This is a genomic window from Neisseria cinerea, assembly GCF_900475315.1.
Lineage (GTDB): Bacteria > Pseudomonadota > Gammaproteobacteria > Burkholderiales > Neisseriaceae > Neisseria > Neisseria cinerea.
Window position 1 is genome coordinate 1,211,104 of record NZ_LS483369.1, and the last position, 229,485, is coordinate 1,440,588.

The 229,485-nt window shown below is 51.9% G+C and carries 210 protein-coding genes, 10 tRNA genes, 3 rRNA genes, 1 other RNA gene, 6 pseudogenes and 2 riboswitches (2 of these 232 cut by a window edge); of the genes and pseudogenes, 73 read left to right on the forward strand and 157 right to left on the reverse strand.

What is annotated here, in order from left to right; genetic code table 11:
• On the forward strand, positions 1-359 hold the 3' portion of the coding sequence (locus DQM57_RS06290; protein ID WP_107860222.1) for a site-2 protease family protein. 292 nt of this gene lie to the left of the window's left edge; only the last 359 of its 651 coding nucleotides appear in the window; its start codon lies beyond the left edge, outside the window; the stop codon is at positions 357-359.
• An 85-nt stretch (positions 360-444) separates the two neighbouring features.
• Here DQM57_RS06290 and DQM57_RS06295 read toward each other — a convergent pair whose 3' ends face one another.
• Positions 445-1,086 carry a GrxB family glutaredoxin gene (locus tag DQM57_RS06295; RefSeq protein ID WP_107860221.1) on the reverse strand — a complete coding sequence of 214 codons (642 nt, stop codon included), beginning with the start codon at positions 1,084-1,086 and terminating at the stop codon, positions 445-447.
• A 301-nt stretch (positions 1,087-1,387) separates the two neighbouring features.
• Between DQM57_RS06295 and DQM57_RS06300 the strand changes: the two genes are divergently transcribed.
• Positions 1,388-3,601 (forward strand): RelA/SpoT family protein, encoded by a 2,214-nt coding sequence (locus DQM57_RS06300; protein WP_111727690.1) that lies wholly within the window; start codon positions 1,388-1,390, stop codon positions 3,599-3,601.
• A 61-nt stretch (positions 3,602-3,662) separates the two neighbouring features.
• On the opposite strand, the gene DQM57_RS06305 is transcribed toward DQM57_RS06300, so the two are convergent.
• From DQM57_RS06305 to dusB, 12 genes and pseudogenes are all read right to left on the reverse strand, one after another.
• A complete protein-coding gene (locus DQM57_RS06305) occupies positions 3,663-4,211 on the reverse strand; it encodes a suppressor of fused domain protein (protein ID WP_107860295.1) in 549 nt (182 codons plus the stop codon).
• Between the two features lie 80 nt (positions 4,212-4,291).
• Positions 4,292-4,837, reverse strand: coding sequence for a suppressor of fused domain protein (locus tag DQM57_RS06310; protein WP_107860220.1), 546 nt, complete (start codon positions 4,835-4,837; stop codon positions 4,292-4,294).
• Positions 4,824-4,976, reverse strand: a complete 153-nt coding sequence (locus DQM57_RS09665) for a hypothetical protein (RefSeq protein WP_167395552.1) — start codon at positions 4,974-4,976, stop codon at positions 4,824-4,826. Before DQM57_RS09665 ends, DQM57_RS06310 begins: the two co-directional genes overlap by 14 nt.
• The gene (locus DQM57_RS06315; protein ID WP_107860219.1) at positions 4,958-5,230 is read right to left on the reverse strand and encodes a hypothetical protein; all 273 of its coding nucleotides are present in this window, start codon (positions 5,228-5,230) and stop codon (positions 4,958-4,960) included. Before DQM57_RS06315 ends, DQM57_RS09665 begins: the two co-directional genes overlap by 19 nt.
• A gap of 157 nt (positions 5,231-5,387) precedes the next feature.
• Positions 5,388-5,777, reverse strand: coding sequence for a hypothetical protein (locus DQM57_RS06320; RefSeq protein WP_107860218.1), 390 nt, complete (start codon positions 5,775-5,777; stop codon positions 5,388-5,390).
• Positions 5,778-5,779: 2 nt separating this feature from the next.
• Positions 5,780-5,988 (reverse strand): annotated as a pseudogene (locus DQM57_RS10065) (HNH endonuclease).
• Between the two features lie 21 nt (positions 5,989-6,009).
• Positions 6,010-8,613 (reverse strand): aminopeptidase N, encoded by a 2,604-nt coding sequence (gene pepN / locus DQM57_RS06330; RefSeq protein WP_111727298.1) that lies wholly within the window; start codon positions 8,611-8,613, stop codon positions 6,010-6,012.
• A gap of 138 nt (positions 8,614-8,751) precedes the next feature.
• Positions 8,752-9,546 carry a 3'-5' exonuclease gene (locus tag DQM57_RS06335; RefSeq protein WP_004463709.1) on the reverse strand — a complete coding sequence of 265 codons (795 nt, stop codon included), beginning with the start codon at positions 9,544-9,546 and terminating at the stop codon, positions 8,752-8,754.
• Positions 9,547-10,271: 725 nt separating this feature from the next.
• Positions 10,272-11,159, reverse strand: a complete 888-nt coding sequence (locus DQM57_RS06340; RefSeq protein ID WP_197711717.1) for a lipid A biosynthesis lauroyl acyltransferase — start codon at positions 11,157-11,159, stop codon at positions 10,272-10,274.
• A 49-nt stretch (positions 11,160-11,208) separates the two neighbouring features.
• Complete coding sequence (ruvC, locus tag DQM57_RS06345; protein WP_107860215.1) at positions 11,209-11,745, reverse strand: crossover junction endodeoxyribonuclease RuvC; 537 nt, start codon at positions 11,743-11,745, stop codon at positions 11,209-11,211.
• A 2-nt stretch (positions 11,746-11,747) separates the two neighbouring features.
• The gene (locus DQM57_RS06350) at positions 11,748-11,987 is read right to left on the reverse strand and encodes a Fis family transcriptional regulator (protein ID WP_002213092.1); all 240 of its coding nucleotides are present in this window, start codon (positions 11,985-11,987) and stop codon (positions 11,748-11,750) included.
• 29 nt (positions 11,988-12,016) lie between these two features.
• Entirely contained in the window at positions 12,017-13,027 is a 1,011-nt protein-coding gene (gene dusB, locus DQM57_RS06355; RefSeq protein ID WP_111727300.1) for a tRNA dihydrouridine synthase DusB, read from the reverse strand.
• Positions 13,028-13,241: 214 nt separating this feature from the next.
• Here dusB and DQM57_RS06360 point away from each other — a divergent pair, with 214 nt between their 5' ends.
• The 3 genes and pseudogenes from DQM57_RS06360 to DQM57_RS10070 form a co-directional block, all read left to right on the forward strand.
• Complete coding sequence (locus DQM57_RS06360) at positions 13,242-14,615, forward strand: DEAD/DEAH box helicase (RefSeq protein WP_107860213.1); 1,374 nt, start codon at positions 13,242-13,244, stop codon at positions 14,613-14,615.
• Between the two features lie 99 nt (positions 14,616-14,714).
• On the forward strand, positions 14,715-14,921 hold the full coding sequence (locus DQM57_RS09560) for a hypothetical protein (protein ID WP_145960429.1): 207 nt from the start codon (positions 14,715-14,717) through the stop codon (positions 14,919-14,921).
• A gap of 3 nt (positions 14,922-14,924) precedes the next feature.
• Positions 14,925-15,044, forward strand: a pseudogene (locus tag DQM57_RS10070) (oxidoreductase); the annotation flags it as partial.
• A 76-nt stretch (positions 15,045-15,120) separates the two neighbouring features.
• Here DQM57_RS10070 and lysS read toward each other — a convergent pair.
• Complete coding sequence (gene lysS, locus DQM57_RS06370; protein WP_107860212.1) at positions 15,121-16,632, reverse strand: lysine--tRNA ligase; 1,512 nt, start codon at positions 16,630-16,632, stop codon at positions 15,121-15,123.
• Positions 16,633-16,786: 154 nt separating this feature from the next.
• On the reverse strand, positions 16,787-18,040 hold the full coding sequence (locus DQM57_RS06375) for an NRAMP family divalent metal transporter (RefSeq protein WP_004463959.1): 1,254 nt from the start codon (positions 18,038-18,040) through the stop codon (positions 16,787-16,789).
• Positions 18,041-18,357: 317 nt separating this feature from the next.
• Between DQM57_RS06375 and DQM57_RS06380 the strand changes: the two genes are divergently transcribed.
• Positions 18,358-20,154, forward strand: coding sequence for an aminopeptidase P family protein (locus tag DQM57_RS06380; RefSeq protein WP_111727301.1), 1,797 nt, complete (start codon positions 18,358-18,360; stop codon positions 20,152-20,154).
• A gap of 72 nt (positions 20,155-20,226) precedes the next feature.
• On the opposite strand, the gene purH is transcribed toward DQM57_RS06380, so the two are convergent.
• From purH to serB, 3 genes are all read right to left on the reverse strand, one after another.
• The gene (gene purH, locus DQM57_RS06385) at positions 20,227-21,807 is read right to left on the reverse strand and encodes a bifunctional phosphoribosylaminoimidazolecarboxamide formyltransferase/IMP cyclohydrolase (RefSeq protein ID WP_111727302.1); all 1,581 of its coding nucleotides are present in this window, start codon (positions 21,805-21,807) and stop codon (positions 20,227-20,229) included.
• A 163-nt stretch (positions 21,808-21,970) separates the two neighbouring features.
• A complete protein-coding gene (locus tag DQM57_RS06390; RefSeq protein ID WP_167395553.1) occupies positions 21,971-23,194 on the reverse strand; it encodes a chloride channel protein in 1,224 nt (407 codons plus the stop codon).
• A 65-nt stretch (positions 23,195-23,259) separates the two neighbouring features.
• The gene (gene serB, locus DQM57_RS06395; protein ID WP_111727303.1) at positions 23,260-24,087 is read right to left on the reverse strand and encodes a phosphoserine phosphatase SerB; all 828 of its coding nucleotides are present in this window, start codon (positions 24,085-24,087) and stop codon (positions 23,260-23,262) included.
• Between the two features lie 234 nt (positions 24,088-24,321).
• Here serB and DQM57_RS06400 point away from each other — a divergent pair, with 234 nt between their 5' ends.
• The 3 genes from DQM57_RS06400 (at position 24,322) to pntB (ending at position 27,700) form a co-directional block, all read left to right on the forward strand.
• Complete coding sequence (locus DQM57_RS06400; protein WP_111727304.1) at positions 24,322-25,863, forward strand: Re/Si-specific NAD(P)(+) transhydrogenase subunit alpha; 1,542 nt, start codon at positions 24,322-24,324, stop codon at positions 25,861-25,863.
• A gap of 3 nt (positions 25,864-25,866) precedes the next feature.
• On the forward strand, positions 25,867-26,250 hold the full coding sequence (locus DQM57_RS06405) for an MAPEG family protein (protein ID WP_108044051.1): 384 nt from the start codon (positions 25,867-25,869) through the stop codon (positions 26,248-26,250).
• 64 nt (positions 26,251-26,314) lie between these two features.
• Complete coding sequence (pntB, locus tag DQM57_RS06410; RefSeq protein ID WP_111727305.1) at positions 26,315-27,700, forward strand: Re/Si-specific NAD(P)(+) transhydrogenase subunit beta; 1,386 nt, start codon at positions 26,315-26,317, stop codon at positions 27,698-27,700.
• A 56-nt stretch (positions 27,701-27,756) separates the two neighbouring features.
• Here pntB and DQM57_RS09565 read toward each other — a convergent pair whose 3' ends face one another.
• The 8 genes from DQM57_RS09565 to rlmD form a co-directional block, all read right to left on the reverse strand.
• Positions 27,757-27,936, reverse strand: a complete 180-nt coding sequence (locus DQM57_RS09565; RefSeq protein ID WP_145960430.1) for a hypothetical protein — start codon at positions 27,934-27,936, stop codon at positions 27,757-27,759.
• Positions 27,937-28,196: 260 nt separating this feature from the next.
• Positions 28,197-28,272: transfer RNA gene (locus tag DQM57_RS06415), tRNA-Asn, on the reverse strand.
• A gap of 84 nt (positions 28,273-28,356) precedes the next feature.
• Positions 28,357-28,716, reverse strand: a complete 360-nt coding sequence (locus tag DQM57_RS06420; protein ID WP_003676648.1) for a roadblock/LC7 domain-containing protein — start codon at positions 28,714-28,716, stop codon at positions 28,357-28,359.
• 18 nt (positions 28,717-28,734) lie between these two features.
• The gene (locus DQM57_RS06425) at positions 28,735-29,379 is read right to left on the reverse strand and encodes a peptidase M23 (RefSeq protein WP_107960621.1); all 645 of its coding nucleotides are present in this window, start codon (positions 29,377-29,379) and stop codon (positions 28,735-28,737) included.
• Position 29,380: 1 nt separating this feature from the next.
• The gene (locus tag DQM57_RS06430; RefSeq protein ID WP_003676651.1) at positions 29,381-29,917 is read right to left on the reverse strand and encodes a GTP-binding protein; all 537 of its coding nucleotides are present in this window, start codon (positions 29,915-29,917) and stop codon (positions 29,381-29,383) included.
• A 10-nt stretch (positions 29,918-29,927) separates the two neighbouring features.
• Entirely contained in the window at positions 29,928-31,025 is a 1,098-nt protein-coding gene (locus DQM57_RS06435; protein ID WP_107960620.1) for a response regulator, read from the reverse strand.
• Positions 31,026-31,048: 23 nt separating this feature from the next.
• Entirely contained in the window at positions 31,049-32,470 is a 1,422-nt protein-coding gene (locus tag DQM57_RS06440) for a tetratricopeptide repeat protein (RefSeq protein WP_167395554.1), read from the reverse strand.
• A gap of 237 nt (positions 32,471-32,707) precedes the next feature.
• Entirely contained in the window at positions 32,708-34,060 is a 1,353-nt protein-coding gene (gene rlmD / locus DQM57_RS06445) for a 23S rRNA (uracil(1939)-C(5))-methyltransferase RlmD (protein ID WP_111727306.1), read from the reverse strand.
• 105 nt (positions 34,061-34,165) lie between these two features.
• On the opposite strand from rlmD, the gene DQM57_RS06450 reads away from it, so the two are divergent.
• On the forward strand, positions 34,166-35,140 hold the full coding sequence (locus tag DQM57_RS06450; protein ID WP_167395593.1) for a L,D-transpeptidase: 975 nt from the start codon (positions 34,166-34,168) through the stop codon (positions 35,138-35,140).
• Between the two features lie 80 nt (positions 35,141-35,220).
• Here DQM57_RS06450 and DQM57_RS06455 read toward each other — a convergent pair whose 3' ends face one another.
• From DQM57_RS06455 to rpsT, 5 genes are all read right to left on the reverse strand, one after another.
• Positions 35,221-35,505 (reverse strand): PepSY domain-containing protein, encoded by a 285-nt coding sequence (locus tag DQM57_RS06455; RefSeq protein ID WP_039854296.1) that lies wholly within the window; start codon positions 35,503-35,505, stop codon positions 35,221-35,223.
• A 149-nt stretch (positions 35,506-35,654) separates the two neighbouring features.
• The gene (gene aspS, locus DQM57_RS06460; RefSeq protein ID WP_111727308.1) at positions 35,655-37,463 is read right to left on the reverse strand and encodes an aspartate--tRNA ligase; all 1,809 of its coding nucleotides are present in this window, start codon (positions 37,461-37,463) and stop codon (positions 35,655-35,657) included.
• A 60-nt stretch (positions 37,464-37,523) separates the two neighbouring features.
• Complete coding sequence (locus DQM57_RS06465; protein WP_111727309.1) at positions 37,524-38,225, reverse strand: DUF502 domain-containing protein; 702 nt, start codon at positions 38,223-38,225, stop codon at positions 37,524-37,526.
• Between the two features lie 145 nt (positions 38,226-38,370).
• Positions 38,371-39,507: a phospholipase A gene (locus DQM57_RS06475; protein WP_197711718.1), complete on the reverse strand. Its 1,137-nt coding sequence runs from the start codon at positions 39,505-39,507 to the stop codon at positions 38,371-38,373.
• A 171-nt stretch (positions 39,508-39,678) separates the two neighbouring features.
• On the reverse strand, positions 39,679-39,942 hold the full coding sequence (gene rpsT, locus DQM57_RS06480; protein ID WP_003676672.1) for a 30S ribosomal protein S20: 264 nt from the start codon (positions 39,940-39,942) through the stop codon (positions 39,679-39,681).
• A 297-nt stretch (positions 39,943-40,239) separates the two neighbouring features.
• Between rpsT and DQM57_RS06485 the strand changes: the two genes are divergently transcribed.
• On the forward strand, positions 40,240-41,382 hold the full coding sequence (locus tag DQM57_RS06485; RefSeq protein ID WP_049321971.1) for an extracellular solute-binding protein: 1,143 nt from the start codon (positions 40,240-40,242) through the stop codon (positions 41,380-41,382).
• A gap of 107 nt (positions 41,383-41,489) precedes the next feature.
• Here the strand turns inward: DQM57_RS06485 and DQM57_RS06490 are convergent, their stop codons facing one another.
• From DQM57_RS06490 to murI, 3 genes are all read right to left on the reverse strand, one after another.
• Positions 41,490-44,219, reverse strand: a complete 2,730-nt coding sequence (locus DQM57_RS06490; RefSeq protein ID WP_111727311.1) for a lactoferrin/transferrin family TonB-dependent receptor — start codon at positions 44,217-44,219, stop codon at positions 41,490-41,492.
• Positions 44,220-44,305: 86 nt separating this feature from the next.
• Positions 44,306-46,084: a transferrin-binding protein-like solute binding protein gene (locus DQM57_RS06495; protein WP_111727312.1), complete on the reverse strand. Its 1,779-nt coding sequence runs from the start codon at positions 46,082-46,084 to the stop codon at positions 44,306-44,308.
• A gap of 138 nt (positions 46,085-46,222) precedes the next feature.
• A complete protein-coding gene (gene murI, locus DQM57_RS06500) occupies positions 46,223-47,035 on the reverse strand; it encodes a glutamate racemase (RefSeq protein WP_039854299.1) in 813 nt (270 codons plus the stop codon).
• A 200-nt stretch (positions 47,036-47,235) separates the two neighbouring features.
• Here murI and tsaE point away from each other — a divergent pair, with 200 nt between their 5' ends.
• Positions 47,236-47,697, forward strand: coding sequence for a tRNA (adenosine(37)-N6)-threonylcarbamoyltransferase complex ATPase subunit type 1 TsaE (gene tsaE / locus DQM57_RS06510; RefSeq protein WP_111727313.1), 462 nt, complete (start codon positions 47,236-47,238; stop codon positions 47,695-47,697).
• A complete protein-coding gene (locus DQM57_RS06515) occupies positions 47,694-48,944 on the forward strand; it encodes an N-acetylmuramoyl-L-alanine amidase (RefSeq protein ID WP_101119414.1) in 1,251 nt (416 codons plus the stop codon). Before tsaE ends, DQM57_RS06515 begins: the two co-directional genes overlap by 4 nt.
• 57 nt (positions 48,945-49,001) lie before the next feature.
• Here DQM57_RS06515 and DQM57_RS06520 read toward each other — a convergent pair whose 3' ends face one another.
• The 10 genes from DQM57_RS06520 to DQM57_RS06565 form a co-directional block, all read right to left on the reverse strand.
• Positions 49,002-50,144, reverse strand: a complete 1,143-nt coding sequence (locus DQM57_RS06520; RefSeq protein WP_111727314.1) for a THUMP domain-containing class I SAM-dependent RNA methyltransferase — start codon at positions 50,142-50,144, stop codon at positions 49,002-49,004.
• Positions 50,145-50,200: 56 nt separating this feature from the next.
• Entirely contained in the window at positions 50,201-50,623 is a 423-nt protein-coding gene (locus tag DQM57_RS06525; protein WP_111727315.1) for a hypothetical protein, read from the reverse strand.
• A complete protein-coding gene (locus DQM57_RS06530) occupies positions 50,616-51,428 on the reverse strand; it encodes an NUDIX domain-containing protein (RefSeq protein ID WP_111727316.1) in 813 nt (270 codons plus the stop codon). Before DQM57_RS06530 ends, DQM57_RS06525 begins: the two co-directional genes overlap by 8 nt.
• 76 nt (positions 51,429-51,504) lie before the next feature.
• Complete coding sequence (gene acpS / locus DQM57_RS06535; protein ID WP_003676682.1) at positions 51,505-51,882, reverse strand: holo-ACP synthase; 378 nt, start codon at positions 51,880-51,882, stop codon at positions 51,505-51,507.
• 49 nt (positions 51,883-51,931) lie between these two features.
• Positions 51,932-52,660: a pyridoxine 5'-phosphate synthase gene (pdxJ, locus tag DQM57_RS06540; protein ID WP_111727721.1), complete on the reverse strand. Its 729-nt coding sequence runs from the start codon at positions 52,658-52,660 to the stop codon at positions 51,932-51,934.
• Between the two features lie 60 nt (positions 52,661-52,720).
• Positions 52,721-53,461, reverse strand: coding sequence for a DNA repair protein RecO (gene recO / locus DQM57_RS06545; protein WP_111727317.1), 741 nt, complete (start codon positions 53,459-53,461; stop codon positions 52,721-52,723).
• A gap of 36 nt (positions 53,462-53,497) precedes the next feature.
• Entirely contained in the window at positions 53,498-54,625 is a 1,128-nt protein-coding gene (gene pheA / locus DQM57_RS06550) for a prephenate dehydratase (protein WP_111727318.1), read from the reverse strand.
• Between the two features lie 38 nt (positions 54,626-54,663).
• The gene (locus DQM57_RS06555; RefSeq protein ID WP_197711719.1) at positions 54,664-55,893 is read right to left on the reverse strand and encodes a multidrug effflux MFS transporter; all 1,230 of its coding nucleotides are present in this window, start codon (positions 55,891-55,893) and stop codon (positions 54,664-54,666) included.
• 117 nt (positions 55,894-56,010) lie between these two features.
• Positions 56,011-56,886 carry a DMT family transporter gene (locus DQM57_RS06560; RefSeq protein ID WP_111727320.1) on the reverse strand — a complete coding sequence of 292 codons (876 nt, stop codon included), beginning with the start codon at positions 56,884-56,886 and terminating at the stop codon, positions 56,011-56,013.
• Positions 56,887-56,978: 92 nt separating this feature from the next.
• Positions 56,979-57,791 (reverse strand): carbon-nitrogen hydrolase family protein, encoded by an 813-nt coding sequence (locus tag DQM57_RS06565; protein ID WP_111727321.1) that lies wholly within the window; start codon positions 57,789-57,791, stop codon positions 56,979-56,981.
• Positions 57,792-57,874: 83 nt separating this feature from the next.
• Here DQM57_RS06565 and DQM57_RS06570 point away from each other — a divergent pair, with 83 nt between their 5' ends.
• Positions 57,875-58,747, forward strand: a complete 873-nt coding sequence (locus DQM57_RS06570) for a prephenate dehydrogenase (protein ID WP_111727322.1) — start codon at positions 57,875-57,877, stop codon at positions 58,745-58,747.
• A 63-nt stretch (positions 58,748-58,810) separates the two neighbouring features.
• Here DQM57_RS06570 and DQM57_RS06575 read toward each other — a convergent pair whose 3' ends face one another.
• Positions 58,811-59,968, reverse strand: coding sequence for an NnrS family protein (locus tag DQM57_RS06575; RefSeq protein ID WP_111727323.1), 1,158 nt, complete (start codon positions 59,966-59,968; stop codon positions 58,811-58,813).
• 28 nt (positions 59,969-59,996) lie between these two features.
• Positions 59,997-60,386: a hemerythrin domain-containing protein gene (locus DQM57_RS06580; RefSeq protein WP_108044029.1), complete on the reverse strand. Its 390-nt coding sequence runs from the start codon at positions 60,384-60,386 to the stop codon at positions 59,997-59,999.
• 173 nt (positions 60,387-60,559) lie between these two features.
• Here DQM57_RS06580 and DQM57_RS06585 point away from each other — a divergent pair, with 173 nt between their 5' ends.
• Positions 60,560-61,006: an Rrf2 family transcriptional regulator gene (locus tag DQM57_RS06585; RefSeq protein ID WP_111727324.1), complete on the forward strand. Its 447-nt coding sequence runs from the start codon at positions 60,560-60,562 to the stop codon at positions 61,004-61,006.
• Positions 61,007-61,171: 165 nt separating this feature from the next.
• Here the strand turns inward: DQM57_RS06585 and DQM57_RS06590 are convergent, their stop codons facing one another.
• From DQM57_RS06590 to mraZ, 20 genes are all read right to left on the reverse strand, one after another.
• Positions 61,172-61,792: an L-threonylcarbamoyladenylate synthase gene (locus DQM57_RS06590; protein ID WP_111727325.1), complete on the reverse strand. Its 621-nt coding sequence runs from the start codon at positions 61,790-61,792 to the stop codon at positions 61,172-61,174.
• Positions 61,793-61,891: 99 nt separating this feature from the next.
• Positions 61,892-63,202 (reverse strand): NCS2 family permease, encoded by a 1,311-nt coding sequence (locus DQM57_RS06595; RefSeq protein WP_003676704.1) that lies wholly within the window; start codon positions 63,200-63,202, stop codon positions 61,892-61,894.
• 135 nt (positions 63,203-63,337) lie between these two features.
• Positions 63,338-64,516 (reverse strand): cell division protein FtsZ, encoded by a 1,179-nt coding sequence (ftsZ, locus tag DQM57_RS06605; RefSeq protein WP_003676708.1) that lies wholly within the window; start codon positions 64,514-64,516, stop codon positions 63,338-63,340.
• A 122-nt stretch (positions 64,517-64,638) separates the two neighbouring features.
• Positions 64,639-65,886: a cell division protein FtsA gene (gene ftsA, locus DQM57_RS06610; RefSeq protein WP_111727326.1), complete on the reverse strand. Its 1,248-nt coding sequence runs from the start codon at positions 65,884-65,886 to the stop codon at positions 64,639-64,641.
• A gap of 85 nt (positions 65,887-65,971) precedes the next feature.
• The gene (locus tag DQM57_RS06615; protein ID WP_107960598.1) at positions 65,972-66,700 is read right to left on the reverse strand and encodes a cell division protein FtsQ/DivIB; all 729 of its coding nucleotides are present in this window, start codon (positions 66,698-66,700) and stop codon (positions 65,972-65,974) included.
• Positions 66,690-67,604 (reverse strand): D-alanine--D-alanine ligase, encoded by a 915-nt coding sequence (locus tag DQM57_RS06620; RefSeq protein ID WP_039854349.1) that lies wholly within the window; start codon positions 67,602-67,604, stop codon positions 66,690-66,692. The genes DQM57_RS06615 and DQM57_RS06620 overlap by 11 nt, the downstream gene beginning before the upstream one ends.
• A gap of 150 nt (positions 67,605-67,754) precedes the next feature.
• Positions 67,755-69,161: a UDP-N-acetylmuramate--L-alanine ligase gene (gene murC / locus DQM57_RS06625; protein ID WP_167395556.1), complete on the reverse strand. Its 1,407-nt coding sequence runs from the start codon at positions 69,159-69,161 to the stop codon at positions 67,755-67,757.
• Between the two features lie 263 nt (positions 69,162-69,424).
• Positions 69,425-70,252 carry a class I SAM-dependent methyltransferase gene (locus DQM57_RS06630; RefSeq protein ID WP_108044024.1) on the reverse strand — a complete coding sequence of 276 codons (828 nt, stop codon included), beginning with the start codon at positions 70,250-70,252 and terminating at the stop codon, positions 69,425-69,427.
• Between the two features lie 134 nt (positions 70,253-70,386).
• Positions 70,387-71,454, reverse strand: coding sequence for an undecaprenyldiphospho-muramoylpentapeptide beta-N-acetylglucosaminyltransferase (murG, locus tag DQM57_RS06635; RefSeq protein WP_111727327.1), 1,068 nt, complete (start codon positions 71,452-71,454; stop codon positions 70,387-70,389).
• Between the two features lie 3 nt (positions 71,455-71,457).
• Complete coding sequence (locus DQM57_RS06640) at positions 71,458-72,762, reverse strand: FtsW/RodA/SpoVE family cell cycle protein (protein WP_107860185.1); 1,305 nt, start codon at positions 72,760-72,762, stop codon at positions 71,458-71,460.
• Positions 72,763-72,905: 143 nt separating this feature from the next.
• Complete coding sequence (murD, locus tag DQM57_RS06650) at positions 72,906-74,243, reverse strand: UDP-N-acetylmuramoyl-L-alanine--D-glutamate ligase (protein WP_111727328.1); 1,338 nt, start codon at positions 74,241-74,243, stop codon at positions 72,906-72,908.
• Between the two features lie 31 nt (positions 74,244-74,274).
• A complete protein-coding gene (locus tag DQM57_RS06655) occupies positions 74,275-74,763 on the reverse strand; it encodes a group II truncated hemoglobin (protein ID WP_111727329.1) in 489 nt (162 codons plus the stop codon).
• Positions 74,764-74,792: 29 nt separating this feature from the next.
• Complete coding sequence (gene mraY / locus DQM57_RS06660; RefSeq protein WP_002232826.1) at positions 74,793-75,875, reverse strand: phospho-N-acetylmuramoyl-pentapeptide-transferase; 1,083 nt, start codon at positions 75,873-75,875, stop codon at positions 74,793-74,795.
• Between the two features lie 93 nt (positions 75,876-75,968).
• The gene (locus DQM57_RS06665) at positions 75,969-76,145 is read right to left on the reverse strand and encodes a hypothetical protein (RefSeq protein WP_107997099.1); all 177 of its coding nucleotides are present in this window, start codon (positions 76,143-76,145) and stop codon (positions 75,969-75,971) included.
• 2 nt (positions 76,146-76,147) lie between these two features.
• On the reverse strand, positions 76,148-77,515 hold the full coding sequence (locus DQM57_RS06670; RefSeq protein ID WP_107997098.1) for a UDP-N-acetylmuramoyl-tripeptide--D-alanyl-D-alanine ligase: 1,368 nt from the start codon (positions 77,513-77,515) through the stop codon (positions 76,148-76,150).
• A gap of 64 nt (positions 77,516-77,579) precedes the next feature.
• A complete protein-coding gene (locus DQM57_RS06675; RefSeq protein WP_111727330.1) occupies positions 77,580-79,058 on the reverse strand; it encodes a UDP-N-acetylmuramoyl-L-alanyl-D-glutamate--2,6-diaminopimelate ligase in 1,479 nt (492 codons plus the stop codon).
• Positions 79,059-79,082: 24 nt separating this feature from the next.
• Positions 79,083-80,831: a peptidoglycan D,D-transpeptidase PBP2 gene (penA, locus tag DQM57_RS06680; RefSeq protein WP_111727331.1), complete on the reverse strand. Its 1,749-nt coding sequence runs from the start codon at positions 80,829-80,831 to the stop codon at positions 79,083-79,085.
• 66 nt (positions 80,832-80,897) lie between these two features.
• On the reverse strand, positions 80,898-81,161 hold the full coding sequence (gene ftsL / locus DQM57_RS06685) for a cell division protein FtsL (RefSeq protein WP_003676740.1): 264 nt from the start codon (positions 81,159-81,161) through the stop codon (positions 80,898-80,900).
• A gap of 22 nt (positions 81,162-81,183) precedes the next feature.
• Complete coding sequence (gene rsmH / locus DQM57_RS06690) at positions 81,184-82,143, reverse strand: 16S rRNA (cytosine(1402)-N(4))-methyltransferase RsmH (protein ID WP_111727332.1); 960 nt, start codon at positions 82,141-82,143, stop codon at positions 81,184-81,186.
• Entirely contained in the window at positions 82,140-82,595 is a 456-nt protein-coding gene (gene mraZ / locus DQM57_RS06695; RefSeq protein ID WP_111727333.1) for a division/cell wall cluster transcriptional repressor MraZ, read from the reverse strand. Before mraZ ends, rsmH begins: the two co-directional genes overlap by 4 nt.
• Positions 82,596-82,942: 347 nt before the next feature.
• Between mraZ and DQM57_RS06700 the strand changes: the two genes are divergently transcribed.
• From DQM57_RS06700 to DQM57_RS06710, 3 genes are all read left to right on the forward strand, one after another.
• Entirely contained in the window at positions 82,943-84,091 is a 1,149-nt protein-coding gene (locus tag DQM57_RS06700) for a class I SAM-dependent methyltransferase (RefSeq protein WP_167395557.1), read from the forward strand.
• A gap of 131 nt (positions 84,092-84,222) precedes the next feature.
• Positions 84,223-84,299, forward strand: a tRNA-Met gene (locus tag DQM57_RS06705).
• A 6-nt stretch (positions 84,300-84,305) separates the two neighbouring features.
• Positions 84,306-84,381: transfer RNA gene (locus DQM57_RS06710), tRNA-Ala, on the forward strand.
• 196 nt (positions 84,382-84,577) lie between these two features.
• Here the strand turns inward: DQM57_RS06710 and DQM57_RS06715 are convergent.
• The 5 genes from DQM57_RS06715 to DQM57_RS06735 all read right to left on the reverse strand — a co-directional run bounded on the left by DQM57_RS06715 (position 84,578) and on the right by DQM57_RS06735 (position 88,881).
• Positions 84,578-85,399, reverse strand: coding sequence for an undecaprenyl-diphosphate phosphatase (locus DQM57_RS06715; protein WP_107860174.1), 822 nt, complete (start codon positions 85,397-85,399; stop codon positions 84,578-84,580).
• Positions 85,400-85,433: 34 nt separating this feature from the next.
• Complete coding sequence (locus DQM57_RS06720) at positions 85,434-86,078, reverse strand: thiol:disulfide interchange protein DsbA/DsbL (RefSeq protein ID WP_107860173.1); 645 nt, start codon at positions 86,076-86,078, stop codon at positions 85,434-85,436.
• Positions 86,079-86,080: 2 nt separating this feature from the next.
• Positions 86,081-86,947 (reverse strand): cell division protein FtsN, encoded by an 867-nt coding sequence (gene ftsN / locus DQM57_RS06725; protein ID WP_188210523.1) that lies wholly within the window; start codon positions 86,945-86,947, stop codon positions 86,081-86,083.
• A gap of 103 nt (positions 86,948-87,050) precedes the next feature.
• Positions 87,051-88,547, reverse strand: a complete 1,497-nt coding sequence (locus DQM57_RS06730) for a YifB family Mg chelatase-like AAA ATPase (RefSeq protein ID WP_111727335.1) — start codon at positions 88,545-88,547, stop codon at positions 87,051-87,053.
• 13 nt (positions 88,548-88,560) lie between these two features.
• The gene (locus DQM57_RS06735; protein ID WP_002249992.1) at positions 88,561-88,881 is read right to left on the reverse strand and encodes an accessory factor UbiK family protein; all 321 of its coding nucleotides are present in this window, start codon (positions 88,879-88,881) and stop codon (positions 88,561-88,563) included.
• 54 nt (positions 88,882-88,935) lie between these two features.
• On the opposite strand from DQM57_RS06735, the gene DQM57_RS09670 reads away from it, so the two are divergent.
• The 3 genes from DQM57_RS09670 to putA all read left to right on the forward strand — a co-directional run bounded on the left by DQM57_RS09670 (position 88,936) and on the right by putA (position 94,750).
• The gene (locus DQM57_RS09670) at positions 88,936-89,094 is read left to right on the forward strand and encodes a hypothetical protein (protein WP_159069843.1); all 159 of its coding nucleotides are present in this window, start codon (positions 88,936-88,938) and stop codon (positions 89,092-89,094) included.
• Between the two features lie 270 nt (positions 89,095-89,364).
• The gene (gene putP / locus DQM57_RS06740; RefSeq protein ID WP_107997089.1) at positions 89,365-90,891 is read left to right on the forward strand and encodes a sodium/proline symporter PutP; all 1,527 of its coding nucleotides are present in this window, start codon (positions 89,365-89,367) and stop codon (positions 90,889-90,891) included.
• A gap of 253 nt (positions 90,892-91,144) precedes the next feature.
• The gene (gene putA / locus DQM57_RS06750; protein WP_111727336.1) at positions 91,145-94,750 is read left to right on the forward strand and encodes a bifunctional proline dehydrogenase/L-glutamate gamma-semialdehyde dehydrogenase PutA; all 3,606 of its coding nucleotides are present in this window, start codon (positions 91,145-91,147) and stop codon (positions 94,748-94,750) included.
• Positions 94,751-95,355: 605 nt separating this feature from the next.
• Here the strand turns inward: putA and porB (DQM57_RS06755) are convergent.
• The 8 genes from porB (DQM57_RS06755) to DQM57_RS06795 all read right to left on the reverse strand — a co-directional run bounded on the left by porB (DQM57_RS06755) (position 95,356) and on the right by DQM57_RS06795 (position 105,126).
• Positions 95,356-96,393: a trimeric porin PorB gene (gene porB / locus DQM57_RS06755; RefSeq protein WP_111727337.1), complete on the reverse strand. Its 1,038-nt coding sequence runs from the start codon at positions 96,391-96,393 to the stop codon at positions 95,356-95,358.
• A 329-nt stretch (positions 96,394-96,722) separates the two neighbouring features.
• On the reverse strand, positions 96,723-97,520 hold the full coding sequence (gene truA / locus DQM57_RS06765; protein ID WP_111727338.1) for a tRNA pseudouridine(38-40) synthase TruA: 798 nt from the start codon (positions 97,518-97,520) through the stop codon (positions 96,723-96,725).
• 136 nt (positions 97,521-97,656) lie between these two features.
• Complete coding sequence (gene porB / locus DQM57_RS06770; RefSeq protein ID WP_107961159.1) at positions 97,657-98,778, reverse strand: trimeric porin PorB; 1,122 nt, start codon at positions 98,776-98,778, stop codon at positions 97,657-97,659.
• Positions 98,779-99,037: 259 nt separating this feature from the next.
• The gene (tyrS, locus tag DQM57_RS06775) at positions 99,038-100,336 is read right to left on the reverse strand and encodes a tyrosine--tRNA ligase (RefSeq protein ID WP_111727339.1); all 1,299 of its coding nucleotides are present in this window, start codon (positions 100,334-100,336) and stop codon (positions 99,038-99,040) included.
• 40 nt (positions 100,337-100,376) lie between these two features.
• On the reverse strand, positions 100,377-101,195 hold the full coding sequence (locus tag DQM57_RS06780; protein ID WP_111727340.1) for a hypothetical protein: 819 nt from the start codon (positions 101,193-101,195) through the stop codon (positions 100,377-100,379).
• A 69-nt stretch (positions 101,196-101,264) separates the two neighbouring features.
• Entirely contained in the window at positions 101,265-102,356 is a 1,092-nt protein-coding gene (gene ychF, locus DQM57_RS06785; RefSeq protein WP_111727341.1) for a redox-regulated ATPase YchF, read from the reverse strand.
• Positions 102,357-102,466: 110 nt separating this feature from the next.
• The gene (locus tag DQM57_RS06790; RefSeq protein ID WP_107997083.1) at positions 102,467-103,261 is read right to left on the reverse strand and encodes a formate/nitrite transporter family protein; all 795 of its coding nucleotides are present in this window, start codon (positions 103,259-103,261) and stop codon (positions 102,467-102,469) included.
• 188 nt (positions 103,262-103,449) lie between these two features.
• Positions 103,450-105,126, reverse strand: coding sequence for a formate--tetrahydrofolate ligase (locus DQM57_RS06795; RefSeq protein ID WP_111727342.1), 1,677 nt, complete (start codon positions 105,124-105,126; stop codon positions 103,450-103,452).
• A 177-nt stretch (positions 105,127-105,303) separates the two neighbouring features.
• Between DQM57_RS06795 and DQM57_RS06805 the strand changes: the two genes are divergently transcribed.
• Positions 105,304-105,735 carry an EamA family transporter gene (locus DQM57_RS06805; RefSeq protein ID WP_111727343.1) on the forward strand — a complete coding sequence of 144 codons (432 nt, stop codon included), beginning with the start codon at positions 105,304-105,306 and terminating at the stop codon, positions 105,733-105,735.
• A 70-nt stretch (positions 105,736-105,805) separates the two neighbouring features.
• On the opposite strand, the gene DQM57_RS06815 is transcribed toward DQM57_RS06805, so the two are convergent.
• Both DQM57_RS06815 and gyrB read right to left on the reverse strand, forming a co-directional pair.
• On the reverse strand, positions 105,806-107,191 hold the full coding sequence (locus DQM57_RS06815) for an L-serine ammonia-lyase (protein WP_111727344.1): 1,386 nt from the start codon (positions 107,189-107,191) through the stop codon (positions 105,806-105,808).
• Between the two features lie 96 nt (positions 107,192-107,287).
• The gene (gyrB, locus tag DQM57_RS06820; protein ID WP_111727345.1) at positions 107,288-109,678 is read right to left on the reverse strand and encodes a DNA topoisomerase (ATP-hydrolyzing) subunit B; all 2,391 of its coding nucleotides are present in this window, start codon (positions 109,676-109,678) and stop codon (positions 107,288-107,290) included.
• A 271-nt stretch (positions 109,679-109,949) separates the two neighbouring features.
• On the opposite strand from gyrB, the gene DQM57_RS06825 reads away from it, so the two are divergent.
• From DQM57_RS06825 to DQM57_RS09675, 3 genes are all read left to right on the forward strand, one after another.
• On the forward strand, positions 109,950-110,831 hold the full coding sequence (locus tag DQM57_RS06825) for a mechanosensitive ion channel family protein (protein ID WP_167395558.1): 882 nt from the start codon (positions 109,950-109,952) through the stop codon (positions 110,829-110,831).
• A gap of 84 nt (positions 110,832-110,915) precedes the next feature.
• Positions 110,916-112,952 carry a M3 family metallopeptidase gene (locus DQM57_RS06830; RefSeq protein WP_111727347.1) on the forward strand — a complete coding sequence of 679 codons (2,037 nt, stop codon included), beginning with the start codon at positions 110,916-110,918 and terminating at the stop codon, positions 112,950-112,952.
• A 16-nt stretch (positions 112,953-112,968) separates the two neighbouring features.
• The gene (locus DQM57_RS09675; RefSeq protein WP_167395559.1) at positions 112,969-113,130 is read left to right on the forward strand and encodes a hypothetical protein; all 162 of its coding nucleotides are present in this window, start codon (positions 112,969-112,971) and stop codon (positions 113,128-113,130) included.
• Between the two features lie 238 nt (positions 113,131-113,368).
• On the opposite strand, the gene DQM57_RS06835 is transcribed toward DQM57_RS09675, so the two are convergent.
• The 3 genes from DQM57_RS06835 to katA form a co-directional block, all read right to left on the reverse strand.
• A complete protein-coding gene (locus tag DQM57_RS06835; protein ID WP_003705279.1) occupies positions 113,369-114,532 on the reverse strand; it encodes a cytochrome-c peroxidase in 1,164 nt (387 codons plus the stop codon).
• Positions 114,533-114,753: 221 nt separating this feature from the next.
• Positions 114,754-115,320, reverse strand: a complete 567-nt coding sequence (locus DQM57_RS06840) for a manganese efflux pump MntP (RefSeq protein WP_111727348.1) — start codon at positions 115,318-115,320, stop codon at positions 114,754-114,756.
• A gap of 177 nt (positions 115,321-115,497) precedes the next feature.
• Positions 115,498-117,012: a catalase KatA gene (gene katA / locus DQM57_RS06845; protein ID WP_111727349.1), complete on the reverse strand. Its 1,515-nt coding sequence runs from the start codon at positions 117,010-117,012 to the stop codon at positions 115,498-115,500.
• Between the two features lie 342 nt (positions 117,013-117,354).
• Between katA and rpoN the strand changes: the two genes are divergently transcribed.
• Positions 117,355-118,698 carry an RNA polymerase factor sigma-54 gene (gene rpoN / locus DQM57_RS06850; RefSeq protein ID WP_111727350.1) on the forward strand — a complete coding sequence of 448 codons (1,344 nt, stop codon included), beginning with the start codon at positions 117,355-117,357 and terminating at the stop codon, positions 118,696-118,698.
• Between the two features lie 74 nt (positions 118,699-118,772).
• A complete protein-coding gene (gene hpf / locus DQM57_RS06855) occupies positions 118,773-119,066 on the forward strand; it encodes a ribosome hibernation-promoting factor, HPF/YfiA family (RefSeq protein ID WP_107860148.1) in 294 nt (97 codons plus the stop codon).
• Positions 119,067-119,289: 223 nt separating this feature from the next.
• On the opposite strand, the gene murU is transcribed toward hpf, so the two are convergent.
• The 5 genes from murU to DQM57_RS06880 all read right to left on the reverse strand — a co-directional run bounded on the left by murU (position 119,290) and on the right by DQM57_RS06880 (position 122,075).
• Positions 119,290-119,985, reverse strand: coding sequence for an N-acetylmuramate alpha-1-phosphate uridylyltransferase MurU (murU, locus tag DQM57_RS06860; RefSeq protein WP_111727351.1), 696 nt, complete (start codon positions 119,983-119,985; stop codon positions 119,290-119,292).
• Positions 119,986-120,002: 17 nt separating this feature from the next.
• Positions 120,003-120,503, reverse strand: a complete 501-nt coding sequence (gene hpaC, locus DQM57_RS06865) for a 4-hydroxyphenylacetate 3-monooxygenase, reductase component (protein ID WP_111727352.1) — start codon at positions 120,501-120,503, stop codon at positions 120,003-120,005.
• Positions 120,504-120,620: 117 nt separating this feature from the next.
• Positions 120,621-121,061, reverse strand: coding sequence for a homoprotocatechuate degradation operon regulator HpaR (gene hpaR / locus DQM57_RS06870; protein WP_107860288.1), 441 nt, complete (start codon positions 121,059-121,061; stop codon positions 120,621-120,623).
• Between the two features lie 340 nt (positions 121,062-121,401).
• Positions 121,402-121,911, reverse strand: a complete 510-nt coding sequence (locus DQM57_RS06875; protein WP_111727353.1) for a protein disulfide oxidoreductase — start codon at positions 121,909-121,911, stop codon at positions 121,402-121,404.
• An 88-nt stretch (positions 121,912-121,999) separates the two neighbouring features.
• A tRNA-Lys gene (locus tag DQM57_RS06880) sits at positions 122,000-122,075 on the reverse strand.
• A 218-nt stretch (positions 122,076-122,293) separates the two neighbouring features.
• Between DQM57_RS06880 and apbC the strand changes: the two genes are divergently transcribed.
• Positions 122,294-123,373 carry an iron-sulfur cluster carrier protein ApbC gene (apbC, locus tag DQM57_RS06885; protein ID WP_111727354.1) on the forward strand — a complete coding sequence of 360 codons (1,080 nt, stop codon included), beginning with the start codon at positions 122,294-122,296 and terminating at the stop codon, positions 123,371-123,373.
• Positions 123,374-123,430: 57 nt separating this feature from the next.
• Positions 123,431-123,538, forward strand: a pseudogene (locus DQM57_RS09795) (IS5/IS1182 family transposase); the annotation flags it as partial.
• Positions 123,539-123,663: 125 nt separating this feature from the next.
• On the opposite strand, the gene pilC (DQM57_RS06890) reads toward DQM57_RS09795, so the two are convergent.
• A complete protein-coding gene (gene pilC, locus DQM57_RS06890; RefSeq protein WP_111727355.1) occupies positions 123,664-128,010 on the reverse strand; it encodes a PilC family type IV pilus tip adhesin in 4,347 nt (1,448 codons plus the stop codon).
• Between the two features lie 312 nt (positions 128,011-128,322).
• Here pilC (DQM57_RS06890) and pilC (DQM57_RS06895) point away from each other — a divergent pair, with 312 nt between their 5' ends.
• The 5 genes from pilC (DQM57_RS06895) to carB all read left to right on the forward strand — a co-directional run bounded on the left by pilC (DQM57_RS06895) (position 128,323) and on the right by carB (position 137,491).
• Positions 128,323-131,157: a PilC family type IV pilus tip adhesin gene (pilC, locus tag DQM57_RS06895; protein WP_111727356.1), complete on the forward strand. Its 2,835-nt coding sequence runs from the start codon at positions 128,323-128,325 to the stop codon at positions 131,155-131,157.
• Positions 131,158-131,565: 408 nt separating this feature from the next.
• Positions 131,566-132,696 carry a glutamine-hydrolyzing carbamoyl-phosphate synthase small subunit gene (gene carA / locus DQM57_RS06905; protein ID WP_111727357.1) on the forward strand — a complete coding sequence of 377 codons (1,131 nt, stop codon included), beginning with the start codon at positions 131,566-131,568 and terminating at the stop codon, positions 132,694-132,696.
• 137 nt (positions 132,697-132,833) lie between these two features.
• Positions 132,834-133,091: a SemiSWEET family transporter gene (locus tag DQM57_RS06910; RefSeq protein ID WP_049331825.1), complete on the forward strand. Its 258-nt coding sequence runs from the start codon at positions 132,834-132,836 to the stop codon at positions 133,089-133,091.
• Positions 133,092-133,376: 285 nt separating this feature from the next.
• Positions 133,377-134,270, forward strand: coding sequence for a putative phage abortive infection protein (locus DQM57_RS06915; RefSeq protein WP_111727358.1), 894 nt, complete (start codon positions 133,377-133,379; stop codon positions 134,268-134,270).
• A 5-nt stretch (positions 134,271-134,275) separates the two neighbouring features.
• The gene (gene carB, locus DQM57_RS06920) at positions 134,276-137,491 is read left to right on the forward strand and encodes a carbamoyl-phosphate synthase large subunit (protein WP_111727359.1); all 3,216 of its coding nucleotides are present in this window, start codon (positions 134,276-134,278) and stop codon (positions 137,489-137,491) included.
• A gap of 198 nt (positions 137,492-137,689) precedes the next feature.
• Here the strand turns inward: carB and queA are convergent, their stop codons facing one another.
• Positions 137,690-138,730 carry a tRNA preQ1(34) S-adenosylmethionine ribosyltransferase-isomerase QueA gene (gene queA, locus DQM57_RS06925; RefSeq protein WP_111727360.1) on the reverse strand — a complete coding sequence of 347 codons (1,041 nt, stop codon included), beginning with the start codon at positions 138,728-138,730 and terminating at the stop codon, positions 137,690-137,692.
• 115 nt (positions 138,731-138,845) lie between these two features.
• Here queA and DQM57_RS09890 point away from each other — a divergent pair, with 115 nt between their 5' ends.
• From DQM57_RS09890 to orn, 6 genes are all read left to right on the forward strand, one after another.
• A complete protein-coding gene (locus DQM57_RS09890; RefSeq protein ID WP_373279803.1) occupies positions 138,846-139,100 on the forward strand; it encodes an acetyl-CoA carboxylase in 255 nt (84 codons plus the stop codon).
• On the forward strand, positions 139,082-139,537 hold the full coding sequence (gene accB, locus DQM57_RS06935) for an acetyl-CoA carboxylase biotin carboxyl carrier protein (protein ID WP_111727361.1): 456 nt from the start codon (positions 139,082-139,084) through the stop codon (positions 139,535-139,537). Before DQM57_RS09890 ends, accB begins: the two co-directional genes overlap by 19 nt.
• A 71-nt stretch (positions 139,538-139,608) precedes the next feature.
• On the forward strand, positions 139,609-139,800 hold the full coding sequence (locus tag DQM57_RS06940; protein ID WP_003680299.1) for a YqaE/Pmp3 family membrane protein: 192 nt from the start codon (positions 139,609-139,611) through the stop codon (positions 139,798-139,800).
• A gap of 29 nt (positions 139,801-139,829) precedes the next feature.
• Positions 139,830-141,191, forward strand: a complete 1,362-nt coding sequence (gene accC, locus DQM57_RS06945) for an acetyl-CoA carboxylase biotin carboxylase subunit (protein ID WP_003676864.1) — start codon at positions 139,830-139,832, stop codon at positions 141,189-141,191.
• Between the two features lie 117 nt (positions 141,192-141,308).
• Entirely contained in the window at positions 141,309-142,196 is an 888-nt protein-coding gene (prmA, locus tag DQM57_RS06950; RefSeq protein WP_107961132.1) for a 50S ribosomal protein L11 methyltransferase, read from the forward strand.
• Between the two features lie 17 nt (positions 142,197-142,213).
• A complete protein-coding gene (gene orn, locus DQM57_RS06955) occupies positions 142,214-142,777 on the forward strand; it encodes an oligoribonuclease (protein WP_107860287.1) in 564 nt (187 codons plus the stop codon).
• 63 nt (positions 142,778-142,840) lie between these two features.
• Here orn and hemL read toward each other — a convergent pair whose 3' ends face one another.
• Positions 142,841-144,124 carry a glutamate-1-semialdehyde 2,1-aminomutase gene (hemL, locus tag DQM57_RS06960; protein ID WP_111727362.1) on the reverse strand — a complete coding sequence of 428 codons (1,284 nt, stop codon included), beginning with the start codon at positions 144,122-144,124 and terminating at the stop codon, positions 142,841-142,843.
• Between the two features lie 63 nt (positions 144,125-144,187).
• Positions 144,188-144,601: a glucosamine-fructose-6-phosphate aminotransferase gene (locus DQM57_RS06965; protein ID WP_111727363.1), complete on the reverse strand. Its 414-nt coding sequence runs from the start codon at positions 144,599-144,601 to the stop codon at positions 144,188-144,190.
• Positions 144,602-144,804: 203 nt separating this feature from the next.
• Here DQM57_RS06965 and miaB point away from each other — a divergent pair, with 203 nt between their 5' ends.
• The gene (miaB, locus tag DQM57_RS06970; RefSeq protein ID WP_025456781.1) at positions 144,805-146,133 is read left to right on the forward strand and encodes a tRNA (N6-isopentenyl adenosine(37)-C2)-methylthiotransferase MiaB; all 1,329 of its coding nucleotides are present in this window, start codon (positions 144,805-144,807) and stop codon (positions 146,131-146,133) included.
• A 68-nt stretch (positions 146,134-146,201) separates the two neighbouring features.
• Here miaB and DQM57_RS06975 read toward each other — a convergent pair.
• Positions 146,202-147,636, reverse strand: a pseudogene (locus DQM57_RS06975) (surface lipoprotein assembly modifier).
• Between the two features lie 276 nt (positions 147,637-147,912).
• Positions 147,913-148,158, reverse strand: a complete 246-nt coding sequence (locus tag DQM57_RS06980) for a hypothetical protein (protein WP_111727364.1) — start codon at positions 148,156-148,158, stop codon at positions 147,913-147,915.
• A 116-nt stretch (positions 148,159-148,274) separates the two neighbouring features.
• Between DQM57_RS06980 and DQM57_RS06985 the strand changes: the two genes are divergently transcribed.
• Together DQM57_RS06985 and DQM57_RS06990 are read left to right on the forward strand one after the other, a co-directional pair.
• A complete protein-coding gene (locus DQM57_RS06985; protein ID WP_111727723.1) occupies positions 148,275-148,700 on the forward strand; it encodes a CopD family protein in 426 nt (141 codons plus the stop codon).
• A gap of 11 nt (positions 148,701-148,711) precedes the next feature.
• Positions 148,712-149,179 (forward strand): CYTH domain-containing protein, encoded by a 468-nt coding sequence (locus DQM57_RS06990; RefSeq protein ID WP_111727365.1) that lies wholly within the window; start codon positions 148,712-148,714, stop codon positions 149,177-149,179.
• A gap of 41 nt (positions 149,180-149,220) precedes the next feature.
• Here DQM57_RS06990 and DQM57_RS06995 read toward each other — a convergent pair whose 3' ends face one another.
• On the reverse strand, positions 149,221-149,709 hold the full coding sequence (locus tag DQM57_RS06995) for a dihydrofolate reductase (RefSeq protein ID WP_111727725.1): 489 nt from the start codon (positions 149,707-149,709) through the stop codon (positions 149,221-149,223).
• 67 nt (positions 149,710-149,776) lie between these two features.
• Complete coding sequence (aroG, locus tag DQM57_RS07000) at positions 149,777-150,832, reverse strand: 3-deoxy-7-phosphoheptulonate synthase AroG (protein WP_003676888.1); 1,056 nt, start codon at positions 150,830-150,832, stop codon at positions 149,777-149,779.
• Between the two features lie 546 nt (positions 150,833-151,378).
• Here aroG and DQM57_RS09965 point away from each other — a divergent pair.
• From DQM57_RS09965 to DQM57_RS09895, 3 genes are all read left to right on the forward strand, one after another.
• Entirely contained in the window at positions 151,379-151,456 is a 78-nt protein-coding gene (locus DQM57_RS09965; RefSeq protein WP_269460486.1) for a hypothetical protein, read from the forward strand.
• A complete protein-coding gene (locus DQM57_RS07015; protein WP_269460487.1) occupies positions 151,456-151,668 on the forward strand; it encodes a hypothetical protein in 213 nt (70 codons plus the stop codon). Before DQM57_RS09965 ends, DQM57_RS07015 begins: the two co-directional genes overlap by 1 nt.
• A 120-nt stretch (positions 151,669-151,788) precedes the next feature.
• Entirely contained in the window at positions 151,789-151,938 is a 150-nt protein-coding gene (locus tag DQM57_RS09895; protein WP_231992150.1) for a hypothetical protein, read from the forward strand.
• A gap of 349 nt (positions 151,939-152,287) precedes the next feature.
• Here the strand turns inward: DQM57_RS09895 and DQM57_RS07025 are convergent, their stop codons facing one another.
• The 18 genes from DQM57_RS07025 to ubiG form a co-directional block, all read right to left on the reverse strand.
• Positions 152,288-152,587, reverse strand: a complete 300-nt coding sequence (locus DQM57_RS07025; protein ID WP_505755977.1) for a helix-hairpin-helix domain-containing protein — start codon at positions 152,585-152,587, stop codon at positions 152,288-152,290.
• 181 nt (positions 152,588-152,768) lie between these two features.
• A 5S ribosomal RNA gene (gene rrf / locus DQM57_RS07030) occupies positions 152,769-152,882 on the reverse strand.
• A gap of 96 nt (positions 152,883-152,978) precedes the next feature.
• Positions 152,979-155,870 (reverse strand): 23S ribosomal RNA (locus tag DQM57_RS07035).
• A gap of 345 nt (positions 155,871-156,215) precedes the next feature.
• Positions 156,216-156,291: transfer RNA gene (locus DQM57_RS07040), tRNA-Ala, on the reverse strand.
• Between the two features lie 5 nt (positions 156,292-156,296).
• Positions 156,297-156,373, reverse strand: a tRNA-Ile gene (locus DQM57_RS07045).
• Positions 156,374-156,473: 100 nt separating this feature from the next.
• A 16S ribosomal RNA gene (locus DQM57_RS07050) occupies positions 156,474-158,014 on the reverse strand.
• Together the 16S, 23S and 5S rRNA genes with 2 tRNA genes alongside form the textbook arrangement of a ribosomal RNA operon.
• Before the next feature lie 277 nt (positions 158,015-158,291).
• Positions 158,292-158,945: a TIGR01621 family pseudouridine synthase gene (locus DQM57_RS07060; RefSeq protein ID WP_111727367.1), complete on the reverse strand. Its 654-nt coding sequence runs from the start codon at positions 158,943-158,945 to the stop codon at positions 158,292-158,294.
• Between the two features lie 35 nt (positions 158,946-158,980).
• On the reverse strand, positions 158,981-159,493 hold the full coding sequence (gene coaD / locus DQM57_RS07065; protein ID WP_107860498.1) for a pantetheine-phosphate adenylyltransferase: 513 nt from the start codon (positions 159,491-159,493) through the stop codon (positions 158,981-158,983).
• A 126-nt stretch (positions 159,494-159,619) separates the two neighbouring features.
• Positions 159,620-160,303: a Bax inhibitor-1 family protein gene (locus DQM57_RS07070; RefSeq protein WP_111727368.1), complete on the reverse strand. Its 684-nt coding sequence runs from the start codon at positions 160,301-160,303 to the stop codon at positions 159,620-159,622.
• A gap of 158 nt (positions 160,304-160,461) precedes the next feature.
• On the reverse strand, positions 160,462-160,728 hold the full coding sequence (locus DQM57_RS07075; protein WP_002223157.1) for an oxidative damage protection protein: 267 nt from the start codon (positions 160,726-160,728) through the stop codon (positions 160,462-160,464).
• A 74-nt stretch (positions 160,729-160,802) separates the two neighbouring features.
• Positions 160,803-161,273 (reverse strand): 23S rRNA (pseudouridine(1915)-N(3))-methyltransferase RlmH, encoded by a 471-nt coding sequence (rlmH, locus tag DQM57_RS07080; protein WP_111727727.1) that lies wholly within the window; start codon positions 161,271-161,273, stop codon positions 160,803-160,805.
• Positions 161,274-161,326: 53 nt separating this feature from the next.
• Positions 161,327-161,713 carry a ribosome silencing factor gene (gene rsfS / locus DQM57_RS07085; protein WP_002214954.1) on the reverse strand — a complete coding sequence of 129 codons (387 nt, stop codon included), beginning with the start codon at positions 161,711-161,713 and terminating at the stop codon, positions 161,327-161,329.
• Between the two features lie 58 nt (positions 161,714-161,771).
• Positions 161,772-162,377 (reverse strand): nicotinate-nucleotide adenylyltransferase, encoded by a 606-nt coding sequence (gene nadD / locus DQM57_RS07090; RefSeq protein WP_111727369.1) that lies wholly within the window; start codon positions 162,375-162,377, stop codon positions 161,772-161,774.
• The gene (locus tag DQM57_RS07095) at positions 162,374-162,973 is read right to left on the reverse strand and encodes a beta-class carbonic anhydrase (RefSeq protein WP_111727728.1); all 600 of its coding nucleotides are present in this window, start codon (positions 162,971-162,973) and stop codon (positions 162,374-162,376) included. Before DQM57_RS07095 ends, nadD begins: the two co-directional genes overlap by 4 nt.
• A 28-nt stretch (positions 162,974-163,001) precedes the next feature.
• Positions 163,002-164,543, reverse strand: a complete 1,542-nt coding sequence (locus DQM57_RS07100) for an ABC transporter permease (protein WP_111727370.1) — start codon at positions 164,541-164,543, stop codon at positions 163,002-163,004.
• 107 nt (positions 164,544-164,650) lie between these two features.
• Positions 164,651-164,776 carry a hypothetical protein gene (locus DQM57_RS09970; protein ID WP_269460472.1) on the reverse strand — a complete coding sequence of 42 codons (126 nt, stop codon included), beginning with the start codon at positions 164,774-164,776 and terminating at the stop codon, positions 164,651-164,653.
• A 24-nt stretch (positions 164,777-164,800) separates the two neighbouring features.
• A complete protein-coding gene (gene thrB / locus DQM57_RS07105) occupies positions 164,801-165,718 on the reverse strand; it encodes a homoserine kinase (RefSeq protein ID WP_111727371.1) in 918 nt (305 codons plus the stop codon).
• A 36-nt stretch (positions 165,719-165,754) separates the two neighbouring features.
• Complete coding sequence (gene ubiG, locus DQM57_RS07110; RefSeq protein WP_111727372.1) at positions 165,755-166,483, reverse strand: bifunctional 2-polyprenyl-6-hydroxyphenol methylase/3-demethylubiquinol 3-O-methyltransferase UbiG; 729 nt, start codon at positions 166,481-166,483, stop codon at positions 165,755-165,757.
• Positions 166,484-166,650: 167 nt separating this feature from the next.
• Here ubiG and DQM57_RS07115 point away from each other — a divergent pair, with 167 nt between their 5' ends.
• A complete protein-coding gene (locus DQM57_RS07115; RefSeq protein WP_111727373.1) occupies positions 166,651-167,892 on the forward strand; it encodes an aromatic amino acid transporter in 1,242 nt (413 codons plus the stop codon).
• Positions 167,893-167,961: 69 nt separating this feature from the next.
• Here DQM57_RS07115 and DQM57_RS07120 read toward each other — a convergent pair whose 3' ends face one another.
• On the reverse strand, positions 167,962-169,614 hold the full coding sequence (locus DQM57_RS07120) for an LTA synthase family protein (RefSeq protein WP_111727374.1): 1,653 nt from the start codon (positions 169,612-169,614) through the stop codon (positions 167,962-167,964).
• Positions 169,615-169,756: 142 nt separating this feature from the next.
• Between DQM57_RS07120 and gmhB the strand changes: the two genes are divergently transcribed.
• The 4 genes from gmhB to DQM57_RS07140 are packed head-to-tail and all read left to right on the forward strand — an operon-like array spanning position 169,757 to position 172,155.
• A complete protein-coding gene (gmhB, locus tag DQM57_RS07125; RefSeq protein WP_095176575.1) occupies positions 169,757-170,320 on the forward strand; it encodes a D-glycero-beta-D-manno-heptose 1,7-bisphosphate 7-phosphatase in 564 nt (187 codons plus the stop codon).
• A gap of 28 nt (positions 170,321-170,348) precedes the next feature.
• A complete protein-coding gene (locus DQM57_RS07130; protein ID WP_003677293.1) occupies positions 170,349-171,092 on the forward strand; it encodes a lysophospholipid acyltransferase family protein in 744 nt (247 codons plus the stop codon).
• Positions 171,089-171,778, forward strand: a complete 690-nt coding sequence (locus DQM57_RS07135) for a M48 family metallopeptidase (protein WP_111727375.1) — start codon at positions 171,089-171,091, stop codon at positions 171,776-171,778. Before DQM57_RS07130 ends, DQM57_RS07135 begins: the two co-directional genes overlap by 4 nt.
• A 53-nt stretch (positions 171,779-171,831) precedes the next feature.
• Positions 171,832-172,155 carry a hypothetical protein gene (locus tag DQM57_RS07140; RefSeq protein ID WP_111727376.1) on the forward strand — a complete coding sequence of 108 codons (324 nt, stop codon included), beginning with the start codon at positions 171,832-171,834 and terminating at the stop codon, positions 172,153-172,155.
• Between the two features lie 102 nt (positions 172,156-172,257).
• Here DQM57_RS07140 and thiC read toward each other — a convergent pair whose 3' ends face one another.
• From thiC to pilC (DQM57_RS07155), 3 genes and pseudogenes are all read right to left on the reverse strand, one after another.
• Positions 172,258-174,159 carry a phosphomethylpyrimidine synthase ThiC gene (gene thiC / locus DQM57_RS07145; RefSeq protein ID WP_111727377.1) on the reverse strand — a complete coding sequence of 634 codons (1,902 nt, stop codon included), beginning with the start codon at positions 174,157-174,159 and terminating at the stop codon, positions 172,258-172,260.
• A 92-nt stretch (positions 174,160-174,251) separates the two neighbouring features.
• A riboswitch (TPP riboswitch) is annotated at positions 174,252-174,351 on the reverse strand.
• 119 nt (positions 174,352-174,470) lie between these two features.
• Positions 174,471-174,718 (reverse strand): annotated as a pseudogene (locus tag DQM57_RS07150) (IS1595 family transposase); the annotation flags it as partial.
• Positions 174,719-174,861: 143 nt separating this feature from the next.
• A complete protein-coding gene (pilC, locus tag DQM57_RS07155; RefSeq protein WP_167395562.1) occupies positions 174,862-178,095 on the reverse strand; it encodes a PilC family type IV pilus tip adhesin in 3,234 nt (1,077 codons plus the stop codon).
• 348 nt (positions 178,096-178,443) lie between these two features.
• Here pilC (DQM57_RS07155) and DQM57_RS07160 point away from each other — a divergent pair.
• The 3 genes from DQM57_RS07160 (at position 178,444) to DQM57_RS07170 (ending at position 180,471) form a co-directional block, all read left to right on the forward strand.
• Positions 178,444-178,520, forward strand: a tRNA-Met gene (locus DQM57_RS07160).
• Between the two features lie 128 nt (positions 178,521-178,648).
• Entirely contained in the window at positions 178,649-179,524 is an 876-nt protein-coding gene (locus DQM57_RS07165; RefSeq protein ID WP_108044235.1) for an NUDIX hydrolase, read from the forward strand.
• Between the two features lie 8 nt (positions 179,525-179,532).
• Positions 179,533-180,471, forward strand: a complete 939-nt coding sequence (locus DQM57_RS07170) for an ABC transporter ATP-binding protein (protein WP_108044236.1) — start codon at positions 179,533-179,535, stop codon at positions 180,469-180,471.
• Between the two features lie 121 nt (positions 180,472-180,592).
• Here DQM57_RS07170 and ptsP read toward each other — a convergent pair whose 3' ends face one another.
• The 5 genes from ptsP to DQM57_RS07195 form a co-directional block, all read right to left on the reverse strand.
• Entirely contained in the window at positions 180,593-182,368 is a 1,776-nt protein-coding gene (ptsP, locus tag DQM57_RS07175; RefSeq protein ID WP_108044237.1) for a phosphoenolpyruvate--protein phosphotransferase, read from the reverse strand.
• Positions 182,368-182,637, reverse strand: coding sequence for an HPr family phosphocarrier protein (locus DQM57_RS07180; RefSeq protein ID WP_003677272.1), 270 nt, complete (start codon positions 182,635-182,637; stop codon positions 182,368-182,370). The genes ptsP and DQM57_RS07180 overlap by 1 nt, the downstream gene beginning before the upstream one ends.
• 68 nt (positions 182,638-182,705) lie before the next feature.
• Entirely contained in the window at positions 182,706-183,143 is a 438-nt protein-coding gene (locus DQM57_RS07185) for a PTS sugar transporter subunit IIA (protein ID WP_111727378.1), read from the reverse strand.
• A gap of 88 nt (positions 183,144-183,231) precedes the next feature.
• Positions 183,232-183,795, reverse strand: a complete 564-nt coding sequence (locus DQM57_RS07190; protein WP_111727730.1) for a hypoxanthine-guanine phosphoribosyltransferase — start codon at positions 183,793-183,795, stop codon at positions 183,232-183,234.
• Between the two features lie 69 nt (positions 183,796-183,864).
• A complete protein-coding gene (locus tag DQM57_RS07195; protein ID WP_111727379.1) occupies positions 183,865-184,689 on the reverse strand; it encodes a DNA ligase in 825 nt (274 codons plus the stop codon).
• A gap of 90 nt (positions 184,690-184,779) precedes the next feature.
• On the opposite strand from DQM57_RS07195, the gene DQM57_RS07200 reads away from it, so the two are divergent.
• Complete coding sequence (locus DQM57_RS07200; protein WP_111727380.1) at positions 184,780-185,412, forward strand: MBL fold metallo-hydrolase; 633 nt, start codon at positions 184,780-184,782, stop codon at positions 185,410-185,412.
• Positions 185,413-185,618: 206 nt separating this feature from the next.
• Here the strand turns inward: DQM57_RS07200 and DQM57_RS07205 are convergent, their stop codons facing one another.
• The 6 genes from DQM57_RS07205 to DQM57_RS07235 form a co-directional block, all read right to left on the reverse strand.
• On the reverse strand, positions 185,619-187,403 hold the full coding sequence (locus tag DQM57_RS07205; RefSeq protein ID WP_111727381.1) for a DNA recombination protein RmuC: 1,785 nt from the start codon (positions 187,401-187,403) through the stop codon (positions 185,619-185,621).
• A gap of 234 nt (positions 187,404-187,637) precedes the next feature.
• Entirely contained in the window at positions 187,638-188,000 is a 363-nt protein-coding gene (locus tag DQM57_RS07210) for a hypothetical protein (RefSeq protein ID WP_111727382.1), read from the reverse strand.
• Between the two features lie 243 nt (positions 188,001-188,243).
• Entirely contained in the window at positions 188,244-189,032 is a 789-nt protein-coding gene (locus DQM57_RS07220) for a cytochrome c1 (protein WP_188211176.1), read from the reverse strand.
• A gap of 14 nt (positions 189,033-189,046) precedes the next feature.
• Positions 189,047-190,396, reverse strand: a complete 1,350-nt coding sequence (locus tag DQM57_RS07225; RefSeq protein ID WP_003677248.1) for a cytochrome b — start codon at positions 190,394-190,396, stop codon at positions 189,047-189,049.
• 18 nt (positions 190,397-190,414) lie between these two features.
• A complete protein-coding gene (petA, locus tag DQM57_RS07230) occupies positions 190,415-190,996 on the reverse strand; it encodes a ubiquinol-cytochrome c reductase iron-sulfur subunit (RefSeq protein WP_003677246.1) in 582 nt (193 codons plus the stop codon).
• A 122-nt stretch (positions 190,997-191,118) separates the two neighbouring features.
• A complete protein-coding gene (locus tag DQM57_RS07235; protein ID WP_111727384.1) occupies positions 191,119-191,868 on the reverse strand; it encodes a Nif3-like dinuclear metal center hexameric protein in 750 nt (249 codons plus the stop codon).
• Between the two features lie 130 nt (positions 191,869-191,998).
• Here DQM57_RS07235 and DQM57_RS07240 point away from each other — a divergent pair, with 130 nt between their 5' ends.
• Positions 191,999-192,928: a LysR family transcriptional regulator gene (locus DQM57_RS07240; protein WP_111727385.1), complete on the forward strand. Its 930-nt coding sequence runs from the start codon at positions 191,999-192,001 to the stop codon at positions 192,926-192,928.
• Between the two features lie 155 nt (positions 192,929-193,083).
• Here the strand turns inward: DQM57_RS07240 and rpsI are convergent, their stop codons facing one another.
• The 7 genes from rpsI to ppc form a co-directional block, all read right to left on the reverse strand.
• On the reverse strand, positions 193,084-193,476 hold the full coding sequence (gene rpsI, locus DQM57_RS07245; RefSeq protein WP_003677242.1) for a 30S ribosomal protein S9: 393 nt from the start codon (positions 193,474-193,476) through the stop codon (positions 193,084-193,086).
• A gap of 9 nt (positions 193,477-193,485) precedes the next feature.
• Positions 193,486-193,917, reverse strand: coding sequence for a 50S ribosomal protein L13 (gene rplM, locus DQM57_RS07250; protein ID WP_002215010.1), 432 nt, complete (start codon positions 193,915-193,917; stop codon positions 193,486-193,488).
• A 180-nt stretch (positions 193,918-194,097) separates the two neighbouring features.
• Positions 194,098-194,277, reverse strand: a non-coding RNA gene (gene ssrS, locus DQM57_RS07255) — 6S RNA.
• A 4-nt stretch (positions 194,278-194,281) separates the two neighbouring features.
• Entirely contained in the window at positions 194,282-194,584 is a 303-nt protein-coding gene (locus DQM57_RS07260; RefSeq protein ID WP_107997380.1) for a cell division protein ZapA, read from the reverse strand.
• Between the two features lie 13 nt (positions 194,585-194,597).
• Positions 194,598-194,924: a hypothetical protein gene (locus DQM57_RS07265; RefSeq protein WP_107961122.1), complete on the reverse strand. Its 327-nt coding sequence runs from the start codon at positions 194,922-194,924 to the stop codon at positions 194,598-194,600.
• Positions 194,925-194,977: 53 nt separating this feature from the next.
• Positions 194,978-195,967: an NAD(P)H-dependent glycerol-3-phosphate dehydrogenase gene (locus tag DQM57_RS07270; protein ID WP_108044244.1), complete on the reverse strand. Its 990-nt coding sequence runs from the start codon at positions 195,965-195,967 to the stop codon at positions 194,978-194,980.
• Positions 195,968-196,089: 122 nt separating this feature from the next.
• Positions 196,090-198,792: a phosphoenolpyruvate carboxylase gene (gene ppc, locus DQM57_RS07275; protein WP_111727386.1), complete on the reverse strand. Its 2,703-nt coding sequence runs from the start codon at positions 198,790-198,792 to the stop codon at positions 196,090-196,092.
• Positions 198,793-198,996: 204 nt separating this feature from the next.
• Between ppc and DQM57_RS07280 the strand changes: the two genes are divergently transcribed.
• On the forward strand, positions 198,997-199,767 hold the full coding sequence (locus DQM57_RS07280; RefSeq protein ID WP_111727387.1) for a HesA/MoeB/ThiF family protein: 771 nt from the start codon (positions 198,997-198,999) through the stop codon (positions 199,765-199,767).
• A 211-nt stretch (positions 199,768-199,978) separates the two neighbouring features.
• On the opposite strand, the gene DQM57_RS07285 is transcribed toward DQM57_RS07280, so the two are convergent.
• From DQM57_RS07285 to tldD, 4 genes are all read right to left on the reverse strand, one after another.
• Entirely contained in the window at positions 199,979-200,203 is a 225-nt protein-coding gene (locus tag DQM57_RS07285) for a SlyX family protein (RefSeq protein ID WP_107860469.1), read from the reverse strand.
• On the reverse strand, positions 200,204-201,592 hold the full coding sequence (locus tag DQM57_RS07290) for a Na+/H+ antiporter family protein (protein ID WP_107860468.1): 1,389 nt from the start codon (positions 201,590-201,592) through the stop codon (positions 200,204-200,206).
• Positions 201,593-201,693: 101 nt separating this feature from the next.
• Positions 201,694-202,515 (reverse strand): peptide chain release factor N(5)-glutamine methyltransferase, encoded by an 822-nt coding sequence (prmC, locus tag DQM57_RS07295; protein ID WP_108044248.1) that lies wholly within the window; start codon positions 202,513-202,515, stop codon positions 201,694-201,696.
• Between the two features lie 62 nt (positions 202,516-202,577).
• Positions 202,578-204,062, reverse strand: coding sequence for a metalloprotease TldD (gene tldD, locus DQM57_RS07300; protein WP_373279800.1), 1,485 nt, complete (start codon positions 204,060-204,062; stop codon positions 202,578-202,580).
• A 74-nt stretch (positions 204,063-204,136) separates the two neighbouring features.
• A riboswitch (TPP riboswitch) is annotated at positions 204,137-204,240 on the forward strand.
• 65 nt (positions 204,241-204,305) lie between these two features.
• Between tldD and cytX the strand changes: the two genes are divergently transcribed.
• From cytX to DQM57_RS07335, 6 genes are all read left to right on the forward strand, one after another.
• A complete protein-coding gene (gene cytX / locus DQM57_RS07305) occupies positions 204,306-205,541 on the forward strand; it encodes a putative hydroxymethylpyrimidine transporter CytX (RefSeq protein ID WP_111727388.1) in 1,236 nt (411 codons plus the stop codon).
• Positions 205,538-206,632, forward strand: coding sequence for an FAD-dependent oxidoreductase (locus DQM57_RS07310; RefSeq protein WP_111727389.1), 1,095 nt, complete (start codon positions 205,538-205,540; stop codon positions 206,630-206,632). The genes cytX and DQM57_RS07310 overlap by 4 nt, the downstream gene beginning before the upstream one ends.
• Positions 206,633-206,683: 51 nt before the next feature.
• On the forward strand, positions 206,684-207,142 hold the full coding sequence (locus DQM57_RS07315) for a methyltransferase family protein (protein WP_111727390.1): 459 nt from the start codon (positions 206,684-206,686) through the stop codon (positions 207,140-207,142).
• A 112-nt stretch (positions 207,143-207,254) separates the two neighbouring features.
• On the forward strand, positions 207,255-207,872 hold the full coding sequence (gene thiE, locus DQM57_RS07320) for a thiamine phosphate synthase (protein WP_111727391.1): 618 nt from the start codon (positions 207,255-207,257) through the stop codon (positions 207,870-207,872).
• 210 nt (positions 207,873-208,082) lie between these two features.
• Complete coding sequence (thiS, locus tag DQM57_RS07330) at positions 208,083-208,277, forward strand: sulfur carrier protein ThiS (RefSeq protein WP_108044254.1); 195 nt, start codon at positions 208,083-208,085, stop codon at positions 208,275-208,277.
• A gap of 75 nt (positions 208,278-208,352) precedes the next feature.
• Entirely contained in the window at positions 208,353-209,141 is a 789-nt protein-coding gene (locus tag DQM57_RS07335; protein WP_111727392.1) for a thiazole synthase, read from the forward strand.
• Positions 209,142-209,591: 450 nt separating this feature from the next.
• Here DQM57_RS07335 and DQM57_RS07340 read toward each other — a convergent pair whose 3' ends face one another.
• The 6 genes from DQM57_RS07340 to DQM57_RS07365 all read right to left on the reverse strand — a co-directional run bounded on the left by DQM57_RS07340 (position 209,592) and on the right by DQM57_RS07365 (position 213,246).
• Positions 209,592-210,455: a cell division protein gene (locus DQM57_RS07340; protein WP_108044256.1), complete on the reverse strand. Its 864-nt coding sequence runs from the start codon at positions 210,453-210,455 to the stop codon at positions 209,592-209,594.
• An 11-nt stretch (positions 210,456-210,466) separates the two neighbouring features.
• A complete protein-coding gene (locus DQM57_RS07345; RefSeq protein WP_111727393.1) occupies positions 210,467-212,245 on the reverse strand; it encodes a bifunctional biotin--[acetyl-CoA-carboxylase] ligase/type III pantothenate kinase in 1,779 nt (592 codons plus the stop codon).
• Positions 212,242-212,748, reverse strand: coding sequence for a D-glycero-beta-D-manno-heptose 1-phosphate adenylyltransferase (gene rfaE2, locus DQM57_RS07350; RefSeq protein WP_111727394.1), 507 nt, complete (start codon positions 212,746-212,748; stop codon positions 212,242-212,244). Before rfaE2 ends, DQM57_RS07345 begins: the two co-directional genes overlap by 4 nt.
• Positions 212,749-212,963: 215 nt before the next feature.
• Positions 212,964-213,039: transfer RNA gene (locus DQM57_RS07355), tRNA-His, on the reverse strand.
• Between the two features lie 28 nt (positions 213,040-213,067).
• Positions 213,068-213,144, reverse strand: a tRNA-Arg gene (locus DQM57_RS07360).
• Between the two features lie 24 nt (positions 213,145-213,168).
• Positions 213,169-213,246, reverse strand: a tRNA-Pro gene (locus DQM57_RS07365).
• A 222-nt stretch (positions 213,247-213,468) separates the two neighbouring features.
• Here DQM57_RS07365 and folD point away from each other — a divergent pair.
• Positions 213,469-214,323: a bifunctional methylenetetrahydrofolate dehydrogenase/methenyltetrahydrofolate cyclohydrolase FolD gene (gene folD, locus DQM57_RS07370; RefSeq protein WP_108044258.1), complete on the forward strand. Its 855-nt coding sequence runs from the start codon at positions 213,469-213,471 to the stop codon at positions 214,321-214,323.
• A gap of 60 nt (positions 214,324-214,383) precedes the next feature.
• Here folD and DQM57_RS07375 read toward each other — a convergent pair whose 3' ends face one another.
• Entirely contained in the window at positions 214,384-214,968 is a 585-nt protein-coding gene (locus tag DQM57_RS07375; RefSeq protein WP_111727395.1) for an RDD family protein, read from the reverse strand.
• Between the two features lie 173 nt (positions 214,969-215,141).
• Here DQM57_RS07375 and asd point away from each other — a divergent pair, with 173 nt between their 5' ends.
• Positions 215,142-216,257, forward strand: a complete 1,116-nt coding sequence (gene asd / locus DQM57_RS07380) for an aspartate-semialdehyde dehydrogenase (RefSeq protein ID WP_111727396.1) — start codon at positions 215,142-215,144, stop codon at positions 216,255-216,257.
• A gap of 94 nt (positions 216,258-216,351) precedes the next feature.
• On the opposite strand, the gene DQM57_RS07385 is transcribed toward asd, so the two are convergent.
• From DQM57_RS07385 to obgE, 6 genes are all read right to left on the reverse strand, one after another.
• Complete coding sequence (locus DQM57_RS07385; protein ID WP_111727397.1) at positions 216,352-216,882, reverse strand: alpha/beta hydrolase; 531 nt, start codon at positions 216,880-216,882, stop codon at positions 216,352-216,354.
• 10 nt (positions 216,883-216,892) lie between these two features.
• A complete protein-coding gene (locus tag DQM57_RS07390) occupies positions 216,893-217,237 on the reverse strand; it encodes a hypothetical protein (protein WP_111727398.1) in 345 nt (114 codons plus the stop codon).
• Positions 217,224-218,003 carry an exodeoxyribonuclease III gene (locus DQM57_RS07395; RefSeq protein ID WP_111727731.1) on the reverse strand — a complete coding sequence of 260 codons (780 nt, stop codon included), beginning with the start codon at positions 218,001-218,003 and terminating at the stop codon, positions 217,224-217,226. Before DQM57_RS07395 ends, DQM57_RS07390 begins: the two co-directional genes overlap by 14 nt.
• An 87-nt stretch (positions 218,004-218,090) precedes the next feature.
• The gene (gene cysS, locus DQM57_RS07400) at positions 218,091-219,512 is read right to left on the reverse strand and encodes a cysteine--tRNA ligase (RefSeq protein ID WP_111727399.1); all 1,422 of its coding nucleotides are present in this window, start codon (positions 219,510-219,512) and stop codon (positions 218,091-218,093) included.
• A 179-nt stretch (positions 219,513-219,691) separates the two neighbouring features.
• Entirely contained in the window at positions 219,692-219,985 is a 294-nt protein-coding gene (locus DQM57_RS07405; protein WP_231992101.1) for an SRA domain-containing endonuclease, read from the reverse strand.
• Between the two features lie 39 nt (positions 219,986-220,024).
• Entirely contained in the window at positions 220,025-221,179 is a 1,155-nt protein-coding gene (gene obgE, locus DQM57_RS07410) for a GTPase ObgE (protein WP_111727400.1), read from the reverse strand.
• A 276-nt stretch (positions 221,180-221,455) separates the two neighbouring features.
• On the opposite strand from obgE, the gene DQM57_RS07420 reads away from it, so the two are divergent.
• Positions 221,456-221,986 carry a cytochrome b gene (locus DQM57_RS07420; RefSeq protein ID WP_111727401.1) on the forward strand — a complete coding sequence of 177 codons (531 nt, stop codon included), beginning with the start codon at positions 221,456-221,458 and terminating at the stop codon, positions 221,984-221,986.
• A 34-nt stretch (positions 221,987-222,020) separates the two neighbouring features.
• Here DQM57_RS07420 and rsmI read toward each other — a convergent pair whose 3' ends face one another.
• Entirely contained in the window at positions 222,021-222,896 is an 876-nt protein-coding gene (gene rsmI / locus DQM57_RS07425) for a 16S rRNA (cytidine(1402)-2'-O)-methyltransferase (protein WP_108044267.1), read from the reverse strand.
• 45 nt (positions 222,897-222,941) lie between these two features.
• On the opposite strand from rsmI, the gene DQM57_RS07430 reads away from it, so the two are divergent.
• The 7 genes and pseudogenes from DQM57_RS07430 to DQM57_RS07460 all read left to right on the forward strand — a co-directional run bounded on the left by DQM57_RS07430 (position 222,942) and on the right by DQM57_RS07460 (position 227,071).
• Positions 222,942-223,289 carry a YraN family protein gene (locus DQM57_RS07430; protein ID WP_108044268.1) on the forward strand — a complete coding sequence of 116 codons (348 nt, stop codon included), beginning with the start codon at positions 222,942-222,944 and terminating at the stop codon, positions 223,287-223,289.
• A 4-nt stretch (positions 223,290-223,293) separates the two neighbouring features.
• Positions 223,294-223,887, forward strand: coding sequence for a phosphoheptose isomerase (locus DQM57_RS07435; RefSeq protein WP_107860446.1), 594 nt, complete (start codon positions 223,294-223,296; stop codon positions 223,885-223,887).
• 60 nt (positions 223,888-223,947) lie between these two features.
• Positions 223,948-224,556 carry a BON domain-containing protein gene (locus tag DQM57_RS07440; RefSeq protein WP_107961081.1) on the forward strand — a complete coding sequence of 203 codons (609 nt, stop codon included), beginning with the start codon at positions 223,948-223,950 and terminating at the stop codon, positions 224,554-224,556.
• A gap of 9 nt (positions 224,557-224,565) precedes the next feature.
• Positions 224,566-225,184 (forward strand): annotated as a pseudogene (locus DQM57_RS07445) (hypothetical protein).
• A gap of 48 nt (positions 225,185-225,232) precedes the next feature.
• On the forward strand, positions 225,233-226,012 hold the full coding sequence (gene map / locus DQM57_RS07450; RefSeq protein ID WP_111727403.1) for a type I methionyl aminopeptidase: 780 nt from the start codon (positions 225,233-225,235) through the stop codon (positions 226,010-226,012).
• 143 nt (positions 226,013-226,155) lie between these two features.
• On the forward strand, positions 226,156-226,449 hold the full coding sequence (locus DQM57_RS07455; protein WP_039854475.1) for a helix-turn-helix domain-containing protein: 294 nt from the start codon (positions 226,156-226,158) through the stop codon (positions 226,447-226,449).
• A gap of 247 nt (positions 226,450-226,696) precedes the next feature.
• A complete protein-coding gene (locus DQM57_RS07460; protein WP_003677154.1) occupies positions 226,697-227,071 on the forward strand; it encodes an ACP-like domain-containing protein in 375 nt (124 codons plus the stop codon).
• A 58-nt stretch (positions 227,072-227,129) separates the two neighbouring features.
• On the opposite strand, the gene DQM57_RS07465 is transcribed toward DQM57_RS07460, so the two are convergent.
• On the reverse strand, positions 227,130-228,593 hold the full coding sequence (locus DQM57_RS07465) for a malate:quinone oxidoreductase (RefSeq protein WP_003677153.1): 1,464 nt from the start codon (positions 228,591-228,593) through the stop codon (positions 227,130-227,132).
• Between the two features lie 387 nt (positions 228,594-228,980).
• A protein-coding gene (locus DQM57_RS07470; RefSeq protein ID WP_111727404.1) for a GNAT family N-acetyltransferase crosses the window boundary here: on the reverse strand, positions 228,981-229,485 show its 3' portion. 86 nt of this gene lie beyond the right edge of the window; only the last 505 of its 591 coding nucleotides appear in the window; its start codon lies beyond the right edge, outside the window — the gene reads right to left on this strand; the stop codon is at positions 228,981-228,983.

Consider the following 229,485-nt stretch of genomic DNA (forward strand, 5'->3'; position numbering starts at 1 on the left):
CCGCATCCGGTCCGCTGGCAAATCTGGCAATGGCCTTTTTATGGGGGCTGATTTGGGTATTGGCCCCATTCATCGGCGACGCATACCAAATGCCGCTGGCAAAAATGGCAAATTACGGCATCCTGATTAACGCCATTCTGTTTGCGCTCAACATCATTCCCATCCTGCCTTGGGACGGCGGCATTTTCATCGACACCTTCCTGCCGGCGAAATATTCGCAAGCGTTCCGCAAAATCGAACCCTATGGGACGTGGATTATCCTGCTGCTTATGCTGACCGGGATTCTAGGGGCATTTATCGCCCCTGTCGTACAACTGGTTATGATACTGGTTCAATCCCTCATCGGATGGTTTATTTGAATTTAAGGTTTTCGGGCGGTACGGCCGTATTTGCCAACTACAGGAAAACGCAGCAAGGCTTCCCTGCCTGCTGCGTTTTCCTGTTTTACAATGCCCTGTCAAAATAAAGCGGCACGCCTGATTTTTCACTCATCGTCATCAGATAACCCATCACCTTTTGAGGCCATTCGATTCCGCGCACCACGGTCAGGTTGCGCAAAATAGGAAAAACCAAAATATCCTCCATGCCGATTTCTCCGTTTATGCCGTCTGAAATTTCATGCATCAGACCATCCAAATCGTTCAGATCTTCATGGATGCGGTCAAGATATTGGGCGGTTTTATTCAGATTGGCAGAAAAGCTTCCGATGTTTTTCTCTTTTTTATCTGTAAAATATTTAACCGCTTCGGCAGTAGCGAACTCTGGCAGACCGATTTTAACAGTACGTGGCTGAACCAGTTTGTTGTTGTAACTGCCGACTTTGTCCAGCCATGCCTGTATTTCTGGGCGGATTTCATTTTTCAGACGACCCTCTCGGTCAAGATAACGGACAATGTCCAAACTTTCGCCCATAAACGAACCGTCTTCTTTTTGTAGGATGGGCACTTGTTTCGCGCCAATCATGCCGATCGGCGTTGCCTCGTCGTCGTTTGCCATCACGACTTCTTCAACGTCAGCACCAAACAGCCCGGCAGCCATCCGCGCACGCACGCAAAACGGGCAATGGTCGTAAATATACAGCTTCATCGGATACTCCTTTTCATGTTCGTCAAACGGACAAACCTTATCACTTAAGGTCGCCTGAAACAACTGCCGACAGCCGATTCGCTTGAGTCCGATACAAAATCGCTCCATCCAAACCCCAAAGAGGGATTTTCCAATGCGCCGAATCGTGAAGAAAATCGGTTTCGCGCACTCAATACCGTCTGCCGTTTCTTTGTTTGAAAGCCGATTCACAATACATGCAACATCCCGCAAAACAGCCAGCAAATCTCCTTTGCAACCTGTTACAATAAACCTGTTTTTATCGAAACGAAAAGACACCATCATGACCACCATCAGCCCGATTCAAGACACGCAAAGCGCGACTCTGCAAGAATTGCGCGAATGGTTCGACAGCTACTGCGCCGCGCTGCCGGACAACGATAAAAACCTCATCGGTACCGCATGGTCGCTGGCGCAGGAACACTATCCCGCCGATGCCGTCACGCCGTACGGCGAGCTGCTGCTCGACCATTTTCTCGGCGCGGCGCAAATGGTCAATGAACTCGACCTGCTCCCCGATGCCGTCGCCGCCACCCTGCTTGCCGATATCGGACGCTACGTCCCCGACTGGAATCTATTGGTTTCCGAACGCTGCAACAGCACTGTCGCCGAGCTGGTCAAAGGTGTGGACGAAGTGCAGAAGCTCACCCACTTCGCCCGTGTCGATAGCCTCGCCACGCCCGAAGAGCGCGCCCAACAAGCCGAAACCATGCGTAAAATGCTGCTGGCGATGGTAACTGACATCCGCGTCGTGTTGATCAAGCTCGCCATGCGTACCCGCACCATGCAGTTTCTCAGCAATATCCCCGACAGCCCCGAAAAACGTGCCGTCGCCAAAGAAACCCTCGACATCTTCGCCCCGCTCGCCAACCGTTTGGGCGTGTGGCAGCTCAACTGGCAGCTTGAAGACCTCGGCTTCCGCCATCAAGAACCCGAAAAATACCGCGAAATCGCGTTGCTTTTGGACGAAAAACGCACCGAACGCCTCGAATACATCGAAAACTTCCTCAACATCCTGCGCGCGGAACTCAAAAAATACAACGTCCACTTCGAAGTCGCCGGTCGCCCGAAACACATCTACTCCATTTACAAAAAAATGGTGAAGAAAAAACTCAGCTTCGACGGGCTGTTCGACATCCGCGCCGTGCGGATTCTGGTCGATACTGTCCCCGAGTGTTACACCACGCTGGGTATCGTCCACAGCCTCTGGCAACCTATCCCCGGCGAGTTCGACGACTACATCGCCAACCCCAAAGGCAACGGCTATAAAAGTTTGCACACCGTCATCGTCGGTCCGGAAGACAAAGGCGTGGAAGTGCAAATCCGCACCTTCGATATGCATCAATTCAACGAATTCGGTGTCGCCGCGCACTGGCGTTATAAAGAGGGTGGCAAGGGCGATTCCGCCTACGAACAAAAAATCGCCTGGTTGCGCCAACTCTTGGACTGGCGCGAAAACATGGCGGAAAGCGGCAAGGAAGACCTCGCTGCCGCTTTCAAAACCGAGCTTTTCAACGACACGATTTACGTCCTGACCCCGCACGGCAAAGTCCTCTCCCTGCCCACGGGAGCCACCCCCATCGACTTCGCCTACGCCTTACACAGCAGCATCGGCGACCGTTGCCGCGGTGCGAAAGTCGAAGGGCAAATCGTGCCGCTGTCCACCCAGCTTGAAAACGGACAACGCGTCGAAATCATTACCGCCAAAGAAGGGCACCCTTCCGTCAACTGGCTCTACGAAGGCTGGGTCAAATCCAGCAAGGCAATCGGCAAAATCCGTGCCTACATCCGTCAACAAAACGCCGACACCGTGCGCGAAGAAGGCCGCGTCCAACTCGACAAACAGCTTGCCAAACTCACGCCCAAGCCCAACCTGCAAGAGCTTGCCGAAAACCTCGGCTACAAAAAACTCGACGACCTCTACACCGCCGTCGGACAAGGCGAAATTTCCAACCGCGCCATCCAAAAAGCCTGCGGCAAGTTGAACGAACCGCTGCCCGTACCTGTCAACGAAACCACCATCGTCAAACAGTCCAAAATCAAAAAAGGCGGCAAAAACGGTGTTCTCATCGACGGCGAAGACGGCTTGATGACCACGCTTGCCAAATGCTGCAAACCCGCGCCGCCCGACGATATTGTGGGCTTCGTTACCCGCGAGCGCGGTATTTCGGTACACCGCAAAACCTGCCCGTCTTTCCAACATCTCGCCGAACACGCGCCTGAAAAAGTGCTGGACGCAAGCTGGGCGGCGTTGCAGGAAGGACAAGTGTTCGCCGTCGATGTCGAAATCCGCGCCCAAGACCGCTCAGGGCTTTTACGCGACGTATCCGACGCACTTGCCCGCCATAAACTCAACGTTACCGCCGTGCAAACCCAGTCCCGCGACTTGGAAGCCAGCATGAGGTTCACGCTCGAAGTCAAACAAGTCAACGACCTCCCGCGCGTCCTCACCAGCCTCGGGGATGTCAAAGGCGTATTGAGCGTTACCCGGCTTTAAATACAAAAATGCCGTCTGAAAGACGGATATCATTTCAGACGGCATTTTGATTACCGGGTTTTTATCCGACCTGCCAGACAGTACTCGCACGATTTATATCTAAATAATCAATACCCGCTTCATCGAATTTCGTTTCCAATTCTTCTACCGAATGAGTATCTAGAAAAAGCCTCTCTTGATAGGTAATCGGCAATAACCAGAAAAATCGGACATTATCCATATATTCCAACTCTTGCCCATAAGGATAAGGCAGAGAAATCAGAAAATGCCGAAAGGACGATTGATCGACCCACGGTCTGCCGATATTGACCGTTTTTCCTAATTGAAATTGATCAGGATAATGCATACTTGCCGATGCCAGCATTGCCAAGGTCTCAATATGTTCGGGCGTTTCAAACGGGCTGACGATAAAAAACTCCTGTCCTAAAAATGAGCCTATCCCAGAGCTGACATAAACCCAAGGCTCATCTGCATGATTAGGAATCACTTGGAAAACTTGGAAATCGGGAAGTTCTTCAACAATCCTTCCTAAAGCCCAAGTAAATCCTTTAATTTCATGATGTTTCCAAAAATTTTGCAAATGAGATAAAACAGTTTGGTTATAGTCCATGCTTTTTAGCCTGTTTTCAAAGGTCGCCTGAAACCTGAAACAAGGTTTTTCAGACGGCATTGACCGTTTGAAGAAGGTATTTACCAAGCAAACGGTTTCCGATTCATATCCGAAAGGTTGTCAACTTCATTATCCAGCAAGAACCGTTCAAAAGTATTCCAACCCTTTTTTTCCACCAATTCTGCTTCCTGTTTATACAACGGGACGAGCAAAGGGAAAACGATATTGCAGTGTTCTCCATAACAGACCTGAAAATCATCGTCGAAATAAAATGGGGCGGAAACATACAGTGCATCCATTTTGCTACCTTCGATAATTACCCTGGGTAATTGAATAATTTCACCTCTTAAAATAGGTTGTCTATTGTCAATCAAATATTCAGCCACTCCTGATAGAAAAGCTGCAATATTTTCTTTATTCCATTCTTCAGAACAGGTAAAAATTAATTCAAACCTACTCTTATAGTTCAAGTCATATCGATTTAAGCCTAAAGTAGAAAAAGTAGTTACCCCTTTATATGGTTGTGATGGGAAGACGGAAACGCTGAGATGATAACGTCGATCCAAGCATTTTATACCGCTTTCGATTTCACCCAAATAATGTTCTAAATGTTCAACTATAATCATTTTTTCTTAAAACTTTCATCCCTATCCCGGCAAGACGTAGGCTGTTTTGGGCTCCAATACCGACTTTTTTATTAACGGAAATGCCGTCTGAAAAATAAAGCAGCACCTTGATTTTGCCGCCTAAGGACTTTGCATCCATTCCTCTTTGCTGATTCCAAATTCAAACTCCGCTTGTTCAAATGCCGAATCTAATGTGTCATGATAAGTATCCGTTTGTTCCTGACCGGTCTCATCCAAATAAAACAAATAAAATCCTTGGTCATCTTCATATTGAACAATACTTAAAGCAACAGGTTTGGGAAGTATCCCCATTGGAGTGCGATGAATCGTTCTAATAGGAAAATCCTTATTTTTATCTAAGATAACTTTGAATAATTCTTTTACACTCATCATTTTTTAATCCTGAATAATTGTTACTACACTATTTTCTATTACACGTCCATTGGGTTTTTAGATTTTCCTTTGCGGTCAAACGCTACTTTAGTTACCTGTTTTGTATCAAAAATGCCGTCTGAAAGCCGAATATCGTTTCAGACGGCATTTTGACTGTTTAAAGCGGAGGCAGTTCTATAAACGGAAAGAAATGCTGAAACTTCTGATAAATTTCAGGATATTTCTCTAAGGCTTTTAATGCTTTTTCTTTTGAGATAGGCGGATCATAGACATCTATCCCCCTTAAGAAGGCAATGCCGGTCAAGGCATTTTTTTTCGATTTCGGCAGGCTGGAACTCGGAGCAAAACCTACAATATTGCCAATATCGCCAATTCCTACATCGAAGTCCGCCAAGTCAAAAATATAAAAAGGGATGTCCTCGATGGGCATATCGCGTATTACTTGTTCAATCCATAACTTGAATTCATTTAAATCAATAGACTGAGAGAATAAGCATTTAATTGCAAATCCTAAATCATCACTATCCTCTTTTATGATTTTCCACATAGTTACTTTCCTTTACTCATCGCTCTCCAACCGATATGTCCGGTATCATGATGCAAGTCTTCATTAATCAATTGCATCCTTCCAGTATCTTGATGATGATGCCAAGTGTAGCCGGTATTTCAAATGTTCCTTTGCTGTTAAATGCTCTTTTAGTTACCTGCTTTGTATCAATAATGCCGTCTGAAAAGCGGAATGGGCTTTCAGACGGCATTGTTTTTTCTGTTTGACGGCCTCAATCCAAAATCTTGCCGATGATTTCGCCCACGTCTTTCGACAATCCTTCCTGCGCCCGAATGCGCTGCAATTCTTGTTTCACCAAGTTTTTGCGGTGCGGCTCGAGCTTGTTGCAGAGGTTGAACGCCTGCACCAAACGGGCGGCGACCTGCGGGTTAAAGCGGTCGATTTCGATGACTTTGTCGGCAATGAAGCGGTAGCCGCTGCCGTTTTCTGCGTGAAAATGCGGGACGTTGCGGCTGAAGCTGCCGATGAGCGAGCGGGCTTTGTTGGGGTTTTCGAGGCTGAATTTCGGATGTTGCAAGGCGGTTTGAACCTGTTGCAGGGTGTCACTGCGGCGGCTTAAACCGACGAGGGCAAAATATTTGTCCATCACCAGCGCGTCGTCTGAAAACTTGTCGGCAAACCGCGCCAAGAGGCGGTTGCGCGTATCGCTTTCGTTGCCGTTGACGGCGGACAGAATGCCCCATTCGTGAGTCATGTTTTGCGCCATTTCGCCGTATTTTTCGGCAACGGTTTCGATGTGTGCGGGGTCGGCGCGCAGGACGAAGGCGCGGCAGACGTTGCGCAACGTGCGCCAGCCGGCGGCTTCGGGGCTGTACTCGTAGCTTTGGTTTTCCTGCTGCGCCGCCTGACGGTTCAACTCGTGCCATTTCGGCAGGAAGTGGACGGCAAGCCTATCCAACAAGGCTTCGCGCGCCTGATGGTAGCGCAGCGGGTCGATGTTTTCCGCGCCGTCCCACAGTTCGGCTTCAGACGGCACGCCCAAAAGCAGGGCTTTGAAGGCGTTGTCTAAGAGGTCGTCTGAAATGACTTTTTCGACGGCGGCAAGCAGTTTTTCGTGTTTCGGCAACTCAACGCCGTCTGAAAGCGCGGCAAGGTTGGCGGCGACGGCGCGGCGGTAGAGCGTTTGCGCGGCTTCCCAGCGCGTGAAGGCGTCGCTGTCGTGGGCGAGCAGGAGCAGCAGGTCGTCGTCGCTGTACGGATAGTTCAGGTGCACCGGCGCGCTGAACCCGCGCAGCAGCGAGGGAACGACGGCTTCGGTCACGCCTTCGAGCGCGAAGGTCTGTTCGGTTTCGGTCAGCAGCAACACGGCTTCGGTTACGCGTTTGCCCTGATAATCGAATGCCACTGCTTCGCCGTTGCGGTTCAGCAGCCCGATTTTGACGGGAATCATCATCGGCTGCTTGTCCGCCATATCGGGCGTGGGCGGCACGGTTTGTTTAATGGTTAACTCGAAAATATTGTTTTTCAGACGACCTTCCGCTTCCAAAACGGGCGTGCCCGCCTGACTGTACCACAAGGCGAACTGGTCGAGATTGATGCCGTTCGCGTCCGCCATCGCCGCGCGGAAATCGTCGCAGGTAACGGCCTGCCCGTCGTGGCGTTGGAAATAGAGCTTCATGCCTTTTTGGAAGCCCTCTTCGCTGAGCAGGGTGTGATACATCCGCACCACTTCCGCGCCTTTTTCATAAACGGTCATGGTGTAGAAATTGTTCATCTCCTCATAGCTGGCGGGGCGCACCGGATGGGCGGTCGGGCCTGCGTCTTCGGGGAACTGGTGCTGGCGCAAAAGGCGGATGTTTTCGATGCGGCGCACGGCGCGGCTGGCGCGGTCGCCGGAAAACTCTTGGTCGCGGAACACGGTCAGCCCTTCTTTCAGCGAAAGCTGGAACCAGTCGCGGCAGGTCACGCGGTTGCCCGTCCAGTTGTGGAAATATTCGTGTCCGACCACGGATTCGATGCCTTCAAAATCAGTATCGGTAGCGGTGCGGCTGTCGGCAAGGACGAACTTGGTGTTAAAGATGTTCAAACCCTTGTTTTCCATCGCACCCATATTGAAATCGCCCACGGCAACGACCATGAAAATATCCAAGTCGTATTCCAAACCGAAGCGCGTTTCGTCCCACTTCATCGCGTTTTTCAATGATTCTACGGCAAAGCCAACCTTGGGCTTGTCCGCTTCGGTGGTGTAAAACTCGATTTTGACGTTTCTGCCGCTCATGGTGGTGAAATAGTCTTCCGTTACCGCCAAGTCGCCCGCGACCAAAGCAAACAGATAGCTCGGTTTGGCAAACGGGTCTTCCCATTTCACCCAATGGCGGCTGTCTGAAAACTCGCCGCCGTCGATTTTGTTGCCGTTGGAAAGCAAAACGGGATAACGTTTTTTGTCGGCGACGATGGTGGTGGTGAACTTGGACATCACATCCGGACGGTCGATGTAGAACGTGATTTTGCGGAAGCCCTCCGGCTCGCATTGGGTAAACAGATTGCCGCCGGAAGCATACAGCCCCATCAGCGATTTGTTTTCCGCCGGCAGGATTTCGGTTTCCACTTCGACGGTGAAGCGTTCGGACGGCACACCCGCAATCGTCAGCGTCTCGCCTTCCAACACATAATCCGCCGCCGCCCCGTTGATTTTGACGGACAAGAGTTTCGCCGAACCGTCCAACACCAGCAGCTCCCCCACCCTCTGCGGCTCGACCGTCAAACGGGATTTCACAATGGTTTGCGGTTCGGCAATGTCGAAATGCAGGTCGGTTTCGAGGATGCGGTAGGCAGGCGTTTGGTAATCTTTCAGATAACGGACGGTTTTGCTCATTTTTTTCTTTCAATATTATTTGGTTTGATAAGGAAAACCGGTTTCAGACGGCATGGGCAAACCCTGCACCGATATGCCGTATGAAACCGAAACATCAGTGCGGACGCACCGTCAAACAACCGGTTTTAATTTCAATCTTTATTTCCACGCTTGGACAAACTCTTCCCAATGCTGCTTGTCCCCGGCTTGTGCGGATAGGTAATTCCTAATCCGTTTGATTTCCATTTCGTATTCATCCGCATCAAACCTTCCGCTGACCAAACAGAAACGCAGGTACATCAGATAGGTATTTACCGCATCGGTTTCACAATAATTGCGGATTTCCTTCAATTTACCGGCATGGAATGCCTCCCAGACCTTGCTGCCGTCCATACCCAATTTACCCGGAAAACCACACAGTTTCGCCATATCGTCCAGCGGCACGTTTGCCCTCGGCTGATAAAGTGCGAGCAAATCCATCAAATCGCAGTGGCGTTGGTGATAACGGCTGATATAGTTGTTCCACTTGAAATCGCGGCTGTCTCCAAATTCACCTTCGCCCATATCCCAATAACGCGCGGCACTGATGCCGTACAACAATGAACGGTAATGCAGGACAGGCAAATCGAACCCGCCCCCGTTCCAACTGACCAGCTGCGGCGTATGTTTTTCAATCAACTCGAAAAATTTGGCGATGACCACTTCCTCGCCATCATCCATCTCGCCGATTGTACCGACATGGACTTTATCCTGCCCCCACCGCATGCAGCACGAAATCGCCACAACCTGATGAAGATGATGCTGCATAAAATCTCCGCCTGTCTGAGCACGGCGTTTTTGCTGGGCAAACAGCACCACTTCATCGTCGGGCAGTGAGGACGGCAGCTCGTACAATGTTCGGATACCCTGGACATCAGGTACGGTTTCAATATCGAAAGCCAAAATCGTGGTCATGACAGCACCTTGTATTTAAAACGGATGCGCCTATTGTGTCATTAAAAGGCCGATAAAAAAAGAGGCAACCCCCCACAGGATTGCCCCAATACCTCAAATCAGAGATTTACGCTTCACAAACAATACAGGCTTCCGCCTGCGGCTTTACCTGCGCAGCTCAACTCTACGCCGGTAAACTTTCGTTTCACCGTTTCCGATGAAACGCCAACCAGTCATAAAACTGACCAGCATATCCTTTCAGACGGCATTTCCTAGCTGCGTCTGTAATTCCATGTAGCGAAATGTACGCTATTTTTTACAGTTTGCCAAGCATTTTTTACAAAATTGATATAGAAGCGTTTATTTTATAAAATGATGAATTTTTTGATTTTTTAGATTAAAATTCTAATAATTTATTTAAATTGATACTTAATTTTATAATATCTATATATTTGACAATATATTTTTCAAGATAGCACCGAGCAAAATAACGGTTATTGAATGGTAATTTACAACATTTTGTTTTTAAAGGAAATTAATTTTAATATATTAACCATATCGATAGAATATATTCATTGATTTATCATGTATTCTCCAAATTTTCTTTGAAATCTATTTTTAAAATCAGAAAATATTATTTTTTAGGCACTTAAATAACAGCAATTATTAAATGCTTCTGTTTATATAATTCAATTTTTCGCATTTAAAAAAACAATCGCAAAACTCAATTTTCCCTTAACAGCCCACTATGTAGTTTCGTGTAATTTGTAAAAATCCTGTTCACCTTCCGGACGGGTTTTAAAACGCTTGTGCAGCCAAAAATATTGTTCCGGATGTTCGCGCACCCTGTCTTCGATAAAACGGTTCATACGCTGCGCGTCGGCCTGCGCATCTTCACTCGGAAAGGACTCCCAAGCAGGGTAGAAATGCAATGTAACCGTATTGTCCGCCTCCCTGACGGGGATGGCGGGAATCACTTTGGCATTTGCAAGGGCGGCTATCCGGCTCAAACCGGTAATCGTTGCCGTCTGAATACCGAAGAAATCTACAAAAACCGACTCATTGCGTCCGAAATCCTGATCGGGAAGATACAAAAACGGCGCACTGCTTTTGCGGAACTGCCTGATGATGGCGCGTAAACCTTCCGTACGGCCGATTAGAAAAACATTGTTATAGCGGTTGCGGCCTTTCAAAATCTGTTCGTCCAACATCTTATTTTTTTGATGGGAATACATACTGATCAGCGGAACATCCTGATTAAGCGCGTATACCGCCATCTCGAACGCGGTAAAGTGCGGATACAGGATGATGACTTTTTCCCCTGCCGACAATGCCTCATCCAGATAATGTTTGTTGCGGTAACGCACCAGCGACTTCAAACGTCCTGCGGGCGCATACCAGTATAAACCGTACTCCAACATCAACTTCGCCATGTGTTTGAAATGCTGCTTCAATACGGTTTTACGCTTTTCCTCACTCCATTCGGGAAAACATTTTGCCAAATTGATTTCCCCAACCCTTCGGCGGGGTTTGATCAAACGGTAGGCAAGCAAACCCGTCAGGTCGGCAAGTTTGTGCAGCAGCGCAAACGGCAAAAACCGCAGGGCATACAAAATAAAAAATATGAACTTCATCTTGATACACATTTCCTTTTCAGGGAGATAACGAAAATGCCGTCTGAAACTATTGGAATCTGCCGCGCTTGACCTGCATCCCGGAAGGGCTGAGTTTGGACGCAAGCCCATGGTTGCGCAAGGCATGGGTCAAGGCCACCGCCAAACCGTCGGCGGCATCCGACTGAGGCGTTCCCGATAAGCCGAGCATCTGCACCACCATATGCTGCACCTGTTCTTTTGCCGCCTTACCCTTGCCGACCACCGCCTGTTTGACCTGCAAGGCAGTGTATTCTGAAACGGGCAAACCATGGCTGACCAGAGCCGCCAATGCCGCCCCCCTAGCCTGCCCCAACATCAGCGTCGATGCCGGATTGACGTTGACGAAAACCTGTTCCACTGCCGCCTGTTGAGGCTTGTAAGTGGTAACGACTTCGCCGATATGCCGCACAATCACGGCAATCCTGTCTGCCAGTGCGGCATTGGCGGGCGTTTTGATGCAGCCTGAGGCAACATAAAAATGATCCCGCCCCCTGACATCGATGACACCGAAACCCGTTACGCGGCTGCCCGGGTCGATGCCTAAGATACGGACGGTTGCAGCCATATTCACAACAAACCGTGTTGAATCAGTTTTTTACGCAAGGTATTGCGGTTCAGTCCCAACATGACGGAGGCTTTGGACTGATTACCGCCGCATTGCTCCATCACACACACCAACAGCGGTTTTTCCACCTGATGCAATACCATATCGTACACGCCGCAAGGTTCGGTACCGTTCAGGTCTTTGAAATATTGTTCTAAATTTTGTCTGATGCATTGAGAAATATCGGGAAGGGTATGGGGCATGATTGCACTTTCAAAGGATAATCAAGTGTTCAGAAGGCTTTTGGGTGGTAGGAGCACGCCCAACTGTCGGTTTTTTCGGCAAGTCTTTCAAGATAACCTGCAAGCATGTCGTATTGCGCCGCTGCACTGTCCAAGTAGTTGATTTCACGACGTGTCTGTTCGCCGTCGGGCATTTCGTCGATGTACCAACCTATGTGTTTGCGTGCGATGCGCACACCGGCGGTCTCACCATAAAACGCGTGCATGGCGCGGATGTGGTTCAAAATAGTGGCGGTGCATTCTGCCAAACTCAAGGCAGGCGGTAAAACACCGTGTTCGGCGTAATGTTTCAAATCACGGAAGAACCACGGCCTGCCTTGTGCGCCTCGCCCTATCATGATGCCGTCTGCGGCGGTTTGTCTGAGGACGGCTTGGGCTTTTTGCGGCGAAGTAATGTCGCCGTTGACCCAGACCGGGATGTTCAGACGGCATTTGGTTTCGGCAATCAGGTCGTAAGCCGCTTCGCCTTTGTACATTTGCGTGCGAGTGCGTCCGTGGACGGCAAGGGCGGCAATGCCGCAATCTTCGGCGATACGGGCGATGGCAGGCAGGTTTTTGTGGTCGTCGTGCCAGCCCAAACGGGTTTTGAGGGTAACGGGAACGTCCACCGCACGGACGACTGCTTCGAGAATGGCGGCAACCAGCGGCTCGTTCTGCATCAGTGCGCTACCAGCTTGGACATTGCAGACTTTTTTAGCGGGACAGCCCATGTTGATGTCGATAACCTGCGCCCCGAGGCTGACGTTGTAACGGGCGGCATCCGCCATCTGCTGCGGATCGCTGCCGGCAATCTGCACAGCGGCGACACCGCCTTCATCGGTAAAGTCACTGCGGTGCAGGGTCTTTTTGGTATTTCTAAGCGTCGGGTCGCTGGTTAGCATTTCGCACACCGCCCAACCTGCGCCAAAATCTCGGCAAAGTCGGCGGAACGGTTTGTCCGTAATGCCCGCCATCGGGGCGAGTGCAATGGGATTGTCGATAATGTAGCCGCCGATGCGCATAATGGGTCCGCATTTCAAAAAAGTGCAACATTGTACATTTTTTAAGCAAAATTTCCAATCTCTGCCTGCGCCCGCGATTGGGGCACGTGTCGTTTTATGGCATAATCCGCACACAGATTTCCTGCCCCGCCACTCACAGGCGGGCAGTTTACTTTCCCCGTCCTATCGGTTTCCCGTTTCAGACGGCATAACGTCTGAAAGAAAGACTACAATCATGAGTAATCCATTTTCCTCTTTAGGTTTGGGTACGGAACTCGTTTCCGCGCTGACCGCGCAAGGTTACGAAAACCCGACGCCCATCCAAGCCGCCGCCATTCCCAAAGCACTCGCCGGTCATGATTTACTAGCCGCCGCCCAAACCGGCACAGGCAAAACCGCTGCCTTTATGCTGCCCAGTCTGGAACGCCTCAAACGCTACGCCACCGCCAGCACCTCGCCCGCGATGCACCCCGTGCGTATGCTCGTGTTGACCCCGACGCGCGAACTCGCCGACCAAATCGACCAAAACGTGCAGGACTATATTAAAAATCTGCCGCTACGGCATACCGTCCTCTTCGGCGGTGTCAACATGGACAAACAAACCGCCGACCTGCGTGCCGGCTGCGAGATCGTCGTCGCCACAGTCGGACGGCTCCTAGACCATGTGAAACAGAAAAACATCAGTTTAAACAAAGTCGAAATCGTCGTTCTGGACGAAGCAGACCGCATGTTGGATATGGGGTTCATCGACGACATCCGCAAAATCATGCAGATGCTGCCCCGCCAACGCCAAACCCTGCTCTTTTCCGCCACCTTCTCCGCACCGATACGCAAACTGGCACAAGACTTCATGAATGCGCCCGAAACCGTCGAGGTTGCCGCCCAAAACACCACCAACGCAAATGTCGAGCAGCACATCATCGCGGTCGATACCATGCAGAAGCGCAACCTGCTCGAACGCCTGATTGTCGATCTGCACATGCCCCAGGTTATCGTCTTTTGCAAAACCAAACAGAGCGTCGACCAGGTAACGCGTGATTTAATCCGCCGCAACCTCTCCGCACAGGCGATACACGGAGACCGTTCCCAACAGAGCCGGCTCGAGACACTCAACGCCTTCAAAGACGGTAGCCTGCGCGTACTTGTCGCAACCGATATCGCCGCACGCGGTCTGGATATTGCCGAACTGCCCTTCGTTATCAATTACGAAATGCCCACCCAGCCCGAAGACTACGTCCACCGCATCGGACGCACAGGGCGCGCCGGTGCGGACGGTGTGGCGATTTCCCTGATGGACGAATCCGAACAGAAAATGTTTGAGGCCATCAAAGAACTGACCGGCAACAAGCTGCTCATCGAACGCATCGAAGGCTTCGAGCCCCGATGGTGGGAACAGGAAGGCTCAAAACCGGAAAAAACCGAAACAAGCGAACCGAGACAACGCAACCGCTACGAATCCGCCAAGGCTCAGCGCGAAAAAAATACCCGACCGGAAACCACGGCAAACGATGCGGGTGCCGCATGCGGAAAAATCGCCGGTCGCAGCCGCCGCAGCCGTCGGGAACACCAGTCGTGCGCCCTGCTCCAACCCCGTTACGGCGTAAAATAAACCGCCTGAAATCCGAATGCCGTCTGAACATTTCCGTTTCAGACGGCATTTTTCAAGCAAACTGCTTTATTTGTGCAAAATCGTCCGGCTAAAATAAATTTGTTCCTGAGACTTCCTTATCTGCACAACATTGTCCCCCCCTACTCAAACCATCAGGATTTCCCAATATCCCGCTCATTCGATGCCGCCTTAATCAGTGCAGGTTCGGCAGAATCTGCAGAATTCTCCCTATTTCGCAAAAAAAGTTATAAAGCCTGCGTATTGGAGCAACAGCATTTTCCGCGCTTCATCATCGGGAAAGCCTGATGCCGTATGATTTCTTCCATTTTGGCAGGATACGCATGTGACACCGAGAATCCATTCGTGGAGAAACCCGAACAGCACCTGTCCGCCTTGGCTGAATGGATCGGTCAGTTAGAAACCGAATAAATCCGTACCGCCATACAAAATGCCGTCTGAATCCAAACGGGTTCAGACGGCATTTCCATTTCAACTGTTTTTATGATTATTCGGGACGCATTTGCGGGAACAGAATCACGTCGCGGATGGTTTGCGAATCGGTCAGCAGCATCACCAGGCGGTCGATGCCGATGCCGCAACCTCCTGTCGGCGGCAGACCGAATTCCATCGCGCGGATGTAGTCGGCGTCGTAGTGCATGGCTTCGTCGTCGCCCGCGTCTTTTTGCGCCACTTGCGCTTTGAAGCGTTCGGCTTGGTCTTCGGGGTCGTTCAACTCGGAATAGCCGTTTGCCAGCTCGCGACCGACAACGAACAATTCGAAACGTTCGGTCAGACCTTGTTTGGTATCGGAAGCGCGTGCCAACGGGGAAACCTCAACCGGGTAATCGACGATAAAGGTCGGGTTCCACAATTTGCCCTCGGCACAACCTTCAAACAGGGCAAGTTGCAGGCTGCCGATACCCGGAGACGGCGGCAGGCTTTCGCCGTGTTTGACGATTTCTTTTTTCAGCCACTCCGCATCGTTCAACTGCTCGTCGGTGTAGTGCGGATTGTATTTTTTGATGGCACCGAGAATGGTCAGGCGTTCGAACGGGCTTTCCAAATCGACTTCTTTGCCGTTGTAAGTGATTTTCGCCGTGCCGTTTACTGTGCGCGATGCGTTTCTGATGATGTCTTCTGCCATCTGCATCATACGTTCGTAGTCGGAGAAGGCTTCGTAGAATTCGATCATGGTGAATTCGGGATTGTGGCGCACCGACATGCCTTCGTTGCGGAAGCTGCGATTGATTTCAAACACGCGCTCCAAACCGCCGACCACCAAGCGTTTCAGATACAGCTCGGGCGCGATGCGCAGGTAGAGCGGGATGTCCAAAGCATTGTGGTGGGTCACGAACGGTTTCGCCGTCGCGCCGCCGGGAATCGGGTGCATCATCGGGGTTTCGACTTCGAGATAACGCTCGTTCACCATAAAATTGCGCACAGATTGGATGATTTGGCTGCGTTTGATGAAGGTATTGCGCGATTCTTCGTTGGCAATCAAATCGACGTAGCGTTGGCGGTATTTGGTTTCCTGATCGCTCAAGCCTTTGTGTTTGTCGGGCAGCGGGCGCAGGGATTTAGACAGCAGGCGGATGTCAGACACGCGCACGGTCAATTCACCGTGGTTGGTTTTAAACAAAGTGCCTTCCGCGCCGACGATGTCGCCCAAGTCCCAGTGGTTGAAGTCGTCCAAAACTTCTTGGCTCACGCCTTTGTTGTTCAAATAAAGCTGGATTTGACCGGTAACGTCTTGAATGGTGGCGAAGCTGGCTTTGCCCATTTGACGTTTGAGCATCATGCGGCCGGCCACTTTGACGGGAATACCTTGCGGGTCGAGTTCTTCTTTGCTGATTTCACCGTATTGGGTATGCAGGTCGGCGGCAAAGCTGTCGCGTTTGAAATCGTTAGGGTAGGCGTTGCGTTCTTTGCGGATGTTGTGCAGTTTCTCGCGGCGCAGGGCGATGATTTGGTTTTCGTCCAACTGCGGCTCGATTTGCGGATTGTTTTGTTCGCTCATGGTGTTTTCCGGAAAAATAAATCAGGCGCAATCTGTTTCAGACGACCTGATTGAATCACAAAATTTGCGCATATTTTACGCGATGTCGGTGTTTTTTTCTAGGAAAGGGCAATGCCGTCTGAAAATATTACAGACGGCATTCAGATTTTGAAACCTATGCCAAAAGTCCACTAAGGTTCAACAGGAACAAAACGGCAAATCCGGTCAGGTAGAGCAAGCCGACAATGGCAAGGAAATTCATACCGGCGGTAAGCTTGTGCCGTTTGTCTCCTTTGACCAGGCGGTAGTTGAGCCATGCGAACACAGGGGCGGACACAAAAGCGGTAATCATGGCAAATTTGAGCAGCTCGGCCATCGCGCTGTTGAACCAGAAAATCACCGCCAAACCGCTGCCTGCAACCCAAATATTCCAGGCAAAGAGTTCGGCGTTGCCGGTTTTCTCACTGCCGCGCAGCAGGCGCACAGGTTCCGCAATGGCGCGCGCATAACCGTCAACAACGGTAATCGTCGTACCGTACATGCAGGCAAAAGCGATAAACGCCACCAGCGGACGCGACCAGTCGCCGATGGTTACCGCATACATATTGATCAGTTGTCCGACATATTTGCCGCCGGCCATCTGCACTTCTTCACCGTTGCCGTATTGCACGTACGCACCCAGAGCAAGGAAGACGACGGCAAGCACGGCACTGGTGATGTAACCGACGTTGAAATCAAAAATCCCGTCATGATAAGAGGAAGGTTGGAGGCGCTGTTTCTCCGTAACCCACAAAGAATTGATGGCGGAAATTTCAATCGGCGCAGGCATCCAGCCCATCAGCGCGATCAGGAAGCCCAAACCGGCAAGCGTCCACGGTGTCGGCTCGATAAAATCAGGTTTCATCTGCATACCGCGCGACATGGCGATACCGGCGGCGGCAACCGTGGCAACCGTCAGGCTGACGATGATAATTTTGGAAACATTGTCCAAAGCCTTGTAGCGTCCGCTCGCCAGGATAATCAGGCAGGATGCCATAATCAGCGCGGAGATTGCGCCGATACCCAGTGTCAGCGAGGGAATCGCCATTTTGACGATGGCGGCGGTTACAATGGCAACCGCACCCGCGTTAATCGTCGCGGCAGCAATACACAAAATCAAGAAAACCCACAGGTAGATGCGGCTTTTCTCCGCATAACCTTCAATCAGGCTTTTACCCGTGTCCAGCGTGTAATGCGCGCTGAAGCGGAAAAACGGGTATTTGAAGAGGTTGGTTAGGACGATAATCAACGCGAGCTGCCAGCCGTAAAGCGCACCCGCCTGCGTCGAGGCAATCAGGTGCGATCCGCCGACTGCCGCCGATGCCATCATAATACCCGGCCCCAATGCGTTGATTTTACTTTTCCAAGTCGAAATATGTTGTTCGGACATGATTTTTCCGTATTGCTAATATAAAAAATGCGTATTTTAACGTAATCTAAATACACGCCAAACCGGCTTATTGAAACTTTACACCCTAATATTCCTGATTTCTCCCAATTATTTTCAGAAAAACATGCAATATGGCATTTTATGCCTGAAAGTTTACAACAAATAGCCTTGCATCGCTTTTTACCGTACAAAATATACTTTCAAACCCCTGAACGCGTTTTGCAGCCGGCAAACGATTTGATAAGATGGTTACGTTTCCTCAGCCGGTACGCCGCCATGCCGTCTGAAACCTTACACTTTCTCTGGAGAATCCGTTCATGAATACCGTATCGAATTACCTGTCCGCATTGCGCGAAGCCATGAAGGCGCAAGGCTTGGACGCACTCGTCATCCCTTCCGCCGACCCCCACCTGTCCGAATACCTGCCCGAGCATTGGCAGGCGCGCCGCGAATTGTCAGGCTTTACCGGCTCGGTCGGCACATTCGTCGTTACCGCCGATGAAGCGGGCGTATGGGTGGACAGCCGCTATTGGGAACAAGCCGCCAAACAACTTTCCGGCAGCGGCATTGAGCTGCAAAAAAGCGGTCAAGTGCCGCCGTACAACGAATGGCTCGCGGCAAACCTGCCCGAGAACGCTGCCGTCGGCATCCCTTCCGATATGGTGTCGCTCACCGGCAAACGTACTTTGGCGCAATCCCTAGCTGCCAAAAACATCCGCATCGAACACCCCGATGACCTGATTGACCGCGTATGGAGCAGCCGCCCAGCCATTCCTGCCGAAACGGTATTCATCCACGACCCCGACTACGTCTCCGAAACCGCCGCCGAAAAACTCGCCCGCGTGCGTACCGTCATGGCGGAAAAAGGCGCGGATTACCACTTGGTTTCCTCGCTTGACGACATCGCTTGGCTGACCAACCTGCGCGGCAGCGACGTGCCTTTCAACCCTGTTTTCGTGTCATTCCTGCTTATCGGCAAAGACAACGCCGTCCTGTTTACCGACCGATGCCGTCTGAACGCCGAAGCCGCCGCCGCGCTGCAAACCGCCGACATCACGGTCGAACCTTACGCCCAAGTTACCGACAAACTCGCGCAAATCGGCGGCGCGCTGCTCATCGAGCCGAACAAAACCGCCGTCAGTACACTCGTGCGCCTGCCCGAAAGCGTGCGCCTGATTGAAGGCATCAACCCGTCCACGCTGTTCAAATCCTGCAAATCCGGAGCCGACATCGCCCACATCCGCGAAGCGATGGAACACGACGGCGCGGCGTTGTGCGGCTTCTTCGCCGAGTTTGAAGACATCATCGACAACGGTGGCAGCCTGACCGAAATCGACGTGGACACCATGCTTTACCGCCACCGCAGCGCGCTCCCGGGCTTCATTTCATTGAGTTTCGACACCATCGCAGGCTTCAATGCCAACGGCGCCCTGCCGCATTACAGCGCAACACCCGAAAGCCATAGCACCATCAGCGGCAACGGGCTGCTGCTCATCGACTCCGGCGCGCAATACAAAGGCGGCACGACCGACATCACCCGCGTCGTCCCCGTCGGCACGCCCACAGCAGAACAAAAACGCGACAACACGCTCGTTCTCAAAGCCCATATCGCGCTTGCCGAAGCCGTGTTCCCCGAAAACATCCCCTCACCGCTGATAGACGCGATTTGCCGCAAACCCCTGTGGCAGGCGCAATGCGACTACGGTCACGGCACAGGCCACGGCGTAGGCTATTTCCTCAACGTCCACGAAGGGCCGCAACGCATCGCCTTCGCCGCCCCCGCCACGCCCGAAACCGCGATGAAAAAAGGGATGGTAACGTCTATCGAACCCGGACTCTACCGCCCGGGAAAATGGGGCATCCGCATTGAAAACCTTGCCGCCAACCAAGCCGTAGCCAACCCGCAGGAAACCGAGTTCGGCAGCTTCCTATACTTCGAAACCCTGACCCTCTGCCCCATCGATACACGCCTGATGGACACCGCCCTCATGACCGACGGCGAAATCGACTGGGTCAACCGCTACCACGCCGAAGTCCGCCGCCGACTCGAGCCGCTGACCGAAGGCGCGGCAAAAGCGTGGCTGATCAAACGCACCGAACCGCTGGCGCGTTAAACAGCCCGATACAAAAAATGCCGTCTGAAACCCAAGACAAAGGTTTCAGACGGCATTTTTTACCGGTTCACATCAATGGCGGAAGTGGCGCACGCCCGTTACCACCATGGCGATGCCGTGTTCGTCTGCCGCATCGAAAACTTCCTGATCGCGCATGGAGCCTGCGGGGTGGATGATGGCTTTGATGCCCTGCTCGGCAATGACATCCACGCCGTCGCGGAACGGGAAGAAGGCATCAGAGGCAGCGCATGCGCCGTTTAAGTCCAAACCTGCATCTTGCGCTTTGCGGGCAGCGATGCGGGTGCTGTCCACGCGGCTCATTTGGCCTGCGCCGATGCCGTAGGTTTGGCCGCCTTTGCCGAAGACGATGGCGTTGGATTTGACGTATTTGGCGACATTCCATACGAACATCAGGTCGTTCCATTCTTGCTCAGTCGGTTGACGTTTGGAGACGACTTTCAAATCGGCGCGGCTGATGCGGTGGATGTCGGGCGTTTGTACCAACAGTCCGCCGCCGACGCGTTTGAGTTCAAAGCGGTTGGCACCTGCTTCAAGCGGCACTTCCAATACGCGCACGTTTTTCTTGGCGGCGGCGATTTCGAGGGCTTCGGCGGTGAACTTCGGCGCCATGAGGACTTCCATAAATTGGTTGTCGGTAATTTGTTTGACGGTTTCGCCGTCCACTTCGCGGTTGAAGGCGATGATGCCGCCGAACGCGCTGGTGGTGTCGGTAGCGTAGGCGAGTTTGTAGGCGGTCAAGGTATCGGCTGCAACGGCGACGCCGCACGGATTGGCGTGTTTCACAATCACGCAGGCCGGCGCATCAAAGGACTTGACGACTTCCCATGCGGCATCGGCATCGGCGATATTGTTGTAAGACAATTCTTTGCCTTGCAGCTGTTTGTAGGCGGAAAGGCTGCCTGCAGCAGGGTAAATATCGCGGTAGAACGCGGCGCGTTGGTGCGGATTCTCGCCGTAGCGCATGTCTTGCACTTTAATCCAGCTTTGGTTGAACTGACTTGGGAATTCGCCGATTTGGGGCTGGCCGCTTAAGACGTCGTCTGAAAGCGAGGTCAGGTAGTTGGAAATCATGCCGTCGTATTGGGCGGTGTGGCTGAATGCTTTGCGTGAGAGGTTGAAACGGGTTTTGTCGCTCAATGCTCCGTTGTTGGCTTCGAGTTCGGCGGCGATGGCCGGGAAATCGGCTGTGTCGGTAACGATGGCGACGTGTTTCCAGTTTTTCGCGGCAGAGCGCACCATGGTTGGGCCGCCGATGTCGATGTTTTCAATCGCGTCTTCCAGTGTGCAGTTTGGTTTGGCGATGGTGGCAGCGAAGGGGTAAAGGTTGACGCACACGAGGTCGATATTGCCGATGCCGTGCTCTTCCATCTTGGCGACGTGTTCATCCAAATCGCGACGGCCGAGGATGCCGCCGTGGATTTTCGGATGCAGGGTTTTCACGCGGCCGTCGAGCATTTCGGGAAAACCGGTATAGTCGGCAACTTCGATAACGGGAACGCCTGCATCAGCCAAGAGCTTTGCTGTACCGCCGGTAGAGAGGATTTCGACACCGAGTTTGTGCAGGGTTTGGGCAAATTCGACTGCGCCTGTCTTGTCGGACAGGCTGATCAAGGCGCGTTTGATGGAAGACATTTGGATTTCCTTTGTTGAAGGTTTAATCGATATGGGATGAATTTTCAGGGCGGTATTATCCGCTATTTTCGCCTTTTTGGCAGTAGGTTTTTATAGATATTGTTGACAATTTTATTGTAAAAGGCCGTCTAAAACTCGGTTTCAGACGGCCTTTTAATTTTGCCTATTTAAATCCCATTTTCTTTGCCACCCATACTGCGCCTGCCATGCCTGCGCATAAGGGCATGAGTAAGGCAACAGGGGCGTAGGTGAGCTCTAAAATAAAGACGATAGCCGTCAGTGGCATTTTGAGGGAAACACCGAGAAAAACGGCGGCGCCGACAACGGCCGCGCTTTCAGACGGCATTTCTGGGAAAACGCTGTTCCACGCTGCTGCTGCGGCAAAGGCGATGGTACTGCCGAGCATCATGGACGGGGTAATTAGGCCGCCGTATGCGCCTGCCGCCAACGCCATCAAGACGACCAGCCATTTGACGGCGGTCAGCTCAAGGCTGTGTTGCCAGTCGGTCAATCCGCCAAAGGTCAGTTGGTTGCCTGCTTTGCCGTTGCCCAAAATTTCGGGAAACCAAACGGCAATCGCGCCGATGAGCGCAAACATGCAGACTGCCAAGGGAATGATTTTGATATTGTCGCGCTTGATGAAGGGGAATTTTGGGGCGGTACGCTGGAAAAAGACGGCGGTTGCGCCCAGTATCGGGCCAATGACGGCGGAAAACCAAAGTAATGAGGTGCTGACGGCAAGGTTGGCCGGATGATATTGCTGCACGTCGCCTAAGCCGATGCGCGCGACGGCGGTGGCGATGACGGAAGTCAGCAATGCGGCGGCGACGGCTTGCTGCGTCCACACGCCCAGCATGGCTTCGAGGATGAAAAGTGTGGAGGCGAGCGGCACATTATACACGGCCGCCAAACCCGCACCCGAAGCGCAAGCAATCAGCAGCCGCATTTCGTCTTCATCCAAACCCAACCGCCTGCCGCCGGCAAAAGCAAACGCGGCAGTCATTTCGCGCGGCGCCACTTCCCGTCCGAGCGGTGAACCGAGTCCGACCGTTATGATTTGCAGCAGAACATGGAAAACCGTCGTCAGAAACGGCAGCCCCTGCAACGGCTGCTTCAATGCCGCCTTGATTCCGATGAGCGGTTTGCCCAAGGCTTTCAGCAACCACCAGCCGCCGCCTGCCAACATACCGCACAGGATCAATACGCCCAAACGCCGCCCTTCCGAAGCATGAGCCACACCTTCGCGGAACGAGATGTACGCACCGTCCGCGCCATAACCGTATGCCGTATGCTGTATGAAGTGCATCAGTTCCGTCAGCACAATGCCGACCAAACCGCCGATAACGCCCGCTGCTGCCAGGGCAAACCAAAGTTTTCTGCGTCCCACTGTCGTTCCTGCCGTTCAAATGCCGTCTGAACACGGTTTTCAGACGGCATCCGTTTCCTATCCGCCTATCCGAACAGGCTGCGTACACGCTCTAAACCGCCGAAGTTGATACGGGCATCGGCGGCGGCCTGCGCTTTCGGTTTGGCGCGGTAAGCCACGCCTATGCCGGCTTCTTTGAGCATCGGAATATCGTTCGCACCGTCGCCCATCGCCAACACCTGATGCGGCTGCAATCCGAGGCGGCTGCGGTATTCTCGCAATAAATCCGCCTTTGCCTGCGCGTCGATGATTCTGCCTTTCAGACGACCGGTCAACCTGCCGTTTTCAATTTCCAAAATATTGGCGTGTTGGTATTCAAAGCCGAGTCGTTGTTGCAGCCTTTCGGTAAAAAATGTGAACCCACCGGACACCAGCAGGAATTTCACATTGTGCCTTTTGCATTCGTCCAACAAAAATTCCGCACCGGGCGAGAGCTTTAAAACGTTTTCATAAACATCTGCCAAAACACTTTCGTCCAATCCCGCCAACAGGGCGACGCGGCTGCGCAACGACTGCTCGAAATCCAACTCTCCGCGCATGGCGCGCTCGGTAATTTCCGCCACGCGTTCCTTCAAGCCGGCACACGCCGCAATTTCATCGATGCATTCGATGGTGATCAGCGTCGAATCCATATCGCTGACAATTAAACCGAGTTCGCCAAAATCCATATCCGGCAAAACGGCGAAATCCGTTTCCATCCGCCTCATATTTTCACGCATTTCGGCAGTTGGGGAAAAATCGCCGCCAACCGGCATCCTGATACGCCCGCCCTGATTTTCCGGTTTGTGTTCCAGACAACGGGACACCACACGCAAGGCTTCCTCATTACCCTGCAACACCAAGACCTTATCCATACCGCCCCTTCTTCCCGACAAAAGGGACATTATAGTCGCAACAAAAAAACACAGACAATAAATACAAACCATCCCGTCAGGGATGGCCTGCCGCCTCAGATAGTGCACCATGTGCGCTATTGCCATATCGGACAAAATTCGCTATAACCGATGGTTGCTGTTTCATATATAACAATCAGGTGCGGACGACAATTTCCTCAAACTCCCGCCTGCCTCAACCAAAAGGATTCAGAGATGAAAATCGGTATCCCACGCGAGTCATTATCCGGCGAAACCCGCGTCGCCTGTACGCCTGCCACCGTTGCCCTGTTGAGCAAACTGGGCTTTGAAACCGTTGTCGAAAGCGGCGCAGGTTTGGCGGCAAGTTTGGATGATGCCGCTTACCAAGCGGCAGGCGCGACCGTTGCCGACAAAGCGACGGTTTGGGCCTGCCCTTTGATTTATAAGGTCAACGCGCCGTCCGAAGGCGAGCTGCCGCTGCTCAAAGAAGGGCAGACCATTGTCAGCTTCCTGTGGCCGCGCCAAAACGAGGCTTTGGTCGAAGCCTTGTGCGCCAAGAAAGTCAACGCGCTGGCGATGGACATGGTTCCCCGCATTTCCCGCGCGCAGGCTTTGGACGCTTTGTCTTCAATGGCAAACATCAGCGGCTACCGCGCCGTAATTGAAGCCGCCAACGCCTTCGGCCGTTTCTTCACCGGTCAAATCACCGCCGCCGGCAAAGTGCCGCCCGCGCAGGTTTTGGTGATCGGTGCAGGTGTGGCAGGTTTGGCGGCGATCGGTACGGCAAACTCGCTCGGCGCAGTGGTGCGCGCGTTCGATACCCGCTTGGAAGTGGCGGAACAAATCGAATCAATGGGCGGTAAGTTCCTGAAACTCGACTTCCCGCAAGAATCGGGCGGCAGCGGCGACGGCTACGCCAAAGTGATGAGCGACGAATTTATCGCCGCCGAGATGAAGCTCTTTGCCGAGCAGGCGAAAGAAGTGGACATTATCATCACTACCGCCGCCATTCCGGGCAAACCCGCGCCCAAGCTGATTACCAAAGAAATGGTGGAAAGCATGAAATCCGGCTCGGTCATCGTCGATTTGGCGGCGGCGACGGGCGGCAACTGCGAACTCACCAAGCCGGGCGAATTGTTCATAACCGATAACGGCGTGAAAATCATCGGCTACACCGACATGGCAAACCGCCTTGCCGGACAGTCTTCCCAGCTTTACGCCACCAACTTGGTGAACCTGACCAAGCTGTTAAGCCCGAACAAAGACGGCGAAATCACGCTGGACTTCGAAGACGTGATTATCCGCAACATGACCGTTACCCGCGACGGCGAAATCACCTTCCCGCCTCCGCCGATTCAAGTTTCCGCCCAGCAGCAGCAAACGTCGTCTGAAAAAGCCGCGCCTGCCGCCAAGCCCGAGCCGAAACCCGTTCCCCTGTGGAAAAAACTCGCGCCCGCCGTCATCGCCGCCGTGTTGGTGCTGTGGGTCGGCGCGGTTGCACCCGCAGCATTCTTGAACCACTTTATCGTGTTCGTCCTCGCCTGCGTCATCGGCTACTACGTCGTCTGGAACGTCAGCCACTCGCTGCATACCCCGCTGATGTCCGTGACCAACGCGATTTCCGGCATCATCGTCGTCGGCGCACTGCTGCAAATCAGCCAAGGCAACGGTTTCGTGACCCTGCTTGCCTTCATCGCCATCCTGATTGCCAGCATCAATATCTTCGGTGGCTTCTTCGTAACGCGCCGCATGTTGAATATGTTTAGGAAAGGATAAAGCATGACTTTTGCCTATTGGTCCATCCTGATTGCCTGCTTATTGCCGCTTTTTTGTGCAGCGTATGCCAAAAAAACCGGCGGATTCCGCTTCAGCGACAATCATCATCCTCGTGATTTTCTGGCGCGTACCCAAGGTGCCGCTGCCCGTGCCCATGCCGCGCAGCAAAATAGTTTTGAAGCATTTGCGCCATTTGCAGCCGCCGTTTTGACGGCACACGCAACCGGCAATGCCGAACAAGCAACCGTCGACACACTTGCCGGCCTATTCATCCTGTTCCGCCTTGCCTTTATCTATTGCTATATCGCCGACAAAGCCGCCATGCGCTCACTGATGTGGGCAGGCGGATTTATCTGCACCGTCGGGCTGTTTGTGGCTGCCGCCTAAACAGATGCCGTCTGAACAGTTCAGACGGCATCAAAAACAAATCATCGAAAATCGGAGAATTTCCATGTCTTCAGGATTAGTGACAGCGGCGTATATCGTTGCCGCAATTTTATTTATCTTCTCGCTGGCGGGGCTGTCCAAGCAGGAAACCGCCAAACAGGGCTGCTATTCCGGCGTCGCCGGGATGGCGGTTGCCTTGTTTGTTACCGTGTTTTCCGAAAACACCCACGGACTAGGCTGGATCATCATCGCCATGCTCATCGGCGCGGCAATCGGCATCTACAAAGCAAAAAAAGTAGAAATGACCGAAATGCCCGAACTGATTGCCCTGCTGCACAGCTTCGTCGGCTTGGCGGCGGTTTTGGTCGGCTTCAACAGCTACATCGAGTCGGGCAACGTTTCGCACGATATGCACACCATCCATCTGGTCGAAGTCTATTTGGGCATTTTCATCGGCGCAGTAACCTTTACCGGCTCACTGGTCGCATTCGGCAAGCTCAACGGCAAAATCAGCAGCAGCCCGCTGCAACTGCCCGCCAAACACAAGCTCAACGCACTGGCACTTGGCATATCGTTTGTGTTGCTGCTCGTATTTGTCGGTATTGACGGCAGCGGCTTCATCCTACTGATAATGACCCTGATTGCCCTCGCATTCGGCTGGCACTTGGTCGCCTCCATCGGCGGCGCAGATATGCCTGTGGTCGTATCCATGCTCAACTCCTACTCCGGCTGGGCGGCCGCAGCGGCAGGCTTTATGCTCTCCAACGACCTGCTCATCGTCACCGGCGCACTGGTCGGCTCAAGCGGCGCAATTCTATCCTACATTATGTGCAAAGCCATGAACCGGTCGTTTGTTTCCGTGATTGCCGGCGGTTTCGGCAGCGACAGCGGCACATCATCTTCCGGCAGCCAAGAGATAGGGGAATACCGAGAAGTCAAAGCTGCCGATGTTGCCGAAATGCTGAAAGGCGCAAACAGTGTCATTATCACCCCGGGCTACGGTATGGCAGTCGCACAAGCGCAATACCCCGTTGCAGAAATCACCGAACTTTTGCGTAAAAACGGCACCGAAGTACGCTTCGGCATCCACCCCGTCGCCGGCCGCCTACCCGGTCACATGAACGTACTGCTTGCCGAAGCCAAAGTCCCCTACGACATCGTTTTGGAAATGGACGAAATCAACGACGACTTCCCCGAAACCGATGTAGTCTTGGTCATCGGCGCGAACGACACCGTCAACCCGGCCGCCCAAACCGACCCGAACAGCCCGATTGCCGGCATGCCCGTGTTGGAAGTGTGGAAGGCAAAAGAAGTCATCGTCTTCAAACGCTCGATGAACACCGGCTACGCAGGCGTACAAAACCCGCTGTTCTTCAACGAAAACAGCGTAATGTGTTTCGGAGATGCGAAGAAAACCGTGGATGACATTCTGTCCGAACTGAAAAAATAAACGCACAACAAAATGCCGTCTGAAAATCAATACTTCAGACGGCATTTTTACACAAATCACAGTTTTAAATCACTCAGCTGCCAAGGAGCGTGACCATATCCGCACCACCAGCCAAAATTCCAAACCACGCTTTTATCTATATCGGAATAAATGCTGAACAGTATGTCGTCTGAAGTGTTGACAAGCGAATACTGCAAGAATACATTCCTCATCCAGCCGTTCGTTAACTTTTCCATGGGCAAAATTGTAGCCCGAAGGATGTAAGCAGTGGACGGCCGCACCGTCGATATATCTCAACAATCCTTCTTCAGCTCATTCCTTTAATGCCTTTACAGCATTATTCCTGCCATAAATACTCGCCAGCTTGTTGATTTGATGGTAGCCCTGATATATACAGGAGCACCCTTTCCGTCTCAAGAACAAGCATCTCAAAAAGGCATTTCTGACTACCGGCAAAGTAAAACCCTCTAAGTAATACTTAGAGGGTTTTAAAATTTGGCTCCCCGACCTGGGCTCGAACCAGGGACCTGCGGATTAACAGTCCGTCGCTCTACCGACTGAGCTATCGGGGAATAGCTTTAAATATTAATTCAAAATGCAGACTATGTCAACATATATTTACAACTGATTGTACTCAGCCTTTGAATATACAGCCCTTATATACTTTCTGCAATATGTCTTGCCGCACGTTTTGCGTCCAACAAAATTAAACCAAGCTTGCCGCTTTCTTTTGCCATCAGCACCAATACTGCATCTTTGCCTGCCTGGCTCAAAAGGATGTAGCCCAATTTTCCCTTAATCATAATCTGCTCCAACTCACCGCAGGCAAGCTCATTTACCGAACGACTGGCCAAAGCAAGCAAAGTAGCAGAAATCGCACCCACCCTATCCGAATTCAAATGCGAAGGCAACATAGTCGCCATCGGTAATCCATCGGTTGAGATAACGGCAGACGCGATAATATCCGTAGATGTATTGTTTAAATCTTCAAGGATTGAAATCAATAATTGCTGCATAACCCCTCCTGTCCTGCTTTACACACGGTTACTGTAACGGCGGTATAAAATCCTTACTAGAGTAACAAATGCCTCCTTACTCAAGTCCGGAATGCCACCGACAACCAAAATAAGCTTGGTTGACCCAATATACAATGGGAAAAATGTCAGTTCGCTCTGACCGGAAGGATCGCAAACCCCCCAAGCATTATTGTTAATATACAGATTATTCCTAACCAATAGCCGGTGTTTCTTTTCCATCTGTGCGACTTCTGCCGCCAGCAACCCTAATTCTTCAGCCGCCTCATGATGAAAATTGGCATTGGCAAGATACAGACCATTCCTATCGACCAATAATGCCTTACCACTGCCGGACAACTGTTCCATCAACAACGGCAATTGTTCGTCTGCAAAATTAATACCGTCAGAATCACCATTTTCATCACCATAGAGAAATTCAAGTTTTTGCAGACGGTACAGCAAATTTAAAGCGGTATCAATGTCGGAGGTATCTGCCCAAGCAAGCAGTTTCTCGCTACTAACCACTTCACCGGGGTCTGCCTTCAGCAAACCGTGCAGCAAAGTTTTGCCGGCACTCGGAGTATCGCTGGATACTGCATAGAATGCGCCGGCCGGGGTCAGGCGGGGATATAAATTCGTTTGTAGTGAAAGTGTTGATTCCATGTTAAACCTCCAGTCCCGGATCAATAGAAAATAACATTGCACTAACCAATTGTTTTACGTCATTTTCCTTACGGGCATCAATTTCGAAAACCGGAACATTAAGATTATGTTTTGCAAGATATTTGTGATACACGTCGATACCGGGCTGTGAGCGTATATCCATTTTAGTAATACCGATAACGACCGGCGCCGTTTTCAGCAATCCTTGAAACGAATCCAAGAAAAATTCCAAATCTTTCAACGGATTAGTCCGTGCATTATCTAAAAGCAAAACCAAGCCCATACTGCCTTGACTCAGAATTTCCCACATAAAGTTAAATCGTTCCTGACCCGGGGTACCATACAGGTGAACTTTAGTATCTTCATCCAGATAGATTACGCCATAATCCATTGCTACGGTCGTATTCCTTTTTCTATCCAAAGTCATATCAGATGCCGAAGCATCAGTCTGAATGGGAGGATCGTCTGAAATAGCTGCAATAGCCGTGGTTTTTCCCACACCGACAGGACCGGTGAAAATAATTTTATTTTCTCTCATATCTCCGCTCCTAATTACCCAACAGTTTTTTCATCAGCCTTTGAAGAAGACCTCGCGGCTGTGTTTGTGATGGTGCAGTCATTTTTACCGCTTCTTTTGCCATTTCACTGTCTGAGGCAGAGTTGACTCCGATATCTATCTTATCTACCGTATCATGATATGAATGCTGGGAGACCGTCTTCAAATCTACAGATAAGAACCCAGTTGCATAGGTTGCCGCAATATAATTCAAAATATCATTAATACTCAAAGGCATAACTTTATACAACACATTAAGGTTAACGGATGTTTTAGTTAAAAACGCCGATAGCCGTATCGATTCCGGCACATGCGCCAACCTAGTCAAATTCGGCCAAGACCTCAACGTAAACAAGGTATCCGGAGAGATCGGATAAATTAACCTACCCTGTGCCGTCCAAATAGAAAGCTGCCACATACAGGACATGATGCTGACTTTTGCTTTTTCACGCCACTGGGGATTATCAGGAACGACTTTACAGCCTACCTGCACATTATCGTCCTTACACAACTGCTCAAGTTTTTCCGCACTTTCTGTCAGAAGAACCCGTTGTATTGAGGGAAAAACGATAAGAACCGGCTTTCCTCCGTGTAAAATGGCAATATCCTGCCCGTTCTTTTCTGCGAATCGCAACGCTCCCAATAAACCTTTATTCGGATTGAAGCGGCGTATTGTTGTCGTGCGTTGCTCATTGCCACTGCCTTTTGCAGACTGACCTACAGGCGCAGTAAACGATTTCCCATAAACATTTTCTCCCTGCAATAATTTGCGGAGCATGGGAAACAATGTTTCAAACCGGATTGGTTTAGGCAGGTAGGGAACTTCAGCATCAGGGGCTTTCTCGGAACATACGGTAACAGGTATATCCTTATAACGTTCACCAAACTCCTTCCAAAGATCCAGGCCGCCCTCTGCATCAGTATCCACTAAAACCAAATCAGGTACAATACTGCCGTCTGAAGAAGGTACCGTTTCATAACGGGTGGTATTGTGCATTTTGAATGCCATTTTAAAAATGGATTCCTGATGCGCCGTCATCCCCGCCAACATAACGTGTACTGTTTTAATTTTCGGTATTTGTACTTCCATTTTTTATTATTCCCCGTACCGTTTTATTTTTTTATATTTCGATTCATACGCTGCAGCAGCCGGCTCATCAGCATGACGACTTCTTCCGGCAATCTGTCAGCACGCTCCCTCAGTACCCTTAAAAACTGCCCCAATCTACCCCAATCTTCGGTACGTTCATAAATATCGATTAACGTAATATACAGCTGGGATTCGTCCGGATATTTCAATACCGCCTGCTCCAACACATCCATTGCCGCATCCAGTTGACCATACATCAGCAACGATTCTACTTCTTTAATCGCATCGTCTGCCGGAGATACATTGGCATTGATTAATGAAGAATCTTGAAGTACCAAGTCCCGATATTGTGCTTTTGATTTCTGTATATTTTGCGGCAGATACCCATGCCCCATACCGATGTCTTTAATTTGCTGATCGTCCGGTCCTTTTTCCAAATCATCGAAGACTTCATGGTAGCCCAGGCTGTATCCCCACCCCAGCATTCTCTCTTTTACCTGTCTGCCATAGTTTCCCAATGCTTGATAAAGCTTCCACAGGTGCCCAGCAAAACGATCGATGTCTGCATGTTGGTAATCAAGTTTGAGTGCATCAATAATCAGGTTGGCAGGTTTCTCAGAAGCCTGAATGGCACGGTCATATTGTTTTGATGCCGTTTCGTAACTAACTTTGCCTTTAAGGATTTTTGCACCTTGATCTGCACGTACCAAACCAGCAATTGCACCAACCTCCTCCTGGCTAATTTCGGAAACGTCTTTTTTACCCCGAACGATCGGAATACGCTTGACTTCTCCTGCTTCACGCTCTTGAACAGCCGCATCCGGCAACGCAGACGCAGAATCCGCCGTTACAGCACCATCCTCTGTACATTTCTCAATCTCTTGGATGCTCCAACCCAAACCTTCTTCAGCCAAAACCCGTATACGCAAATGGTTGGGATCGAGCTGTAATGCCTGTTGAACATATTTTGCCAGAAGTCCGGAAGGTATCAGACTGCCGTACTTCTGCAAATTATCTGCCAAAACATCTACATCCCCCACTTCAAGGTTGGTATCGAGCAATTCGCGGATAAGGTTTTCAGGCTTGTCTTCATCGTCCGGAATACTGTTCAAATAAGCAGCCAGGGATTCGGCTGCCTTACCCTGATACCCGAATTGTTTATAAACCTGATATTCCGTCAGTGGATCGACTTCTTGCGCAGACACGGCTGCAGATGCGGTTTCAGCACTTTCATTCCACGACCAGTCCGACTGCGCACCGTCTGATACTGAACGGTCTACCTGACCAATCCAGTCCGTATCATCATGATCAGATGATTGTCCTTTTGAATTGCCACCGCTTTGTGACTTGTGCTTCGGTATTTGTTTACCTTGTTTTGCACGCATGACCAAAAGCACCAGTAACACAGCTACCAGTGCCAAGCCGATAATTAATGAGTTTTCCAAAGGATACTCCCAATACCGTAATGAACAAACATGAATGGTTAAGCCGTCCGAGACGGCAGCCGCCCACTTTTATTATTAACAATTAACTGAAATAGACTTAAAGGAGCAGAATCATACCATAATTTAACTTTTGGCAATATGCCTAAGATACAAGTTTTATTACATTCTACTTTATATTTTATATATTTAAATATATTGAATTTTATTCCACCTTATCCTTTTCACCTTCATTAAGCTTTACTTTTTATCCTTAAATCCTGCCTTGCTAATTTCCGATGTTAGTTCAAATACTGCGATAGACTCAACATGGGATGTATGGGCAAACATATTCATTATTCCCACCTGGCCGAGGATATAGCCTTTTTCAACCAACACGCCCGCATCCCGTGCTAAAGTGGAAGGATTACAGGACACATAAACGATTTTTTTCGGGAGATAAGGCGGCTTCAATGATCTAACGACTTCATACGCACCGCTTCTGGGAGGATCTATCAACATTTTGTCAAATTTTCCCCATGAGGCCACCGTATTCTCGGTGCAATCAAAGAGGTTGGCAGCAATAAAATCTGTTTGTCCGCCGCAACCGTTTAACCGTGCATTTTGCCGGGCACGCCCGACCAGATTTTCCGCACCTTCGACACCAACCACACTCGCTCCGCTCTTGGCTATGGGCAGACTGAAATTGCCCAAACCGCAAAACAGGTCCGCAACTCGCTCACCCTGACGTATGTCGAGCATTTTTACCGCGCGTGAAACCATCAGCCGGTTGGTATCTGTATTAATTTGCGTAAAATCTCCCGGCCGGAACGGCATTTCAATGCCGAATTCCAGTAATGTATATTTTAATGTCGTATCTTTTTGGGGATAAAACGGTTCCGATACCTTTCCTTCGATTTGCAGCCAAATCTGCCAGTCATCCGACAATTCCGAATCAAACCACTGCCTAATCCGGTTTTCATCATTCTGCCGAAGTTTGCTCTTGAACGCGATGTTCAATACGGTGATTTCACTGCCGCGATAAAACTCGGCAAAACGGGCAACATTTCCCTCTTCCGCCAAATCCTGCAAAAGCTCCCTGATAGCCGGCAGCTTGTCTGAAACAGGCTTCGGAATCAGCATACATGACGAAATGTCCACCACATCATTCGTTTTCTTTGCCTGAAACCCCAATTTCAGACGGCATGATTTGTCTAATGACACACTGAACCGCGCCCTATCCCGATAATGCCATACATGTCCGTAAATCGGCGGCAATATCTGCTTCGGTTTGACCTTACCGATACGCTCGAACTGCTCTTCCATAATCCTTTGTTTGAACGCCACCTGCGCTGTCGGAGAAATATGTTGCAGGGAGCAACCGCCACAGCGTTCAAAATAACGGCACTGCGGGACGGTACGCTCATCCGAAACCTTGAATATCGCTACTGTTTCCGCTTCGTCAAACTGCTTTTTCTGTTTGGTAATCTGAAAACCGACTCTTTCAGACGGCAATGCTCCTTTAATAAAAACCGTTTTACCGCCGACCTTTGCCACGCCCCTGCCTTCATAATCCAAGGCGGAAATTTCCGCGACATTTACTTCCGTCTCCATTCCCAAATCCGTCCGTACTGTACCGAAACGCATATTTTCGCACAAAACCTCACGGTTTCAGGTATGATTTGCCAAAACACCATCGAACGCACACTATATTTTGATATGAATAAAACAATCTGCCTCACCGCCGTACTGTCTATAACCAGTTTTTCATACGCGCATACAGTTATTCCCGATGTTTCCCCCATTGCGCAAGGTCAACATGTCTTCATCAACATCCCTCAGCAACGCCTGTTCCTCTACACTGACGGCAACCTAACCAAGGTCTATCCCGTTGCAGTAGGACGAGCCATGACTCAGACCAACTTGGGTGAACATAAAATCGGTGCAAAAGCCTACAACCCCGTTTGGCATATCCCCAAATCCATACAAAAAGAACGCGGCGACGGCGTGAAAACCATAGCCGCTGGTCCGGACAACCCTTTAGGGCCGGTTTTTGTCCGCTTAGGCGACCCAAAACTAGGTTTGGGCATACACGGAACCAATGCACCGGCCAGCGTTCCCGGAGTCCGGAGCCACGGCTGCGTCCGCATGAAATCGCCCGATGCGCTCGAATTTGCCAAAACTATCGCCACAGGCTCACCTGCATCTGTCATCTATCAAATGGCCGGTCTCAACGAAGATGCAGGAAACAACCTTTGGCTTGCAGCCTTCCACGACCCTTACGGTAAGAACAACCTTGACATTGCCTCGCTGAAAAAAAGTATTGCGCAATGGGCAAAAACACAGGGTAAAACCATCGCATCCGGAAAAATCGATGCCGTACTTAAAGCACGTACCGGCGCGCCCGTCTGCCTGACCTGCGGTAAAAACGGCAAGCTAAAGATGCCGCTTAGATCGCTGGCATGGATGCAGGGTTCTTCCGCATACAGCCAACCCGAAACACCGGCCCAAGTTATTCAATCCAATCCTGATGAACCGTCTGTCCCGCAGACTGAAGCAAAACAGCCGGCTCAAAGCATCCGCCCCGTTCCCATCCTGCCTTCCAATAGAAGGCCTACTGTCGAATCCATACCTCAGGCAGAAACAGAAACCCTTGAAAATACTGCTTCTGAAACGGTCGACCTGCTGTTCTAGACCATTCTTCCGGCAAAAACAAAATGCCGTCTGAACTGTCTTTCAGACGGCATTTCGCATTCATCTTCCCATCAAAGAAATCAGTAATCAACCTGCTCTTTGATAATTTTCAAGTCAGGATAAGACAACACGATGTCGTATTCACGGCCGTTTTTATAGGCCTCTACTTCCAGCACAGGCTTACCCCAATGGTCGTCGGCATCGACATCGTGAACTTGATAACCGCGCTGTTCCAACATTTTCACAGCTTTTACGCGGTTCTGTTCAAAATTGGGATCACCGTAAATCTGACGCTCTGCATGGTCACCGGCAAATGCAGCAGCGGCACTCAGGGAAATAACAGCGGCCAATAACAATTTTTTCATTTTCAGTCCTTTCTTTATCGACTTATTGAACAAGAAGTATTTTTCAATGCCGCTATTAAAACACAGCCAAATTAGGTTTGAATTAGCAGGAAGTTAAAAAGCGTAAAATGCCGTATGAAAAAACAGAGCCGTAAACGGCTCTGTTTTTCTTACACTTCTTTAGTTTCGGTTGCCTTCTGGCGCAAACGCAGGCTCAATTCGCGCAGCTGCTTGTCATCCACACTGTTAGGTGCATTGGTCAGTAGACATTGTGCACGTTGTGTTTTCGGGAAGGCAATCACGTCGCGGATAGATTCGGCACCGGTCATCAGGGTAACCAGACGATCGAGACCGAATGCAAGGCCGCCGTGAGGAGGCGCACCGAATTTCAGGTTGTCCAAGAGGAAGCCGAATTTCTCTTGTTGCTCTTCAGGGCTGATTTTCAGTGCGGCGAACACTTTTTCCTGTACGTCGGCACGGTGGATACGGATGGAACCGCCGCCGATTTCCCAGCCGTTCAACACCATGTCGTAGGCACGGGCCAAGCAGTTTGCAGGATCGGAAACCATCAGGTCTTCATGACCTTCTTTAGGCGCGGTAAACGGATGGTGTACGGCAACGTAGCGATCGGCTTCTTCGTCGTATTCGAACATTGGGAAGTCGACAACCCACAAAGGTTTCCATTCGTCTACGAAGTAGCCATTATCTTTGCCGTGTTCCAAGCCTACTTTGATACGCAGCGCGCCGATGGCTTCGTTCACGACTTTGGCTTTGTCTGCGCCGAAGAAGATGATGTCGCCGTTTTGCGCGCCGGTACGCGCAATGATTTCTTTCAGGGCGTTTTCAGACAGGAATTTCACGATTGGAGATTGCAGGCCGCTGTCTTCGCCATCGGAGAGGTTGCTCACATCGTTCACTTTGATGTACGCTAAACCTTTCGCACCGTAGATGCCAACAAATTTAGTGTATTCGTCGATTTCTTTGCGGCTGAATTTCGCACCGTTAGGCACGCTCAGAGCGACTACGCGGCCGCCTTTCATGTCGGCTGCGCCACGGAAAACTTTAAATTCTTCCGTTTTCATCAGGTCGGTCAACTCAGTAAATTTCAAGTTGATGCGCATATCCGGTTTGTCAGAGCCGTAGTAGAACATGGCTTCAGAGTAAGGCATGCGTGGGAAATCGCCCAAATCTACGTTCAAAGCATCTTTGAAGACTTGTTTGGCCATGCCTTCAGTGATGTCCATGATTTCATCCTCGTTCAAGAACGAGGTTTCCAAGTCGATTTGAGTGAATTCAGGTTGACGGTCGGCACGCAAGTCTTCATCACGGAAACATTTGGTGATTTGGTAGTAACGGTCGAAACCCGCCACCATCAACAGTTGTTTGAATAATTGCGGAGATTGCGGCAGAGCGAAGAATTCACCCGGATGAACGCGGCTCGGCACGAGGTAGTCGCGCGCGCCTTCAGGTGTGGAGCGGGTCAGCATCGGCGTTTCAATGTCGATAAAGCCTTGCGCGTCCAAGTAACGGCGAACGCCCATAGCGACTTGGTAACGCAGGCGCAGGTTGCGTTGCATGGCAGGACGGCGCAAGTCGATAACGCGATTGGTCAGGCGAACGTTTTCGCTGATGTTTTCATCGTCGATTTGGAACGGAGGCGTAGCAGCGGCGTTTAATACTTCGATTTCTTTGGCGAGAATTTCGATTTTGCCGGAAATCATTTTGTCGTTGGTTGTACCTTCGGGACGGTTGCGTACGCGGCCGGTAATGCTCAAAACGTATTCGTTGCGGGCGGAATCGGCAGCAGCAAACGCTTCCGGAGTGTCGGGGTCAATCACGACTTGGACGATGCCTTCGCGGTCGCGCAGGTCGATAAAAATCACACCGCCGTGGTCGCGTCGGCGGTGTACCCAGCCTTTGACGGTAACGGTTTGGTCTAAGTATTGCTCGCTAATCAGACCGCAATAGTTGGTACGCATAAAATCACCTTTTATTATTGATTTGAACTGAAAACAGGAAATGCCGTCTGAACGACGGCGTTATTGTTGTTCGGGCAAATCCGCCTTTTCAGACGGCATAGGTTCTGCCAATGTTTTAACGGGCAGGTCATCAGGCATGACCATACCTAAAGAAATAACATATTTCAATGCTTCGTCCACGCTCATATCGAGTTCGCGCACATCGCTTTTCTTAACCATAATATAGTAACCGCCGGTCGGATTTGGCGTGGTCGGAACATACACGGAAAGATAATCGTCATCCTGTGGCAATGCACCCTTAAGTGCGTTCGACACCTGCCCTGACACGAAAGCAATCGTCCAAATACCGGGCTGGGGAAACGGCACGAGTACCGGTGTTTTAAACGAACGGCTGCTGTCGGAAAGCAGGGACTCGGATACTTTTTTAACACTCGAGTAGATGGATTTCACAACCGGAATCCTACCCAACAAGCTGTCCCACGCGGCAAGAATCTGCCGGCCCAATACGTTTGCGGCAAATAATCCGGTTACAAATAATACTGCAATGGCGACAATAACGCCGAGCCCGGGGATGTTGAACCCCAAAACGTATTGCGGACGCCATTGTCTCGGAAGCAGGTTGACGAGTTGGTCGGATGCGGAAACGATATAGGAAATAACCCAAACCGTTACCGCAATCGGCAGCCAGACCAAAATGCCTGTAATCAGATATTTTTTTAACGCCTTGGCAGTTTTACCGCCTTCGGCTGCAGGTTCCGTCATCTTGCTTGATTCCGACAAAGTTTGTGCAAACTACGCATTATACGCTCTTGCCAGAATTCAAACGAGCTTTTTATCTCATACACCGTAAAGCCTCCGATGGCTTCAGACGGCACCGCCGACTTGATATTACTTACCCGAACACGGTTCAGATACCGTCCCAATCATTAAACATCAAACCGAAACCGATACCGCTCTGTTTGCGGTTATAGTCGATAAGGCTCTCTCCATAACCGTGAAAGCCGCGCACTACACCCTTAAGCTTGCCTGTAATGGGAAAAGTATAGGCAGCCTCTACTGCGCCATAACCCGTTTTAGGGTTGTAACGCAGCACTGAATACACATTCTTCCTGTCATTCAAACGGTACTGAACTTTCACATCGCCATAACCCATATAGTCGGCAATATCCGGGTTGTCGTTTTGATCGCCTCCTTGATCAAATACGCGCATCCACACACGCGGCACCACGGTCAACTTTCCCCATTCCATCCCCGCCACAGCATAAATCCTATTCCACGAACGCGACTCCGGACGGCTTTGCCCGTTGGACTGGTGAACAAAACCAGCACCGAGCATACGCAGCCTACCGCCCCAAGGCAAGTCAGCCTTCACGGGCTGGGTCAGGAAGATTTCAGGCTTATAATCCGTATTTCGGAACGGTGCGGATTTCCTGCCCTGATTGAAAATCTGCCAGTCTGATTTCTGCGTATAACCGAACCACAAATCCGCACGGCTCTTGAACAAATCCTCAGCGATTTTGCTTTTAAACGAAATCTGAAGTTTTGTTTCCGCACGCTTTTGCTGCCCGAATCTCTCTTGTTCGGTTATGCCGCGCGTTGGTGAACTCGGAGAATAGTTGGGCGAACTGTTATACCAGAACGGCATAAGGTACATTGGATTATGCTCGCGTACACTCAGAAGCCCTCGCGTATCGTTTCTATCTAAATCATACATCAGGCTCAACGGCGTATATGTAGCTTCCGTAGCTCCTGCTTGATCGCCAGACGGCACATCTTCGTCAACCACGATGACAGCCTCTTTCTTATCTAAGCTGCTTCGTACGGTTTCGGTAAGATTAAGTACAGATTTTGCCTCATGCTGCCCGGATTTTCCCGGCATATCCGGCAACCGTACCGCAAATATTCTGTCATAACACGCCAAGCGTAAAGCATCGTCTTTCAAATTATGACATTGCACCGCAGTCTCGGCGAAGGCAGACGCAACCGGTAGCAAACCTATCAAAAAAATATAACGCACATTCTGTTTATTCATCTCCATCCCCATTGCCGACACATTGTTTTAAGACGGTATTTTATAGCGTGTTCAAATAAAAAACCGTACATTTTCCGATATTTTAAGCTTTGGCCTTCCCAATGCGAAAAACCCCGAAACCGTCAGGCCTCAGGGTTTTTTGCTTATTACATATAAAAAACCGCCTTGGCGGTTTTGCAAAAATCAAGCCAGGGCTTTTACTTTTGCAGACAAACGGCTTTTGTGACGTGCCGCTTTGTTTTTATGGAATACGCCTTTATCGGCGATACGGTCGATAATTTTAACAGACTCTTTGTAAACCGCTTGTGCAGCTGCCTTATCGCCTGCTTCGACTGCTTTCAATACTTTTTTCACTGCAGTACGGAATGCGGTACGCAGGCTAGCATTGTGTGCGCGTTGTTTGACGGACTGGCGGGCACGTTTGCGTGCTTGTGCGCTGTTTGCCATGTTGGAATCTCCTGAAAAATAAATTCTCTAAACGCGCAATTTTAAAGAGGGTTTACATTATATGCAAGTCTTTTCTCCTTATTATTACACAGGAAGGTTTCACAGCCCGTAAAAACGGTCAAAACTGCAACCTATTTGGCGAACCTTTCGCAAACAAGGCAATTTTTTAGAAAAATCAGTTCAATGCGCTTTGGTTTTGCAAAAATTTACTTTACAATAGCCGCGCCTTGCGCCGGGGTATCAATGGGGCGCTTGGTTTCTTTTTTATCCAACCTCTTTCATCAGGAATCTACCCGTATGAAAAAATCTGTATTAGCCGTATTGGCCGCATTGTCTTTGGCCGCATGCGGCGGTGGCGAGAAAAAAGCCGAGCAACCTCAAGCAGGCAGCGCGCCTGCTGCCAATGCCGAGGCAGCCGCCACCGATACTTTGAATATCTACAACTGGTCAAACTACGTTGACGAAAGTACAGTCGAAGACTTCAAAAAAGCCAACAATTTGAAGCTGACTTACGATTTGTATGAAAACAACGAAACGCTGGAAGCCAAAATGCTGACCGGTAAATCCGGCTATGACTTGGTTGTGCCAGGTATTGCCTTCCTGCCGCGCCAAATTGAGGCAGGTGCATACCAAAAAATCAACAAGGATCTGATTCCGAACTACAAAAACATCGACCCTGAATTGCTGAAAATGTTGGAAACTGCCGACCCGGGCAATCAGTATGCCGTTCCATACTTCTCAGGCGTGAATACGATTGCGATTACGGCGAAGGGTAAAGAGCTTTTGGGTGGCAAGCTGCCTGAAAATGGTTGGGATTTGCTGTTCAAACCCGAATATACCAACAAGCTGAAATCTTGCGGCATCGCTTTGTGGGATACCCCGAGCGAAATGTTCCCAATCTTGTTGAACTACTTGGGTAAAGATCCTAAAGGCTCGAATCCTGAAGATTTGAAAGCAGCGGCGGAAGTGTTAAAGTCTATCCGTCCTGACGTGAAACGTTTCAGCCCTTCCATCATTGACGAATTGGCGCGCGGCGACATCTGCTTGGCGGCAGGTAACGGCGGCGACTTGAACTTGGCCAAAGCGCGTTCCGAAGAAGTGAAAAACAACGTTGGTATTGAAGTGTTGACGCCGAAAGGCATGGGCTTCTGGATTGAATCTTGGCTGATTCCGGCCGATGCGAAAAACATCGTCAATGCCCACAAATACATCAACTACACACTTGATCCCGAAGTGGCTGCGAAAAACGGTATTGCCGTAACCTTCGCGCCGGCCAGCAAACCTGCACGCGAAAAAATGCCCGCCGAGCTGGTGAACACACGTTCTATTTTCCCGAACGAGCAAGACATGAAAGACGGTTTCGTGATGCCTCAAATGAGCGCAGATGCAAAAAAACTGTCTGTCAACTTGTGGCAAAAAATCAAAGTCGGTTCCAATTAATCCGGAATATTGAAAAATGCCGTCTGAACAGAATTTCAGACGGCATTTCTAATTTTACCGAAATATCCGTGCCGTTTATCTATTGCCTTGATGCACGGTTGCTTAGGTTAAAACTTCATCTCCAAAGTCAGGGTGTAATTTCGTCCCGGTGCGGCGTAGCGGTTATATCTGCCGACATTATTGTGCCTATTAACCGCCCCGTCGGCAGTCTGCCTTACAGACTCCCAAGTGGTATACCGGTAGTTGAAGAGGTTATACACGCCTGCGCGCAGGGTCAGGTGTTTCTTGATATTGTAATATCCGGAAACATCCGTAACATGCCAAGGCCGCGTCCGCCGTGATGCTGCTTTTTTAGCATTGGCATTACCGTTCAACAGCGCCTGGCTGCCGAGCAGTTCGTCAACAGATTTTGCCTTGGAATAAGTAAACATCGTATTGATGCCCCATATTCCGTCAGGATGGTCGTAACCCAAACCCAATACATATCGTGAAGGTTGGACGGCATCAAAGAGATATGAAGTTACAAACGTCCTGTCGGCGCGTATATCGGCATCTTTGACCTTGATACGGTTATAGGCAAGCGTGGAATACAACCCGTCTGGCAACCCGCCCCATACGCCGTGCCAATCAATTTTACCCAAAATATTGATACCGGCTATCCGTGCATTTTGAGCATTTCGGTATCCGGGGTCGCCAGAAGCCGAAGTTTGTCCGTTTTGAGTTCGGGTTTCATAACCGAATGCAATCAGGTCGCGATAGGCATTGTTGAAATAGCTGGCTTCCAAATTGCCGAAGTCCCCTTTAAATACAATACCTGCCTCTCTATTAAAGGATTTTTCCGGTTTCAGATCCAACGTTTTCAAAGACTCCCCGGCTCTCCAGCCGTACATTTCGGCAAACGACGGCAGACGGAAGCCCGTAGAAGCGCGATAAGTCAAATCCATCCAGGTGAAAGGTTTGAGGACTACGCCTGCGTTCCAAGAAAGGTTGCGGTGAGTGCCGGTAGAGACACTCTTATCTTCCGAATGCGTACTGCGGTAATCGTAACGTATGCCTGCTCCGACATCCACCCACCTGCCCAAACGAACATTGTCTTGAACGGCTGCATAATAACCGTTGCCGCCAATATTCCTCGGTGTGCAGTCTGTATAGGTGTTATTGCCGAAACGGCATATCGGCGATGTATTGACCGTGGTCTTGCCGATAGACACCCAATACGGTTTGCCTTGGCTTCCGTTGGGCGACTGCGCCCCTTCCGGAGTTTTCGATCCATATGCCTGAACTGCGTTTTGCAGATAATAATCGCTGTGGGACAATTGCGACTTAAAGCGGTCGTACCCTAGATTGATACTCAAATTGTGACGGATTTTGGCCGTATCAAATGCCTTTTTAAATACTGCTTGGAACAGGTTTCGGCTTTCTTCATAAATCATCCGGTCGGATTTATAGAAGGAATACGGTTTATTGCCGTCGGGACGGCAATTTTTATCCGAACCGTCGTGAGAGCAATGCGTCTGCTGCAAATGGTTGTCCAAATCTATACCTTGCCGGTCATAAGAAAGTCGGGCGTAATCGGTCCAAGTATCCTTGTCAGCATTATGGTAAACATATTCGACCCCGTAGCGATTTTTAGTATGGCGTTCATCATAAAACACGCCGGTACCGTAACCGATACCCTGCAATGTACCGCTCTCTCCCTGAACAAACAGCCTTTCGGCCTTATTATTGCCCGAATATTTGCCAAAGCCGCTCGGCGTACCGTTTCTCCGGACGCTGTCATTCAGATCGGCCTCGGTAAAATAGGCAGGAACAGTCATATCCCGTGTATTAAAGGTCTGCTGCGTACGTTCAAGAACGGCTCCGACATAATGGCGGTTGTCCAAATGCCAACCCGGTCGGAACAGCCATGATTGGCTGCCATACTCAAGCGGGTCCGCAAGGAAGCGGCTGGGGCCGGTATAATCCTGCGTGCTGACAGTTTTGTGCTCATCTTTGGCCAAAGCATCTTTTTTCGCATTGTCTTTACAGGCCGCATATCCATTGGGGCATTCTTCTTCGACAATGAAATTTGCGTACGGATGGGTATCCTCGACCGGCACCAGCCGATTGAAGCTCTGCACACCCTTGCTAGCATCTTTATGCGCATGAATTTCCTGCCCCCGCCGTTTGGTATAAATAAGGAGGGCTTCCGCGCCGCCGCTGCGTCCTGCAAGCGCAAGGGACTGTGTCAGGGCATGGTCTTTTCCAGAATAGGCAGTTTTACTCTGAATGCCCCACTGTTTTCCCTCTCCGATAATGTCGGCTGCGGTTTTGGTTTGAAATGCGACCGAACCTGCCAATGCGCCGTTTCCGTATTCTGATGAATTCGAACCCTTGCTGATTTCAACGGCCTTGACGTTTTCATACTCAATTTCATTGATTGCGCCGCTGCTGCCCGCCGTCCTCGTCCCACCCAATGCCGCCTGCGCGGTGTAGGACTGTATTTGCGAAACGCCGTCTACCGTTAAGGAAACGCGGTTTTTATCCATGCCGCGTATTGAATAGCCGGAACTTGCGCCCCGACCCTGTTCGACCACGGCAATACCCGGATCGTAACGGGTCAGGTCTCGGATATTCAAAACCTGTTCTTTACTTAGCGTCTCGGAAGATTTGACCAGCTTGCCCAGCCCGGTTACTTCGTTATCACGGCGGGTTTTCTGTTTTTTCGCATTGACCTGCACGGTATCGAGCTGCTTTTCCATCACTTGTCCGGACGGTAAAACATCCGCATAAGCAGGCAGCGCAGTCATCAGCGACAGGCATAAAATATTTAATCGGAACAAATGTTGCTGTTTCATATCATTTCTCTACTTACTGCCTTCAGACGGCATTTAAAGCCGATATGCCGTCTGAAGAACTTTCCTCTGTCAACCGGCAGCCCAGTTTACCGGACAAGCTGTTGGCGTTTCGTACCGAATACCACTGCCGCCTTGCCGCTTTCTCCCTCCAATGTATTTCCGGAGAACGATCCGCCCATCTCAATGGCGTTTTTGCCGTAGAAGCCGCCGGACACATCTGCACGGATATTCGTTCGTTTCGGATCGATGGTATTTTTCGGATCTAATGCAAAGCCGTTTTCACCGGTTTTCGCCACACCTGAAAAACCGTTGCCCTGAATCGTGGCAGTGATGGTGAATACGGGGGCAATGCGGTCTTTCGCCGTCAGCATACCGTTGAGGGTTTTCTCGGCAAAATTAACTTTAAACTCCGCCCGGTTACCGCCTTCCTTATTGGAAGGTTCGGCACTCCAGCTCGTACCATTAACAATAGTACCCGACCATGTACCGCGATATACCGCCTCTCCCGCCGTTACAGGCATATCGGAAACCGGCGTACGGCTGCCCTGCAGGAACATATCGTGCGAACCGCCGTGTTCCAACACCCCGAAATGCAGGTAATCCAAATTGGAGCAGCATACCGACACCTTCACGCCGTCTTTCTCAAATACATGCTGGAATGCCGTCTGAGTGCCTTCGGACGGCACAAGCGCAAGCTCCACGCCGTCAATCAGCAGTTTGGCCACGTTGCCGAAGCTGTCAATCTGTTTTTTCACAAAATCCGCACCGATGCGGTAAACGTCCATAAAGGTTTCAGCCAATGGCTTTTCTGCACCGTCTTTCTGTTTCGCGCTGAATACGGCAAGCACTTTCTTATCGTTTGCCAAAAACTTACCACCCAACTCGTCGCCCTGAGGCCCGTAGAAACCACCTTCCAGACTGTCAGAATCAGAAACGAAGGGATGACCGTTCCCAGTATCTTTATCCGCGGCCAACGCCTTACCTTTGAAGCGGTTGCCGTGCAGGTTAGCCTGAATGTCGTACCGTTTAATTTGTTTGGTTTTATTTTCGGTTTCGTTATGGGTAATCCGGTTATTGCGGTAGAGCGCGCCGGTCATGGTCTTGGCGGCGAAGTCCACCTCAAACTCGCTGGTCAGCCCGAAATCGGTCTGACCTTTCGGTGCCTCGCTTTCATTGCGCAAAACATCCGCTTCCTCGGCAGACAAAGCCCCGTACCTATCCCCCGCTGGCGGACTACCCAACTGGGGAAACTTCTGTTTTTCCTTGGCATCGGTTACATAATCCCAAGTACCTTTGTAAATTGCCTTGCCTGTCGGCAGAGCTTGGGAAGGATTGCTGCCTTTGTAGAAAAGGTAGCCGTCCGGACCGAAAAGGGCGATATTGTTTTTGGGATCGATTTTATTGGCACCGTTGCGGTAGATATAGCCCGAGCGGACATACTTGAATTTCGTGTATCCTTCCACGCGGCTTTTGCCGTCACCCGTTGTGATGGATTCGTTCAGCGTACCCTTATCCATCGCAAAAATGTCATCCTTTTGGGGAAACTTATCCGGTTCACCCGCCGCCAATTTCACCCAATCCGCATCCGACAGCGGCTGATGCCCCTGCTTCACGTTGAAATGGATATTCCGACGCGGTATTTTGGCTGCAAAACCGTAAGCAGAACGTTCGTTTTCCGCCGCCTGCGCTTCACCGGGTTTTACCGGTTTCTCAGTCTGTTCGTCTTGGTATTTCGGTGCTTCGGACTGTGGGTTGCGCTGTTTCGTTTCCACGCTGTCCAAATCGAAACTGCCGCCGCCCGCGCAAGCAGAAAGCAGCAGCACAGGCAGGATGCCGGCTGCTTGGGCAATAAGTAATTTTTTCATATCAACTTTTTTAAAAATGATAATAGTTCATATTGTATTAACTTAAAATGTAATTTGCAAACATTTTCTGACGTACTTTCACAAAAAAACACCCGCACATCCTTACTCCGGATATGCGGGTGTTTGAGCAAACCTTGCCTAACCCAAAGACACCATTTCAATCTGCTCCATCGTCCTACCCAGAAAACGCTCGCCGATGGTTCTGAATTTCAAAGGAATATCGCTGACATAAAAACGATAGTCGGGATTATTGTTGTCAGTATTGAGTAATCCCTCCTGCGCAAGGACGCGTGCTGTTTCTTCAGCCGTCGTAATTGCAGAATCAACCAACGCGACATTGCCCGCCTCCCTGCCGATTAAGGGCTTGAGCAAGGGAAAGTGCGTGCAGCCCAACACCAGCGTATCGATACCGTCTGCAAGCAATGGTTTGAGGTATTCGCATACGGTCAGGCGGGTAACTTCATGTTCCAACCAACCTTCCTCCACCAAAGGGACGAGCAGCGGCGCAGCCTGCGTGCGGACGAGCGTATCAGGGTTGTTCCTATGGATGGCGCGCGCATAAGCATTGCTGTTAACTGTCGTATTAGTGGCGATAATGCCGATTTTATTGTTGCGCGTCGTTGCCAGCGCGGCTTTCGCGCCGGCGGAAATCACGTCCAACACAGGCATATTGCCCGTCTTTTGACGGATTTTCTGCCCCGCCACCGCCGCAATCGTATTACACGCGATAACCATCGCCTTAACATCGTGTTCCAGTAGAAAATCGACAATCTGCATGGAGAAATGCTCAATGGTCGCCTTCGACTTCGTCCCATAAGGCACACGCGCCGTATCGCCGAAATAAATGATGTTTTCCATCGGCAGCCGCTCCATCAGCGCGCGCACATTGGTCAAACCGCCGATTCCTGAATCAAAAACACCGATGGGGCGCTGCCTGCCGATATTTTCCATCCTTCTTCCAATCTGTCCTAAACATACAATCCGCGTATTGTACACGCGCCGCTTTTTCTTGACAGCCATGCCGTCTGAAAGCAGAACTTGTATTTGGCTGTTATAATGCTCGGACAGGAAGCATCCGCCCCTCAGATGCAAAGTTTGCAAAACCTGCAAAACTGCCCATAATACCCCAAACCTTACAACAAATCGTTTCCATGTCTGATTTACCCTCCATCTCCCGATTACTTGCCGATGAAGCCGCCACACTCGATTTGGGTGAAGCATGGTCTTCCCGTTTAAATGCACCCCTGGTCATTTATCTAGAGGGAGACTTGGGTGCGGGGAAAACCACGCTGACACGCGGAATCCTGCGCGGACTCGGTCATCGGGGACCAGTCAAAAGCCCGACTTACGCCATCGTCGAATCCTATCCGCTGAAACCCTTTACCCTGCATCATTTCGACCTCTACCGTTTCACCACGCCCGAAGAATGGGAAGATGCCGGATTGGACGAACTGTTTTCCGCAAACAGCGTCTGCCTGATCGAATGGCCGCAACAGGGAGGCGAATTTACCCCGCCTGCCGACATCACCGCAACATTGACACACGACGGCGACGGCAGAAAATGCCTGCTGACCGCCCATACTGAACGAGGACGTGAAAGCCTGCCGCTATGACCAAACTGACACGAAGACAAATCATCCGCCGCACCGCCGGCACACTGTTCGCCCTGACCCCTATCGCATCTGCCGTTGCCAAAACGGTACACGCCCCGCAGTTTACCGCCGTACGGATATGGCCGTCGCACACCTACACCCGCCTGACGCTGGAAAGCACAACCGCGCTCAAATACCAACACTTCACGCTCGACAACCCGGGCAGGTTGGTCGTCGATATACAAAATGCAAACATCAATACCGTATTGCACGGACTGTCTCAGAAAGTCATGGCAGACGACCCCTTTATCCGCAGCATACGCGCGGGTCAAAACACGCCGACCACCGTCCGCCTCGTCATCGACCTGAAACAATCCTCACGCGCACAAGTCTTTTCCCTCCCCCCTGTCAGCGGCTTTAAGAACCGCCTCGTTATCGACCTCTACCCACACGGAATGGATCCCGACGATCCGATGATGGCGCTGCTTAACGGCAGCCTGAACAAAACCCGTCGCGGCTCCCCTGAAGCCGACCTCGCTCAAAACACTCCCGCACAAACCGAACGCGGCAAAAACGGGCGCAGACCCGTCATCATGCTCGATCCGGGACACGGCGGTGAAGACCCCGGTGCCAGCAGTCCGGGCGGCCTACAGGAAAAACATGTCGTCCTATCCATTGCCAGGGAAACCAAAAATCAGTTGGAAGCATTAGGTTACAATGTATTTATGACGCGCAACGAAGATGTGTTCATCCCTTTGGGCGTGCGTGTCGCCAAAGGGCGCGCACGGCGGGCGGACGTATTTGTCTCCATCCACGCCGACGCCTTCACCAGCCCCTCCGCGCGCGGCACAGGGGTTTATATGTTGAACACCAAAGGCGCAACCAGCTCTGCCGCCAAATTCTTGGAACAAACCCAAAATAATGCCGACGCGGTCGGCGGCGTACCGACCAGCGGCAACCGCAATGTCGATACTGCCCTGCTCGACATGACGCAAACCGCTACACTGCGCGACAGCCGCAAACTCGGCAACCTGGTGCTTGAAGAATTGGGTAGGCTCAACCACTTGCATAAAGGCAGGGTTGACGAAGCCAATTTCGCCGTTTTGCGCGCACCCGATATGCCGTCTATCCTGGTCGAAACCGCCTTCCTGTCCAACCCTGCCGAAGAGAAGCTGCTGGGCAGCGAATCCTTCCGCCGGCAGTGCGCCCAATCCATTGCCTCGGGTGTCCAACGCTACATCAATACATCCGTATTAAAACGGGGTTGATTCCGAAAAATAAATGCCGTCTGAACATTTTTCAGACGGCATTTTTGTACACTTTCCTCAACGGTTCGATCCCTGCACCATATCAATCAGAAACAGGCGGCAATCGAGGTTGCCGTTATAAAGTGGGATTTTGCGTTTTGGCGACAGACGCATGAATTTGGGCATTTCCCTGTCGCCGGTAAACATGCCGACCCGCCAGCCGGCATAGTGTTTTTTCAACCACGTACCCAACTGCGGATAAAGTGCCTGCAAAGCGTGGACTTCCTCAAGGCGCACACCGTAGGGCGGATTGGACACCATAATGCCGCCCACGCCGTTCGGACGGACGGACTGCGCATCGGCAACGCTGAAGGAAACGATGTCGTCCACCCCGGCGCTGCGTGCGTTGGCCAATGCCGTCTGAATGATGCGACGGTCGCTGTCGCTGCCCGAAATCGGTGCAAAAGCGGGTTTGACCTGCACTTCGGCACGGCGGCGCAAATCCGACCACAGCGTTTTATCAAAATTTTGCAGTTTCTCAAAACCGAAACGGCGCATCATGCCCGGTGCGCGGCCTGTGGCAATCCAAGCTGCCTCGACGGCAATCGTGCCGCTGCCGCAAAACGGATCCTGAAACGGCTGCGTGCCGTCGTAACCTGCCAAGAGCAGCAGTCCGGCAGCAAGGTTTTCGCGCAGCGGGGCTTCGCCGGTATCCAGGCGGTAGCCGCGTTTAAACAGGGCTTCGCCCGAAGTATCGATAAAAACCTCGACGTGGCGCTCATCCAAAAAAACATGGATACGGACATCGGGAGAGGTTTTGTCCACACTCGGACGGGCATCGTAAATATCGCGGAAGGCATCGCAGACGGCATCTTTGACGGTCAGGCCGACAAATTGGATGCTCTTAACGTTGGCACGCTTTGCCTCGACTTTGACTTTGAACGTCTGCTGTAAAGTAAACCAATTGAACCAGTTGATGTTTTTGGCAAGTTTGTAGATGTCCCGCTCATTGCGGTATGTACCTTTGGTCAGACGCAACAGGATACGGCTGGCAGTACGCGAATGCAGGTTAGCGGCGTAGGCCTGTTCCAATCCGCCGCGGCAGGAAACGCCGCCGTCAAACGCTTGAACATCGGTACAGCCGAGGCTTCCGAGTTCTTGAGATAAAACGGTTTCCAAGCCGCGCGGGCAGGTGGCGAAAAGTGTATATAAAGTATTCATAGCGTGTCCTTTCCGGACGGGTATTCTGACAATAACGGATTTTCCGTCCCGAAAATTTATTCGGCGGAAAATGCCGTCTGAAATGTTTGGCTGCCGACCGTAATGTCCGCCGTAAAATCGTGCCTGCCTTCTACACAGAAGGGCAGGCGGATACGTGTTGCCCGCCAATCCCCTGACGGCTGTCGCTCAAGCGCATAGCGGTTGAATCCCATATCCATATTTTTCATACTGAAGCTGATACTGACCTGCTCCGTACCGGAGGGTGTGTGTTCAATATAAATATCGAACGGTTCTTTCGTTGAAACAGAGGTGGCGCGGACACGGCTTCCGTCCGGCAGCGTGCAACCCTCGGTCAAATCGCATTGCACCGCCGCAACTTGCGGCTGCTGCGACTGCCACCATTGCAACAAAACGAGCTTGAAGGCGGCAAAGGCAATCAGCAGCAGTGCGGCAAGCAGTAATTTGCGGTTTTTATCCATGGTTCTGCCCTATTGCTTCGTCCGTTACCACAGCATGCGCCCCCAATCCGAGCCATAGTTTTCCATAACGTGCAACCGTCTGTCCGTTTGCGGCAAGTACGAGCGGCACAGATACGCCCTGACGCAGGGCTTCTGCCGCCCCTTGTGCCTGAACATCATTGCACACGCGCCACACGACAACATCCGCGCCCTTTTCCTGCGCCTGCCTCCATTGGATATGCGTTTCCACCTCCGCCCACACGCTTTGCCCTGTTCCGGCTGTTTCCGTCTGCCGCCAATCCGCACCGACCAGAACGTTTGCATCATGTGTCCCATTCCGACTGCATGGGACAACACGATACGTACCCATACTGTTCTCACCGTACAAACCTGTTTTCAGGCTGCCGTACAAACGGCGCGGAACGGACAGCGAACGCAAAAGCGCACCGTTGGCAGGCAGCATGGGGGCAACGGTAAAATCACCCGCCTTCTGCCAAGACCATTCCTGCCCTTCGCGGGATTGCGGTTCGCCCGTCCATTGGTCGGGGTTTACCCATAGGAATTTCAGGCAGACGCGGGCGTGTTCGTAGGAATGGATTTTGGTCAGCCAAGGCGTGGCGGCGAGGATGCGGATGCCGAGTTCTTCTTCAAACTCGCGTTGCAGGGCTTGGAAGTCGGTTTCGCCCGCTTCGACCTTACCGCCGGCAAATTCCCAATATCCGGCATAGGGTTTACCTTCGGGGCGGGAACTGAGCAGGTAGTCGCCGTCCCGGTTGAGCAGGATGCCGGCAACGACGCGGATAAGGGGTCGGGTGTCTTGGGTCATGGGAATGGTTGGAGAAGGTCGTCTCAAAATCCGGAAAGGTCGGATTCGGGCATCCGACCTGCCAATGGGTACTGTTTTATTTTTCGGCAACGACAAATGCCAATACGGTGTCTTCTTCGTCGCTCATGCTGAGGCTGACGCGGCTAATGCCTTGTTCCTCCAGCCATTTGGACAGGGCGGGGGCATAGAAAAATTCGGGTTTGCCCAATGCGTCATGCCCGATGCCGATGTTACGGAAGGAAACCGCACCGCGTATGCCCGTACCGACGGCTTTGGCAAAGGCTTCTTTGGCGGCAAAGCGTTTGGCAAGGTAGTTGACGGGTTTGCCCGCCTGAGGAAATTCAAGCAGTTCTTCGGGGGTGAGGATGCGCTCGGCAAACGCCTGTCCGAACTTTTTGCTCAGGCGGACGATGCGTTTGAGGGAAACAATATCTGTGCCTATGCCGTAAATCATATTTGCGCTCCTTTGTCGTGAAATGCCGTCTGAAACGGTTTGCCTGCCCTTACGGCAGCATTCTTGCACGGAACATGGTTTCTTTCATCTGGCGCACGGCCTCGGGCAATCCGAGGAAAAGTGCCTGCGAAATCAGCGAATGTCCGATGTTCAGCTCGCGGATGGCGAGGATTTGGGCGATGGGGGTAACGTTATGTATGGTCAGTCCGTGTCCGGCGTTGACGACCAAGCCCAAATCGCTGGCAAAATGCGCGCCGTTTTGCAGACGCTCGAATTGCTTGATTTGTTCGGCATGGCTGCGTGCATCGGCGTATGCGCCGGTGTGCAGCTCGATAACGGGTGCGCCAACATCATAGGCGGCTTGGATTTGCTCGTTGTCGGCATCGATGAAGAGCGAAACGCGGATGCCTGCGTCGGTCAGGATTTTGGTGAACTCGGCAATTTTTTCTTGTTGCGCCAATACGTCCAAGCCGCCTTCGGTCGTGATTTCCTGACGTTTTTCAGGCACGATGCACACGTCTTCTGGCATGACTTTAAGCGCGTTTTCCAGCATTTCTTCGGTCAGTGCCATTTCAAGGTTCAGGCGCGTGCGGATGGCGTTTTTGACGGCGAACACGTCCGCGTCTTTGATGTGGCGGCGGTCTTCGCGCAGGTGCATGGTAATCAAATCCGCACCGTGCGTTTCCGCGACCAATGCCGCTTCCACAGGGCTGGGATAGGTCGTGCCGCGGGCATTGCGGACGGTGGCGATGTGATCGATGTTGACACCTAAAAGCATGATGTTTCCTTTCCTCTTCGATTTTTTATTTTGCAGCATACCGGTACGCTGCGTCGGCACCTATGTTGCACGACGGTCAAACTGCCGTATCTGTTCCAACACCTGCCTCGACTTCACCCCTTCAGGAAGCAGGCTGCCTGTCAGCAGCCGTGTGATTTTCAGGGCATCCTGAAGGCTTTGCACACTGCCGAAACTGCCCGTCTGCAAATCAATCAGGCTCTGCCCGTCGGCAACAATGACGGTTTCAGACGGCAAAACACATTCCCTGCCTACGGGCATGACTGCTTCTTCCGGTCTGATACAGTATCTGGCGGACGACTGGATTTCCCTGCCCTCTCCGTCCGTATGCAAATCGGGGGCGACGCCTAAGGCCGTCAACAGCTTCCACTCGAAGCGGCGCAAATCGGCAACATGATCTGCCTCGCAGCAAACTGCCTTCATCACTTCAGCCAATGCATCGTATAACTCAGGCATGGGATCTTCGCGCGCGGTCAGTTTTAAAACCAGCTCGTTCACATACAATCCGCCAAACAACGCCCTGCCCTGCGGCTGCCGCCAACCGCCGATCCATTCGGCGCGGTGAAGGGTTTTGAGTTCCTGACTGCCGTACCACGACACACTGACAGGGACGAACGGAACCAATACGCCGCGCAGCTCGCTCTGCCGTTTGCGCGCGCTGCGCGCCAGCAAAGCCACACGCCCGTAACGGCGGCTGAATGCTTCAACCCACAGGCTGCTTTCGCGCCAAGGCGAAGATGCCAGCATAAAAACGGGTTCGTGGTTGACTCGGTATTCGGACATAATCGTTGGGGAAATGCCGTCTGAACGCTGCCGCGACTACAAAACGGCAGTCGGATACGAACCGATGATTTTGACGAACGAAGCGCGCCCGCCCAACTGTTTTAATGCCGTCTGAACCTTGTCATCCGTCCGGTGTCCCTCGATATCAATAAAGAACAGGTATTCCCACAACGCCGCCTTTCCGGGACGGCTCTCAAACTTGGTCATGGAAATGCCTGATTCGGTCAGGGGTTGCAGCAGCGAGGCAACCGCGCCTGCCCGGTTGGGTGCGGAAACGACCAACGAGGTTTTGTCGCTGCCGTCGGCACCGGTTTCATGATGACCCATAACCAGGAAGCGCGTGGTATTGTTCGTCTCATCCTCAATGCACTCGGCAACGGGGCTGAGTCCGTAGATTTCCGCCGCAGTACGCCCGGCAATGGCGGCAACCGTACCGTCGTCCGATTCGGCAACCAGCCGCGCGGCTTCGGCATTGCTGGAGACCGCCACCCTCTCGGCGTTGGGAAGGTGTCTGCCCAGCCAGTCGTTGCACTGCGCCAACGCCTGTGCGTGCGAAAATACTTTGGTGATGCCTTCGGTACTGCTGCTGTTTTTACGCAGAAGGTTGTGGTGTATGCGCAAGACGACTTCGCCGCAAGCCTGCAACGCGGTAACGGCAAGCAGATCTAACGTACGGCCGACCGAGCCTTCGGTCGAATTTTCCACGGGGGCGACCAGATAATCCGCCTGACGCGTTTCAACCTGTTTGAAGCAGTCATCTATGGTCGGACACGCCATAGTGTGTACGGCATGACCGAAATGCTTAATCGCCGCCTGTTGGGTAAACGTACCCTGCGGTCCCAGATAGGCGATGGTCAGCGGGCGTTCTACGGCGAGGCACTCGCTCATCACTTCCCTGAACAGGCGGGCGACGGATTCGTCGGGCAGCGGGCCTTTGTTCAAATCCTGAATGCGGCGCAACACGGCAACCTCGCGCTCCGGACGGTATACCGCGCCCGTACCTTTCAGTTCGCCGATGGCGTGTGCGTGTTGCGCGCGTTCGTTGAGCAGGCGCAGGATTTCCGCATCGATGGTGTCGATGGCGTTGCGGTGGGGAAGGAGGAGTTCGTCGATGTGGTGGGACATGATTTTGTCTGAATGGTGATTTATCGTGCATTCTAACATCAAATGCCGTCTGAAACGGTTTCAGACGGCATTTTCCGTTAAAGGTATTCGCTTTGCCCGTTTTCTTTCCACGCACGATGCGAGCAGAGCCACAGAAGCGCAATGCCGCAAGAGGTGGACGCGGTCATGGTTGCCGCCATCACGGTTGCCGAACCGTCGTGCAAGAAGGTCGCCGCCATACCTACCCCCGCGCCGATTAAAGATTGGAATACACCCAATACAGCGTTTGCGCTGCCGCCCTCTTCTTTAAAATAAGACATAAAGCATGCCTGCGTGTTCGCACCGACCAGACCCTGCGTACCGACGGAAAACATCACGCACGCAACCAGCAGCCAAAACGGGGGCAACCCGAAAAACAGCACGGCGGCGAGTTGGGACAGGTTGGCGGCAAACTGGACGACAATCCCCCACAGCAGGATGCTTTGCGGATGTGCGCCGGTTTTGAGCCGCCACGCGGTAATACGGTTGAAAAACATCATCGTGATGATGTTGAGTGCAAACGCCCAAGCGTATTGATGCGGCGTAACGCGGTAAAGCTGCTGGTACACGAAGGACGATTCGGTCAAAAAAGCAAACATCGAGCCGAAACTGAATGCTTGGAAAAACAGATACCCCATGGCGGCGCGTGTTTTCAAAACACGTTTGAACCGCCCAGCCACCAGCCCGAACACATCCCTGCCGATTTTGCCGCCGACGGCAGGCTTGGGCAGGAAATATTGCACCAAACCGAGCAACACCAGCGAATAAGCCGCCAAGAAAACGAAAATCGCCTGCCAGCCGCCCAAGCCCTGCAATACCGCGCCGACCATGGGCGCGACAAGCGGCACAATCATCAGGATAATACCGATGAGGGCGAACATCTGGGCGGCTTTCCGCCCTGAATAATAATCGCGCACCATCGCGCCGACGATGACGACAGTCATGCCCGCACCGAATGCCTGCACGACGCGCAGATTGAGGAGCTGTTCGGCACTTGAGGCAAATGCGATGGCGGCAACGGCAAGGCAGTAGACGGCCAGTCCGGTCAGAGCGACGGGTTTGCGCCCTTTGATGTCGGACACCGAACCGCCGACCACCTGTCCGAACGCCGTGCCGAACATAAACAAACTCAGGCTCTGTTCGATACGGTGGACATCCGCACCCAGCGATTGCGCCATTTCGGGAATCGCCGGTAGGTAGGCATCGATGGAAAACGGCATCAGCGCAACCAGCATCGCCATCAGGATCGCCATCAGTTTTTCGTTCATCGGGGGAGACGTCGGAGACATGTGGATTTCCATTCAAATCAAATAAAGAAACCGTCGCAAACGACGGCTGTAAACACAGTACAAGTTTAACATATTCAAACGGCGCGGGCGAACCTCCGGCATACGCCCGAAACCGCTTCAGACGGCATGACCGCTTTCCGCATCCCTGTGCGACAGCCAGCCTGCAGCAAATGTGGCCGCGATGACGACAAACACACCCAAGGAGGACACGGGCGACAGGTGCTCACCCAAAATCAAAACCGCCAATAACACGCCGACGACGGGTTCGAGCGAAATCAACAGTCCCGACACGTTTGCCGGAACACTGCCCGTACCTTTATTCCACAGCCAATAGGCATACCAGCTGCACCCCACGCCCAAATACAGCAGCGACACCACGCCCTGCCAGCTCCAATGCACGGTATAACTCTGTGCCAAGGCAAGCGAAAACGGCAGGCACATCAGCGATGCGGCGGCAATGGAAACAGATGTAAATGCCGGTGCGCCGATACGGGCAATCATCCGTTGAGTCGGGCGGACTGCCGTGCAGAAACCGATTCCTGCAAGCAGCACCAGAAAACAGCCGAACCAACCGACTTCCCCGCCGGCTTCGGCCCCGCCCACCATCAGCAGCGCAATACCGGCAAACGCTGCCGCACCGCATATCCAATGATAGGCACGGGCTTTGTCGTTGAAGAAAAAGTGTCCGATAAACACCATCAGCAGCGGCTCGAGTCCGACGATGGTCGATGCGCTGGCGGCAGACGTATATTTCAGTCCGATAAACTGCAGCATCAGGGTGAATACATAACTGATGAAGGATACCGCCAGCAGGGGCTTCCATTCCCTGCGCGGAATCTTGCCGATATACCGGCGGCAGACGGGCAGCACCAGCAGTGCGGCAATCAGCAGGCGCACGCCGACCATCAGCGCGGGATCGATGGTGGCATAGGCATATTTGGCGGCAATAAAAGAGCTGCTCCAGATAATCAGGGCAAGGATTTGGTAAAACATTTCAACTTATTCGGCTTAAAAACTGTGTTTGTTGGCGGAGAGGCGGATAGGAAGTTTCACACCGGCGGGGCAAAACAAACCGCCTGCCGGTTTCAGACGGCATCCAAAACCATGTGTTTTAAAGCGGGCAGGCGGTTGCGGACGCTGTTCAGGCGGTTGGCATCGATGTCTGCCATAACAACGCCTTCGCCCTCGGGTAATACGTCCAGAACTTCCCCCCACGGATCGACAATCATACTGTGTCCGAACGTGCGCCTGCCGTTTTCGTGCAGCCCACCCTGCGCCGCCGCCACAACATAACATTGGTTTTCGACGGCACGCGTACGCAAAAGCAGCTCCCAGTGCGCCTTACCAGTCGTATGGGTAAATGCCGCCGGAAGCATCAATACGTCAAACGGCAGCTGGCGGCGGAAAAATTCGGGAAAGCGGACATCGTAACAAATACCTGCCGCCACCGGCACGCCTTCTGCCGACAAGTGCGGCACTTCCCGCCCCGCGCTGATGGTATCGGCTTCGGCATAGCGTTCGCCCAAACCGGAAAAACCGAAGAGGTGCATTTTGTGGTACAGACCCGTTCTTACGCCGTCCCGTCCGTACACCAACAGCGTATTCATCACCTTGCCCGCCTCGCTGCTTTGCAGCGGCACGGTTCCGCCAAACAGCACCACGCCGCACGCTTTCGCCGTTTCGCTCAATGCCGTCTGAAATCGTCCGCCGCCCAAAGGCTCGGCAAGCGCAAGTTTGTCGGTATCGTTTGTGCCCATCAGCACCCAATATTCGGGCAGCAGCACCCAATCCGCACCACACTGCGCCGCTGTTTTAACCAAACGCCTCATGGTTTCGATATTTTTATGGGGAGACAGCCCGGAAACCATCTGCACGGCGGCTATTCTGATTTTGTCCACTTTTCCTCCTTTACCCGCCCATCTTGCGGGATATTCCGCCGATACGCTACCATGACGGTACTTTGCGAAAGTCTTTTACACAAATGCACATTTTGAACCATATCGTCCTCGTCGGCGTCGGGCTGATCGGCGGTTCGTTCGTCCTAGACCTCAAGAAACAGGGACTCGTCCGTACCGTTACCGGCATCGACACCGACCGCGACAACCTGCAACGTGCGCTGGAACGCGGCGTGATTGACCGGGCTTCCGCCGTCATCGATAAAAACAGCATCGCCGATGCGGATTTGATTGTTATCGCCACGCCTGTTGCCTCCGTCTCCGGCATCTTAACCGCGCTTGCACCCGTTTTACCCGCCCACGCTTGGATTTCCGATGTCGGCAGCACCAAAATCTCCGTTATCGAGGCTTTCCGACGCTGCCTGCCCGACAGCATTCACCGCTGTATTGCCGCCCACCCGATTGCCGGCTCCGACAGAAGCGGGGCAGATTCGGCACAGTACGGCCTGTTCCAAAATAGAAAACTCATCATCACACCACACGGCGGCGAAGATTTAGACGGCATTTCATTGATAGAAAACCTATGGTGCGCCGTCGGGGCCGAAATTTATACGATGAACGCGCAAAAACACGATGCGGTTTTTGCCGCCGTCTCCCATATGCCCCACCTTGCCGCCTTCGCCTATGTCCACCAGCTTTTCGACCACCCCGACGGAAAGACGTATCTTAAATTTGCCGCCACGGGCTTTCAGGACTTTACCCGCACCGCCTCCAGCCACCCTGCCGTGTGGGCGGACATCTGCCTTGCCAACAGGGACAACCTGTTGGAGCTGATTCGGGGCTTGGGCAGGCAGTTGGACACTTTGGAAACCATCCTCCTTAACCGGGACCGCCCCTCCCTGTACCGTTATTTTGAAGAAGCCAAAGCCACGCGCGACGGCTGGTCTGATGAGAATTGATGTTCAGACGGCATTCCGTCCAAGCCAAAACCGCCGCAGACCGGGAATCTGCGGCGGTTTTACTCAACCGGGCCTGCCGTCGGAACGCGGACGTATCAGCCAAGGAATATACTTCCACGCATACAGCAAAAGCGCGAGGGCAAACAAAACCGAAGATGTACGTATGCTGTGCGTATAGGCGGTACCGGAAGAAAATACGGCAACCATGCGGACGGCGGTTGCCGCCATCATCAGCCAAAATGCGACCGGAACGGATTTGGGCGGCGGATAAATGGAATTGCCCGTATGACCGAGCGCGGTACGCGCCATCATGCCCAAAGTCAACACGCCGATACCGCCCACACCGATCAGGTGCACGCCTAAATTGAGGAAGGTAGGTTTGAAATAAGACGCGCCGACCGCAATCAGCCCCAATCCGGTAAACAGATAACCGGCAAACAGAATCCACAGCATCGGCTCTTTCAACACGGGCCTATACCACCAACGGTAAACCTGTACGGTAAAAATCACACCTGCCGCAAAGGCAAAAACGGCAGACAGCCAAGCCAACACACCGTGCGCCATCAGCATGGCAGTCAGCATGGGCAGCCACAACGAAGCCTGCGCAACCCATTTCGGACTGGGAATCTGCGGCACGTTCAAACGTTTAGACGTAAAAAACGAAATAATCCTCATCCCAATCAGGCCGATAAAACCTGACACCATAATCAGCCCCGACTGCAAACCGCTCAACAGCCCCTCAAAATTACCGTTATGAAGCTGGACGTGAAACGCCGCATGCGTGCCGCCCAGCACAAATATTGCGAATACGGCGACATAGTTGCGTTGATTCTGTGAACGGATGACGGGCAAAGCCATGCACACCGCGCCATACCAGAAAAACAGCGTACCGAGTATGCCGCTTGCCGCCGCACCCCAACCCGGGATAAAGACGGCAATCCGCGCAGCCAGCCAAAAGGCGGTCAACCCGACCAGAACGCCGCCCCTCGTAGGCGGCTGCCCCGTCCAAGTGGCGACGGCGGTCAGCAGGAAGGCGATGACGACGAGACCGGCATAACCCCAGATCATTTCATGCGCATGCCAGTAAAAGCCGGACAGTTCGTACGTCCCCTTGTAGCCGAAACCCCACAGCGATACGGACAATGCGCCGTACAGTGCCGCCAGTGAATAAAACGGGCGGAACGCCATCGCCCAGACGGGGTGCTTGGTAAATGCATTCATGTGTGTTCCTTATTCTTCATTAATATATTTACCCCTCCGAACCGGCGGGCTCGGACGGCAAAAAAGGTTCTACGGCAGGAAACAGTTCGCGTTCTTCAAACCGCGCATGATCGCGAAGCGTTACGGCAAAATCCGTGTTCCATACTTTGCTCCCGTATTCTGGTTCCGCCATCATCTGCCGCAGTTTGGCATGGTCCCTCTCGAAACGGGCTTTGAGCTCGGGGGCAATATTCTGCCAGACAGGGGCGAACATGGTTTCTTCTTCGCGAAAATGGACTTCCAGCTCGGCAAAATGGGGCTCGAGCTCGTTCCGGTGTTCCTCTTCCGGCGTACGCAGCAGGCGCACGCACAGGGAAAGCGAATGGTGATGCTCGCGCGAAAGTCCAATAAGTGCCGAATGTCGTTTCAACGGTTTCATGATTTTGAGTTACAATAATAAATTATCAAACGGCAGCCCGCCTGTTTCAGACGGCATACTACCGCGAACAGGCTGCATTCTACCGCCCTGACTGACAAAGTTTCAACCTTTAAGGTATTTTCTGTGAAACTTGGACAGCGACAATAAAAATAACGAACCATACTGAAAAAATCATGTATCTGACCCAACATACAGACTACGGTCTGCGCGTCCTCATCTATGCCGCCATCAATGACGATATGCTTGTCAATATCGGCACCATCGCCGAAACATACGGTATTTCCAAAAGTCATTTGATGAAGGTGGTTACTTCGCTGGTCAAAGGCGGATTCTTACACAGCGTACGCGGAAAAGGCGGCGGCCTGAGGCTTGCCGCACCGCCCGACTGCATCAATATCGGTGCGGTCGTCCGTCATCTCGAACCGATGCAGTTGGTCGAATGCATGGGGCCAAACAATGAATGCCTGATTACACCGTCCTGCCGCCTGACAGGCATACTCAGCGGCGCGATAAAGTCGTTTTTTACCTATCTGGACGGCTTCACACTCCAAGACCTGCTCGACAAACCGACTTACGACTTGCTCTACGAGCCGAAAATCCCGATTGTGACGAAAAATTGAAGCTGCAAAAATGCCGTCCGAACCCGTTTTCAGACGGCATTTTATTTAATGTTTCAGACGGATATTCCGCCCGGGCACGATATGTGCCGGCATTTTGGATTTCTGCCGGCGGCGAGGGATATGATGCCGTCTGAACGGCTTATGCTTCAGACGGCATCTGTTGTCCTACAAACCGAACACTGCCGTATCGCCGCAACCTTGGCGTACCAATTCTGTGCCGTCGGTCATGTCGATGACGGTAGTCGGATCGGTTCCGCACCAGCCGCCGTCAATCACCAAATCGACGGCATGCTCCAAACGGTCGCGTATTTCATAAGGGTCGGTCAGCGGCTCGCCGTCTTCGGGCAGCATCAGGGTGCAGCTTAAAAGCGGTTCTCCCAACTCCTCCAGCAGGGCTTGTGCAATGGCATTATCGGGAATACGCAGCCCGATGGTTTTGCGTTTCGGGTGCAAGGTGCGCGCCGGCACATCCTTCGTCGCCTGTAAAATAAAAGTATAAGGCCCTGGTGTAGCGGCTTTAAGCTGACGAAACTGTACGTTGTCGATTTTGGCATATGTACCCAAATCGCTCAAATCGGCACAGACCAGTGTCAGATGGTGTTTCTGATCGATTTTTCGGATGGAGAGTATGCGTTCCATCGCCGCCTTATCGCCGAGTTTGCAACCCAAGGCGTAACACGAATCGGTCGGATAAACCACCACACCGCCTTGATTGATGATTTCGACTGCCTGCTTGATGAGGCGTTCTTGGGGATTGTCGGGATGAACGGCAAAAAACTGTGCCATGGTTTGTGTCCTTATCGTCATGTTTTCCGTATTGTACGCCCAAAATCCAAACAAAATGCCGTCTGAAAATTTCAGACGGCATTTTTAATATCGGATCAATCAACCCAAATACCAAAATTTCAGTGCCCACAATACGGCGACAATCCATACCATAGGCGGAACATCCCCTGTTCGGCGGCACAAAAGTTTGACTACGGCATAACTGATGAAGCCGAAAGCAATGCCGTCTGCAATCGAATAAGTAAACGGCATGAAAACAATGGTCAGGAACGCAGGCGCGGCTTCCGTCATATCGTCCCAATCAATATCCCGGGCACTGCGGAGCATTTGCGTACCGACATAAAGCAGGGCGGGTGCTGTGGCAAATGCCGGAACACTTTTCGCCAACGGTGAAAACATCAGGCAGGCGAGCATCAATACGCCGACGGTAACCGCCGTCAGACCTGTCCGGCCTCCTGCCGATACGCCCGCCGCACTTTCCACATAGGGTGTCGTCGAAGAAGTACCCAAAGCCGCACCCGCCACAATAGCGGTTGAATCGGCCAACAGTGCGCGCTTCAGACGGGGCAGCTTACCGTCCACCAGAAGTCCGGCACGATGCGATACACCGACCAGTGTTCCGGTACTGTCGAATAAGTCAACCAGGAAAAAGACGAAAATCACGCTGACCATGCTGACGGTAAACAACCCTTTAAAATCCATCTGCATAAAAGTCGGTGCAATGCTCGGCATTTCACCTATTACCCCGTGGAATTCATTCAAACCCATCAGGCTGGCGATAACGGTAATGGTCAAGATGGTAATGATAATTGCACCTTGAATGCGGAAGTATCCCAAAACAACCACCATAGCAAAACCGAACAGTGCCAACAACGCAGACGGTTGATGAATATCGCCCAAACCGACCAAGGTTGCCGGATTGGCAACGATAATACCCGCGCCTTTCAGGGAAATCAGTGCCAAAAACAAACCGATACCGGCAGCAATCGACATTTTCAAACCCATAGGCAAAGCATTGACCAACATTTCCCTGATTTTGAAAAAGCTAAACAGGATGAAAATCAAACCTGAAATAAATACCGCACCCAAAGCCACCTGCCAAGGCACACCCATACCTTTAACAACCGCAAAGGTAAAATACGCGTTCAAACCCATACCCGGGGCAAGCGCAATCGGATAGTTGCCGATAAAACCCATGACAAAACAGCCGATGGCGGATGCAATACAGGTGGCGACGAATACCGCCCCCATATCCATTCCGGTCTCGCCCAAAATCAGGGGATTGACGATAACGATGTAGCACATCGTCAAAAAGGTCGTCAAACCCGCCATCAACTCGGTACGTACCGTCGTACCGTTTGCCTTCAGGTTAAAAACCCTATCCAGCAATGTTTGTTTTGAAATATCCATATCTAGCAGTCCGTTTCAAGTAAAAAATCTGAGCCCGCACACCGCAAACCGCACAGGATTCGGCATATTGAAAAATATACCTCCCAAATCGGGAAAACCGGTTCGGGAGGCAATAGGTTTACGGCAAACGGCACATTATTTGTCTGAATTGTGTTGACGACGCAAAATTGCAGGGATTTCAAAATCGTCAAGGACAGACTGATTATCGAAATCCGCAGCCGTCAGGTTCATGGTACGGATGCCGCGATTAGTGCGAATCATACCTTCTACATTGTAGCTTTGCGCCTGTTTGGATGAGGAAACCGATTCAGTTTCTCTGACCGGAGCGGCTTCAACCGCACCTTTTTCTTTCAAGCCGGTTGCGATAATGGTAATCCGAATTGCATCTTCACTCATGGTTTCGTCTTCTGCGGCACCGAATTTGCATTCCAAATCAGGATGCGCGCTTTGATTGACGATTTTCATAACCTCGGACAGCTCGGACATTTTCAGACAACCGGGTGCAGTTGTAATATTAACGAGCACACCGCGCGCACCGTCCAACGTCACATCATCCAACAACGGGCTGGAAATGGCCTGATCAGTTGCCATGCGGGCACGGTCGATACCTTGGGCATAACCCGAACCCATCATGGCGATACCGCGATTACTCATCACGGTTTTCACATCTGCAAAATCGAGGTTGATGATTTCGCTCGGACAAGTAACCACTTCGGAAATGCCGGCAACGGCATCACGCAATACATTGTCAGCGGCACGGAAGGCTTCGCGCATGGTTACGTCTTCGCCTAAAGCCGTCATCAATTTGTCGTTCGGGATAATAATCAGCGAATCGACGTGTTCTTTCAACTGTTCCAGACCTGCCTGTGCGACATGGACGCGCTTACCTTCATATGCGAACGGTCGGGTAACCACAGCAACCGTCAAGATACCCAGCGACTTGGCGATTTCGGCAACAACCGGAGCCGAACCGGTACCGGTACCGCCGCCCATGCCGGTCGTAATAAAGAGCATGTTTGCACCGCGAATGGCTTCTTCAATGGCTTCCCTATCCTCTTGGGCGGCTGCGCGGCCAATATCGGGATTGGCACCCGCACCCAAACCGCGTGTCAGATTCGTACCCAATTGGATTCTCTTCGCCGCATGGTTTTTTGCCAAAGACTGCGCATCCGTATTGGCACTGATAAACTCCACACCGCGCACATTGTTGGCAACCATGTTATTGATTGCATTGCAACCGCCGCCGCCCAATCCGATTACTTTAATCACCGCAGGGCTGACTGCCGATTCTGCCACGTCGTAAACAAATTCCATTCAAAAACTCCTGCTCGCCCATTCAGAGGACGGTTGAAAATAAATTATTATTTATTATTATATAAGAAGTACCTTGTTACTTGCAAAATACTTCTTACCCTGTCAAACGGCAACCTGTCTGTTTAGAGATTGTTTTCAAACCACCTCTTCAACCTTGCCCACAAACCACTGCCGGCTTCTTCTTTGTCTTGCACTATTCCGCCTTGCTGCTGCACATGGATACCTTCCAAACTACGTGCCGCCTGAAGCAGTCCGATGACAGTAGAGTAGCGCGGCGTACGGACGCGCTCGGAAACGCCGCCCATCTCCTGAGGTATGCCGATACGTACGGGCAGTTCGAATACTTCTTCGGCAAGTTCTTCAATACCGGACAGCATGGACGTACCACCGGTCAATACTATTCCGGAAGTCAGTACTTCTTTCGGGAAACCCGATTTACGCAATTCGCTAGCCACTACCTCCAAAATTTCCCGTATACGTTCCCTGATAACGATTGCCAGAACCTTACGGGAAACCTGACGCGGCTTCCTGTCGCCCACACTGGGAACTTCGATCATTTCATCCAGCCCTTCCATCTCCGGAGAGACTACACCGTAATGGATTTTGATATATTCGGCAGCATCATGCGGCGTTCTCAAAGCCTGGGACAGATCTTTGGTAATCAAATCGCCGGCCACCGGAATGACGGATGTATGCCGAATTGCGCCATTGGTATAAACAGCTATATCTGTTGTGCCTCCGCCGATATCGATGACGCATACACCAAGGTCTTTTTCATCCTCAGTCAATACGGCCTGACCGCTTGCCAGCGGCTGCAACATCACTTCATCCACCTTTAGGCCGCAGCGCTCAATACATTTTTGGATATTTTGCACGGCTGTGCTTGCACCGGTGATGATATGTACCCGCGTATCCAACCGGACACCGCTCATCCCGATAGGTTCCCTCACACCCAATTGTGTATCAATGATGTAGTCCTGAACGACGGCATGCAGGATTTTATGATCGGGAGGAATATTGACTGCCTTTGCAGTTTCGATAGCACGGTCAATGTCTGCCTGCGTGACTTCACCGTCTTTAATTTTGACCACGCCTTGCGAATTAAGACTGCGGATGTGGTTGCCCGCAATACCTGTGGTAACATGAGTAATCTTGGTATCCGCCATCAGCTCGGCTTCATTGACCGCCTGCCTGATGGCTTGAACGGTGGCATCTATATTGGTAACCATGCCTGCACGCAAGCCGCGGGAAACCGACTGTCCCAAACCGACGATGTGGATTTCGTTGTCATCCTGGACTTCACCGATCAGCGCCAAGACTTTCGATGTGCCGATATCCAATACGCTGATATATCTTTTCTGTTGTTCCATTGTTCATGTGCTCTTAAGACTAATTGAAATTTGTGCCTCACCGTTTTCAGACGGCACGACTATAATCTTTCTAGTACCTGCTTCACTATTCTTCAGATTCTTTTTCAGGCAAACCGTCGGAGTCATAACGGACTGAAAATCCGTCTTTATACCTCATATCCACATAGGATAACCGATTTTTATTTTTACGCAACAAATGCTGCCACGCCTCGGTAAAAAGCCGGAGACGTTTTATATCGTTTTCCCGACCGAGCCTGACAGTGATATTGTTGTCCAACACAATAATCCACGCCGAACGCGCCGTATAGGTTATTTCTTTGATACCCAAACCCTGCTTTGCCAAAATTGCCGAAAATTCGCCGTAACGGCGGAGTATATCGGCAGACGTTCCTTCCACGCCTCTAAATACCGGCATACCCGGTCTGTTTAGACGAGCCTTAAAAACATTACCCTCGCTATCCACTAAGGCACTGTCTCCCCAATGCGCAACCGGCTTACGTTCTGTCAAAACAATCTCAACCGTATCAGGGAACCTGCGGCGCACCATGGCAGAAGCAATCCACGGATATCGGCGGTAGGCCTCCTGTACCCCGTTGATATCCGCCCTCAATATATTTCCATGAATATATTTTTTTGCCAAAACGCCCAGTTCTTTTTGATTGGAATAAACCAAATCACCCTTTAATGATACCTGCTTAACAGGAAGATAATTTGAATTATAAAACCAAACGAATCCCGACAAAGCCAGCAACACCGCCACAATAACAAGCAGCCAGCGCGTCAGCCGTCCCATTGCTTCAGCATTATCCCACATGTGCGGTCTTCAGAATTTCAATGCATAAATCGGCAAAATCCACGCCTGTCCGGGCGGCGGATTTCGGTACTAAACTGTGGCTCGTCATGCCGGGCAACGTATTGATTTCCAATAGGTACAGCTTACCGTCGGTATCTCTGAGGAAATCGACACGCACGCAGCCTTCTGCCCCGATTGCCTGCGCCCCGCGAACTGCCAACGCGCGCATCAGGTTTTCTTCAGCCTCGCTCAAGTCTTCGGACGGACATTGATAAACAGTGTCGTCGCGGTTGTATTTGGCTTCGTAGTCATAAAACTCGGTCGCGGGGATGATGTGTATGCTGGGCAGGCCTTTGCCGTTCAACACAGGGCAGGAATATTCGCCGCCGCCGATAAATCGCTCGGCAATGATTTCGCCTTGAAGGTGTTTCAATTCTTCGTACACGCTTTTCAGACGGCCTTTTTCTTTGACTTTCACCACGCCGACGCTGCTGCCTTCGGCTGCCGGTTTAACGAACATGGGCAAGCCGAGTTGCTGTTCGACGGCATCGAAATCAGAGTCTTCATGTAAAACGGCAAACTCGGGAACAGGCAGCCCCAAGGCTTGCCAAATCAGTTTGCAGCGATATTTGTCCATACCGATGGCGGAAGCGGCGACACCGCTGCCGGTATAAGGAATGCCCAACAATTCCAACGCACCCTGAACGGCACCGTCTTCGCCGTAGGTACCGTGGAGGATATTGAAAGCAGTTTGGAAACCTTGGTTTTTCAATTCCGCCAAGGGCGTTTCTTTAGGGTCGAAGGCGTGCGCATCTATGCCTTTGCTTTTTAAGGCATTCAAAATGGCGGCACCGCTATCCAGCGAGATTTCGCGTTCGCTGGAAAAGCCACCCATCAATACGGCTACTTTGCCAAAATTCTGCATTGTTTTTGTTCTTTCTTGATTGCTTTTTTGTTTGATACAGGTCGTCTGAAAACAAATCGGGTTTTCAGACGACCTTGATCTCGTTTGCCCTACCTGATAAAACATCGCTTCATCGGGCAGCTATCGCGGCATCACGATAAAAGTTGCGCCTCAGGTTTTCGACAACTCCAACATCGCGGCAGGTACACGGTTGATGCTGCCTGCGCCCATGTTCAACACGACGTCGCCATCCTGTAAAACGTTCAACAGCATTTCAGGCAAGTCGGCAACGTTTTCGCAGTAAATCGGCTCAAGTTTGCCCAATACGCGGATGGCGCGGGCAAGGGCGCGGGAATCGGCCGCGGCAATCGGCTCTTCACCGGCGGCATAAACTTCGGTCAACACCAGCGCGTCAACGGTATTGAGGACTTTGGTGAAGTCTTCAAACAAATCGCGTGTACGGGTATAGCGGTGCGGCTGAAAGGCCAATACCAAACGTTTTTCAGGGTATGCACCGCGTGCAGCGGAAAGGGTTGCCGCCATTTCGACAGGATGGTGGCCATAATCATCCACCAGCAAAGCAGTTCCGCCGTTTGGCAATTTAATGTCGCCATATTTTTGGAAGCGGCGGCCGACACCTTCAAAGCCGAGCAAGCCTTTTTGGATCGCTTTAACCGATGCGCCAACTTCCAGCGCAACACCGATGGCTGCCAAGGCATTGAGGACGTTGTGGCGGCCGGGCATATTCAAAACAACCTCAAACGGCTCTTGCTCATGTCCTTTCATTTGCACATGAACGGTAAATTTCATTTGCGCGCCAACACTTTCGATGTCGGTCGCGTAAATATCGGCGGTATCGTCCAAGCCGTAAGTGGCGTAAGGTTTGCTCACTTTGGGCAAAATCGCGCGGACGTGTTCGCTGTCAATACACAAAAACGCTTTGCCGTAGAACGGCATACGGTGGATAAAATCAACAAACGCCTGATGCAGTTTTTCGACGCTGTGTCCGTAGGTATCCATGTGGTCTTCGTCGATATTAGTGACGACGGACATAATCGGGGTTAGATGTAGGAAAGAGGCATCGGATTCGTCGGCTTCGGCGACGATGTATTCGCCTTTGCCCAAACGGGCGTTGGTACCTGCGGCATTGAGTTTGCCGCCGATAACGAAAGTGGGGTCGAGACCTGCCGCAGCGAGGATGGAAGCGGTCAGGCTGGTGGTCGTGGTTTTGCCGTGCGTGCCGGCGATGGCGATGCCGTCACGGAAGCGCATCAGCTCCGCCAGCATCAGGGCGCGGGGAATGACGGGGATTTGCTGCTCCAGCGCAGCGACAACTTCGGGATTTTCTTTTTTGACGGCGGTAGAGGTAACGACAACATCCGCACCGTTAACGTGTTCTGCGGTATGGCCAGGATAAACTTGAATGCCCAGGCTGCTCAAATGCTCGGTAGCGGCATTTCGCGCCTGATCCGAACCGGAAACTTTAAAGCCCAAATTGTGTAAGACTTCGGCGATACCGCTCATGCCGACGCCGCCGATACCGACAAAATGGATGTTAGTAACTCGATTTTTCATCATAATGTTGCGTTCCGGTGGATTTCGATGCGTAAAGGCGTTATTTTAAAGGGCTATCCGCTTCTACGCCATAGTTTTCTTGTAAATTACAGATGTTTCGGCATACAGGATTTCATATCGATGGCAATATAGTTAAAAATAAGGCTGCACTCGGCGGCAAACTCTGCTTTCCTTCCCATTTTCAAACTCGATTTCATATACCGAAACACCTGAAAAAACAAAATATAAGGCCGTCTGAAACCGGTTTCCAGACGACCTCGCGCTTCTCAACTTGACGGCATCTGTATCCTCATCAAGCGCATATCCAATTTGCGCCGTCCCCACGCGGTCGCATACACAAGGCGTAAGAGCCACGGATAACACGGTTTGCAGACGCTGCTCAAGCCCGCTTCTTCGATGATTTCCACACCCGGCATCAGGCGTCGGATGTCGTCCGTGCCGCTTATCGCCCAGCGGAACTCGGGCGGCTTGTCCATTTTGCCGAGCGCGTCGTGGCGTTTGCTTTGTCCGGCAAGAGCTTGGGGTATGGTGTCAAAGGCAAGCTGGGCTTGCGGCAGACGGAGGGCAACCTGTTTGAAAAAGTTCTGCACCTGCGCCTCTTCAAAATACATCAACACGCCTTCGATCACGAGCAACACGGGTTTTCCGTGCGCGACGATGGTGTTCATCCACGTTTCGTCGAACATGGACGCACCCAGATAATGATTGTCCGACTCGGGCAGCAGCATACGCCGCACTTCAATCACTTCCGGCAAATCCAAATCATACCAAGCGGTAATGCGCGGCCTGCCCAAACGTTCGTAACGCGCATCCAGCCCCGCGCCGATTTGTACGACGACGGCATCGGGATGTTCGGCGATAAAGTGCCGGGTCATATCATCCAACAGCTTCGCCCGCCCGCAGCAACCGACCTGTGATGCTTTGGCTTTGGCAAACCTGCCGAAGTCGTAGTCAATCTTGTCCAACATCCGCACGGCTTCGTCATCGCGCAAAAGCGGCTGTGCCCTACCCTGCTCTACGGCCTTTGCCCACAGGGGAATCAGCATGGTACTGGACAGTGCAGAAACGGTTTCGGGAGAGATTTTTGCAGACATGGCAACATCCAATGAGAGAAATTCCTATTTACATCATACTCCCGCACAATACGGCTGCCAAGTTGCAAAAAGGCCGTCTGAAACCGGTTTCGTTGTTTTCAGACGGCATCTGTTTCGTTTATCGCATCATGTCATCATGCCGTACACTCGATAGCGGCTTCCGCCACGTCGTCCGCACTGTGCGGCAGCGCCAACGTACGGGCGTTTTCTGCCCATTTGAGGCATTTCTCGCGGTTTAAGCCGCCGAGAATCTCGGCGAGTCTTTCCGCTGTCAACTGACTTTGCGGCAACAGCAATCCCGCCTCCGCCTGCACCATAAAACGCGCGTTGGCGGTTTGATGGTCATCAACGGCGTGAGGATACGGCACTAACAACGCGCCCAACCCTGCCGCAGTCAACTCGGCAATCGTCAGCGCGCCGGCACGGCAAATCACCAAATCGGCATCACGGTAGGCGGACACCATGTCGGTAATAAATTCCACGCATTCCGCTTGCACGCCCAGCACGTCGTAATCCGCCTGCAAGCTGCCCAGCTTACCCCGGCCTGACTGGTGATACATCTGCGGACGCGCATTGTCGGGCAGCAAAGCCAATGCCTGAGGTACGGTTTTGTTCAACACATCCGCACCCAAACTGCCGCCGACCACCAAAATTTTCAAACGGCCTTCACGCCCTTGGAAGCGTTCGGCAGGCACGGGCAGGTTGGCAATATCGGCGCGGACGGGATTGCCGACCAAACCGCCTTCATGGCTGAACGCTTTCGGGAAAGCGTACAACACCCGTTTTGCCCAGCGCGACAGGTGGCGGTTGGACAAACCGGCCACGGCGTTTTGTTCGTGAATCACAATCGGCACGCCCAATAGCTTCGCCGCCAAACCGCCGGGGAAGGTAACGAAGCCACCGAACCCGATGACGCACTCGACACGGTGTTTGCGGATAATCCGCTGCGCTTCGCGGACGGTTTGATACAAAGTAAACGGCAACATCAGCTTGCGTTTGATGCCGTTGCCGCGAACGCCTTTAATCGCCAGCGTTTCAAGCGGAATATCGTATTGCGGCACGATACGCTCTTCCATCGAATCCTTACTGCCCAGCCAAATCACATGATGGCCGCGCGCGCGCAACGAATCCGCCACCGCCAGCGCAGGGAAAATATGACCGCCGGTACCGCCCGCCATCAGCATGAAGGTTTTACCGCCCATGATTTACTCCTCTTGGTAACCGCGCATTTTCCGGCGGTTTTCATAATCGATGCGCAACAGCAGCATAATACTGACAAACATTACCGCCACTGCCGAACCGCCGTAAGAAATCAGCGGCAGCGTCAGACCTTTGGTCGGCAACGCGCCGATATTCACGCCGATATTGAAGAAACTTTGGATACCGATCCAAATACCTATACCCGAAGCGATATAGGCATTGAAGGTCAACCCCAAATCACGCGCCTGTTTGCCGATGGAAAACGCGCGTATGACCAGCCAACCGTAACAGAACACCAGCACACACATACCGAAGAAACCGAATTCTTCGGCAATAATGGCGAAAATAAAATCGGTATGCGCCTCCGGCAGAAACCCGCGTTTGCTCAAACTTGCCCCCAAACCCATACCGAACCAGTCGCCGCGCCCGATCGCCATCAGCGACTGGGTAAGCTGATAGCCTGTGTTCTGTTTGTCCTGCCAAGGGTCGAGAAAGGTCAGCACCCGTTGCATACGGTAAGGGGCGGCGGCAATCATCAGCGCCATCCCGGTCAAAACACTGCCCACCAGAATGAAAAAATATTTCCATGGCAAACCCGCAAGGAACAGCAATCCGACAGTAATGACGGTAATCACGACAAACGAACCGAAATCCGGCTGGAACATCACCAGCGTCAAACCGAACGCTACCAGCATGATAGGCAGGATAATCGACCGGAAGCGGTTATACATTTCTTTGGTTTCGCGGCGCGCCTGAGGATTGGTGAAGGACATCGCCAGATTGGCCGTCCCCCGCCAAATCGACCTCCAGCCGAGGTGTTCCATACTGCGCAACACTTCTTCGCGGCGGGTAAACAGGCTGGCCAGATACAAGATGACCGCCAACTTGAATAACTCGGTCGGTTGGAAATTGACTATCACCAAGGGAATCCAACGTTTCGCACCATTGACTTCATTGCCGACAAGCAGCACGGCGACCAACGACATAAGCGAACCGGCGAATATCCAGGGCACAAGCCGACGCCACGTTTTCATCTTAAAAAGACTAAGTAAACTGCATATGCAGGCAAAGAAAGCGACAAATGCCGCCTGTTTGCCGACATAGCTGAATTGGCTGCCGCCTTCGCGTACCGCCGAATCCACCGAAGCCGAATAAATCATCAGCAGGCTGAATACCGTCATCAACACCAACATCCACAAAAGCGGCGTGTCGAATTTCCTGCCGTCGCGCACAATCTGCCTGTCGAGCAGCACGGTGTGGATACCGCTCCCCACCTTTACCAATATGTCCGAAATCTTCAAAAAAACCACCTGTCATTCTGTTTGCATCTGCCGCGAAGGGCAAAAATTTCAGACGGCAGATAATGCCGTCCGAACATGCGATACATCCCCAATCAATATTCTAAATCTTTACTTCCCGCCCAACAATGACGGCATTTGCATTTCAGACGGCATCACAAAGCCTTAAATGCTTCGATAAACACTTCCGAACGGTGCGCGTAGCCTTTAAACATATCAAAGCTCGCGCAGGCTGGGCTGAGCAACACGATATCGCCCGCTTCGGCTTGGGCATATGCCGTCTGAACGGCTTCTTCCAAAGTGGCGCAGTCGGTCATATTCAGACCGCAGCCGTCCAAATCGCGGCGGATTTGCGGAGCATCGACACCAATCAAGAACACACCTTTTGCCTTGCCGGCAAGCGCGTCGCGCAGGGGCGTGAAGTCCTGCCCTTTGCTCATGCCGCCCAAAATCACGAAGAGCGGATTTTGCAAACCGGCAATCGCGGCGGCAGTTGCGCCGACGTTCGTACCTTTACTGTCATCGATGAACACCACGCCGTTTTTCTCGCCGATTTTTTCCACGCGGTGCGGCAGGCCTTGGAAGGTTTTAACGTGTTCGAGCAATGCTTCGCGCTGCAAACCGACAGCTTCGCACAAGGCAACAGCAGCCATAACGTTGGCGGCGTTGTGCAAGCCTTGTAACGGAATGTCTTGTGTGGCAATCAAATCTTCATCGCCTTGTTTCAGGCGGTCTGTCTCGCGTTCCAACCAAAAATCGGCTTGGTGTTCCAACGAAAACCATTTTACCTCGCGCCCGGCGCGCTTCATCGCGCGGCAGAATGCATCGTCCGCATTCAAAACCTGCACGCCATTGCCACGGAAAATCTTATCCTTGGTATGCGCGTAGTCGAGCAAGTCGTCGTAGCGGTCGAGATGGTCTTCGGAGATGTTCAGCACCGTTGCCGCAGTCGGGCACAGGCTTTCGGTATTTTCCAGTTGGAAGCTGGAAAGCTCCAACACCCACACGTCCGCCTTTTTACCTTCACGCTGCAATTCCGCCTCCAAAACCGGCGTACCGATATTGCCCGCGATAACGGTATCCAGCCCGCACTTAATGCAGAGATAGCCGACTAGGCTCGTTACCGTGGTTTTGCCGTTGCTGCCGGTAATCGCAATCACCTTGTCGCCGCGGCGATTCACAATGTCCGCCAGCAATTCGATGTCGCCCAACACACGTCCGCCGTTTTGCTTGAAGGCCTCGATATCCGGCTGCCGCTCGCTGATGCCGGGACTGAGCGCCAGAATATCGAAACCGTTGTCCAACGCATCTTTCAGACGGCCTGTGTAAAACACCAGCCCGTCAAACATCTTGCCGATTTGCGACACGCGCTCGGCTTTCAGCTCCGCATCATAAGCGGCAACCTCCGCGCCGTTTTTGCGCAGATAGGCAATCATGGAAATACCCGTACCGCCGAGTCCGGCGACGAGGATTTTTTTGTTTTCAAGCGTCATTTTGGTTTTGTCCTAAGTTTTTCAGACGGCCTTAACTAGCGAATTCCTTAAAAAAGCTATTTACACCGTAGCTACCCAAAATCTGCTGCAATTCCGGTGCACGTACCCAAGGATCAACCGCCATCGGCGGCATAGGTGGTTCGATACCGTCTTCGTTTTGGTTACGGCACCAATCTGCCATGGCAAAAACTTGGATCAAAACAGGTTCGGCAAGTGCTTTGTCGATGTCCAGTTCGCTCATGGCTTGGGCAAAGCAGGCAATCCATTCGTTGCGGACTTGTATATTGACGGCAAAAGGCATATGGCGGAAGCGCAGTTGGGGATGACCGTATTTTTCGACAAAGAGTTGTGGGCCACCGAGCCAGCCGCTAAAAAATTCGTAGAGCTTTTCGCGTATCAGGGTCATGTCTTCACCATGCATTTGACGCAAGGCTTGGTATTGCGGCTCCAGCTCCATCAAATCGTAGAAACGGTCAGTCAGGGTGCGGATGCCGTCTGCGCCGCCAAAGGCTTGGTACATTGTTTTCTCCTTCAGGCCGTCTGAAAATATTAGCGGATTTTGAGGGTACTCAAGCCGATTAACACCAAGACGATGGTGATAATCCAAAAGCGGACGACGACTTGGGTTTCTTTCCAGCCTTTTTGTTCGTAGTGGTGGTGGATGGGTGCCATCAGGAAAATGCGTTTTTTGGTTTTCTTATACCAGCCGACCTGAAGCATAACGGACACGGCTTCTACGACGAACAGACCGCCCATAATCACTAAAACAAATTCTTGACGGACGATGACGGCAACGGTACCGAGCGCGGCACCCAATGCCAGCGCGCCGACATCGCCCATAAAGACTTGCGCGGGATAGGCGTTGAACCACAAAAATCCGAGGCACGCGCCGCACATGGCGGTGCAGAATATAGCGACTTCGTTCGCACCGGCGACATAGGGAAGCTGGAGGTATTGGGAAAATTGGTAGTGTCCGCTGACGTAGGCGAAAATGGCAAGCCCGGCGGCAACGAGGACGACGGGGAAGGCGGCAAGGCCGTCCAAGCCGTCGGTAAGGTTGACGGCGTTGGATGTGCCGACGATGGTCAGGTAAGACAACACTAAAAAGCCGACAACGCCCAGCGGTAGGGCGATTTGTTTAAAGAACGGGACAATCAAAATATTGTTGGCGGAATTAGCGGCAAGGTAAAACAATGCCAAACCGGCGATAATGGCAACGCTTGACTGCCACACCATTTTGAATTTGGCGGACACTCCGTTGGGGTCTTTATAAACGACTTTGCGCCAGTCGTCGTAAAAACCGAGCGCACCGGTGGCAAGCAGTACGCCCAAGAGAATCCAGATATACGGGTTCGCCCAGTTACCCCACAACAGGGTGGACACGGTAATAGCGGTCAGAATCAGCGAACCGCCCATCGTCGGCGTGCCGTTTTTGACGAGGTGGGTTTGCGGGCCGTCGGTACGCACTGCCTGCCCGCATTTGAGCGCGGTCAGCCTGCGTATCGTCCACGGGCCGAACATCAGGGAAAACGCCAAGGCGGTCAACGCTGCCATGACGGCGCGGAATGTGGTGTATTGAAAAATATTCAAACCGGTTAACCAGTTGCTGAAATGTGCGAGCCATAAAAACATGGGGCTTCCTTTTTTTGTTTTTGTCGTTACATGGGCTTGCGCCCGTTTGAGGTTTGCTTGCCGTCCGGCAAGGTTTCAGACGGCGTGTGGCGATTATCGGGCAGGGACTTTCTCAATCACGCAAATCGGGTAACTCCCCGGATTTTTGCCGCCGCCCAAGTCTAAACATAAATCTTCATAAAGATACGCCTGCGTCCGCATTCCGGCATAAAACGCGCCGACCAGCGCGGCAATCAGCAATAAGGCTTTAAAAAAATGTCGGCTTTTCATTTTCAGACGGCCTCTTTATCCGTCAGTGCCTCGGCCACTTCTTCCATCTGCATAAAACGCGAACCTTTCACCAATACGGTGGCGCGTTCGGGCAAATCGTGGCTCAACACTTGAATCAACGGGTCTTTGGCGGCGAACCACAAACCGTCCGCGCCAAACGTTTCCGCCGCTTCGACGCTATTGTCGCCGACAAAATAAGCCGCTTCGATGCCTTGGTCGCGAGCATACGCGCCGACTTCGGCGTGCATGGCGGCGGCTTCGTCCTCACCCAGTTCGCCCATATCGCCCATCACGAAAATACGCGGCGCAGGCATACGCGCCAACACGTCAATTGCTGCCCTCATGCTGTCGGGGTTCGCGTTGTACGTATCGTCAATCAGGGTCGCGCCCTTGATGCCGGCTTTGACGTTCAGACGGCCTTTGATGTTGCTGAAGCCTTGCAAACCTTCCGCCACATCGTTCAAACTCAAACCTGCCGCCAAAGCCAGCGCGGCGGCAGCGGCGGCGTTGTGGACATTGTGGCGACCGGGAACGGGCAGTACCACGGCGGCGCGTTCGTTTCCGCACACCAAATCAAATTCGCACGACAAAGGTTTCAGCACGATGTTTTCCGCGTGAACATCGCCGCTATCGATGCCGAAAGTGCGCGTATTCAAATTAAGCGTTGCCGTTTTGAAGACAGCCATATTGGCATCTTCTTGAGGAATCAGTGCAATGCCGTCTGAACATAAGCCTTGGTAAATCTCGCTTTTCGCTTTGGCAATATCGCCCACTCCGTCGAAACCGCAGCCGACATGGGCGCGCATGGCGTTGTTGACCAATGCGGCATCAGGTTTGGCGATTTGCGTTAAAACCGCCAGTTCGCCGAAATGGTTCATGCCCATTTCAATCACGGCATAGCGGTGTTTTTCGTTTAATTTCAATAAAGTCAGCGGCAGCCCGATATGGTTGTTGAAATTACCCTCAGTCGCCAACACGGCATCATCGCCGAAACGGCGGCGCAATACCGCAGCCAGCATCTCCTTCACCGTCGTCTTGCCGCCCGAGCCGGTAATGCCGAACACAAACGGATTCACATTCTCACGCCACGCCTTTGCCAGCGTTTGCAATGCGGCAAGTGTGTCATCAACTTTCAACGCGCCATCCATTGCAACGCAGTCTTCGCGCGAAACCACAACCGCCGCCGCACCCGCCGCCAATACGTCTTCAACAAAATCATGAGCATCAAACCGCTCGCCCGCCAATGCGAAAAACACATCGCCCGCGCGGATGTCGCGGCTGTCGGTTACGATGCGCGACACGGATTTATTTTCAGACGGCATCGGAAGGTTGAGGGCTTGGCAGATGAAATTTAAATCTAGTGGTTTCATGATTTCTTCCATTTGTTTTTTCAGATGGTTTTAATTAAGACCGCCTGAGTATTTTTGATATGGCCTATCCCAGCTCTGCCAATGCTTTTTCTGCGATTTCAAAATCAGAGAAATGGTGCTTCACGCCTTGTACATCCTGATAGTTTTCATGCCCTTTACCGGCAATCAGAATGATGTCGTTTTCGGCGGCGCGTTCGACTGCATAACGGATGGCGGCGGCGCGGTCAGCTTCGACGCATTCGGGCGCGGGCACGGCGGGCAGGATATCGTTGATGATGTCTTGCGGATTTTCCAAACGCGGGTTGTCGCTGGTGACGACGACTTTATCCGCGCCCTGTACGGCTGCTGTACCCATCAGCGGGCGTTTACCGCGATCGCGGTTGCCGCCACAGCCGAATACGCACCACAAAGCCGCGCCCTGTGGTTTGATTTCCTGCAAAGTGGAGAGTGCTTTTTCTAATGCGTCGGGCGTGTGGGCGTAATCGACAACGACCAAGGGCTTGCCGCTGTTCATGATGCAGTCCATGCGGCCTGAGGCGGGACGGATTTTTGCCAGCACATCCAATACTTTATCAAGCGGATAACCGTTAGCACAAAGCAAGGCGATGCAGGCAGCGAGGTTTTGCGCGTTGAAGCGTCCGAGCAGGCGCGTGCGACAGCGGCCTTCGCCCCTCGGCGTTTGAAATACGGCCTCCATGCCGTCTGAAGAGGCTGTGAAATGAACAATGCGGATGTCTGCGTGTTCGCTGAAGCCGTAGCCGTAAACGGCCAAATCGGGGCAGTCTTTTTTCAGACGACCTATGAGTTCTGCGCCGTATTCGTCATCCACGTTGATAATGGCGTGTTTCAAGCCGTGCCAGTAAAACAGGCGCGACTTGATGGCACCATAGGCTTCCATCGTGCCGTGGTAGTCGAGGTGGTCTCGGGTGAGGTTGGTGAAGATTGCGCTGCGGAATGGCACGCCGTTGACGCGCGACTGGTCAAGACCGTGGCTGGAGACTTCCATCGCGGCGGCTGTTGCGCCTTGTTGACGGAAACGGTAGAGCAGGGTTTGGACATCGACGGGAGCGGGGGTGGTGTGCGTGGTTTCTTCCAATGCGCCCCAAAAGCCGTTGCCGACCGTGCCGATAATGGCGGTTTTTTCTCCCAACAAATCGGTGGCTTGCGCCAGCCATTGTGTGATGGAGGTTTTGCCGTTGGTGCCGGTTACGCCCCAGACTTTGAGGTCGTCTGAAACATTGCCATAAACTTGCGCCGCCAACATGCCGGCACGGTGTTTCAAATCTTTGATGCCTTGATTGGGGACTTTCCATTCGGGATTCCACGCGAATTTGCCGTCGTCGTCCCAAAAAACAAAAGCCGCGCCGTTGGCAATGGCTGCGGGGATATAACTGCGGCCGTCCGTATATTCGCCCTGACAGGCAACGAAAATATCACCTTGTTTAATTTGACGGCTGTCTGAATGCAACAAACGCCCTGCTGCGTTTGCACACAGCAGAGGCGGAATGTTGGTTTCAGCTAAAGGGGTTAACTTGCTGAACATAAAATAATCTCGTTGATACTCGGATTAAGACGGTGTTTTGACGGCTGCAACATTGATCAGAGGCTTGGTCGGGGAAACGCCCAAGATATTCAGGCTGCCGCCCATGACTTGTTTGAAGACCGGACCTGCCACTACGCCGCCGTAGTAACCATTTACAGTCGGTTCGTCAATGGTTACCGCTACAATCACACGCGGATTTTTAGCCGGGGCAAAACCAATGAAAGTGGCAACGTGTTTGTTATCAACGTAACGTCCCTTGATAAACTTACGCGCCGTACCGGTTTTTGCGCCGACGTCGAAACCATCTACCGCCCCGGCAGTACCTGTACCACCTGGTTCGGTTACAGAAACCATCAACTCACGCACCTGACGTGCGGTCGATGCTTTAAATATACGTTTGCCTTGCGGCGCAACCGCCTGCTTCTCAAAGCTGACCGGCAACAAAACACCGTCATGTGTCAACACGGTATAAGCCCGTGCCAATTGCAGCAGGCTCAACTGCAGACCATAACCGAAAGACATGGTTGCCTGTTCGATAGGCCGCCATTTTTGCCAATTGCGCAACGCGCCCGCACTTTCTCCCGGAAAACCGGAATGCATACGCACACCGATACCCAACTCATGATACAAATCATACATTTCTTTCGAACTGAATCGTGCAGACAGTTTGCTTGTACCGACATTGGAAGATTTCTGCATGATACCGCGCACATCCAAAGAAGGATAAACATGGGTATCGCGCACCTGAGCTGGACCAATTTTATAAGGCTGCGTATTCAACCTCTCGTTCAAATTGGTTTTATCCGCATCCAGTGCTTTCGCAATGACAAACGGCTTTATCGCCGAACCAGGCTCGATCATGTCGGTAACGGCACGGTTACGCCTCTGTTCGCTGTCTGCCTGACCGGGTTTGTTGGGCTCATAGGCAGGCGTATTGACCAAGGCAAGGATTTCCCCAGTACGGGCATCCAACACTACCACTGTTCCGGCTTTTGCCTGATGGTATTCGACCGCCTTATTCAACTCTTCATAAGCCAAAGTCTGAATCCTCTGATCCAGAGAAAGAATAATGTCTTTGCCGTTTTGCGGAGCTTTATTACGCGGAGAATCCAAACTGTCCACAATATTGCCTTCCCGATCCCTCAATACGACTTCCGCACCTTCTTCAGCATGCAAACTGTCTTCAAGCGAAAGTTCCAAACCTTCCTGACCTTTGCCGTCAATATCGGTAAATCCGATGACATGTGCAAAAAGGTTGCCCATCGGGTAATGGCGTTTTAATTCCTTTTGAAATGCAAAATGTTTCAAACCTAAGGCTTCCACCTCTTCGGCAAGCTTGTGGTCGAGCTGACGCTTGATCCAAATAAACGATTTGTTTTTCTGATCAAGTTTGCTCCTTAAAACATCGACCGGAACATCGATAAGCTTGGAAAGATGTTCCAATTGCGCCGCAGTCGGCATCTCCTCCATATCTTTGGGAACGGCATACAGAGATTCTGTAGGTGCACTCAATGCCAAAACCGCACCGTTCCTGTCCTCAATCGTACCGCGTGTAGCCGGCAACACCTGAGTCCGTACAATCTGGTTATCACCCTGATCTTTTAAGAAGTTATACGTTACTGTTTGAAGATACAAGCCACGAACTATCAAACCGGCAAACAAAACCGCCATCGCCAGCAAGACGAAACTAATCCGCCCGTCACTGGTCAACGGTTTTTTAACCTGCTCTTCCTTAGAAAGCATCCGGGGCTTATATTCGCTCTTAATCAACATGTTACTTCTCGTTATTTTATGTTACCGCCCTACTGCCGGAACCTGATTCCGGCAGACAGGTTACTTCTATTTTTGATGTTCCACCATAAAGGTATTACCTGAAACCGGCGGACGGAGATTTTGTTTTTCTGCCGCCGACCTAATCGCTTCATGATTCGCCAACCGCGCCTGTTGCAGCCTTAGTTGCGCATAGTTCTGCTCCAAAGCGATTTCCTGCTTTTTCGCCTTATACAAAGCTGTAAAGTTAAGCCTGTACTGGTTTTGCTGAATCACTACGGAAAAAGCCGAAATACAAACCGCAATCAGAAGAAGAAAATTCAATTTATTCATTGTTATTCAGATGTTTTCTCTGTTATCGTCCCGGTATCGGGCCGGCAGTCCGTTCCGCCACACGCAAAACCGCACTTCTCGCCCTCGGATTGGCAACCGTCTCTTCCTCGCAGGGCTTAACGGCCTTACCTACAGCCTTCAGGGGTGGCTCTGGCAAATCAGCTTCCCTTACTGCAGCCCAACGCGGCAAGGGTGCGTGTTGGGAATATTTCCTGACAAACTGTTTCACAATCCGATCTTCCAAAGAATGGAACGCGATAACTGCCAAGCGCCCCCCCTCTTTAAGACGGCACATCACCTGCGGCAATACCGCCTCTACCTCTTCGAGCTCACGGTTAATAAAGATGCGGACCGCCTGGAAGGTACGTGTTGCAGGATCTTGTCCCCGCTCACGAGTACGGACGTTTTCCGCCGCAATCTTCGCCAACTTGCCGGTTGTATCAATGGGATTTTCTGTCCGTTGTGCAACAATGGCTCGCGCAATCTGACGGCTAAACCGCTCTTCACCATAATTCTTAATCACCTCGTGCAAATCCTGCTCCGATGCCGACGCAATCCACTCGGCCGCCGACATCCCGCGCGTCGTATCCATGCGCATATCTAGGGGAACGTCGAAACGGAAACTGAAACCGCGAACCGCATCATCGATTTGCGGGGACGAAACACCCAAATCAAATAATGCGCCATCCACATCGCCGATGCCCAAATCATCCAATGCCGTCTGAAAAGAAGCAAAGCCTCCATGCACGACACTGACCCGCTTATCCGAACGCGCCAATTCTTCTGCTACGGCAATCGCCTGGGGATCCTTATCAAATACAATCAACCGGCCTGCATCACCCAGACGGGACAAAATCAGCCGGGAATGTCCTCCCCTGCCGAACGTACCGTCCACATAAACACCATCCTCGCGCACGGCAAGCGCATCTACAGCCTCATGCAGCAAAACCGTAATATGCCGGTAACTTTCTGTTTCACTCACAATTGCAAATCCGTCTGACTCAACTGGAAGGCAAGCTCGCCAGGATCGTCGTCCAAAGCCTGAACCATTTCGGCCTCCCACTGCTCACGACCCCAAAGCTCCAAACGGTTGGCCCGCCCGACCAGAACAACTTCACGGTCAAAAACCACCCTCTTTCTCAGCCCGGCAGGAACCAATACCCGACCGGCACTATCCCATTCCAAAATTTCCGCGTTATGCAGCAGAAGATTTTGAAACCGTCGTAAAACAGGGTTATCCGCCACTTTTAAGTTCAAAAGTTGCGCCGCGACCTTTTCCCACTCTGCAACAGGATACATCAACAGCTTATGCTTCGACTCAAGCGTTACTACCACGGCAGACGTATAGAGGCGCGACAGAATATCGCGGAATTTGGCAGGAACCGCCAACCGCCCTTTACTGTCGATACTCAATTCATGTGCGCCGCCGAACATAAATGTCCCAAGTTGAAGTTAAAATTAAATAAGGGCAAAGAAGACACTTTGACCCACATTCTCCCACTAATCGACACTATAAGAAATTTTAAACACTCGGTCAAATCAAGACAGAAAACTTCATTAACATATCTGAAATTTCAAGCTCCTTTAAAAACAATAAGATAAAAAACACAGATAACAAGAAGTTGTATGCAGCATAGAGTACCCAAAAAATAAATTACTATATAATAGTAATTTAATAAATTAACTACAACATATAGTATTAAAATAAAACCATGACAGTAACCGTACCAACGTGTACTATGTACGGAAATTCAATAAATTTACACAAGATAACACTTATCATGACCCTCCCCATGCCCTCCCCCGCCGCGCAACAATCCTCAGCCAACCTTCAAACCCTCCTTGCCGAAGAAATCAAAAAGTATGGAAATTGGATTCCATTTTCACGTTTTATGGAACTGGTTTTATATGCCCCGCAATACGGCTATTACACCGGAGGCAGCCATAAAATCGGTAACGACGGGGATTTTATTACCGCCCCGACCCTTACCCCCCTGTTTGCCCGAACACTGGCGCGCCAACTTCAAGAACTCCTACCCCAAACCGCAGGCAATATCTATGAATTCGGTGCAGGGACCGGTCAACTCGCCGCCGATTTGTTAAACAACCTTTCAAACAGCATTAACCGTTACTACATTATTGAAATATCGCCGGAACTGGCTGCTCGCCAGAAAGACCTGATTCAGACCCTCGCACCTCAAGCCGCCCAAAAAATTGTCCACTTATCTGCACTTCCGGAAACATTTGACGGCATCATTATCGGTAACGAAGTACTCGATGCCATGCCTGTCGAAATCATCCGTAAAGATGAAGGAGGCTCATTCGAGCATGTCGGCGTTTGCCTGGAGAATGACCGTTTTACCTATTCGGCACGACCGCTGCACGACTTGCAGCTATCTGCCTTGGCTTCCCTCTACTTCCCAAAAATAAGTCCCCCCTACACCAGCGAACTACATCCGCAACAATATGCCTTCATCCGCACCCTTGCCTCAAGACTCGAACACGGCTGCATGATATTCATCGACTACGGTTTTGATGCAGCGCAGTATTACCATCCTCAACGCAATCAAGGTACTCTGATCGGACACTACCGACATCACGTTATCCACAATCCTTTTGACTTTATCGGATTGGCCGACCTGACCGCACATGTCAACTTTACCGACATTGCACAAGCAGGGACGGATGCCGGATTAGATTTGATAGGTTACCTTCCCCAATCCCATTTCTTATTGAACCTGGGCATTACCGAGCTGTTGGCGCAGACAGGTCAACCGGATTCGGCGGCCTATATCCGTGAAGCTGCCGCTGTTCAAAAACTAATCGACCAACATGAAATGGGAGAGTTGTTTAAAGTCATCGCATTCGGTAAAAATATCAATATTGATTGGACAGGATTTTGTTTCGGCGACATCTGCCACAAACTCTAATCCTCATGCTGTCTTAACCATTTTCAGACGGCATAAAATTTTTAATATTTAAAAACAGGGCACTAATTTAAAATTAGAAAATACGGCTTGTCAAAAAAACAAAAAAACATATAATAGCGACTTCACGAAACGGCGAATTAGCTCAGTCGGTTAGAGCAGAGGAATCATAATCCTTGTGTCCGGGGTTCGAATCCCTGATTCGCCACCATATTTCGGGGGTATAGCTCAGTTGGTAGAGCGCTTGCATGGCATGCAAGAGGTCAGCGGTTCGATCCCGCTTACCTCCACCAAATAAAAAAGCACACACCATAAAAGGTATGTGCTTTTTTATTTTCAATTCTAGATAAACCAACAAATAGGCTTCAATAGAAAGTATTTTCTTTCAAACTCTGAAACAAATCAGAATATTGACCAATATAACATCATCTTTCTGCCATCAGACACAAATCCGAGCCGAAAATATATTCTCAAACCGGATACATGACTTTATTCCCAACTTATCCAGCCTGACAGCCACAATATAATGATGGCAATACCAAAAACAATACGGTAATAGGCAAAAGGAATATAATTTTTCTTAGAAACAAACCTCAGCAACGCTTTTACCGCCACCAAGCCTGAAACAAAGGCAGCAACAAAGCCAATCAAAATCAAACCGATATCATGTAACGTGAAAAATTGGTAATGTTTCAGAATATCATAAGCTGTTGCGGCAACCATCATCGGCACAGCCAAGAAAAACGAGAATTCTGTCGCTGTTTTCCGTTCGATGCCCCAAAGCATTCCGCCCATAATCGTACTGCCTGAACGGGACGTTCCCGGAATCAAGGCAAACACTTGAGCAATACCGATCATCAACGCATCAACCGGGCGGAGTGCATCAACATCAATTTTTTTAGGCACCGTATAGCTTTGACGTTTTTCTACCCACAAAATAAAAAAACCGCCCAGAACCAGCATGACTGCAACACTCAAGGGATTAAACAGATACTCTTTGATTTGTTTGCTGAACAATAACCCCATCACGGCAGCCGGCATAAAAGCGACGGCAAGATTGAGGACGAATCGGTTGGCTTTTTTGTCTTTACCCAAACCATGCAACACACCGGCAAAACGCTGACGGTATTCAAACACCACGGCCAAAACTGCACCAAGTTGGATAGCAATTTCAAAAACCTTATGGTTGCTGTGAAAACCGACCAAGTTACCAAACACAATCAGATGACCGGTACTGGAAATAGGCAGGAATTCGGTAAAACCTTCTACCAAACCCATCATCAGGGCTTTCAGGACAATCATAAAATCCATTGCTTGGTTTCTTTCAGGTGTATGAGGGATAAGGTTATTTTTGCGTAGAACGGTTTGACGGTTTGCGTTCTATCCTGACTTTGTCAACCAATTCTTTAATGGTATGGATTCCACCATCAAAGCCATTATTGAAGATTACGCGGTATTTTCCACCGACAATAACGGTTGGCGTGCTGTCAATACCATATTGTTCCGTCAGTTTCTGCATTTTTAATGCGGCGGCAGCGGCCTCGGGAGAATCATAGACGCGCATCAGTTTTTTACCGTCAAAGCCTTTTTGAGACAAAGCCCATTTTCCGGCGGCCGCCCTGTCTTCCAAATGAACCTTCTGTTCGTAAACTGCTTTAAACACAGCAGGGTTTGCCTGATATTTCAAACCTGACAAATTGACGGCTGCTGCCATTCTGGCCAATCCGAGCATTTCAGGTTGCCAAACTACATGCTCCGTCCGCAGATAAGTATCAGACGGCAATGCCTTGCCCAATTTCAATAACAAAGGATCGAAATGATGGCAATGTACGCAAAAATAGCCGAAAAATTCTAAAATTTCGATTTTGTCAGATTTTTCCTGAGGAATGGGCTTATTCAGAACAGTATAATCTTCCCCCTCCGTCAGGGCAGATGCCTGCGCAGACAAGACTACCGACAACAGCAACGGCAAAAGGTGTTTAATTCTCATGGTTATTTGCCCTCAATCGAACGGATTAGGCTGGCGACCCCATGTTTTTTCAACTCGGCCTGCATTTTTTTCACCGCATCGGCAGACATATTATTACTTTGTACCCGGTAGAGCATTTTACTTCCCGCCTGGTAACCGACCACTTTGGAAGAAATACCCAATATAGCTAACTTGGCACGCTGCTCTTCTGCGCCCTGACGATTAGCATACGCTCCCATTTGCAGGTAATTCGTTGCCTCCTCCTTAACGGAAGTTTTCAATTTTTGCACTTCTCTTGCAGCTTCGCTGCGTGCTTTCTCAATACTTCCGCTGTTAAGGATTTGCTCCGGTGTCGGCTTGGGTTCGGTTTTGCCTTTCCCTGCCTTTTTCTCTTCTTTTACCGCTTTTTTCTCTACTTTTTCAGAAGGTTTTACCGCTTGTTTTTTTGGCGTTCCCGCATCTTTCTTCGATACCTCTTCCCTAACCTCTCTCACATGCTCTTCCGACTGCCCTGCTTTCTTGCGTATATTCCGCTCTTTCGGCTCTTCCTGTTCCGGCTCGTCTGTTTGTTCAGCAACCTCAGTGACTTTATCGGCAACAGCCTGTTTATCGATGGTTTTTTCCCCATCTGTTGATTCCATTGTTTTAGCGCCATCCGGTTCGGTCAACACATTATGATCGGTCGGATCTGGCTGCAAGTCCTCTTCAGGCTGGTTTTTCGGCTTCAGGATTTCTGTTTCTGCCGGTTGTTTCGACAAAAACGGATTCTTAAACGCATTTTGACCCGTTTGATTTAAATAAAACAAAATACCGGCGATAATGACTGTTGCCAGTATCAGACCGAAGAAGAAACCGGACAGACCTTTTCCGGATTGAGAAAATTTGTTCATAAACATACCTTAATGTATTTCAGACGGCATTAACACCGTTTACGTACGGACAGATATTCTAACAATATTGCCATATTTGAGCAAAATCTGACCCGATACCCTTTCATAAAGCACGACGGAAGCCTACGGCTTTCATAACATGGCTTCTGCCGACTTCTTCGTCGCCTGCCAAATCCGCCAACGTACGCGCCACGCGCATGATGCGGTGGAAACTGCGGGCGGAGAGGGAGAGTTTTTCCAACAGACCGCCCAAGGCTTCCTGCGCTTCTTTTTGGATGCGTGCGGACGTGTCGAGTTCACTGACGCTCAAGGCGGCATTCACTTTGCCTTGTCGCACGTATTGTTTGTCGCGGGCAGCGATCACGCGCGCCAACACGACGGCGCTGCTTTCCCCTGCTTCCTGCTGCATCAATTCGGCGGCGGACAGGCTGGGGACTTCGATGGTCAAATCGATGCGGTCAAGCAGCGGACCGGAAATCTTGCTGCGGTAACGCGCGACACTTTCGGGCGTGCAGCGGCAGGGTTTGACGGGATGCCCGAGATAACCGCAAGGACAAGGGTTCATGGCGGCGACAAGCTGGAATTTGGCTGGATAGACGGCTTGACGCGCCGCGCGGGAAATGTGGATTTCACCGTTTTCCAAAGGTTCGCGCAAAACTTCCAAAACTTTGCGGTCAAACTCGGGCAGCTCGTCCAAAAACAAAACGCCGTGATGCGCCAATGAAATTTCGCCCGGACGCGGATCGGAACCGCCGCCGACCATGGCTGCCGAACTGGCACTGTGGTGCGGGCTGCGGAAAGGACGGTGGCTGTCAAGTTGTTGCTGGTAATTGGGCAGGAGCGAACGCAACGCCCATACTTCGACCAATTCGTCTTCGGTCAAAGGCGGCAGAATACCGGGCAGCCGTTGGGAAAGCATGGATTTGCCCGTTCCCGGCGGACCCATCATCAAAAGGCTGTGTCCTCCTGCGGCGGCGATTTCCAAAGCAAGGCGGGCAGTGTGTTGACCCTTGACATCGACAAGGTCGAGCAGTTTGGTGTTTTCAGACGGCATCTGAGGAACTTGGCATTCGGTTTGCGCCAAAGGTTCGATACCGTTCAAATGGGCGGCGACTTCGCCCAAAGAGCGCGCGCCGTAAACGGTAATGCCGCGCATCACGGCGGCTTGTTCTGCGTTTTCCTGCGGCAAGACAAAAGAACGTCCGGCCTGCATGCCCTGCCACGCCATCGCCAACGCGCCGCGCACGGGGCGCAACATACCGGAAAGCGCCAACTCGCCGGCAAACTCGTATTGCGCGAGCTTTTCAGGTGCGATTTGTCCGGATGCGGCGAGGATGCCCAGCGCAATCGGCAGGTCGAAACGTCCCGATTCTTTAGGCAGGTCGGCGGGAGCGAGGTTGACGGTGATTTTTTTGGCGGGAAAGTCGAAACCGCTTTGGATGATGGCGGCGCGCACGCGGTCGCGGCTTTCTTTGACTTCGGTATCGGGCAATCCGACGATATTGAAATGAGGCAGGCCGTTGGCAAGATGGGCTTCCACTTCGACCAACGGCGCATTCATGCCGCTCAAGGCGCGGCTGTAAACCAAGGCAAGCGACATGTTTCAGACGGCCTTATTCAACAGCTTCGGTTTGTTGTTTGATTTCTGCGACAGCTTCTTCCGCAGCAGCTTCGGCGGCTTTCAAAGCAGCTTCTTCAGGCTCTTGAGCGGCTTCGAGTTTCGCCAGTCGCTCTTCCAAAGCTGCCAGTTTGGTACGGGTTTTAATCAAAACCTGCTGCTGGATGTCGAATTCTTCGCGTGTGACCAAATCCATACGGTTGAACGCACTGCCCAACATAGCTTTAATATTTTTTTCCACATCTTTGGCAGGGCTGTTGGCGATGGTTTCGCTAATCTTCGAGCCGACTTCTTCAAAAAGCTGTTTGCCGAACATAATCTGTATCCTTCCTGAACATATTAAATTCAAACGGCTATTGTATAAGGAAAAATGCCGTCTGAAAACGGGCAGCAGGTTATCCGCGGTAAATCTGCCTCACTTCCTTCACGGTTACTAAATTACACTTCAAGACACCTGCCGGCAGAAAACGGATTTCATATTCAGCACCCTTTTGACTACAAGACACTACAAAATAACATACTGTTTTAAAAATATTTAATGTCGATAGATGGATTTTTCTCATCTTTTTTGAACCATAAATGCTTTGCAAACAAAAAAATTTGGGTTATGCTGAGTCAAATTATTTACAATTTCATATAGTTTCATTACATATCTTATTGTGATTGAAAATAATTTATCCGAATATCTTTACAGATTTCCCGGATTTTCCGTTGTACTTTTATTAGAAAAACATTTCAGGCATAAGTTGCTTGCAATTTCAAAGCCTGTAATTTTGAAGTTTTAGACGAGGAATAGCACATGAATCCCATGTACATTACTTTTGCAATCTATCTGATCGCAGTCCTTCTGATCGGACTTGCCGCCTATTTTTCTACGCGCAATTTCGACGATTACATTTTGGGGGGGCGCAGCTTGGGCCCGTTTGTTACCGCTATGTCCGCCGGTGCCTCCGACATGTCGGGCTGGCTTTTGATGGGTCTGCCCGGCGCGATTTATTTGAGCGGTTTAAATGAAGCTTGGATTGCCATCGGCTTGGTGATCGGCGCATATTTAAACTGGCTTTTGGTGGCAGGCCGTCTGCGCGTGCATACTGAATATGCCAACAATGCGCTGACTCTGCCGGATTATTTCTTCCACCGCTTCGGCGCAGGCGGACACTTGATGAAAGTGGTTTCCGCACTGATTATCTTGTTTTTCTTCACAATTTACTGTGCTTCCGGCATTGTGGCCGGCGCAACCCTGTTCCAAAGTCTGTTTGAAGGCATGACTTACACCCAAGCAATGTGGCTGGGTGCGGGTGCCACCATCGTCTATACCTTCTTGGGCGGTTTCTTGGCGGTAAGCTGGACGGATACATTGCAAGCATCTTTGATGATTTTCGCGTTGATTCTGACCCCCGTCATGGTCTATTTGGGGTTGGGTGGCGCAGAGCAGATGTCTGCCGCCATCCAACACGTTGCTGCAGACACGGGTAAAGAATACGGCAGCCTGTTTGCAGGCACGACGGTTATCGGCATTATTTCCACTGCCGCATGGGGATTGGGCTACTTCGGCCAACCGCACATCCTGGCGCGCTTTATGGCGGCCGAAAGCGCAAAATCGCTGGTATCCGCACGCCGCATCGGTATGACTTGGATGGTATTGTGTTTGGCAGGCGCGGTAGCGGTCGGTTATTTCGGCATTGCGTATTTCGGTGCCAATCCCGACCAAGTCGCTTCAATGAAAGGCAACCACGAACGCATCTTCATCGCGCTTTCTACTTTGCTGTTCAACCCTTGGATTGCAGGCATCATCCTGAGCGCGATTCTTGCCGCCGTGATGTCTACACTATCCTGCCAGCTTCTGGTTTGTTCCAGCGCGATTACCGAAGACTTCTACAAAGGATTCCTGCGTAAAAACGCCCAACAAAGAGAACTGGTCTGGGTCGGCCGTCTGATGGTATTGGCCATTGCCGTCATTTCCATCCTGATTGCCGCCAACCCCGAAAGCAAAGTTTTAGGCTTGGTTTCCTACGCATGGGCGGGTTTCGGTGCGGCGTTCGGCCCGATTGTGATTCTGTCCGTATTATGGAAACGCATTACCGCTTACGGCGCATTGTCAGGTATGGTTGCCGGCGCGCTGACTGTGGTGGCATGGGCTGAATGGGTTAAAAAACCTGCTTTGGCAGCACATGAAACCGGCCTTCTGACCATGTATGAAATCGTTCCCGGCTTTATCGCCTGCTTGATTGTCGCCATTGTGGTTTCACTTGTCGGCAAAGAGCCTTCCCGAGAAATCCAAGAACGTTTTGAAAAAGCCGACGCAGACTACCGCGCCGCTCAATAAACCCCTTTCAGACGGCACGGCATCCTTCTTCGTGCCGTCTGAACCCGTTTCCGGGTCAAACACAAATAAATCGTGCCTGCATACAGGCTTTATTTATGTTTTATCCGTTTCATTTTCAAAGAAACGAAAACAATAAATCTACCGGCATTTGAGACCTTGTATTTCATCTGCGGATTTATTACGATATTACCGTATTTCAGACCATACTGATGCCGTCTGAATCCCCCGAGAAAAAACCTGGAGAATCCAAACAATGTTTAATTTTGCATTTCCGGCACAAACCGCCCTGCGCCAAGCCGTTACCGATGCCTACCGCCGCGATGAAATCGAAGCCGTACAAGATATGCTGCAGCGCGCCCAGATGAGCGACGAAGAACGTCAAGCCGCCTCCGAGCTTGCCCGCCGTCTGGTTACCCAAGTCCGTGCCAGCCGCACCAAAGCCAGCGGCGTCGATGCACTGATGCACGAATTTTCACTCTCCAGCGACGAAGGCATCGCACTCATGTGCCTGGCGGAAGCTCTTTTGCGTATTCCCGACAACGCCACCCGCGACCGTCTGATTGCCGATAAAATCTCCGAAGGCAACTGGAAGAGCCATCTGAACAACAGCCCTTCCCTCTTCGTCAACGCCGCCGCATGGGGTTTGCTGATTACCGGCAAACTGACCGCACCCAGCGACAAGCAGATGGGTTCCGCACTCAGCCGTCTGGTCAGCAAAGGCGGCGCCCCCCTCATCCGTCAAGGCGTGAATTACGCCATGCGCCTGTTGGGCAAACAGTTCGTCACCGGACAAACCATTGAAGAAGCCCTGCAAAACGGTAAAGAGCGCGAAAAAATGGGTTACCGTTTCTCCTTCGATATGTTGGGCGAAGCCGCCTATACCGAAGAAGACGCCAACCGCTACTATAACGACTACGTTCAAGCCATTCACGCCATCGGCAAAGATGCCGCAGGCCAAGGCGTTTACGAAGGCAACGGTATTTCCGTCAAACTCTCCGCCATCCACCCTCGCTACTCGCGCGCCCAACACGAACGCGTGATGAGCGAACTCTTACCTCGCCTGAAAGAATTGTTCCTTTTGGGTAAAAAATACGATATCGGTATCAACATCGACGCCGAAGAAGCCAACCGTCTCGAATTGTCTTTGGACTTGATGGAAGCTTTGGTTTCAGACCCTGACTTGGCTGGCTACAAAGGTATCGGTTTCGTTGTTCAAGCCTACCAAAAACGTTGTCCGTTCGTTATCGACTACCTGATCGACCTTGCCCGCCGCAACAACCAAAAACTGATGATCCGTTTGGTGAAAGGCGCATACTGGGACAGCGAAATCAAATGGGCGCAAGTGGACGGACTGGACGGCTATCCGACCTACACCCGCAAAGTCCACACCGACATCTCCTACCTCGCCTGCGCGCGCAAACTGCTTTCCGCGCAAGATGCCGTGTTCCCGCAATTCGCCACCCACAACGCCTACACCTTGGGCGCGATTTACCAAATGGGCAAAGGCAAAGACTTTGAACACCAATGTCTGCATGGCATGGGCGAAACCCTGTACGACCAAGTAGTCGGTCCGCAAAACTTAGGTCGCCGCGTGCGCGTGTACGCCCCGGTCGGTACGCACGAAACCCTGCTTGCCTACTTGGTGCGCCGCCTGTTGGAAAACGGTGCGAACTCTTCTTTCGTCAACCAAATCGTCGATGAAAACATCAGCATCGACCGCCTGATTAAGAGCCCGTTCGACACCATCGCCGAACAAGGCATCCACCTGCACAACGCCCTGCCGCTGCCGCGCGATTTGTACGGAAAAGGCCGTCTGAATTCCCAAGGTGTCGATTTCAGCAACGAAACCGTGTTGCAACAGCTTCAAGAAAAACTCAACCGCGCCGCCGCGCAAGACTTCCATGCCGCGTCCATTGTCAATGGCAAAGCCCGCGATGTCGGCGAAGCGCAACCGATTAAAAATCCTGCCGACCACGACGACATCGTCGGCACAGTCAGCTTTGCCGATGCCGCGCTTGCCCAAGAAGCGATTGGCGCAGCCGTTGCTGCATTCCCTGAATGGAGCGCAACGCCTGCCGCCGAGCGCGCCAACTGCCTGCGCCGTTTTGCCGACCTGTTGGAACAACACACACCTGCATTGATGATGTTGGCCGTCCGCGAAGCCGGTAAAACCTTGAACAACGCCGTTGCCGAAGTACGCGAAGCCGTCGATTTCTGCCGCTACTACGCAGGCGAAGCCGAAAACACCCTGCCTAAAGACGCCAAAGCTGTCGGCGCGATTGTCGCCATCAGCCCGTGGAACTTCCCGCTCGCCATCTTTACCGGCGAAGTCGTTTCCGCATTGGCAGCCGGCAACACCGTTATCGCCAAACCTGCCGAACAAACCAGCCTGATTGCCGGTTACGCCGTTTCCCTGATGCACGAAGCAGGTATCCCGACTTCCGCCTTGCAGCTTGTACTCGGCGCAGGCGATGTCGGCGCGGCACTGACAGGCGATCCACGCATCGGCGGCGTGATTTTCACCGGCTCGACCGAAGTGGCGCAACTGATTAACAAAGCCCTTGCCAAACGTGACGACAGCCCCGTATTGATTGCCGAAACCGGCGGTCAAAACGCCATGATTGTCGATTCCACCGCCCTGCCGGAACAAGTTTGCTTGGACGTGCTCAACTCCGCCTTCGACAGCGCAGGACAACGCTGTTCCGCCCTTCGCATCCTTTGCGTTCAAGAAGATGTTGCCGACAAGATGCTCGCCATCATCAAAGGCGCGATGGACGAATTGGTCGTCGGCAAACCCGTTCAGCTCACTACCGACGTAGGTCCCGTCATCGATGCCGAAGCGCAGCAAAACCTGCAATCGCACATCAACAAAATGAAAGGCATTGCCAAGTCTTACCACGAAGTCAAAGCCGCTTCCGACGTTGACCCTGCGAAATCCACCTTCGTACTGCCGATTTTGTTCGAGCTCAACAACTTGAACGAACTCACCCGCGAAGTCTTCGGCCCGGTGTTGCACGTTGTCCGCTACCGAGCCGACGAGCTTGACCAAATCATCGACCAAATCAACAGCAAAGGCTACGCGCTCACCAGCGGTGTACACAGCCGCATCGAAGGCACGGTCAAACGCATCCGCGAACGCATCGAAGCGGGTAACGTTTACGTCAACCGCAACATCGTCGGCGCCGTCGTCGGCGTACAACCGTTCGGCGGACACGGCATGTCGGGTACCGGTCCGAAAGCGGGCGGCTCTTTCTACCTGCAAAAACTGACCCGCATCCCCGAATGGGTCGCCCCGCCGCTGAGCCGCATCGGACAAGCGGACGAAGCCGCACTCAAACGCCTCGAAGCCCTGATTCACAAGTTGCCGTTTAATGCGGAAGAGAAAAAATCAGCGGCATCGGCATTGGGACATGCCCGCATCCGCACCCTGCGCCAAGCAGAGTCCGTCTTGGTCGGCCCGACCGGCGAACGCAACGCCCTGAGCTGGCGCGCGCCAAAACGCGTCTGGGTACACGGCGGCAGCCTCCTGCAAGCCTTCTGCGCCCTGACCGAACTTGCCGCCGCAGGCATCCAAACCGTCGTCGGAACCGACAGCCCGCTTGCCGCCTACACCGCCGACCTCGAAGGCCTGCTGCAAGTCAGCAGCAAGCCTGAAAATACGGGTGTTAACCACGTTGCCGCCCTAAGCCCGCTGAACAGCAGCCGCAAGCAAGAGCTGGCAAACCGCGACGGCGCACTCATCCGCATCCTTCCTTCCGAACAAGGCTTGGACATCCTGCAAGTGTTTGAAGAAATCTCTTGCAGCGTCAACACCACAGCCGCCGGCGGCAACGCCAGCCTGATGGCTGTTGCCGACTGATTTTTCCAATCGGAAATGCCGTCTGAAAACCTTTCAGACGGCATTTTTATTTCATCATTCACACAACTTGACGTTTATCACCTGCACAAGCCCAAATCGCAGCACCATCACGCTTTTGCTTCATTATTTCAACTTCTTTTATTCCATCATTCCCACGAAAACAGAAAACCAAAATAGAAACCCAAAATCCCGTCATTCCCACGCAGACGAGAATCCAGTACGTTCCGTTGCGTAGGATGTGCTTCAGCCCACCAATCCACCCACTCCCACCATCTTCATCAACTCAAAAAATACAAATAAGAAGAGCGCGTTCCTATTTACCGATTACAAGCATCCAGCTGTTCACTCCCTCCGACCTGATGAATTTTCCAAGGACACGGCAGGATGGGTGGGAACGCAAGAGGTTATAAAAACGGTGGGCTGAAGCCCACCCTACGGTGCTGGATTTTTGCCTTCGCGGGCATGACGGCGGAGAAGTTTCTGTTTTCTCGATGAATACTCACTCTCGTGGGAATGAAGGCTGCCGCATTAAATAGCAAACAAATCATTTAAAATAAAAAAAGCCTGTCTTTCGACAGGCTCTTTTTTACACCAATCTTTGCAGATTAGAATTTGTGACGTAAGCCAACCATGCTAGCAGTTTTTTCAGTTTTGTTTACGCCTTTGCCTTCTCTCAACCAACCGGCAGAAACCAGAGCAGAAGTGCGTTTGGAGAAGTCGTAATCGGCACCAACGATAACTTGGTCGTATTGAGAACCTTCTTGTTTAACGTCATTCACTTTAGCTTTGAAGCCGTGAGCATAAGAAACACGAGGAGTTACGTTACCCAGACGGTAAGCGGCAGTAGCGGCAACTTCAGTTTGTTTGTTTTTCGCACCGGTAGTAGGATTTTTAGATGCTTCAATCTGACCAGCAACGGAAACATACAGGTTGTTTGCATCGTAACCGGCAACCAGGCGGTGTACTTGGCGGTCTTTCAGCTCAACATCTTTTTTATCTGCTTTCAAAGTATTTTTAGCAAAAGAACCAGCATATTGACCGAAGAAACCGGCGTTTTCGTAGTTCAGACCGGCGTGGTAAGACTCACCGCTCTTAACTGCATGCTTATGTTTGTCTCCAGGATTCACATTGTCGCGGGGAACGTATTGCACGCTGCCACTGAAGCCTGCAAATACAGGAGTATCGTAACGTACAGAGATTTCACGGCTTTCAACACGACCGATTTTGCTTACTTGCAGTACATCGGCATTTGCATCGCTGGATTCCCATACATTGACGTTGTCGCCGCTGTCTTTCAGGGCAGTGTTCAGTTTACCGGCGCGGATTTTACCGAAGCCGCCTTCCAAACCGATGAAGGATTCGCGAGTACCAAAACCAGAGTCAGTACCGGCGATAGAAGCTTTTTGCTCAACCTGCCAAATGGCGTTCAGGTTGTTGCCCAGATGCTCGTGACCTTTGAAACCGATTTTAGAACCGAAGTCTGCAATTTCAGTAGCAGTTCTATCTTTAGTGGAAACATTTCCCTCGGTAGTTTTAGTACGGGAAACTTCTACACCCGCTTTAATTGTACCGTACAGGGTAACATCAGCCATTGCTGCAACAGGCAGGGCAGCCAGTGTCAGGGCAATCAGGGATTTTTTCATTGCTGTATTCCTTTTCATAGTTAAGAAATTTAAGCAGACCAAACTTTCCAATCCGCTTAGGCTTTACGTCTACCGCCGATGTCGGCGATTCCATGTCTGAAACTATAAATGCTCTCGTCCGAAAAAACAAACTTATGCTTGCTTTTATGTGAAATCTTATATGCAAACGAAAGAAAATAATAGGTTATTAAAGTTTTTTTCTTTTAAAAACATATTATTAAAATTAATTTTTTATATTTGCATTTTTACAACACTTATCTGAAAAGAACCTCGCGCAGCATATACAAATCAAATGCCGCCCGACAGGGACACATCCCCTGCACCTTTCTTTATAGCCATTGCGGCAATTCGGGACGGATAATATTGAAACTTTCCGGATAATCGATGCCGGTCAAGTAAAGTCCGTCCGGCATAAAGGTCGGCGGTGCCTTGAGTCGGCTGCGCTCCCGTATGAGTGCGGCAAAACCATCTACACTGAGCCTGCCGCTGCCGACATAGACGAGCGCGCCCATGATGTTGCGTACCATGTGATGCAAAAATGCATTGCCGTGCAAATCCAAACGGATAAGCCCCCGGCCGTAGGCAATTTCTGCGCTGTAAATGGTTTTGACAGGAGATTTTGCCTGACACTCGGCAGCACGGAAACTAGAAAAATCCTGCTCGCCGACCAATAAGGCGGCAGCCCGACGCATCGGTTCGATATCAAGTTTGAGATGCGTCCAACCTACCCTGTGCTTCAACAGTGGCGAACGGACGGGGGAAGATTCAAGCAGATAGCGGTAATGCCGTCCGTATGCGTCAAATCGTGCATGAAATTCGGGGGCGGCCTGTTGGGCGTGCAAAACAGCAATGCCTTCCGGCAGGTTGGCGTTCACGCCGCGTATCCATGCCTGAGCCGGACGGACGGCGACAGTATCAAAATGAACGACTTGGGCAGTCGCATGAACGCCGGTATCGGTTCTGCCGGCAACAATGGTGGAAACCGCTTCCCCTGCTATTTGGGCAAGTGCGTTTTCCAATGCCGTCTGAACGGTCGGTACGCCGCCTGCCTGCTTCTGCCAACCGTAAAAGCGGCTGCCGTCATAGGATAGGGTCAGTGCCCAGCGTTGTGTGTCGGGGATACTCATAAATATCGGGATTCTTGTGATTTTTTCAGACGGCATTGTATAGCAGAATCAACCTGAAATAACCTACCTCCGCTTCCGCATATAAAAAAGAGCCTGTCATCAGACAGGCTCCCGGGTTCAAACCAATCTTTTCAGATTAGAATTTGTGGCGCAGACCGAACATACCGGCAGTGGTAACGGCTTTGCTTTCTCCTTTACCGGTTTGCAGCCAACCTGCAGAAACCAGAGCGGAAGTGCGTTTGGAGAAGTCGTAATCCGCACCGACGATCACTTGATCGTATCCGCTGTAGTTTTGTTTCTCACCTTCCACTTTGCCTTTGAAGCCGTGCGCATAAGAAACACGCGGTGTTACGTTACCCAAACGGTATGCGGCAGTAGCGGCAACCTCGGTTTGTGAAGCTTTTCCGCCATCGTAAGCGAAGCTAGTTTCGCTAGCAGCATCATATGCTTCATGAATTCTATAGCTTTGATGCTGACCGGTAACGGCAACATACAGGTTGTTGGCATTGTAACCTGCAGTCAGGCGGTGTACCTGATAATCTTTACCTGTTACATAATCGTCATCATTCATGTCGATCAGATTTTGAATATCGTTGGTAACGATTTTATTTTTGGCATATACGCCCGCATATTGGCCGAAGAAGCCTGCGTTTTCATAGTTTACACCGAAGTGGTAAGAATCAAGGCTGGGCTGTTCATGTTTGCCTTTATCTTGAGGATCAGCATTGTCGCGGGGAACGTATTGCACGCTGCCGCTGAAACCGGCAAATACGGGAGAATCGTAGCGTACGGAAACTTTGCGCTCTTCCATCTGACCGATCGTACCCAGTTGCAGAACGTCGGCATTTTCGCTGCCGGATTCCCATACATTGACGTTATCGCCGCTGTCTTTCAGGACGGTATTCAATTTACCGGCGCGGATTTTACCGAAGCCGCCTTCCAAACCGATGAAGGATTCGCGCGTACCCCAACCTTTGTCAGTACCGGCAACAGAGGCATTTTGCTCAACCTGCCAAATGGCGTTCAGGTTGTTGCCCAGATGCTCGTGACCTTTGAAACCGATACGGGAACCGAAATCGGTAATCTCGGTAGCTACGCGGTCTTTGGTAGTAACGATGGGCTGATTTTCGCCGTCGGCATAGGTGTGTTTAGTACGGGAAACTTCTACACCCGCTTTAACTGTACCGTACAGGGTAACGTCAGCCATTGCTGCAACAGGCAGGGCTGCCAGTGTCAGTGCAATCAGTGATTTTTTCATTTGTGTGTCCTTCCGTTATGCGGCAAATTCTTCAGATTTGCCTGGTTATCGTTTTATCGGCAAAACAAATGCCGAAAACTTCACTTAAACTATACCTTCATTCCATCCCGTCAAACAAATTTGACATTACTTTTTCTGCCGATTGAACTAAAATTTGTTGCTTTTTAGAGACACAACAACAAACATCCGACACCCGCAAGCATGGTTAGACAATAAAAATGCCGCCTGACCATTCAGACGGCATTCTTCGGCATACTTCTTATTTCCAAACCAAAAGCGCGTGGTTGCGTTTGCCACGTCTTACAATGGTGTATTTACCGAAACGTTTGTGGTCGTCGGTCAGCAGGCAGGCGTCGTCGGGGCGTTCAGCGGCATGGTTCGGATTGTTAGTTTCGGCAGGTTTGCCGTTGAGCAATACCGCTTTGCTGTTCACAAAACCGCGCGCTTCTTTATTGGAGGATGCCAAACCGGTTTTTACCAAGGCTTCGACGACATTGATGCCGTCTGAAACTTCAAATGCAGGCAGGCCGTCGAGGGCGAGCTGTTCGAAGTCGCTTTCGGTCAGGCTGCTTTGGTCTTCGGCAAACAGGCTTTCGGAAATGCGCTGTGCGGCTTGCAGGGCGGCTTCGCCGTGAATCAGACAGGTCATTTCTTCGGCGAGGATGCGTTGCGCTTCAGGCTTGGTGCCACTGGCTTTATCTTTCGCTTCGATGGCGTCGATTTCTTCGATGGACAGGAAAGTAAAGTATTTCAGGAATTTATGCACATCGGCATCGGCGACTTTCAGCCAGAATTGATAGAACTGATACGGCGAGGTTTTCTTCGCGTTCAGCCATACTGCGCCGCCTTCGGTTTTGCCGAATTTAGTGCCGTCTGATTTGGTGACCAAAGGCAGGGTCAGGCCGAATACTTGTTTTTGGTGCAGACGGCGGGTCAAGTCGATACCGGCAGTGATGTTACCCCATTGGTCGGAGCCGCCGATTTCCAAAACTGCGCCATGACGTTTGTTCAATTCGGCAAAGTCGTAGCCTTGCAGCAGGGAATAGGCGAACTCGGTAAAGGAAATGCCCACATCGTCGCGCTCGATACGCTGTTTGACGGATTCCTTGTTCAGCATGGCGTTGACGGAGAAATGCTTGCCGATGTCGCGCAGGAAGTCGAGGCAGTTCATGCTGCCGAACCAGTCGGCGTTGTTCGCCATAATGGCGGCGTTTTCGCCTTCAAAGCTTAAGAAAGGGGTCAGTTGGTTGCGGATGCTTTCTACCCAGCCGGCAACGGTTTCGGCGGAATTCAAGCTGCGCTCCACCGCTTTGAAGCTGGGATCGCCGATCATACCGGTCGCGCCGCCCACCAAAGCAATCGGCGTATGTCCCGCCTGTTGGAAACGGCGCAATGCCAATACAGGCAGCAAGTGGCCGATATGCAGGCTGTCGGCGGTCGGGTCGAAGCCGCAATAGAGGGAAATTTTTTGTTCGTTTAGCAAAGCGTCTAAGGCTTCGATGTCGGTCGTTTGCGCGATAAGGCCGCGCGATTTCAAATCTTGAATAATGGAAGTCATGCTGTTTCCTAAAATATTTCAAACGGCATCCGCCGTGCAATTAAAACTCTTTATCTTTCAACGGGTAACCTTTAGGCATGGAATAACGGCCCGAGGCGGCATTGTAGCTTGAGACAAACGCGTCACCATTGTAGGTTTTAAAACCGTCAAAACCGGATACGGTCAGCCGAATGGGATAAAAACCTGCATTCGGTTTGCCGCTTTCCAATACCTTAATCGTAGAAGACAAGCTGTACCGCGCCTTTTGGCACTCCCTACGCTCTTCAGCAGTATTTTCCCTGTCTTCATACCGGTTTTCGGAACAATCGCCCAAAGCGCCTTCGTTATCTGCTTCGGCAAACAGGGTGCTGTCTGTAATTTTTCCTGCACCGTTATGGACAAACAGCCGATATGCCGCCCCCGAATAGCCATGATGCACATCGCTGTATTTGGTCATAAAACCCCAACGATCTTTACCGAACTCGTGAAACGACCAGTCTTTTGCCTCCGGCGCAATGCCGAACGAACCTGCCCAAGAATGCGGCTGCGAAGCAAGGAGTTTCCAACCTCCGTCCGCCTCTTTCAATACAAAAATGCCGGCCATGCCGTTTTGGACGTGTGCGCCGCTTTCGTTACCGTTTTTAAAATCGAACACATTGCCGGCAAACAGTAAATACATCAACCTGCCCTGCGCAGTTTGCCGCGTTTCGCTTTTGATTTGGCGAACGCAGTATTCGCCACTGTCTTTTATGTTTACCCGGTAACATTGGTATTTTTGCGAATACTTGGGATAAGACTCCTGCACAATCTGCTGCGGTGTCTTCGCCTGCACGGCGGCTGCGGCAAAACCCAGTGCGAGAAATAAGACGGTTGTTTTCATGGATATTCCCGTAAGATAAACAAGGATGGTTCAGACGGCTCATCTTACGAGGCCGCCTGAAATACAGGGTCAGACGTTAAACAGGAAGTGCATCACATCGCCGTCTTGTACGACGTATTCTTTGCCTTCTACACGCATTTTGCCGGCTTCTTTGGCTTTTGCTTCGCCGCCTAAAGCGATGAAATCTTCGTAGGAGATAACTTGGGCACGGATGAAGCCACGTTCAAAGTCGGTGTGAATCACGCCGGCGGCTTGTGGCGCAGTGTCGCCTTTGTGGATGGTCCAAGCGCGGACCTCTTTGACGCCGGCGGTGAAGTAGGTTTGCAGGCCCAAGAGGTCGTAGCCGGCACGAATGAGGCGGTTCAGGCCCGGTTCTTCCAAGCCCATTTCAGCGAGGAATTCGGCTTTTTCGTCGTCTTCCAATTCGGCGATTTCGCTTTCCATCGCGGCGCAAACGGCCACAACCGGGGCGTTTTCTTTTGCAGCCAATTCTTTCAGGCGGTCGAGGTGCGGATTGTTTTCAAAACCGTCTTCGGCAACGTTGCCCACATACATGGCAGGTTTGGCGGTGAGCAGGAACAGCGGTTTAAGCATGGCGAGTTCTTCCGCGTCCAAACCGAAGGAGCGGACGGGTTTGCCTTCGTCCAGATGCGGCAGCAGTTTTTTGCACAGATCGACCAGTTTTTGCGCGTCTTTGTCGCCTGAGCGTGCGCGTTTTTCTTCACGGACGATGGCTTTTTCGACGCTGGCCAAGTCAGCCAGTGCCAACTCGGTGCCGATGGTTTCGATGTCGGCAATCGGATCGACTTTGCCTGCAACGTGAACGATGTTGTCGTCGTCAAAGCAACGTACAACGTTAACAATCGCGTCAGTCTCGCGGATGTTGGCGAGGAACTGGTTGCCCAGGCCTTCGCCTTTGCTCGCGCCTGCAACCAAACCGGCAATATCGACGAATTCGACGATGGCGGGCTGCATTTTTTGCGGATTGACGATTTTTGCCAATTCGGCCATACGCGGATCGGGGACTTCAACAATGCCGACGTTGGGTTCGATGGTACAGAAAGGATAGTTTGCCGCTTCGATACCCGATTGGGTCAGCGCGTTAAAGAGGGTGGATTTGCCGACGTTGGGCAAACCGACGATGCCGCATTTCAAGCTCATGGTTTTTCCTGAAAATAGAGAAATTTAACGGAGAATTATAACATATTGCCTCCAGCATCCTGCAAAAATGCCGTATGAAACAGCGTTCAGACGGCATTTCGGGTTTGGACTCAAATCATATAATCGTCTTTAATCAGATGCTTGAAGGCGTAAAGATAAGATGCTGCCACAAATGACGAACCGCCGACGACATTACCCAAAAATACCGGAACCATATTGCTGAAAAACTGCCCCCAGGTAATATCGGCCCCTGCAAAAATACCGGCCGGAATGATAAACATATTGGCGACAAAATGCTGTACACCAATTAAGACAAAAATCATTACGGGAAACCACATCGCCAAAATCCTGCCGGAAGTGTGTTTCGCGCCAAAATAAAACCAGATGCCCATGCAAACCATCCAGTTGCAGGCAATCGCCGATACAAAGGCGCGTCCGAAATCCATATTGACTTTAGATTCGGCAATCGCCATTGTTTTGGCTGCCGCCGCGCCCTCAGCCAAACCGACATAATGTCCCAAGAAATACGCCATAAACAGCGCGCCGGCCAGATTGCCGATACTGACCAAAACCCAATTGCGTGCTAATTTTTTCATGCTGACCAATTTGGTCATGCGTCCGACCGTCATCAGCATCATATTGCCCGTTGCCAATTCGCCGCCGCCTATCAAGATACAAATCAAACAAATGGGGAAAACGCAGGCACCCAAAAGCGACGCCAGCCCGCCCCACTCCGCAGGGATGCCGCTGACGACTTTTAAAAACGCCAGATAACCGAAACCGACATAACCGCCGCCGAGGAAGCTCAAAATCAACAGCATCTTAACGCTGAAATTAGATTTGGCCCGGCTTTTATTGATGGCATCTTGCAAAATTTCGTGGGGATATAAATCGCGCGTATCCATTTAAACTCCTGACTGTTTGGTTACCTATAAATTTACCCACTCTAACAAAGTGTCGTCAGGGCAGAAAATAATACTTTCTTGTATCTAAAGCTGTTTTGGTTATATAAATAAAAATGCCGTCTGAAAAGTCGGTCGGGCTGACACTCCCTCCGACCACTTTCAGACGGCATCCGGTTTCAGAAAACCGTTCAGAACAAGCCGTGAATCACACCTTCTGCGTCCACATCAATTTTCTCGGCAGCCGGAACTTTCGGCAGACCCGGCATTTTCATCATATTGCCGCACAACGCAACGATGAAGCCTGCGCCTGCGGAAACAGTGATACCGCGCACGGTAATGCGGAAGCCTTCGGGGCAGCCCAACAGTTTGGCGTTGTCGCTCAAAGAGTATTGGGTTTTCGCCATGCAGATCGGCATTTTGTCCAAGCCCAGTTTTTCCAGTGAAGCGATTTCAGCAGAAGCCTCTGCGCTGAAATCAACATCTTCCGCGCCGTACACTTTTTGGGCAATCGCACGGATTTTGTCTTTGATGCTCAATTCGACATTGTAGGCGAAGCCGAAGTTATTCGGTTGGTTTTCGATGGCGTTGACGACTTTGTGCGCCAAGTCCGCACCACCCGCGCCGCCTTTGCCCCATACTTCGGTCAGGGAAACTTCAACGCCGTGTTCCGCGCAGGCTTTTTCAATCATGGCCAACTCGGCATCGGAGTCGGACACAAAGCGGTTGATGGCAACCACCACTGGCAGGCCGAATACGTTTTTCAGGTTGGAAATGTGTTTCAGCAGATTAGGCAGGCCTTTTGCCAAGGCTTCGAGGTTTTCTTCGCCGAGGTTGGCACGCTCCACGCCGCCGTTGTATTTCAAAGCGCGGACAGTGGTCACGACAACAGCCGCATCAGGTTTCAAATCAGCAAGGCGGCATTTGATGTCGCAGAATTTTTCCGCGCCCAAATCCGCACCGAAGCCTGCTTCGGTTACGGCATAATCGGCAAGGTGTTTCGCCAAACGGGTGGCAGTTACAGAGTTACAGCCGTGGGCGATGTTGGCGAACGGGCCGCCGTGTACAAAGGCCGGAGTGCCTTCGATGGTTTGTACCAAGTTAGGCTTAATCGCATCTTTGAGCAATGCCGCCATCGCGCCATTCGCTTTCAAATCCTTGGCATAAACAGGGCTGCCGTCTTTGGCATAGGCGACAAGGATGTTGCCCAAACGCTCTTTCAAATCGCTGATGTCTTTGGCAAGGCAGAATACCGCCATCACTTCGGAAGCGACGGTGATGTCGAAGCCGTCAGGACGCATCACGCCGTCAACAGGCTTGCCCATGCCGTCGATGATGTTGCGTAACTGGCGGTCGTTCATATCGACCACGCGACGCCACAGCACACGTTTCGGATCGATGTTCAACTCGTTGCCTTGGTAGATATGGTTGTCGAGCATGGCGGCGAGCAGGTTATTCGCCGCACCGATGGCGTGAAAGTCGCCGGTAAAGTGCAGGTTGATGTCTTCCATCGGCAAAACTTGGGCATAGCCGCCGCCTGCCGCACCACCTTTAACACCAAACACCGGACCCAAAGAAGGCTCGCGTAAAGCAATCACAGAGTCTTTGCCGATATGGCGCAATGCGTCCGCCAAACCGATGGTTACGGTGGTTTTGCCTTCGCCCGCCGGAGTCGGATTAATGGCGGTAACCAAAATCAGACGGCCTTGTTTTTGTGGCAACTTGAATGCCTCAGCAGGATTGATTTTGGCTTTGTAATGACCATAGGGCTCGATGTTGTCAACGTTCAAACCCAGCTTGGCGGCAATTTCGCCAATCGGGCGCATGGTGGAGGATTGGGCGATTTCAGCATCGGTTTTGAAGCTCATGATTTTCCTTTATTGAGAGAGGGAAAGGCCGTCTGAAACAATACACTAAAGACGGCTGGAAGAAAAAGAATATTCGTTCTATTATAACGTTTTCCAAAGACAAACCGCAGTGAAAATTTTGATATTTCATCAACAAGCGGATTCATATTGTCAACAATTTGAAACAAAGGAAAAAACATGGGTAGCAACGCATGGCTGTTTTGGGCATTGGCATCGGCAGGCTTCGCCTCATTGACCGCCATCTTCGCCAAAATGGGTTTACAGGGTATAGATTCAGATTTCGCCACCTTCATCCGCACCTTAGTCATCCTCGCCGCTTTGTTATTGTTTTTAACCTACACCGGCAAATGGCAGGGCGTAAGCGGCTTCACGGGGCGCAACTGGACATTTCTGATTTTATCCGGACTCGCCACCGGCGCATCCTGGCTCGCCTACTTTAAAGCCCTGCAACTGGGCAACGCCTCGCAAGTCGCACCCGTCGACAAATTCAGCCTGGTTCTGGTCGCCCTGATGGCAGTAGTCTTCCTCGACGAACGCCCCAGTACGCAGGAATGGGTAGGCTTGGGACTGGTAACGGCAGGTGTATTGACGCTGGCGTTGAAGCGGTAAACCCACAAGAAATAAATGAAATGCCGTCTGAAAAACTGTTTTCAGACGGCATTTCCGTTTCTGTCCATCCTCAGCACTCAACCACGCGCACGGATACGGGGATGGCTTTTTTCTGGAGTGTGGCGGCGAGTCCGGCGAGCGAGGTTTCTTTGTAGGTCGCCTTCATATCCCGACCGGTCTGCAACATGGTTTGGATGACTTCGTCGAGCGAGACTTTCTTGTCCGTGCCGTCTTCCAATAATGCTAGGGTGGCAAGCTTAAGAGCTTTTTCGGCGGCTATGCCGTTGCGTTCGATGCAGGGGATTTGCACCAGTCCGCCGACGGGGTCGCAAGTCAGACCCAGATGGTGTTCCATCGCCATTTCGGCTGCGTTTTCCACTTGTTTGGGCGTACCGCCGATAACTTCGGCGTATGCGCCCGCCGCCATCGAACACGCTACGCCGACTTCTCCCTGACAACCGACATCCGCACCGGAAATAGAGGCGTTGGTTTTATACAGGATGCCGATTGCGCCTGCGGTGAGCAGGAAGTTTTCGACACGCTCCTGAGTGGCGTGTGGATTGAACTTGCGGAAATAGTGCAATACTGCGGGAATAATGCCTGCCGCGCCGTTGGTCGGGGCGGTAACGACGCGTCCACCGGCGGCGTTTTCTTCGTTGACCGCCATGGCGTACACCATCGGCCAAAGCTGGGTGTTGACGATTTCGGTTTCGCGCAGGACTTTAAGCTTGGCGGCAAGCTGCGGGGCGCGGCGGCGGACGTTCAATCCGCCGGGCAGTTCGCCGTCTGCCGCCAAACCGCGCTTGATGCAGCCTTCCATAACCTCGGCAACACCGGCAACACGGCGGCGTATTTCGGCTTCGCTGCATCCGGCAAGCGCAGCCTCGTTTGCCAACACGGCTTCGGAAATATCCAGCTGGTTCAGACGGCATTGGGCAAGCAGCTCGGCACAACTGTTGTAAGGATAAGGAACGGTTTTTTCCGTTTCCGCCTGCCGGTCAAAATCTTCTTCGGTAACGACAAACCCGCCGCCGACCGAATAATAAACCTGCTCCTTCAAGACTGCCCTGTCTGAAGCATAGGCGGTGAAACGCAGGCCGTTCGGATGTTTGGGCAGCACTTGGTCGCCGAGTATATGCAAATCGTGCCGGGGGTCGAACACAATTTCATTTCCGTTAAGCAGCAGGATATGCCGGGAGCGGATACGCTCGAGGCGGTCGGGAATGTCGGCAAGCGGAATATCGTGCGGCAGGCTGCCTTCCAAACCGAGCATCAGCGCGTCAAACGTACCGTGCCCTCGCCCTGTCAGTGCAAGCGAGCCGTAAATGCCGATGGCAATGCGGGCGGTTTGCACACTCAAACCTGCGGCGAAGGCGGCGGCAGCCTTCATCGGGCCGACGGTATGCGAGCTGGAAGGCCCGATACCGATTTTAAAAATATCAAAAATACTGATCATATTTTACTCCGACGGTTTTTTCAGACGGTATGGGTTCCGTTTGACAAACCAAAAAGGAGACGCGGCACGATGCCCGTCTCCTTTTGTAATTTTTACTTATGCGTCGATATTTTGGGCAATCAGCGCATTGTTCTCGATAAAGGCACGGCGCGGCTCGACCTCGTCACCCATCAGGGTAACGAACACTTCGTCGGCGGCAATGGCGTCCTCAATGCGTACCTTCAGAAGGCGGCGCACGGACGGATCCATCGTCGTTTCCCACAGCTGTTCGGGATTCATCTCGCCTAAACCTTTATACCGCTGGATGCTCATACCCTTTTGCACGTTTTGCAACAGGATGTCCAACGCTTCTTCAAAGCTGCCGACAGGATATTCGGTTTCGCCCTTAAACAAGGTCGAACCGGCTGTAACCAAACCTTTCAGCACGGCGGCAGTCTGAACAATGGTCTGATAGGCTTTGCTGTTAAGGAATTTGGATTCGAGATAGCTGGTCATCACATTACCGTGCAGCTTGCGCGTGATTTTGATGAAGCGGTTGCCTTCGTGTCCTTCCACACGTTCCAACACCACTTCTTTTTCGTCCAACAAGGCGGAAAGATTGGTAATGGCGCGGTCTGTGCTATCTGCCGAAGACAAATCGACGGGTTCGGCATACAGCATCGCCTTGAGCACCAAATCATCGATGATGCGGCTTTCCTGTCCGATAACTGTTTTTGCCAGCAGGAACTGCTTGGCGGCGCTTTCCAAATCTTTCCCCTCCAGCACTTTGCCGTCTGAAACGATTTTGGCTTTCTCCAAGGCGAGTCCGAGCAGCCATTGGTCTTTCTCCAACTCGTCCTTGAGGTAACGTTCCTGTTTGCCGTATTTCGCTTTATACAAAGGCGGCTGGGCGATATAGATGTAGCCGCGCTCGACCAGTTCGGGCATTTGGCGGTAGAAGAAGGTCAGGAGCAGGGTACGGATGTGCGCGCCGTCCACGTCGGCATCGGTCATGATAATGATGCGGTGGTAACGCAGCTTCTCGGCATTGAATTCTTCCTTGCCGATACCTGCGCCCAACGCAGTAATCAAAGCGGCTACTTCCTGACTGGCGAGCATTTTTTCAAAGCGCGCCTTTTCAACGTTCAAAATCTTGCCCTTAAGCGGCAAAATTGCTTGGAATTTGCGGTCGCGGCCTTGCATGGCGGAACCGCCTGCAGAATCGCCCTCGACCAGATAAAGTTCTGACAAGGCAGGATCTTTTTCTTGGCAGTCGGCGAGTTTGCCGGGCAGCCCCAAGCCGTCCATCACGCCTTTGCGGCGGGTGATTTCACGGGCTTTGCGGGCGGCTTCGCGCGCGCGGGCGGCATCGACGATTTTGCTGGTGATGATTTTGGCTTCGGTCGGGTTTTCTTCGAGGAAGTCGGTTAAGGCTTGGTTGATGACTTCGTTGACGACGGGGCCGATTTCGCTGGAAACCAGTTTGTCTTTGGTTTGGGATGAGAATTTGGGGTCGGGCAGTTTGACGGACAACACGCAGGTCAAACCTTCGCGCATATCGTCGCCTGCGGTTTCCACTTTGGCTTTTTTGGCGACTTCGTTGGCTTCGATGTAGCTATTGATGGTGCGCGTCATCACTTGGCGCAACGCGGTCAGGTGCGTACCGCCGTCGCGCTGCGGGATGTTGTTGGTGAAGCACTGCACGCTTTCCTGATAGCTGTCGTTCCACTGCATTGCGCATTCGACGCTCATGCCGTCTTTCTCGCCGAACGCGTAGAAGATTTTTTCGTGCAACGGCGTTTTTTTTCGGTTCATGTATTGCACGAAACCTGCCACGCCGCCGGAAAGGGCGAAGCTTTCGTGTTTGCCGTCGCGTTCGTCGGTCAATTCGATGTCCACGCCGTTGTTCAGGAAGGAAAGTTCGCGGATGCGTTTGGCAAGGATGTCGAAGCTGTATTCGACGTTGCCGAAGGTTTCCGTACTGGCGAGGAAGCGCACGGTCGTGCCTTTTTTATCGGAATCACCGACAACTTTCAACGGCTCTTCGGTTTCGCCGCGCACGAAGCGGACGAAGTGTTCTTTGCCGTCGCGGTAGATGGTCAGCGTGACCCAGTCGGACAGCGCGTTGACGACGGACACGCCCACGCCGTGCAGGCCGCCGGAGATTTTGTAGCTGTTGTTGTCGAATTTACCGCCAGCGTGCAAGACGGTCATGATGACTTCGGCGGCGGAGCGTCCTTCTTTCGGGTGGATTCCGGTGGGCATGCCGCGCCCGTTGTCTGCCACGCTGACGGAATTGTCGGCATGGATGGTTACGGTGATTTTGTCGCAATGTCCCGCCAGTGCTTCGTCGATGGCGTTGTCCAATACTTCGAACACCATGTGGTGCAGGCCGCTGCCGTCCTGCGTGTCGCCAATGTACATGCCGGGGCGTTTGCGTACTGCTTCCAAGCCTTCGAGCACCTGAATGCTGTCGGCACCGTATTCTTCGTGTTTTTGTTCAGTCATGGTTTTTCTTGCCGGATTTTGAAAAGATTGCCAAATGCCGCCGTAAAAATCCGCGCCCTGAAAAAAGGCGGATTGTTACGGCATATATTGTTGTGCATTATAGCTGATTTTACCGCCCTATTCAGCGTTATTCGTATTAGTGTGCCGCCGGGAAAAGATGAAACGGTACATTTGCCTCCGGCATCAGGTCGGGGATTTTCCCGTAAAGTGGCAAAAGCGTTTTTTTGCCACTAAAATCTACGTCCTATACTTTTCAGACAGGAACAGGGACATGGAAATATGGAATATGCTGGACAACTGGCTCGACGCCGTCCCGATACGCGGAGAGGCGGTCGAATCCGTGGCGATGGTCACGGCTTTGCTGCTGGCGCGCGCCCTCCTGCTGAACGTCCACTTCAAACGGCATCCGGATTTCAGCATAGAGAGCAAACGGCGGTTTTTGGTGGTCAGCCGTAATGTAACGCTGTTGCTGGTACTGTTCGGACTTGCCGCAATCTGGGCCGCGCAGATTCAGACGCTTGCTTTGTCGATGTTTGCGGTGGCTGCGGCCGTTGTCGTAGCGACAAAAGAACTGATTATGTGTCTGTCGGGCAGTATTTTGCGGTCGGCGACAAAGCAGTACTCGGTCGGAGACTATATCGAAGTCAACGGTTTGCGCGGACGCGTCGTCGACATCAATCTCCTCAATACCCTGATGATGCAGGTCGGCCCGAATCCCCTGGTAGGGCAGCTTTCGGGCAAGACGCTGTCGTTCCCCAACAGCCTCCTGCTGAACCATTCTGTCCGGCGCGACAATATTTTGGGCGACTATGTTATCCATACGGCAGAAATTCCCGTACCCATCCATTTGGATTCGGATGAAATCGTATGCCGTCTGAAAGCCGTACTCGAACCGATGTGTACGCCCTACGTACCCGCCATCCAGCGGCATTTGGAAAACGTGCAGGCAGAAAAACTGTTTATTACGCCCGCCGCCAGACCGCGCGTTACCCGCGTGCCGCACGATGATAAGGTGTACCACATCATTGTCCGTTTCGCCTCCCCCGTTTCAAAGCGGCTAGAAATCCAACAGGCCGTCATGGATGAGTTTTTGCGCGTACAATACCGCCTGTTGAATCCCCGGCCGCAACAGGCCGCCCATAAAGAACTTTAACTTTTCCCATCCGGCACCATTTCCGGCTTCAGACGGCATATTGCCGATATGCCGTCTGAAGCACAACACACAAAGGAACCCGACATGAACGACAACGTACTGCTCCATTTGGGCGAAGAACCCCGTTTCGACGCCATCCAAACCGCCGACATCAAACCCGCCCTGCAAACCGCCATCGCCGAAGCGCGCGCGCAGATTGCCGAAGTCAAAGCACAAACACACACCGACTGGGCGAACACCGTCGAGCGTCTGACCGGCATCACCGAGCGCGTCGGCAGGATTTGGGGCGTCGTGTCGCACCTCAACTCCGTCGTCGACACGCCCGAACTGCGCGTCGTCTATAACGAACTGATGCCCGAAATCACCGTCTTCTTCACCGAAATCGGACAAGACATCGAGCTGTACAACCGCTTTAAAACCATCAAAAACTCCCCCGAATTCGACACCCTCTCTCCCGCACAAAAAACCAAGCTCAACCACGACCTGCGCGATTTCGTCCTCAGCGGCGCGGAATTACCGCCCGAACAGCAGGCAGAACTGGCAAAACTGCAAACCGAAGGCGCGCAACTCTCCGCCAAATTCTCGCAAAACGTCTTAGACGCGACCGACGCCTTCGCCCTCTACTTCGACGACGCCGCACCGCTTGCCGGCATTCCCGAAGACTCGCTCGCCATGTTCGCCGCCGCCGCGCAAAGCGAAGGCAAATCAGGCTACAAAATCGGCTTGCAGATTCCGCACTACCTCGCCGTCATCCAATACGCCGACAACCGCGAACTGCGCGAACAAATCTACCGCGCCTACGTTACCCGCGCCAGCGAACTGTCAGACGACAGCAAATTCGACAACACCGCCAACATCAACCGCACGCTCGAAAACGCCCTGCAAACCGCCAAACTACTCGGCTTCAAAAACTACGCCGAGCTATCATTGGCAACCAAAATGGCGGATACACCCGAACAAGTCCTCACCTTCCTGCACGACCTCGCCCGCCGCGCCAAACCCTACGCCGAAAAAGACCTCGCCGAAGTCAAAGCATTCGCCCGCGATCGCCTGAACCTCGCCGACCCGCAGCCGTGGGATTTGAGCTACGCCGGCGAAAAACTGCGCGAAGCCAAATACGCATTCAGCGAAACCGAAGTCAAAAAATACTTCCCCGTCGGCAAAGTTCTGGCAGGCCTGTTCGCCCAAATCAAAAAACTCTACGGCATCGGATTCGCCGAAAAAACCGTTCCCGTCTGGCACAAAGACGTGCGCTACTTTGAGTTGGAGCAAAACGGCAAAACCATAGGCGGCGTCTATATGGACCTCTACGCCCGCGAAGGCAAACGCGGCGGCGCATGGATGAACGACTACAAAGGCCGCCGCCGCTTCGCCGACAGCACGCTGCAACTGCCCACCGCCTACCTCGTCTGCAACTTCACCCCGCCCGTCGGCTGCAAAGAAGCCCGCTTGAGCCATGACGAAATCCTCACTCTCTTCCACGAAACCGGCCACGGCCTGCACCACCTGCTCACCCAAGTGGACGAACTGGGCGTATCCGGCATCAACGGCGTCGAGTGGGACGCCGTCGAGCTGCCTAGCCAGTTTATGGAAAACTTCGTCTGGGAATACGACGTCTTGGCACAAATGTCCGCCCACGAAGAAACCGGCGTTCCCCTGCCGAAAGAACTCTTCGACAAAATGCTCGCCGCCAAAAACTTCCAGCGCGGTATGTTCCTCGTCCGCCAGATGGAATTCGCCCTCTTCGACATGACTATTTACAGTGAAAGCGACGAATGCCGTCTGAAAAACTGGCAACAGGTTTTAGACAGCGTGCGCAAAGAAGTCGCCGTCATCCAACCGCCCGAATACAACCGCTTCGCCAACAGCTTCGGCCACATCTTCGCCGGCGGCTATTCCGCAGGCTATTACAGCTACGCATGGGCGGAAGTCCTCAGCGCCGATGCCTACGCCGCCTTTGAAGAAAGCGACGACGTCGCCGCCACAGGCAAACGCTTCTGGCAGGAAATCCTCGCCGTCGGCGGCTCCCGCAGCGCGGCAGAATCCTTCAAAGTCTTCCGCGGACGCGAACCGAGCATAGACGCACTCTTGCGCCACAGCGGCTTCGACAACGCGGCTTGATCGATGTGAACAAAAAATGCCGTCTGAAACAATCAAACAGTGTTTCAGACGGCATCAGCATTTGCGCGGTTTCGCCATTTTCACAAAAACAGTAAGCCAAAATCCCGTCATTCCCGCGCAGGCGGGAATGACGGGATTTGTCCGCACGGAAACTTATCGGGTAAAACGGTTTCCTTAACCCTGAGTCCTAGATTCTCACTTTCGTGGGAATGACGGAATATAAGTTCCCATACCGATTTGAATCGATGAGGATAGTGTGGATTCGGTGGGAATGACGGCATATTTTTGTATCTGGTATAAAAGATCGTTTGAAATCTTTTCAGGTGTAGGGTGGATACGTATCTGACGCGACGAAATATAAAATGCCGTCTGAAACAGATTCCCGTTTCAGACGGCATTTCTGCGTACCGGCCGGATTATTTGTTGTCCGGCTTAGATTCCATCGGTGCGGTCAGGGGCAGTTCCGGCATCGTGCGCGCTGATTCGGAAACATTGCCGGAAAGCGCATTCAGGAATACGACGATGTTATCCACATCTTCTTTCGGAATGTCTTTACCCAGTTGCGCCTTACCCATGATGGTAACTGCCTTATCCAGCTCCCACACGCTGCCGTTGTGGAAATACGGATAAGTTTTAGCCACGTTACGCAACCCCGGAACACGGAAGAAAAATTCGTCTTCGGTTTTTTTGGTTACGTCAGCACGGCCTTTGTCGCGTTTCGGGTCTTCAATGAATTTCCAATACGGCCCTTGGACCAGACCGAATTTCTGGAAGGTCGTGCCTCCAAGGTTGACACCGTTGTGGCAGGCAATACAGCCGTTGTCCATGAACGCGCGCACGCCTTTTCGTTCCTGTTCGCTCAGGGCGTTGACGTTGCCTTTGAGGTATTCGTCCCATTTGGTCGGCGTCAGTAGGGTACGCTCAAACGCACCCAATGCGGTAGTGATGTTTTTAAACGAAACCGCGCCGTCTTCAGGAAAAGCTTTTTTAAACATTTCTTGATATTCGGGAACTTTGGCGATTTTGGCTGCCGCCGCCTCTTGCGAATCATTCGCCATTTCCACCGGATTCACCAAAGGCCCGCCCGCCTGTTCTTCAACGTCGGCGGCACGTCCGTCCCAAAACTGGCTGCCCAGCAGCGCGGCATTCAATGCGGTAGGCGAGTTGCGTCCGCCGAACTGCCCTTTGTGTCCCTGACTGGTCGGCATATTGTCCACACCGGCGGAAGCAAGGTTGTGGCAAGAGTTGCAGCTCACGGTATTGCCTTTTGAAAGGCGCGGTTCATACCAGAGTTGGTGTCCGAGTTTGACCTGTTCTTCGGTAAACGGACGGATTTTCTGCATTTCTTCGACAGTCGGCAGAGGTTGGAATACGCCTTGTGCGCGTTTCAAAAGGTCTTGGTCTTCGGGCGAGGCCGATGAAGCGGAAGGAACGGCTTCCGAAGCCTGTACTTGGGAAGCCGCTTCGGTCTCGGAAGCAGGAGAAGCATCGCCTGCCGCAGACTTTTCCTGACCGCCGCATGCCGCCAATAGTGAAGACAATGCCAATACTGATGCGAGGTAACGGAGTTTGAAAGACATCGTGTATTCCTTATGGTAGGTTAAAATTATTGTCCAAACCGGCAGGCAAACCTGTTCTGCCGATTATTTCTTCAGTGTACTTATCGCACCTTTAGTCATCTTTGCGGAAAATCAATATTTTATTTTCAATAGCTTTACACAATAATAACGATAGAGAATCAAGTTTAACAAAATGCCGTCTGAAACCGGCAAAGCTTCAGACGGCATTTTATTTTCCGACATCATTGAATCAAACCCAAATGCGACAAGAGCGTCCATGTACCGATGGCAATCAACACCAAACCTCCGGCAAATTCCGCACGCCTGCCGAACAGTACGCCAAAAGCCCTTCCCGCCGTCAGCCCGACGGTAACCATCACCGTAGTCGCCATACCGATTACGGCGGCGGCAAAGGCGATGTTTACCTCCATAAACGCCAAGCCCACCCCGACTATCATGGAATCAATACTGGTTCCAAAAGCAGTCAGAACCGTCAACCACCAGCTTTCCCGTTTGGTTTCCCGCGCGTCCTCCGCCTCGCCGGACAACCCTTCGCGCATCATTTTCAGACCCAGCCCGCCCAGCAGGACAAAAGCCACCCAATGGTCCCATTCGCTGATAAACGGCTTGGCATAAAAACCGCCTACCCAGCCTGCCAGCGGCGTGAGTGCTTCGACCGTGCCGAACACCAGGGCCGTTGCTGCAATTTTGCGCGGAGGCATCCTGACCGCCGCACCCTTTGCCAATGCGACGGCAAACGCATCCATCGACATTCCCAGCGCAACCAAGAGCAAAGCGTAAAGACTCATACCGCACCCATCCTTAAAAAGGGCGGATTATAACAAAAGCAAAAAAATGCAAAAATGCCGTCTTAATGCTGAAACAAACATTCAGACGGCATTTCAAGTGCAATGCTTATTGACGGTATCGGACCGCATGCGACAGGATTTCTTCAATTTCCATCCACATGGGCTGCTCCTTTCAAATTACAGCAAACCGGCCTGACCCAGTGCGGGATCGGTCGCACGGGCGGCTTGTGCGTCTTCGACAGTCAGTCCGAGGGCTTTGGCTACGCCTTCACCGTATGCCGGGTCGCAACGGTAGCAGTTGCGGATATGGCGGTATTTGATGAAGTCAGGCGCATCGCCCATGGCTGCAGCGGTGTTGCCGAACAAAGCCTGTTTCTGCGTATCGTTCATCAGGTTGAACAAGGCGCGCGGTTGGCTGAAGTAGTCGTCATCGTCTTGGCGGTAGTCCCAGTGTGCCGCGTCGCCGTTGATTTTCAAAGGCGGTTCGGCGAAGTCGGGTTGTTGCTGCCATTGACCGAAGCTGTTGGGTTCGTAGTGCGGCAGGCTGCCGTAGTTGCCGTCAGCTCGGCCTTGTCCGTCGCGCTGGTTGCTGTGAACAGGGCAACGCGGACGATTGACGGGGATTTGGCGGAAGTTCACGCCCAAGCGGTAGCGTTGCGCGTCGGCGTAATTGAACAAACGGGCTTGCAACATTTTATCTGGGCTGGCGCCGACACCGGGCACGAGGTTGCTCGGTGCGAAGGCGGATTGTTCCACATCGGCGAAGAAGTTTTCGGGATTGCGGTTCAACTCGAATTCGCCCACTTCAATCAGCGGATAGTCTTTTTTCGGCCAAACTTTGGTCAAGTCAAACGGATGATAAGGTACTTTTTCCGCGTCTGCTTCAGGCATGACTTGGATATACATCGTCCATTTCGGAAACTCGCCGCGCTCGATGGCTTCGTACAGGTCGCGCTGATGGCTTTCACGGTCGTCGGCGATGATTTTTGCAGCTTCTTCGTTGGTCAGGTTTTTAATGCCTTGTTGGCTGCGGAAATGGAATTTCACCCAGAAACGTTCGCCCGCTTCGTTCCAGAAGCTGTAAGTATGAGAACCGAAGCCGTGCATATGGCGGTAGCTGGCTGGAATACCGCGGTCGCTCATGACGATGGTAACTTGGTGCAATGCTTCAGGCAGCAGCGTCCAGAAGTCCCAGTTGTTCGTAGCAGAGCGCATATTGGTACGCGGATCGCGTTTGACGGCTTTGTTCAGGTCGGGGAACTTACGCGGGTCGCGGAGGAAGAACACAGGCGTGTTGTTGCCGACCACATCCCAGTTGCCTTCTTCGGTATAGAATTTCAACGCAAAGCCGCGGATGTCGCGTTCTGCATCGGCTGCGCCGCGTTCGCCTGCCACGGTGGTGAAACGGGCGAACATCTCGGTTTTTTTGCCGACTTCGCTGAAGATTTTGGCGCGGGTGTATTTGGTGATGTCGTGTGTTACGGTAAACGTACCGAACGCGCCCGAACCTTTGGCGTGCATACGGCGTTCGGGGATGACTTCGCGCACGAAGTCGGCGAGTTTTTCATTCAGCCACAAATCCTGCGCCAGCAGAGGGCCGCGCGGACCGGCGGTCAGGCTGTTTTGATTGTCGGCAACAGGCGCGCCGTTGTTCATGGTCAGATGGGTTACGGGGCATTTGGAGGTAGTCATAGCTCGTGTTCCTTTTCCTTGGTTAATCAAAAGATACGACAAACGGCTTACAGCACGATTTGGCGGAAAGCATATTCATAACTGGTTTCTTGATTGCAATAGATTTCATGAATAGACATTTAGTTTTCCTTTTATTTAAACTATGGAGGCAACTATACGCCAAGATTTTCACTATTAAAACTATGAAATCGATTTAATATTGTTATAAGCAATCAAGTTTCCATTTCCGTTTGTTTTTTGTTATCGACACGAATCAAAATCCCTACATAAAACCATTTATAATGATGTTTACTGGCATCATCTGCCGCCGACAGGCCAAAAGAATAATTTTCACGCATTATCATGACGTTACTCGGAATAAAGCTCAAACAGACCCAGCAGCTCAACCAGCGGCTGCAACAATCTTTGCGCGTATTGCAGATGTCGGGTATCGAACTTGAACGCGAGGTCGAAAACTGGCTGTCGGACAACCCCCTGCTCGAACGCAAAGACACGGATGAATTTTCCGATGCCGAGTTCAGCCATTACACCGCGCCTACCCGTCAAATCGGCGGAGACGAAGGCGAAGATATGCTGTCCAACATCGCCGGCGAGCAGGATTTCAACCAATACCTGCATGCGCAAGTATGCGAACACCCGCTTTCCGATCAAGAATCCGCCTGTGTCCACATCCTCATCGATTCCCTTGATGAGCAGGGTTATCTGAGCGACAGCATTGAAGACATCCTCGACCATACGCCCTTGGAATGGATGTTGGACGAAGCAATGCTGAAACAAGCCCTGACCGCATTGAAAAAATTCGACCCGGCAGGCGTGGCCGCCGCCGATTTGAACGAATCGCTGATACTGCAGATAGAAAGATTGGGCGAATGTGCTGCCAAAACCGCCGCCCTGCATATCGTCCGAAACGCCCTCGACAGCATTGACGGCAACCGCAGCCAAACCCTCGCGCGAATAAAAAAACGCCTGCCCCAAACCGACAGCAGCACACTCGAAGCCGCACTCGACCTCATTGCTTCGCTCAATCCCTCTCCCGCCGCCGGTTTTGCCTCGTCCACGCCCACGCCGTATATCCGCCCGGATGTCTGGGTTGAGGAAAGTAAAGACGGCTGGACGGTCAGTTTCAACGAAGACTCCCTGCCTCCTCTGCAAATGAACAGCGAATATTGCGAACTGATGCCGTCTGAAGGTCTCTCGCCCGAATGGAAGGAAAAAATCAGCGAAGCCAAACAACGTATCGATTCGCTCGAATTGAGGAAGGCAACCGTCGTCCTCCTTGCCGAATACATCGTTAAACATCAGGCAGACTTTTTCACTTTTGGCGAAATCGGACTCGTCCCTCTGATGATGAAAGATGCCGCCGCCGAATTGGGTGTGGCAGAAAGTACCGTTTCCCGCGCGGCCAACCAAAAATATTTGTCTTGCCCGCGCGGAGTGTTTGCGCTACGCTATTTCTTCACACAGGCAGTTCAAATGGAAGAAGGTAAAGAAGCCGTCAGCCAACACGCCGTTAAAGCCGCACTCTCCCAGCTTGTCGGCAGCGAAGACAAACGCAAGCCCTATTCTGACGAGGCACTCGCCAACCTGCTGGCTTTCCGCGGCATGGAGGTTTCCCGCCGCACCGTCGCCAAATACAGAGAATCCCTTGAGATTCCGGCAGCACACAAACGCAAAACCGCAGAATAATTTTTCAACACAATGCTACAACCCGTTTTTCCGTTCCGTCGCCGACGGACAGAACCCACCGAAGGAGCTGTATCATGAATCTGAAAATCACCGGTCTGCATTTCGACATCACCGAAGCCATCAAAAACCACGTTTCCAAGAAACTGGAGCGCATCAACCGCCACGCTTCGGACATCATTTCTATAACCGTAACGCTGTCTGTGGAAAAAGCCGGTCATAAGGCCGAGGCAGACGTACACCTTGCCGGTAAAGACCTGCACGTCGAGTCCGACGGTCAGGACATGTATGCCGCCATCGACACCCTGACAGACAAACTTGACCGCGCCGTATTGAAACACAAAGAAAAAATCGGAGAAGTCCGCAACTGACCGAATCGGTAAAATGCCGTCTGAAACGGATTTCCGTTTCAGACGGCATTGTTTATCCTGCATAACCAAACATGAAGCAAATCCGCCTTATCTTGAACCGGTTTTGATGCTCAACACATACCTCCGCACAACCTGTTCCAAAAACCCTTTAAAGATGCAATGCATCAGTTAAGACGGCTGCAATAAGAAAACGGGATGCAACAAATCCGCATCCCGTTCCGTTTTACATCCAAGCCCCTGCAACGGCTTGGGCCTCTTTCAGACGGTCTACCGTACCGACATCCAGCCACAAACCCGTATGCTTCTGACCGCTCACCCGGTTTTGCCGCATTTCGCCACGCAATACGGGCGCGAGTTTCGCCACACTGCCCGCTTCGATTCCATCAAACATTTCAGGACGGTAAATACCCACGCCGCTGAATGTCAATCCGTTGCCGCCGGATACTTCCGACTGTACGCTTCCGTCCGGCAGCAGCAAAAAATCACCGTCAGGATGGTGCGGGGGATTTTCCACCAGCCACAAATGTGCGGAAATATGCTCGGGCAGGAGCGATGCCGTCTGAAAAGCGGCGGTAAAATCGATGTCGGTCAGCACGTCGCCGTTGACCACCAAAAACGGTTGCCCACCCAACAGTGGCAATGCCCGTGCGATACCGCCTGCCGTTTCCAAACCGCCTGCGGGTTCGGGCGAATAGGCGATGTTCACGCCATAAGCCGAGCCGTCGCCCAAAGCATCTTCTATCTGCCGTCCCAACCACGCATGGTTGATGACTACTTCTGTAAACCCTGCCTGCTTCAGACGGCATAGGTGCCAACCGATTAGAGGCTTACCCACCACATCAAGCAGCGGCTTCGGAGTGGTATCGGTCAAAGGGCGCATACGCTCGCCGCGTCCTGCCGCCAGTATCATCACTTTCATATATATCTGTCCGAATATCAGTCTAAAGATCTAAACTGCCGTCTGAAATAAAGCAGCGCCGGACGTTTGCCCACGCAATTTTTAATTGCGTCGAGCCTGACGTAAAACACAAAATGTGTGCCGATTTCATGTTGGCCGACAATATGCCCGTGCAGGTGCGCCAACGCCCCTTCTATTTCGGGTTGTCCGGTTTTACCGTAATGCCAGATATGATAGGCAAAACGTTCTTCGGGCGAAAGATTGGTTAATCCGGCAAAATGTTCGGCCACATCCTGATGTTCGTCTGCCAACGTATTGATGCACAGGCTGCCGTTTTCCGACAGTATCGGGATGATACGGGCTTTACGGTTGATACACAGCATCACGGTCGGAGGCTCGTCCGTAACCGGTGTAACCGCAGTCATCGTGATGCCGTAACGTCCTGCCGATCCCTCTGTCGTAATGACATGAACACCTGCCGCGCAAGATGCCATCGCATCACGGAATGAGGTTTGAAATTCTTTCTGCAAATCCGTCATATTACCCCTTTATCTGTTTCCATATGCAAGACTGCTGCACATAAGGTCTCCCTCATGTGCAGCAGCTCTGATTCGTAAACAAGACCGTCTGTCGGACGTTTCCGCGCATTGTGCGTTTTACGAATTCAACAAATCATCGATTTGTGCAAGTTCCGTCAGCAAATCCTTAAGCAGCATCATTTTCTCTCGGGACAACACTTCCTCGATGGCATCATAGCGTTCATCCACTTCTTCGCCGATTTCTTGATACAGGCTTTCACCTTCGGAAGTCAGCTTCAAAAAAACACGGCGTTGGTCGTTAGAAGGTTTCAGGCGGACAACCAAACCTGCTTTTTCAAGACGGGTCAGGATGCCGGTCAGACTAGGGCGCAGAATGCACGCCTGATTGGCCAAATCCTGAAAATCCAATGTACCGTTTTCCGCCAAAAGACGGATAATCCGCCATTGCTGATCGGTGATATTCGCCTGGTTCAGAATGGGTCTGAACTGTGTCATCAAGGCTTCCCTTGCCTGTATCAGACCGATATTGATAGACGCATGTTTTGATTGGGTAGGCATTATTAAAGTCTCCGAGTTATCGCAAATCAAACTTTCAAACCGTCTGTGAAGCCCTCAGGTATCATTCCGATACAACCGTTATATAACAAAACGAACATATAGAAACAATACTCTATAAACCGTATCAGGCATTTGGGTATAAAAGGCTTTAATTCCGATAATCCTATCTAAAAATATTTTAATAGTTATATCTTAGTCTATTTTCCCTACAATCTCAACAAAGTATTACATTTACTGTCGAAAGAACTTTCTTCCAAAAAAAACAAACGCCGGCGTATCCGCCGTACAAGGCGTACACCGTTTGACTCCGTATATGACTAAAAGTTTAACGGGAACACAACTAACTTAAAACATCCGCCTGAAAAATTCGTGCGCGCAAGCCCCAATAACTGCTGATTCCCGTCGTATAGTGAACTATTTTCCCATTTTTGACCAAAATGACAGTCGGCGTTGCCTTAATCTGCCAAGACCTTGCCAAACCGCCGTCCTCATCATTAACGCTCGGAAAATCCAATCCGCGTTTTTTCATATACGCAGAAACTTCGTCCGAACTGCCGGAACGTATCGCCACCCCGACAACCGGCACACCGTCGGCCGCCAAATCATCGATTATCGGAGACTGATAACGGCACACGCCGCACCAGCTCCCCCAAAAATACACCAGCACCGTCCTATCCCGGCTAAACTGTCCCAAAGTCAGCTGACGCCCCGACAGCAAAGTCAAAGGCCGCTCCGCCGCCCCGGCAGGTTCGTCAGGCTTACGCATCCAATCCAGACACAGCGACACTAATAAAAACACCAATGCCGTCTGAACGGCAAATTTTATGCCCGAAAGCAGTTTTTTCTTCATACAACCTTCCAAACAGTACGGAAACGCTGTTGCCGGCGATTAACAGGCAAACAAAAAGCCAAGTCTTAAAACTTGGCTTTTGGCTATCTGGTGGGTCGTGAGCGATTCGAACGCTCGACCAACGGATTAAAAGTCCGCTGCTCTACCGACTGAGCTAACGACCCGATAAGTCGTGCATTATACAACTCCTCTCTCCACCGTCAAGCAATTTTTACAGACTTAATTACAGACTGCTGTTTGCACGAGATATTTTGGCAACGGATTTTCACAATCCGGCCCATATCGTGTAAAAGTTCGCACAAGAAAAAAGCAAACTGCCCAAAATCATGTACACTTTCCGTCTATCTTCCTCTCACCCAACTTGCGAACAGAGGCACACATCATGAATATACAAAACATCCGCACCCTCCTTGAAACTGTCAGTATTCCGAATACGGCACGCACACTCGGCAGCGAAAAGGCCGTCCGCTCGGTCGAACAGCGTTCAGACGGCATCCATATCGCCCTGCATTTCGGTTTCCCTGTCGCGCACATTGCCTCAGAAACAGCCGACCGCATACAGGAAATCCTGATGCCGCTGACAGGCGACACACACATCCATCTGTCCATGGACACGGAAATCGGCACACACAAAGTCCAGCCCGGCGTTACCACTATCAAAGGTGTGAAAAACATCATTGCCGTCGCATCGGGAAAAGGCGGCGTGGGCAAATCAACAACCACCGCCAACCTTGCCACCGCGATGGCGCGCATGGGCGCACGCGTCGGCGTGCTCGATGCCGACCTTTACGGCCCGAGCCAACCGATCATGTTGGGTGTGGACGACCGCAAACCCGACCAAAAAAACCAAAAACTGATTCCTGTCGAATCTTCAAACGGCATACAAGTCATGTCCATCGGCTTTCTGGTTGACACCGACCAAGCCGTCGTCTGGCGCGGCCCGATGGTCAGCCAGGCATTGCAGCAACTGATGTTCCAAAGCGAGTGGGACGAAGTGGACTATCTTTTCATCGACCTGCCCCCGGGTACGGGCGACATCCAACTCACGCTGTCCCAACGCATCCCCGTAACAGGGTCCGTCATCGTTACGACGCCGCAGGACATCGCGCTGATAGACGCGCACAAGGCTGTGGATATGTTCCGCAAGGTCAACATTCCGATTTTGGGCGTATTGGAAAACATGTCCGTCCATATCTGCTCCAACTGCGGGCACAGCGAAGCACTGTTCGGCACGGACGGCGGCAAAGATTTGGCCGCACGCCTCAATGTCCCGCTACTCGGACAGCTTCCCTTAAGTTTGCCCGTACGCGAAGCGATGGACGGAGGGGCGGCGGCACAACTGTTCGACGAACACCCTGCCATCGCCCAAATCTACACCGATGCAGCATTCCAAATCGCCCTGAGCATTGCCGACAAAGGCAAAGATTTCAGCAGCCGGTTCCCAAAAATCGTAGTCGAGTGATGCCAACCGAAAAGGCAGCCCCGAAGGACTGCCTTTTTTCTTTTAAAGCCGGCTTTTTATAGTGGATTAAATTTAAATCAGGACAAGGCGACGAAGCCGCAGACAGTACAAATAGTACGGCAAGGCGAGGCAACGCTGTACTGGTTTAAATTTAATCCACTATATTTTGACGCCAAATCACAACAAGCAGCACGCCCGGCATCATTCCCGCGCAAATAGTATATTGATTCCATAAGAAATGCCGTCTGAAACCGATTGGGCTTCAGACGGCATTTTATCCGACAACGGCATCAGAAGAATATCTCGCGCCAGCTGATACGTTTCATTCCGCAAAGCGGGCCGACCACGTCAAGGTTGCTCATATTGTTCATCAACAACGTGCGTTTTCCTTTAGAGGTAAAACATTTGTTGTTCGGCACAGTGTCGGGCGGACCGTCGTCATTACCGCTGCCGCCAGTATCACCGTCGGGAGAAGTCGGGGGATCGCCGATTTTTTTCCCGTCAAGATAAGTCGGAACAAGCGGGCCGGGGAAGGTATAACCGTTCGGACACATGATTTTGCCATTGATGTTCTTACAATTGGAAGTATTGTTTCCTCCGTTATTGATTGCAGGCGGAATCAGGCGGGTTTTTCTAGGAGTCAAACCGCCACCATCCTCGGCATTAACGGCAAGAATCGTCGTTTCGGTTGAAGTATTGCTGTTTTGCGTATCCGGAATACAGAGGTCGCCCGTGGCACTTGCCCCCGTCATCACGGTTTTTTTGGTGTAGTTGCGGATGGTAACGACCGCCGTACGCAAAATCATGTTCGGCTTAAGGGTAACACGTTCGCCAGGTGCCAAATCGATTTTCCAACCTTTTTTGGTTTTCTCGTCGATTTCATTATTCGACAGGAAAATCAAATCGTTGTTTTTGCTCACGTTCTGCTTGACCAACTCGTTGCCGCGCGCGTTCGGAGCCGTTTTAGGCCCGCCGTTTTTTGAGTCCCACGACACATCGTCAAAAATACCATATACCGATTGAGTAGCCTGGCTCACGGTATCTGCGGCAGTCAAATCGCTGCCCGTACCGAAAATAACGACATATTTGTTGGATTCGCGGCGCGAAACAGCAGGAGCCGCCGTAATCGGCTGACTCGGATTACCGCGATAAACAATGCTGTAATTCCATTTTGACGGATCAGAGTCGACAACATTGAAACGGTACATATTACCGCCCCTGTCGCCTGCATAAACCACATCGACAACTCCGTCGAAATCAGTATCCACCAGGGTTGGCGAGGACAAACCGCCCATACCGGTCGGAACATCGATTCTGCGGATCAGCGTCTTACCGAACATATCGTAAACATACAAAGCCGTTTTATTGGCATTGCTTTGTACGGCATCGGTATGGTAGCCGCCTGCAAGAAAACCCGAATAACCAGACTTATTGTTGTATGTCCGCCCCATTTGCGGCATACCGACGGTATAACCCATATCTTTGTCGACAGCATCAAACAAGGGAACGGTAACATTCCAGGCATCTTGGCTGCCGTTGACCGCGCCGATATCCAAAGCATACGCACCACGTCCGCCCTGACCCATCGCACCAAACATAAACACGCGTTTTTGTCCGTCCACATCCGCCTGACGCACGACAAAGCCGCCGTTTACGCCGTAAGTATGCGCCGGATGGTTGCCATAGCCGCTGTGTGCAAAATCTTTCAGGGTTTTGGCCAAATCTGAGGCATTACCCGTCTCATCCTCGCGCGGTATGTTTGCAGGAATATAGCTCAGCTTCAAGTCGTAAGGTGCTTTACTTCCGCGTTTGAAAATATGCACCATGCCGTCGTTTGCCGCCGTTACCATAAACTCACGGTGGTTACCGGCATCCGTATTCCCGACGGCAACGACCTGGCTGTCGAGTATATCGCCCAAATGACGTTCCGCATCCGGACGCACGCGGTATTTTTGGCTGTATTTGTCTGCACCGCCGACCTTGGTTTGAGACAAGGTTTCCAAAGCCTTGTCGTTGCCGCTTCTGTCTGTCCACGGCAGCAACAGCTCTTTCCATTCGTCGGCATTACCCGATTTTGCAGGGATGCCGAAAGTATGGTTGCCGATACCGGAAACACCGTCCATCTTATCCGTAAAATAAACATTGTTTCCCAGCTTAATCAACGTTTTACGGTTGTCAAACGAAGGTTCGACATAACGCGCCTTATCAGGATAGCCCGAAGCATCCAAACGGTAGAAGCGCAAACGGCTACTCCACGTTGTCGGATTCAGGAATACGGCGGCCGCCAAATCGGGGATACTGTTGCCGGTTGCGGCAGGGGCTGTCGCAGAAAAAGCCCCACCCGTCGTATTTTTCGTATCCGACTGAATCTTGCCGAGAATCTCATCCAATATCTTGGTCAGGTTTTTATAGTCCGTAACCGGATAATACATATTGTCGCGGCTCGCGCCGTTCCGCAGATATTCCTTACGTACCGTACCTTCGTCCGCATTGAAATTGACTGTATAAGTTTGGACGGTCTGCTTGCCGAAGTCTACGCCGGCAGGATCGGAAGAAGCATCGCTATCCCAGCTTACACCTGCCGCATCCCTGCCGTCTGAAGCGGATTTGATGTCTTTTTCCGCCAAGGCGCGGCTGAACATACCCATACCGTTATCGCCGTCAAGGACGGTATCGACCGAACCCGCAGTACACTGCCCCGCACCGGGCAGATGCTTCATACCGGGTCTTGTTGTTCCGTTTGCATCAGCTTGGTTTTGATCAAAGCCATGCTCGCTGAAATACTCTCCGAAATAATTAGAAAATTTTTCCTTCTCCGATTTGCCCGCACTGGGTTTTCCTGGATTGAAATAGTAATAATCCGATACCCAGTCATAATTGTAATAATTATTCCGCCACGAATCAGACTGTTTCAAGACGGCGGGAAACCTCATTCCCTCAAACTGGGTTTGTTCGTCGTTTTTCCCGTTTGCATTGAACGAAATCGAAGCAGGAAGTCTGCCGGTAATGCGTACCTTACACTTCAACGTACCGTTTTCGGTTTCACAATAACGCGGGCCGTTCAAGCTTCGGTAAGTCGAACGAAACTGAGGGGCAAATTCCGCCAGACCGATAGTATCCAATACCTCAGCAGCCATTTGACCGTACTCGCCGGCGGTCAATCCGTTTGTCTGAGTATATTTCAGATTGCCGAACAAAGACCTCAGATGGTCTTTTTCCTTATCGAAAAATTCATGCAATCCACTGTTCTGGCTGCCGTTCTTATTAGGTTTGCCGCTCGGACACAGTTCCTCGTGAACCCTCCTGCTTTCTTCATTTGCACCAAACCCCTTGGATTTTTTATATTCACCCAATGCAAGTTTGTAGTTTGCCACCCTCATACCGTGAAGTTGGACATCTCCGTTATAGAAAAAACGCGCATCACAATCGTCTGAATCCTGATACTTCTGCCCGTAACCGGGACCCGGCCGCTGGTTGATTTTTTCACATTTGCCGTACTTGGCTTCATATTCTTTCCTTGCATCCTGCCAAGTTGCAGGCGGGGCTTTAGGCAGCTTCGGACCGACGGGGGCTTCGCAATAATTCCCGGGGAATGCACCCTTCAACTGTTTCTTCGCCGCCGTCTCATCCCAATACGCCTCCCAAGGGCAAGTCATCATATTCGGATAACGTTTTTGATATTTCCGCTCGCTGATCAGGCAGTCCTTCCAATGCTGCGGATGAGTGGCAGGAATATTTTTAGGATAAGACCCCAAGTTACCCGCAAAATCGCTATAACCGCTCGAACCGAACACATAGTTGGTGTAATGGCAACTCGTATCCGACTTAGACGATGTCAAAACCACGACATACGATTTCTGGCAGCGGTATTTGACCGCCGGCAGCAGTCGGTCGCGCACGGTTTCATAATAACGCCGTGTCAGCGGCACCATCGGGTATTGCGCCTTAATCCTGTCGATACGGCTTTGCATATCCGAAGGTGCAGCATTCACCCCGTCGGTATCCGAACCGCCGTTATTGTGCAGGGTCTGCAGCCCCCAGTTAGCATTTGCGCCGTATTTTCCGACAACTGCCTTAAGCGCATCTTTAACCTTGACCAGACGCTCGGTTAATTTCAAACCGCCGTTTCCATCCCCGATTTGAAGCTCTTTAAACTCCTGATAAGCAACGGGATCGATGCTCTGCAGCGAAACCGGCGGCAGGGGCTTGGTACACCATCCGTTGGAAGGGTCGATATACCGAGGGTCTTCCGTAATCCTGCCGTCTGCCAGGGTAATCTGCGGACAGCCGCCGTCCAGCATCAGGTTTTTCGGATTCAGTGTCCTCATTATCTCGGCATTGTTGTTATTTTTATCCCTAACCTTAATCAGGATTTTGCCGTCTGAAAAAGTATGCTGGATAACGGTTCTGCCCGCACCGTTGTTCATAAAGTTGGAATCATCCACAAGAAAGACAACGTTGGGCCTGACCTTGCCCGTACCAGAAACCGTAGAAGTATTTTGCAGATAGACCGGCAAATCCCTGAAGGGGATTGCCTGCGCGGATTGGGAAGCCGTCAATGCGACAAATATACTGGCCGCCAAAGGCTTGGCGGCGGTGAGGCGGCGTCTGTTTTTCGTAATGTATCTCTGCTTCATAAATCAAACCTATTCCGGGTTCCGGCTGTTATTTTTTTACCGATAGGACATTTTACCACGCCCGCCCTATGCCGGACGCTGCACAAATCAAGATTGCCCTGCCTCTTTACAGTTCATAACACTGAACCGACATTCAAAGAAAACTGCCTATGATATAATCTTTATATAGTTCGATTTATTTTATTTATTTAATTTGTCCGTTTAAAACAATCCATTATCCGGCCGATATTTTTGCAAGGCATTCAATACCCCGCCGGATCAAAGTCCCACATACCTTGTCGGACAGTCGGAATCATATACGGGAAAATCATCATGAAAACGAAAAAAACAATACGGCATGACCGCCGCATCATTTCATCGGGCATTATTGCTTTGACATTCTCCGCCGCAAGCCAGACGGTATTTGCCCACTGCGAACCGGCTTCTTATTCCGTCGGCAGCAACGGTATAGTCGCCTCAGGTTGGGGAAGTTTCTCCCGACAGGCGTGTCAAGAGATGAATGGAGGAAGGGGAAACATCAAATATCAATTTGAACACGGCCACAGCGTTCTGATTGCGGATCGCATACCCAGCATACACTTCGTAGATACACCGTCTGCCCCGCTGTTCAACAAAACCTCCGGACTAAATATCAAAACCGCAGCAGCCGCGGGCACTAACATCAGCGGATGGATTGAGACCAATCCCGACCGATCCGGCAAAGTAGGTTATTACCTATCCGACATCACTCATAGCAAACACTATTCTGACTTTACCGTCAACTTTACCTTTAAGGAAAATCCGGCGCAAATTTCCCGTACCGGAATCACAAGCCCGGATGGTCTGCCGATATACCGTATCAACAGCCAACCTTGGCTTGGTGTTTCCTTCCAAATGGCAGCCAGAGTTGACGGCGGGAATATGGGAAGGTGGCAATCCAACCTATCGACGAAGTTGAACATTCGCTCATCCTCCAGCACAGGGGCGGCATTCTACCTTCGCGCAAAACTGCACCAACTGGACAATCCGAAAAACACTTCTCTTCCCGAGGAAATCAGTTTGGGCAACATCGTACCGACCCAACGCTCTCAAATTAAAAATTTCAGCGTTCAAGAGACCAACAGATTCCCCTTTACTTACCAACTTTATGATAATTCCAGTGTAGAGGTTAAGCTGAAACTGCCGCGCAGCATCGGCAACCAATGTACGCCGAGCCAACCGACCGGCGGCTTCCCTATGGTTGCTCCCGCACCGTTGGGCAACATGGTCGCCGAGGTACAAACCTACCCGGAAAAATCCAGCAGCCGGATTCGCCTCTACTCCATGAATGAAACAGGCCGCAGAGCCGGCTCCCTCCCTCAACCTTCATTCCAAAACCGTAAGGTCATGATCCGCCTTGCACAAGGGGCAGACGGTGTCGTATTTACCGACCAGTCAAGCGGACGTTCGAACGGCGAATTCGATATTTCCAACACCCGTCATGACGACGAATGGCAAGATCTGCTGCTTAGATGGACAGACCGCAGGGATAATGACGATAGTTACTTCAACGGTAAAAATGCCCCGGAATACAGCCAGTCTTACCGTATCCGGCAAAACGACGACCGGAATCTCGGCGACATCATCAACAGCCCGATTGCAGGTATCGGCGACTTTATGGCAACGGCCGCAAACGACGGCATGGTGCACATCTTCAAACGTGACGGCAATAATGCATCCTACGATTTGAAGCTCAGCTACATACCTGGAACCATTGCGCGCAAAGACGACCGAAACAACGACACTACCCTGGCCAAAACGCTGCGCCACTTCGCTAACAAAAATTACACAAACAACCTCTACGGCGTGGACGGCGGCTTCGTGCTGCGTAAGGTAAAGGTTGGCAATACTAACCATGTTTTCATGTTCGGCGCGATGGGTCAGGGCGGCAAAGGCGCATATGCTTTGGACCTTGCCGGTCTGAATCAGGATTCAAGCACTTGGATAAGCCACGTTCCCCTGTTTGACGCACAGGACGGCGATTTAGGCTTTACCGTCGGCACACCCCAAATCGGCAAGATTCTCGGCGGCAAATATGCAGGCTTCCTCGCCAACGGCTACGGGGGCAATAAAACCGCACTGTATGTTTACGATATGCTGGGCAAAAACCTGTTAAGAAAAATCGATGTTCCGAACGGCGTAGGAGGCTTGTCTTCCCTGACGCTGGTTGATACCGATTTCGACGGTACAGTTGATATTGCCTACGCAGGCGACCGCGGCGGCAATATGTACCGCTTCGACCTAAGGGACCCTGTTGCCAATAACTGGAAAGTCCTGCGTATTTATAACGGCAACCCAAAAAAACCGGTTACATCCGCGCCCGCCATATCACGTCTGGCAAAAAACAAATATGTCGTTATTTTCGGCACGGGCAGCGATTTGAACGAACATGACGTCAAAGACCAAACTCCGCAATCCATCTATGGCATCTTTGACGACCTGCCTGAGAATATGATAGCCCCTGAAACTCGGGCAACAGCCACGGAAGGCGAATTGGTCAAACAGACCATTGAGAAAAAAGGCGACAAACTCTTCTTGTCCGGCAACGAAACAAAAGGTAAGAGAGGCTGGAAAATCGACCTTGGCAATGGTGACCGCGTAACCATCAAACCCGAAATGGTATTAAGGACAGCGTTTGTTACCATCCGGAACTACACATCGTTCGGCGCATGTGGTGCAGGAACAACCGTCTTGGGCATTGATTCTGAAACCGGTGGCAAACTGACGAAAAGAAATGCCCGCCCGTTCATAAAAAGCAGCAATCCCCCGTCGTCAACCAATACAAACGAACCGCCATTGGGCTGTGAAAAAGGAACAGTCCCTAACCAAAAGGGCGAAAATTATATCTGCCCCAACGGATTCGTTTATCCCAAACTTCTGACCATAAGCTATCGCGACGGTAAGAAAAAAGACGAATCGCCCTTCACGCTGGACGGTGATGCAGGCGGTAACGGCAGCGGAGATGAAGGCGGCCCTGCAAACAAAAACCCGAACAACACCTGCTTCAAAGAAAAAAGCGAAGACGGCAGCCGTACCTTCCTGATGTCTGACATGGGCAACCTGGATGTAACAGGCCCGGTTTGCGGAGGCAAACTCAAACGCATCAGCTGGCGTGAAATCTTTTTCTAACCGGGTATGAGAAAGAAATGCCGTCTGAACTGTTCAGACGGCATTTTTATTATGACATACAGATTCCGACAAAATACGGTACGGTTTGAAACACCGCAACAGGAAAGGCTTGCAAAGATACAGGCTACACTGGATAAATCAGTAAATATTTAAATAATAATCCGCAACATATCCCGCCAGCTGCCTGACGAAGCCGCCCTAATCGGTTTACACTTCTTGAAATCCGGCACGTTTCGGCTTAAAATATGTTGCTTCTAAGGCATACACAGACTGCCTGAAAAAGCACGTTACGCAGATTCTTTCTTGCGCGGCGTGTTTTTTTTTAACCGGATTTTCTGCACGGATGAACCTACCGAAGGCTTTTCAGACGGCATTATCAAGAATTTTATTAAAAACAGGATTCCCATCATGAGCACCCCCGCCCTTCTCGTTCTCGCTGACGGCAGCGTATTTCACGGCACATCAATCGGTTACGAAGGTTCGACTTCCGGCGAAGTCGTGTTCAACACATCTATGACCGGCTATCAGGAAATCCTGACCGACCCTTCCTACTGCAAACAAATCGTTACCCTCACCTATCCGCACATCGGCAATACCGGTACCAACGCCGAAGATGAAGAAAGCCGCAACGTTTACGCCGCAGGCTTGATTATCCGCGACCTGCCGCTCTTGCACAGCAACTTCCGCGCCTCCGAAAGCCTGCACGACTATTTGGTACGCAACAAAACCGTCGCTATCGCCGACATCGACACCCGCCGCCTGACCACGCTGCTGCGCGAAAAAGGAGCACAAGGCGGAGCGATTCTGACCGGTGCAGATGCTACCGTTGAAAAAGCACAAGAACTCATCGCCGCGTTCGGCAGTATGGTCGGCAAAGACTTGGCAAAAGAAGTTTCCTGCCCAGAAACTTACGAATGGACCGAAGGCGAATGGGAATTGGGCAAAGGTTTCGTTACCCCTGACGAACAGCCTTACCACGTTGTCGCCTACGATTTCGGCGTAAAAACCAACATCCTGCGCATGCTCGCCTCGCGCGGCTGCCGCCTAACCATCGTCCCCGCACAAACGAGCGCGGAAGACGTGTTGGCACTCAATCCCGACGGCGTATTCCTGTCCAACGGTCCCGGCGACCCCGAGCCTTGCGACTACGCCATCGAAGCCGTACAAAAACTGATGGAAAGCGGCAAACCGATTTTCGGCATTTGCTTGGGACACCAGCTCATCAGCCTCGCTATCGGCGCAAAAACCCTGAAGATGCGCTTCAGCCATCACGGCGCGAACCACCCCGTGCAAGACTTGGACAGCGGCAAAGTCGTCATCACCAGCCAAAACCACGGTTTCGCCGTCGATGCCGACACCCTGCCCGCTAACGCAAGAATTACCCACAAATCCTTGTTCGACAACACTTTACAAGGTATTGAACTGACCGACAAACCTGTATTCTGCTTCCAAGGTCACCCCGAAGCCAGCCCGGGTCCGCAAGACGTCGGTTATCTGTTCGACAAATTCATTGACAATATCAAAGCAGCAAAACAATAAAGCTGATTTTTTCAGACGGCCACACTCAACTCAACAACAGGCCGTCTGAAAACCAAACCTCAAAAAATATAAATTCAGACACCCTCTCAACATCTACACAGTCTGAAACCCACCCCTCGAATCAGAAAGGAAAACCCATGACAGAAAAGCAAATGCGCATTCTTTCCGTCGTTGCCACCCTGACTGCCGTAGGTATGTACGTTTCCTATATCCCGCAAATCCAAAACAACCTTGCCGGCAACCCCGGTTCACCGTTGCAACCCCTCGTTGCCGCCATCAACTGCACATTATGGGTTGCCTACGGCTTTTTGAAAGAAAAACGCGACTACCCCGTCATGCTGGCAAACGCCCCGGGCATCATTTTGGGTTTGATTACATTTGTCACTAGTTTTTAAGGAAGTTTTCAGACGGACTGTGCAACATAAAAACGCAAAAGGTCGTCTGAAAAGAGTCACCAAAATATCAACGGCAGGAATTTTTCAGGTAGCTTTTTATCGAAAGGCAGATGGAACAAACGCCGCAAGCGTTTTTTCAGACGACCTTTGAATCCATCGGTAGGGTGTGTGCCGCAAAGCACGTACGCGGTGGGTTGGGGTTGCAGAGAAAATGGAAAATGCGTGCGTACCGCACACACACTACCATGCGGGCTACGGCTTGCTTAAACAAATGGATTTAACAGCATGAATATCAAAAATAACGAGAAACAAAGGGATGAAAAAAAATCTACTCCTATCTTTTCTTTTATTATAATATTAATATTAATAGTTATCTTGGTATTAGGTTTATACTTTTTTCATTTTCATGAGGGATTTGCTAAAGATATACCAAATCGAGATTATTCAGGGCTCATTAAGGATTCTCATGCCATTTTTGGTCAGTTTGGTGATTTTTTTGGTGGAGTTTTAAATCCAATTCTGACAGCAGTAAATATTTTGCTGCTTGTATACTTTAATAAAGAAATATTAGATCTAACTATAAAACAACAAGAGAACACGGAAAATAACCATTATTTAAGTGAAGATAAAGAGCAAATCTTTAAACTAATTGAAAATCACCGACACATCCTACTTTCTATCAAAGTCAGCCCTCCTTTACAAAAAGATAAAGATGAAGATGAAACAGATAGAAATGGAAATCTCACACATCGAGGTATTGATGCTTTTTGGTATTTTAGAGCAATGATTGCGACAGGATATACGATACATAATAAAAAAAATCCAAATGACTATGAAAATAATCTAAAAGAAGCATATGACTACATATATAACACAAAGCAACAAAAACAATATTTTGGCCATTATTTTAGAAATTTATTTCATGTGTTCAAATTTATTGAATCATCACGATTTAATAAAGATGAACAAAAAGAATACGCGGAAATAGTAAGAGCTCAATTATCATATCTAGAGCTACACTTTTTATTCCTTAATTGCTTGATCGATGAAGGTTCTGAATTTAAACGATACGTAAAAAAATTTGAATTATTAAAAGAGTTACAAGAATTTGAATTTAATATAAATAGCAAGATTGACCCTATTAAAATAGACCAAATTGTAGAAAACTGGAAAGAGTAAACACCATGCCCAAACGTACCGACCTAAAATCCATCCTTATCATCGGCGCCGGCCCTATCGTTATCGGTCAGGCCTGCGAATTTGACTATTCGGGCGCACAGGCCTGCAAGGCTTTGCGTGAAGAAGGCTACAAAGTCATTCTGGTGAATTCCAACCCCGCCACGATTATGACCGACCCTGAAATGGCGGATGTTACCTACATCGAGCCGATTATGTGGCAGACGGTGGAGAAGATTATCGCCAAGGAGCGGCCCGATGCGATTCTGCCCACGATGGGCGGCCAAACCGCGCTGAACTGTGCGCTGGATTTGGCGCGTAACGGCGTACTGGCGAAATACAATGTTGAATTAATCGGCGCGACGGAAGACGCGATCGACAAGGCGGAAGACCGCGGCCGCTTTAAGGAGGCGATGGAGAAAATCAGCCTCTCCTGCCCGAAATCTTTTGTCTGCCACACGATGAACGAAGCCTTGGCGGCACAAGAACAGGTCGGCTTTCCAACGCTGATTCGTCCGTCTTTCACCATGGGCGGTTCAGGCGGCGGCATTGCCTACAATAAAGATGAATTTTTGGCGATTTGCGAACGCGGTTTTGATGCTTCGCCTACGCATGAGTTGCTGATTGAGCAGTCTGTTCTCGGCTGGAAAGAGTACGAGATGGAGGTTGTACGCGATAAAAACGACAACTGCATCATCATCTGCTCGATTGAAAACTTCGACCCAATGGGCGTGCATACCGGCGACTCAATTACGGTTGCGCCTGCACAAACATTGACCGACAAAGAATACCAAATCATGCGTAATGCTTCGTTGGCAGTATTGCGCGAAATCGGCGTGGATACCGGTGGCTCGAACGTGCAGTTTGCGGTGAACCCTGAAAACGGCGAGATGATTGTGATTGAGATGAACCCACGCGTGAGCCGTTCTTCCGCGTTGGCCTCTAAAGCAACGGGCTTCCCGATTGCCAAAGTAGCGGCGAAACTGGCTGTCGGCTTTACGCTGGACGAGTTGCGCAACGACATTACAGGCGGTCGCACCCCTGCGTCGTTCGAGCCTTCCATCGACTATGTCGTGACCAAAATCCCACGTTTTGCGTTTGAAAAATTCCCTGCTGCAGACGACCGTCTGACCACGCAGATGAAATCGGTAGGCGAAGTGATGGCGATGGGCCGCACGATTCAGGAAAGTTTCCAAAAAGCCTTGCGCGGTTTGGAAACCGGCTTGTGCGGCTTCAATCCGCGCAGCTCCGACAAAGCGGAAATCCGCCGCGAACTGGCGAACCCAGGTCCTGAGCGTATGCTGTTTGTAGCCGATGCGTTCCGCGCAGGCTTCACACTGGAAGAAATCCACGAAATCTGCGCCATCGATCCTTGGTTCTTGGCACAAATCGAAGACTTGGTAAAAGAAGAAAAATCGGTTTCAGACGGCCAGTTACAAGACTTGGATTATGCTGCTTTACGCCGTCTGAAACGTAAAGGCTTCTCCGACAAACGCATCGCGCAACTTTTGGGTGTAAAAGAAAAAGAAGTCCGTGAACACCGCTATGCGCTGAAACTGCATCCGGTTTACAAACGCGTCGACACCTGTGCCGCCGAGTTCGCCACCGAAACCGCCTACCTCTATTCTACTTACGAAGAAGAATGCGAATCCCGTCCTTCCGACCGTAAAAAAGTGATGATTCTCGGTGGCGGCCCGAACCGCATCGGTCAGGGCATCGAGTTTGACTACTGCTGCGTTCACGCCGCGCTCGCCCTGCGCGAATCCGGTTTTGAAACCATCATGGTCAACTGCAACCCCGAAACCGTGTCCACCGACTTCGACACCAGCGACCGCCTGTACTTCGAACCGCTGACGCTGGAAGACGTGTTGGAAATCGTCCGCACCGAAAACCCGTGGGGCGTGATTGTGCATTACGGCGGCCAAACCCCGCTCAAACTCGCCAACGCGCTGGTTGAAAACGGCGTGAACATCATCGGTACATCTGCCGACAGCATCGACGCCGCCGAAGACCGCGAACGCTTCCAAAAAGTGTTGAACGACTTAGGCCTGCGCCAGCCGCCCAACCGCATCGCCCACAACGAAGAAGAAGCGCTCGTCAAAGCCGAAGAAATCGGCTATCCGCTGGTCGTGCGCCCGTCTTACGTCCTCGGCGGCCGCGCCATGCAGATTGTTCACTCTGCCGAAGAGCTGCAAAAATACATGCGTGAAGCCGTACAAGTTTCCGAAGACAGCCCAGTGCTACTCGACTTCTTCTTGAACAACGCGATTGAAGTCGATGTGGACTGCGTTTCAGACGGCAAAGACGTCGTTATCGGCGGCATCATGCAGCACGTCGAACAGGCAGGTATCCACTCCGGCGACTCCGGCTGCTCGCTGCCGCCCTACTCGCTCAGCGAAGAAATCCAAGACGAAATCCGCCGCCAAACCAAAGCCATGGCATACGCGCTGGGCGTGATCGGTCTGATGAACGTACAGTTTGCCGTGCAGGACGGCGTGGTGTTCGTATTGGAAGTGAACCCGCGCGCCAGCCGTACCGTGCCCTTCGTCTCCAAAGCCACCGGCGTGCCGCTCGCCAAAGTCGGCGCGCGCTGCATGGCAGGTATTTCCCTGAAAGAACAAGGCGTGGAAAAAGAAGTCGTTCCCGATTTCTATGCCGTTAAAGAAGCCGTGTTCCCCTTCATCAAATTCCCGGGTGTGGACACCATTCTCGGCCCCGAAATGCGTTCTACCGGCGAAGTTATGGGCGTGGGCGCAAGCTTCGGCGAAGCCTACTACAAAGCCCAACTCGGCGCGGGCGAACGCCTCAACCCGACCGGCAAAATCTTCCTCTCCGTGCGCGAAGAAGACAAAGAACGCGTCATTAAAACCGCTAAAAACTTCCAGGTTTTAGGCTACGGCATCTGCGCCACACGCGGCACGGCGCAATACCTGACCGAACAGGGACTGATTGTACAAACCATCAATAAAGTCCCCGAAGGCCGCCCGCACATCGGCGACGCGCTGAAAAACGGTGAAATCGCACTGGTCGTGAATACCGTTTCCAGCGATCCGCAATCCGTGTCCGACAGCCACATCATCCGCCAAAGCGCATTGCAGCAACGTGTGCCGCAATACACCACCACTGCCGGCGGCGAAGCGATGAGCGAAGGTGCGAAAAGCCGAGACCATCTGGGCGTGTACAGCGTTCAAGAGCTGCACGGGCGTTTGAAAAACCGCAGCTGATACCTGAATCAGCTTGGAAAATGCCGTCTGAAACCTTTACGGTGTCAGACGGCATTTTGTTGCACATAGCCTTCACTTTCTTTGTACCTTTAAGCACCGCGATTTGGGGCGGTGTGTTATCCAACTGCCGGACATCCATAAAAATACCGCCCGAACCACGGTTCAGACGGCATCTGTCTTGCAACGGACAGCGGCGGTTTAAAGCCCTCCCCCTTCGTTCCGCCCCAAAATCATCGCATCGCCGTAGCTGAAGAAACGGTATTCACGTTCAACCGCATGACGATACACAGCGCGGATATGACCCATACCCGAAAACGCGCTGACCAACATCAGCAGCGTCGATTTCGGCAAATGAAAATTGGTAACCAGCCTGTCGACAACATTAAAACGGTAGCCCGGCGTGATGAAAATATCGGTGTCGCCCTGTCCGTCTTTCAAGTATCCCGTCGCGCGCGCGGCAGACTCGAGGGCGCGCATGGAAGTCGTGCCGACCGCCCAGACCTTGTTCCCCCGTGCTTTTGCCGCCTCAACGGCGGCGACGGTTTCAGACGGCACTTCAAACCATTCGCTGTGCATTTTGTGTTCTTCGATTTTTTCCACACGCACGGGTTGGAATGTCCCCGCACCGACGTGCAAGGTTACTTCTGCGGTTTCTACGCCTTTGTCTTTCAGGCGGCGCAAAAGTTCTTCCGTAAAATGCAGACCCGCCGTCGGCGCGGCGACCGCCCCCTGATATTTGGCATAAACGGTTTGATAACGGCTGTCGTCATCCGCATCGGCGGCACGTTCGATATAAGGCGGCAGAGGCAAATGGCCGTTCCGTTCCAAAAGTTCGTAAACGGTTTGACCGCCTTCAAAACGCAAACAGAATAACGCTCCTGCACGCTCGACCATCACGGCACGAATACCGCCTTCAAACACCAGGCCCATACCGGGCTTGGGAGACTTGGACGAACGGATATGCGCCAGTGCGGTATGACTGTCTAAAACACGCTCAATCAAAGCCTCGATTCTGCCCCCGCTGTCTTTTTGACCAAACAGCCGCGCCTTCATTACCTTCGTGTTATTGAATACCAAAACGTCGCCCTCGCCGACATAATCGGGTAAATCGCCGAATACCCGGTCTTGCAGAGGCATATCCGGCAACGCAACCAAAAGGCGGCTGCTGCCGCGCACTTCGGGCGGATGCTGGGCAATCAGCTTTTCAGGCAGGGTAAAATCAAAATCTGAGATATCCATTGTGACACTTTCATTCGGAACAGCGGCCATTATACGCACTTATCTTTTTCAGACGGCATCTTTGTCCGAAAAACCAATAAATTAGAATAAACACTCTCGACAAAGCATACCTCGCATACCAAACCGACCTCCTGCATATTTCCGCCAAAAACTGCTGTTTTTTAATATTTTACTGGACATTTGCCGACAACTTCGGGAAAATAAACACATTATTACGGTTGTTTTCCGCCGTTGGAAAAACTTTTCCAAACCCTATTCCGCCCGGTTTGCGCCGTTGCCGCAAGTCGGCTGTTTTCTGAAAAACCAACGCAACAGCCCGCCGAAAAACCGGCAGCCGTTAAAGGAACAAAAATGGATTTGCGCAAATTAAAAAAACTGATCGATCTGGTTGAAGAATCCGGTATTGCCGAAATCGAAGTTACCGAAGGCGAAGAAAAAGTCCGCATTACCCGAACCATCGCAGCAGCAGCACCGGTTTATGCCGCACCCGCACCTGCCGCAGCCATGGCTGCCGTACCTGCACCCGTCGCAACAACCCCCGCGCCTGCCGCAGCACCTGCAGCCCGAGATTTGTCCAATGCGCAAAAATCACCCATGGTCGGTACGTTCTACCGCGCACCCGGCCCGAATGCTTCCGCATTTGTCGAAGTCGGACAACAAGTTAAAGCCGGCGACACCTTGTGCATCATCGAAGCGATGAAACTGATGAACGAAATTGAAGCCGAAAAATCCGGTACGGTCAAAGAAATCCTGGTCGAAAACGGTACGCCCGTCGAATACGGCGAGCCGCTCTTCATCATTGAATAATCCGCTTTTTCAGACGGCCTTCACTTTAAGGCCGTCTGAAATTCCTTTTTCTGTTCATTAAAGGACAAACCATGCGTCTGATTTTGGCTATTTTCTTGCCTTGGTTGCAGTTTTTCACCATTGGCCGTCCGTTTGCAGGCATCATCTGTCTGATTCTGCAATGTACGCTGGTTGGCTGGATACCGGCAGCCATGTGGTCGGTTTACGCCTTGAGCCAATACAAAACCGACCAAAAAATCCGCAACGCATTAGGCGGCCGCTGAGGCCGTCTGAACCATCCGGAAAGATTATCATGCTGAAAAAAGTATTGATCGCCAACCGGGGCGAAATCGCCCTGCGCGTCCTGCGAGCCTGCCGTGAAATGGGCATCGCCACCGTCGCCGTCCATTCCGAAGCCGACAAAGACAGCCTGCACGTCAAACTCGCCGACGAATCCGTGTGTATCGGTCCCGCCTCCTCGGCGCAAAGCTATCTGAATATTCCCGCCATTATCGCCGCCGCCGAGGTTACCGATGCAGATGCCATCCACCCCGGCTACGGCTTCCTTGCCGAAAACGCCAATTTCGCCGAACAGGTCGAACAATCGGGCTTTATCTTCATCGGCCCTAAAGCAGACACCATCCGCCTGATGGGCGACAAAGTATCCGCCAAACACGCCATGATCGAAGCGGGCGTGCCTTGTGTTCCCGGCTCTGACGGCGCATTGCCCGACGACGGCGAAGAAATCCTCAAAATCGCCGATAAAGTCGGTTATCCCGTCATTATCAAAGCCTCCGGCGGCGGCGGCGGCCGCGGTATGCGCGTCGTCGAGAAAAAAGAAGACCTCCTCCAGTCTGTCGAAATGACCAAAGCCGAAGCAGGCGCGGCATTCGGCAACCCGATGGTTTACATGGAACGCTATTTGCAACGTCCGCGCCACGTCGAAATCCAAGTGATTGCCGACGAACACGGCAACGCCATCTACCTTGCCGAGCGCGACTGCTCCATGCAGCGCCGCCACCAAAAAGTCATCGAGGAAGCACCGGCTCCGTTCATCACTGAAAAAGAACGCGCCAAAATCGGCAAAGCCTGTGCCGACGCCTGCAAACGCATCGGCTATCGCGGCGCAGGTACGTTTGAATTCCTTTACGAAGACGGCGAGTTCTTCTTTATCGAGATGAACACACGCGTTCAGGTTGAGCATCCGGTTACCGAGCTCATCACCGGCGTGGACATCGTCCAAGAGCAATTGCGCATCGCGGCCGGCCTGCCGTTGCAATACAAACAAAAGGATATTCAAGTCGAAGGCCACGCGTTTGAGTGCCGTATCAACGCCGAAGATCCGTACAACTTTATCCCAAGCCCGGGTCTGATTGAGAGCTGCCATCTGCCCGGCGGCTTCGGTATCCGCGTCGACAGCCATATTTACCAAGGCTACCGCATCCCTCCTTACTACGACAGCCTGATCGGCAAAGTCTGCGTCGTCGGTAAAGACCGAGACCAAGCCATGGCTAAAATGCGCGTAGCCCTTGCCGAGCTGGCGATTACCGGCATCAAAACCAATACGCCGCTGCACCGCGACTTGTTCAACGACCCAGGTTTCCAAAAAGGCGGCGTCAGCATCCACTATTTGGAACACTGGCTGGAAGATCGCAAAGCCAAACAGGACAAATAAGCCGTCCCCGATATGCCGTCTGAAACAGTTTGTCCGTTTTCAGACGGCATTTCCGTTACACACCCATTACCTTATACAGTACGACCCTATTCCGAAGGTCTGTTAAGAAAGCCCACTATGCCTTACCAACAAATCACCATCAACGTCAACGATGCCGTCGCCGAACGCCTCGCCGACACCCTGATGGAACATGGCGCACTCTCCGCCGCCATTGAAGATGCCTATGCAGGCACCGAAAACGAACAAGCCATCTTTGGCGAACCCGGTATGCCGACCGAACAAATCTGGCAGCAGAGCAAAGTCATCGCCCTGTTCGGCGAACACGACGAAGCCGCCGCCATCATCCAAACCGCCGCACAAGAATGCGGATTAAAAGACTTGGCATACACCGGTGAAACCCTCGAAGACCAAGACTGGGTACGCCTGACCCAAGCGCAATTCGACCCCATCCAAATTTCCGAACGCCTGTGGATTACCCCCTCTTGGCACGAAGCCCCCGAAGGCACTGCCGTCAACCTCCGCCTCGATCCCGGCCTCGCCTTCGGAACCGGCAGCCACCCGACCACCCGTCTCTGCCTCAAATGGTTGGATACACAACTCAAAAACGGCGAAAGCGTCCTCGACTACGGCTGCGGTTCAGGTATCCTGACCATCGCCGCCCTCAAACTCGGCGCAGGTTCTGCCGTCGGCGTCGATATTGACGAACAGGCCATCCGTGCCAGCAAGGACAACGCCGAACAGAACAACGTCGATGCACAATTCTTCCTGCCCGACGGCCTGCCTCAAGGGCAATTCGACGTAGTTGTCGCCAACATCCTCGCCAACCCTTTACGTATGCTCGGCGAAATGCTTGCCGCCCGCACCAAACAAGGCGGCCGCATCGTGTTATCCGGTTTGTTGGACGAACAAATCGAAGAACTCAGCGGCATTTACAGCCAATGGTTCGATCTCGATCCTGCGGAAACCGAAGAAGGATGGGCGCGATTGAGCGGGACAAAACGCTGACAAGCAAAGGAAATATCATGCAGGATAAAAACAACCTCTGCTGGCTCGATATGGAAATGACGGGGCTGAATCCCGAAACTGACCGCATTATCGAAGTCGCGATGATTATTACCGACTCGGATTTGAATGTATTGGCGCAATCCGAAGTTTACGCCGTCCACCAAAGCGACGAGCTACTCGACAATATGGACGAGTGGAACACCGCCACACACGGTAGGACGGGGCTGACACAGCGCGTACGCGAATCGTCGCATACCGAAGCTGAAGTCGAACAGAAACTGCTGGACTTTATGTCGGAATGGGTACCCGAACGCGCCACGCCGATGTGCGGCAACTCCATCCACCAAGACCGGCGCTTCATGGTCAAATATATGCCGAAACTGGAAAACTACTTCCACTACCGCAACCTTGATGTTTCCACGCTGAAAGAGCTTGCCAAACGCTGGAATCCGCCCGTTGCCAAAAGCGTCGTCAAACGCGGTTCGCACAAGGCATTGGACGACATTTTGGAAAGCATCGAAGAAATGCGCCACTACCGCGAACACTTTCTGATTTCCGCCACCAAACCCGATACGGAATAAGAAACAAAAAATGCCGTCTGAAACGCTGTTTGCATTTCAGACGGCATTTTTAACTTTCGGCAATCAGCCTGCCATCGCTTTGAACACTTCACCCGCCACGGCGACCGTTTCGTCAATCAAAACCGGCGTATGCGCGGCGGAAACAAAACCTGCTTCATAAGCAGACGGGCCGAAGGCAATGCCGCGGTCGAGCATACCGTGGAAGAAGCGTTTGAAAGCGTCGATATTGGAGCGCGCCATGTCGCCGTAGTTTTGCGGCGTATGGCTGGCAAAATACAGGCCGAACATACCGCCCACGCTGTCGGCGGTGAACTCGATACCGTGCGCTTTGGCGGCGGCGGCAAGCCCGTCGGCGAGGCGGTGGGTCAAGGCAGTCAGGTCTTCATAGAAGCCTTCGCGCTGGATGATTTCCAGCGTTTTCAAGCCTGCGGCGACGGCAATCGGGTTGCCCGACAAGGTGCCTGCCTGATACACGCCGCCCAGCGGGGAAATACATTCCATAATGTCTTTACGGCCGCCGAACGCGGCAAGCGGCATACCGCCGCCGATGACTTTGCCCATCGTGGTCAGGTCGGGCGTGATGCCGTGCAGCGATTGTGCGCCGCCGAGCGCGACGCGGAAACCGGTCATCACTTCGTCGTAAATCAACACAGCGCCGTGTTTTTCGGTCAATTCGCGCAGGGCTTTGACGAAGGCTTCGGTCGGTCGGACAAGGTTCATATTTCCGACGAAAGGCTCCAAAATCACACAGGCAATATCATTGCCGCTTTGAGCAAAGGCTTCTTCGAGTTGGGCGATGTTGTTGTATTCGAGTACCAAAGTATGTTTGGTAAAGTCGGCAGGCACACCGGCGGAAGAAGGATTGCCGAAGGTAAGCAGACCGCTGCCTGCTTTCACCAACAGGCTGTCGGAATGGCCGTGGTAGCAGCCTTCAAATTTGATGATTTTGTCGCGACCGGTAAAACCGCGTGCCAGACGGATGGCGGTCATGGTGGCTTCGGTACCGGAGCTGACAAGGCGCAGCCGTTCGACGGACGGCATGATTTTGGCGATTTCTTCGGCGATGACGATTTCGCCTTCGGTAGGCGCGCCGAACGACAAACCGCCCAAGGCAGCTTCGCGCACGGCTTCGATGACTTCGGGGTGCGCGTGTCCGACAATCGCAGGACCCCAAGAGCCGACATAGTCGGTGTAGCGCGTGCCGTTTTCGTCCCAAACATACGCGCCTTCGGCTTTTTTGATAAAGCGCGGCACGCCGCCGACGCTGCCGAATGCGCGGACGGGGGAATTCACGCCGCCGGGGATGATGGCTTTGGCGCGGTCGAATAAAATTTCGTTACGGTTCATATATATCCTTAAATTCCATCCTAAAGGCAGGTTTTAGGTTCTGAAACAGAAAAAGCTATTTTATCATTTTTCAGGTTTCGCCAAGGATTTGCCCGCTTCTTTGCGGATGACGTCAACCGTATCCCGGATGACGGAACGCTCGTCTTTTTCAACTTTATGTGTAAAGCGGTAGTCCCGGACAACTCCCTCCCCGTCGTAATCCACACACCACTCCCAATGTCGGCGTTCTGATTTCATATAAATGAAATTGGTCGGCAAAAAATTATAAATAGGCAGGCTGACTTCATGATAGGCATAACAGCCGAAAGGGTTGCGCTTCCCGAAACGTGCCTCTACCTCCGCCCGGGTCGTTTTGCCTTTAACAACCGTTTGTGCGATTCCCTCTTCCGTCTGATCACGCAGGAACTGATGTTCCCTGTCGCCGAAATTGCTGGTACACGCACACAGCAGCAATGCCGCCCATACAACCGGTTTCATATACATCTCCGTCAAATCAAACCTTCATTATACAGCCGTCCAAACCGGATAAATTCATATTAAAAACAATATTCTGTTTACAAAACCCACATCGTGCTATAATCCGCACCGATTTTCAGACGGCACCGTCATGCCGTCTGAAATTTTTTCATTCCAACAACAATCAGCCCCGCAATTACGGCTGCCTGAGAAAGACACAAACCATGAAAAAAGTATTTATCCGTACCTTCGGTTGCCAAATGAACGAGTACGACAGCGAAAAAATGCTGTCCGTCCTTGCCGAAGAACACGGCGGCATCGAGCAGGTTACCCAGCCCGACGACGCCGACATCATCTTGTTCAACACCTGTTCCGTGCGTGAAAAAGCGCAAGAAAAAGTTTTCTCCGATTTGGGGCGCGTCCGTCCGCTCAAAGAAAAAAATCCCGACCTCATCATCGGCGTTGCCGGCTGCGTCGCCTCTCAAGAAGGCGAAAACATCGTCAAACGCGCGCCGTATGTGGACGTGGTTTTCGGCCCGCAAACGCTGCACCGCCTGCCCAAACTCATCGTCGACAAAGAAACCACCGGTCTCTCGCAAATCGATATTTCCTTCCCCGAAATCGAGAAATTCGACCACCTGCCGCCTGCACGCGTAGAAGGCGGTTCGGCATTCATTTCCATCATGGAAGGCTGTTCCAAATACTGCTCTTACTGCGTCGTCCCTTACACCCGCGGCGAAGAATTCTCCCGCCCGCTCAACGACGTATTGACCGAGATTGCCGGCTTGGCGCAACAAGGCGTTAAAGAAATCAACCTCTTAGGCCAAAACGTCAACGCCTATCGCGGCGAAATGGAAAACGGCGAAATCTGCGACTTTGCTACTTTGTTGCGCATTGTCCACGAAATCCCCGGCATCGAACGCCTGCGCTTTACCACCAGCCATCCGCGCGAATTTACCGACGCGATTATCGAGTGCTACCGCGACCTGCCGAAGCTGGTTTCCCACCTGCACCTACCGATTCAAAGCGGTTCCGACCGCGTATTGAGCGCGATGAAACGCGGCTATACCGCTTTGGAATACAAATCCATCATCCGCAAACTGCGCGCCATCCGTCCTGATTTGTGCCTCAGCTCCGACTTTATCGTCGGCTTCCCGGGCGAGACCGAGCGCGAGTTCGAGCAAACCTTGAAACTGGTCAAAGACATTGCCTTCGACTTGAGCTTCGTCTTTATTTACAGTCCGCGCCCTGGCACGCCTGCCGCCAACCTGCACGACGACACACCGCATGAAGAAAAAGTGCGCCGCCTCGAAGCTTTGAACGAAGTCATCGAAGCCGAAACCGCGCGCATCAACCAAACCATGGTCGGCACGGTTCAACGCTGTTTGGTCGAAGGTATCTCCAAAAAAGACCCTGACCAACTGCAAGCCCGTACTGCCAACAACCGCGTGGTCAACTTTACCGGCACACCCGACATGATTAACCAAATGATCGATTTGGAAATCACCGAGGCCTACACCTTCTCCCTGCGCGGCAAAGTTGTCGAAGCCTAAGTCTTCCCCACTGTAAAAATGCCGTCTGAATCCGGTTTCAGACGGCATTTCCCACTTTGCGACGAACATCAGAACGTTTTGTTAAACTCAACAAACGCTCTGTTTTTTTCGTATTCATTCATCACATCGTTACTCCATGTTTCACGGTGCGACAAGGTCAGGCGCGGTGTGATGCCTTTAATATGCAACGCACGGTGCCAAAGGCTCAACGAAGTATCCAGTTCCCTATCCCTGCGCCTTTCCCCTTTAAAACTGCTGAAGAAGCTGGTTTTTTCATAACGCCTTTGCGCCACACCGACCCGAAGCAGCGAGGACAAACCGCTGCCGCCCCACTCCTGCCCCCAAGCAAAACGCATACCGTAACGGTTGAAATTGTCGCCCCGGTCGGCGGGGTTGCGCTCGCGGTAAAGATCCAAACCGCCCATCCAATATTGCCGCGCATTGGGATAGTAAATCAAGGAATGGCTCAACATAAGGTTTTTGTTGTTGGAACGGTCATACCGTATATTTTTCAGATAACCTGTTTCCACAGGCGGTAAGCATCTGCAGTTTCTGCGCCAGCCAATAGTCGAAACTTACCCTCGCGCCGTTGGCATAAGAATAGGCATCGTTGCCGTAGGTCCGGCGTTCGTGAAATACCGTCAGCCCTATATCTTTACGCTGATCCGAATAGCCTGCACCGGTAGATACGCGCGCCGTCATGTCGTTAAATCTCGTGTTGTCCGGATAAATCCTGCCGAACAAATCGCCGCCCGCCGTCGCATACCATCCGTCTTTCAACGACCATTTTTTCTCCGCACCGATCTGATAGTTGACTGCCGTACCGTTCACCTGTTTCGGGAGCGTAAATTGTCCATATTCCTGCTGTTTCGGGGCCTGGTTGATATTCCGCTCTTGGGTGACGCTAAATCCGCCGTTAAATTTCCACGCATCCCGATCACGCAATGCCTTGCGGTACAATTCGACTTGTTCCATAAGCTGAGGCGGCAGGTCTTCTGTTTTCAGACGGTCGAACTGGTCTGCCGCCGCCTCGTTTTGTTTGTCTTCAAACAATGCGGCGGCAAGGCGCAGACGGACGGCGGGCGCATCGGGCTGGATGGCAATCAGTCGACGGTAATAGGAAACCGCTTCTTTCACCCTACCGTCTGCCTGCGCCAAAATCCCTTGTGCATAAAGTGCCAGCATCTTATCCTGCTGCGCCTGTTTTAGGTAAATCGGCAAAATAACTCGGATACCGGCAATATTGTTTGAAACCACTGCGGAATACATGGCACGCGACAGTAATTCGGGATTTTTCAGCAGGGTTTCTCCGTCAATCTGCAAAACTTTCCCTTTTTCCTGTACCTGTTCCGATATCTTTTCCTTGTTGACGGGTTTAACTTCCACTTCATGGATCTTGAACTCGGGCTTGTTTCTCAAATCAGGTCCGTGCGGTATTTCTTCGGCGTATGCCGCTGTTGCCAACAAAGACAGCAGCAATACCCATCTGTTTTGTGCAGTCATAAAACAGCTTTCTAAAAACAATCATTATCAATTGGGAATTGTACCAGTTTTTTACGTTACCGTTTTAAACGCCGATACCAAATATGGAGTCTGAAACACCCGGCCGTTTTTTATCGGCCAATATGGCGGCGTAGATTTTAATGAGGATAAATAAGCCGTCAAGGTAAAGACGGTATGGGGCAGTCCGGGCGATGGGCGATGCCGTATTATTCGAATGGGTACGCTATGAAAACAGCCGCCCTGCCTGAAAACGGAGGGCGGCTGACTTCAAAAAAACTATCTGCCGAGCTGCTGACCGATATAGGTCATAATCAATTCTTTTTTTTCCCAAAAAAACTTCTGCATTTTCTGTTCGGAATACAGTTTGCGAACCAGTACGGGCAGGCCGCCATGAATAATTGAGGCAATTTCTTTATTGCCCTCTTCTTCCTGCATGGCCGCCTGAAAATCCAAACCGCGGCTTTTCAGATATTCCGCAAGCTGGTTGCGGACGTGCGAATTGAGTTCGATGGATTTGAGCATTTTTCCTCCGTTTTCGGTAACGATTATATTGAATCCGTCTGTATGCCTTATTTTATCATGTTTCACGGACGGTTTGCCTGTACAATACAGCTTTTCAGTATGATGTGCTGGCATTTATGTATTCTTGGTTCAAACTGTTTCACCTGTTTTTTGTTATTTCATGGTTTGCCGGCCTGTTTTACCTGCCGAGGATTTTTGTCAATATGGCAATGATCGGTACGCCGCGCGGCAATCCCGAGTATGTGCGTCTGTCGGGCATGGCGGTGCGGTTGTACCGTTTTATGTCCCCTTTGGGCTTCGGTGCGGTCGTGTTCGGCTCGGCGATACCGTTTGCCGCCGGTTGGTGGGGCAGCGGTTGGGTACATGTCAAACTGTGTTTGGGGTTGATGCTCTTGGCCTATCAGCTGTATTGCGGCGTGCTGCTGCGTCGTTTTCAGAATTACAGCAATACTTTCTCACACCGCTGGTATCGCGTATTTAACGAAATCCCTGTACTGCTGATGATAGGTGCGCTTTACCTGGTTGTGTTCAAACCGTTTTGACGGAGTGCCTTATGACGGTAGAAATCGAACGCCGCTTTTTGATTGAAAACGACAAATGGCATCAATACGCCGATGAGCCGCTGCTCTTGAAACAGGCTTATCTTTCTGTCGAGAAAGAACGTACCGTCCGTGTCCGTATTGTCGGACAACGGGCGTGGCTGACACTGAAAGGCTATATTTCGGAACTCAGCCGCAGTGAGTTTGAATACGAAATCCCGCTTGCAGATGCGGAAAAGATGATGGAAACGATGTGCCCGTTTAAAATGGAAAAATGGCGCTATCCGGTCAGATGGGGCGGCAGTCTGTTTGAAATCGATGTTTTTCTTGGCGATAATGCGCCTTTGGTCGTTGCGGAAATCGAGTTGCCCGATGAGAATGCCGATTTTGACCGTCCGGACTGGCTGGGACGGGAAATCACTTCAGACAGCATGTTTACCAATGCATACTTGAGCAAACACCCGTTCTCAACCTGGAAATAAAATGCCGTCTGAAATACATTCAGACGGCATCTGCCTTACGATTATCTTTTGAGATAATGCACAAACGCATATGCTGTCCCTTTACTGCTAACACGTCGTTCCGTCCTCTCCGCCTCTTTCCAATACATCCGGTCTATTTCAGGGAAAAACGCATCACCTTCCACAGTCAGGCCGACTTCGGTTATCCGCAGGTCAGTCGCCCACGGCATCGCTTGTGCGTATATCTGCACACCACCCATAATGACGATTTCCTCCATATCGGCACACAATGCCAATGCAGCCTCCAAACTTGCCGCCGTTTCCGCACCTGCCGCGCAATAATCCGCCTGCCTGCTAATAACAATGTTTCTTCTTTCAGGCAGGGGTTTGACCGGTAAAGACTCCCATGTTTTCCGTCCCATTATCACCGGTTTCCCCAAGGTATATGCTTTGAAAAATGCAAAATCTTCCGGAATATGCCAAGGCATGGCGTTTCCCGCCCCAATGCACAGATTCTCCGCACACGCTGCAATTAAGGTTATTTTAGTCATGTTGTCTCCATAAAAATGCCGTCTGAAAGCTTCAGACGGCATTTTATGATATTCCGTATCAAAAATCTCAACTTGCCCGAGCAATACGTATTTTGTTGGCACCCGCCAACAATGCCAACAGTTCTTCAGTCGCATCCCAACCGATACACGCATCGGTAATGCTCTTACCGTAAACTTCCGGCTTATCCTGTCTGCCTTCTATTAAATGGCTTTCTACCATTACACCCATAATATTGCTCCCGTCCTGTTCCAATTGGGCGGCAATATCCCGTGCCACGTCCATCTGCTTGGTATAATCCTTACGGCTGTTAGCATGGCTGCAATCAATCATCAGCTTATCATTTACACCGGCCGCCTTTAACTGCTCAACCGCAGCACTGACGTGTTCCGCATCATAATTCGGCTCTTTACCGCCCCGCAAAATAACATGACAATCTGGATTGCCACTGGTATGGACAATGGCGGAATGTCCGGCTTTAGTTACAGACAAGAAATGATGGGAATGGCTCGCCGCACCAATTGCATCGATTGCAATCTTCAAATTACCATCCGTACCGTTTTTAAAGCCGACGGGACAGGACAGACCGCTTGCTAATTCGCGGTGAACTTGACTTTCAGTCGTCCGTGCACCGATTGCCCCCCAAGAAATCAGGTCGGCATAATACTGGGGTGTAATCATATCCAAAAATTCGGTAGAGGCAGGCATGCCCATATTATTCAGTGATAACAACAGACTGCGCGCCTGACGCAAACCGAAATTGATATCGAATGTTCCGTCCAAGTGCGGGTCGTTAATCAAACCTTTCCAACCCACCGTCGTTCTCGGCTTCTCGAAATAAACTCGCATCACAATCAAAAGCTCGTTTTCATACTGTTTACGGAGTTTCAACAAACGCTCCGCATATTCCAACGCCGCTTTTGGATCGTGAATCGAACATGGCCCGATAATGACCAAGAGCCGTTTATCCTTACCATGCACCAAATCCGAAATCTCATGGCGCGTACGGTGAACCAGACCCGAAGCCTCTTTGGAAATCGGCAGCTCGTAAAGATGGGCAATCGGCGGCAGCAGTTCTTTAACTTCTTTAATCTTAATATCATCGGTGGGGTAATGGTGTGTCATCGGGTATCTTTCCTGATTGGTTTTGTATATAGATTACATGGTTTGTATAACCATAACAAGCTCAACAGTCCGCTACAAAGCTATTTTATTTCAAAATAACCGACACAGATTTTTTTATAGATTTTAAATTTCATATTTTTAATATTTTGGAAATTTTATTCCAAATAAAAAGAAAATAAATTGATAAAAACAATACTAGCCATTCATTCGGACAAACCTATACGACAAAATCGAAACAACCGAAAATACACAGAGACCCTTGAAAAGAAAATAAACGAATTAATTAAAAAAAGATTTAATTGATAAGTGGGCATTTCCCTCAATCTTTTTAACTTATCTTCATTGCAGAAAACAGGACATGAAAAAACCTTACTTACACGCTCATTGGCAGCCGTTTTCGCCGACACAATGGCAAACGTTCTCGATTTTATCGCCAAAGGCGAGTACAAAGTCTTTACCGGAAAGACACTACTGGCGATTTGAAAAAAACAACGCAAGCCGGTTATCGGTTTCCGTGCGGACATACCGTTTGACGAACGCCACAGTATGCGTTTTGAAGCGACGCACAACAAAAATAAAATCGATATCTACGATAAGGAAGGAGGAGAAACTCAACGGGCATAATAAGCAAAACAGCTACAGTGTATGCCGGCTATACCCACACCCAATCGGTCAGCGAATCCACACGCTTCCGTAGCGGCATCGGTCTGGGATACAGTACATCCAAGCGGAATATCCTCTGGGAGAAAGGCGCGACGGCTACGCCCGTCTCTTCAAAAGGTAAACACCTTATAGACAGCGAAATTCATCAAAACCTTGTGAAGGCTGGTCCCTAACTCCGTGAGCAGATCCCCATGTAGATTTGCACGGCAAAACCAAAGTGGCGATCACTCAAATGGGGGAGCGCAAGCACCAAAGTATGGGAATTTAGCGCCAGTCTGAATGAGGGCAAACAACTGACCGACGGTCTCAACATGGAATTTGGTCCGTACTACCGCCACCGCGCAACCCGCGAGTCTGCCGAGTTCGTCTTGGATGGCGACAAAACCGAAATGGATCGTACAAAGGACAACGAGTACGGCTTCCGCGTAGCCGCAACGTTCTAATTCCCTTACGCATGAAAGGCAATATAGAAGTGCCGCCTTTGCCCATGTTCAACAGAAATATTCCGTAGCGTAGTTTACCTCATTGTTTCACACATACCGGAAATGCCGTCTAAAAACCAATTTTCAGACGGCACATAGTCAATTAAAGTCAAATATGTACGCCCCATTCTCTCTTGAGCGGGCATACAATAGTTGACTTTACTCTCATAAGCAACCATTACTGAAACAGCGGATTTTAATTCCATCAACATAGCCATAACGAAATCAAACACCCTGCCCCACTATAAAGCACACACAATAAAACGCCGCCCGACCTATGGTCAGACGGCACTTTATCGGTACTTACGCCCTATTTTTTAGCTGCGGGTATAGCCGGTTTAGCAGGTACCTTAGCCGCAGGCGCACCGACAGAAGCCTGATCCTTTAGCTTCGCCAACAACACAGGGCCGATACCCTTAACCTTCGTCAACTCGTCCACAGACTTGAACGCACCGTTTTGCGCACGGTATTCCACAATGGCCTTTGCCTTCGCCGGACCTATTCCCGGCAGCGCCTCCAATTCCTGCTGGGAAGCGGCATTGACGTTTACCGCAGCAAAAGAGAAGGCGCAGGAGAACAGCATACAGAACAATACAAACATTTTTTTCATGGTTTTTCCTCCAACGTGTGGTAAATAATAAAATTACGTCATTTTAAAATGAATATCCCAAAATTTCAAGTATCCCTCCACAAACCCAACCGGACACCTCACAGATACCGTCCCGCCATCCCCGACATTTTTTCCTGGCAAAGCAAAAACCCCCGGATATCCGGGGGTTTTCTGAATGGGTGTTTGGCAGTGACCTACTTTCGCATGGAAGAACCACACTATCATCGGCGCTGAGTCGTTTCACGGTCCTGTTCGGGATGGGAAGGCGTGGGACCAACTCGCTATGGCCGCCAAACTTAAACTGTTACAAATCGGTAAAGCCTTAATCAATATATTCGGTGATGACTGAAATCAGTCAGTAAGCTTTTATCTTTGAAGTTCTTCAAATGATAGAGTCAAGCCTCACGAGCAATTAGTATGGGTTAGCTTCACGCGTTACCGCGCTTCCACACCCCACCTATCAACGTCCTGGTCTCGAACGACTCTTTAGTGTGGTTAAACCACAAGGGAAGTCTCATCTTCAGGCGAGTTTCGCGCTTAGATGCTTTCAGCGCTTATCTCTTCCGAACTTAGCTACCCGGCTATGCAACTGGCGTTACAACCGGTACACCAGAGGTTCGTCCACTCCGGTCCTCTCGTACTAGGAGCAGCCCCCGTCAAACTTCCAACGCCCACTGCAGATAGGGACCAAACTGTCTCACGACGTTTTAAACCCAGCTCACGTACCACTTTAAATGGCGAACAGCCATACCCTTGGGACCGACTACAGCCCCAGGATGTGATGAGCCGACATCGAGGTGCCAAACTCCGCCGTCGATATGAACTCTTGGGCGGAATCAGCCTGTTATCCCCGGAGTACCTTTTATCCGTTGAGCGATGGCCCTTCCATACAGAACCACCGGATCACTATGTCCTGCTTTCGCACCTGCTCGACTTGTCGGTCTCGCAGTTAAGCTACCTTTTGCCATTGCACTATCAGTCCGATTTCCGACCGGACCTAGGTAACCTTCGAACTCCTCCGTTACTCTTTGGGAGGAGACCGCCCCAGTCAAACTGCCTACCATGCACGGTCCCCGACCCGGATTACGGGTCTGGGTTAGAACCTCAAAGACACCAGGGTGGTATTTCAAGGACGGCTCCACAGAGACTGGCGTCTCTGCTTCTAAGCCTCCCACCTATCCTACACAAGTGACTTCAAAGTCCAATGCAAAGCTACAGTAAAGGTTCACGGGGTCTTTCCGTCTAGCAGCGGGTAGATTGCATCTTCACAACCACTTCAACTTCGCTGAGTCTCAGGAGGAGACAGTGTGGCCATCGTTACGCCATTCGTGCGGGTCGGAACTTACCCGACAAGGAATTTCGCTACCTTAGGACCGTTATAGTTACGGCCGCCGTTTACTGGGGCTTCGATCCGATGCTCTCACATCTTCAATTAACCTTCCAGCACCGGGCAGGCGTCACACCCTATACGTCCACTTTCGTGTTAGCAGAGTGCTGTGTTTTTAATAAACAGTCGCAGCCACCTATTCTCTGCGACCCTCCTAGGCTTACGGAGCAAGTCCTTAACCTTAGAGGGCATACCTTCTCCCGAAGTTACGGTATCAATTTGCCGAGTTCCTTCTCCTGAGTTCTCTCAAGCGCCTTAGAATTCTCATCCTGCCCACCTGTGTCGGTTTGCGGTACGGTTCGATTCAAACTGAAGCTTAGTGGCTTTTCCTGGAAGCGTGGTATCGGTTACTTCGTGTCCGTAGACACTCGTCGTCACTTCTCGGTGTTAAGAAGACCCGGATTTGCCTAAGTCTTCCACCTACCGGCTTAAACAAGCTATTCCAACAGCTTGCTAACCTAACCTTCTCCGTCCCCACATCGCATTTGAATCAAGTACAGGAATATTAACCTGTTTCCCATCGACTACGCATTTCTGCCTCGCCTTAGGGGCCGACTCACCCTACGCCGATGAACGTTGCGTAGGAAACCTTGGGCTTTCGGCGAGCGGGCTTTTCACCCGCTTTATCGCTACTCATGTCAACATTCGCACTTCTGATACCTCCAGCACACTTTACAATGCACCTTCATCGGCCTACAGAACGCTCCCCTACCATGCCGGTAAACCGGCATCCGCAGCTTCGGTTATAGATTTGAGCCCCGTTACATCTTCCGCGCAGGACGACTCGACCAGTGAGCTATTACGCTTTCTTTAAATGATGGCTGCTTCTAAGCCAACATCCTGGCTGTCTATGCCTTCCCACTTCGTTTACCACTTAATCTATCATTTGGGACCTTAGCTGGCGGTCTGGGTTGTTTCCCTCTTGACAACGGACGTTAGCACCCGCTGTCTGTCTCCCGAGGAACCACTTGATGGTATTCTGAGTTTGCCATGGGTTGGTAAGTTGCAATAACCCCCTAGCCATAACAGTGCTTTACCCCCATCAGTGTCTTGCTCGAGGCACTACCTAAATAGTTTTCGGGGAGAACCAGCTATCTCCGAGTTTGTTTAGCCTTTCACCCCTATCCACAGCTCATCCCCGCATTTTGCAACATGCGTGGGTTCGGTCCTCCAGTACCTGTTACGGCACCTTCAACCTGGCCATGGATAGATCACTCGGTTTCGGGTCTACACCCAGCAACTATTCGCCCTATTAAGACTCGGTTTCCCTACGCCTCCCCTATTCGGTTAAGCTCGCTACTGAATGTAAGTCGTTGACCCATTATACAAAAGGTACGCAGTCACACCACTAGGGTGCTCCCACTGTTTGTATGCATCAGGTTTCAGGTTCTATTTCACTCCCCTCCCGGGGTTCTTTTCGCCTTTCCCTCACGGTACTGGTTCACTATCGGTCGATGATGAGTATTTAGCCTTGGAGGATGGTCCCCCCATATTCAGACAGGATTTCACGTGTCCCGCCCTACTTTTCGTACGCTTAGTACCACCGTTGTGATTTTGAATACGGGACTATCACCCACTATGGTCAAGCTTCCCAGCTTGTTCTTCTATCTCAACAGTTATCACGTACAGGCTCCTCCGCGTTCGCTCGCCACTACTTGCGGAATCTCGGTTGATTTCTTTTCCTCCGGGTACTTAGATGGTTCAGTTCTCCGGGTTCGCTTCTCTAAGTCTATGTATTCAACTTAGGATACTGCACAGAATGCAGTGGGTTTCCCCATTCGGACATCGCGGGATCATAGCTTTATTGCCAGCTCCCCCGCGCTTTTCGCAGGCTTACACGTCCTTCGTCGCCTATCATCGCCAAGGCATCCACCTGATGCACTTATTCACTTGACTCTATCATTTCAAGAACTTCTTTGACTTCGTTTACCTACCCGTTGACTAGGGAAGCAAACTTGAAATTTCTACTTTGATAAAGCTTACTGCTTTGTTGTGTCTTAATCCTGCCTTTTGTGTTTCAGGATTAAGTCGATACAATCATCACCCAAATACTGTGTTTGTTTTCTTTTCTCTCGCGAGAGATTTTTACCCTTTGCAAAAGGTAAAAATCAAAACAAACTCATTGTCTTTGTTTGTTGATTTCGGCTTTCCAATTTGTTAAAGATCGATGCGTCGTTATTCTACTTCGCAAATCAAAATAAGCTGCTAAAAATAGCAAACTTGCTTTCATTTGTAAAGTTTTGGTGGAGGCAAACGGGATCGAACCGATGACCCCCTGCTTGCAAAGCAGGTGCTCTACCAACTGAGCTATGCCCCCGTTATTGGTGGGTCTGGGAGGACTTGAACCTCCGACCCCACGCTTATCAAGCGTGTGCTCTAACCAGCTGAGCTACAAACCCGGATTCTCTTCTTAAGCGAACCTTGCCTTCACTCAAGCTTCTTCCGCATCTTTTCAGTTTACCGATAAGTGTGAATGCCTAAAGCCTCTTCTTTCTCTAGAAAGGAGGTGATCCAGCCGCAGGTTCCCCTACGGCTACCTTGTTACGACTTCACCCCAGTCATGAAGCATACCGTGGTAAGCGGACCCCTTGCGGTTATCCTACCTACTTCTGGTATCCCCCACTCCCATGGTGTGACGGGCGGTGTGTACAAGACCCGGGAACGTATTCACCGCAGTATGCTGACCTGCGATTACTAGCGATTCCGACTTCATGCACTCGAGTTGCAGAGTGCAATCCGGACTACGATCGGTTTTGTGAGATTGGCTCCACCTCGCGGCTTGGCTACCCTCTGTACCGACCATTGTATGACGTGTGAAGCCCTGGTCATAAGGGCCATGAGGACTTGACGTCATCCCCACCTTCCTCCGGCTTGTCACCGGCAGTCTCATTAGAGTGCCCAACTGAATGATGGCAACTAATGACAAGGGTTGCGCTCGTTGCGGGACTTAACCCAACATCTCACGACACGAGCTGACGACAGCCATGCAGCACCTGTGTTACGGTTCCCGAAGGCACTCCTCCGTCTCTGGAGGATTCCGTACATGTCAAGACCAGGTAAGGTTCTTCGCGTTGCATCGAATTAATCCACATCATCCACCGCTTGTGCGGGTCCCCGTCAATTCCTTTGAGTTTTAATCTTGCGACCGTACTCCCCAGGCGGTCAATTTCACGCGTTAGCTACGCTACTGAACAATCAAGTTGCCCAACAGCTAATTGACATCGTTTAGGGCGTGGACTACCAGGGTATCTAATCCTGTTTGCTACCCACGCTTTCGAGCATGAACGTCAGTGTTATCCCAGGAGGCTGCCTTCGCCATCGGTATTCCTCCACATCTCTACGCATTTCACTGCTACACGTGGAATTCTACCTCCCTCTGACACACTCTAGTCACCCAGTTCAGAACGCAGTTCCCAGGTTGAGCCCGGGGATTTCACATCCTGCTTAAGTAACCGTCTGCGCTCGCTTTACGCCCAGTAATTCCGATTAACGCTCGCACCCTACGTATTACCGCGGCTGCTGGCACGTAGTTAGCCGGTGCTTATTCTTCAGGTACCGTCATCAGCCGCTGATATTAGCAACAGCCTTTTCTTCCCTGACAAAAGTCCTTTACAACCCGAAGGCCTTCTTCAGACACGCGGCATGGCTGGATCAGGCTTGCGCCCATTGTCCAAAATTCCCCACTGCTGCCTCCCGTAGGAGTCTGGGCCGTGTCTCAGTCCCAGTGTGGCGGATCATCCTCTCAGACCCGCTACTGATCGTCGCCTTGGTAGGCCTTTACCCCACCAACTAGCTAATCAGATATCGGCCGCTCGAATAGCGCAAGGCCCGAAGGTCCCCTGCTTTCCCTCTCAAGACGTATGCGGTATTAGCTGATCTTTCGATCAGTTATCCCCCACTACTCGGTACGTTCCGATATGTTACTCACCCGTTCGCCACTCGCCACCCAAGAAGCAAGCTTCTCTGTGCTGCCGTCCGACTTGCATGTGTAAAGCATGCCGCCAGCGTTCAATCTGAGCCAGGATCAAACTCTTATGTTCAATCTCTAACTTTTTAACTTCTGGTCTGCTTCAAAGAAACCGACAGGACAATGTTCAAAACATCATCTTGTCTGTCTTTCAAACAGTGTGAGGCTCAAGGCACTCACACTTATCGGTAATCTGTTTTGTTAAAGAGCGTTTGAATTACTTCGTTACCGCCGCTTCGTCAGCAGCGAAGAACCGAACTATACGCTTGAAGAGATTTGTGGTCAACCGTTTTCTTGAAAAATTTTTATAAAAATATTTATCATATTGTTTATAAATTAATTTATATTTATTAACCTGCTTTTGCCATATAAAATTCTTCCAGTGCATGAGAGATATTTTCAGCCTGCCATGCATTTTTCAAAGGTGCAGTAATTTCGATTTCTTGTTGTTGATAGGTAAATTGTATTTTCCATGCATACAGGAACATAGTTTCGGATTCTGTCCCTCCATATAAGCGGTCCCCCAAAATAGGACTGCCCAGACTTTTCATTGCCACTCTCAGCTGATGTGTCTTACCGGTATGAGGCTCAAGAATGAACAGCCGCATTTTTTCACTGATACGTATACTGAAAAACCGGGTAACAGCAATATTTTCCATATTGCGCGTCAGCTTCCACATCCCGCGTCTGGATTTTTCCATGCCGCCTTTTATCCATCCTTGTTTTTTGGACGGTTTACGGTCGGACAAAGCCAAATAGGTTTTCTTCATTTTCCTTTCTGCAAACTGTGCGGCAAGAACAGCGGCGCTTTGGGGATTAAGGGCAAACAGCAATATGCCTCCGGTCTGCTTGTCCAACCTGTGCAGCAACCATACCTTTTCTACGCCCAACTGTGCCGCAAGTGTTGCCGTCAGACTGACTTCGCCGTCGGAACGGTGGACGGATATGCCTTGAGGTTTATTGATGGCGACAAAATCTTGGTGTCTGAATAAGATTTCCCACATATTTGAACCTGAATATATTTGACAGAAGCTTTCTGTCAGGCATTGTTGTGATGTTCTGCAATCATTTTTTGGTACACGGCCGGCGGCACATATCTTTTAACGGTTTCCATCCAGCCTTCCGGCCCGACCAGTCCTTTGACCATAGTGGACGACACTTCGGCAATTTCGCGCGGCGGCATGAGGAATACGGTGGATATTTCGGGTGCGAGGTCACTGTTGATATGGCGCATGGAACGTTCGTATTCGTAATCCGAAGCAGAACGTATGCCGCGCACGATGAATCCCGCCTGCACTTCGCGGGCGTAATGCACCAAAAACCGGTTTTCAAATACATCGATTCTGACGTTGGGAAACATTTCGGTAATATCGTGCAGCATATCCCGCCTATCGGCTATCGTGTAGGTGCTGCGTTTATCCGGATTAATGCCGATGGAGACAATAAGTTCGTCAAACATGGATTGTGCCTGCCGTATCATCCACAGATGCCCCAATGTGGGCGGATCGAAACTGCCGGCATAAACGGCTCGGCGCGGTGTATTCGGTGACATATGATTCCTTCCGACAGCATAGTCGGCCGTATGTTGATGAATGTGTATCCGTATTGTATGCCCAAAACAAAATGCCGTCTGAAATAACTTTTCAGACGGCATGGTTCGGATGGCGTTTTACCGATATCAATCATCACCGTTTAAAGACAATAGGATATGCAACAAGCTGCTGAATATGTTGTATAAGGAGATGAAGATGGTTAATGCCGCGCTGATGTGGCTGTCTTCTCCGCCATCAATGACTGTGCGTACCTGCCACATAATCATTAAGGAACTGAACAAGACAAAACCTGCCGAAATGGTCAAGGCGAGTGCGGGAATACTCAAAAACAGGTTGGCCACCATGGCGACCATCAGAATCACCGCACCCACAGTCAGAAAGCGTGCAAGTTCGTTCATATTAAGCCTCGAACGTCGTGCCAGTACGGACATAGTCAGGAAAACGGCGGCGGTCATAGCTGCGGCAATGCCGACGATTTTCGCACCGTCGGCAATATGAAGCGCATATTGCAGCACAGGGCTGATCAATACACCTATACCGAATGTGAATACCATCAACAGGGTAACGCCGGTATTACTGTAACGGTTTTTCTCGATAAGATAAGTCATGCCGTAGAAAAATACCAAGAATGCGATGAGACTGATCCAGCGCGAACCTAAGGCGGCATAAAAATTGAAGTTCATGCCGGCTGCAAATGCCGCACCTGCCACCGCAGGGATAAAGGACAGCCCGAGCAGGCGGTAAGTTTTTTGCAAAACGGTGTTTTTAGAAACTGTATGCGCGGTGTAGTCGTAAACGTCGTGCTGCATGGCATATGCTCCTGAAAGTGTGGTTGGGAATACTTGGGGATTTTAACATTGTTCAACGTCAAAACTTGTTCGGTTGCGTCAAGATAAGGTTGTTCTGAGTATTTTAAAGGCTGTCTGAAACAGGTTCGGACAGCCTTTTATTTGAAGCAGGAAACCGTTTATTGCGGAACATACCCCTGAACGGCATCCGCGCCGTCGCCGAAGAAATACTGCTCCATCTGCTGAGCCAGGTATTCGCGCGCGCGCGGATCGGCAAGGCTTAAGCGGTTTTCGTTAATCAGCATAGTTTGGTGGCGCGTCCACGCCATCCATGCTTCTTGCGATACGTTTTCAAAAATGCGCTTGCCCAATTCGTTGGGAAGCGGTGGAAATTTCATGCCTTCGGCTTCTTTGTTGAGCTTAACGCAGAATACCATGCGTGCCATAGCGGATTCCTTTGCTGTGTGTTCAGAAATAACGGGGTGATTTTAACCGATTAGGGGTACAGACAAAAGCCTTCTTATTCCCGATGATAAGGATGGTTGTGCAGGATGGAAACAGCCCGGTAGAGCTGCTCGGTCAGAAGGACGCGCACCATGCCGTGCGGCAGGGTGAGGCTGGACAGGCGCATCATCATGCGGGCTTGTTGTTTGAGGCGGTCGGTCATGCCGTCCGCACCGCCGATGACGAAGCAGACGTGTTCGCCGTTTTGCTGCCAGCTTTTGAGGTGTTCCGCCAGCTCGACGGAGGTCGGTGCTTTGCCGCGTTCGTCAAGAACGACGAGGAACGCGCCTTGCGGAACGGCTTCAAGGATGCGTTTTTCTTCCGCCGCCATACTTTGGGCGGCATTCACGCCCGCGCCGCGTTTTTCGGGTTTGATTTCTTTGAGTGCGTAGGCGACGTCGCGTCCGAAGCGTTTGGCGTATTCGGCGACGGCCTCATCAACCCAGCGCGGCATTTTGGTGCCGACTGCCAAAACGGTAATGTTCAATGCTTTCTCCCTTACAGGAAAATGCCGTCTGAACATTCAGACGGCATCGGAAATCAGTCTGCCGCGTGCCACGGCTTCTGCATTCCGGCGTGGAAACTCGGTTTCTCGCCGCCCCAGAGAGTGTCGATGTCGTAGAAGTCGCGCACGGCAGGGAGCATGACGTGGACGACGAGGTCGCCTGCATCAACCAACGTCCATTCGCCGCTGTCGCCTTCGGTACTGAGGATTTCAAAACCGGCTTCTTTCAAATCGACGGCAACGTTGTTGGCCAGTGCTTTGACTTGGCGGGTACTGTCGCCGCTGGCGATAATCATTCTGGCAAACAGCGAAGTTTTGTCTTGCGTTTCGAGAACGGAAATGTCTTTGGCTTTGATGTCTTCTAGGGCGTTGACGGCCACCCCGACCATTTTTTGCAGGTCTTGCAGTTCTTGTTCGTTCATTATGTTCCTAACGGGATGTTTTCAGACGGTATTATAGCCGTTCCTTACTGATTTGACTTTATTTTTCGTACAGCCGGTATTCTCGGATATAACGGGCGGCGGCAGGCGGGATGCCGTCTGAAACGCCTTGACCGGCAAGGTTGCGGCGGATTTCCGTTGACGACACATTATGCATCGGGGCGGACAAGATGCGGACGCTGCCGTCCTGAAGGGACTTGCCCAGCCATGCGTGCAGTTCGCGCGGGGTTTGGTGCAGGCTGTCGCCCTGCCGCATGGCGACGGCGATATTGGTTTCGCGCACGAGCATCTGCCATTTTTTCCATGTGTGCAGCTTCATCAGGCTGTCGCTGCCCATCAGCCACCAGAGTTGCGCCGAAGGGAACTGCTGGCGGAAAATTTGGACGGTGTCGAAAGTGTAAGTCTCGCCGTGACGGACGATGTCGCAGTCGCTGACGGCAAAACGCGCGTCTTCTGCCGTCGCCAGTTCGACCATGGCAAGGCGGTCGGCGGCGGAAGCGGAGGCGGCGTCTTTGTGATACGGGCCGCCTGCCGGCAGGAAAACAACCGTGTCCAACCCGATTTCATCGGCAAAGGCACGGGCGATATGAAGATGCCCGTTGTGTATCGGGTCGAAAGTGCCGCCGAACAGTCCGATTTTCTTCATGATGTTTCCATTCCTTCCGATAAGTCCATGCTGTCTGAAACACTGCCGTCCACAATCAGGGTCAGTTTGCCGGTAACGGGATGGATGACCAATCCGTGAACGGCAATATGGCGCGGCATCAACGGATGGCGGCGGATGAGTTCGACCGTATGGCGCACACTGTCTTCGACGTTGTCGAAACCGGTCAGCCAGCCGTCGAGGTCGACACCGGCATAACGCAGGGTTTCGATACGGTCGTCGGGAATATTGCTTTCATGCACCTTACTGAGAAAGCCGGCCGCATTCAAACCCTGCATACCGCAATCGTGATGGGAGATGACCATGATTTCTTTGACTTTCAGTTCAAACACGGCAACCAGCAGGCTCCTCATGACCGAACCCCATGGATGCGCAACCAGCGCGCCTGCATTTTTAATCAGTTTGGCATCGCCGTTCCTCAACCCCAAAGCATTGGGCAGCAGCTCGATAATCCGCGCATCCATGCAGGACAAAATCGCCAACTCCCTGCCCGGGTATTTGTCGGTAAAATATTTCTCATATTCGCCCGACTCGACAAACTTCTGATTATAGGAAAGGATTTCGCTCAACTCGCTCATTTTGCCGTCCTCTGAAAAAGGGTTCACATTATAACGTTTCCGTCTGTTTTCCGCCTTCGCCGTTGTCCAACAGCAGGAAAATGCACACCGCAAATGCCGACAACAGCAATGTCAACACCATTGCCCGCGCATAATTGTCCTCACCCGCACGCCCCAAATAGGCATAAATCAAAGTCGTCAACGTCTGCCATTCCGGACGCGACAGGAACAATGTCGCCGCAAATTCGCCCACGCAGGTTGCCGCCGCCAAAGTCAGGCCGCGCCGCAACGCCGGTTTCAAGAGGGGGAGCGTAATACGGTATGCCGTCTGAAAGCCGTTTGCGCCCAAACCCGCCGCCGCCCTGCCGTAATCCGGCGGCAGTGCATCCCAGGCCGATAAAACATCTTTTGCCACAAACGGATAAGCCAGCAGCGCATACATCGCCAGCAGCAACGGCAACGAAGCCGTCCACTGCGGATAAAGCAGCAGCACGCCTGCCGAAACACAAACCGGCGACACCATAAACGGCAAAAACATCAGCCCGCGCATCCACGCCAACCGCTGCGCCGCCGCCGCATACATGACACCCAATACCGCCGCCGAAAATACCGCCGCCGCAGAGAAGCGCAAAGTATTCCACACCGCCTGCCAAGTTTCGCGTTCCGCCAACACCTGCCAAGATTCTCCCGCAGAACAGGCCTTTACCACGACCGCCGCCAGCGGGAACAGGCAGCATATACCCAACACCGCCGCCGCAAACGCCAGCAGCACATATTCCCCGACCGACTGCGGTTCAGACGGCATCACAGGGGAAACCGCCTTATCCGAACCCGCGCGTCTGCCGAACCACGCATACAGCAATCCCGCCGCCGCCGTTACCCCCAACACCAGCCACACCAGCACCGAAGCAACCGCCATATCGAGTTCGAACATGACCAACTGGTAAATTTCCACTTCGACCGTGGCATAACGGCTGCCGCCCAGCAGCAGCGCCAGCCCGAACCCGGAAAAACAATACAGGAAAACAAGGCACACGCCGCCGGCAAGCCACGGGCGCAAAACGGGCATTTCAATGTCCCAAAACCGCCGCCACGCCCCCGCGCCCAATGTCCGTGCCGTCTGAAGCCGTGCCGCAGGCACTTGAACAAACCCCTGATATGCCGCCCTGACCAACACAGGAAGGTTAAAAAACACATTGCCGTACAACAACAAATACGGCGTATCCTGCCAGCCGCGCCACAACAGGCCGTCCGTCCCGAACAGGGCCAGCACGCCCACACCCGCCACCAACGTGGGCATCACGAAAGGCAGCATCAGCAGGCGCAGCACAAAAGTCCGCCCCGGGAACGCCAGCCGCGCCAGCACCCACGCGACAGGTACGCCCAAGGGAAGCACCAAGATACAGGTTGCCGCCGCCTGAAATACCGTCCATGCCAAACGTTCGAGCATATAGGCATCCGACAGCACCGCGCCCCATGCAAAACCGTCATACGCCGCCATCGCCCATAAAGGCGCAAGCACCATCGCGGTCAAAAAAAACAGGGGCGGCAGCGTAACCAATCCGACAACCACCCAACGCCGCATATCCATCCGTTTTCCCATTTCAAAACATAATGGCTGGATTGTACCCAAAGCCAATCAAAAATGACTGCACAATTTTATCCGTCCGCAGTCAAACTGCCGCCAACCGCCGGAATTCAGAGGCAAACACCGGCGCGGGTGCGTAACAAAGCAGCCGAAACCGGTACGCCGAACCGGAAAACATCCGGAAAACACATCCAAACCCGAAACAAAATGCCGTCTGAAACCCTTTCAGACGGCATCGGATTCCTACCCGGCAGACGGTATCAACCCAAACTCAACAGCAGGTTGCGGAATGCGTTCGGGTCTTTGATAAACGTCATCTCGCCCTCCTGCGGAAAATGAAAATCCAACAGGCGCGACACCCAAAAACGGATGCAGCCGGCACGTTGGGCGGTCGGGAAATACGCCTTTTCTTCGGCGCTCAAGGGGCGCACGCCCTCATAACCGCCGATAAACGCCTTTTTCAACGCCTCATCCAACTTATTGTCCGCCGTCCTTGCCCAATCGTTGACCGCAATCGCCAAGTCATACATAAAATTGCCCCGGCAGGCATAATAGAAATCGATAAAGCCCGATACCTGACCGCCGTCAAGCAACACATTGTCTTTAAACAGGTCGGCATGGATGATGCCCGAAGGCAGATGATTGCCGAGATTCTCCTTCAGCGCATCGATTTCGGAACACAGCAGCGCGGCATCGTCTTGCGACAGGACGGGCAGCAGTCGGGCGCACGCCTCCGTCCACCACGCATCGTAACGCGGGTTTTCCATTTCCAAAGGGAAATCGGCGGCGGCAAGGTGCATTTTGGCCAACATCGCACCGGTATGGAAGCACTGCTCCGCCGTCGGCAGCGCAGTATCCGAACCTTTCAGGCAAGCAACCAGGCAGGCAGGCTTGCCCGCCAAAACGGAATCGAGCCGGCCGTCTTTGCGCGCAATCGGCGCGGCAACCGCCACGCCCTTCATACTCAAATGCCGGTTAAGCTCCAGAAAAAACGGCAGCTCTTCCTGTTTCAACACTTCAAACACGGTCAGCACATAACGTCCCGAAGTCGTCGTCAGAAAATAATTGCTGTTGGTAATCCCCTGCGCGATACCCTGCAGGGAAACAAATTCCCCCAAATCGTAACCGCTCAGGAAGCCGCGCATTTCATCATCGGAAACACTGGTATAGACAGACATATCAACTCACTTGCTCAAAAACGGGCAAACCCGCCGTCAGAACGCCGGACGGCAGGCAAACATATAATTCACATCGGTCGAATCGCACAAGGCATAAGTTTGCGACAAAACATGGTAAGTCATACCCTTCGTATCCGCCACATCCAAGCCCGCCTGACGGCACATCCGCGCCAGCTCGGCAGGCGTGATGAATTTTTTCCAGTCGTGCGTGCCTTTGGGGACAAACTTCAACAGATATTCCGCCGCCACAATCAGATGCAGGTACGATTTCGGGTTTTTATTGATGGTAGAAAAAAACACCATGCCGTCCGGTTTGACCAGCTTGGCACAAGCACGCACGATGGCGGCGGGATCGGGGACGTGTTCCATCATTTCCATGCACGTTACCACATCGAACGAGTGCGGTTCCGCCTCGGCAAGGTCTTCCACGCGGATACATTCGTATTCGATATCGGCGACATTATTCAAAGCCGCGTGCAGGCGGGCGGTTTCCAGCGACTGCTCCGCCATGTCGATGCCTTTGACAAACGCCGCACCGCGCCGCGCCATGCTTTCCGCAAGGATGCCGCCGCCGCAGCCTACATCCAAAACACGTTTGCCGCACAAATCCGCGTGTCCGTCGATATAATCGAGCCGGAGCGGATTGATGTCATGCAAGGGCTTGAATTCGCCCGATTTATCCCACCATTTGTCGGCAATCCGGCTGAATTTGGCAATTTCCTCTGCGTCCACATTATATTTTCTGTCAGACATCCTGCCTCCCATCATTCAAAAACACGGCGGCGTCCGCCGTTGCCCAAAAGGAAAAAGATTATACTATGGAACGTCATGCCGTCTGAACAGACTTTCAGACGGCATGACCGCAAACACCTTACAGCCCCCCGCACTTTACGGCATAATGGCGGCCACGCTTTTCGTCAGAAAGATAAAATATGTCAACCAAAACCCCTTCCCTGTTCGGCGGCGCGATGATTATCGCCGGTACGGTTATCGGCGCAGGCATGCTTGCCAACCCGACCGCCACATCCGGCGTATGGTTTACCGGCTCGCTGGCCGTGTTGCTGTACACCTGGTTTTCCATGCTCTCCAGCGGCCTGATGATTTTGGAAGTCAACACCCACTATCCGCACGGCGCAAGTTTCGACACCATGGTCAAAGACCTGCTCGGACGGAGCTGGAACATCATCAACGGCATCGCCGTCGCTTTCGTTTTATACCTGCTTACCTACGCCTACATCTTCGTCGGCGGCGACCTGACCGCCAAAGGGCTGGGCAGCGCGGTAGGCGGCGACGTTTCACTCACCGTCGGACAACTCGTCTTCTTCGGCATTCTCGCCTTTTGCGTATGGACATCCGCACGCTTGGTCGACCGCTTCACCAGCGTCCTCATCGGCGGCATGGTATTAACCTTTATTTGGGCAACCGGCGGCCTGATTGCCGATGCCAAAATGCCCGTCCTCTTCGACACCCAAGCCCCCGTCGGCACCAGTTACTGGATTTATGTCGCCACCGCCCTGCCCGTCTGCCTCGCTTCCTTCGGCTTCCACGGCAACGTCTCCAGCCTGCTCAAATACTTTAAAGGCGACGCGCCCAAAGTAGCTAAATCGATCTGGACGGGCACACTGATTGCGCTAGTGATTTACGTCCTCTGGCAAATTGCCATCCAAGGCAACCTGCCGCGCAACGAGTTCGCCCCCGTCATCGCCGCCGAAGGGCAAGTCTCCGTCCTGATTGAAACCCTGTCCAAATTCGCCCAAACCGGCAATATGGATAAAATATTGTCCCTGTTTTCCTACATGGCAATCGCCACCTCGTTTTTAGGCGTAACCTTAGGTCTGTTCGACTACATCGCCGACATCTTCAAATGGAACGACAGCATCTCCGGCCGCACCAAAACCGCCGCGCTGACCTTCCTGCCGCCTCTAATTTCCTGCCTGCTCTTCCCCACCGGTTTCGTTACCGCCATCGGCTACGTCGGCCTGGCGGCAACCGTCTGGACAGGCATCATCCCCGCCATGCTGCTCTACCGTTCGCGCAAAAAATTCGGCGCAGGCAAAACCTATAAAGTTTACGGCGGCTTGTGGCTGATGGTTTGGGTCTTCCTTTTCGGCATCGTCAACATCGCCGCACAGGTATTGAGCCAAATGGAACTCGTCCCCGTATTTAAAGGATAAAGGCAAAATGCCGTCTGAACGAGTTTTCAGACGGCATTTTCGTAACCGTTGCAGCCATGCGGCAAAAAGCTAACGGGCAATTTTCAAAACGTCGTACAGATAGTTGCGGTAATTTCCGACCAACTCCCGGTTCGGGCAGTCTTCCAACCCTCCGCCGCACAAACCGCGCATCGCCATATTCGCACGCATGAAGCCGTCTTTGGCTTCCAAACCCGCCGCCTCCATCAGCACGCCGCCTGCAAAGGCAAGGTCGAGGAAATCCTGCCGCTGTACGAATCCGCCAGCAATATTGCTCCTGACGGCAAACTGCGTTACATAATCCGGCTGCGCGTAATCCCATTTCTTCCTGACGGACACGCCCTCAAACGGTACCTGATGATCGCCGAAATAACCGAAAACAAAGGGTTTTCCGCGTTCGTGCAGATAACGGTCGAAACTTTCCACCGCTTTGTCCAAATCGGCAATGCGCCCGATGTAGTCATTAAGCGCGGATATGGTTTTCGCATTCAAATCGGGCACATCCAAATCAAACACATTATCGGTATCCGTCCGATACGGCCCGTGCTCCTTCATGGTCAGCACATATACGAACATCGGTTGGCGCACGTTTTCCAAATCGGGATGGCGTTTTTCCAAAATCATCCGCACATACTGCATCATTTCCTCACTGGAAATGTGCCACAGGTTTTTGCCCATCGGCGCGGGATAGCCCAAATCTTGCGGCTGGAACATCAGATTAAAGCCGAAATGGTCATATGCTGCCTTGGCATTGTAGTTGCCCTTGGTAAACGGCGAGAGCGCCACGCAAAAATAACCGTGTTCGCGCAGGTTGCGGACAAAACCGGTCTGCAAATGCGGTACGACCGAGTAAAACACGCCGCTTGCCAACGCGCCGAAATCCGTGGACGGAACACCCGCCAAAAACGCAAATTCGGACTTCCACGTTGCGCCGCCGAAAGTATGCACGCGCAAAGGTGAGGAAAATACGGTATCTTCCTGCCGTCCGAACATTTTCAAATCGGGAATCTTGGCGGCGGCAAAGTCGAAACAGTGCGGATCGAGCGTCGATTCCATCAGGGTAACGACAATATCGGGTTTTTCATCCGACATGCCGCACGGCTGGGTTTCAGACGGCATCTGTTTGGCAAACCCCTCTCCATCGCCCTCGAACACGGGTACTTGGAAAAACACCGCCCGACAGGACATCGGCAGGTTCAAAAACACGTCGCGCCCGTCGTCCGGCAGCGAGTCCAGCCACGTCTTTACCGCGCCCGGATGTTTGGAAAAATGCCGCATTGACACGAACGCCGCCGCAAACAAAACCGCGCCCGCCCACCGCCACGGCACACCCAAAGTATCCGCACCGCTCCAGCCGAAAACCGCATATGCCGCCAAAGCCAGCAGCCCCGCCATACCGATAACCGCTTCCTTATAATGGAACAGCGTTTCCCAATTCCGCCAGTCGGCAATCAGCAAAAAGTCGGAAATCAACAGCGGCTGTTTGTAATAATGGATTTTCAGCCTGTGGAACAGTATCAGCACCACAAACCAGACCGAAGCGAAATTCAAGGCGCGCTGCCACTGCGCCGTCAACATCAGCATACCGCCCGCCAAAAAGACAAACAGCGCGGACGCGAAAAAATACGTCCAGCGGTAGTGCGACCTGACAATCAGCACCAACGCCGCCGTTACAAACAAAAACAGGAAAACATAGGCAACCATCCCGCCCCACTCCTCAAAACGGCATACCTGAGCCATTGCGAATTATTATCGAAAGCGTGCATTATAATGCAGCACAGGCGCATTTCCACCGATATTTCAGTATAATGCCATCCCCGAACCTGCCCAACCCAAAGGAACCGTGATGAAACTCATCATTCTCGACCGCGACGGCGTCATCAACCAGGACCGCGACGACTTCGTCAAATCCGTTGACGAGTGGATACCTATCGAAGGCAGCATGGATGCGGTGGCATTCCTGACGCAGGCAGGCTGCACCGTTGCCGTCGCCACCAACCAATCCGGCATCGGCCGCAAATATTTTACCGTTCAAGACCTCACCGAAATGCATGCCAAAATGCACCGCCTCATCCGTCAGGCAGGCGGGGAAATCGACGGCATCTGGTTCTGCCCGCATACCGGCGCCGACGGCTGCGGCTGCCGCAAGCCCAAACCGGGCATGATTGAAGACATCCTCGAACGCTTCAACGCCCAAGCTTCGGAAACTTGGCTGGTCGGCGACAGCCTGCGCGATTTGCAGGCAATCGATGCCGTCGGCGGAAAACCCGCGCTGGTTCTGACCGGAAAAGGCAAAAAAACGCTCTCCCAACACGGACACGAATTGCCCGAACACACACAGGTTTTCGATACCCTGCTCGATTTCTCACAATACATCATGCAGGAAAACGCCGCACCGCAAGCCGACTGAACATACCGCATTCCGACAAGGCAAAACCATGCTCATCATCCGCAACCTGATTTACTGGCTGATACTCTGTTCCAGCCTGATTTTCCTCTTTCCCTTTATGCTGCTCGCCTCGCCTTTCCGTGACGGGGCGCACAAGATGGCGCGGGTCTGGGTCGGTATCCTCAACTGGTCGCTCAAACACATCGTCGGGCTCAAATACCGTATCATCGGCGCGGAAAACATTCCGGACCGCCCCGCCGTTATCTGCGCCAAACACCAAAGCGGCTGGGAAACGCTTGCCCTCCAGGACATTTTTCCGCCGCAGGTTTACGTTGCCAAGCGCGAGTTGTTCAAAATCCCCTTTTTCGGCTGGGGTTTGAAGCTGGTCAAAACCATAGGCATAGACCGCAACAACCGCCGCGAAGCCAACGAACAGCTCATAAAACAGGGGTTAGCGCGTAAAAACGAAGGCTATTGGATTACCATTTTCCCCGAAGGCACGCGCCTTGCGCCCGGAAAACGCGGCAAATACAAGCTCGGCGGCGCGCGCATGGCGAAAATGTTTGAGATGGACATCGTCCCCGTCGCCCTCAACAGCGGCGAATTTTGGCCGAAAAATTCCTTTCTGAAATATCCGGGCGAAATCACCGTCGTCATCTGTCCGACTATCCCGCACGCAAGCGGCAGCGAAGCCGAATTGATGGAAAAATGCGAACACCTCATCGAAACGCAGCAGCCGCTCATTTCCGGTGCAGGCCCGTTTGCCGCCAAAATGCCGTCTGAAACCGTATGACCTCCCTGATCCACACTCTTTCAGACGGCATGAAACTGACCATAGAAATCAAGCGCCGTGCCAAGAAAAACCTGATTATCCGCCCTATCGGCACACATACCGTCAGCATCAGCATCCCACCCTGCTTCTCCATCTCCGCTCTAAACCGCTGGCTGTACGAAAACGAAGCCGTCCTGCGGCGAACACTGGCGAAAACACCGCCGCACAATACGGCAAACCGGCTGCCCGAACATATCTGGTTCCACGGCAGGCAGCTTGCCCTCACCGCCCATCAAGACACGCAAATCCTGCTGATGCCGTCTGAAATCCGCGTTCCCGAAGACACGCACGACAAACAGGCGGCACTGTTGGCAACCTTTCTGAAACGGCAGGCCCAAAGCTACCTGCTTCCCCGCCTCGAACACCACGCCCGCACCACACAACTGTTCCCCGCCTCCTCCTCGCTAACCTCTGCCAAAACCTTCTGGGGCGTGTGCCGCAAAACCACAGGCATACGCCTCAACTGGCGGTTGGTCGGCGCACCGGAATACGTTGCCGACTATGTCTGCATACACGAACTCTGCCACCTCGCCCACGCCGACCACAGCCGCGCATTCTGGGCGCTGACCCGCCGCTTCGCACCCTACGCGGACGAAGCCAAGCAATGGCTCAAAGACCGCGGCAGGGAACTTTTTATTTTGGGATAATGCCATCCGTTTCAGACGGCATTTCTGCATTCAACCTACACGGGAGATTCAATATGAAGAAACTCGCCGTCCTGACCGCGCTCGCCGGATGCAAAGAACAGGCTGCACAAAAACCGCCTGTCGATCAAAGCAGGATATGTATATATTCTAATGACGAAGAAGCCCGGAAATGCGTAAACGGCGAACTGTCTTTCTTCAATCCGACCCGATGGGGAAATGAGCAACTCCCGCTCTTTGCGGTCGCCCAATACTGCGACACCAACTACAACATTACCTACAACAATGCCGGCGTCGTTTGCGTATTTACCGACAAAAGAGTGCAAAAGCCTGCCTCCGGCAGCGAATCGTCCGTAAGCGGATCGGTTCCTGCAAAATAGGCTTCCGTCCGCACACCAGCTCAGAACCGTACCCCGTTTGAAAACAAAAATGCCGTCTGAAACCCGACATCCGGTTTTCAGACGGCATTTTTTGCTTGACGTTTAGCTATAAAGCTTCGCTCCTTTTTTGACGAACTCAATCGCTTTTTCTTCCATGCCTTGCTGTTGGGCTTTTTGCTTGTCGGCGTAGTCGCGCACTTCCTGCGTGATTTTCATCGAGCAGAATTTGGGGCCGCACATCGAGCAGAAGTGGGCGATCTTCGCGCCTTCGGCAGGCAGGGTTTCGTCGTGGAAGCTTTCAGCGCGTTCGGGGTCGAGGCTTAAGCGGAATTGGTCGCGCCAGCGGAACTCGAAACGCGCCTTGCTCAGGGCGTTGTCGCGCAACTGTGCGCCCGGCCAGCCTTTGGCGAGGTCGGCGGCGTGGGCGGCGAGTTTGTAGGTGATGATGCCGGTGCGCACGTCTTCTTTGTCGGGCAGTCCCAAATGCTCTTTCGGGGTAACGTAGCAGAGCATGGCTGTGCCGTACCAGCCGATATTGGTCGCGCCTATGCCCGAGGTGATGTGGTCGTAGCCCGGGGCGATGTCGGTAACGAGCGGGCCGAGTGTGTAGAAAGGCGCTTCAAAGCAATGTTGCAGCTCTTCGGTCATGTTTTCTTTCACCCGTTGCAGCGGCACATGGCCGGGGCCTTCGATCATGACTTGTACGTCGTGTTTCCACGCTTTATCGGTCAATTCACCCAAGGTGTGCAGCTCGGCAAATTGGGATTCGTCGTTGGCATCGGCAATACAGCCGGGGCGCAGGCCGTCGCCGAGGCTGAACGACACATCATACGCCTTCATGATTTCACAGATTTCGTCGAAATGCGTGTAGAGGAAGTTTTCTTTGTGGTGGGCGAGACACCATTTCGCCATAATCGAACCGCCGCGGGATACGATACCGGTGAGGCGGTTGGCGGTCATCGGCACATAACGCAGCAACACGCCTGCGTGTATGGTGAAATAGTCCACACCTTGTTCCGCCTGTTCGATTAAGGTGTCGCGGAACAAATCCCAAGTCAAATCTTCGGCAATACCGCCGGTTTTTTCCAAAGCCTGATAGATAGGCACGGTGCCGATGGGGACTGGCGCGTTGCGGATAATCCATTCGCGCGTTTCATGGATGTGCGCGCCGGTGGACAAATCCATAATCGTGTCCGCGCCCCAACGCAGCGACCACACCATTTTTTCGACTTCTTCGGTCAGGCTGGAGGTTACGGCGGAATTGCCCAAGTTGCCGTTGATTTTGACGCGGAAGTTGCGGCCGATAATCATCGGTTCGAGTTCGGGGTGGTTGATGTTGGCAGGGATAATCGCGCGTCCGGCGGCGATTTCTTGGCGCACGAATTCGGGCGTGATTTGGTCTGGATGGGTCGGGATGTTCGCACCGAAACTTTGTCCTGCGTGCTGTTTCAAGAGCTTGACGTATTCAGGCCGTCTGAAAAGTTCGTCCAGCTTCATGCGTTCGCGTATGGCGACAAACTCCATTTCAGGCGTGATAATGCCTTGGCGCGCATAGTGCAGCTGGGTTACGTTGCGGCCGGCTTTGGCACGGCGCGGACGGGTGATTTGGTTGAAACGCAGGTGGGCGGTTTGCGGGTCATGCGCGCGTTCGATGCCGTATTCGCTGGAGAGCTTGGGCAGGATTTCGGTATCGCCGCATTCGTCCAGCCATGCAGTGCGGATGTGCGGCAAGCCTTGTTTCAGGTCGATGTGTGCCGCCGGATCGCCGTACACGCCGCTGGTGTCATAGACGGGAATGGGCGGATTGGCTTCCGTACCTTGCGCCGTGTAAGTGTCGTCCTGACGGATTTCACGCAAAGGCACGCGGATGTCGTCGCGGCTGCCTTGCAGATACACGCGCTCCGAGTTCGGATATTTAAAGCGGATGCCGATGTCTTCGCTCAAGTCGGCAAGCTCGCGCGCTTCATTGCCGGAAGTTTTGGCGGTTTTTTTTGGCGTAGTCATAAAAAATGCTCCTGTTTTCTCGTTTAGAATAAAGAAACAGGAGCACTTTGCTTTTTCAAACGGCCCGAGTATCAAAAAATGCCGTCTGAAAGACAGAATCCGTGAAAACTCCCCACGCAGGTATTATCCCGATCGGGTGTAAAGGGTATTTCTCAGCCGCCTGAACATCAGGCAGCACCCCTGTTTCAATGTTAACCAAAATTAAACCACGAACATGAACTTTTGTAAAGAAAATAAAGGGCTGTACTAGATAACCAGACCAAAATTCCATTTCACTAATTTTTTAAAATTGGAATTTGAGATTTATTTCACTGACCGCGTTTACCTTTCCGGGTACCACCGGAATAGCTTTCATCGGCTTCAATCCCGCCTTCAAGTATTTCCAAATGCAGGCTTGTTTGATAGATGAGTAAGCGTAATCGATAAAAGCAATAAGCGGCTGTATTTTGTTTACATTAAACAATTCACCGGCTGTTCTTGCTGAGACACATAAGACAAACGGTTCAACGGGTTAATTTTGTTTATGCCGACTTAAGCGACTTTTTTCTCGTTGGTTTATTCTAACCTAAATGGGATTTTTGGTCGGTATCTAGTACAGCACCAAACGTTTTTATCCGTGCAATCTGTCTGACAGATGGAGAAATGCCGTCTGAACAACCTGATGTTGTTCAGACGGCATTTTTTTATCAACGGTATTTCCAATCAGAAGAACAGTTCGCGCCAGCTGATGCGACGGATACCGCAGCGTCTGCCTTGTACGTCGAGATTGTCGGTAGCATTCAGAAGCAGCGTGCGTGCGGCTTTTTCGGAGAAACAGCGGTTGTTGGGAATGGCTGCAGACGTTTGCAGGGCATTGTCCTTGCCGCTGCCTCCGATTTCGCCGTCGAGGCTGGTGGGATTTTCGGAGACACGTTTGGCATCAAGATAGCTGAAGTTCAGCAGACCGTTGCGGGTTACGCCGTTGGCTAAAAAAGTTTTGCCGTTGTCAGTACGTGCGGAGCTGTCGGGAGTGAAGCGTGCGCTGCGCGTGGTGAGTGCGCCGCCGTTGTCGGCATGTAGACCGAGAATGGTCGTTTTGGCAGTTGTGGTCCGGTCGCTGCTGGTAGGCAGGCAGACATCTTCGGGCTCGGTGGTGTGTTTTTGTCCCGAACGGGTGTAGCTGTGGATGGTCAATACGGCGGTACGCAGAATTATGGTCGGTTTGACGGTAATGCGCTCGCCTCGGGCAAGGTCGATTTTCCAGCCTTTTTGACTGCTTTCGATACCGTGGTCGCTCACATAGAGAAAGCCTTTGTCTTCGCTGACGGTTTGGGTTTGCAGTTGGTCGCGTGTGGCGGCTTCGAAACCGGTGTCGTTTTCAGCATGGGGATTGTCGTAAATGCCGTAGGCGGATTGCTGCGCGTCGTTGGTCAAATCGTCCTGATAGATTTCGCTGCCCGTACCGAAAATGACGACGTAGCTGCCGTTGGGACGGCGTGAAACGGCAGGGGCGGAGGTAACGGGCTGCCCGCTGCCTTGGAAAATCTGTACGGCTTTCCAGTCTTTGGGGGTTTTGCCGCGCAAATCGAAGCGGTACATATTGCCTCCGCGGTCGCCGGCATAGGCAAGGTCGGCAAGACCGTCGAAATCGGTATCGATGACGGCGGGTGTGGAAAGCCCGCCTATGCCTTTCGGTGCGGTGATTTTGGCAATCAAATCTCCCGGTTTGCCGACGGTGTCGCCGTGGGTACGGTTGTTGCTGCCGGCTTCTTTGCCCAACATATCGTAAATATAAAGTGCGGTTTCATTGGCTGCATCACTCGGGTTTTCCTTACGATAACCGCTGGCAAGGAAACCGGCATAGCGCACGTGTTCGGCAATCAGAGGATGTGCGTTGTCGACGGCACGGTTTACAGATATACGGGCGATTTGAGGTGTGCCGACGGTATAGCCGAGCGTGTTGGCTTCTCCTTTGGGCGTTTCGAACAGGGGAAGGGTTGCTTCCGGTTTGTCGTCGTTGACGGCATCAATATTGAGTGCGTATGCACCGCGTCCGCCCTGACCGGTTGCACCGAAAATCAGGGTGTGGCTTTTTCCGCCGACGGGATCGGTTTGGCGCAGGGTAAAACCGCCGTTGACGGTATAGCGGTGGTTTGCCAGCAATTTCGGATAGTCTTCTTTGGCAATGTATTTCAGGGTTTTGCCCAAAGTTTCTCCGCTTTCGCCTTCAATGCCTGCAGGGATATAGCTGATTTTGAGGTCGTAGGGATGGTCGGGGTTGCCGGTGCTTTCAAACAGGTGAACCATGCCGTCGTTGGCGGCGGCTGCCAGATAACGGCGGCGGTTGTGCTGTATTTCGCCTACTGTAGCAATACTTCCATCCAAAATATCGCCCAAGTCGCGCTGCCCTTGCAGACGGATGCGGTAGTTTTGGCTGTAGTCCTGTGTTTTGGCACGGTTGGCAATATCACTGTCTTTGCCGATACGCGCCGTCCATTTTAGCAAATCCAGCCATTCTCCCCTGTTTTTGTCGGGCGTAACAGAATCGGCAATGCCGAAATAGGCATTGTTCAGCTCGTCGCCTTGCAGACGTGCGATATCGTACACGGCAGAACCTGTATTGATGAGGGTTCTGCGGTTGGCAAACGAAGGTTGTACGGTTTTCGGATTTTGTTTCTGTCTGTGTCCGCTGGAAGCGAGTTTGTCGAACTCTATGCGGCTGCTCCATGAAGATGAATCAACGTGGACGGTAGCGGCAAGCTCGGGAATGCCGGAAGAAACGGTGGCAGGCGCGGTGCTGCCGGTTCCGCTGTAAATCAGCGCGGCACTGGTATCGACTTCAATCAGTTTGAGAATATCGTCAAATGCCTGCAGCAAATCTTCGGATTTGGCCGCATTGAAGTACCAATCGTCGCGGCTGGCAGCGCGGGCCAGATAAGCTTTGCCGTCTTGGGAGAGACTGCTGCCGAAGCCGACGGTAAAGGTCTGTACCAGCTGTTTGCTGTAGTCCACGCCTTTGGGGTCGATGCTCGGGTCGCCGTTCCAGCTGACGCCTGCCGCATCTTTGCCGGAGGTTTTGATGTCTTTGATGGAAAGTGTTCGGCTGAAAAATTCGATGCCGCCGGGTTTTCCGTCTAATGTGCCGGCAAGATCCCAATAACTGGACCCGTGTCCGCCATCGACTTCTTTGTTGCACACATTGATCAGCTGCTGCGTATTCAAATTTTTCATCGGGGAAGGACCGAAATATTCGTAGGCAGTCTGGAAGTCGGGTGTGTTGTACTTGTAGTTTTTGCTATAGCTATACAGAGCGCTCGAAAAATCTTCTGGAAGGTCGGTGTTTTGGTCATTACCGCCGTAGTTTTGGTCGTAATTGAAATTCTGGTGGAATGTCTTGTTCGAGGTTTTTTCGTCGGAAATGCTGCACGACAGGTTGGCATCGCCATCTGACAGCATGATGATGTAGGATTTTTGGCAGCGGTATTTGATATTGGGCATGACGGCGGATGCGGCAACCTCGTAATAACGGCGGGTTGCCGGTGTATAACCGTAGGGTCTCATGGCATCGACCCGGTTTTTCATGTTTTGCCAAGAAATATTAAAGGTTTCAGAGGGTAAGGTATAGTTTCTCTTTCCCGCATAGACGTTTGTCAGCCCTTGAATACCCCAGTTGAAGCGGTCTTGGTATTTGTCCAATACAGAGTTCAACGCCTGTTGGGCGACTTTTATGCGTATGTGTTCATCGCCATTGCCGACTGGCCAGTACATACTGCCTGAGTTGTCCACGAGAAACATGATGTTGTGTTTGACCTTGGGCTGCTCGATAACAACATTTTCGTTTTGCAGATAGGGTGGTACTTTGGCAAAACCTTTGGCATAGGCATGTGCCGATGCGGCAAGTGCCAGTGCAGAGGCGATGTTAGCAGTGATGGTGCTGATTCTTGTGTTTGGTTTCATGATGACTATATCCTCGTAACGTTTGATATTAATTATTCTTTATATTTTTATCTTATAGTTTATTCTTATAGTTTATTATAGCAGGCTCGTGATTTGTTTTGGTACCGTACTAGATAACGACTGAAAGCTATTCTGGCAGTGACCGGAAAGGTAATCGCGGTCAATGAAATAAATCTCAAATTTCAATTTTAAAAATTAGTGAAATGGAATTTGGTCTGGTTATCTAGCACAGCTCCGAAAATAATATTTCAAATCAGGCACAAATCGGCCTCGGACAAGATTTCATGATTTTTCGTGGAAAGAATGCTTGACACCGCGTACTGCCTTCTGTATAGTTTCACCTTCTGACGCGGGATGGAGCAGCATGGTAGCTCGTCGGGCTCATAACCCGAAGGTCGTAGGTTCGAATCCTGCTCCCGCAACCAAATATTAAAACCCCTCGGCTAAAACCGAGGGGTTTTGCTTTGTCCGCCAAACGGCGCACTGCCCTCGCAGTTGCAATCTCAACCGGTTTGGTTACAATCTTCCGCACTGTTTTTCAAGAAAGCCAACCATGCCGACCGTCCGTTTTACCGAATCCGTCAGCAAACACGACCTTGATGCCCTGTTCGAGTGGGCAAAAGCAAGTTACGGTGCAGAAAGTTGCTGGAAAACGCTGTATCTGAACGGCCTGCCTTTGGGAAACCTGTCGCCGGAATGGGTGAACCGCGTTAAGACAGACTGGCGGGCAGGCTGCTCGGAGTTTTCAGACGGCATTTTTCTGAATGCGGACGGCTGGTCGGATATGGGCGGCCGCTTGCAGCACCTCGCCCGCACATGGAACAAGGCGGGGCTGCTTCACGGATGGCGCAACGAGTGTTTCGACCTGACCGACGGCGGCGGCAATATCTTGTTCTCACTCGAACGCGCCGCTTTCCGTCCGTTCGGACTGCTCAGCCGCGCCGTCCATCTCAACGGTCTGACCGAATCGGACGGCCGATGGCATTTCTGGATAGGCAGGCGCAGTCCGCACAAAGCAGTCGATCCCGACAAACTCGACAATACTGCCGCCGGTGGTGTTTCCAGCGGTGAATTGCCGTCTGAAACCGTGTGTCGCGAAAGCAGCGAAGAAGCCGGTTTGGATAAAACGCTGTTCCCGTTTATCCGTCCGGTATCCCGGCTGCACAGCCTGCGCCCCGTCAACCGCGGCGTCCACAATGAAATCCTGTATGTATTCGATGCCGTCCTGCCCGAAACCTTCCGGCCTGAAAATCAGGATGGCGAAGTGGTGTGTTTTGAAAAGATGGACATTGGCGGCCTGTTGGATGCCATGTTGTCCGGACGCATGATGCACGATGCCCAGCTCGTTACTTTGGACGCATTCGACCGTTACGGATTAATCGCCCCGAACCACCCTCTGTCGGACTGGCTTCGCGGCATTAGGAATTAGGAACCGGTATGCTCAAATTGAACAAGGTCTGCAAACGCTTCGGCAATAAAACCGTCGCCGACGACATCTGCCTGACTGTCGGCCGCGGCAAAATACTTGCCGTGCTGGGTCGGTCGGGCTGCGGAAAATCAACACTGCTGAATATGATTGCGGGGATTATCCGTCCGGACGGCGGGGAAATATGGCTGAACGGGGAAAACATTACCCGTATGCCGCCCGAAAAACGCCGTATTTCGCTGATGTTTCAAGATTACGCGCTGTTTCCCCATATGAGTGCGCTGGAAAATACGGCATTCGGTTTGAAAATGCAAAAAATACAAAAAACCGACGCCGAACGCCTTGCCATGGCGGCACTTGCGGAAGTCGGACTGGAAAACGAGGCGCACCGTAAGCCTGAAAAACTTTCCGGAGGCGAGAAGCAACGGTTGGCACTGGCGCGCGCTTTGGTTGTCCGCCCTTCCCTGCTGTTGCTGGACGAATCGTTTTCCAGTTTGGACACGCATTTGCGCGACCGGCTGCGCCGCATGACTGCCGAACGTATCCGAAACGGCGGCATCCCTGCCGTTTTGGTTACCCATTCGCCCGAAGAAGCCTGTACGACGGCAGACGAAATTGCCGTGATGCATGAAGGTAGGATTCTACAATACGGCACACCCGAAACATTGGTCAAAACACCGTCCTGCGTGCAGGTCGCCCGACTGATGGGTTTGCCCAACACCGACGATGACCGCCATATTCCGCAACATGCGGTGCATTTCGATCAAGACGGCATGGAGTGCCGCGTATTATCCCGCACCTGTTTGCCCGAATCGTTCAGCCTGTCCGTCCTCCATCCGAAATACGGCATCCTGTGGCTGAACCTCGATATGCCGCACGCCGGTGAGATATCGGGAAACGATACGGTACGCATCCATATCGAAGACCGGGAAATCGTCCGTTTCCGCTGATGCTTCCTTAAAAACAAAATGCCGTCCGAAAAACCTTTCAGACGGCATTTTTTTACCAAAGCAGCTATATTTTTTCTAAGGGCGTTATTTGACTGCAATCTTTTTCCATTGTCAACAATATTTATTTCCGCATTTTGGCTTCGCCCTCTTCCTCGACAGGCACACTGTTGATTTGTTTAATCAGTTTTTCCGACTTTTCCTCGTCCTCGCAGCGGATGACTTTCGCGGTATCGCCTTCAAGCTGTCCGGCATTGCTGTGCAGGATGATGTTTTTGACCGACAGGATATTGTTGGGGTTCATCGAAAAACGGCGCAGCCCCATACCGAGCAGGATGCGGGTAAACGCCGTATCGCCCGCCATTTCGCCGCACACGGATACGTCTTTTTCCATACGGTTGGCGGTACGGATGACGTGTTGCAGCATTTTCAACACGGAAGGATGTCCGGGCTGGTAGAGGTGGCTGACGCTGTCGTCGCCCCTGTCGACGGACAAGATGTATTGAATCAGGTCGTTGGTACCGATGGAAATAAAATCGACCAGTTTCAAAATGCTGCCGACGGTCAACGCGGCCGAGGGGATTTCAATCATGCAGCCGACACCGACATCGCCGAAGGCTTCACCCCGCTCGGTAAGCTGCCGCTGGGCGGTATCCAAATGAATCAGGCATTGGCGCACTTCGGACAAGGAGGTAATCATCGGCCACATCATGCGCACGGGGCCGTGGGCGGCGGCGCGGAGGATGGCGCGCATCTGCGTGCGGAACATGACCGGTTCGGCAAGGCACAGGCGGATGCCGGTCATGCCCAGTGCGGGGTTGAGGCTGCCGTTGGGGGTGGCGTTTTGACCGAACCAGCGGGGGTTTTTATCCACGCCTAAATCAACGGTTCGGATGGTAACGCTTTTGCCTTTCATTTTTTTAACAATCGAGCTGTAAACTTCATACTGTTCGTCTTCAGACGGCATCGTATCGCGGTTCAGGTAAAGAAACTCGCTCCTGAACAACCCGATGCCGTCTGCGCCGAGATTGTGCAGCAATTTGACATCTTCGGCTGATTCTATATTGCCCAAAAGCTCGATACAGACCCCGTCGGCGGTGGCGGCGGCGGTCTTTTTGAGCTTGTTCAACTCGCGTTTGTGGCTGCGGTATTCGCGGGCACGGCGGCGGTATTCGTTCAACACTGACTCGTCCGGCGAAATAATCAACACACCGTTGATACCGTCCACGATGACTGTTTCGCCTTCGGTAATCAGTTTGCGCGCGTTGTGCAGCCCGATGACGGAAGGAATATCCAAACTCCTGCCCAAAATCGCCGTATGACTGGTCGGACCGCCGACATCGGTTACAAAAGCAGCAATCCGCTGCTCCCTGAACAAAACCGTATCGGCAGGCGAAAGGTCGTGCGCAATCAGCACGGTTTCGTCAAACAGGTTGTCGGCAACATTTAAATCGTTGCCCTGCCCGACCAGGTTGTTGTGGATGCGCTGGACGACTTGCAGCATATCCTGCTTGCGTTCGCGCAAATAGGCATCGCCTATGCCGTCAAACTGAGCGGCAAGTTTGTCGCTCTGCTGTTTCAACGCCCATTCGGCGTTGATTTTTTGTTCTTTTAAAATATCGACGGGTTCGCGCGACAAGGTTACATCGGTCAACAGCATCAAGTGCAGCGAAATAAACGCGCCCAATTCGGTCGGAGCGTTTTCGGGAATCGCGCTGCGCAGCTGTTCCAACTCTTTGCGCGTGGCTTTGATGGCGGCATCGAAACGGGCGGCTTCGGTGTCGATGAGCTCGTCTGAAACGTCGTATTGCGGCACTTCAGCCGTGCCGCGCGTAATCAGGTGGGCTTGTCCGATGGCGATGCCTTTGCCCGCGGCGACACCGTGCAGCACGATACTCATTATTCGCCCTCGCCGAAGTAGTCGTTGATTAAGTCGGTCAATGCCTTCATGGCGGCGGCTTCGTCCAAGCCGTCGGTTTCCAGCTCGATGACGGTGCCTTTGGCGGCGGCGAGCATCATTAAGCCCATGATGCTTTTGCCGTTGACGCGGCTGCCGTTTTTCGTTACCCAGACTTCGCTTTGAAACTGAGACGCGGTTTGGGTGAATTTGCTGGAGGCACGGGCGTGAAGTCCGAGTTTGTTGATGATTTCGATGGATTGTTTGAGCATTTCGATTCCCGTTTTATGTATATCGGCAGCAGACGCCGTTTAAAATGTTTTCTTGTCCTGCCACTCCTTCAGGCGGCATCATGGTTTTTCCGGCACACCAAATCGTCTGGTGCGGACATAATGGCGAAAATTCCCCTGACGGCGGCCTCCCTGACATTCTCGGTGAAGGCGGCAAGGTCTTCCGCCTCCGGAGAATGTTGGATGGCCTTAATCATCATCGGCGCATTCAGGCCGGTCAGAATGGCCGATTTGTTTTCGCGTACAAGGCGGCGGGCCGCATTGCAGGGGGTCGCACCGAAAATATCGGTCATAATCAGCACGCCGTCGTTGTCGGGAAATTCCTGAAGCGCGGCAATGGCGTTGTTGATGATGTCGTCTTGGTCTTCCGTCGGCTGCACGCCGAGTATGCGGACGTTTTCAGGCATCCCGCTTGGGAAAAAATGATGTGCCAGCTTGCGGTAGGCTTCGCCTATGGTTTCGTGTGTAACAATTAAAAGCCCTATCATGGTGTATATGCGTCCTGTTTATAATTCTTCTGCCAACCTGCCGTATAAACGTTATGCCGTCTGAAAAACATTCAGACGGCATGCCTGCCTATTTGCCGTTCAGTGCGTAAATCTCGCCTAGATTGCGCCAGCAGCCTGCCGCATCCATGCCGTAACCGAAAACATAACGGTTCGGCACATCCAGTCCGACATAATCGGCTCGGATAGGCTTGGGTTTGTCGATCAGCTTATTGGCGAACACCGCCGAACGGCAGCTTGCCGCACCCATTTCCAAAAGTTTGGCTTGAATGGCGGACATCGTATGCCCTTCGTCCAGAATATCGTCCAACACAACCACATGCCTGCCTCGGATTTGTTCCGCATCGGGCATACGTTTCCAGTTGAACGCGCCGCCCTCCAGCTTGTCGCCGTAACGGGAAACATGAACATAATCAAAATCTAACGGAAAGCGCAACAGCGGCAGCAACTGCCCCGTAAACACCACCGCCCCGCCCATCACGGGCAGGAGCAACGGATATTTATCTCCCAGGTCGCGCGTAATCTCGTCCGCCACTTTTTGCAGTGCGGTACGGCATTGACCTTGGTCGAACAAAAGATCGGCGTTTTCAAGCATTGCCTGTGTTTCAAGGCGTTTGGTTTCTAAATCGGTCATCATGTCAAAATCTGTCGGTAAAAGAAAAATTATAAACCAAAGTATCGGATGCCGTCTGAACTGTCCTGCTCAGCGGTCGGTACGCACGCGCACAAATGTGGCAAATTTCGGCGTACCTTTCTGCGTAAAGCCACGGTAGTGGTAGGTAATCAGCGTGCCGATTTTGGGCGGGTTGTCGCGGTCTTTGTCTTTGAAGCCGCTGCCGATGCGGAATTCGCCGTGCCGGTTTTTGCAGCCGACCGCGCCCAACCGTCCGGCATTGCGCCCTTTGCCCTCATAGTGCCGCGTTACCGTGCATTCGTCGTCGTATTGGCTTTTCAGCTTCAATAATTGGCTGCTCCTGCCGCCGCTGTAACGGGATTCGGGCTGGCGCAGCATCACGCCTTCGCCGCCCTGCGCTTCGATTTGTTTTAAAAAGTCCATCGCGTGTTGCCGATCGCGCACTTTGATTTGCTGGATGATGGTAATCGGCGCGTTCGGATGCGTTTTCAGCCATTGCGTTGCGACTGCCAAACGTTGGTAGAGGTTGCCCTGCGCCTTGGGTACGTCGAAAACGTGCAGGCGGATGCCGCGCCAGTCTGAAGAAGCAGAACGCACGGCGGCGGAAATCTGCTCGAACTGACCGCGTCCGCTATACAATTCGCCGTCCAAAGGATAAGGCGGAAACTGCGCGGTAAAACCTTTGGGCGGAGCAAACGCATACCCCTGACGGCTCATCAGGTGCTTTCCGTCCCAATAGGCGCGCACGCCGTCGAGTTTCTCGCTCATCGCCCAGCCTGCAATCTCTTGGTCTTTGTATTCCTGCGCCAGCATCAAATCCGCCGCGCCTGCCGATGCAGGGATGAAAACCGCCGTAAAAATCGGTATGATGCCCCTGATTGTCTTCTTAATCATCTGATTCCCCAAATATCAAAACAGGCGGCAAACCGCCATAAAATAAACGGTAAACCCGATGCCGTCTGAAAAACCGTTTAGGAACACGCCATGACCCTACGTTACGAAATCCTCTCCGTTACCCCCTTCCGCCAAAACTGCACCCTGATTTGGGACGACGAAAGCGGCGAAGCCGTCCTGACCGATGTCGGCGGCGACGTGCCGTTCCTGCTGCAAGAGTTGGCAAACCGCAAACTTACGCTCACGGCAATCTGGCTGACGCACGGCCATCTCGATCATGCAGGCGGCGTGGTCGAGATGCTGAAAACGCGTAACGTTCCCGTCCTCGGGCCGCATCCGGACGATGAATTCCTGCTCCAATCTCTGCCGCAAACCACCGCGCAATACGGATTTCCCGTCTCGCCCGCCTTTGCGCCGACACGTTGGCTCGAAGAAGGCGAAACGCTCACGGTCGGACGCTATGCCTTTCAAGTGCTGCATATTCCGGGTCATACGCCGGGACATGTCGTCTTTTATTGTGCCGAGGCGGAATTGCTGATTGCAGGCGACGTGCTGTTTTACGAAACCATAGGCAGAACCGATTTTCCGCGCGGCAATCACGCCGACTTAATCAATAATATCCGCAACAAATTATTCGCCCTCCCCGAAACCGTGCAAGTTGTCGCCGGACACGAGCGTATGACTTCCATCGGACACGAAAAACGGCACAATCCGTTTTTCTAACCGCCTTCACTACGGTCTTCAGACGGCATCATCTGCACTGATGCCGTCTGAAACACAAAAAGCTCAGGCAACCGCCGCCTTACCGGTGTACCTCGCCGGACAAGGCTTTGGTAAGTACTTCAAACAAACCCCGAATCAGAACCGGCACGGTTACGCCGCGCTTTCGGCATTCCCGCTCCGGCTGAAACAATATTTTTCCGCACAAGTCAGACTGCTTCATCTTCTGCCGCATATTCCAAAGATTCCGACAACGCCGTTGTTTCATTGGCACGTTCGGTCAAATCGCGTGCAAGCTGCTTGTTTGCCTTCACACCCAACAGACGCAGTTTCTCGGCGCGGCCGACCAGATTCCCGCGCCCCTCGGCAAGTTGCTTAAATGCCGTCTGAAAGCTGCTTTGCGCCTGATCGATGCTTTTGCCGACGCTTTCGAGCGTTTGTGCGAACCCGACAAACTTGTCATACAGCTTGCCGCCTTCGTCCGCAATCGCCAGTGCGTTCTGATTTTGCTGTTCGTTGCGCCAAATATTCGCCACCGTCCGCAAAGTCGCCAGCAGCGTACTGGGGCCGACCAGCATAATCCGTTTGTCGAAACACTCTTGGAACAATCCCGCGTCATGCTGCAACGCCAGCAGGTACGCCGGCTCGACAGGTATAAACATAAAGACGAAATCCAAAGTGTTCACACCTTCCAAATCGGTGTAATTCTTTAATGACAAACCTTTCATGTGCGCACGGATACTGGCGACATGCGCCGCTAACTCGCGTGCCGCCGCATCCGCATCCGCCGCCTGCGTGTAGCGCACATAAGCCGTCAGCGAGACCTTGGAATCAATCACAATCTGTTTGTTGTCCGGCAGGTTGACCAAAACATCGGGCTGCAAACGGCGCGTGCTGCCGTCTTCCTCCTTACGGACAGATGCTGCCTGAACCGTATATTCCCGTCCCTTCTGGAGGCCGGAATTTTCCAAAACCGTTTCCAGAATCATCTCGCCCCAATTGCCCTGAACCTTATTCTGCGTACCGGTCAGCGCGTTGGTCAGGGCCTTTGCCTCGCTGTGCAGCTGCGCATTCAACCCTTGAAGCCGTTTCAATTCGTTTTCCAACGTCAGCCGCTCGCGCGATTCTTTATCATAGGTTTGCTTGACCAACTCGCCGAAACCGTGGATGCGTTCGTTTAGCGGGTTCAAAACCTGATGGAGCTGCTCTCGGTTCTGCTCGGTAAAACGGCGGCTTTTTTCTTCCAAAATCGTGTTGGCAAGATTTTGAAACTGATCGCTCAAGCTCTTGCGCGCTTCGCCCAGTAAGGACAGCTTCTCTTCAGAAGCAAGGCGTTCCTGTTCGATTTGCGTTGTCAAACGTTCGTTTTCAACCGCCAAACCCTGTGCCTTTTCCTGCAAATCGATATGCGACTGCCTCAACCGCTCCGCTTCTGCCTCTTTTTCCTGCAAATGGGCAATCTGTTTTTCAGCTGCGGCAAAACGGTTGCCGACATCGGAAAGGTCGTTTTGCACGTCGCGGACAGTTTGGCGGCTTTCTTCCAAATCGGTTTCGATTCTTTGGCGGATTTGGCGTTCCAGCGCATATTGGTCGGCAAATGCCTTCCGCTCCTGTCCGAGCTGCGTTGCCAAACGTTCGTTTTCAACCGCCAAACCCTGTGCCTTTTCCTGCAAATCGATATACGACTGCTTCAGCCGAACCGATTCCGCCTCTTTTTCCTGCAAATAAGCAATCTGCTTTTCGGCTGCGGAAAAACGATTGCCCAAAGCATAATTTTCGTCTTGCAAATGCTCGTATTTCCCATCCAAAACGGCCAATTCCGATGCAATTTCTGCGTGTGCCTGTTCAACAAAATCACATCTTGCCGCCTTTTCCGCCAATTGCGCGTTCAATACGGCTAATACACCTTGAAACCGGCTCTTCATCAGTAACCATGTAAACAACACGCTTGACAGCAAAGCCGCCAGCAATAGCAACACAGTCATCAGCTCCATAAATCATCCTAATATTCAAACATTTTTCACACCGGACAAAACTGCCGCTTATTCCGATTCTACCTGTTTGTTCGACATAGCTCCAAAAAATATAGCGGATTGGCTTTAAACCTGTTCGACATCGCCTTACCATGCTGCTTACGGTTTCAGACCTTTTCCTAATTCAATATCAATCTGCCACAAACCCTGATTAAGTTCCCGATGTCTGACATTTTTAGTAAGCACCTTTGTTAATTACTGCCAAGGCTTAGCATCAGGTTTGCTATGTTTTTTTCGCCATTGAATACATGCAGGTCTATTCCACATTGTTTTTTCTTCACAGATTGGTCCACCTTCTAAATACCAGCCTTTTTTCTCTAAACAAAGATTTACCTCCGGATTATCACTTTCACCGGTAACAAAATCCATACCGCAATCCTTCATATCTTTTTCTTTTCTATCAACATATTTAGTTAAAACATTAGGATCTGATTCAGGGAATAATGCATCTGCATTATGTAAGCGCCAACGATCATGTGGTGGAAGTGGTTGAAACCATCCACTACAGCTTGTAAGCAATAAGATTGAGGGTATTAAGAATAAAAATCTTATTTTCATTTTATTTCTCCTTCGCTTTATTTAATTCAAAAATAGTTCTTTCATTACCCATTTTAAGATCTCCTCCAGTTCTATATCCGTCATTAATACATTGTCGTTGTCCTAAGCCATGGCAATTATGTAATGATGCCGTCTGAAATGTTGCAGGTATGTTAAGACGGCATACGGGTGCTGACTTTCCCAAAGGGCCGAAGCATGCAAAAAGGGCAAACCCTAAAGGATTTGCCCTTTTGTTCCAAACGTTTAGTGTACGTCTTTCCAATATTCTTTTTTCAGGAAATACGCCAAAGGCAGCATAACCGCAAATAGGAAAATCATCACGATATAGCCTATACGTTTGCGTTGCAGCTGAGCAGGTTCGCCCATGTACACAAGGTAATTGACCAAGTCGCGTACGTAAGTATCGTACTCTTTTTGGATGACTTTGCCGTTAGGCAGACGGCGGCTGTGCAAACCGGTAGATTCCCAATACAGCTTAGGAGTCAGGTTGCCATGCTCGTCTTTAATCATAACGGGTTGACCTTTAGCATCCAACTCAACGGCTTGAACACCTTGTTGCTCCCACAGCGGGTGAGGCATACCGACTTTATCAAATACGGTATTGTTCCAGCCGCTCGGACGCGTAGGATCCTTATAGAATCCGCGCATATAGGCGTAAAGATAGTCTGCACCTTTGGAACGCGCAATCAACGTCAAATCGGGCGGAGCAGCACCAAACCATTTTGCCGCATCTTTAGGATCCATTGCAGCATGCATCACATCGCCGACATTATCGGTGGTAAACATCAGGTTTTTCTTGATTTCTTCGTCAGTCAAACCGATGTCCTTCAAACGGTTGAAACGCATACCGCTTGCCGAGTGACATGACAGACAGTAGTTGGTAAAGATTTGTGCACCGCGCTGCAAGCTTACTTGGTCGCGCAAATCGATATCGACTTTCTCATAATGTGCATGACCGCCCGAAGCAAATGCCGCACTCATGGGTACTGCCAACAGTAAGGCAGCAAACCAGTTTTTCATAACTTGTTTCATTTCGACTGCCCTCATCAGATGTTGGTTGCAAACAGATATGCACAAACCGCCGTAATGCCTACATAAACAAAAAACATGATTTTTTGTTTGGCGGTACTCATGGTTACACGTTCGGGAACCGGTTTGTTGGTATCCAGTTTGGTATAGAACGGCATACCCAGGAAGAATGCAAAATAAACGAAGGACAGGATGCGTGCAACCAAAGTACGCGTATCAGTTGCCACCATCGCACCCAAAATACCCAAACCGATAAAGGCAATGATGAACAGAACCAATGCGGTTTTAAAGATCGGACCACGATAGCGGACGGATTTAACCTCGCCTTTATCCAGCCAAGGCAACAGGGCAATCAGTACAACTGCCGCACCCATACCGATTACACCCCATACCTGTGTTCCCAAGAACGAGGGAATCGCACGCAAAATGGCGTAGAACGGAGTGAAGTACCATACCGGTGCAATGTGCGGAGGTGTTTTCAGCGCATTCGCAGCATCGAAGTTCGGTGCTTCGAGGAAGTAGCCGCCGCCTTCTGGTGCAAAGAACAACACGGAACAGAAGACAATCAGGAATACAACGACGCCCAAGATGTCTTTAACAGTGTAGTAAGGATGGAATGGGATACCGTCGCGCGGGATACCGTTTTCGTCTTTGTTTTTCTTGATTTCAACGCCGTCAGGGTTGTTAGAACCCACTTCGTGCAGGGCGATGATGTGCGCCACAACCAAGCCGAGCAATACCAGAGGTACCGCGATAACGTGCAGGGCAAAGAAGCGGTTCAGGGTAACGTCGGAAACGTTGAAGTCGCCGCGGATCCAAGTAGACAAATCAGGACCGATAACAGGGATGGCGGAGAACAGGTTAATAATTACCTGCGCACCCCAGAAGGACATTTGACCCCAAGGCAACAGGTAGCCCATAAAGGCTTCCGCCATCAATGCCAAGAAAATCAGGGACCCGAAAATCCACACCAACTCACGGGGTTTTTTGTACGAACCGTAAATCAAACCACGGAACATGTGCAGATAAACAACAATGAAGAAGAAAGATGCGCCAGTGGAGTGCATGTAGCGGATAATCCAACCGCCGGACACGTCGCGCATGATGTACTCTACTGCGGTAAAGGCAGCAGGCAGATGGTAGGCGTTAAGGTTACCGTCCGGTTTGTAGTTCATAGTCAGGAAAATACCGCTGACGATTTGAATCACGAGGACAAGCAAGGCTAAAGAGCCGAAGTAATACCAAAAGTTGAAGTTCTTTGGTGCGTAGTATTGAGCCAAATGCTCATTCCACATCTTAGACAGGGGGAAACGAGCGTCCATCCAGCCTAACAATGCTTTTGCTTTGCTATTGGTTTGGTTTGCCATAATTATCGTTCCTTATTCTCAGTCTTCACCCACCAAGATGGTAGTATCACTCAGATATTTGTAAGGTGGTACGACCAAGTTGGTCGGCGCAGGAACACCTTTATACACCCTGCCTGCAATGTCGAATTTCGAACCGTGGCAGGGGCAGAAAAAGCCGCCCTTCCAGCCAGCACCCAAATCGGCAGGTGCAATGTCGGGACGGTAGGTCGGAGAACAGCCCAAGTGAGTGCAGATACCGATGGCAACGAGAATGTTCGGTTTAATCGAACGTGTCTCGTTTTTAGCGTATTCCGGCTGTTGTTCCACATCGGAATTGGGATCGGCCACTTCGCCGTTCAGGCTTTTCAGGTCTTTAAGCTGTTGATCCGTACGGTTGACCACCCAAATCGGTTTGCCTTGCCACTCAGCAGTCAACATCTGACCCGCTTCGATTTTGCTGACATCCACTTCGACGGCAGCACCGGCAGCCTTAGCTTTTTCCGAAGGAAAAAAACTGGCCACAAACGGCGTTGCCACACCCAATGCTGCCACTCCGCCTGCGCCGCAGGTCGCAAGTGTCAGGAAACGGCGGCGGCCGTTATTGATTTCTTGATTATCCATTATTCAGTCGTCCTAATATTTTGGGAATACCGAGCCATTAAACATTGCAATTTTACCCAGTTTGCAGTGATACTCAAAGCATTATTTAAAATAAGGTAAAGTTTTATGATATTTCTCAATAATCAAGCCGGATTGCCTTCATCAAAATGACACACTCCCAATCCGAATATTCCTGCCGCCGCCGCCGCCAATGCCTGTACGCCGTAACGTTCCGTCGCATGATGCCCTGCAGAAATAAAAGCCGTACCCATTTCATTGGCAAGGTGGTATTGGGCTTCAGAGATTTCCCCCGTCAAATATAAATCGACACCTTCGTCTATTGCCGTCTGAAAAAACCCCTGCGCCCCCCCGCTGCACCATGCAACCTTTCTGATTTCACGGCTCAAATCGCCGATAACGACCGGCTTCCTCTGCAAAACCGCTTCAATATGGACAGCCAATGCACCAAGTGTCTTGACTTGTTTCAGGCTTCCTGAGTTAAGCAGGTTTTGTTCGCCAAAACGCCTTTCAACTGTAAAACCTAGTTTTTCAGCGAGTTGGGCGTTATTTCCTAATTCAGGATGCACATCCAGCGGTAAATGGTAAGCCGCCATATTGATATCATTATCCAATAACGCGGCAATCCGTTCTTTTTTCCAACCGGTAATGGTCGGCAACTCGTTTTTCCAAAACATGCCGTGATGAACCAGAAGCAAATCTGCCTTCTGATCCGCGGCAAAATCAATTGCCGCTTTACTTGCAGTTACCGATGTGGCAATCTTACCGATATACTCTTTCCCTTCAATCTGCAAACCGTTGGGGGCATAATCTTTAAACAATGCTGTCTGCAATGTTTCATTACACCAAGTCAGAAAATCCCTGCGCAATACCATCTTTTTTCCTAATCGCTTTAAACAAGCGGGCATTCTAATCGCAAAATGTCCGGCATTCACATTTTTCCGATTTGCACCCGCATATGAATTATTTTAATATGCGCCTGTTCAATATGCCGTCTGAAATCTCATGGATTCCATCATCGAACTGCGCCACCTCAAGACCCTGCTGGCACTTGAAGAAACCGGCAGCGTCTCCCTTGCCGCCAAACGGGTTTTCCTTACCCAATCTGCACTTTCCCACCAAATCCGTATGCTTGAAAACCACTACGGCGCACCGTTGTTCGAACGAAAATCCACACCTTTGCGCTTTACCCCGGTTGGAGAAAGGCTGTTACGCCTCGCTCACGACCTGTTGCCTCAAGTTACCGATGCAGAACGTGATTTGGCGCGCATTATAGAAGGAGAGGCAGGAGAATTGCGGATTGCCGTCGAATGCCATACCTGTTTCGACTGGCTCATGCCCGCAATGGGTGAATTCCGCCCGATATGGCCCCAAATCGAATTGGATATCGTATCGGGATTCCAAGCGGACCCTATCGGACTGCTGCTGCAACACCGCGCCGATCTTGCCATTGTTTCCGAAGCGGAAAAACAAAACGGTATTTCTTTCCAACCACTGTTTGCCTACGAAATGGTCGGCATTTGCGCACCGGACCATCCGCTTGCCGCCAAAAACGTTTGGACGGCGGAAGACTTTATCGGGGAAACCCTGATTACCTATCCCGTTCCCGATGAAATGCTGGATTTACCCAAAAAAATCTTAATTCCGAAAAACATCAACCCGCCCCGCCGACACAGCGAACTGACCATTGCCATTATCCAATTGGTTGCCAGCCGAAGGGGAATCGCCGCCCTTCCCTACTGGACCGTTATGCCTTATCTTGAAAAAGGCTATGTCGTTCACCGGCAGATTACCGACAACGGACTGCAAAGCAAACTGTATGCCGCCATCCGCACTGAAGACACAGATAAAAGTTATCTGAACAACTTTTGCCAAATCATACGTGAACGCGGCTTCGCGGACTTGCCCGGATTAAGTGAGTTGGAACCGGTCTGATTTCCCTTGTTCAAACCATACCCGGGCAGTTTTTCTATTCTTTCATGTACTGTTTTTGATTTTTGCCCAATCCGTAATCTTTAGATTACCAATGGGAAACCGCCTGTTACAAATAAAAAACCCTGCGATAAGCAGGGTTTTTTGAATTTCCAACATTAACGTTTGGAGAATTGTTTTGCACGGCGTGCTTTGCGCAGACCCGGTTTTTTACGTTCAACTTCGCGGGCATCGCGGGTAACAAAACCAGCTTGAGACAAGGCGGGTTTCAACGCGGCATCGAAGTCAATCAGGGCACGGGTAATGCCGTGACGGATAGCGCCGGATTGACCGGTTTCACCACCACCGACAACATTGACTTTGATATCGAACGATTCTGTGTTTTCAGTCAGAACCAAGGGTTGGCGAACAACCATTCGGCTGGTTTCGCGTGCGAAGAATTCGTCAACGGGGCGGCCGTTTACGATGATTTGACCTGTACCTTTAGTCAGGAATACACGAGCCACTGAACTTTTGCGGCGGCCTGTGCCGTAGTAGTATTTACCGTTCATGTCGCGTCCTTATTTCAATTCCAAAACTTTGGGTTGTTGTGCGGCATGGGCATGTTCTGCACCAGCGTACACTTTCAGTTTTTTAATCATAGCGTAACCCAGTGGACCTTTAGGCAACATGCCTTTTACGGCTTGTTCCAAAGCGCGACCTGGGAATTGCTCTTGCATTTCGCGGAAAGTGCGTTCGTAGATACCGCCTGGGAAACCGGAGTGACGGAAGTATTTTTTATCTTCGAATTTGGCACCGGTTACACGCAGTTTGTCCGCATTGATGACGATAATGTAATCGCCGGTGTCAACGTGGGGGGTGTATTCAGGTTTGTGTTTGCCACGCAAACGGCTGGCGACTTCGGCTGCAACGCGACCCAAGACTTTGTCTTGAGCATCGATGACGAACCATTCGCGCTTCACCTCGTGGGGTTTCGCTGAAAAGGTTTTCATAGTGGAAATCCAGATAGATATAGAAAGTTGTAAATTTTAAAGATGACGGCGCATTTTGTCAATCGCATTACTGCGTTACGACGAGGTTTTCTCATTGCACCATCGGTTGCGGACAGTTTGCATTTCTCTAGGCGTTTTATTCCAAAGGAAAGGCCGCATCTTGCGATGCGGCCTTATATCGGAATCCCCGCGAGAGCCGTTTCGGCCGAATCCGCTTGAACCTTGTTGACAAGGCGGCTGCCTCGGGTAGTTTCGGGTGCATCCGTAAGGGGACGCTCGCGCCCACTACTTCTCCCGGCAACCTTAAGCGAACTTATTGGTTCAAAGGAATATATGCCTTCGCGGACACCGCAGGGAAAAACTGTTACTCCTGCCCCAAGCGGGTTAGTGCTTTTTGGCAGGCATTGCTCATATCGGTTATTTTACGCTCAAAATCACCGATTGCCAAATCGCCGTTAAGGGAAATTTTCAACAGGTCATGGACGACATTGAGTGCCGCCATGATGACGATTTTCTCGCTGTCGGCAACTCGTCCGCCTTCTCGGATTGCCTCGGCTTTTCTGTTGAGCATTTCGACTGCCTGCAAAAGTGTGTCTTTTTCTTCTGCCGGCGTGTTGACGGTCAATTGGGCGTGCATGACTTCGATGTGGACTTGTTCGGTATTCATCCTCTACTCCTTATCACTGCGTTTCCTGATTTTGGGGAAGCTGTGCAATCAGTGCTTCGATTCTTGCCCTACTCTGTTCGAGCAGGGTGCGGTATCGTGAATTTTCTTCCATCAGGCTGTCAATCTTGTTTTGCAGGTCTTCCTTAAGTTTGCTGACTTGAATGAGCAGGGCTTCGCTGAGTTCGTCAACGGCGGTTTTGTGTTCGTATTCCTGCCGCTCGTGCGCCCGTTTGAGCTCGGCAACGGTTTCTTTGAGGCGGCGGTTTTCGCTGATGAGGGTTTCGAATTTCTGTACCAACGTATAAACGCTGCTTTCGAGTTTTTCGATATTTTGTTTCATGACCTTACCTGTCTGTATGCCGTCTGGGGTTTCAGACGGCATCTGTTTGTTGTTTATTCGAAACGTGCGCTGCGTTCCATCAGTCTTTCGACAACCTGTTGCGGGGTCATTTCCTTACGGATGAGTTGCAGCAAGGTTTGGGTAATCGGCATGTCAATTTGGTACTTACAGGCAGTATTGAAGACTTCTTCTATCGTGCTGACCCCTTCTGAAACGTGCCCGATTTCGACAAGCACCTGATGCAGTTCCTTACCTTCTGCCAAACCCAAACCGACGCGACGGTTGCGTGAGAGTGCGCCGGTACAGGTCAAGATGAGATCGCCGATACCGGCCAGCCCCATCATGGTTTTGGGCTGTGCGCCCATTGCGGAGGCAAGGCGGGTGATTTCGGCCAGTCCGCGTGTAACCAGCGCGGCACGGGCGTTAAGCCCATACTCTAGACCGTCGGATAATCCGGTGGCAATCGCCATAACATTTTTTACCGCGCCGCCAACCGCCACGCCGATAACGTCGGTACTACCGTAAAGCCGCATGACCGAAGTGTTGAGTTGGGGGACAAGTTCCTCGACCCATTCTTGGTTTTCGGAAGCGAGAACGACGGCACAGGGCAGTTGTTTGGCCAGTTCCTGTGCAAAACTCGGACCGGAGAGTACGCCGATTTTCTTATTATCGGGCAATACTTCTTTCAATACTTGGAAGGTCAGCAGCCCGGTATCCTGCTCAAATCCTTTGCAGGCGGCTAGAATCGGAAGATGTCCTGCATTGTATTGCTTCAACAGTTCCGCGCTGCTTCTCAAACCTGCGACAGAAGTAACAATCAACACCAGCCCGCTGTCTTGCAACGCCTCTGCCAAATCCGTACACACTTCCAGCGTTTCAGGAAAGGGGAAACCGGGCAGCCCGTGCTTGTTTTCACGTTCTTCCTTCATTTGGCGGACTTGATCTGCGTTGCGCGTCCATAGGGATACGCGGTTGCCGTGTTGGGAAAAATGTAGGGCAAGCGCCGTACCCCACGAACCTGCGCCGATAACGGTAATTTTCATTGGTCGTCTTTCAACATATCACTGCCGTTCACTTTAAAACAATCGCTGTTTCTCTGCAAGTGCAGACAGGGAAATGCCGTCTGAAAGGCGTTCAGACGGCATTTTATCCCGAAACGGCACAATCAACCGGTATTGCGCAAACCTTGCGCTACGCCGTTGATGGTCAGGTGAACCATCAGCAGCGCGTGCGGATTGTCGGGCTCTTTGCGCAGGCGTTTGAGCATGGCGACCTGCAGGCCGTTGAGGGCGTTCAAATATGGAATCCTCAAGGCGAGCGAACGGGCAAGGCTGCGGTTATTGCGCAGGAGCTCTTCGGTTTGCAGCAGGTCGAGCAGAGCTTTACGGCTGCGTTGGTATTCTTCCTTAATCATGCCGAAGATGACGGCGGCTTTTTCCGGCGATTCGCTCAAGCCGGCGTAGTTTTCCGCCAAGGTGATGTCGGTTTTCGCCATCACTTGTTCCATATTGGAGAGCATAGCTTGAAAGAACGGGTTGCTTTGGGCGTGTTCGCGCAGGGCGGCGAGGGTTTCGGGTTTGCCTTCGCACAAGGTTTCTACTGCGCTGCCGAAACCGTACCAAGCCGGCAGCATGAGGCGGTTTTGCATCCATGAGAATACCCACGGAATTGCGCGCAAGTCCTGAATCCGCGCCAAGGTTTTACGGCTGGCGGGACGGCTGCCTAGGTTGAGGGTGGCAATTTCCTGAATCGGGCTGGTTTGCAGGAAGTAGTCGATGAAGTCAGGGTGGGTAATCAGTTCGCGGTAGTATTTGAACGATACGTCCGACAATGCCTGCATGAGCGCAGGTTCGGGGTCTTTTTGATCGGGCAGTAGGCTGGCTTCAAGTGTTGCGGCAACAAGGGTTTCGAGGTTGCGCACGGCGTTGCCGGGGTCGGCGTATTTGGCGGTGATGACTTCGCCTTGCTCAGTGATGCGGATTTGTCCGGCCACGCTGCCTGCCGGTTGGGCGAGAATGGCTTGGTAAGACGGGCCGCCGCCGCGTCCGACGCTGCCGCCGCGTCCGTGGAACAGGCGCATGCGGACATCGTATTTTTTGAAGAGTTCGACCAAGCCCAACTCTGCCTGATACAGACACCATGAGCTGGTAACGTAGCCGCCGTCCTTGTTGGAGTCGGAGTAGCCCAGCATGATTTCTTGGATATTGCCGCGGCTTTCGAGCAAGGCATCATACCAGTCGAGGCGGAACATGGTTTCCATCACCGGGCAGGCGTTTTCAAGCGCTTCGATGGTTTCAAACAGAGGCACGATATTGATGCGGCTTTGCGGTTTGCCGTTTTCTACCACCAGCAGGCCGCTTTCTTTCAGCAGCAATGCCAAGGCGAGCAGGTCGCTGGGTTGTTCGCAGTTGGAAATAATGCTTTGCGTAACGGCATCTTCGCCGAATTCGTCTTTGATTTTGCGCGCTTCGTTGAAAATCGCCAGTTCGTGGCGGGTATGGTCGCTGTATGTGATGAACGGGCTGTACAGCGGGCGTTGATGGCTCAATTCGCGCAACAGGGCGGCTTGTTTTTGCTCTTCGTTCAGGCTGTTGTAGTCTTCCAAGCCTGCGTGTTGGAAAAGCTCGGCAACCACATCGGCGTGTTTGCCTGCATGTTGGCGCAGGTCGAGCGGCATCATGTGGAAGCCGAACACGGACACGGAACGGATGAGGTCTGCCAAACGACCTTCGGCAAGCAGGCGGCTGCCGTTGTCGATAAGGGAACGTTGCAATTTTTTCAAATCATCGAGAAATTCTTGGGCCGAAGCATAAGGCTCGAGAAAGCCGAATTTGCAGCCCATGCCCAAACCAAGCGCGCGTGCTTTGCCCAAGGCGCGCGCCATGATGTAGGCGATGGCGCGGCGGTAGGGTTCTTCGGTACGGGCGATTTCTTCATCGGGAGATTCGTCGGATAACGCCATCACATCGCCGTTGACTTTGACGCGGCGGATGGAGAGCGGCAACTCGCGGTAAAGTTTGTCGAGTTCGCTGCGGTAAAAACGGAACACGGCATCGGCATGGCGGCGGAAGGCAAAGCGCAGGGTTTCGGCAGAAACGAACGGATTGCCGTCGCGGTCGCCGCCGATCCAGCCGCCGATTTTCAGGATGTCGGGAACGTCCACATCGGGATATGCCGTCTGAAAGTCGCGTTCCATATTGCGGTAGAGTTTGGGCAGGGCTTCGAAAAAGCTCATCGGGAAGATGGACACGCCGTTGTTGATTTCGTCGTTGACGCTGAGTTTGTGGTGGCGCGTTTCGCTGGTCTGCCATAAGCCCAGCAGGATAGTGTCGATTTCACGGCGCAGCGCGGTCAGCGCATCGGCGTTGGCGCAGCGTTCCCGACGGGGCAACAGGGCGCGGATACGGCGGTTGAAGCTCAAAACGGTTTGACGTTGCACTTCGGTCGGATGCGCGGTCAAGACGGCGGTAACGGCCGTATTGTCCAGCTGCTGTTGCACCGTTTTGCCGTTGATTTTTCCGGCTCTGAGCTTGCGTACCGTTTCCGCCAGGCTGCCTTCCGCACCGCTGCTGCCCGCATCTTCATAAACCTGACGGCGGCGTTCGTGATGCACGTCTTCGGCAATGTTCAAAATTTGTGCGAACAGTCCGCAGGCAAGCGTCAGGTCGTGGGTTTGCTGTTCGTCCAGTTGCGGCAAAACCTTCTCAATCAGTGCCGCGCTATCGTCCGAAGTGGACAGCAGCTTGACCGTTTCCACCACCAACGGCGAGGCTTCCTCGTGAAGAAGGTTGAACAACGACTGTTTTAAAAATTCCGCGTCTGCCGCTAATGCCGCATCCTTCGGATTATTCAGGATATGCAGTTGCATGATTTTTCTCTCTCGTTTGCCGTAAATATTGTAAATGTACCTCAAATGCCGCATCCGTGCCAAAACGTTTCACCCTCGTACGGGGGCAGCACGCCCTAAACCATTTATACTTTAATTATCTTTCTCCCGAAATGCCGTCTGAAGTTGAAAACGCGATACCGACGGCGGTAAAATCGGCCGACCGATTCCAGACCCGACTTTTCCATGAATACCACCCGACACGACCCCGACGACGAATTCCTGCTGCGGTACAGCCGGCACATCCTTCTGGACGAAATCGGCATCGAAGGGCAGCAAAAGCTCTCCGACGCGCATATTTTTGTCGTCGGATGCGGCGGTTTGGGTGCCGCCGCACTGCCCTACCTTGCCGCTTCGGGTGTCGGTACGCTGACCATAGCCGATTTCGACATGGTCGAACTGCACAACCTGCAACGTCAGGTTGCATTTGACGAGGGCGACGTCGGCAAACCCAAAACCGAAGCCTTGGCAGACCGTCTGTGCCATATCAACCATACCGTCGATGTCCGCACCGTCAACGAAAAACTCGACGGCAGCCGCCTAACCGATTTGGCTCAAACTGCCGACATCGTTTTAGACTGCTGCGACAACTATGCCACACGGCAGGCGGTCAACCGTGCCTGCGTGCAGGCGAAAACACCCCTGGTTTCAGGAGCGGCGGTACGCTTTGAAGGGCAACTTGCCGTGTACCGTCCCGACTTACCCAACTCGCCGTGTTATGCCTGCCTGTTCGACGGCGGATCGGCTTCAGACGGCATCTGTTCCCTTTTCGGCGTATTCTCGCCGCTGGTCGGCATCATCGGCTGCACGCAGGCGGAGGAGGCACTGAAAATCCTGCTGGATGCAGGCGAACCGTCACAAGGCAGGCTGGCGGTTTACCGTGCCTTGGAAGGAGGGTGGCGGTATTTCGACCTGCCGCGCAACCCCGAATGCCCGGTTTGCGGCTCGACGCGATAAACCGTGCCGCCGCTCACATTATGCACCGGCGTGCGGTTGCCGCCGGCAAAACGTGTGCCGTAAACCGCAACCGTTTACCGTAAACAAACCCCTATTTCCCCAAAAAACGAGTTGCGCCTTTTCCGGGCGTATTTCCCAAACGTTTGCCCATTCCACTCTCTGCACGCAAAATGCCGTCTGAAAAAGATTTCAGACGGCATTTGGATGTGTATCAATAATGCGGGGGAATCTCATCGCGCAGGGAATACGGCTCTTGCGCGTCGGAATTTTTGTCTTGCAGCTTGCCGTACAAAAGCCTCAACTGAGCCTGCTGCAAATCCAACGTCTGCCGTAATTCCGCCACCATCGCGTTCAGGCCGGTAATCACGTCCTCCTGAAGCGCAGATTGGATTTCCAGTTCGACAATACGGCACTCCAGCCCTTCAAGCCCATCCATTTACAGCACCATCGCGGCAATCCAACCGGCAATCAGCAGCGGGATGTTGTAGTGGAGAAAGGTCGGAATGACGGAATCCCGGATATGGTCGTGTTGTCCGTCAACGTTTAAGCCCATGGTCGGGCCCAGCGTCGAATCGGACGCGGGCGAACCGGCATCGCCCAACGCACCCGCCGTACCGACAATAGAGACTGTGGCAAGCGGCGAAAAGCCCAGACTGATACACAACGGTACATAAATCGCGGCAATAATGGGCAAAGTGGAAAAGGACGAACCGATACCCATGGTTACCAACAGCCCCACCAGCAGCATGGCCAATGCCGCCATGCCTTTGTTGCCGCCGAACATCGCCATGCTGCTTTCGACCAGCGGCTGGATGTGTCCGGTCGCACTCATAACAGCGGCAAAACCCTGTGCCGCAATCATGATAAAACCGACCATGGCCATCATCTTGATGCCTTCCCCGAAGACATCGCTGGCCTTGTTGCGGTTGATTACGCCCAACATCATAAATACGGCGAAACCGAGCATCGCCCCCAACACCAGCGAATCTTCGTACATCAGCTGGATGGCAAAACATACGGCAATGGCGATGGCCGCAACCAGACTGCGGTATGAAGACGCCTGAGGTTGGTTTGCCGCATCGGCATTGCCCGCCGCATCGGTGTCATTGCTTTGATACAGGCGAGGCTTGCGGTAATGTACAAACGACAGCAGGAGTCCGGTTACCATACCCAATGCAGGGATAGCCATTGCCGCCATAACGTTGATGTTTTTAACGTCGAGTTCCGGCGCGGCGGAATGTATGTTGCCCAACAGAATTTCATTTAAGAAAATCGCACCGAAGCCGTAAGGTAGAAACATATAGGTCGTAACCAGACCGAAAGTGATGACGCATGCAACCAGTCGGCGGTCGACCTTCAGGCGGTTGAACACCAAAAGCAGCGGGGGGACAATCATCGGAATAAAGGCAATATGGATAGGCACGACGTTCTGGCTCATGATGCCCATCACCAAGATGATGGAAAGCAGCATCCATTTAACCGCACCTTCTCCCGAACGCACGCTGTCGGGCATACTGCTCCGGTTCAATTTGCGGATAATCGCACCCGCAAGCTGTTGAGGCAGTCCCGAATGGGTGATTGCCATGGCAAACGCGCCGAGCATGGCATAAGAGAGCGCAATTTTCGCGCCGCCTTCCAAGCCTTTGTTAAATACGGGGATAATCCCCGCCTGACTAACCTGTCCGGCCGCATCGGTTATATTTTGCAGCGGCATACCTGCCACCACGCCGCCGACAAATGCACCGACCGTCAAACTCAATACCACATGCACGCGCGACAGCGACAGCACCAACATGACGATTACGGCGATTACGACTGCATTCATCTTCGTTTCTCCTTATTTTTTTCTCCAAAAATTAAAATAAAATTTACATATCAAAACCCATCATAACCCAATAACGGAAAAACCGCCAATTATGTAAACACTTATTTCAAATGCTTCATATATTTCCCAAACGTAACCCTGTCCAGCCCAGCCAGGTCGGTCAAGGTTTCCACTTCCGTAAACCCATGTGCCACCAACACGCCGCGCACCGCACCGCCCTGATTGAATCCGTGTTCCAACAGCAGAAACCCGCCGTCTACCAGATACTTTGGCGCACCCTCCGCCAACGCCCTGATGCAGCTCATGCCGTCTGAAAAATCGGTCAGCGCGTTTTTCGGCTCAAACCGCAAATCCCCTTGAGAAAGATGAATGTCGCCGTTTTCAATATAAGGCGGGTTGGAAACGATGACATCCCATTGCCTTTCAGACGGCATATCGGTGTCGAACCAGGAACCGTGTGCAAACTCGACCGCCGCACCCAAATCTGCCGCGTTCTTCCTGGCGGTTTCGAGTGCGCTCAGACTGATGTCGGATGCGCGGACGAAGGCATCCGGGCGTTCGAGTGCGACGGTAAGGGCAACCGCGCCGCTGCCCGTCCCCAAATCCCATATACTGCCACATTCCGGCAAACGTCCGATGGCCGCATCGACCAGATGTTCGGTTTCGGGACGCGGAATCAACACGCTCGGATTGACCGTAAAGCGTCTGCCATAAAATTCGCGCACACCTAAAATATAGGCAACCGGCTCGCCGTTCAGACGGCGTTGCACCAGCATATCCGCATGCTGACGGACGCTGTCGGGCATTTCGTCCCCACCACGGGTAACCAGCTCGATGCGGCTGTATCCGCCGGCGTGCTGCAACAGCATCCGCGCTTCGTTTTTGGGCAAAGGGTTTAAGCGAAGCCATTGATCGGGAGTCATATTTTCCTTTCATGGAAAATGCCGTCTGAAAGGTTTCAGACGGCATTTCGTGTTGGTCTGTTTCAGATTTCGCTACCGCCGACGGTCAGTCCGGCATCAATCCGCAAGGTCGGTTGCCCCACGCCGACAGGGACGCTCTGCCCTTCTTTGCCGCACACGCCGACACCGCTATCCAACGCAGTATCGTTGCCTATCATGGAGACGTGTTTCAGCACTTCGGGGCCGTTGCCGATAATGGTCGCGCCTTTGACGGGATATTGCAGTTTGCCGCCTTCCACCCACCACGCTTCGGATGCGCTGAACACGAACTTGCCACTGGTAATGTCCACTTGTCCGCCGCCGAAGTTGACGGCGTAAATGCCTTTGTCGATGGACGCGATGATTTCGTCGGGTTCGTAGCCGCCGTTTTCCATAAAGGTGTTGGTCATGCGCGGCATAGGAACGGAGGCGTAGCTTTCGCGGCGGCCGTTGCCGGTGGATTGCGTACCCGTCAGGCGGGCGTTGGTTTCGTCCTGCATATAGCCGACCAAAATACCGTCTTCAATCAATACGGTGCGGCGGGTTTCATTGCCTTCGTCGTCGATATTGAGCGAACCGCGTCTGTCGGCAATATCGCCTTGATCCACAACGGTAACGCCTTTGGCGGCCACGCGCTCGCCAATTCGGCCGGAGAAAACGCTGGTTTCTTTGCGGTTGAAATCGCCTTCCAAACCATGTCCGACCGCTTCGTGCAGCAACACGCCCGGCCAGCCGTTGCCCAAAACGACGGTCATCTCGCCGGCAGGCGCAGGACGGGATTCGAGATTAATCAGGGCTTGTTTGACGGCGGAATCGACAAACTGCCGCACGAGGGTTTCATCGAAATAAGCCAAGTCGTAGCGTCCGCCGCCGCCCGCGCTGCCCTGTTCGCGCCTGTCGCCCTGTTTGGCGATGACGGTAACGTTCAGGCGCACCATCGGACGGATATCCGCGGCGTGTTTACCGTCCAGACGGGCGATGTACACCATGTCGTATTCGCAGGTCAAACCGGCCATCACTTGCACGATACGCGGATCGGCGGCTTTGGCCAGCGTTTCGACTTTGTTCAACAACGCGACTTTGGCAGCGGAATCAAGGCTGGCAATAGGATCCATCGCCATGTGGACAGGCTTGCCGTAGGCAGGTGTCGGCACTTTGACGCTGGCCTCGCCGCCGGTCGCACCAATCACGCGCACGGCTTTGGCAGAGCGGTTGATCGAATCGATACACAGGCTGTCGGCGTAGGCAAAAGCAGTTTTATCGCCCGAAACGGCACGAACGCCCACACCCTGATCGATTTGGAAGCTGCCCGATTTGACGATGCCTTCTTCCAAATGCCAACTTTCATAGGCGGTGCGCTGACAATAAATGTCGGCATAATCGACATGGTTGGCGCCGATAATGCTCAGGCTTTGGGCGAGCAAATCGGGAGAAAGATGGTTGGCTTCGAGCAAATCTCGCTGTACGGCATAATAGGTTTGATGCATGGTGTCGGGACATAGAAAATCAGTGGGCTGATTATACGGCATTTGTTATTAAAATGTATCGTGCCGCCTGAAATGTAAGATTTTTGCCAACGCCCCCTGCTTTTGTGTACACTTAAAGCTTCTTGTCGGAGTGCCGCCGCCGGGCGGCTGAGATTGCGAAAGCAAAATCCGTAGAACCTGTCGGGGTAATGCCTGCGTAGGAAACAAACCTTCCCTGCCCGTTCGGGCTTGCGTTCCCTTTTCCGCACTTCCCCGCCCACCTTCCTTCTTTTTAAAGGACGTCATATGTCGGGCAATATTTCACAACAACCTTCGTCTGCCGCCTCCGCTGCCGGCATCGGGCTGATTTGGTTCGGCGCGGCGGTATCGATTGCCGAAATCAGCACGGGCACACTGCTCGCCCCCTTGGGCTGGCAACGCGGTTTGGCGGCACTGCTGCTCGGCCATGCCGTCGGCGGCATATTGTTTTTCGCGGCGGCATATATCGGTGCATTCACGCAAAAAAGCGCGATGGAAAGCATACGCCTGTCGTTCGGCACAGGCGGTTCCGTCTTATTTTCGGCGGCGAACGTGCTGCAATTGGTCGGCTGGACGGCCGTCATGATTTATTCGGGTGCGGCGGCAAGTTCCGCACTGGGCAAAATGCTCTGGCAAAACGGATCGTTTTCCTGGTGGGCTTTTACCAACGGCGCGCTGATTGTCTTGTGGCTGATTTTCGGCGCACGCAAAACAGGCTGGCTGAAAACCGGTTCGATGGTGCTGATGCTGTTGGCGGTTCTGTGGCTGAGTGCCGAAGTCTTTTCCACGGCAGGCAGCACCGCCGCACAAGTTTCAGACGGCATGAGCTTCGGAACGGCAGTCGAACTGTCCGCCGTCATGCCGCTTTCCTGGCTGCCGCTGGCCGCCGACTACACACGCCAAGCACGCCGCCCGTTTGCGGCAACCCTGACGGCAACGCTCGCCTATACGCTGACGGGCTGCTGGATGTATGCCTTAGGTTTGGCAGCGGCGTTGTTCACCGGAGAAACCGATGTGGCAAAAATCCTGTTGGGCGCGGGCTTGGGCATAACGGGCATTCTGGCAGTCGTCCTGTCGACCGTTACCACCACTTTTCTCGATGCTTACTCCGCCGGCGTAAGTGCCAACAATATTTCCGCCAAACTTGCGGAAACACCCGTCGCCGTCGCCGTCACCGTTGTCGGCACACTGCTTGCCGTCCTCCTGCCCGTTACCGAATATGAAAACTTCCTCCTCTTGATCGGCTCGGTATTTGCGCCGATGGCGGCAGTTTTGATTGCCGACTTCTTCGTCTTAAAACGACGGGAGGAAGTAAAAGGCTTTGATGTTGTCGGACTGGCCTTATGGCTGGCCGGCTTCATCCTCTACCGCTCCCTGCTGTCGGCAGGCTGGGAAAGCAGCATCGGCCTGACCGCGCCCGTAATGTCTGTCGTTGCCATTGCCACCATACCGGTGCGCCTTTTCTTTAAAAAAACCCAATCTTTACAAAGGAACCCGTCATGACCCGTATCGCCATCCTCGGCGGCGGCCTCTCAGGAAGGCTGACCGCACTGCAACTTGCAGAACAAGGTTATCAGATTGCACTTTTCGACAAAGGCACCCGCCAAGGCGGACACGCCGCCGCTTATGTTGCCGCCGCCATGCTCGCGCCTGCGGCGGAAGCAGTCGAAGCCACGCCTGAAGTCATCAAACTGGGCAGGCAGAGCATTCCGCTTTGGCGCAACATCAGAGGCCGTCTGAAAACGCCTGCCATGATGCAGGAAAACGGCAGCCTGATTGTGTGGCACGGGCAGGACAAACCATTATCTAGCGAGTTCGTCCGCCATCTCAAACGCGGCGGCGTGGCGGATGACGAAATCGTCCGTTGGCGCGCCGACGACATCGCCGAACGCGAACCGCAACTCGGCGGACGTTTTTCAGACGGCATCTACCTGCCGACCGAAGGCCAGCTCGACGGGCGGCAAATATTGTCTGCACTTGCCGACGCTTTGGACGAACTGAACGTCCCTTGCCATTGGGAACACGAATGTGCCCCCGAAGACCTGCAAGCCCAATACGACTGGCTGATCGACTGCCGCGGCTACGGCGCAAAAACCGCTTGGAACCAAGCCCCCGAACACACCAGCACCTTGCGCGGCATACGCGGCGAAGTGGCGCGGGTTTACACACCCGAAATCACGCTCAACCGCCCCGTGCGTCTGCTCCATCCGCGTTATCCGCTCTACATCGCCCCGAAAGAAAACCACGTCTTCGTCATCGGCGCGACCCAAATCGAAAGCGAAAGCCAAGCCCCTACCAGCGTGCGTTCCGGGCTGGAACTTTTATCCGCGCTTTATGCCGTCCATCCTGCCTTCGGCGAAGCCGACATCCTCGAAATCGCCACCGGCCTGCGCCCCACGCTCAACCACCACAACCCCGAAATCCGTTACAACCGCGCCCGACGCCTGATTGAAATCAACGGCCTTTTCCGTCACGGCTTCATGATTTCCCCCGCCGTAACCGCCGCCGCCGTCAGATTGGCAGTGGCACTGTTTGACGGAAAAGACGCACCCGAACGTGATGAAGAAAGCGGTTTGGCGTATATTGGAAAATAAGCTTGAGGTCGTCTGAAAACGTCGCGTTATCAGTTTTATAAAAGTAACAATATGAATTTAGAAACCAAAATTCCGCCGCCAGCGATATGTTTTATTTGTGCGTTGTTGATGTACATCTCTGCACAAGTGTCGGCATTGGCCGGCATATTGCCGCGCTTTCCTATATTGCTGTCGGTTGTTTTCATGGTGTTTGGGACTCTGTTGAGCGTATTAGGTGTGTGGGCGTTTCGCCGTGTGCGCACGACCGTCAGCCCACTCAACCCCGAACAAACCGAACACTTCGTTTCAGACGGCGTGTACCGCTTCAGCCGCAACCCGATGTATGCGGGTATGGGCTGTTGGCTGGTTGCATGGGCAGGCTATATGGCGCACCCGCTGCCGTGGTTGTTTTTGGCTGCATTTGTTGTCTATATGACACGCTTTCAAATCATGCCCGAAGAACGCGTTTTGGCGCGAAAATTCGGTGCCGAGTACGAAGCGTACTGCCGACACGTCCGCCGTTGGTTATAAAAGCGAAAGCTTCCCATCAAGTATCGCCCGTCTTCTGCTCTACGGCATGAATGTGAATACCCGATGTTTTAGACGACCTTTATTGCTCCGTAAGAAATGAAAAGGACACCCCATGACCTTCCCACCCCTAAAATCCCCGCTTAAACTCTACGCCGTTGTTCCCACCGCCGATTGGGTCGAGCGCATGGTCAAAGCAGGTGCCGACACGGTGCAACTGCGCTGCAAAACCTTGTATGACGATGAATTAAAACGTGAAATCGCCCGCTGCGTCGCCGCCTGTCAGGGCAGCCGTACGCAGCTTTTCATCAACGACCACTGGCGCGAGGCGATAGAAGCGGGCGCATACGGCGTGCATCTCGGACAGGAAGACATGGACACCGCCGACCTTGCCGCCATCGCCGCCGCCGGTTTACGTTTGGGTTTGAGTACGCACTCCGTCGCCGAACTCGACCGCGCCTTGTCCGTACATCCCAGCTATGTCGCCAGCGGCGCGATTTTCCCGACCACGACCAAACAAATGCCCACCGCTCCGCAAGGTTTGGACAAACTGCGCGAATATGTGAAACAGGCAGGCAGCACGCCCGTCGTCGCCATCGGCGGCATCGATTTGAACAACGCCCGAGCCGTCCTTGCCACTGGTGTTTCCTCACTCGCCGTCGTCCGTGCCGTGACCGAAGCCGAAAATCCCGAAGCCGTGGTTAAAGCGTTTCAGGCTTTGTGGGATGAATGAGGCCGTCTGAAAAACCAATTTCAGATGGTCTAAGAAAGCGAAAAAGATTCAATTTACCGTGTAGGCAAAACTTAGCCCGCTATATAGTGGATTAAATTTAAATCAGGACAAGGCGACGAAGCCGCAGACAGTGCAGATAGTACGGCAAGGCGAGGCAACACCGTACTGGTTTAAAGTTAAGCCACTATAAATACAGAAAATCGAGAAAACATGAATATCATCTTAAACGGCGAACCCGCCGAACTTCGCGGCAAAACCGTTGCCGACCTCATCGCCCAAACCGCGCCGCAACAACCTTTTGCCGTCGCCGTGAATACCGGATTTGTCGCCAAAGGCACGTATGCGGAAACGGTTTTGAACGAAAACGACAAAGTCGATATTGTGCGGCCGGTAGTCGGCGGCTGAATGCCATCTGAAACCCCAAAGGCACGCCGCCGGCTTTCAGACGGCATCGTATCCCAAACATATCAAGGAATTTTTATGCTCACCCTATACGGAGAAACTTTCCCTTCACGGCTGTTGCTCGGCACGGCTGCCTACCCGACCCCTGAAATCCTCAAACAATCCGTCCGTATCGCCCAACCCGCGATGATTACCGTCTCGTTGCGCCGCGCAGGAAGCAGAGGTGAGGCACACGGTCAGGGATTTTGGTCGCTATTGGAAGAAAGCGGCGTGCCCGTACTGCCGAACACAGCAGGCTGCCAAAGCGTGCAGGAAGCGGTAACGACGGCGCAGATGGCGCGTGAAGTGTTTGAAACCGATTGGATCAAACTCGAGCTCATCGGCGACGACGACACCTTGCAGCCGGATGTATTCCAGCTTGTCGAAGCGGCGGAAATCCTGATTAAAGACGGCTTCAAAGTACTGCCTTATTGCACCGAAGACCTGATTGCCTGCCGCCGCCTGCTCGACGCGGGCTGTCAGGCGTTGATGCCGTGGGCAGCTCCCATCGGCACGGGTTTGGGCGCGGTTCACGCCTACGCGCTGAACGTCCTGCGCGAACGCCTGCCCGACACGCCGCTGATTATCGATGCGGGCTTGGGTTTGCCCTCGCAGGCGGCGCAAGTGATGGAATGGGGGTTTGACGGCGTATTGCTGAACACCGCCGTTTCCCGCAGCGGCGACCCCGTCAACATGGCGCGCGCCTTCGCGTTCGCCATCGAATCCGGGCGGCTGGCATTTGAAGCCGAACCGGTCGAGGCTCGCACCAAAGCGCAAGCCAGTACGCCGACCGTAGGTCAGCCGTTTTGGCATTCGGCGGAATATTGAAAAAGGCAGCGAAAATGCCGTCTGAAATGTGTTCAGACGGCATTTGTGTTTTCAGGATACCGATAGTTTGCGGCTCACTTGCGGTAAAGGCATACGATAGGTAGACCTTGATATCCCGGCGTGAACCTTTATTAGGAAACGGGTACATAAAATATACTGGACATCGTGCGCGCACCCTTTACAAAATATTTAATTTCTTTATTTTCATCATATTACAGAAAATATGTATTTATTTCTGATTTTTTATTGATAATTATTATTATTAGCGTATAATTAAAACCACTCGGAAGTCGTCAATTCCGAACCATTAAACACCGTATTCCCCATAATTCACTTTCACACTTGGAGTCTGCATATACGAGACATACATTCCCTTTTTATATATCAGATACTCAAAACCGAAATGCCAAACCCACCGTAAAGGTGGGTTTGGCATTTCTCCGTCTGCGGTTATTTGCAAGACTTAAAGTTCAGGCTCCCGTATGGGGACGTAATCTTGCGGATTTCGCGCGCGTCTTCATCATTAACGCCGGAAAACAAAACCGTCATGCGCGATACACTTAAGGATTCGTCCTGACCGTCGGATTCGGCAAAATGTTCGACAATGCGCGCACCTCCAAACCCCGCGCCGGCAAGCCGGTTTTGTAGCGTTTGGGCATTTTGGCGGCTGTTGCTCACACCCAGGCTCAATTCACCGTTAAGCGGTACGGCGTTAAAGCCTTGGGCAGACAATTCGGCCACCTGTCCTTCGGCATTGCCGGAAAGAGGCAGGACGACACGGTAGGTCTTGCCTCCGGGTTTTCTTTTGGCAGTGCGTTTTTCGACACTCCGGCTAGCAACGTGCGACCATTTGCCCAGAAGACCTTTAATCCGATGGTAGTCGTCTTCATCCATCGTGAGGCTTGCCTGAGCCGAACATGAAGCACGTCCATCCGGTGCGGCATTCATTTCACCGTTTTCCCCCTCTTCGCCTGCCTTTTCGGCGGCGAGTTTTTCTCGGCGTGCTTTTTCTTCACGCTGTTTTTTCTCCCTCAGTTTTTTCTGTTCCGCTTCTTTTTTCAAGCGCAACTGCTCTGCCTGTTCTTCGGTCAAAATATCGCTTGCACCAAGCAGTACGCCTGTATCCGATTCAGATGCCGTCTGAACGTCTGGCTCGTATTCCGGGGCTTCTAAAGCAACGGGACCGGTTGCCGGCATACTTTCGACAGCCTGTGTTTCCGATACGCTTGCCTGCTTCGGGGTCAGTTTGTAGCCTACCGTACCGCCGAATACGGCAATATTAATCGCAACCAAAAGGATAAATAGCCATTTCATCTCTGTATTCCCTAAATATGTTCATATTCCCTGCCTTCGGCGGCAATCATGTTCAACAACCCGTAAATAACGAGGTTGTCGACAACGCGCACGGTATTGGCTTCTAAAAACGCAGACGGCATGGCTTCTGCGACTTTTGCCGCACCGCCGCCGGTAATGATGACATCGACAGGCTTGCCTGCCCCGATTTTTTCTTTCAAACGGCCGTGCATCATCATAACCGAACCGCAAACCGCATCCATCATACCGCTGGCGACGGCATTACCCGTCGTGGTCGGAAACGGATAAACTTTACCGACAGGACGGTTTAGATTGGCCGTTTTGACGGCAAGCGATTCTTTCATTAGATGGAAACCGGGCATGATGGTTCCGCCGAGATAATGCCCGTCATCGGTGAGCGCATCAACCGTTACCGCTGTGCCGCAGCTGACGACGACGCAGGCATTTCGGCTGAAACGGCGGCTGCCCAATGCGTTAAACCAACGGTCGGAACCATGTTCTTCGGGATGACGGTAGTGATTGCGTATGCCCAAAGCCTGAGCGGAAGACGGCAGCCATTCGATTGTACTTGCAAGCTGTTCCTGAACCTGTGCCTTTTTTGATTCCCCGCACACGGCGCAACCGACAATACGGACACGGCCATCCGCCCTTTCCGCCCACTCCGCGCCCAAACGGGACAAATCACGGTACGGTGCACGGCTGACTGCTGTAAATATGCCGTTTTCCACCCATGCCCACTTGAGCTGGCTGTTACCGCCGTCCAACAGCAAAAAACGTTCCGGTTCCCGCTTTCTCGGAACAGAGACCGGCCTATCGTCGGGACGCAGGCTGATTTCTCCGCTGACTACGGTTTGCCTGCCGTCTCCGGTATCCAGATGCAATATACCTTTCTCGTCCACACCGCTGACCGTACCTTCGCAAACGGTTTCGCCGTCGCGCAAAAGCAATACTGCCTTGCCGTGATCGCGGTTGGCCGTTTCATATTCCTTTAAAAATGGTGCAAACCCTTCTTCCGCATATTGTTCCAACACCGCATCCAACTCGGCCAACAACGTTTCCAACAACACGGTGGCATCCGCATTACCACGCTGCAATGCCGTCTGAAACAGCGATTGCACGGAAGCGGCATTTTCGACTTCCTTGGGCAGGACAAAATTGATGCCGATACCGATGACGGCAACCGTCTTGCCACCGACCCTGACCGTTTCGATAAGGATGCCGCCCAATTTATCGCGCCCGACAACCAAATCATTGGGCCACTTAATCTGTACATCCAAACCTAAACGCAACAAAGCTCGGCGGCACGCCACTGCCGTTGCCAGCGACAGCGAACCCAACTCATACTGCGGCCGGTCAAACACCCAGCCGAAACTGAACATCAGGCACTCGCCCAAACGGTGCGACCATTTCCTCCCCTGCCGCCCCCTGCCCTTACTTTGCAGATGAGCCACGCATAAGGCCTTATGTACTTTGTCCGGAGAAATCCGCGCCAGCTCCAGTATCTCATCGTTGCTGGAAACGCACTCGTGTTTCAATGCTGCCTGAAAACCCGACTTTTCCCCTAAAATACGCAAATTTTCAGCATTAAAAACCGCCAGCGGGCGCACCAGCCGCCAATAACCGTCATGCTGGCGCAGCAGTCCTCGTATATGCGCCGGCATCTGCTGCCAAAAACCGTTCAACTGATGCGGCCTCATATCCGCCATACGCGCCAGTTGCGAGACGTGTTGCGGCAAACCACCAGCAAGTTCTGCCAAAATCCGCCATTGCCGGGATTTTAAAACCATCATTTCCAACCCTCTGACGCACGGATTTTCTCCAGCGTTCCGGTTGTCGACGTTTGATGCAGGAAAGGAATCGAAAACACCTTACCTCCGCGCGCCAGCGTTTCCGCCGACCCGACAATCTTATCCACGGTCCAATCGCCGCCCTTGACTAAGACCTCTGGTCTGACTGCCTCTATCAAAGCCGCCGGCGTATCCTCGTCAAACCATGTAACCAAATCCACACTTTCCAACGCGGCGACAACGGCGGCACGGTTTTCCAAACTATTGATGGGACGGTCGCCCCCCTTACCCAAACGGCGTACCGAAGCATCCGTATTCAAAGCCAGAATCAGGGCAGCCCCTTTCGAACGCGCCTGCGCCAGATAAGTAACATGACCGCGATGAAGGATGTCGAAACAGCCGTTGGTAAACACCAGCGGGCGCGGCAACCGAGCCAACCGTTCGGACAATGCCTCAGGCGGACAGATTTTCGATTCAAAATCAGGAACAGACCAATGGCCAACCATCAAAGCCTCCGACAGAAACCATAAAAGACAGAAAAGCTACATGATACAGAAGCATATACGAAAGGCAAAGCCGAAGGCACACATGCCCCATCTAAAATACCCTTTCCCCACAGGGAAAACAGCTTCAGACGGCATATCCGCCGCACCAATATGACTGATGCAAATAATGAGCACAAACGGAAAAAGACCTGTACTGAAAAGTACAGGTCTTTATCTGGGGTGGCTGATGGGGCTCGAACCCACGACAACCGGAATCACAATCCGGGGCTCTACCAACTGAGCTACAGCCACCATAAAAACAGTTTGCAATCAAAAATCTTGGCACGCCCGACAGGAATCGAACCTGTAACCCCCGACTTAGAAGGTCGGTGCTCTATCCGGTTGAGCTACGGGCGCTCATGCCGATTCGTGCTGGTTGATTGGTCGGGGCGGTGGGATTCGAACTCACGACCCTCTGCTCCCAAAGCAGATGCGCTAACCGGGCTGCGCTACGCCCCGACTTGAAGTTTTGAATTGTACATACGGACGGAAAACACGTCAACGCTTATTTTTAAAATCCTAATAAAATCTATTTAGTATTTTGATTTGTAAAAATATTTAACCAGATTCAAAATCCAAGCTCCATTTCCGGATAAATTTATTTTCGGCATCCTGCTGTAAAAATATACGGAAAATGCGATAATTTTTAGCAATTTCTACCTGTTTAATAAAAGGACGGACATGTCGGCACAATTAATCAACGGTAAAGAAGTTTCACAAAAGCGTTTGGAAGCGGTAGCCGAAGCTGTGGCGAAACGCCAACGCGACAGCCTGCATACGCCTTGTCTGGCCGTGGTTTTAGTCGGAGACGACCCTGCCAGCGCGGTTTATGTGCGCAACAAGAAAACAGCCTGCCAAAAATGCGGCATCAAATCGCTGTCGTACGAGCTGCCCGAAAAAACGCCGCAGGAAGAACTGTTGGCACTGGTTGACCGGTTAAATGCCGATCCCGAAATAGACGGCATCTTGGTTCAGCTGCCCCTGCCGAAGCACCTCGACAGCCAGGCGGTTTTAGAACGTATTTCGCCGGATAAGGACGTGGACGGTTTCCATCCTTACAATGTGGGCAGGCTTGCAGTCAAAATGCCGCTGATGCGCCCGTGTACGCCCAAGGGCGTGATGACGCTCTTGGAAGCTTACGGCATTGATCCGAAGGGGAAAAAAGCGGTCGTGGTCGGCGCATCCAATATCGTCGGCCGTCCGCAGGCACTGGAACTGCTGCTGGCGCGTGCAACGGTAACAATCTGCCACAGTGCGACCGAAAATCTGGAGGATGAAGTTGCCGGGGCCGATATCCTTGTCGTCGGCGTAGGCATTCCGAACTTTGTCAAAGGCGAATGGATCAAACCCGGCGCGGTCGTTATTGATGTGGGCATCAACCGTCTGGACGACGGCAGCCTGTGCGGCGACGTGGAATTTGAAACGGCAAAAGAACGGGCGGCGATGATTACGCCTGTTCCCGGCGGTGTGGGCCCGATGACAATCGCCACATTAATGGAAAATACCCTGCACGCTGCTTCCCTGCACGATATGTAAGTATCAGGGAAATAAAAATGCCGTCTGAAAAGCCTTTCAGACGGCATTTTGTATGGCTGTTTATCCGGGCAGCTTGACGACAACCGTATCCGCCATCATGTCGTAAAGCGTGCGGCGGTCGCGTTTGATCATAAAAAGCAGGACAAAGTTGGCAAGAAATGCCAGCAGGTTGATGGCGTTTTCTCCGTTTTCACCTGCTATAAGACCGATAATGGCGGCAATAATGGCAACCAAAACCGACCATGCGATTTCGCGTACCAAAACCGTACCGACAAAACCGGGATTACGTCCGTCAGTTTTCAATACCCTGATTTTCATGATTTTCTTACCCAATGACTGCCCATCCCTGCTCATATAGTAGATTTGGACGACGGTATAAACCAAAATGGCGGCCAACCCGATCCAAAACGATGCCATACCTGCCAACAGTCCGAATATTTCCTCACTGTCTCCGATTCTGCCTTCATGCTTGACGGCGAAGACAATCAGTCCGACAAACGGCACCAACAAAACCAAAAAGGTAAACAATTGGTTCAGCAAGGCCGCAAGTATCCTGTCTCCGGCACCGGCAACCGTTACCTCGATTTCCTGAATGTCAGACCTGCCGACACTGGCCGCACCGATATAGTTGTTTCTTTCTTCCATGTCTCTTCCTGATAATGGTTCTTAACTAACTCCGATTCTACCGTTCTGACACCGAAAACGCCAATATTTAAAGAAATCCCGATAAAGAACTTTACATTTTCTTAAGACGGCGTTAAAACGCTTCCTTTACGCAATACATAATTTTGTTAACGATTTTCCTCAAGGAGCAACACATGAAAGTAGGTTTCGTCGGCTGGCGCGGCATGGTCGGTTCGGTTTTGATGCAGCGTATGCAAGAAGAAAACGACTTCTCCCACATTCCCGAAGCATTCTTCTTCACCACTTCCAACGTCGGCGGCGCGGCACCTGATTTCGGTCAGGCGGCTAAAACATTATTGGACGCGAACAACGTTGCCGAGCTGGCGAAAATGGACATCATCGTAACCTGCCAAGGCGGCGATTACACCAAATCCGTATTCCAACCCCTGCGCGACAGCGGCTGGAACGGTTACTGGATTGACGCGGCGTCCTCCCTGCGTATGAAAGACGACGCGATTATCGTCCTCGACCCCGTCAACCGCAACGTCATCGATAACGGCCTCAAAAACGGCGTGAAAAACTACATCGGCGGCAACTGCACCGTCTCCCTGATGTTGATGGCTTTGGGCGGCCTGTTCCAAAACGATTTGGTCGAATGGGCGACCAGCATGACCTACCAAGCCGCTTCCGGCGCGGGCGCGAAAAACATGCGCGAACTCATCAGCGGCATGGGCGCGATTCACGCCCAAGTGGCGGACGAGCTTGCCGATCCTTCCAGCGCGATTCTCGACATCGACCGCAAAGTATCCGATTTCCTGCGCAGCGAAGACTATCCGAAAGCCAATTTCGGCGTACCGCTCGCCGGCAGCCTGATTCCGTGGATTGACGTGGATTTGGGCAACGGTCAGTCCAAAGAAGAATGGAAAGGCGGCGTAGAAACCAACAAAATCCTCGGCCGCAGCGACAATCCGACCGTAATCGACGGCTTGTGCGTGCGCATCGGTTCTATGCGCTGCCACAGCCAAGCCATCACCCTGAAGCTGAAAAAAGACCTGCCTGTTTCCGAAATCGAAGCGATTTTGGCAGGCGCGAACGACTGGGTGAAAGTCATCCCCAACGAAAAAGAAGCCAGCATCCACGAGCTGACCCCTGCAAAAGTTACCGGCACGCTGTCCGTCCCTGTCGGACGCATCCGCAAACTGGGCATGGGTGGAGAATACATCAGCGCGTTCACCGTCGGCGACCAACTTTTGTGGGGCGCGGCCGAACCTCTGCGCCGCGTGCTGCGTATCGTGTTGGGCAGCCTGTAAGCCGGATTTGAATAAAAAAATGCCGTCTGAATCCTGTTTCAGACGGCATTTTCCTTGCAACCCCAGTTAACCGAAATTCCGATAAAGCAACCGTTCACGCCAGCAACATTTCCTGCATCAGCTTCATGCCCCACTGCCAGCCGCCGAGCATGCCATTCAAACTGCCCGGATGTGGGGACAGCAAAAGGCGGGCGTTCCACGTATCTGCCTGTTTTTGCGCCCAACCGTGAGGCACGCCCCCGTGTTCGGGTACAACCAATGCGGCACGGCAAGGACAGCGGACGCGCCGGAAGGTGTGTTCCGCATCATCGGAGAAAATATCGGGACGCTGCGGTACAAGGATGATGTTGGCAATTTTCTTCCGGGTCAGGATGTCTGCCCGATACAGCCACGCCAAGAATGCGGCCGCGCCCGCTCCGTGTGCGACAACGGCGATATGTCTGCCCTGTATCCGTTCGAATGCCGTCTGAAGCCCTGCCTGCCATTCCCCTATGCTTTGACCGGCCGATGCTTCGGACATCTGCACGACGGGATAACTGACCGCCCAACGGTCTATCCACATCTGATCCTCTCCGGCATCGCGTATCAGCCAAAGCGTCAAATCTTCGAGTTCAAAACCCTGCATACCGCCCCGCCTATTTCAGCAGGTCCCGGAGGGTAAAGGCGATGAGCAGCGAAGCGGGTACGCTCAATATGGCGCAGACGATCAGGCAGACAAAAATATTCACTACCCGCCGCCAGCCTTTCCAACCCAAACATTTGGCCGCAATCAGCAGGCAGGGCAGAGAAATCAGCAGCCACACCAACGCCCATATCGGGTTTGCCTTGGTCGGCGCAAGCCAGCCCTGCATCCGCGACAGCATAAATATCGCCCACACCAACATGGGCAGGATAAACGCAGCGACAACCCATGCCGCGCCTATTCCTGTTTTTCCGTCCACATTCCAATCATATTTACCCAAAACTTTATTCGGCAGCATAGTCATACTCCACGACCAGCGGCGCATGGTCGGAAAATTTTTCGTCTTTATAAACGTGTGCGGACACGGCTTTGGCGGCAAGTTCGGGCGTAACCATCTGATAATCGATGCGCCACCCGACATCTTTCGCATACGCCTGCCCGCGGTTGCTCCACCATGTATAACCCGGATTGTCGGGATAGAGCGTGCGCCACATGTCCGTCCAGCCCAGCGTATGGATGACTTTGCCTATCCACTCGCGCTCTTCAAGCAGGAAACCTGAATTTTTCTGGTTGCCTTTCCAGTTTTTCAGGTCGATGTTTTGGTGGGCGATGTTCCAGTCACCGCAAACGACAATGTCGCGCCCTTCGTTTTTCATCGCTTCGAGCATAGGGTAAAACGCATCAAGGAAACGGTATTTCACCTGCTGACGTTCTTCCGCGCTGCTTCCGCTGGGCAAATAAAGCGAAATGACGCTCAACCTGCCGAAATCGCAACGCACAAACCGCCCTTCCCTGTCGAATTCTTCAATACCCATGCCGATTTGCACATTGTCGGGTTTGCGTTTGCTGTACACCGCCACACCGCTGTAACCGCGCTTCTCGGCGCAATGCCAATGGCCGTGCATCCCGTGCGGATTTTTCATATCGGCAGACAAATCTGCTTCCTGCGCTTTGAGTTCCTGTACGCAGACAATGTCCGCACCAGATGCGGCGATGTATTCGTAAAATCCCTTTTTATAAGCGGAGCGGATGCCGTTGACGTTGGCAGAAATGATTTTAAGCATAATAGGAAATGTGTTCTCGCAATAAAAAATGCCGTCTGAAAACATAGAAAAGGCAAGAGACAGCACTCCTGCCCTTTACCGTACCCCTTAACCGCGGCGCCAAGTCGTGCCGTCGGCGTTGTCTTCCAGAATAATTTTGTGTTCGTTCAGAAGGTCGCGGATGCGGTCGGACTCTGCCCAGTTTTTGTCGGCGCGCGCTTGTTTGCGCCGTGCGATTAAGTCTTCGATTTCTTCGTTGGAGAGGCCGTCTGAAACCGCACCGCCTTGCAGGAACTCAATCGGATCGCGTTGCAGCAGACCGATGATGCCGCCCAAAGCTTTCAGGCAGCCGGCGAGGTGTGCGTCATTGGTTTTGTTCACCTCGCCTGCCAGTTCAAACAATACAGCAACGGCTTCGACCGTACCGAAATCGTCATTCATAGCGGCGTAGAAGCGGCGGGTGTAGTCGTTGGCGTTTTCGGACAAATCAAACTCAGCCGCTGGGGTGTTTTTCGAGGTTGTGTACAGGCGTGTCAACGCACCTTTTGCGTCGTCCAAATGCGCATCGGAGTAGTTCAACGGGCTGCGGTAATGGGCGCGCAGGATGAAGAAGCGCACGACTTCAGGGTCGTATTGTTTCAACACTTCGCGGATGGTGAAGAAGTTGCCCAACGATTTGGACATTTTTTCGCCGTCCACACGGATAAAGCCATTGTGCAGCCAGTATTTGACGTGGCTGGCGATGCTTTGACCGTGGTGGGTTTGCGCGTGTTCATGTCCGCAGGAATGACCGCTGGCACCGACGCTTTGGGCGATTTCGTTTTCGTGGTGAGGGAACTGCAAATCCGCGCCGCCACCATGGATATCGAAAGTATCGCCGAACAGATTTTCGCTCATGGCAGAGCATTCGATGTGCCAACCCGGACGACCGTTGCCCCAAGGGCTTTCCCATGCAGGTTCGCCTGCTTTGGCGGCTTTCCACAACACAAAATCAAGCGGATCGCGTTTGAAACCGTCCACTTCCACGCGTTCGCCCGCACGCAGGTCGTCCAACGATTTGCCCGATAATTGTCCGTAAGCGGCAAACTCACGCACGGAGTAGTAAACGTCGCCGTTGGAGGCGGGATATGCCTTGCCGTTTTGAATCAGGGTCTCAATCATGGCAATCATTTGCGGAATGTTTTCCGTTGCCTTCGGCTCAATATCCGGACGCAACACACCCAGAGCATCGGCATCTTCGTGCATAGCCTGAATGAAACGCGCGGTCAGCTCGCCAATGGTTTCGCCATTTTCAGCTGCGCGGGCAATGATTTTGTCGTCAATGTCGGTGATATTGCGCACATAAGTGAGCGGATAGCCGCACTCGCGCAGCCAACGGGCAATCATGTCGAACACCACCATCACACGGGCGTGACCTAAGTGACAATAGTCATAAACGGTCATGCCACAAACGTACATGCGCACGTTTTTAGGATCGATGGGAGCAAAAGATTCTTTTTGGCGGGTAAGGGTGTTGTAAATGGTGGTCATGGAATTTTCAAAAGTTTGAATAAACTAGGGTAAATTATTTGGATTTTTTGTGTAAGCAAAATTCAAATACGTTTCGTTCTGGGCCATTATTAGTTGCATGTGCTTTTTTAACTATATAAGGCTGATGCTCATCTAATGTAAATTCACCGATATATCGGACATGAGCATTTAGTGTGTCATTAGCAAAAACACGGATGGCTTTTCCTGTCATGTTCCAAGAGAGCTTTATTCCCATTGATCATACGCTGATCGCCACGTTGCCCTTCGCCACAATAAAACAGGGTAGTTCCCTTCTCATCCCAGCGATCATAATAGCCGTGGTCTTCGCCTTTTTCTGGGTGAGTAAAGAGGAAGATATTGGGCGTTTTTGCCGAAGCAGCAATGCCACTTTGTCTATTGCCACCGTATTGGTCATGTAATTCTGAACGTTTAATAACATCGTTTTCTCGTAAAGAGAAAGAGTTGGAAGACATGCGACTCTCCATTTTATTAAAAAGGCCGTCTGAAATTTTTTACTCCGGCTTAAACACGCCAGTATCCGTTTTAGGCTGCTGCCCGGCAATTTCGGCTTTTGCCACTGCCTGTTCCGCTTCGGCTTTTTCAGCCTCTACGCGTTTTTTCTCGGTCAAGTATTGGTTGATTTGGTGTACCAATTCCTGAGTACCTTGGTGTGTCAGCGCGCTGATTTGGAAGAGACGCGGGGTTTCCATATCGAATTGGAAGCGGTCGTCTGGTTTAGGGTAATCCCAGCCGATGGCTTCGAGGAAGGCGGTTGTTCGCGCTTTGGCTTCTTCTTCATCAAGCATATCGAGTTTGTTCAGCACCAACCAGCGCGGTTTGCCGTAGAGTTCTTCGTCGTATTTGCGCAATTCATTGATGATAGCAAGTGCTTCTTCGGCAGGGTTGACGGTTTCGTCGAAGGGCGCCAAATCGACGACGTGCAACAGCAGGCCGGTGCGTGATAAGTGTTTAAGGAAACGATGGCCGAGACCTGCGCCTTCTGCCGCTCCTTCAATCAGACCGGGGATGTCGGCCATGACGAAGCTGTGGTTTTCGTCGATGCGCACGACGCCCAAGTTTGGATGCAGGGTGGTGAAGGGGTAGTTGGCGATTTTAGGGCGTGCGGCGGAGACGGCGGTAATCAGGGTGGATTTACCGGCGTTGGGCATGCCTAATAAGCCGACATCGGCAAGGACTTTAAGCTCGAGTTGCAGGGAGCGGGTTTCGCCTTCTTCTCCGGGCGTGGATTGTTTTGGAGCGCGGTTTACGGAGGATTTGAAGTGGATGTTGCCCAAGCCGCCTTTGCCTCCTTTGGCAAGGCAGACGCGCTGGCCGTGGTAAGTGAGGTCGGCAACAATTTCGTCGGTGTCGAGGTCGCGGATGAGGGTGCCGACGGGCATTTTGAGGACGATGTCGTCCGCACCTGCGCCGTAACGGTCTGAGCCGTGGCCTTTTTCGCCGTTTTTGGCTTGGTAGCGTTTGACGAAGCGGTATTCGACGAGGGTATTGGTGTTTTCGTCGGCTTCTGCCCAGACGCTGCCACCTTTGCCGCCGTCGCCGCCGTCAGGGCCGCCGCGGGGTACGAATTTTTCGCGGCGGAAACTGGTTGCGCCATTACCGCCTTTGCCTGCGGCAACTTCGATTTTTGCTTCGTCGATGAATTTCATTAAATACTCTTGTTTGTTGGTTTTAAATAGGGTTTCAGGCGGATTGCCGTATGTTTTGATGCCGTCTGAACAGATTTTCTGCCGACATTATAAGGTATAAGCGGTATTTCAATATACCGCGGAGAAACTATTTGTTCTGCCCATCTTAATGAATTTTTAAGCAAATCTTCACTCTGCAAACAAAACATGACCGGCTTCTTTGGTACAATCGCGCCCTTTTGATATTCCAACCCGACGGAACATCTTCTCAACCCATTATATATAATAAGGATTTTCATGAATACAAACCAACCTGCCGTTTACGACACGCTAACCCGTACCCTGCACTGGCTGACCGTCATCGGATTTGTCGGCATTCTGACCACGATTGCCTTATGGACGGCTTATGAAGATGCCGAATGGGCGGGCAACTTGTTCGGCCTGCATAAATCTTTCGGTTTCCTTACCCTGCTGCTTATCGTATTCCGTATTATTTGGGCGGCTGCCAACCGTACCGGTCGTCCGCAAAGCGACAGCAAGGCGGCAGCGGTCGGTCACCGTATCTTATACCTGTTGATGCTTGCCGTTCCTGTTATCGGCATGATCCGACAATACGGCAGCGGACGCGGCCCTCTGAAAGTATTCGGAATCGAGCTGATGCAGGGTTCGCCTGAAAAAATCGAATGGATGGCAAATTTGGGTAACCTGTTGCACGGCAATCTAGGTTGGCTGCTGTTTGCCGCCGTCGTCGGACATATCGCCATGGTCGTCATCCACCGTATTCAGGGCAGAGATGTTCTGTACCGTATGACGGGTCGTGTCCGCTGATTCCGTTCGCACTATGGTGCCGGTCCGTCCGGCACTATTTGTTTTTCCAAGACAGGGCCAGATCGTACAAAGCTTTTTTTCCCTCGCCCGTAATTTTGGCAGCAAGCTCCGCCGCCTGCTTGGTCGGCAGCTCGGCCGCAAGGATTTTCATCACATTTTGCGCCGATTCCGGCAATCCCCCGGTGTTTTCGTTTTGTGCCGGATACAGTATTAACACCATCTCGCCGCGCGATTGATTGCTGTCGGCAGACAATGCCGTCTGAATTTCCCCAACCGTGCCGCTTAAGAACGTTTCAAACGTTTTCGTGATTTCGCGCGCCAGCATCAGACGGCGTTCGGGGAACAGTTCCACCATATCGGCAAGCGTTGCCCCGATTCGGTGCGGCGTTTCAAACATGACGATAGGAAATGCCGTCCGCACCCATTTGGCAAACAGTTTTCTACGTTCTCCCGATTTCGGCGGTACAAAACCGTTGAAATAAAAATCAGATTCCGCCACACCAGCCACGCTCAAAGCCGCCATCACCGCGCTTGCGCCGACAACAGGGACAACTTTAAACCCGGCCTCGCGCACGCGGCCGGCGAGTTTGGCACCCGGGTCGCACACGGCCGGCGTACCCGCATCGGAAACCTGTGCCACAACCATGCCGTCTGAAAGATAGCCGATAATCTTGTCCGCCATCTGCCGTTCGTTGTGTTCGCGCACACTGACCAACCTGCCCTGAATGCCGTACGCGCTCAAAAGCTGCGCAGTAACGCGCGTGTCTTCGGCACAAATAATATCGGCACGCCGCAATACCGCCAAAGCGCGCAGGGTAATGTCCGCCAAATTGCCGACAGGTGTAGCAACCACGTATAATGCCCGTCCGACGATGCTGTCGCAGGCTTTCTGAAAGTGTTTCTGAAACATAAAATTACCGCCTGAAAAACAAACATTATAAAGGCTAAACCGATTATGCGCCTAAACCACAAACAGGGCGAGGCAGGGGAAGATGCCGCGCTCTCCTTCCTCCTATCCCAAGGCTGTACGTTACTTGGGCGCAACTGGCACTGCGCCTACGGCGAAATCGACCTTATTGTCAAAAACGACGACATGATTCTGTTTGTTGAAGTAAAATACCGCAAAAATCGGCAATTCGGCGGTGCCGCATACAGCATTTCCCCATCCAAATTATTGAAACTGCAACGAAGTGTAGAGTATTATCTGCAACAGAACAGGTTGACAAACGTACCGTGCCGCCTCGATGCGGTACTTATCGAAGGAAACCGCCCGCCCGAGTGGATACAGAATATTACAGGTTGACGATATGACGACATTACAAGAACGCGTTGCAGCACATTTTGCCGAAAGCATCCGTGCCAAGCAGGAAGCCGAAAAAGTACTGGTCGAGCCGACCGTACAGGCTGCCGAGCTGATGCTGCAATGCCTGATGAATGACGGCAAAATCCTGGCCTGCGGCAACGGCGGTTCGGCTGCCGACGCGCAACACTTCGCCGCTGAAATGACCGGCCGTTTTGAAAAAGAACGCATGGAATTGGCCGCTGTCGCGCTGACAACAGACACTTCCGCGCTGACAGCCATCGGCAACGACTACGGTTTCGACCACGTATTCAGCAAACAAGTGCGCGCGCTTGGACGTGCAGGCGACGTATTGGTTGGCATTTCCACCTCCGGCAATTCCGCCAACGTCATCGAAGCCATCAAAGCGGCACATGAACGCGACATGCACGTCATCGCCATGACCGGCCGCGACGGTGGAAAAATTGCCGCCATACTCAAAGATACCGACGTTTTACTCAACGTTCCCTATCCTCGAACTGCCCGCATTCAGGAAAACCATATTTTGCTGATACACGCCATGTGCGACTGCATTGACTCCGTATTGTTTGAAGGAATGTAAACCCACAGACGGCAGTACACACAGAAATGCCGTCTGAAACGCCTAAGAAAGGAAGCCCCGATGAAACTCAAATCGCACACCGTCCGCATCCTGACCGCCGCCATCCTCAGCCTTACACTCGGCGGCTGCGTCAGCGCAGTAATCGGAAGCGCCGCCGTCGGCACCAAATCCGCCATCGACCGCCGAACCACCGGAGCACAAACCGACGACAACGTAATGGCGCTGCGTATCGAAACCACCGCCCGCTCCTATCTACGCCAAAACAACCAGGTTCAAGGCTACACCCCCAAAATCTCCGTCGTCGGCTACAACCGCCACCTGCTTCTGCTCGGACAGGTTGCCACCGAAGGCGAGAAACAATTTGTCGGTCAGATTGCACGTTCCGAACAGGCAGCCGAAGGCGTATACAATTACATCACCGTCGCCTCGCAACCGCGCTCCCTCGGCGACATCACCAACGACACCTGGAATACATCCAAAGTCCGTGCCGCACTGCTGGGCATTGCCCCCGCAACACAGGCACGCGTCAAAATCGTTACCTATGACAACGTAACCTACATCATGGGCATCCTCACACCTGACGAACAGGCGCAGGTTACCCAAAAAGTCAGCACCACCGTCGGCGTACAGAAGGTCGTTACCCTCTATCAAAACTACGTCCAACGCTAACCCGCCGCCATGCCGTCCGAACCACCCTTCAGACGGCATGGGATTACCCTACCGAATGCAATCGAAAATGACAAAAAAAACCGGCAAACCTTTCAGGCTGACGCCAAAAATCTTCATCCGCACCCTGTTGCTCGTCAGCATCATAGCCATAGGTGCATTGGTTGCAGGCATCATCAGCACATTTAATCCAAACGGAGACAAAACCCTCCGCGCAGAACAAGCACACACCGACAGCATCTTCGAAACCGAAATCTGGAGGCCGAACGGTACAGTCGGACAAGATATCGTCCAACCCGTAAACCGACAAACCGCCGCATCAGAACCCGAGCAAACAAACGATACAAAAAATACGGACGAGAACGGCAACAAACTGCCGCTACCTGCCGTGCCCAAAAAACAGCGCACCAAGCCGCAACCTTCAAATATCAATCAGACGGACAAACAGCCACCCCAGGCAGAAAAAGCAGTCGTAGAAACCCCCGTACTGCCTAAAAACATCCCCCATACCGAAGAACCTAAAGAAACACCCAAAGAACAGGCTCGCCCAAAAGAAAACCATACCCAAACAGACAAACCGCAAAACACCCCCCAAAAAAACCATAAAGAAGTCATAGACAACCTCTTCTGACACGGATAATTAGGTACGGCAGATAAACCGGAAACCCAAGGAATCATCATGAACGGCATTATCATCAAGACACCCGAAGAAATCGAAAAAATGCGCGAACTCGGCCGCCTCGTTGCCGAAGCCCTCGACTACATCGGACAATTCGTCAAACCCGGCGTAACCACCAACGAAATCGACAAACTCGTTTACGACTACCACGTCAACGTCCAAGGCGGCTACCCCGCCCCCCTCCACTACGGCAACCCGCCCTACCCCAAATCCTGCTGCACCTCCGTCAACCACGTCATTTGCCACGGCATTCCCGACGACAAACCCCTCAAAGAAGGCGATATTATCAACATCGACCTCACCATCAAAAAAGACGGTTTCCACGGAGACTCCAGCCGTATGTTTACCGTCGGCAAAGTTTCCCCCATCGCCCAACGGCTGATTGACGTAACCCACGCCTCCATGATGGCGGGCATAGAAGCCGTCAAACCCGGCGCAACACTGGGCGACGTAGGTTACGCCTGCCAACAGGTTGCCGAAAATGCAGGTTATTCGGTTGTACAAGAATTCTGTGGCCACGGTATCGGACGCGGCTTCCATGAAGCCCCGCAAGTCCTGCACTACGGACAAAAAGGACAAGGCCCCGTTCTAAAACCGGGCATGATTTTCACTATCGAACCCATGATTAACCAAGGGAAACGCCACCTGCGCATCCTCAATGACGGCTGGACGGTCGTAACTAAAGACCGCTCCCTCTCCGCCCAATGGGAACACGAAGTCCTCGTTACCGAAACCGGCCATGAAATCCTTACCGTCAGCCCGGTCACCGGCAAACCCTAACCCCCCTATAAAAACAAACAATGCCGTCTGAAGAAACGGCAGATATAATATACAATATAAAAACAGGCTTGACTCGACACATTACAAAAATAAAGCAAATTAAAATTTACGCGACAACAAAACAAACTTTAAAAGGAATTCCCATGAAAGTATTTGAAGAGATTGAAGACGTTAAAGAAATCCGCAAAAAAACCGGGCTTAACCAGATAGATTTCTGGGGCAAGGTCGGTGTAACGCAATCCGGCGGTTCCCGCTACGAAACCGGACGCAAGATGCCTAAGCCCGTACGCGAGCTGCTCCGCCTTGTACACATCGAACGTATCGAACTGTCGAAGGTTAACAAGAAAGACTTGGAAATCGCCGCACTATTAAAAAAACACAATCCCGAGCTTTATGCCGAATTGTCCAAACAGACCAAGTCTGAAAGAAAAAAATAATACTTAACAAAAGCCTCCGGATTTTCGGAGGCTTCTTCTTCCGCTTCCCCAAACCTTAGAATACCGTCTCAAATACAAAAATCCCCGCCGCCATACCCACTGCCACCCTACTTTAAACAGCCAAACTATCCACTTCATCCTTTTTACAAACTTTATCCAATTTTCTGTTTATTTCAGAATATTCTGACATTAGAATATTAATTGTCCACAACGGGCAAAACTTTCACCATCATCCAAAGGAATAAAAATGAAACTCCTGACCACCGTAATCCTGTCTTCCGCACTTGCCCTCAGCGGCATGGCTGCTGCAGCCGGCACAAGCAACCCCACCGTTGCAAAAAAAACCGTCAGCTACGTCTGCCAGCAAGGTAAAAAAGTCAAAGTAACCTACGGCTTCAACAAACAAGGTCTGACCACATACGCTTCTGCCGCCATCAAAGGCAAACAAGTCCAAATGCCCATCAATTTGGATAAATCCGACAATATGGACACGTTCTACGGCAAAGAAGGCGGTTATGTGCTGAGCACCGGCGCAATGGACAGCAAATCCTACCGCAAACAACCTATTATGATTACCGCACCTGACAACCAAATTGTCTTCAAAGACTGTTCTCCACGTTAATAAGACAACAAAAAACAGCGTTTTCAAAAATGAAAACGCTGTTTTTTTATATTACAAATCAAATACCCAGAATCTTAGCAGTATAAGCAATAATCTCATCAGCCATTCCGGAGTTATCGTTCAACTTGATACCGTAACCGGGCACCAATTCTTTCAGACGGCATTTCCAAGATTGTGCACGCTCGGGAAAACATTGGTGCATAAGACGGATCATCAGCGGTACGGCAGTCGAAGCACCCGGTGAGGCACCCAACAGTGCGGCAAGCGAGCCGTCGGCATGGGCGACAATCTCCGTACCAAACTGCAATACGCCGCCTTTTTTCGCGTCTTTCTTAATCACTTGGACACGCTGTCCCGCAGTAATCAGTTCCCAGTCGTCAGGATTTGCTTCAGGATAATAGTCTTTCAACGAAGCGAAGCGTTGTTCTTTGGTTTTACGCAATTCGCCCAGCAGGTATTTAGTCAACGGCAGGTTGGCCCAACCTGCACACATCATCGGATAAATATTGTCCCTATGGATGGACAGCGGCAAATCCATCAGCGAACCCTGCTTGAGGAAATTGGGACGGAAACCTGCATACGGACCGAACATTAAATGACGCTGACCGTTAACATTGCGTGTATCCAAATGCGGAACCGACATCGGCGGCGCGCCGACAGATGCCTGACCATAAACTTTTGCATTATGCTGTGCGACAGTTTCCGGGTTGCTGTTTCTAAAAAACAGGCCGGAAACAGGAAAACCGCCGTAACCTTTTCCCTCGGGAATTCCGGACTTTTGCAACAGGGTCAGTGCGCCGCCGCCTGCACCGAGAAACAGGAATCTCGTCCTTAAAACCAAGCCTTCCTGTTTGTTCATATGCGACGTTTTGATTTCCCATGTACCGTCGTTTTGACGTTTGATACTCTCAACGTGTTGCCCGAACTCGGTTTTCACACCTTTCTTCTGCAAATATCCCACCATTTGCCGCGTCAACATGCCGAAATCGACATCCGTACCTTCTGCGGAGAAGTTTGCTGCGACAGGCTGACTGTCGTCCCGGCCGCGCATAATCAGCGGAGCCCAATCGGAAATCTTGTTCCGATCGGTAGAAAATTCCATATTTTCAAAAAGTTTTTGGGTTTTAAACGCGTCATAACGTTTTTGAAGATAAGAACAATGGTCTTCATTCATCACCAAAGACATATGCGGCACGGCATTGACGAAAGAATTGTCTTCCAACTTGCCTTCCGCAACCAACGTCGCCCAAAACTGGCGGCTGACATGGAACTGTTCGGCAATATTGAGGGCACGCGTCGGATCGATAATCCCATTTGCACCCAACGGCGCGTAATTCAGCTCGCACAGGGCGGAATGCCCCGTACCCGCATTATTCCATGCATTCGAAGACTCCAAAGCCACATCTTCCAGCCGTTCAATCAGGGTAATTTCCCAAGACGGTTCGAGTTCCTTCAACAACACGCCCAAAGTGGCGCTCATGATACCTCCACCCACCAACACAACGTCTGTTGCTTCAGCCATGGTTCTACTCCTAGAAAACAGGCATATCCTGCCCTTATGATTATTCGTCTTACTACAAACGCCTGACTTGTGGAAGCAGAGAAAACTAGCAATGGTGTGTGTCCGAATACACTGTTTTTTTTTGGTTAGGAATGCGTTGCAAGTATGGTTTCTGACACCGCTTCAGGTGCTTATAATATGTTATCGTGAATTTAGTGGATTTTACTGAGAAATGCAAAGATTTTCTGCCAAGCACTAGGGTAAAGACTAGGAAATAAAAAATAAAAATAGTTATTTATTTATATATATCAAATTTTTATAAAATAAACAATCAAAGCTATTTATATATTAATTTTTTAAAAATTGTCAGCATCTTGTGTTAAGTTTCTTCAATTTAAAAATACTGCCTCACACCTGCACGCCGTATCCCGCCAACCTGCCGGTCAGGATTTCCCTGTTTCTGCACCAATCTTCCCTCAGCATGCTGTATACAACCGTATCGCGCACACTGCCGTCTTTGCGGAGCATATGCATACGCAGCACGCCGTCTTTTTCCGCACCCAACCGTTCGATGGCCCGTTGAGAATCACGGTTTAAGATATCTGTACGCCACCCTACGCAGCAACATGACAAAACATCAAACGCGTAATCCAACAACATGATTTTGCAACAGGTGTTTATCCGTGTCCGTTGTGCCGATGCCGCATACCATGTAAACCCAATGTCCAAACGCGGAATCTGCGGCTCAAAATGATAATACGCCGTTGTCCCGACCACCCTGTCCTCCTCTTCATCGACAACAGCAAACGCCAAACGCGTTGCCAATGCTGTCCCGATATAGTCTGCCACCCTATCCGGATGAGGTGCGGACGTTACCCTCAGCTTCCAAACCTCCCCATCGCAAACCGCCTCG

What these genes read in the sequence shown, in the direction of transcription:
- aspS (WP_111727308.1), bottom strand. Translation starts at nt 37,463, where the DNA reads ATGCGTACCAACTATTGCGGTCTGATTAGCGAGCAATACTTAGACCAA.
- DQM57_RS06450 (WP_167395593.1), top strand. Translation starts at nt 34,166, where the DNA reads ATGAATAAAACAATCTGCCTCACCGCCGTACTGTCTATAACCAGTTTT.
- DQM57_RS06780 (WP_111727340.1), bottom strand. Translation starts at nt 101,195, where the DNA reads ATGAAAACAACCGTCTTATTTCTCGCACTGGGTTTTGCCGCAGCCGCC.
- DQM57_RS06320 (WP_107860218.1), bottom strand. Translation starts at nt 5,777, where the DNA reads ATGTGGAAAATCATAAAAGAGGATAGTGATGATTTAGGATTTGCAATT.
- folD (WP_108044258.1), top strand. Translation starts at nt 213,469, where the DNA reads ATGTCGGCACAATTAATCAACGGTAAAGAAGTTTCACAAAAGCGTTTG.
- cytX (WP_111727388.1), top strand. Translation starts at nt 204,306, where the DNA reads ATGTCGGGCAATATTTCACAACAACCTTCGTCTGCCGCCTCCGCTGCC.
- DQM57_RS07465 (WP_003677153.1), bottom strand. Translation starts at nt 228,593, where the DNA reads ATGGCTGAAGCAACAGACGTTGTGTTGGTGGGTGGAGGTATCATGAGC.
- DQM57_RS06715 (WP_107860174.1), bottom strand. Translation starts at nt 85,399, where the DNA reads ATGGATTTTATGATTGTCCTGAAAGCCCTGATGATGGGTTTGGTAGAA.
- DQM57_RS06580 (WP_108044029.1), bottom strand. Translation starts at nt 60,386, where the DNA reads ATGAAACCGTTGAAACGACATTCGGCACTTATTGGACTTTCGCGCGAG.
- pilC (WP_167395562.1), bottom strand. Translation starts at nt 178,095, where the DNA reads ATGAAACCAAACACAAGAATCAGCACCATCACTGCTAACATCGCCTCT.
- ftsN (WP_188210523.1), bottom strand. Translation starts at nt 86,947, where the DNA reads ATGAACAAATTTTCTCAATCCGGAAAAGGTCTGTCCGGTTTCTTCTTC.
- apbC (WP_111727354.1), top strand. Translation starts at nt 122,294, where the DNA reads ATGAATATACAAAACATCCGCACCCTCCTTGAAACTGTCAGTATTCCG.
- DQM57_RS06630 (WP_108044024.1), bottom strand. Translation starts at nt 70,252, where the DNA reads ATGTCTGCAAAAATCTCTCCCGAAACCGTTTCTGCACTGTCCAGTACC.
- DQM57_RS07240 (WP_111727385.1), top strand. Translation starts at nt 191,999, where the DNA reads ATGGATTCCATCATCGAACTGCGCCACCTCAAGACCCTGCTGGCACTT.
- DQM57_RS06310 (WP_107860220.1), bottom strand. Translation starts at nt 4,837, where the DNA reads ATGATTATAGTTGAACATTTAGAACATTATTTGGGTGAAATCGAAAGC.
- DQM57_RS07455 (WP_039854475.1), top strand. Translation starts at nt 226,156, where the DNA reads ATGAAAGTATTTGAAGAGATTGAAGACGTTAAAGAAATCCGCAAAAAA.
- asd (WP_111727396.1), top strand. Translation starts at nt 215,142, where the DNA reads ATGAAAGTAGGTTTCGTCGGCTGGCGCGGCATGGTCGGTTCGGTTTTG.
- DQM57_RS07095 (WP_111727728.1), bottom strand. Translation starts at nt 162,973, where the DNA reads ATGAGCGAGTTGAGCGAAATCCTTTCCTATAATCAGAAGTTTGTCGAG.
- thiC (WP_111727377.1), bottom strand. Translation starts at nt 174,159, where the DNA reads ATGACTACGCCAAAAAAAACCGCCAAAACTTCCGGCAATGAAGCGCGC.
- DQM57_RS06620 (WP_039854349.1), bottom strand. Translation starts at nt 67,604, where the DNA reads ATGCAGAATTTTGGCAAAGTAGCCGTATTGATGGGTGGCTTTTCCAGC.
- DQM57_RS07440 (WP_107961081.1), top strand. Translation starts at nt 223,948, where the DNA reads ATGAAACTCAAATCGCACACCGTCCGCATCCTGACCGCCGCCATCCTC.
- DQM57_RS07205 (WP_111727381.1), bottom strand. Translation starts at nt 187,403, where the DNA reads ATGGAGCTGATGACTGTGTTGCTATTGCTGGCGGCTTTGCTGTCAAGC.
- DQM57_RS09565 (WP_145960430.1), bottom strand. Translation starts at nt 27,936, where the DNA reads ATGGAAAAGTTAACGAACGGCTGGATGAGGAATGTATTCTTGCAGTAT.
- rsmI (WP_108044267.1), bottom strand. Translation starts at nt 222,896, where the DNA reads ATGTTTCAGAAACACTTTCAGAAAGCCTGCGACAGCATCGTCGGACGG.
- penA (WP_111727331.1), bottom strand. Translation starts at nt 80,831, where the DNA reads ATGTTGATTAAGAGCGAATATAAGCCCCGGATGCTTTCTAAGGAAGAG.
- DQM57_RS07315 (WP_111727390.1), top strand. Translation starts at nt 206,684, where the DNA reads ATGAATTTAGAAACCAAAATTCCGCCGCCAGCGATATGTTTTATTTGT.
- DQM57_RS06570 (WP_111727322.1), top strand. Translation starts at nt 57,875, where the DNA reads ATGCACATTTTGAACCATATCGTCCTCGTCGGCGTCGGGCTGATCGGC.
- purH (WP_111727302.1), bottom strand. Translation starts at nt 21,807, where the DNA reads ATGTCTTCCATCAAACGCGCCTTGATCAGCCTGTCCGACAAGACAGGC.
- carB (WP_111727359.1), top strand. Translation starts at nt 134,276, where the DNA reads ATGCCCAAACGTACCGACCTAAAATCCATCCTTATCATCGGCGCCGGC.
- aroG (WP_003676888.1), bottom strand. Translation starts at nt 150,832, where the DNA reads ATGACACACCATTACCCCACCGATGATATTAAGATTAAAGAAGTTAAA.
- orn (WP_107860287.1), top strand. Translation starts at nt 142,214, where the DNA reads ATGCAGGATAAAAACAACCTCTGCTGGCTCGATATGGAAATGACGGGG.
- thiE (WP_111727391.1), top strand. Translation starts at nt 207,255, where the DNA reads ATGACCTTCCCACCCCTAAAATCCCCGCTTAAACTCTACGCCGTTGTT.
- ftsL (WP_003676740.1), bottom strand. Translation starts at nt 81,161, where the DNA reads ATGAATAAATTGAATTTTCTTCTTCTGATTGCGGTTTGTATTTCGGCT.
- DQM57_RS07345 (WP_111727393.1), bottom strand. Translation starts at nt 212,245, where the DNA reads ATGATGGTTTTAAAATCCCGGCAATGGCGGATTTTGGCAGAACTTGCT.
- DQM57_RS06995 (WP_111727725.1), bottom strand. Translation starts at nt 149,709, where the DNA reads ATGACTAAAATAACCTTAATTGCAGCGTGTGCGGAGAATCTGTGCATT.
- DQM57_RS07335 (WP_111727392.1), top strand. Translation starts at nt 208,353, where the DNA reads ATGCTCACCCTATACGGAGAAACTTTCCCTTCACGGCTGTTGCTCGGC.
- ychF (WP_111727341.1), bottom strand. Translation starts at nt 102,356, where the DNA reads ATGAGCTTGAAATGCGGCATCGTCGGTTTGCCCAACGTCGGCAAATCC.
- DQM57_RS06980 (WP_111727364.1), bottom strand. Translation starts at nt 148,158, where the DNA reads ATGCTCAAATCCATCGAACTCAATTCGCACGTCCGCAACCAGCTTGCG.
- DQM57_RS07280 (WP_111727387.1), top strand. Translation starts at nt 198,997, where the DNA reads ATGAATACCACCCGACACGACCCCGACGACGAATTCCTGCTGCGGTAC.
- hpf (WP_107860148.1), top strand. Translation starts at nt 118,773, where the DNA reads ATGAATCTGAAAATCACCGGTCTGCATTTCGACATCACCGAAGCCATC.
- DQM57_RS06720 (WP_107860173.1), bottom strand. Translation starts at nt 86,078, where the DNA reads ATGAGAATTAAACACCTTTTGCCGTTGCTGTTGTCGGTAGTCTTGTCT.
- murG (WP_111727327.1), bottom strand. Translation starts at nt 71,454, where the DNA reads ATGGGCGGTAAAACCTTCATGCTGATGGCGGGCGGTACCGGCGGTCAT.
- DQM57_RS06360 (WP_107860213.1), top strand. Translation starts at nt 13,242, where the DNA reads ATGAGTAATCCATTTTCCTCTTTAGGTTTGGGTACGGAACTCGTTTCC.
- accB (WP_111727361.1), top strand. Translation starts at nt 139,082, where the DNA reads ATGGATTTGCGCAAATTAAAAAAACTGATCGATCTGGTTGAAGAATCC.
- DQM57_RS07165 (WP_108044235.1), top strand. Translation starts at nt 178,649, where the DNA reads ATGCCGACCGTCCGTTTTACCGAATCCGTCAGCAAACACGACCTTGAT.
- pdxJ (WP_111727721.1), bottom strand. Translation starts at nt 52,660, where the DNA reads ATGCTTTTAGGTGTCAACATCGATCACATCGCCACCGTCCGCAATGCC.
- ubiG (WP_111727372.1), bottom strand. Translation starts at nt 166,483, where the DNA reads ATGGGAGGCAGGATGTCTGACAGAAAATATAATGTGGACGCAGAGGAA.
- rpoN (WP_111727350.1), top strand. Translation starts at nt 117,355, where the DNA reads ATGACGTTACTCGGAATAAAGCTCAAACAGACCCAGCAGCTCAACCAG.
- DQM57_RS07075 (WP_002223157.1), bottom strand. Translation starts at nt 160,728, where the DNA reads ATGGCACGCATGGTATTCTGCGTTAAGCTCAACAAAGAAGCCGAAGGC.
- murI (WP_039854299.1), bottom strand. Translation starts at nt 47,035, where the DNA reads ATGGAAAATATCGGCAGGCAGCGCCCCATCGGTGTTTTTGATTCAGGA.
- DQM57_RS06425 (WP_107960621.1), bottom strand. Translation starts at nt 29,379, where the DNA reads ATGGAATCAACACTTTCACTACAAACGAATTTATATCCCCGCCTGACC.
- katA (WP_111727349.1), bottom strand. Translation starts at nt 117,012, where the DNA reads ATGACTACCTCCAAATGCCCCGTAACCCATCTGACCATGAACAACGGC.
- DQM57_RS06910 (WP_049331825.1), top strand. Translation starts at nt 132,834, where the DNA reads ATGACAGAAAAGCAAATGCGCATTCTTTCCGTCGTTGCCACCCTGACT.
- DQM57_RS06315 (WP_107860219.1), bottom strand. Translation starts at nt 5,230, where the DNA reads ATGATGAGTGTAAAAGAATTATTCAAAGTTATCTTAGATAAAAATAAG.
- pilC (WP_111727355.1), bottom strand. Translation starts at nt 128,010, where the DNA reads ATGAAGCAGAGATACATTACGAAAAACAGACGCCGCCTCACCGCCGCC.
- DQM57_RS06815 (WP_111727344.1), bottom strand. Translation starts at nt 107,191, where the DNA reads ATGATCAGTATTTTTGATATTTTTAAAATCGGTATCGGGCCTTCCAGC.
- rpsT (WP_003676672.1), bottom strand. Translation starts at nt 39,942, where the DNA reads ATGGCAAACAGCGCACAAGCACGCAAACGTGCCCGCCAGTCCGTCAAA.
- DQM57_RS06295 (WP_107860221.1), bottom strand. Translation starts at nt 1,086, where the DNA reads ATGAAGCTGTATATTTACGACCATTGCCCGTTTTGCGTGCGTGCGCGG.
- DQM57_RS06430 (WP_003676651.1), bottom strand. Translation starts at nt 29,917, where the DNA reads ATGAGAGAAAATAAAATTATTTTCACCGGTCCTGTCGGTGTGGGAAAA.
- dusB (WP_111727300.1), bottom strand. Translation starts at nt 13,027, where the DNA reads ATGCGCATCGGCGGCTACATTATCGACAATCCCATTGCACTCGCCCCG.
- DQM57_RS07130 (WP_003677293.1), top strand. Translation starts at nt 170,349, where the DNA reads ATGCTCATCATCCGCAACCTGATTTACTGGCTGATACTCTGTTCCAGC.
- DQM57_RS06485 (WP_049321971.1), top strand. Translation starts at nt 40,240, where the DNA reads ATGAAAAAATCTGTATTAGCCGTATTGGCCGCATTGTCTTTGGCCGCA.
- DQM57_RS06990 (WP_111727365.1), top strand. Translation starts at nt 148,712, where the DNA reads ATGACGGTAGAAATCGAACGCCGCTTTTTGATTGAAAACGACAAATGG.
- DQM57_RS07180 (WP_003677272.1), bottom strand. Translation starts at nt 182,637, where the DNA reads ATGCTCAAACAATCCATCGAAATCATCAACAAACTCGGACTTCACGCC.
- DQM57_RS06940 (WP_003680299.1), top strand. Translation starts at nt 139,609, where the DNA reads ATGCGTCTGATTTTGGCTATTTTCTTGCCTTGGTTGCAGTTTTTCACC.
- petA (WP_003677246.1), bottom strand. Translation starts at nt 190,996, where the DNA reads ATGGATAATCAAGAAATCAATAACGGCCGCCGCCGTTTCCTGACACTT.
- DQM57_RS07120 (WP_111727374.1), bottom strand. Translation starts at nt 169,614, where the DNA reads ATGGTTGCCTATGTTTTCCTGTTTTTGTTTGTAACGGCGGCGTTGGTG.
- DQM57_RS09970 (WP_269460472.1), bottom strand. Translation starts at nt 164,776, where the DNA reads ATGCCGTCTGAAAGGGTTTCAGACGGCATTTTGTTTCGGGTTTGGATG.
- DQM57_RS06305 (WP_107860295.1), bottom strand. Translation starts at nt 4,211, where the DNA reads ATGGACTATAACCAAACTGTTTTATCTCATTTGCAAAATTTTTGGAAA.
- carA (WP_111727357.1), top strand. Translation starts at nt 131,566, where the DNA reads ATGAGCACCCCCGCCCTTCTCGTTCTCGCTGACGGCAGCGTATTTCAC.
- thrB (WP_111727371.1), bottom strand. Translation starts at nt 165,718, where the DNA reads ATGTCTGTCTATACCAGTGTTTCCGATGATGAAATGCGCGGCTTCCTG.
- DQM57_RS06590 (WP_111727325.1), bottom strand. Translation starts at nt 61,792, where the DNA reads ATGGCACAGTTTTTTGCCGTTCATCCCGACAATCCCCAAGAACGCCTC.
- pntB (WP_111727305.1), top strand. Translation starts at nt 26,315, where the DNA reads ATGTCTTCAGGATTAGTGACAGCGGCGTATATCGTTGCCGCAATTTTA.
- pheA (WP_111727318.1), bottom strand. Translation starts at nt 54,625, where the DNA reads ATGTTAGAATGCACGATAAATCACCATTCAGACAAAATCATGTCCCAC.
- DQM57_RS07290 (WP_107860468.1), bottom strand. Translation starts at nt 201,592, where the DNA reads ATGAATGCAGTCGTAATCGCCGTAATCGTCATGTTGGTGCTGTCGCTG.
- prmA (WP_107961132.1), top strand. Translation starts at nt 141,309, where the DNA reads ATGCCTTACCAACAAATCACCATCAACGTCAACGATGCCGTCGCCGAA.
- DQM57_RS06475 (WP_197711718.1), bottom strand. Translation starts at nt 39,507, where the DNA reads ATGGGGATGGAGATGAATAAACAGAATGTGCGTTATATTTTTTTGATA.
- DQM57_RS06335 (WP_004463709.1), bottom strand. Translation starts at nt 9,546, where the DNA reads ATGACCACGATTTTGGCTTTCGATATTGAAACCGTACCTGATGTCCAG.
- DQM57_RS06515 (WP_101119414.1), top strand. Translation starts at nt 47,694, where the DNA reads ATGACCAAACTGACACGAAGACAAATCATCCGCCGCACCGCCGGCACA.
- hpaC (WP_111727352.1), bottom strand. Translation starts at nt 120,503, where the DNA reads ATGACGGATTTGCAGAAAGAATTTCAAACCTCATTCCGTGATGCGATG.
- DQM57_RS07340 (WP_108044256.1), bottom strand. Translation starts at nt 210,455, where the DNA reads ATGAAATGGCTATTTATCCTTTTGGTTGCGATTAATATTGCCGTATTC.
- DQM57_RS06985 (WP_111727723.1), top strand. Translation starts at nt 148,275, where the DNA reads ATGTATTCTTGGTTCAAACTGTTTCACCTGTTTTTTGTTATTTCATGG.
- prmC (WP_108044248.1), bottom strand. Translation starts at nt 202,515, where the DNA reads ATGACTCCCGATCAATGGCTTCGCTTAAACCCTTTGCCCAAAAACGAA.
- murD (WP_111727328.1), bottom strand. Translation starts at nt 74,243, where the DNA reads ATGACGCTTGAAAACAAAAAAATCCTCGTCGCCGGACTCGGCGGTACG.
- DQM57_RS06805 (WP_111727343.1), top strand. Translation starts at nt 105,304, where the DNA reads ATGGGTAGCAACGCATGGCTGTTTTGGGCATTGGCATCGGCAGGCTTC.
- rplM (WP_002215010.1), bottom strand. Translation starts at nt 193,917, where the DNA reads ATGAAAACCTTTTCAGCGAAACCCCACGAGGTGAAGCGCGAATGGTTC.
- murC (WP_167395556.1), bottom strand. Translation starts at nt 69,161, where the DNA reads ATGATGAAAAATCGAGTTACTAACATCCATTTTGTCGGTATCGGCGGC.
- DQM57_RS07185 (WP_111727378.1), bottom strand. Translation starts at nt 183,143, where the DNA reads ATGATAGGGCTTTTAATTGTTACACACGAAACCATAGGCGAAGCCTAC.
- gyrB (WP_111727345.1), bottom strand. Translation starts at nt 109,678, where the DNA reads ATGACTGAACAAAAACACGAAGAATACGGTGCCGACAGCATTCAGGTG.
- DQM57_RS06340 (WP_197711717.1), bottom strand. Translation starts at nt 11,159, where the DNA reads ATGAAGTTCATATTTTTTATTTTGTATGCCCTGCGGTTTTTGCCGTTT.
- DQM57_RS06615 (WP_107960598.1), bottom strand. Translation starts at nt 66,700, where the DNA reads ATGTGGGATAATGCTGAAGCAATGGGACGGCTGACGCGCTGGCTGCTT.
- DQM57_RS06380 (WP_111727301.1), top strand. Translation starts at nt 18,358, where the DNA reads ATGAATACCGTATCGAATTACCTGTCCGCATTGCGCGAAGCCATGAAG.
- DQM57_RS07435 (WP_107860446.1), top strand. Translation starts at nt 223,294, where the DNA reads ATGACGACATTACAAGAACGCGTTGCAGCACATTTTGCCGAAAGCATC.
- DQM57_RS06835 (WP_003705279.1), bottom strand. Translation starts at nt 114,532, where the DNA reads ATGTCTTTCAAACTCCGTTACCTCGCATCAGTATTGGCATTGTCTTCA.
- tldD (WP_373279800.1), bottom strand. Translation starts at nt 204,062, where the DNA reads ATGCCGTATAATCAGCCCACTGATTTTCTATGTCCCGACACCATGCAT.
- DQM57_RS07285 (WP_107860469.1), bottom strand. Translation starts at nt 200,203, where the DNA reads ATGGATGGGCTTGAAGGGCTGGAGTGCCGTATTGTCGAACTGGAAATC.
- DQM57_RS06575 (WP_111727323.1), bottom strand. Translation starts at nt 59,968, where the DNA reads ATGAATGCATTTACCAAGCACCCCGTCTGGGCGATGGCGTTCCGCCCG.
- DQM57_RS06375 (WP_004463959.1), bottom strand. Translation starts at nt 18,040, where the DNA reads ATGTCCGAACAACATATTTCGACTTGGAAAAGTAAAATCAACGCATTG.
- DQM57_RS06790 (WP_107997083.1), bottom strand. Translation starts at nt 103,261, where the DNA reads ATGGATACGCGCGATTTATATCCCCACGAAATTTTGCAAGATGCCATC.
- hpaR (WP_107860288.1), bottom strand. Translation starts at nt 121,061, where the DNA reads ATGCCTACCCAATCAAAACATGCGTCTATCAATATCGGTCTGATACAG.
- recO (WP_111727317.1), bottom strand. Translation starts at nt 53,461, where the DNA reads ATGTCCGAATACCGAGTCAACCACGAACCCGTTTTTATGCTGGCATCT.
- tyrS (WP_111727339.1), bottom strand. Translation starts at nt 100,336, where the DNA reads ATGACTTCCATTATTCAAGATTTGAAATCGCGCGGCCTTATCGCGCAA.
- ftsZ (WP_003676708.1), bottom strand. Translation starts at nt 64,516, where the DNA reads ATGGAATTTGTTTACGACGTGGCAGAATCGGCAGTCAGCCCTGCGGTG.
- porB (WP_107961159.1), bottom strand. Translation starts at nt 98,778, where the DNA reads ATGAAAAAATCACTGATTGCACTGACACTGGCAGCCCTGCCTGTTGCA.
- DQM57_RS06520 (WP_111727314.1), bottom strand. Translation starts at nt 50,144, where the DNA reads ATGAATACTTTATATACACTTTTCGCCACCTGCCCGCGCGGCTTGGAA.
- DQM57_RS06655 (WP_111727329.1), bottom strand. Translation starts at nt 74,763, where the DNA reads ATGTACCAAGCCTTTGGCGGCGCAGACGGCATCCGCACCCTGACTGAC.
- DQM57_RS07430 (WP_108044268.1), top strand. Translation starts at nt 222,942, where the DNA reads ATGCGCCTAAACCACAAACAGGGCGAGGCAGGGGAAGATGCCGCGCTC.
- putA (WP_111727336.1), top strand. Translation starts at nt 91,145, where the DNA reads ATGTTTAATTTTGCATTTCCGGCACAAACCGCCCTGCGCCAAGCCGTT.
- rsfS (WP_002214954.1), bottom strand. Translation starts at nt 161,713, where the DNA reads ATGAACGAACAAGAACTGCAAGACCTGCAAAAAATGGTCGGGGTGGCC.
- DQM57_RS07135 (WP_111727375.1), top strand. Translation starts at nt 171,089, where the DNA reads ATGACCTCCCTGATCCACACTCTTTCAGACGGCATGAAACTGACCATA.
- DQM57_RS06435 (WP_107960620.1), bottom strand. Translation starts at nt 31,025, where the DNA reads ATGGAAGTACAAATACCGAAAATTAAAACAGTACACGTTATGTTGGCG.
- DQM57_RS06455 (WP_039854296.1), bottom strand. Translation starts at nt 35,505, where the DNA reads ATGAAAAAATTGTTATTGGCCGCTGTTATTTCCCTGAGTGCCGCTGCT.
- acpS (WP_003676682.1), bottom strand. Translation starts at nt 51,882, where the DNA reads ATGATTTACGGCATAGGCACAGATATTGTTTCCCTCAAACGCATCGTC.
- mraY (WP_002232826.1), bottom strand. Translation starts at nt 75,875, where the DNA reads ATGTTTTTATGGCTCGCACATTTCAGCAACTGGTTAACCGGTTTGAAT.
- DQM57_RS06350 (WP_002213092.1), bottom strand. Translation starts at nt 11,987, where the DNA reads ATGCCCCATACCCTTCCCGATATTTCTCAATGCATCAGACAAAATTTA.
- DQM57_RS06595 (WP_003676704.1), bottom strand. Translation starts at nt 63,202, where the DNA reads ATGGATATTTCAAAACAAACATTGCTGGATAGGGTTTTTAACCTGAAG.
- DQM57_RS07390 (WP_111727398.1), bottom strand. Translation starts at nt 217,237, where the DNA reads ATGCTGCCGAATAAAGTTTTGGGTAAATATGATTGGAATGTGGACGGA.
- map (WP_111727403.1), top strand. Translation starts at nt 225,233, where the DNA reads ATGAACGGCATTATCATCAAGACACCCGAAGAAATCGAAAAAATGCGC.
- miaB (WP_025456781.1), top strand. Translation starts at nt 144,805, where the DNA reads ATGAAAAAAGTATTTATCCGTACCTTCGGTTGCCAAATGAACGAGTAC.
- DQM57_RS06915 (WP_111727358.1), top strand. Translation starts at nt 133,377, where the DNA reads ATGAATATCAAAAATAACGAGAAACAAAGGGATGAAAAAAAATCTACT.
- rpsI (WP_003677242.1), bottom strand. Translation starts at nt 193,476, where the DNA reads ATGAACGGTAAATACTACTACGGCACAGGCCGCCGCAAAAGTTCAGTG.
- DQM57_RS09675 (WP_167395559.1), top strand. Translation starts at nt 112,969, where the DNA reads ATGCCGTCTGAAACAATCAAACAGTGTTTCAGACGGCATCAGCATTTG.
- DQM57_RS06400 (WP_111727304.1), top strand. Translation starts at nt 24,322, where the DNA reads ATGAAAATCGGTATCCCACGCGAGTCATTATCCGGCGAAACCCGCGTC.
- coaD (WP_107860498.1), bottom strand. Translation starts at nt 159,493, where the DNA reads ATGTCACCGAATACACCGCGCCGAGCCGTTTATGCCGGCAGTTTCGAT.
- DQM57_RS07375 (WP_111727395.1), bottom strand. Translation starts at nt 214,968, where the DNA reads ATGGAAGAAAGAAACAACTATATCGGTGCGGCCAGTGTCGGCAGGTCT.
- DQM57_RS06795 (WP_111727342.1), bottom strand. Translation starts at nt 105,126, where the DNA reads ATGAGCTTCAAAACCGATGCTGAAATCGCCCAATCCTCCACCATGCGC.
- DQM57_RS07460 (WP_003677154.1), top strand. Translation starts at nt 226,697, where the DNA reads ATGAAACTCCTGACCACCGTAATCCTGTCTTCCGCACTTGCCCTCAGC.
- pepN (WP_111727298.1), bottom strand. Translation starts at nt 8,613, where the DNA reads ATGAGCAAAACCGTCCGTTATCTGAAAGATTACCAAACGCCTGCCTAC.
- ftsA (WP_111727326.1), bottom strand. Translation starts at nt 65,886, where the DNA reads ATGGAACAACAGAAAAGATATATCAGCGTATTGGATATCGGCACATCG.
- DQM57_RS06560 (WP_111727320.1), bottom strand. Translation starts at nt 56,886, where the DNA reads ATGTTTTACCAAATCCTTGCCCTGATTATCTGGAGCAGCTCTTTTATT.
- DQM57_RS06465 (WP_111727309.1), bottom strand. Translation starts at nt 38,225, where the DNA reads ATGACGGAACCTGCAGCCGAAGGCGGTAAAACTGCCAAGGCGTTAAAA.
- lysS (WP_107860212.1), bottom strand. Translation starts at nt 16,632, where the DNA reads ATGAGCGAACAAAACAATCCGCAAATCGAGCCGCAGTTGGACGAAAAC.
- DQM57_RS07420 (WP_111727401.1), top strand. Translation starts at nt 221,456, where the DNA reads ATGAATACAAACCAACCTGCCGTTTACGACACGCTAACCCGTACCCTG.
- nadD (WP_111727369.1), bottom strand. Translation starts at nt 162,377, where the DNA reads ATGAAGAAAATCGGACTGTTCGGCGGCACTTTCGACCCGATACACAAC.
- murU (WP_111727351.1), bottom strand. Translation starts at nt 119,985, where the DNA reads ATGAAAGTGATGATACTGGCGGCAGGACGCGGCGAGCGTATGCGCCCT.
- DQM57_RS07170 (WP_108044236.1), top strand. Translation starts at nt 179,533, where the DNA reads ATGCTCAAATTGAACAAGGTCTGCAAACGCTTCGGCAATAAAACCGTC.
- DQM57_RS07200 (WP_111727380.1), top strand. Translation starts at nt 184,780, where the DNA reads ATGACCCTACGTTACGAAATCCTCTCCGTTACCCCCTTCCGCCAAAAC.
- DQM57_RS07070 (WP_111727368.1), bottom strand. Translation starts at nt 160,303, where the DNA reads ATGCAGCACGACGTTTACGACTACACCGCGCATACAGTTTCTAAAAAC.
- DQM57_RS07405 (WP_231992101.1), bottom strand. Translation starts at nt 219,985, where the DNA reads ATGTCTTCCAACTCTTTCTCTTTACGAGAAAACGATGTTATTAAACGT.
- DQM57_RS06675 (WP_111727330.1), bottom strand. Translation starts at nt 79,058, where the DNA reads ATGTTCAGCAAGTTAACCCCTTTAGCTGAAACCAACATTCCGCCTCTG.
- DQM57_RS06490 (WP_111727311.1), bottom strand. Translation starts at nt 44,219, where the DNA reads ATGAAACAGCAACATTTGTTCCGATTAAATATTTTATGCCTGTCGCTG.
- mraZ (WP_111727333.1), bottom strand. Translation starts at nt 82,595, where the DNA reads ATGTTCGGCGGCGCACATGAATTGAGTATCGACAGTAAAGGGCGGTTG.
- gmhB (WP_095176575.1), top strand. Translation starts at nt 169,757, where the DNA reads ATGAAACTCATCATTCTCGACCGCGACGGCGTCATCAACCAGGACCGC.
- DQM57_RS06830 (WP_111727347.1), top strand. Translation starts at nt 110,916, where the DNA reads ATGAACGACAACGTACTGCTCCATTTGGGCGAAGAACCCCGTTTCGAC.
- DQM57_RS07385 (WP_111727397.1), bottom strand. Translation starts at nt 216,882, where the DNA reads ATGCAGGGTTTTGAACTCGAAGATTTGACGCTTTGGCTGATACGCGAT.
- DQM57_RS07310 (WP_111727389.1), top strand. Translation starts at nt 205,538, where the DNA reads ATGACCCGTATCGCCATCCTCGGCGGCGGCCTCTCAGGAAGGCTGACC.
- DQM57_RS07260 (WP_107997380.1), bottom strand. Translation starts at nt 194,584, where the DNA reads ATGAATACCGAACAAGTCCACATCGAAGTCATGCACGCCCAATTGACC.
- DQM57_RS07115 (WP_111727373.1), top strand. Translation starts at nt 166,651, where the DNA reads ATGTCAACCAAAACCCCTTCCCTGTTCGGCGGCGCGATGATTATCGCC.
- DQM57_RS06555 (WP_197711719.1), bottom strand. Translation starts at nt 55,893, where the DNA reads ATGTCTCCGACGTCTCCCCCGATGAACGAAAAACTGATGGCGATCCTG.
- DQM57_RS06825 (WP_167395558.1), top strand. Translation starts at nt 109,950, where the DNA reads ATGGAAATATGGAATATGCTGGACAACTGGCTCGACGCCGTCCCGATA.
- ppc (WP_111727386.1), bottom strand. Translation starts at nt 198,792, where the DNA reads ATGCAACTGCATATCCTGAATAATCCGAAGGATGCGGCATTAGCGGCA.
- DQM57_RS06730 (WP_111727335.1), bottom strand. Translation starts at nt 88,547, where the DNA reads ATGTCGCTTGCCTTGGTTTACAGCCGCGCCTTGAGCGGCATGAATGCG.
- DQM57_RS07220 (WP_188211176.1), bottom strand. Translation starts at nt 189,032, where the DNA reads ATGAAACAAGTTATGAAAAACTGGTTTGCTGCCTTACTGTTGGCAGTA.
- ruvC (WP_107860215.1), bottom strand. Translation starts at nt 11,745, where the DNA reads ATGGCTGCAACCGTCCGTATCTTAGGCATCGACCCGGGCAGCCGCGTA.
- DQM57_RS07270 (WP_108044244.1), bottom strand. Translation starts at nt 195,967, where the DNA reads ATGAAAATTACCGTTATCGGCGCAGGTTCGTGGGGTACGGCGCTTGCC.
- accC (WP_003676864.1), top strand. Translation starts at nt 139,830, where the DNA reads ATGCTGAAAAAAGTATTGATCGCCAACCGGGGCGAAATCGCCCTGCGC.
- hemL (WP_111727362.1), bottom strand. Translation starts at nt 144,124, where the DNA reads ATGAACCGTAACGAAATTTTATTCGACCGCGCCAAAGCCATCATCCCC.
- DQM57_RS07235 (WP_111727384.1), bottom strand. Translation starts at nt 191,868, where the DNA reads ATGGTATTGCGCAGGGATTTTCTGACTTGGTGTAATGAAACATTGCAG.
- DQM57_RS07060 (WP_111727367.1), bottom strand. Translation starts at nt 158,945, where the DNA reads ATGTGGGAAATCTTATTCAGACACCAAGATTTTGTCGCCATCAATAAA.
- ptsP (WP_108044237.1), bottom strand. Translation starts at nt 182,368, where the DNA reads ATGAGTATCGTGCTGCACGGTGTCGCCGCGGGCAAAGGCATCGCCATC.
- truA (WP_111727338.1), bottom strand. Translation starts at nt 97,520, where the DNA reads ATGAGTATCCCCGACACACAACGCTGGGCACTGACCCTATCCTATGAC.
- rlmD (WP_111727306.1), bottom strand. Translation starts at nt 34,060, where the DNA reads ATGGAGACGGAAGTAAATGTCGCGGAAATTTCCGCCTTGGATTATGAA.
- DQM57_RS06525 (WP_111727315.1), bottom strand. Translation starts at nt 50,623, where the DNA reads ATGGATAAAAACCGCAAATTACTGCTTGCCGCACTGCTGCTGATTGCC.
- DQM57_RS09670 (WP_159069843.1), top strand. Translation starts at nt 88,936, where the DNA reads ATGCCGTCTGAAAACGGGCAGCAGGTTATCCGCGGTAAATCTGCCTCA.
- DQM57_RS06875 (WP_111727353.1), bottom strand. Translation starts at nt 121,911, where the DNA reads ATGAAGAAAAAACTGCTTTCGGGCATAAAATTTGCCGTTCAGACGGCA.
- cysS (WP_111727399.1), bottom strand. Translation starts at nt 219,512, where the DNA reads ATGACCACCATTTACAACACCCTTACCCGCCAAAAAGAATCTTTTGCT.
- DQM57_RS06585 (WP_111727324.1), top strand. Translation starts at nt 60,560, where the DNA reads ATGTATCTGACCCAACATACAGACTACGGTCTGCGCGTCCTCATCTAT.
- thiS (WP_108044254.1), top strand. Translation starts at nt 208,083, where the DNA reads ATGAATATCATCTTAAACGGCGAACCCGCCGAACTTCGCGGCAAAACC.
- rfaE2 (WP_111727394.1), bottom strand. Translation starts at nt 212,748, where the DNA reads ATGGTTGGCCATTGGTCTGTTCCTGATTTTGAATCGAAAATCTGTCCG.
- DQM57_RS07265 (WP_107961122.1), bottom strand. Translation starts at nt 194,924, where the DNA reads ATGAAACAAAATATCGAAAAACTCGAAAGCAGCGTTTATACGTTGGTA.
- DQM57_RS07190 (WP_111727730.1), bottom strand. Translation starts at nt 183,795, where the DNA reads ATGACCGATTTAGAAACCAAACGCCTTGAAACACAGGCAATGCTTGAA.
- DQM57_RS06670 (WP_107997098.1), bottom strand. Translation starts at nt 77,515, where the DNA reads ATGAAACCACTAGATTTAAATTTCATCTGCCAAGCCCTCAACCTTCCG.
- queA (WP_111727360.1), bottom strand. Translation starts at nt 138,730, where the DNA reads ATGGATATCTCAGATTTTGATTTTACCCTGCCTGAAAAGCTGATTGCC.
- DQM57_RS09665 (WP_167395552.1), bottom strand. Translation starts at nt 4,976, where the DNA reads ATGGATGCAAAGTCCTTAGGCGGCAAAATCAAGGTGCTGCTTTATTTT.
- DQM57_RS07100 (WP_111727370.1), bottom strand. Translation starts at nt 164,543, where the DNA reads ATGGATATGCGGCGTTGGGTGGTTGTCGGATTGGTTACGCTGCCGCCC.
- DQM57_RS06420 (WP_003676648.1), bottom strand. Translation starts at nt 28,716, where the DNA reads ATGCAGCAATTATTGATTTCAATCCTTGAAGATTTAAACAATACATCT.
- DQM57_RS07195 (WP_111727379.1), bottom strand. Translation starts at nt 184,689, where the DNA reads ATGATTAAGAAGACAATCAGGGGCATCATACCGATTTTTACGGCGGTT.
- porB (WP_111727337.1), bottom strand. Translation starts at nt 96,393, where the DNA reads ATGAAAAAATCCCTGATTGCCCTGACACTGGCTGCCCTGCCTGTTGCA.
- DQM57_RS09965 (WP_269460486.1), top strand. Translation starts at nt 151,379, where the DNA reads ATGCGTTTTGAAGCGACGCACAACAAAAATAAAATCGATATCTACGAT.
- pilC (WP_111727356.1), top strand. Translation starts at nt 128,323, where the DNA reads ATGAAAACGAAAAAAACAATACGGCATGACCGCCGCATCATTTCATCG.
- DQM57_RS06700 (WP_167395557.1), top strand. Translation starts at nt 82,943, where the DNA reads ATGACCCTCCCCATGCCCTCCCCCGCCGCGCAACAATCCTCAGCCAAC.
- obgE (WP_111727400.1), bottom strand. Translation starts at nt 221,179, where the DNA reads ATGAAATTCATCGACGAAGCAAAAATCGAAGTTGCCGCAGGCAAAGGC.
- DQM57_RS06530 (WP_111727316.1), bottom strand. Translation starts at nt 51,428, where the DNA reads ATGACCCAAGACACCCGACCCCTTATCCGCGTCGTTGCCGGCATCCTG.
- DQM57_RS07025 (WP_505755977.1), bottom strand. Translation starts at nt 152,587, where the DNA reads ATGAAAAAAATGTTTGTATTGTTCTGTATGCTGTTCTCCTGCGCCTTC.
- DQM57_RS06840 (WP_111727348.1), bottom strand. Translation starts at nt 115,320, where the DNA reads ATGAGTCTTTACGCTTTGCTCTTGGTTGCGCTGGGAATGTCGATGGAT.
- DQM57_RS07140 (WP_111727376.1), top strand. Translation starts at nt 171,832, where the DNA reads ATGAAGAAACTCGCCGTCCTGACCGCGCTCGCCGGATGCAAAGAACAG.
- DQM57_RS06300 (WP_111727690.1), top strand. Translation starts at nt 1,388, where the DNA reads ATGACCACCATCAGCCCGATTCAAGACACGCAAAGCGCGACTCTGCAA.
- DQM57_RS07225 (WP_003677248.1), bottom strand. Translation starts at nt 190,396, where the DNA reads ATGGCAAACCAAACCAATAGCAAAGCAAAAGCATTGTTAGGCTGGATG.
- serB (WP_111727303.1), bottom strand. Translation starts at nt 24,087, where the DNA reads ATGGATAAGGTCTTGGTGTTGCAGGGTAATGAGGAAGCCTTGCGTGTG.
- DQM57_RS06405 (WP_108044051.1), top strand. Translation starts at nt 25,867, where the DNA reads ATGACTTTTGCCTATTGGTCCATCCTGATTGCCTGCTTATTGCCGCTT.
- DQM57_RS06735 (WP_002249992.1), bottom strand. Translation starts at nt 88,881, where the DNA reads ATGTTCGGCAAACAGCTTTTTGAAGAAGTCGGCTCGAAGATTAGCGAA.
- putP (WP_107997089.1), top strand. Translation starts at nt 89,365, where the DNA reads ATGAATCCCATGTACATTACTTTTGCAATCTATCTGATCGCAGTCCTT.
- DQM57_RS06495 (WP_111727312.1), bottom strand. Translation starts at nt 46,084, where the DNA reads ATGAAAAAATTACTTATTGCCCAAGCAGCCGGCATCCTGCCTGTGCTG.
- DQM57_RS06665 (WP_107997099.1), bottom strand. Translation starts at nt 76,145, where the DNA reads ATGAAAAGCCGACATTTTTTTAAAGCCTTATTGCTGATTGCCGCGCTG.
- tsaE (WP_111727313.1), top strand. Translation starts at nt 47,236, where the DNA reads ATGTCTGATTTACCCTCCATCTCCCGATTACTTGCCGATGAAGCCGCC.
- DQM57_RS07210 (WP_111727382.1), bottom strand. Translation starts at nt 188,000, where the DNA reads ATGAAAATAAGATTTTTATTCTTAATACCCTCAATCTTATTGCTTACA.
- DQM57_RS07395 (WP_111727731.1), bottom strand. Translation starts at nt 218,003, where the DNA reads ATGCTTAAAATCATTTCTGCCAACGTCAACGGCATCCGCTCCGCTTAT.
- DQM57_RS06965 (WP_111727363.1), bottom strand. Translation starts at nt 144,601, where the DNA reads ATGAAACCGGTTGTATGGGCGGCATTGCTGCTGTGTGCGTGTACCAGC.